Genomic DNA, 230686 nt, shown 5'->3' with positions numbered 1-230686 from the left:
GTGTGATTCATTCCTTGAAGGATATAAATTCGTTTATGGAAAAATTTGAGATCCGTGGTATGGGGGGAACCGACTTCCGGCCGGTGTTCGCTTATGTAGATGCACTGGTGAAGCAGGGTGCCTTCGATCATCTGAAGGGCCTGATCTATTTTACAGATGGTTTCGGTGTTTTTCCCCGGAAAAAACCGGAATACGAAACGGCATTTGTTTTCGTTGACAGCGCAAAAAACAATTTAAAGGTACCGGCATGGGCTATGAAGGTGGTGCTGGGAAGTGAGGAAATATGAATATAAAACAGGCAAAGGAGCAGGTGGAGACAGGGGTCAGAGCCTATCTCACAAAAGACAAATACGGAGACTATGTGATACCAGTGGAGAGCCAGAGACCGGTTTTCCTGATGGGGCCTCCCGGAATAGGGAAAACTGCCATAATGGAGCAGATTGCTGAGGAAATGAATATCGCTCTTGTATCATATTCCATGACTCACCATACACGGCAGAGCGCTATCGGCCTGCCCTTTATTGCAGAAAAGGAATACGGAGGCAGGAAGTATCACGTATCCGAATACACCATGAGCGAGATTATCGCATCCATGTACGACACTATGGAAGAGACTGGCAAGAGGGAAGGAATTCTTTTTCTGGATGAGATCAACTGCATTTCAGAGACTCTTGCTCCTTCCATGCTTCAGTTCCTTCAATACAAAACCTTTGGGCGCCACAGGGTGCCAGATGGCTGGGTGGTAGTTACAGCAGGAAACCCGCCGGAATACAACGATTCTGTAAGGGACTTCGATCTGGTTACCTGGGACAGACTGAAGAGAATTGACATTGAGCCGGATTTTAAGATCTGGAAGGAATATGCCGAAAACAAAGGGGTTCATCCCCTGATACTTTCGTATCTGGAAACGAAAAAAGAAGATTTTTACTCCATAGAGACTACTGTAGACGGGAAGGACTTTGTGACCGCCAGAGGCTGGGTCGATTTGTCGGACATGATGTTTCTCCTGGAACAACAGGGAGCAGATATTGATGAACAGCTGATCTCCCAGTATATCCAGAACCGCAGGATCGCAAAGAGCTTCGCAGCTTACTATGACCTTTTCCATAAGTACCAGAAGGAATACAGAATAGCTGACATCCTGGACGGAGAGGACGTTAAAGATGTTATTTCCATGGCTGGAAAAGCAAGATTCGATGAGCGCATAACAGTGCTGGGACTTCTGACTCACAGCCTTGAAGAGGACACCAGGGAGATATATCAGGAAAACCAGGGACTTCTCAGAACGGTGAACCTGATTAGGGAAAACAAAGAAAGACTTGAAGATGCTAAGGCTCCTGAGGGTAGCGGGATTCTGTCGGAAATCCGGGAAGTGGAAGAGGAAAGACTGAACAAGGAGAGAACAGGCCGCTCTATTTCCAGGAGTTACGTACATATCAGAAAAAACAGCATACAGTGCCTGGAGGAAATGGAGAAAAACGCCTTTGGGGCCGGTAATAGTGAGGTTGTTTCGAATATAATCGGTCAGTTTATAAAAAACAGACGGGAGGCCACCAGGCAGAAGGCGGAAGCCGTCAAGCTCAGGCTTTCCAATCTGTTTTCCTTTGTGGAGAAGGCTTTTGGAACAGGCAGCGAAATGCTGATTCTTGTTACGGATCTTACGGAAAGCACCGCCAGCTCAGACTTCATTTCCAGATATGGCTGCGAGGAATATTTTAAATACAACAAGGATCTGATGTTCTACGAAAGGCAGTATGACATTAATGAGCAGATCAATGAACTGGATCTTGAAAGATAATGTAAGCATGGAAGGATGAAGAAATCTATGAAGATCGAAGATGGGATACTGATAAAATGCGGCGATATTGCCGGTGATGTCACCATCCCCCATGGAGTGAGGGCTGTTGGAGACAATGCCTTTTACCAGTGCGGTTCCATAGAGTCCATAACCATTCCTGAAACTGTGACTTCTATTGGAAACTGCGCCTTCAAGTACTGTGATCATGCAGAATCAATTATCCTTCCGGAAAAAACAGATCACATGGGGGCGGAGGTTTTCGAATACTGCTGGAAACTCAGGGAGGTGGTACTTCCAAAGGGAGTCAGATCCATAGGAGAAACCATGTTTGAAGGCTGCTCTTCCCTGGAGAGAATAGTAATTCCAGATTCAGTAGAGCACATATCAAGGAGGGCATTCTCTTCCTGCAAAAGGCTGCGAAGTATTGAAATCAACATGAAGAAGCTGGACATCCTTCCATACAGCGTGAGAAATTATGCGGTTATGGGATGCATCACCGCTCATACCTATGACAGGAAGGAAGATGCAGGAGAGCAGCAGCTTGCGGTCAACGAGTACATAAGGAAGCACAACAGGAGTTTTTTCGACATAGTTCTCAGCAGTGACAGCAAGGCCGGGGTCAATTACATCATATCAAATGACCTCCTTGATCCGGCTCTTATCGATACCTTTCTTGCCCTCTCAAGCCGGCAGAAAAGAGGGGAGATTACAGCCATGCTCCTTTCCTACAAGGAAAGACTGGGTCTCACGGGAATTGAAAAGGAGGAAGAATGGGATCCGTTTTTGTAAATGACATGAACAGGAAGAATACTGTGGTCATTGCCTGCGAAATGGTGGAGGACGAGGTCAGAAAGGCCATGGAGAATACAGGGGCGGATTACCCTGTAATCTGGGTGGAAAGAGGCTATCACAATGAACCAGATGATCTCAGGGAAGAGCTGAAGGTTCTTGTAAGATACGCAGAGACCAGCAGGATAGAAGAAGATATCAGAACGAAAGAACTGACTGTGGATCCTTATGCCGCCATTCCTGAATCTATGAAAACCAGAAAACAGAAAAGGACGGTTACCACGCCTCTTTATCCTGGTAATGAGATAAATGGGGATCTGGAAAATATACTGATTGTTTTCGGTCTCTGCGGAAAAGGGGCGGAAGGCATTGGCTCTTCTAGTGCCAGGGTCATAATTCCCAGGTTTGATGACTGCGTAAACATGATGCTGTGTCCGGAGAAACGGGAAAAGCGGGCTTACATGAAGGCTGGCATCACCTATCTGACCAGAGGCTGGACTGAAGATAAGGGATCCCTTTTGTCTATTTATAATGAGTGCCTGGAGCGCTATGGTGAGAAAAGGGGAAGGAAGGCCTTCAAACTTATGTATGATTCCTACACATTGGCTGCTGTGATAGATGACGGATGTTACGACCTGGAGCCGGTGGAAGAATACGCCAGGAAAACCTCTGAGCTTCTAGGACTTGATACCTGCCGCGTTGGGGGCAGTATTCACGTTTTTGAAAAGCTCATGTCCGGAAACTGGGATGATGACATTATAGTCTGCGAACCGGGAGAGGTCATATCTGAAGAGAATTTTGCCTTCGGAGGCCAGCCCCTGGATGTTTCCACCACTGCCATGTGAGATACAGATTTGTATATAAAAAATATAATTTGAATGGCGATTCAGCATAAGAATGTTCGATATTTCCAGTGAAATCAGCGTGTTATCATCATATAGTGTTTTGAATATGCTTTTAGCACATGGGCATGACGGAAAATGCTGAGTGAACCGAAGAAACAGAGGGAGGAAGATATGGGAAAGATCATAGATTTTCCTTGTTCATATGGAAATTCGTCGGGTGTCAGGCCTGAGGTTACTGAAGGACTGGGACTTACCTTCCCGGATGCGTATCTTCATAGTGAGACTATGGTGAAGCTTGCCAGATCTCTGAAGGAAAAAGACAATGCTGTACACTGTGATCTGTCCTTCTGTCATACTCTGGAAGCAGAAGCCATGGGAGGAGATATTAACCTTGGAAACGACAGGCAGGGACCAAGGTGCGGCGGATACGTCTGCAGCTCTGTAGAGCAGCTCCTGGAACTGCCGGACATAGATTTTTCCAAAGGAAGGATTGCAGAAACTCTTGAAGCAGCACGGATCCTTTGTGAGCAGGGTGAATACCCTAACATGGAGCTGTGCGGTCCCTTTACCATCATGGCTAATCTGATCGATCTTAAATACGTTTTCAAGGCATGCCGCAGGCAGCCCGAAATAATGAAAGAAGTTTACTGGAAGTTCGGGCGGCAAACCCTGAAGTTTATTAAAGAAGCTGAAGCTCACGGTATGAAGCTCATTTCATATGCGGATCCTACAGGAGCTCTTAACATTCTGGGACCGAAGGTTCTGGAAAGCTACACCAATGAGTTCACTGCAGATTTCATCAGGCAGGCGGTGGAAGAAACCAGGGAGGATACAATGATTCTCCTGTGTCCGAAGACCACCTATGCACTCATTGGAACAGACAATGCCGAGTTTGTTGAGCATCAGCTTCCTGAAAAGAAAATGAGGTATGCAGATGCATGTATTTCCATGGTGGGACAGGTAAAACTCAGCGGGCAGAACTGCATCAAGAATGTGGGATTCAACATTACAAACGGTATTTTCATGGAGGTTAAGCTTAAGGGATAATTCCGGGGCTTCTTCCGTGAATATATATAAACAAGACTGTTTACGGGCCGAAAAGGGCTCTCACTGCTAAATATTTTAAATCTTTTTATTAGGAGGAATGTAAATTGGCAAGGACAAAAGAAGAGCTGCTGGCAAAGATGGCAGAGGACGTAGTGGAAATGGAAGATGAAGATGTAGTTGATGTTTGCCAGGAATACATCGAAGCAGGGTATCCTGCAATGGAAGGAATCATGGAAGGTCTGGTACAGGGAATGAACAAGGCCAGCGAGCTCTATGATGCCGAAGAGTACTTCGTAACAGATGTTCTGCTGTGTTCGGATGCAATGTATGCAGGTCTTGACATTCTGAAACCTCATCTGCCTAAGGATGAGTCAGGAAAGGCTGCTCCTAAAGCCGTTATCGGTGTTGTTGAGGGAGATACCCACGACATCGGCAAAAACCTGGTTAAGATTCTGATGGATACAAATGGCTTCGATATGTACGATCTGGGAAGAGACGTGCCTCTGGAGAAGTTTGTTGACAAGGCTGAGGAAGTGGGAGCCGACATAATTGCCATGTCCACTCTTATGACTACAACCATGGGTGGTATGAAAAAAGTTATTGAGATGCTCAACGAAAGAGGCATCAGGGACAAGTACAAGGTTATGGTAGGCGGAAGTCCGATTTCAAAGAAATTTGCCGACGAGATAGGCGCAGATATCTATACTGCAAACGCAGTAGAAGCTGCCGCCGCCGCAAAGGAAGCTGTTGGAAGATAGTTACCGCCGGATAATCGCAAGAATACGTAAAATAAAGGAAGTTTTGTATGAACGAAAAAGAGAGACTCATGGGTGCCCTCAGGCATGAAGAGGTGGATCGTCCGCCGGTGGTCTGTCCAGGTGGCATGATGAACATGGTGACCACGGACCTTATGAAGGTGGCCGGTGTAAAGTGGCCTGAGGCTCATACAGACGCCCAGATGATGGCTGATCTTTCATATGCCAGCTACAAAAACGGATGCTTTGAAAATGTGGGGCTGCCTTTTGACATGGTGGCAGAGGCAGAGCAGATGGGAGCTGAAATAACCCTGGGCTCAGAAGTATTTGAACCTCACGTAACGGGATATGCTATTGAGTCTATTTTTGACTGGACAGAACTGAAGCCAATGGACATGAATTCCGGCAGAATCAAGGTCATTCTTGATGCTATCAGAATCTTAAAGAAAAAGGATCCTAATGTTCCGATCATAGGAAATATCACTGGCCCTATAAGCACAGCCAGCTCGGTAATGGAGCCTACGAGGTTCTATAAAGACCTTCGGAAGCACAAGAAAGAAGCAAATGAATATCTGACATTTGTAACTGAACAGCTGATAGAGTTTGCAAAGGCTCAGATCGAAAGAGGTGCAGATGTAATAACCGTTGCAGATCCCAGCGGAACTGGTGAGATACTGGGTCCTAAGCTTTTTGAAGAGTATACGGTAAAGTACCTCAACATGTTCTACGATGCTATTAAGGAATACAACGTAGGCACTATCTGTCACATATGCGGCCAGATGAAGGCTGTATACAAGGAAATGGATGAGGTTCGAAGCGACGCCCTCAGCTTTGACTCCATAGTGCCAATGCAGCAGGCAAGGAAGGAGCTGAAGGACAGAGTTCTCATGGGAAACATTTCCACATATGCTCTGGAATTCGGTGATACTGAAAGAGTTGCCAGGCTTACAAGAGCAGCGGAAAGCAGCGGCACAAACATAATTTCTCCGGCCTGCGGCCTGGGAACAAAGTCTCCAATCACCAACATCCAGGCGATTCTCGAGACAGTAAAGGAGGATACGAGAGCAAATGCCTGACATTAAGGTTATAAGCACTGGAAAAACCTATTCATGCCAGGAAGGCGGAAGCCTTCTGAGAACCCTGCTGGATGGAGGCGAGTTCATCGATAATGCCTGTAATGGCGTGGGTGTATGCGGAAAATGTAAGATCAAGGTGATTTCCGGAGCCGTGTCGGAGCTTACGGACAACGAAAAAAACATTTTGACAGAAGGAGAGCTCAGGGACGGCGTGAGACTTGCCTGCATGGTTGAAGTCTACGGAGATACTGAAGTGCAGCTTCTTAAAAAAGAGCTGAAACACAAGGTCCTTGTAAAAGGATACATGCCGGAGGATTTTGTTCCAGATGACCATGATGGCGGCTATGGTGCGGCAATAGATATCGGCACCACCACTGTGGTTACGGCCCTTGTTGACATGAAGACTGGGGACGAGATTTCATATGCTTCCATGGTTAACGCCCAGAAAAGCTATGGCCTTGATGTGTTAACACGTATCACCTATGAGTATGAAAATGGTGAGAAGGGAATTCATCAGCTCCAGGAAGCTATTGTTGGTTCCATAAATGACATGCTGGATGAAGCCTGCGGAAAAGCAGGGCTGGACAGACATGTGGTCAGGCATATTACGGTTGGGGCAAACTGCACCATGATGCACATGCTTCTAGGTGTGGACGCCAGATCTATCGGCAAGGCTCCTTTTATTCCTGAATTTACCGAAGCTCAGACTCTTAAGTGTTCTGACATAGGAATCGACGTAGCAGAAGGGGCAGATTTGTACTGCCTTCCTCAGGTTTCAGGTTATATTGGAGCGGACATTGTTGCAGGAGCCTATGTATGCCAGCTGGACAAAGCCATGAGCAATGTTCTATTTATTGATATAGGCACAAATGGAGAGATCGTCTTAAGCAAGGGAGGAGATCTTCTGTGCTGTTCCTGCGCTGCAGGCCCGGCTCTTGAGGGAATGAATATCAGCTCTGGAATGAGAGCCGCTGAAGGTGCAGTAGAAGATGTGTATGTGAGAGAGGATGGAATAGAGCTCCATACCATAGGAGATAAAGCTCCAGTTGGAATATGCGGAAGCGGCATTCTTGCAATCCTGAGGGAGCTCCTTAAAACAGGAATCGTCACGAAGAGAGGTGCCTTCATTAAGTACGAGAAGCTGGCAGATGATGACTGGCGGAAAAAATATGTGAGGCTCAACGGTACTAAGCGGGAATTCGTGATGAATGAGGAGCCTGAGCTTCTGGTTACACAGGGCGATGTGAGACAGGTGCAGCTGGCAAAGGGAGCTATTCTTTCCGGCTTCATGGCCCTTCTGAACAAGGCAGGAATCACCATGGAAGATCTGGACTGTGTGATGATTGCAGGACAGTTCGGAGCCCATCTGCCTGAAGATTCTCTTATTTCTGTAGGTATTCTTCCTGAGGATGTGCGGGGAAAGATGAAGTATGTGGGAAATTCTTCCAAGACAGGGGCTTACATGGCTCTCATGTCTGAAAAGGCAAAGAGAGAAATGGAAGAACTGGCAGAGAAGATGCACTATTTCGAGCTGGCTGAAACAGACAACTATGAGAGGGTGCTGATGAAGGCATCGGTTTTTCCGTCTTTTGACAATTAGGAGCTTTTTACAAAAGGGTTTTTACGGAATTTTATCAAAACTAAATATGAGTACAGTATTTCTTCAGTGATGCTGGTGACAGCTTTATGTTCAAGAGGAAGATGAGGATTCCAGATGAATTATGAAGAGATGATGAGGGATATGGATAATTATCCCGATACAATGACTGAAGGTGAACGGAGCGCAAAGTATTTCGCAGGAGAGAAGGTGGATCATCAGCCATTTTCCATTCAGAGCAATGAAGAGGCCTTTGCCAACGTATTCGGATATACTACCCAGCAGATCAATGAAAACGTTGAGGACATGGCTGCAGTACTTCGAATGAGGAAGGAGCAGTACGGCATTGGCGGAATAAAGGTAGGACTGAGACTCAGAACTGTGGGACAGGCAGTAGGCTCTAAACTGTTCTTCCCAGAGATCGGAGTTGACAGCGTCCACGAGTTTGTTCTCCAGTCCATGGATAACTGGAACCAGGTTATTTCTGATGATCCTTACAAAAATCCCCTTTACAAGGGAATGATAGAAAGGGCAAAACAGCTAAAGGATATTTTCCCTGATATGGGAGTGAGCACCGTAGTTGCCGGTCCCCTTACTACAGCTGCGGCTATCAGGCCAATCGAGCTTATGTTGAGAGACACGGTAAAAGCTCCGGACAGGCTGAAGGATCTTCTTAAGTTCTGCAACTACCATTCGCTGGCCTGGGCTGACATGTTCAGCAAGGAGTTTGGAAAAGTTTCCTGCTGGATCTGCGATCCGGTGTCCTGTGCGGATATTCTCAGCGCCAGACAGTATCACCAGTTCAGCGAACCGTATCTGAAGGAGCTCGTAGACGGTCTTGGGGAGACCTGCGGGAAGAAGCCGGGAGTTCATATTTGTGGCAAAACCCACAATTTCTGGGACTTCATGCTGGAACTGAATGCTTCAGGGTTCAGCGTGGACAACTCGGAGGATCTGGCGGCTGCTAACGAGAAACTGGGACACAAATTTCTTCTTATGGGAAATATTTCACCTGTAGATGCAATGCTGAACGGAACGATTGATGATGTTATAGATGCCTGTAAAAAGGCGCTGGAAAAGGGTTCGACTACAGAAAAAGGATATCTCTTGGGGACCGGGTGCCAGGTACCAATCGGCACACCGAGGGAGAACTTTGACGCATTTATGTATGCAGTCAGAAAATACGGAAGAGGGGCCCAGCTGGGCCATAAACCGGAGGGATTAAGAGATGCATAAAGATGATAGAATGACACCTGTAGAAAGGCTGAACGGATTTCTTACTGGAAAAGGACGAGGGTTTCCAGATGCACCTTGAATGTGCGAGAATTCTGGTGGAAAAAATGGGGAAAGAGGTCCCGACAGGAGTGCTCGCCTCCGGCCCATTCACGGCAGCAGCCAGCATTTATCCGGTGGAAAAGCTTCTTAGAGCAACCATAAAGAATCCCGAAATAGTCCACAAGCTCATGAGAAATTGCACCGATGTGCTTAAAGAAGTCCACAATGAGTTTATAAAGGCAGGTGCCATGATATTGTTCTGTGAGCCAATCGCCACAGGATCTATTATCAGCGGCAAGATATTCGGAGAGTTCGTCCTGCCGTATATTCAGGAGCTTATGGAAAATATACACCATCACAATGGAATGGTGTGCCTGCATATCTGCGGGGATACCAGAAGAGTTCTGCCGCAGATGGTAAAAGCCGGGGCAGATATGATCAGCATAGATAACAGAGTTCCGCTGGAGTTTGCTAAAGAGCTGATCCAGCCTACAGTGCCTCTTGTTGGAAACGTGGATCCTGTTGACGTGATGATCCTCGGGTCACCTGAAGATGTGGATCAGGCAGTTAAACACTGTATCAAGGTGGGATACGATGCTGAACACGGATATATCCTCTGCACAGGCTGCGATCTGAACGGAGCTGTACCACTGGAGAACCTGGACGCATTTATGGCAGCTGCCAGGAAATACGGAAAGCTTCCTATAGACCAGTCAGTTCTGAATTAAGTTTTGCAATACCATATTAATAGAATTAACATAAATATTGTCATTATTTTCATTAGCGTTTTAAGGAGAGTGGAAAATGGAAATTATCAAGGATTTTCCAAAGGTATTTGACGAGTTCGGAGAGGCAAGGAGAAACAGCTTTATTGCTGTAAAAGAAATCAAAGACGCAGGAACACCTGTAGTAGGAGCTTATTGCACTTATGCTCCCCAGGAACTGGCAATGGCAGCAGGAGCAGTTCCAATCGCTCTCTGTTCCATGTCAAATGAGACAACTGCTGATGCTGAGCAGGATCTTCCGGCAAACCTCTGCCCTTTGATTAAATCCAGCTATGGATTTGCAAAAACTGACAAGTGTCCGTACTTCCATTTTTCCGATATCGTTGTAGGTGAAACTACCTGTGACGGCAAGAAGAAAATGTATGAGCTCATGAGCGACTTCAAGAAGGTCTTCGTAATGAACCTGCCTAATTCTCAGGATGAGGAGGGAAGGAAACTCTGGAGATCTGAGGTCAGGAGATACAAGGAGTACCTGGAAAAAGAACTGGGAGTTGAGATCACAGATGAACAGATCCGTGAAGCTGTTAGAGTGAAAAACGCTGAGAGAAATGCTCAGAAGGCAGTTTCCGAGGTTATGGCAAATGATCCTGCTCCGATTATGGGCGGAGACATGTTCAAGGTGATCTTTGGCAGCCAGTACAAATTTGATAAGGAAGAATCCATTAAATCTCTCAATGCAGTGAGAGACAAGATAATGGCCGACTACGGAGAAGGAAAGAACGTGGGCAAAAAGCCGCGTATTCTGATTACAGGATGTCCTATGGGAGGCGGCACTACGAAGATTATTGATGCAGTTGAGAACAACGGCGGTGTTGTAGTGGCCTTTGAGAACTGCTCTGGATATAAGATGTTCAACGAGAACATCGATGAAAATGCAGCTGACATCATGAATGCCGTAGCCGACAGATATCTGAACATCGGATGTTCTGTTATGACACCAAATCCTAACAGATATGAACTCCTGGGCAAGCTCATCGACCAGTATCATGTGGATGGTGTCCTGGACATGACCCTCACCGCATGCCATACATACAATATCGAGGGAAAGAAGATCGAGAAGTTCTGCAGAGAGGAAAAGGGTGTTCCTTATATTGCAGTAGAGACAGATTACTCCACAGCAGATGTAGGACAGCTGAATACCAGAATCTCCGCCTTCGTAGAAATGCTGTAATGGATATCTACGTAGTAACAGGTTTTGCGGGCAGCGGGAAGACCACATTTATCAACAGAGTGCTGGAACAGTTTGATCAACATACGGCCGTTATTATAAATGATGAAGGAGATGAAAAGCTGGATGAAAAATTCAGTCAGAGTCTGTGTGTTGAATATGTTCTTGGGGGCTGTATATGCTGTACCCTCATTGCCAAGTTTCGTGAGGCTGTAAGAAGGATGGCCAGCCAGGTCAAGCCGGACAGAATCATAATCGAAGCCTCGGGACTGGGAAAGGTCACGGATGTTGTAAAGGCCGTAGATAAACTTGTAGGCGAAGGTTTTGATCTCAATGTGAGACAGATTGTTACAATGGTGGACGTTAATGAATACACCATTTTCTCCAGGGGACTGGGAGATTTCTACATGGATCAGATAAAAAATGCCGGAGCTGTTATTCTGACTCACGGAGATGAGCTGGAGGATCAGAGTGAGATGGAGGACGTAATAAGAGAAATAGGCAGCGCTAATTCCACAGCACAAATCTTCCGGTCAATTTCAGAATTTAACAGATTCTGAACCCGGGTTTTAAGGAATAAGAAAATACATGTGATATAATGATTCAAATAATCATATCGAATAGTCAGAATGGAGGTCACATATGGCAGTAATCGACAGTGTAAAAGAACTTGTTGCAGCACCAAGCGTATGCCCTGAGGCTAAGGAAGCTGGCGAGAAATACCTGGCAGCTGTTGGAACAGATGAACAGAAAAAGGCAGCAGAGATGCTGGTAACTGAGCTGGAAGAGGACGTGCTGACACTGGATCAGAACATCGAGTTTTTCGGCAGCCCGGCTGCAGCCCAGAAGTTCGGAAAGGAAGCAGCAGAGGGATACCTTGCTCACTTTAAGGAAGCAAAGGCAGCAGGTGAGAAATGGTGCGACTGTCCTGCATGCGCAGCAGGAAAGGCTGTTCTGGATCACAAGGAAGAACTGTAATTCAGAATCCTGAGTTAATATTTTGCCACGGATGGAAAGTGGGAGACACTGCGGACCATGTTCTTCATGGTCCGTTTTTTATGGCATGAGAAGTTCCAAGAGGAAGTTCCAATAGGAGAAGGGATAAAGAGATGGCAAAAGGAAAGGCATTTGGCGTAGGGGTGGGGCCGGGAGACCCGGAGCTCATGACATTGAAGGCAGTGAGGCTTATAAGGGAAAATGAGGTTATTGCATTTCCAGGTAAGGTGCCGGAAGAAACAACTGCATATAAAATAGCTGTTCAGGCCGTACCGGATCTGAAGGAAAAAGAACTTTTACCTATATACATGCCTATGGTGACTGACAAGGTAAAGGTTAGAGAAGGCCACCGGAAGGGGGCAGATCTAATAGAGTCAGTTCTTGACCAGGGAAGAAATGTGGTGTTCCTTACCCTTGGAGATTCAACAATTTACTGTACTTTTACATATCTTCAGGCCATTCTGGAAGAAGACGGATATGATACCCAGCTGGTTAGCGGCATAACTTCATTCTGCGCTGCGGCTGCGCGGCTTAACATCCCTCTGGCAGAGTGGAACGAGCCATTACATATAATGCCAGCCATGCATAAGCTGGGAACGGACATGGATCAGCCAGGAAACTATGTGCTGATGAAATCAGGAAGCCACATGGGTCAGGTAAAGGAGATGCTCAGCCGCTCAGGCCGTCAGGTAATGGTAGTTGAAAATTGTGGGATGCCAGATGAAAAAATCTACCGCTCCGTAGAAGAAATTCCAGATGATGCAGGTTATTTTTCACTTATAATCGCTAAAGAGGACGGTCGCACAATATGATCGAACTGAGGGATCTGACAAAGAAATTCGGTGATTTCACGGCAGTTGACCATCTGAACATGACTATCAATACAGGTGAATTCTTCGGCTTTCTAGGGCCTAACGGAGCCGGCAAGACCACAACCATAAGCATGCTTTCCACCGTACTCCTTCCTACAGAAGGACAGGTGCTGATAGATGGCGTTCCCCTTACCAGAAAAGCCTCTGGAGTGAAAAGGAAGATAAGCGTAATTACCCAGGAATATTCCATGCGTCAGGATATGACAATGGACGAGGTAATGGAATATCAGGGCCGTCTTTATTACATGACGAAAAAAGAAATCAGGAGAAAATCAGATGAGCTTCTGGAGTTCGTGGGCCTGGATCAGTACCGACACAGGGTGGTCCGCCATCTGTCCGGTGGAATGAAACGGAAGTTGATGGTTTGCAGGGCACTTATGACAGAACCTGAAATCCTTCTTCTGGATGAGCCTACAGCAGGAATGGACGCCATTTCCAGGAGACAGATGTGGAACCTGCTCCGTCAGCTTCACGGAAAAGGAATAACCATACTTCTCACTACTCACTACATTGACGAGGCCCAGTCTCTCTGTGACAGAATTGCCCTTATCGATCACGGCAAGCTGGATACTATAGATACGCCGGATGCATTGATAAATGAGCTGGGGCCTTATGCAGTAGATGAAATGCGGGAGGATAGTCTCCATACCCGTTATTTTCACCACAGAGATGAAGCCATTGAATGGCTTTCTTCCTCTGACAGGGAGACAGCCTTAAGAAATACAACACTGGAAGACGTATTCGTAGAGAGAATTGGAAGGGGACTGGGAAAACAGTAACATGGGCATTTTAGCAGTACTATGGGAAAAATGGAGAGAGTTTCTGAGAGACTTCTACAAAATAACGCTGGCTGCAACGGTTTCGCCCCTGATGTATCTTCTGGTTTTCGGACTGGGAATACAGACCACATCTCACGGTGAACCCTACTTGAATTTTCTGGTTCCCGGAATAGTTGCAATGTCCACTATGACAGGAAGCTTCAGCGCCGTGGCTCAGAACATGAGCGTTCAGAGGCTCTATGAAAAAGCTCTGGACCAGGTAATGGTATCTCCAACTCCTCTCTGGCAGTTTATACTGGGACAGGTAATCGGAGGTGCACTGAGAGGCATGTACGCAGCAGGTGTCATTCTCCTCATCACCATTCCAATAAGCAGATCCCTGGTATTCAACGGCTGGTCGTTTCTGATTATGTTTCTGAACGGCACAGTCTTTGCCACCATCGCACTGGTACTTTCATTTCTGGCAAAGAGCTATTCTGACGCACCACGGTACACTGCCTACATAATCGTTCCAATGTCATTTCTTTGTAATACATTTTTTTCCACAGATCAGATGCCAATGGGATTCAGGCAGGTCATCGGAGCATTGCCTCTCTCCCAGGCCTCGGACATGATAAGGCGCATTTCGGCCGGCGGACAGCCTGGAATCCTGGGATTTGTGGTTCTTCTCATATATCTTGTGGTGTTTGCAGGGTTATCCGTCGCCTTTATTTACAGGAAAAAGAATTTGTAGAGTCAGAGAGGTACCGGCATATGAGTAAGGTTAGTACTGAAAGAAACACAGATTGTGAAAAAAAGGGGCTCGTGGTTATTAGCTTCGGCACTTCCTGCAGGGAATCAAGGATAAAGACCATTAATGCCATAGAAAAAGATTTGAGAAAAGCCTTTCCGGACCGGCTCTTCTGTTCCGGGTGGACCAGCCACATGCTGACAGCAAAGGTCAGAAAAAATGAGGGCTCAGAAGTAATGACGGCAGAAGAAGCAGTTAAGTTTATGGAGCGGGAAGGAATAACAGACCTTCTCGTTCAGCCTACCCATCTGACAGAGGGAATCGAGAACAAGAGGCTTAGAGAAATCCTCGAAAAAAGCAGCATTAAGACTATACGCCTGGGAAGGCCTCTCTTAACAGGAGAGAGTGACCTGATAGACACTGGAAAGGCCATTTCACAGATTTTCAGTGAAATCCATGAAAACCAGGTAGTAGCCCTTATGGGCCACGGTTCCCCGGACAGGGAAAATACCATTTACCTGGAACTGGAGAATAAAGTCCGCACCATGGGAAGAAAGGATATTTTCATCGGCACCGTTGAGGGAAACCCCGGTATTGAACACATTAAAGAAGGAATCCGGGCATCAAGAGCAGGAAAGGTGTTGCTGGCCCCTCTCATGGTAGTTGCAGGAGACCACGCTATCAATGACCTGGCAGGGGACAAGGAAACATCCTGGAAAACAGAAATAATGAAAATGGGATGCGATACATTCCCTTATCTCCACGGCCTTGGTGAGTCTGAAGAGATAAGGCAGATATATATTAAACACGCTCAGGAGGCGGAATGCATAAAATAAATCTCCGGAAAAATCGAATATGGCGAATATGGAAATCCGGCAGGAAAGGAGCCAGAAAACCTTTTGCTCTATTACCGGGAATCATGATTCTCTGCCTTATGATTCCAGTTATGTTTTCAGGAGAAGTTACGGCGGCTTCCGGATATGAAGATGTAGCTTCAGGAAGCGATGTGGCATCCACACAGCAGGTGGGCAAATACGGAATGACGCCCCTTACAGCAGAATACGTAAGAGAGGAATCCTATGACATATCTGTGGACAGCTCTTCGAAATTTTTCCGGATAAAAGAGGCAAAGCTCCTGGTAAAAGATGGCAAGATGAAGGCTGTAATAATGATAGACAGCACTTCCTATAAGTTCATCTACATGGGTTCAGCAGAAGATGCTGCAAAAGCTCCAGAAAAAAAGTATATAAAGGCTGAAGTAAAGAATGGAATGTCATACTTCACAGTGCCTGTATCAGCTCTTGATGAACCTCTGAACTGCGCTTCATTCAGCTCAAACACCAGGAAGTGGTACGGCAGGCAGATTCTCTTTGATGCCACAACCCTTCCATCAGGAGCACTTACCATCACACTGCCTGATTACAACAAGATTCAGGCCGCTGTAAATGCCTACGACAATGGAGACAGGAAAGAAAGCACTGGAAGTGATTTAACCAGAACAGGAGATATTCAGCCATCAGAGCCTCTTTACACCAGCCTGGGCAACGGCAAATATTCCATTGAGGTGTCAATGACAGGAGGTTCCGGCAGGGCATCAATTTCATCTCCAGCCTATCTTTACGTGAGAAAGCACCGTTTCTATTCTAAGATCACCTGGAGCAGCAGCCATTACGATTACATGATAGTAGGCGGGAAAAAATACCTGAATGAGTCCAGGAAAGGTGAGAATTCAACATTCACCATTCCGGTAACAGCCATTGACGAACCCATGATAGTCAAGGCCGACACCACAGCTTTGGGAGATCCTGTAGAAATCGAATACCACCTGACTTTTTATGAAAAATCCATCGGCAGCGTTGATCAGATTCCGCAGATAGCAGCAAAAAAAGTTCTGACCATTGCCCTTGTTCTGATAATTGCCGGAGGAATACTAAACTATTTTGTGAAAAGCAGAAAGCGGCAGTAATTATTTGATGCAGAAAGGATTGTGAAACATGGAGCATTCCAGTTATTTCCCGCTGTTCGTAGACCTGGGCCGTAAAAAAATCCTTTTTTTCGGCGGAGGAAAAATCGCCACCAGAAGAATAGGCGTTATGAGTAAATTTACTAATAATATTTATCTGATATCACCCCGTGCTACAGAAATCCTTGATGAAATGAGCAGGAAAAATCAGATAAATTGGATCAGAGATTCCTATGATCCTTCATATCTTGAAGATGCAGATGTGGTTTTTGCAGCAACAGGAGATCCGGATACGGACCAGAAAATTGTAAATCACTGCAGGGAGCGAAACATCCTTGTTAACGCTGCCAGCAACCACCAGCTCTGTGATTTCTATTTTCCTGCTGTAATAGATAAAAACCAGACGGTAATAGGAATAAACGGCAGCGGAGTGGATCACTCCGGAGTGAAGGAACTTAGAATCAGAATAGAGGAAATGCTGGACGAAGAATACCAGCATGAAAACAAGCAGGATTGCCATGGCAGACAGAAATAATATGAAAATAAGAATAGGCAGCAGGGAAAGCCGGCTGGCAATGATACAGACAGAGATTGTCCGGAAATATCTGAATGATTGCGGGATGGAGGCTGAAATTGTTGGTCTGACTACTACTGGTGACAGAATACTGAACAAGACTCTTGATAAGATTGGCGGCAAGGGGTTGTTCGTCAGAGAACTGGATCAGGCTCTTCTGGACGGACGAACAGATCTTTCTGTTCATAGTCTAAAGGATATGCCGATGATCATACCGGAGAACTTGCCTGTTGTGGCCTTCTCAAAGAGGGAAGATCCAAGAGATGTGCTGGTTCTGCCAAAGGGAGTAAGGGAACTGGACAAAACCCGGCCTATCGGATCCTCCAGCTTGAGAAGAAAGCTCCAGCTGAGAGATCTGTTTCCTGGTTACGAATTTAAAAGCGTCCGCGGCAATGTGCTCACCAGACTGGAGAAGCTGGACAGCGGTGAATTCAGCGGCCTCGTTCTTGCTGCTGCAGGTCTGAAGAGACTTGGACTTGAAAACAGAATCAGCAGGTACTTCAGTACCGACGAGATCCTCCCGGCAGCAGGCCAGGGAGTTCTGGTTGTTCAGGGAAGAAGTGACGAAGATTATTCATATCTCCAGCAGTTTGATGACAAGGATTCCCACATATGCTCCCTGGCTGAAAGGGCTTTTGTCCGTTATCTGGACGGAGGCTGCACATCTCCTGTTGCAGCTTACGGTCAGACAGATGGCAGAAATATTCACCTGACTGGTCTCTATTACCACGAACCTACAGGCCAGTGGCACAAGGACAGCATGGACGGTGATGCAGAAGGGGCAGAAAGCCTGGGAATAACTTTGGCAAAGAGAATGAAAGGAAGATATATCTGATGAAATCAGGAAAAGTATGGCTTGTTGGTGCAGGTCCCGGCGACAGCCTTCTGATGACAATTAAAGGCCGTAAGGTCCTGGAAGAAGCTGATGTGGTGGTTTACGACAGCCTGGTGGGAGACAGTATTCTGTCAACCCTACCTCAGGAGGCTCAGCTCATCAATGTTGGAAAAAGAGCCAGCAACCACACTATGGCTCAGGATAAGATAAACCAGCTGCTTCTGTCTCTCGCTCAGGAAGGGAAAAAAGTTGTAAGGCTTAAAGGCGGCGATCCCTTCCTTTTCGGAAGGGGAGGAGAAGAGCTGGAGCTGCTGGCTGAAAATAATATTCCTTACGAAGTAGTTCCAGGAGTAACCTCGCCTCTTGCGGTTCCGGCATACAATGGAATTCCTGTGACCCACAGAGATTATACTTCATCGCTCCACATAATTACCGGCCACAAGAAAGCCGGAGAGGAATATGACATAAATTTTCAGGCACTGGTGAAAACGAAGGGGACACTGGTCTTTCTAATGGGAGTCCATGCTCTTAAAGATATTTGCAGCGGACTGCTGGCAGGAGGAATGGATCCGGATATGCCGGCTGCCATTTTGCAGAAGGGAACTACGGCAGGGCAGAAGAGGATAGTAGCTACAGTGTCCACACTGGCCGGTGAAGTGGAGAGAAAAGGCATTGAAACTCCAGCCATAATCGTCGTTGGCCGGGTCTGTGAGCTGGCAGACAGGTTCCAGTGGTATGAGAATCTTCCCCTGGGAGGATGGAAGGTGGTACTGACCAGGCCTGCAGGAATGATATCCCGTATGGCAGAAAAGCTGAGAATAGCAGGGGCAGAGGTTCTGGAGCTGCCGTCTATCCAGACTGTTCCAAGGGAACCTGATGAAATGCTGGAAAAAGCACTTTTGAACATAGGCCAGTACCAGTGGCTGGTACTCACAAGTCCCACAGGAGTCAAAATCCTCAGGCAGAACATGGACCGTCTCAAAATCGACGTGCGTTCTTTTGCTTCAGTCCGCATAGCTGCTATTGGAAAAGGGACAGAAAGAGAGCTGAGAAAAATCGGCATCTATCCTGATATGGTACCATCCAGGTTTGACGGCGAGACTCTTGGAAGAGAGCTGGCTCAGCTTGTCCGTGATGGGGACAGAATACTGATACCAAGGGCCTCAGCAGGGAATCAAGCATTGGTTCGTTACCTGGAAAAAGCTGGCGGGTTAGTTGAAGATATTCCGACTTATGATACGGTACCGGCACGCCCTGGAATAGTAGATGAGAAAGAGCTTTTTTCCAGAGGAGAAATTGACTGCGCCGTGTTCACCAGCGCTTCTACTGTGAGAGGTTTTGTTCAGGCAACTGAAGGCCTTGATTATTCAAAGGTGAAGGCAGCTTGCATCGGAAAACAGACGGAGGCAGAGGCTGCCCGGTACGGCATGGAGACTTTTGTGGCTGAAGAGGCCACTATGGATAGTCTGTTAGAACTTGTTTGTAATATGAAGAAAGAGGGTACAAAGTGGAACTATTAAAGAGACCGAGGAGACTGAGATCAAGTGATGCCATGAGGAGAATGGTGAGGGAGACCAGAATGGACAAGAGTTCACTGGTTTATCCGATTTTTGCCATTGACGGAAAGAATATTAAAGAGGAAATCCCGTCTATGCCAGGGCAGTACAGGTACAGCGTGGATCAGCTTCCATATGCACTGGAAGACCTTCAGAATGCAGGGGTTAACAATATTCTGATGTTCGGCATACCTGAGCACAAGGATGAAGTAGGAAGCCAGGCCTATGCGGAAGATGGCGTAGTCCAGAAGGCCCTCAGAGAGACAAAGAGGCTTTTCCCTGACATGATCGCCATAGCAGATGTATGCATGTGTGAGTATACTTCTCACGGCCACTGCGGAATTCTTTGCGGCCACCATGTGGACAACGATAAGACCTTGGAATATCTGTCACAAATCGCTTTAAGCCAGGTCCGGGCCGGAGCTGATGTGGTGGCTCCATCCGACATGATGGACGGAAGAGTTCTGGCCATCAGGAACAAGCTGGATGAAAACGGTTTCAAGAACATTCCAATTATGTCCTATGCGGTAAAATTCGCTTCTTCATTTTACGGTCCCTTCAGAGATGCTGCAGATTCCGCTCCGTCTTTCGGAGACAGAAAGGCCTATCAGATGGACTTCCACAATCCTCGTGAGGCAATGAAGGAGGCACTCAGCGATGTGGATGAGGGAGCGGACATGCTGATTGTAAAGCCGGCAATGGCATATCTGGACCTGGTAAAGTCAGTGGCTCAGGCTACTGATATTCCAATTGCTACGTACAGCGTCAGCGGAGAATATGCCATGGTAAAGGCAGCTGCCAGCAACGGCTGGATAGATGAGGAGAAGATCATCGGCGAGATGGCCGTAGGCGCTTACAGGGCAGGAGCCGGGATTTACATTACATATTATGCCAAAGAGCTGGCGAAGATGATGGACCAGGGGCTTATCGGCTGATTTCTATCTGTTTTTCTCAGCCAGCTCCTTAATCTCCGGGAACTTTGAAAGAATGTAACTGTAGCCCTTTGATGAGTGGGGGATGCCGCATCTTTCGCAGCTCTTTATGCCTTTTTCCGTATAGTAAAAATTACCGCCGCACTTGCTCCCCAGGGCGTAGAGTGGGCAGTAGCAGAACAGACAGTTGAAATTCTCCGGGTCCACGTTGTTATGACAGGGAAAATACTGGCAGTCTTTGTTTGAGAAAAATGAATAGTCAGCCATAGTTACTTCCTCGTTATTGAATACATCAATGCGTTTACGATGGCCGCCGCCACATTGCTGCCGCCTTTTCTTCCCCGGGCAACAATATATGGAACACCGGCGGTCATAATAAGCTCTTTTGCCTGAACCACATTTACGAAGCCTACTGGAACTCCTATGATCAGATCCGGTTTCATCTCACCGCTGCTGATTTTCTCATAGAGGCGGACCAGGGCAGTAGGGGCGTTTCCCACAGCGTAGATCAAAGGGCCATTGATGGATGCGGCCTTGTCCACGGAAGCGGCGGCTCTGGTGAATCCATTTTCCTTAGCTGCAGCGGCCACTTCAGGATCTGCCATGAAACATATTTTCCTGCAGCCAAGCTTCTCAAGGGCGCCCCTGTTTATTCCTGCCAGAGCCATGTTGGTGTCGGTAACGATTGTTGCCCCATTCTTCAGAGCATTTCTGGCAATATCCATAACACCTTTGCTGAAACACAGTGAATCGGCATATTCGAAATCAGCCGAAGTGTGAATGGCCCTTATAATCACTGGCGCCAGGTCCTCCGGCACCGGATGGGGCAGTTCCGACCTGATGATCTCAAAGCTCCTGGCTTCAATGTCTGCAGGAAGAACGTTCTCAAGTTCAATGTGGTTTTTATTTTCCATTTATGATCAGATACCTTTCTCGATTATTTTGTATATCATATCCATGTCAAGGCTGGCTCTCAGGGCTGCTGCCAGTTTGTTGTACTGCTGGTCCTTGTATTCAGACCAATTGAATGATTCAGGGGAAAAATCAATGCCTTTATTCTTTCCTAATTCATCCAGAATTTCCCGGCGGCATTCTGCCGAGTCGAAGAATCCGTGGAGATAGGAACCGTATACATTTCCATTCTGACAGCCCATGAGCTGGCCGTTTTCCAGTTTTATGAGAGGGACTCCATTGCCTTGCAGGATTGTCCGGCCCATGTGAATTTCATATCCAGTCAGGGGCTGACCTGTAAGGGAGGAGAATATTCCTGAAACCTCAAGAAAATTTCCTGAAGTTCTGGTTCGGTGTTTTTCATGCTGGAATTCCGTAACTACAGGAAGGAGTTCCATTCCACGGATACTTCCGCCGCCTTCTGCGCCTTCATGGTCAGTTATTTTTTTACCTAGCATCTGATAGCCTCCGCATATCCCAATAACCGGAGTACCTGAACTGCTGAGCTTTTTGATTACAGCTTCTATGCCTGAAGATCTCATCCATTTAAGATCAGCAATGGTGCTTTTTGTGCCTGGTATTACAATCAGATCAGGATGGTCCATCTCACCTGGAGATGTTATGTATCTGACCCTGATTCCGTCAGTTGCCTCCAGTGGCGCCAGATCAGTAAAATTGGATATCTTAGGGAGGCGGATCACGGCCACGTCTATTAGTGCCGGTTTACTTTGTCTAGTAAGTCTTGAGGAGAGGCTGTCTTCGTCGTCAATGTCCACATCCATCATGGGTATTACTCCGGCAACTGGTTTTCCCGTCAGATCACTTATCATTTCCAGTCCGTTCCCTAGAAGGCTTACATCTCCTCTGAACTTGTTGATAACAAGAGCTTTGATTATATTCTGTTCATCTTCAGGAAGGAGTTTCACTGTTCCATAGAGCTGAGCGAATACGCCGCCTCTGTCTATGTCCCCGGCCAGTATCACCGGAGCTCCTGCCATCTTTGCCATTCCCATGTTGGCGAAATCTCCCTTGCTCAGGTTTATCTCAGCAGGACTGCCGGCACCTTCGATTACTATGATGTCGTTTTCTGCTGCCAGGTCATCATAGGCAGACTGGATCTCCGGAATGAGCTGGTGCTTCATTCTGAAGTATTCTGCAGCCTGATAATTGCCTCTAACTTCGCCCCGGACTATAAGCTGGGAACCCATGCTGGTAACTGGCTTCAGGAGAATGGGATTCATCAGGACGCTGGGCTCGATGCCGGCGGCTTCCGCCTGGACGTACTGGGCTCTTCCCATTTCTAGGCCATCGCTGGTAATGGCAGAGTTCAGTGCCATGTTCTGGCTTTTGAAGGGAGCCACCTTGAAGCCATCTTGTTTGAAAATTCTGCACAAACCTGTACAGAGCAGGCTTTTTCCTGCATTGGACATGGTGCCCTGTATCATTATAGCCTTTGCTCTATCTTTATTTATTCTATCTGCCATCTAAAATCTCCTTAATAGCCTCAGCAAGTTCCCGGTTAGATTCATGGTCCAGAAGGCCAATCCGGATATAGTGTTCATCCAGACCGGAGAAATTGGAGCAGTCTCTTACCATCAAGCCGTATTCCAGGAGAGGATTGGCAAGAGATACAGGGCTTTCTGCAAGAATAAAGTTGGCGGCAGGAGGGAAGACCCTGAGGCCCGCTTCAGTGAGCTTCTCTGTCATGAATTTTTTCTCATGGGAAACATATTCTCTTGTTCTCCGGGACCATTCCGGCTCAAGGTTAAGGGCTTCTGTGCCGCAGACCTGGGCGGGGGCGGATACGCTCCATTCAGCACCGAAAGGAGCGATTTTTTTTATGAGAGACTCACTTCCTATAAGGTGCCCAAGCCTGATGCCCGCCATGGAGTATATCTTGGTAAAAGCCCTTAGAATCAGCATGTGAGGGAAGGCTGAAGAATAATGAGCCATTGACTTCTCTCCAGTAAAGGGCAGAAAGCATTCGTCCAGAACGAAGATAGTATCTGTTTCTTCACAGCGCTTAGCAATTGAATAGAGAAGCTGGCTGTCAATAAGCTGTCCAGTAGGGTTGTTTGGGGTGCACAGGAAGACCATGTCCATGGAATCATCAATATAATCAAGAATGGATGATGATACATTGAATCCTTCTTCAGGGTAAAGGGGATATTCTGTTACTTTGCCTCCGAATACCTCAACGCATCTCTCGTAATCGGAAAATGAAGGTGCTGTAACAAGGGCCCTTGATGGTCTGAAGCAGGCACAGATTCTGTTGATCAGGTCGGCTGAGCCGTTGCCGCAGAGAATCATTTCTTCCGGGACACTCAGATAGTCAGAGATAGCGGTTCTCAGTTTCCTGCACCTGGGATCAGGATACATGGAAAAGAGCCTGGTGTTTGACTTTAAAGCCCGGGCAACGGCATCAGGCATTCCAAGGGGGTTGCAGCTGATGGAGAAATCCCTTGCTACCCCTGGAATTTCATATATATCACCGCCGTGTTCATATTTGTTCATGTTCTGATTCCTCGTTTAGTTATAAGTTACATATAGATTAAGAAATATATAAATGCGGATCTCATTGCCACTGAAGCTGCTGTCATAATGAAGGATGTGGTGTTCAGCAGCCTGTGGGATGTAATGATGTCTTCGGCAGTAACCGGGCGTATGTTGTCTCCAATATGTGGTTTCTTAATGGTTCTGCCACCATAAACTCCATTTCCTGCCAGCTGGACGTCCAGAGCGCCGGCCATTACAGCCTCGGTTTGTCCTGCATTGGGGCTGGCGTGTTTTTTGCGGTCCCGTTTCCAGATTCTGTATGCATTTTTGTAATCCAGCCGGCATATGAAAGATGAGAGGATCATGGTCAGAGCGCAAAGCCTCGATGGAAGAAAGTTAAACAGGTCGTCCATGCGGGCAGCGGTCCTGCCGAAATCCTTATATCTTTCATTTTTGTATCCTATCATGGAGTCCATGGTATTTACTGCTTTGTAGAGACAGGCGCCGGTTGCTCCGCCTATGGTCATGAAGAAAAGTGGAGAGGCTACACCGTCAGAGGTGTTTTCTGCTACAGTTTCCACGGCTGCCTTTATGATTCCTGTTCTGTCCAGGGCTTCTGGGTCTCTGCCAACTATCATGTGGATGGCCTGACGGGAGCTTTCAAGGGTTCCGTTTTTTAGTTCCTTGTAGACTTTAAAGCTTTCTACTCGAAGGCTCTTTACTGCCAGAAGCTGCCAGCACACAATTGAACTGATTGCATAGTATAACCAGGGCGAAATTTTCCAGGCTCCAGCCAGGATAAGTCCGGGTATTCCAGCGCATATGAGAACAACAGCAATCCACAGAAGGGTTCCTCCAGCCCTCTTGTTCTCAAAAGGGTACAATCTTTTTTCCATAAAAGAAATAACCCGGCCGAAACCGATTACCATATGAGGCCAGCCATGGGGATCTCCTATGATGAGATCCAGTATGTATCCGGTTAACAGGGCTCCGGTCTGGTATATCATGAACAAAGGGCACCTCCTGTGATTTCCAGGGTGGTGCCGTCCCAGAGACATTCTATGAATTTCCCGTTATCAACGTGATAGTAGTAATAATCATGGTGGGGGAAACCAAACCGTTCCATGATGGCCATAATGCTGCCTCCGTGTATTACGAATGCAGCGGATTCTCCTTCCTCAAGGTAGCTGACCTGGCCTAGAAAGGCTCTGCAAGTCGCTTCTTTGAATTGTTCTATGCTGTCACCACCGGGAACAGGGGACTGGCACATAGAATCCAGCCAGGCAGAGTATTTTTCCTGAAGTAAGGGATCCTCTGAAATTTCCCGGGCGTTTTTGCCTTCAAATATTCCGAAATTCGTTTCTCTCAGAGAATCTTCGGTAATCAGAAGCCTTTCTGGAAAAAGAATTTCTGCCGATTGTACAGCTCTTTTCAAGGGGCTGACAATAATCCTGTCCATTTGTTTGTTTTGATAGTTTTGTTCGGACATTAATTCTGATGAAAGTTCACGAATCTGGGCCATGCCTTCTGGAGACAATGCCTCATCCGTTATGCCAATATATCTTTTCTGCATGTTGCCTGGAGTGGATCCATGGCGGATCAGAAGTATTCTGTTCATATTAAAATTTCTCCAATTGTAAGGCTTGCAAGGATGGCCAGTTCGCAGATCTGAAGAAAGAAGCCGGCAGTATCTCCAGTGCATCCCCCGAATTTTCTCATGGTAAAGCTTCTGTACCAGAGCATTACCATTAAACCGGCGATTATAGGTATAAGAGCTTCAGGGCCTCCAGCGAAGGCCATGGCTGCTGCGGAAAGAGCACAGAAAACAATTATTCCCGTAAGGGCCTTCTTCTTGTCCAGGCCTTCTGTAAATGAGCTCAGCATTCCTGAGCCTCTTGCGTTCTTAATTGTGACGGCGCAGAAAGCCGATAAGGTCCTGGAGTAAACATAACCAGGACAAATTATATATGCAGTTTTAACCGGGCCCAGCTGATAGAACAACCCCAGTGAAAGGAGAAGGTAAATTCCACAGTAGATTACCGCAAAAGCTCCTGCGTTTGGGTCTTTCAGTATTTCCAGTTTTTTCTCCACAGATTGGTGGGATGAAAGGGCATCTACAGTATCCATGTATCCGTCCATGTGAATTCCCCCAGTTACAAGAAGGGGGATACATACTGCAACAGAAGCAAAAAGAAACATGGACATGGAGGAGATCCGGGCAATCCAGATCCAGAGAAAGGTTATTCCGCCAGTGATGATCCCTACGCAGGGAAACCAGCAGATAGCATATTTCCAGTTTTCTTCCTTCCATTCAAACTGTGGGACGGGCACAGCGCTGTATGTTGAAATAGCCATTAGCAATGATTTAATAGACATGGTTGAGTGATCCTTTCAGGCAGCGGGGGCTGTGGTCCTTCATTTCAATGTGTACCTGGGCCATAGAGCTGAGGGTATTATTCAAATAATTAAGATCATTGATGTATGAGGCAGTTTCTCCGTGGTATTTCTCAGAATCAAGGCCGCTGATGGTTACGATAAAAAGCCTGTCACATCTGCCTTCCAGGCGGCAGAGCTGTTCCAGCACTTCCTGACGGCTTCCGCCTTTGTCGAAAATCCGGTTAGAAAGGAGGTTGGACAAGTCCTCAAGGAGGACCCGGTCTCCAGGATCTGTGTGTACATTATCCAGATCGAAGGGTTCTTCTATATCTCTGAAGCCCATATCTTTCCGCCGTAGTTTGTGTTTAATAATTCTGCCTTCGTTTTCTTCATTTCTGCATATCATGGTTGCGATATAGATCAGATTCCCATCATATTTTTTTTGGACTTTAACTCCGGTAATCAGCTCTTCTGCAAAAGCACTTTTCCCGCTGTTGTTAGGTCCGGAAATGAGAATAATCACGAAAGCCTCCTGTACTGTTCAACGTTAATATCTTCAAAAACTGCAGCCTTGTTATATACTGCAGCAGCCATATCTATTACGGGAAAAAGTGTTACGGCACCGCTTCCTTCACCCAGGCGCATGCCGCAGTCAAGGACAGCAGTTAATCCCAGCTCTTCCATTATTTTTATGGCGGCAGGCTCTGCACTTTTGTGGGATGGTATCATATAGCCAATAACATCCGGGCAGATCCGGCAGGCGCAGAGGGCTGCAACGGAGGAAATCACACCGTCAATTATCACCGGAGTGTGAGTAAGGGCACCTCCCAGGAAGGTGCCGCACATTCCTGCAATATCAAAGCCTCCAAGTTTTGCCAGCACGTCTACGGCATCGCCGGCCTGAGGCTTATTGATCCGGATTCCTTTTTTTATTGCTGCAATCTTCCTTTCAAGGCCGGCGTCGCTTAGTCCGGAGCCTCTCCCGGTAACAGCTTCCGGTTCAAGGCCCAGAAGGACGCTGGCCATAGCGCTGGAAGTACTGGTATTTCCAATGCCTGCCTCGCCGGTGGCGATGATCTCATATCCATCTCTGGCCTTTTTTGCAGCCATTTCTATCCCTGTCAGAATTGCTTTTTCGGCCTGATCCCTGGTCATGGCAGGCCCTTCAGTAAAATCCCTGGTTCCATTGGCTGTTTTGTGCTGGATTACCTGAGGAACATTATCTATCATTCCTACGTCTACAGGAAATGTATCTGCTCCGCAGGAGGAAGCCATTACACATACACTGGAGGTACCGGCCGCCAGTGACCTGGCAATGCTGGAAGTAACACTGTGGTCAGACTGGGCAACACCCTGTGCCACCACACCATTGTCGCTGCAGTAAACGATTACGCATTTTTTCTTTGTTCTGATTTCTGAAGTACCCTGCGCTCCAGCTATTCTGCAAAGGATGGTTTCAAGCTGTCCCAGGGATCCCAGGGGTTTGGCTATGTGATCCAGGTGCTTCTGGCATTCCTCCCGGGCAGTAAAATCTGCTGGAACTATTTCCGAAATTAAACTGGTTAATTCACTCATGATTTTTACCTCATGGAACTGGCATATTAAAATGTTTTTAAAGTTAATTGGAATATTCTGCTGCGGCTTTCACGAAACGGCTGACAGCTTCAGGTTCAGATGCAAGGTATAAATGGGGAAAACCTGCATACATAGAATGGCTGCAAAACACGCAAGGGTATGTTCTCCCGGTGGACGCTTTCTCTGCAGTAAAGCCCCTTCCATAATCTGTGCTGTCGTAGTAGTGAAATTCGTGAGCCCTCAATTTACCTCCTGCTTTTACAAGAAGGTTATCCTCATTTGCTGTAAGGGTAACGTATCCGAAGTGCTGCAGCCTTTCTGTCTTACGGGACGATGAATGAAAAATTCCTGCCATGGAAACACCGTCAATAGTTTCGTGGAGATAGAGAAATCCCCCGCATTCCGCAATTGTTGGCATTCCTGAAAAAATTTTTTCCCTGATATCCTTAAGCATGGACTTGTTGGTGGAAAGTTCTTCAGTGTACAACTCCGGATATCCACCGGGGAGATAAAGGGCCGAAGCCTTTGCCGGAATATGTTCATCCTGTACAGGACTGAAATAGCAGACCTCTGCACCGGAATTTATGAAGGCTTCCAGGGTTTCCTGGTAGATGAAACTGAAGGCCTGATCCTTTGCAACGGCGATGACAGGTTTCTCAGCTGAGGAAGTTATAATTTCCCGGGAAGAGCCCTGAAGGTCATTTGTTTCCGGCTTCAGAGGAAGAGGTTCTGCAGCTGAAGCCAGTGCCAGAATTCCTTCAATATCAAGGGTTTCTGCTGCAATTTCTTTCAGGCGGCGGAGCCGCGTGTGAAGATCCCGGATTTCCCCGGCGGTAACCAGGCCAAGATGGCGGCTTCCAATGGTTATTTCTGGATCCCGTGAAAGGTAACCCAGGGGCCGGAGACCGGAATTCACTGCAATTTGCGAAAGTCCGTCATATACCATTTTGTTTACATTATTAAAGATGACGCCACGGATCATGCTGTCTTTTCGAAGATCCTTGAAGCCCTTCATAATTGCGGCAGATGATGTGTACATTCCCCGTCCATTAATAACCAGAATAACCGGTGTTCTAGTGGATGAGGCCAGGGACCAGGAGCTGCAGTCTCCCCTGATGCCTATTCCGTCATAATATCCCATTACTCCTTCAATAACAGAAATCCCTTCAGCTTTTGAAATCTGACGGTTCAGCTGTTCCGGGCTGCTGAAAAAGGGATCCAGGTTGTGGCTGGAAACTCCCAGCACCTTCCTGTGAAACATAGGATCGATGTAATCAGGTCCGCACTTAAATGCGCTGACCCTTCCTTTGGTTTTTTCTGATTCAGAAAGAAGGGAAAGGAGGGCAGTGGTCACTGTAGTCTTTCCGCAGCCTGAGTTGGTTCCGGCAATCATTATGCGGCTATTCATCTATGCCTCCTCCTGAAATGATGAAAATAGGATTTTCTGCCTTCATCATGTGGAGCTTTCCGGCTTTCATGGATGAGGCAGCAGAAATCTGGATTACTTCCGGATCCACGGCTTTAGAAGAAAGGGCATCCATGGCACTGGCCACGCTTTCCAGGGCTATTGCACTGATCACTATTCTCATATTGGGATTTATTTCAAGAAGCCTTTCTACAATGGCCTCCATCTTACCGGCGCTGCCGCCGATGAATGCAGCATCAGGGATGACTTTTTTTTCAGGATGATCAAACTGTTCCAGTTCTTCCGGCGCTGATCCTTCTATGATCTCTACATTTCCAATATGAAATTTGCTGCAGTTTTTCCTGATAAGAGCTGCTCCTTCAGGATTCCTTTCAATGGCGCAGACCTTTCCCTTCCAGCAGGCCAGGGCTCCTTCAACTGTAACGGAGCCTGTTCCGGCGCCAATATCAATGAAGTTTTCACCTGGTTTCAGGGCAAGCCTGCTCATTATTACAGATCGTACAGGTGCCTTGGTCATAGGGATCTTTCCGCGGATAAAACTGGAATCAGGTATTCCTGATGGCACTGAGGCATCTGGTTCGGGATTGATGAGAAGAAGAACAGTAAGAGGGGAAACCACCATGTCCATGAGCTCCCGGGCTGTAATCTGGCCAATATTCTGACCTTCCATTCCCAGGTTTTCTCCGTATTTTACTGTGATATTACCGAAACCCGCCTGGCAAAGAGTTTTGCCGATGTTCTGAATGTCATTTCCTGTCAGCAGAAAAGTATATTTATTCCGCCTCACGTATTCAACTACATTGCAGCTCCGCCCGTGACAGCTGATGTGAACTGCATCCTGCCATGGAATGCCTGCTTTTGCAAAGAAATAACTCATGGAGGATATTCCGGGAAGAACTTCCACATCATAGTCTTCGCTGCTGAAACGCTGGAGAAGACCTTTGGCTCCACTGTAAAAACCTGTGTCTCCTGACACCAGAAGGGTAAATGTCCGGCCGCTGCTGCTGTCGACAATCTTTCCAACAGCCTCCGGTTGATACTGGGTTTCGTATGGAATGCCCGTATCAGAAAATTCACCTGCCATCCGTGGCGCTCCTATAATCATGTCAGAGGAAAGAACGGCTTCCATTACTTCTGCTGTTACCGTTTTCCTGCTCATTCCAATTCCTGCAATATAAATTTTTTTCATATTATCTTTTATCTTTATTTATCCCTGACTCTCTTTAGAATCAGGTCCTCTGCTTCTTCAACAGTAATTCCGGGATTAGTTTCAGGTCTCCGGAGTATCAGAACTTCCATCCCCAGTTTTTCAGCGGCCTTTACTTTCTCTGGAAAACCTCCGGCTTTGCCGGAATCTTTGGTGAGAAGGATTTCTGCTCCGGTATGGCGGAACATGGCTTCGTTAAGCTCTTCTGAAAAAGGTCCCTGCATACAGGTAATGTTACCAGGAGAGAGTCCCGCTTCAATGGCCATGTGAAGGCTCTTCTCCAGGGGAAGAATTCTTGTAAAAACTCTTTTCTCATAGTCGTGGATTTTTGACAATCCATCAGATGCTTTTGCCCCCAGGGTGGAGTAAATAGTTTTTCCTTTACCCCGGGTATTCAGATAGGAGATCATTTCGTCCAGGGAATCGAAACATATATACCCTTCTGATGAAGAACCTTCTCTGTATATGGAAATAGTGTCGATACTCATATCAGTACTGACGGTTTTGATAGTAGAGCTGATGCTGGCTGCATAGGGGTGAGTGGCGTCAATAATCAGATCAGGCATTTCAGTTTTGAAGAGCTGCCTCATATCTTCCTCGGGAAGGATGCCAGTACGAACTTTAAGAGAAGGATAGTCAGACACCAGGCTTCCACCATAGGAAGAGACAACAGATACTATGGAATTGATATTGTTCTTACCAAGAAATCCTGCCAGTTCTCGTCCTTCAGCAGTGCCTCCGAAGAGAATTATTTCAGTCAATTTTATACCCCCTTGGAGTTACCATGCGGCCGTTAATTATTTCTGTAGATGAATTGCCTATGAAAACGGTGGTGAACATGTCGGTGTCCCGGTACTGAAGTTCATCTAGAGTCATTATTTCGGATGTCTGACCCTTCCTCCCTATGTTCTGAACAGTTCCGCATATTGTTTCAGGAGACTTGTATTTCATCATGATCTGGCAGGCTTTCTGCAGATAATCAGTCCGCTTGCGGCTGGATGGATTATATATGGCAATGCAGAAGTCAGCTTCAGATGCACAGGCCAGCCTCTGTTCAATCTTTTCCCATGGGGTCATGAGATCTGAAAGGCTGATGACTGCAAAGTCGTGGGTCAAGGGAGCACCCAGCACTGCTGCACCTGAAAGGGCAGCGGTAATTCCAGGAACAACAACTATCTCCACCTCTGGATATTCGGGAGAAAGCTGGCAAAGGGGACCGGCCATTCCATAAACCCCGGCATCTCCGCTGCAGATCATAGCAACCGTTTTGCCTTCATTGGCCAGTTCCATAGCTTTTCGGCACCTGTCCACTTCCTGTTTCATTCCGTTTGTGAATACTTCCTTCTCTGGAAAAAGAGATTTCACCAGTTGGATGTATTTCGTATATCCCACCAGAATATGGGAGGATTCCATGGCATCCATAGCTTCCATGCTCATGTTTTCCTTGTTCCCCGGACCAATGCCTACTATGAATAATCTTTTCATGATGAAAGTTCCTTTATAATCAGCAAATAACGCATAACAGTTATTGGTAATCAAAGCTGAATTCCATTGGCTTTATTCCAAATGACAGGGTTATGCCATCAATAACAGTTTTTTCCATGATTATGCTGTGGCTGCTTCCGCAGGCCAAAGCCGCACTACGCTGGCATACATTATCAACTCCAGTTGTTTCAGATACGAATTTTGAAGAAGGGAAGTTGCCATGAACCTTGCTAAGATCCTGGCTGGAATAACAAGTAAGAGTCAGCCCGTGACTGGAGCAAAAGTTTATCAACCCAGCCTCGTTTTTCTTCAAATCTATGGAACAGACCATGGAAAGAGATTCGGGCTGGATGTTTTCTTTTATGCAAGCCTTGTAAAACGCCTCCTGGATTTTCATTTCGCTGGTTCCCTTCCGGCATCCTACACCCATTACCAGAACAGGGGGAACAATATGGAGAATGTCTTTCCCAGGGCAGGTCTTCCAGGAAACCAGCACATCCGGATCCTCCTTTACTGATCCCTTCGCCTCATCATTTTTTTCCATATAATCGGGAGAAAAGGGCTTGCTGTAATAATATTCCACATTAGGAGGAACAGGGCCGCCTACAGGTACCAGGGATTTCAAGAATATGGTTTCGCCATTCAGAATCTTGTCAGCAGTTTTCACTATATTTCCGGGATTTATGATCTTCATTCCCTGAGAAGATGCCCATTCATCTACAGAAAAAAGGTTGTTCAGGTCTGTGGCCGTGGTGATTACAGGTTCTGCTCCTGTGAGTTCAGCCAGAATGCGGACAAGGCGGTTGGCTCCTCCTATGTGACCGGAGAGAAGGGAAATGCAGTATTTTCCCCTTTCGTCCATGACGATTACTGCCGGATCTGAAACCTTGCTTTTTACGAAAGGGGCGATTGCTCTTACGGCAATACCGCAGGATCCTATAAAAATCAGGGCATCTCTGGAAAAGTTCTCACATGTCCAGTTGTGAAGCTTTCCGGGGCGGCATCTTTCCCAGGTTACGTGGTATTTAGCTTTTCCATTAGTATTGGAAAGGGTATGGGCCAGGTTTTCTGATAGTTCATATCCTCTGGCGCTGAAGGAAATAATGGAGATATTCATTGCTTTGCTCCTGCTTCCGGATCTTTTTCTTCAGAGGATAGTTCCGATGCTTTTCGAAAACCCGTTGTAAAAGAAGGGTCATAGAGCTTTGAAAGCTGGTAGTCATCACCAAGAAAGTTCCCCACTGTTATGAGAGCCAGGTTCTGGAGGCCGTTTTCCTCTGCTGCCTTGTGGAGAGTGCCGCAGGTGCATCTGACCACTTTCTGATCGGGCCAGGTTGCCTTGTAAACTATGGCAGCAGGTGTGTCTTCATCATATCCTCCCTCAAGAAGCTCATTCTGGACTGCTTCAGTCATTCCTGTGCTTAGAAAAATAACCATGGTGGCCTGGTGGCTGGCGAAAGAGCGTATGCTCTCTCTTTCCGGAACAGGAGTTCTTCCGGCCATCCTGGTTATTACAACACTCTGACTGATGCCGGGAAGTGTGTATTCCGCCTGAAGGGCAGCAGCTGCACCGCTGAAACTGGACACCCCGGGGCAGTTTTCATAGGGAATACCAAGGTGATCAAGTCTGTCCATCTGCTCTCTTATAGCCCCGTAGAGACAGGGATCTCCAGTGTGAAGGCGGACTATATCCAGTCCCTTTGAATCAGCATCTCTGATTACATCTATTACCTGATCCAAAGTCATTTTTGCGCTGTTATAAATGAGGCAGTCTCTGGAGGCGTAGTCCAGCAGCCGGGGATTAACCAGGGAGCCGGCGTAGATTATTACATCAGCTTTTTCCAGCAGCCGGGCACCTCTGACTGTTATCAGGTCTGCAGCACCGCAGCCTGCTCCCACAATATGTACCATTTTTGTCCTCCTGTATTATTGAAGTTGTTGTTGTATTTTATAGTCGTTTATTCTTATTCAGTTTTGCCGGGAGTACGGCAAGGAATCAGGGAAAAGGCGTTTTCGCTTCTGCACAGTATTCCCCGGTAACCCTCAGCCTTGGTGAAGCAAATGTAACCGATTTCAACATTTTCCGGAACCCTCCGCCTGAGAGTATCCATGATTTTTTCACCAAGAATATCCATGGTATTCTCACAGATGCCTTCCTCTCTTAGTATTTCCAGGGCCCCGTCTGTAGTAGTTACCTGGTCGATTCTCTTTAGAGTGTCAAGGGAAGCTCCTCCTTGAAGGGCACACCTGATCAGGCACTCAATTCGCCCGTCTCCCATGGCTGAATGGGTATTAGTGGAACCGATTCCAAGCTTTACCATTTTACCGATGTGGCCTACTATAAGTATCTGATCAAAACCTTGTTCTACGCAGGTGTCAAGGGATTCACCTATGAAGTTTGAACAGTTTATATTGTATGACATGTCCAGGCCAAGATCCTCTGATGCAAAATCTTTACCGTAGTTGCCTGGGGTAAGGAGGATACTTTTACATCCTTTGGCGGCCAGCTGTTTTATGAGGGCCGCAACAGTTCCTTCTAGAGCTTTGTTGCTCATAGGCTCCACAATTCCGCTGGTTCCTATGACGGACAAACCGCCAACAATGCCCATCCTCGGGTTGAAGGTTTTCAATGCCACCATTTCTCCACCGGGAATGGAAAGTTCTACAGTAACTCCCCCGGTATAGTGAAATTTCTCTGATACTTCTTGTACAACCTGATTGATCATCTGCCGGGGAGTGGAGTTAATTGCGTATTCCCCTACAGGCTGGTCAAGTCCCGGTTTTGTCACTTTCCCTATTCCTTCGCCCCCTTTAATATGGACTCCCTCATTACACAGGGTAACTTCTGAATATACGAGCATATCTCTTGTGGCGTCAGGGTCGTCTCCGGAATCTTTTCTGACGGCGCATTTAACACTGCCGGGTTTTACTGTTGTGTTCAGTATTTCAGCTGTAACATCGATGCCGGCTGGCGTATGTATAAGTACTTCAGATATTCTATCACCGCTAAGCAGCATGGCGAGGGCTGCCTTTGTGGCAGCAGTGGCGCAGCTGCCGGTGGTATATCCGCAGCGCAGCATCTTTCCTCCTACGTTTTTCAATATTTCCATTCAGGCTCCCGATTAATTCTGTAGTATTTTAACTATATAAGAGTAACGTAAATGACTGGTATTTTAAAGGAAAGATTAGCAAATACTTTCTTGCAGCTGTATAGACAGGATCTATACTAAAGGCTGTTCATTGACATTTCACGGAATACGGTGGTACCATCTCAGTATGATTAAATGGATGGAAGCCGGCACGGATCTTCTGCATTGCGTTGGCAGTCAGGTCCTGCCGGTTTTGTTTTGAGTTTTGAAAAAACCATTGATTTTCCTTTGCCATTAGTTGGCTTTGCCATTGGAAGGAGATTTTATCCATGACTTCGGAATACTACCACAACAGAATCAAGAGAATACTTATTTTTGTATTGGTCATATTACTTCTTTCGGCCTCAGCTGCTGTAAATGTAAATGGAACGTCAAAGACAGACGGAAACAGCAGTGTGCTGCTGGGCTGGCAGATAAATGACGGAACATACTCGGGGAGAATAAAGGGAAATGGCCCGTTTTCAGGCAAGATAAAGAGCAGAATCACCGTAGACCAGCATAATATTACCGTAAGCTTTAAACTTAAAGACCACTCTGTATCACAGATTTATTTCGGAAATTCCTATAAGGCAGCTGATGACCAGGCTAATGCCATCAGCGGAAGTGAAGGAGAATTTACAGTTCCTGTAGAAGGGCTGAATTATAAATACGATATGGCCGTATATAAAAAGGGCAAGTGGCAAGACTGCAAGGTCCGGTTTATTCCTTCTGGTATCCACAGAAAGGATCTGGTTACAGGGGATATACAAAACGGCAAATATACTGGAAAGATCACTTTAACTGGCGGTTCTGGAAGAGCTCATATTAAGTCCCCGGCAGTGATAACTGCAAAAGACGGAAGGCTTACTGCAAAGATAATCTGGAGCAGTGAGTATTATCAGTATATTCAGATAGGCAGTCTGAAATTCAAGAAACTGAACAAGAAGGGTAACTCCAGAATGAATATTCCGGTGGTTCCAGATACAGATATTCACATTCAAGGACTTACAACTGCCATGAGTACGCCTCATCTGATTGACTATACTATCAGGCTGGATAAATCAACTATGACAAAAGCTGAAAAAAGATAAAAATAGACAGAGGAAGGAATTGCAGAAGTTATAAATGAAAATGAAACGAAGATTAAAGGCTCTTTTACTCATCCTGTCCATCACAACCTTGATGGTAATTTTGTTTACCGGATGCGGAAAAAATGCCGAAAAAAATGAAGATGGTCTTGGCAACGGATGGAAGGCCGAAAAATCCATGAAAGTCTCATATGCTAAGGAGTTTGCCGTAGACTATTACAAGGGAGGATACAAGCTTATAAGATTAAAGGACGGAAGCAGGTATCTCCTGGTGCCAGAAGGGAAAAAAGCTCCAAAGGACATAGATGAGAAAATCACCATTATCCAGCAGCCTCTGGACAATATTTACCTGGCAGCTTCAGCATCCATGTGCCTTTTCGACAGTCTTGACAGCATAGATAAAATCAAGTTCTCCGGCGCAGAGCGAAGCCAGTGGTCCATTCCTTCTGCGGCAGCAGCTATGGATCAGGGAAAAATCAAATTTGCCGGGAAATATAACAACCCTGATTACGAAATGCTCATGGGAGGCAATTGTGAAATCGCAATTGAAAACACCATGATTAACCATGATCCAGATGTAAAAAAGAAGATAGAGGAATTCGGCATTCCGGTGTTTACAGACCTTTCCAGCATGGAGAACCATCCCCTGGGTAGACTGGAATGGATCAAGGTTTACGGTGCAATGCTGAACAAAGAGGATCAGGCTGAAAAATTCTTCAATGAACAGAAGAAGATAGTGGATAAAATACATTCCAGGGACACAGGAAAAACAGTGGCCTTCTTTACCATACTTCCTTCAGGTCAGGTCATGGTCCGCAAAAGCGGTGACTATGTTACGAAGATGATCAGTATGGCCGGTGGAAAATATGTATTTTCAAGTATTGGAGATCCAAATGATTCCAGGGCTACTGTTACAATAGACATGGAAGAATTCTACAAGGAAGCAAAAAACGCTGACATTCTCATTTACAACGGAACCATTGATGGAGAGATCACATCAACCAATCAGCTCCTTGCCATAAATCCGGCGATGAAGGATTTTAAGGCAGTGAAAAACGGAAACCTTTGGAGCACAGGAGAGAATATGTATCAGCAGGCTACCAGCGCTCCTCAGATGATAAAGGAAATGAACCTGATATTTACGGGCAGAGCTGGAACCGGCGAGACTCTTCAATACTTCAGGAAAGTGAGTTAATTTTTTACAATAATCTTTACGGGAAATTATGACAGAATCGATTGCTGATAAATACCATAACAACAACGGATATAACAGGAAAAGGCTGGCAGCCAGAGTTACAGCGGCTTATGGGGCCCTGGTCCTTGCATTGATCATTCTTGTAGTTCTTAATACCTGCATAGGAACCATAGACCTGAGTCTTAAGGAAATGATAAGGGGGCTGACTCATCCGGAATTTTCTGACAGTGAAATGGCAGCGGCAGCCTTGTGGAAAATCAGGCTTCCCCGGCTGGTTGCAGTGCTTTTCCTGGGAGGAGGCCTTTCCATTTCAGGCTTTCTCCTCCAGACCTTCTTTGCAAACCCCATTGCAGGTCCATACGTCCTTGGAATATCTTCAGGTGCAAAAATGGTGGTCTCTGTTGTCATGATCGGGATCACTGCTGCAGGTTCATCTATGATGCCGGGGACAATGATCATCAGTGCTTTTGCCGGTTCAATGATGGCTATGATGCTGGTTCTTGGGATTTCCAGAAAAGTGAAAAGTCAGGCAATGCTGATTGTAGGCGGAGTCATGATCGGATATATCTGTTCAGCAATTACTGATTTCATGGTAACTTTTGCCGATGACGCCAGCATAGTAAATCTAAGAAACTGGTCCCTTGGAAGCTTTTCAGGCATGAGCTGGGACAGTGACAAAATCATTGCAATATCTGTTATTCTGGCTTCAGCAGCTGCATTCCTGCTATCCAAACCCATAGGCGCATACCAGCTGGGAGAGGCTTATGCCCGGAGTATGGGTGTTAATATCAAGGTTTTCAGAGTAGAACTTGTGCTGATCTCAAGTTTCCTGTCTGCGGTTGTCACGGCATTTGCAGGGCCGGTTTCCTTTGTGGGTGTTGCTGTGCCCCATATAGTAAGATCTCTGTTCGGTACTTCCAGGCCAATCGTAGTCATTCCGGGATGTTTCCTTTGCGGCGGAGATTTCTGCCTGCTTTGTGACCTGCTGGCAAGAACCCTGGCTTCTCCACTGGAGCTTTCCATCAGTTCAGTAACAGCAATATTCGGAGCACCTGTTGTAATATGGGTGATGATCAGGAGGCAGAGAAACAGATGATGGAATATTACTTCGATGTAAAAAGCCTGTCTGTAGGATATGATGGAAATCCTCTGATAAAAGATATTAATCTCCGGCTGCCCAAGGGTCATATTATGACTTTGATAGGTCCTAACGGCGCAGGCAAGTCCACTATACTTAAAACCATCACCCGCCAGATTCCTGAACTGGAAGGCTTCGTATATTTAGACGGAAAAAAAACTTCTTCAATAGACATGAACGGCTTTTCCCGTCAGGTTTCTGTTATGCTGACTCAGCGCATGACCACAGACATGATGACTTGCAGGGAAGTGGTGGAAACCGGCAGATATCCTTACACTGGAAGACTTGGAATACTTTCAGAAGAGGACCACAGAGTAGTTCGAAAGGCCATGACCATCACTAATACCTTGGACCTGGCTGACAGGGATTTTATGAGAATCAGTGATGGTCAGAAACAGAGAATAATGTTTGCCAGGGCCATAGCTCAGGAGCCGGAACTACTGGTTCTTGATGAGCCTACTTCATTTCTGGATGTGAAGTATAAACTGGAGCTTCTTAATATACTGAGGTTACTGGCCAGAGAAAAAAACATCACCATAATCATGTCCCTTCACGAGCTGGATCTTGCTGAAAGGATTTCAGACGAGATAGTTTGTGTAAAAGGAGATTATATTACTGACTGGGGAACTGCATGGGAGATTTTCAGGAAAGAAAAAATCACAGACCTGTATGATCTTGATACCGGTTCATACAATCCAATTTTTGGAAGTGTGGAATTAAAGAAAAATGCAGGACCGCCGCAAGTCTTTGTAATTGCTGGAGGAGGAAAGGGCGTACCGGTTTTTCGGGAACTTCAGAAAAAAGGCGTTCCTTTTGCTGCGGGAGTTCTTCACAAAGGGGATGTGGATGAGCTTGCTGGGCGAGATCTGGCAGCCAGCATAGTTACGGAAAGGCCCTTCTGTTCCATTGGGGACACCTCTTTTTCCCAGGCTGTAAAAATTATGAGAACTTGTAGCTCCTTCGTGAATTGCCTCGATGAATACGGTGAAATAAATTCAAGAAACAGAGATCTGGCGGAGCTGGCAAGAAAAGAAGGAATTGAAGAAATAGATCCGGCAGACATAAATAAGAAATTTCTATAGGCGACGATTCAGTTAGAAATTGACTGAAAACTAACAAAAGGTTAGTATTGAGTGTAAAGCAGAGAACAGATTATGGAAGCAGGTTAGAATCCTGCGCAAGGCCGTTGCTGTATTTTGCAGAAAATCCCCGTTAGTCCACTGGTTATTTACAAACCGGGAAGGAGGGGATCTGGGGAATTCTTTCCACTGCAATAAGCCAGAATACTTATCTGTTCTTTAGTGCAAGGGCACAGCCTCTCAGTTCTGCGGACACCGGAACAGGGTGGATTGGCTTTTCCCGTTTTTTGAAGATTGCAAAGATTGCAGGGAATTTTTTCTGTGCAAAAATTCCGGGAAAGCCATGATATTCTATGTTCATTAACAGTCCGCAGGTCTGACCTGGGGACTGTTTTTTGTATTGGAGGTTAATATGCATCGCAGAAGAAAAAAGCTTTTTTCAATTATCCTGACCATTGCAATGGTGTTCACCATTGGAGTTTCATTGACTTCCTGCGGTTCTTCTGACAAGAAAACCGAGGATCAGAAAGCTGCTGATTCAGTAGCCAGGAAAATTGACGCCATCTATGTTAAGGACAGAACTTCAAAGACGGATCAGCAGTGCAAGGACGCCAAAGAAGCCTGGGACAAGCTGACAGACAAACAGAAGAAGCTTGTTAAGGGAGAAAACGCAGATCCTGACTATTTCGGCAGAGACACAGGAGATGCCTCTCTGGACAATCCTCTGAACCAGGATGGCATAGGTCAGAATGAAATCCTTGTGACCAGCTTCGGCACTTCCTTTAACGACAGCAGGACAAAGGATATCGGCGGAATTGAAAAAGCTATGGCTGCTGCATATCCGGGATGGTCAGTCAGAAGAGCCTTTACTTCACAGATAATCATAAATCACGTACAGGCCAGAGATGGAGAGAAAATTGACAACGTTGACCAGGCACTGGACAGAGCAGTGAAAAACGGAGTTAAGAATCTGATAATCCAGCCTACTCATCTGATGCACGGCGCAGAGTATGATGAGTTAAAGGAGGAAGTGGATAAGTATAAAGATAAGTTCGATTCTGTAAAAATTGCTGAGCCTCTTCTGGGAGAGGTGGGATCCGATGCCAGTGTAATCAACGCTGACAAGGAAGCTGTTGCCCAGGATCTTACGGCTGAAGCTGTAAAAGAAGCTGGATTCAGCAGCCTTGATGAAGCGAAGAATCAGGGCGTTGCTTTCGTATTCATGGGACACGGCACATCCCACGAGGCAAACATCACTTATGACCAGATGCAGACACAGATGAAGAACCTTGGTTACGATAACGTGTTCATTGGCACTGTTGAAGGCAAGCCTGCCGATACATCCTGTACTGAGGTTATCAAAAAGGTAAAGAAGGCAGGATACAAGAAGGTCATCCTGAGAGACCTGATGGTTGTAGCTGGAGATCATGCAAATAACGACATGGCCGGGGATGACAAGGATTCATGGAAGAGCCAGTTCAAGGCTTCAAAGAACTTTGACAGCGTGGATGCCCAGATAGCCGGAATGGGCAGGATTCCAGCAATTCAGCAGCTGTATGTAGCCCACACGGGAGATGTAATGTAGCATCTGACGAACACTGGGCAGCTTGATAAATATTTTTCCTTGAAAAAACGCCTGCGTGAAGCAGGCGTTATATTTCGTTTTAGAGAGGTTCGGGATGAAGAAGAAAAATCTGCTTATTATCGTCCTTGCCGCAGCAATTGTTTCGGTTATGCTGCTGTCAGGATGTTCCGCCGGAAAGAAACAGGATGAAGGTTTAGAAGATGGTAAATACGTTGCCACCTTCACCACAGACAGCTCCATGTTTCACATTAATGAAGCCTATCACGATAAGGGGATACTGACGGTAAAAAATGGAAAGATGACAATTCACATTACCCTTGTATCCAAAAATATTGTAGGCCTTTACCAGGGTACTTCCAAAGAAGCAAAGAACAATAAGGATAAGATACTTAAGCCAACTGATGACAAGGTCCACTACGATGATGGATACGACGAAGAAGTCTATGGATTTGATGTTCCGGTTCCATATCTGAAAAAAGACTTTGATCTGGCCCTCATAGGAACTCACGGCAAATGGTATGACCACAAGGTAAAGGTTTCATCTCCTAAGAAGCTTGAAAAGGGTCAGGATTACGAGGAAGCTCTTAAGAAAGATTCGAAGGAATAATCTGTTACAAGCAGCATAAGAAAAGTCAATACTTTCAAACAGATATATAAATAATATCTATTTGGTATTAATTAAAAAATACTGTATACATACTAGTGTGACAAATTCATATCACACTAGTATGTTTTTATTTATCAGGAGGATTATTTATGGAAATCAAAGCAACATCCATCGATCTGTCAAAGGTGCAGGCAGAGGCTGAAGAGTCATACCGCAGAGGATTTTTCTGCTGTGAGGCTGTAATGGAAGTTATCATGGACAATTTTCAGGTAGACATGCCTCATGAGATGATCAGAATGGCTTCTGGAATGGCAATCGGCGTTGGAAAGTCAGGCTGCATCTGCGGAGCTCTCAATGGAGGAGTAATGGCTATCGGAATGTTCTTTGGAAGAGACGAACACAAAGGACCTAAGGATCCTAACGTTGTAAAGTGCATGAGCATGACCAACGAGCTTCACGACTGGTTCAGGGATAACAATACAAAGCACGCTGCATGCTGCAGAGTTCTTACAAAAGAGTTTGACATGAGCGTAGGCGGACACAAGTCCCAGTGCATCTACTACACAGGCATGTGTGCAGCTAAGACTGCAGAGATCCTGGCAAGAGAGCTGGGAATTCCTACAACAGGAGAGATTACTGTACTCAGCCACGACGAGTATCTGAAAACAAGAACAGCTCCTCTGGAGGCTTAATGGATATTTTCCCCGGGGGAGGGAAATGGTTGAGTTTACAGTTTATAGAAAGGGTATTATATGAATCTTATCAAAAAAATTCCAATTCCTGTCTGCGGTGTTATTCTCGGAATGTTCGGTCTTGGAAATCTTCTTCAGTCGTATTCAGAAGGCATCAGAATGGCATGTGGGATCGTGGGCACCATTCTTGGAATTCTGTTCCTGATCAGCGTTTGCGCTGATTTTGGAAAGTTCAAGGAGAACATGAAGAATCCGATTATGGCCAGTGTATTCTGTACATTTCCCATGGCTCTTATGCTTTTCAGCACATATTTCATGCCGTGGTTCGGACCTGCAGTTGCTAAAGCAATCTGGTATATAGCCATCATTCTTCACGTGATACTGATTATTTATTTTACAGTTAAGTTCATTTTCAAGTTTGATCTGAAGAAGGTGTTCGCAAGTTATTACATCGTTTATGTTGGAATTGTCATGGCTTCCATGACTGCTCCTGCATTTAAGGCAACAAGGCTGGGTACCGCTGCCTTCTGGTTTGGATTTGTGACCCTGGTAATCCTTTTGATTATGGTGACCATCAGATACGCTAAAGTTACGGTGCCTGATCCGGCAAAGCCGCTGATTTGCATTTATTCAGCGCCTGTCAGCCTCTGCATCGCAGGGTATATCCAGTCAGTGATGCCAAAGTCACTGCCGTTTCTGACAGCTATGTGGGTGCTGGGGACTGTGCTTTTCGTTCTTGCCTGTGTCAAGTTCCTGCAGTACTTGAAAATGCCGTTTTTCCCTAGCTATGCGGCATATACATTCCCTATGGTTATCGCAGCAATTGCATCTAAGCAGCTTATGGTCTGCTCTGCAGCAATGGGAAGTCCTATGACCTTCCTGGCACCAATTGTGACCATAGAGACTATTATCGCTACAGTAACTACACTTTATGCTCTGGTGCGCTACCTGGTGTTCCTCTTCGGCACACCAAAGGAAGCGCCTCAGAAGTAGAAAACTGAGAGATCTTATATTAAGTGAAGCATACGGCCGGCCCTCCGAAATGAGAGGCCGGCTTTTATTGTTTTGAAATTTACATCATGTCAAACCCCACTATTATGAGTGAAGCTAATGCTTCAAGCTGTCCGTGGTCGTAATTGTGAATGTCGAGGCAACTGCCAAAAGCATTTTTTAACGATTCTAGACATTCCTCTCCATCCGGACTCATTATCCAGTCGTAGACCATGTTGCACACCGCATTGATGTTTTTCTTGTACGATGCAAAAAATGGGCTGATTTCAGCAACGATATCGCTTAATGGAGAAGAATGAATGCGTACCGTCGGTCCATAAAAATCATCGTAGTTCCGTTTCCACATAGAAACAAATGCAGTGTTTTCTGGGATCTCGTAAAGATGCTCTATTAACTGTTTGGAGTATGCCTCAAAGTCTTTTGATGTTAGCTCGGAAATATGTATGTAATGCTGTTGAGTATGGACAAAGGTGCGATCAATGGAAGAATTGCTCATTGAGTATAAATGTCGATCAAGCTTGATATAATCATCAGAATATCTTTCCATTGCGATCCGCTGAAGTTTGTTCCAGAGAAAGTCCTGGTAGTCACTGAATGGCTCGGGAGTCAAAAATGATCCCCACAGGTATTTATTTGTGAGTGAAATGTCATACAAATCAAAATCATTTTTGTCTGAAATGTTGTCCGGATCAGGTATATCGGCGTTGTTTATGAGATCTTGGACCTCTGTTAAATCGGGATGTAACGGGGAATTAGTAAGAACATAATTCATGCTGTTGATCGTCTGCTGTGTAAAGCGAAGCTCTCTCCTGAGAGCTTTGATGTGTAAACTGAGATAGTAATTCACTGTTGCCGGATTATCTATAATTGAATGTATGTCTGCTATGGATACTTTTGCATTTCGCAAACATCGTACCATCTTCAATTTTTTACAGTCTTCTTCCGTGAAAATATAATATCCATTATGTTCGTTCGTTGATGGAGAGATCAGTCCTTCCTGAATATAGTAATGCACAGTTCTTTTACTGATGCCTGTTTCTTTGCATATTTCTGAAAGCTTCATGACAAACCTCCACAGAATGTTTTTAGTACGTGAGGATCCTATTGACCAAAAAAGCTCACAGTTAACTGTAAGCTTTTTTGAGCGAAAATACAACAATTAAAGAAGGTTTCAGTATTGAGCAATAAAAAAACAGAGCTCATTAGTTGCACTTTTAGTGAAATGTACAATTGACTATCACCGCTCGTAACGTGTTAAAGTTGTGACAATAAGAAGTTACCTGCATCTCTGAAAAATCAGGAGGTATCATAATGTACGAGAAATTGTTCGAGCCAATTAAAATACGCGGTATGGAGATGAGGAACAGGATAATTTTTCCTGCCACAGGAACCAAGTTTTCAGGTAATGCCAGCTTTGTGACGGATCAGCATATAAATTATCATGTTGCAAGAGCAAAAGGTGGCAGCGGACTGAATATTGTAGAGGTCGCAAGTGTCCATACGCCAAGTGCACCAAGACATTTCCTTTCTATTTCAGAGGACCAGTATATCCCGGGCCTTAAGGCGCTGGTTGATGCGATCCATGCAGTTGGGGGAAAGGCAGGAATACAACTTTGGCAGGGCAGCCTTGCCGTGGGACTTGATAAGACTGCGCAGATACTGGTTCCAAGTGATATGCCGGTATCTGCAGAGATAACACTGCCGGGAATGACTGTGGATCAGATAAACGAGATAGTAGAGTGCTATGGAAAAGCGGCGGAGAGAGCTGCAAAAGCGGGATTTGACTGTATCGAATTCCACTGCGCTCATAATTATCTGCCTCACTCATTCCTTTCTGGTGGAATAAATCATCGTACAGACGAATATGGAGGAAGTTTCGAAAATCGCTCAAAATTTCCTCTGGAAGCTATAAGAGCGATCCGAAAAAACATGCCTGATGATATGCCGCTTTTTATGAGAATTGATGCATACGATGATTTCCTGCCAGGTGGACTTACCATAGAGGAAGTTATAGAGTTTTGCAAACTCGCCGGGAAAGAGGGAGTAGATGCTCTGAATGTTTCCAGAGGTAATGTTATCACGCCGGCTAATATGTATGAGATACCGCCACTTGACATTCCAAAGGGGTTCAATATTGACAATGCGGCAAAAATACGGAAAGAAACAGGAATGCTGACTATTGGTGTCGGACGTCTTAATGAGCCGGACATAGCTGAAAAAGTCCTAGAAGAAGATAAAGTGGACATGGTAGTTATGGGTCGTGCTCAGTATGCTGATCCTGAATTTGTAAATAAGGTTCGTGATGGGAGAACTGATGAGATAACTTATTGTGTTGGTTGTGATCAGGGATGCCTGGATGCATTTGCAGATCCTGATTGTTCTCATGTCACATGCCTTATGAATCCGGCAGTTGGAAGAGAAAAAGAATGTGAGATCGTAAAGACAGATAAGCCAGAGCGTGTTCTCATTGCGGGAGGTGGCATTGCAGGACTTAAGGCCGCCATCACACTGAAGCAGCGTGGACATGATCCAATCCTCTGCGAAGCATCAGATACGCTTGGTGGACAGTTCCGCACGGCTGGAATGGCTCCTAGAAAAGGAGAAATGAAGGCCGCAGTTGAATTGATGGCGAGACAAGCAAGAGCACTTGGAGTGGACATCCGTTTAAACACCACCGTCACTCCGGAACTGATTGCTCAGATCAAGCCTCACACAGTATTCAATGCTATAGGATCACAACCTGTGATACCTAAATTCCCTGGAGTGGATAAGCCGTTCGTAGCAAATTCCCATGACGTCCTTGATGGAAAAACCGCAGTAAAAGGTAACGTTGTCGTGATCGGTGGCGGGATGGTCGGCATGGAAGTGGCAGAATATCTGGAAGAGAGAGGTAGCAAGGTGACGATCCTCGAGATGCTTCCAGAGGTCTGTGCAGATCTTGGCATGGCTAGAAAGTACTATCTTGATGTGCATCTGCCAGAACTGAATATCACTCCTGTTACAGAGGTAGCAGTGACATCTATTGAAGATAGAAAGGTGGTAGGAAAGAAAGGTGATGAGACCGTTGAATTCCCATGCGACTATGCGGTCATAGCGATAGGATCAAGGTCCAGGAACGGCAAGGAACTGGAGGCTGCTGCATATGCAAATGGCTGTGGATATATGGTCATAGGAGATGCAGGAATGGCAAGAAGAGCATTGAACGCTACGAGAGAAGCTATGGATGCGGCTCTTACCTTCGATAAACCAGATGTGCATGCTGATATAATAAAGCCTGACAAGGTAGTCTTCATGACCGGTGCATCAGGGATAATGGGACAGGAAACACTAAAACAGCTTCTGTCGAGGAGTAATCGCTTTTCAGTGAAAGCATTGGTAAGACCATCGGACAAAAATAAAAAACTGATGAAAAAATACGCATGCCCGAAGCTTCAGATCATTTGGGGTGATATGACCAATTATGAAGATATTAAGAGAGGTGTAGATGGGTCAGATTATGTTATCCACATTGGAGCTATGGTATCGCCTGCAGCAGATAAATACCCCGAAAAAACGCTTTATACCAACATCGGTTCAACTCTCAAGATCATAAAGGCCATAAAAGAACAGCCAGATCCTGATAAGGTCCATTTTGCATATGTAGGTACAGTGGCTGAGACTGGGTGCCGCACTTATCCGATCCACTGGGGTAGAGTGGGAGACCCGCTCAATCCTTCTATATTTGATTATTATGCATTATCAAAAGTATATTCAGAACTTGCTGTTTTTGAATCTGGTCTGAAATACTGGGTATCCATACGACAGACGGGTCAGCATCCAAGCGCAGAAGGAGCAGGAGAAGAGCCGATTATCTGGCATCAGGCACCAAATAATGTGCTTGAATGGAGTACCTCCATTGAATCAGGTATATGCATGGCAAATCTGTGTGAGGACTGGGTTCCTGAGAGTTTCTGGAGAAAAGGGTATAACTTAAGCAGCGGCAAGGAGTATCGACTCGCTACGTGGGAGCTGATGGATATCAATCTAAAGCCTTTTGGCATGGGCATAAAGGATGTTATGGATGTAAAAATGATGGCTCCATATAACTTCCACGGTCATTATTTCTCAGATGGTGATAAGCTGGATGATATTCTCCACTTCCGATGCATTCCTGGTTCAGCATATTGGGCAGGTGTTACAGACGAGATGAGACGAATGGCAGCTAATCCGTTGATCGCAGCCATGTTCCCGTCTGCGGAAGCTATGAAGGCCCACAATATAGAGATAGGTCATAAGAGAATGGGTACATACTGGATGCTGGAAAACAACGAAGAAGATTGGATCAAGGCATTCTTCGGTTCCAGAGAAAAAATGACAGCTCTTCCTGACAGTGATCATTACGAGCTTTTCCACCCGAGTGAAGAAGTTACATATTTGGATCATGGATATGACGAAGAAAAAGGCCTGGAGAACCTGACATTGGAGGATCTAAGAAAGGCAGCAGAATTTCGTGGAGGCAAATATCTGGAAGAAAAAGCTCCGAAAGATATTTATCAGCCTGTAAGGTGGCAGTGCGCAGATGGACACGAATTCAAGATGTCCGTAAACGCAGTGCTTCAGGGAGGACACTGGTGCCCTGAGTGCCTTGCTCATGAGTGGAAATATGGGGAGATCGCAAAGAAAAATCCATTTTATGCACAGGTATGGATGCCTATACACGGTTACGGCGATGACTATGTGATCAAAATGGAATACAGTGGTTACGATGTTGCAGAAGAGCTCAGAAATGAACTGGGTCTATAATCTAAAATGATCGACAGCAAAACTGCTCCATCCGGCCCTGTTATTACCCAGGGCTGGTGTGGAGCGGTTTTGCTCTATGATAAGTATAGATAAGTAGAAAGCTGTTTTGATATCAGGCAGGCGGTATCGGCAATCATCACCGGATGAACGAAGCGATGAGGTTGCCTGTCTCTTCGGTGGAAACGCTGGGGTTTCCGGCGCCGGCAATGTCCGCAGTACGATATCCTTTTTCCAGGAAATCCTTGACGCTGTTCTCAATGGCGTCGGCTTCCTCCTTAAGGTTGAAGGAATATCTGAGCATCATGGCTGCAGACAGGATGGTAGCAATAGGGTTGGCTTTGCCCTGGCCTGCAATGTCCGGTGCAGAACCGTGGACCGGTTCGTACATGCCGAAGTCCCCGTCTGCCAGGCTGGCTGATGGAAGCATGCCGATGGATCCGGTAATCTGGCTGGCCTCGTCGGAAAGAATGTCACCGAACATGTTGCTGGTTACCAGCACGTCGAAGTGCTTTGGATCTCTCACCAGTTGCATAGCTGCGTTGTCCACGTACATGTGGTCCAGCTCCACCTCGGAATAGTCAGCAGAAAGCTCTGTGATGATCTTTCTCCACAGGCGGGAGCTGTCCAGAACGTTGGCCTTGTCCACGCTGGTTACTCTCTTGTTCCGCTTCATGGCAGACTCAAAGGCTTTGATGCCTATTCTGCGGATTTCAGCCTCGCTGTATTCCTCTGTGTCTCTGGCTATCTTCTGGCCGTCCTGGTCAACTGTTTCGTGTTTTCCGAAGTATATGCCTCCAGTAAGTTCTCTTACGATGAGAATGTCCAGGCCGGAGCCCAGGATTTCTTTTTTGAGAGGGGAGGCATCTGCCAGCTGAGAAAAAATCATGGCCGGCCGCAGGTTTGCGTAGAGACCCAGACCTTTTCGAAGGCCAAGGAGAGCCCTTTCAGGCCTCTTGTCTCCGGGAACATCATCCCACTTAGGTCCGCCTACGGCTCCCAGGAGAACTGCGTCAGAGGCCTTGCATCCGTCCAGCGTAGACTGGGGCAGACATTCACCGTATTCATCAATGGCTGCACCTCCGGCCAGGTGTTTTTCGTATTTGAACTGATGGCCATAAACCATTCCAACCTTGTTAAGAACCTTTATGGCCTGATCTATCACCTCCGGGCCTATGCCGTCTCCGGGAACAACTGCGATTTTGTATTCCATTATTCCATATCCTTTCTGATGCTGTTGAGCAGACCGCCGCTGTTGATGATCTTCTGAATTGACTCAGGGAAAGGAGCTGCCTGCCAGCTTTTTCCAAGGGTAACATCGGTGATAATGCCTTTGTCCAGGTCAATTTCCACTTTATCTCCATCCTGAATTTCACGGCTGGCTTCCGGGCACTCCAGAATCGGCAGTCCGATGTTTATTGAATTCCGATAGAAAATTCTTGCGAAGGTTTCAGCTATCACGCAACTAACGCCTCGTCCTTTTATTGCTATAGGAGCATGTTCACGAGATGAACCACAGCCGAAATTTTCACCTGCAACTATGATGTCTCCGGGAGCTATGGATTTTTTGAATTCCGGGTCATAATCTTCCATAAGATATGATGCCAGTTCTGCGGCATCCTGGGTGTTCAGGTATCTGGCGGCGATTATCAGGTCTGTGTCGATGTTGTCGCCTACTTTATGTACAAATCCTTTTACGTCCATGAATGCTCCTTCCTAGTGGCTTTCCGCCATGGCCTTTTCCTCCGCAGCAGGAGAGGAAATTTTTCCTGAAATAGCTGATGCAGCTGCTGTTTCAGGGCTGGCAAGATATACTTCAGATTCAACGTGACCCATTCTTCCTATGAAGTTTCTGTTAGTTGTGGAAACGCATCTTTCACCTGCTGCAAGAATACCCATGTGTCCCCCCAGACATGGACCGCAGGTAGGTGGAGAGATTATGCAGCCAGCTTCAATGAATGTTTCCAGATATCCTCGTTTCAGACATTCCATGTATATTTTCTGAGTGGCAGGCATGATAATGGCTCTGACTCCCTTTGCTACGTGTTTGCCTTTGAAAATAGCCGCAGCTTTTTCCATATCTGAAATCCGTCCGTTGGTGCAAGAGCCGATTACCACCTGGTCTATTTCAATTTCAGGAATGTCTTTGAATGTTCTGGTGTTTGAAGGCAGGTGAGGGAAGGATACCACCGGTTCGAGACTGCTCAGGTCAATGTGGTATACGTTCTCATATTCTGCGTCTTCATCTGCTTCGTATGTTTTGAATTCTCTGTTAACCCTGGATTTCACATAGTCCAGAGTTACTTCATCAACAGGGAAAATTCCGTTCTTTGCACCGGCTTCAATGGCCATGTTGCAAATTGTAAATCTGTCGTCCATTGTAAGGGATGACACTCCTGGGCCGGAAAATTCCATGGACTTATAAAGGGCACCATCTACTCCGATCATTCCGATGATATGGAGAATCAGATCTTTGCCGCTCACATGAGGTGGGAACGCACCTGTAAGGTCAAATTTAATTGCAGAAGGAACCTTAAACCAGGCCTTTCCAGTAACCATTCCGGCAGTAACATCTGTGGAGCCAACTCCAGTAGAGAAAGCTCCCAGAGCTCCGTAGGTGCAGGTGTGGGAGTCGGCTCCGATGATTGCCTCTCCAGGACCTGCCAGTCCTTTTTCCGGAAGGAGGGCGTGTTCGATTCCCACTTCTCCTACATCATAGAAATTATCAATGTCAAATCTTTTTGCAAAAGTTCTGCAGGCCTTACATTGTTCAGCACTCTTTATGTCCTTATTTGGTGTGAAGTGGTCCATGACCAGAGATACTTTGCTCTTGTCAAAAACCTGCTGAAATCCCGCCTTGTCAAATTCTTTTATGGATACAGGCCCGGTGATATCATTGGCAAGAACCATGTCAAGAGATGCGCTGATCAGCTCTCCTGCTTTTACCTCCGGAACTCCCGCGTGGGCTGCAAGTATTTTCTGAGTCATCGTCATTCCCATAGGGAAAATCCTCCTGTTTGTAAATAGTTACATGAATTTAATAGTTCTGTTCATTCTGTTTATGGCGCTTACCAGAGCGTTTACAGAAGCCAGGATAATGTCTGCCTGTGTGCCTACGCCCCAGTAATTCTTGCCGTCAGTGCCGCGGATGCATACATATGCAGCAGCTTTTGAATTGGAATCGGCGCTGATAGCGTTTTCCTGGTAGGTTATGAAGTCGTACTTGAATTTATAATCAGTGGCGTTCAGTGCATTTCTTACTGCATCCAGGCGTCCGTTTCCTTCTCCGGAAATATTATATACTTTGTCGTTAATAACAACACGCATCTTTACACCATAGGTGTTTTCTTCCTTAGTAGAAGAGAAGTGGCTGAAGGTTGCATCGGTAATATCCATAGGGGAGAAGTCGTTAATATATTCTTCAGAAAAGGCCTTGAAAACTTCCTCAGGTGAAAGTTCTTCGTGACTCTTGTCTGATATGTCCTTCATCATATATCCAAGTTCGGATCTCATGTCCTTAGGAATTATGAAGCCGTAGTTCTGTTCAAGTATATATGCTACGCCGCCTTTTCCAGACTGGCTGTTGATTCTGATAACGTCTCCGTCGTACTTTCTTCCCACGTCATGAGGATCAATTGGAAGGTAAGGACAGGTCCATCTGTATTCTCCTTTTTCCTCCCGGTACTTCATTCCCTTGGCTATAGCGTCCTGGTGAGATCCGGAGAAGGCTGCGAATACCAGTTCTCCAGAATATGGCTGACGAGGGCCTACAGTCATGCGGGTAAACTTTTCATAAGCTTCAACTATGGAGCTCATGTCGGAGAAGTCCAGTTCAGGATCAACTCCGTGAGTGAACATATTCATTGCAATAGTAATGATGTCCGCATTTCCTGTTCTTTCACCGTTGCCGAAAAGTGTTCCTTCTATTCTGTCAGCACCTGCCAGCAATCCCAGCTCTGCGTCGGCAACGCCGGTTCCTCTGTCGTTGTGTGGATGAAGGGAGATCTGAACGCTATCTCTTCTGTGAAGAGCTCCATCCATGTATTCCACCTGATTTGCAAATACGTGAGGAAGTGACATTTCTACTGTAGCAGGAAGGTTTATGATGCACGGATGATCTGGATCAGGCTGCCAGATATCGATTACGGCATTGCATACCTCTGCAGCGTATTCAGGTTCTGTTCCTGTAAAGCTTTCTGGTGAATACTCAAAAGTAAACTCAGTTTCAGGATACTTTTCCTTATACTCATTCATGAGTGTTGCGCCGTCAGTGGCAATCTTCTTTATTTCTTCCTTTGATTTACGGAATACCTGCTCTCTCTGTGCTACAGAAGTTGAATTGTAGAGATGAACGATGGCCTTCTTAGCTCCTTTTAATGATTCGAAAGTCTTATCTATTATGTGCTTTCTGGACTGGGTGAGAACCTGAACCCGAACGTCATCAGGAATAAGGTCTTTTTCTATAAGTGTTCTCAGAAATTCAAATTCTGTTTCGGAAGCTGCAGGGAAACCTACTTCTATATCCTTAAATCCTATGTCTACCAGAACCTTGAAGAAGGCCAGTTTTTCTTCCAGTGACATTGGAACCACAAGGGCCTGATTTCCATCTCTAAGATCTACGCTGCACCACATAGGTGCCTTTTCAATATGATCTTTTTTTACCCATTTGTACTCGTTGACTGGTGGCTGAAAGTATCCCGGTCTGTACTTCTTGTAATTCTCCATTTTCTTTACCTCCCATGATACGTTGATTACTTTCTTCTAATAGTGTGAAAATGATACTGACTATCCGGAAATATCCTGGCTTCAGGCTATAGAGACAAAAAAAGTCTCTTCAGCCCGGATTCCGGGGCTTGAAGAGACGAAATATTCAAATGACATTCTGCTGTGTCATTGACGTACATATCCGCGGTACCACTCTTCTTGAAAGGTCTCTGAGAAAGAAAACCTTTCCTCTCGACGAATGCTGGCTCAGGGGTGAGACACCGAACCGGATCTGCATCCTTCCACCAGCCGGATGCTCTCTGTAAGATCCCTTGATCGATTTATTCCCGTCATCGCCCTTGTATTAAATTTATATAACAGAAAAGGAATAAAGGTATTTCCTTAACGTTTTGTATAATCTATCCTAAAAAAAATAGGTTGTCAACACTAAAACTGTATATTTACAAAAAATATTTTAAAGTATTTGGTGAAATACACAAATTTATGTTGACATTTTAATATGGTTCAATATAATTACATCAACACATCGTTTTTTGTTGAATTGCGTTCCATTAGATTAATTTGGAGGATAGGATTTATGAAATTAACAGGATCTCAGATAGTTGCTGAGGTACTGCTGGAACATGGAGTAGACGTCGTTTTCGGATATCCCGGAGGAACAGCTCTCAATATATATGATGAACTGTACAAGTACAGTGATCGTATAAGGCATGTGAGAACCGCAGACGAGCAGGGTGCATCTTATGCGGCTGACGGATATGCAAGAGCTACAGGGAAGACCGGAGTAATGATGTCGACCAGCGGACCAGGTGCTACTAACCTTGTAACAGGACTGGCTACTTCTTATATGGACAGCATCCCGGTGGTGGCAATTACATCCAATGTACCGGATTCCTTGATTGGCAAAGATTCCTTCCAGGAAATAAGCATTACCAACGTCACAATGCCAATAACGAAGCATAATTTCTTCGTTAACAGGATTGAGGATCTGGCTGATTGTCTGAGAAAAGCTTTCCAGATTGCACAGAGTGGAAGAAGAGGTCCTGTCCTGGTGGATATCACAAAGGATGTAACAGCTGCTTCTACAGAATATCAGCATCAGGAACCACTTCCTCTCAAGGAAAAGCCTGTTATCAGCGAAGAAGATGCCCGCAAGGCAGCTAAGATGATCAATGATGCCGAAAGACCTGTTGTTTACGCAGGAGGCGGAGTAATTGCATCAGGAGCAGAAGAGCTCCTGAGAGAGCTGTGCAGGAAGGCGGACATCCCAGTAGTCCATACACTGATGGCCTGCGGCGTCCTTCCAAGCGATGATCCTCTCTGCCTGGGAATGGTAGGAATGCATGGATCTATAGCTGCCAACAGAGCTGTGGATCATGCAGACCTGGTAATTGCCCTGGGAGCCAGGTTCAGCGACAGAGTAGCTCTCAACCCGCAGAAATTCGCAAGACGAGCAAGAATTTTACAAGTAGATGTAGATAAATCAGAAGTTGATAAGAACGTTCAGGTGGATATGGCTGTTGTGGGAGATGACAAGTCTTTCCTGGAAAAGGTTACTCCACTGGTGGACGGAGCTAAGCACACAGAGTGGCACGAGCGGGTTCTGAACTGGGAGACTAAGCACAGGTATCCTGAGGATCCAGATGCCAGCCTCCATCCTTCAGAAATCATGAAGATCATCAGCGATTACACTGATTCAGATACATATTACGTTACAGACGTAGGCCAGCATCAGATGTGGGCTGCTCAGTACATTAATCACAGAAGTGCAAACCACTTCATTACAAGTGGCGGTCTTGGTACCATGGGCTTCGGATATGGTGCTGCAATTGGAGCAAAAATCGGGAAACCTGAGGAACAGGTGGTAATGATCACAGGCGACGGTTCTTTCAATATGGATCTGAACGAGGTCATCACCGCAATCAGAGAGAAGCTTCCAATAGTAACTGTTCTTCTAAACAACAATGTTCTGGGAATGGTTTATCAGTGGCAGACTATCTTCTATGACAAGAGATATTCCACTACTATTAATGACAACGGAATTGATTATCTGAAGGTGGCAGAAGGTTTTGGGGCAAAAGGATACAGATGTTCCACACCGGAGGAGTTCGATGCAGCTTTCAAGGAAGCGCAGAACAGCGATGTTCCGGTATGGATAGAATGCCTGATTTCGCCGGAGGAAAGAGTTCTCCCGATGATTCCGGGAGGAAAGACCGTAGATGATATGATCATAAACTAAGGAGACACAGGATGTACAAACCATTAACAAAGAATATTGTCAGCGTCCTGGTGTTGAACAAGGCGAATGTTCTTGCCAGAGTTGTGGGAATGTTCGGACAGAGAGGATTCAACATTGATTCTCTTACTGTATCAGCTACTAACGACCCGACAATATCAAGGATTACTATCGTATTCGATGCAAGAGCCACATCCATGCAGCAGATAATCACTCAGACTGAGAAGCTGGAAGTGGTAAAATCGGTTACCGTACTTACGAGAGAAAACGGGCTTTACAGAGATATGCTTCTCATGAAGGTACAGGCCCGGCCTGAAGACCGGCAGGCTATAAAGAATATCGTTGACATTTATAGGGGCAGAATCGTTGACCTATCCAGGGACAGCCTGATAGTTGAACTTACGGGAACGCCTAATAAAATAAATGGTTTTATTGATGTAATGGCAGATTACAACATTCAGGAGGTCTGCCGCACAGGTATTACAGCTATAGAAGTTGCCGAGAACATCGGAGAAGGAGACAGAGATGATTAATAAGTATTACGATCAGGACTGCAACATGGGAATGCTTGATGGAAAGACAGTTGCTGTCATCGGCTTTGGAAGCCAGGGACATGCTCATGCAATGAACCTTCATGAAAGCGGAGTAAATGTAGTTGTAGGTCTGAGACCAGGATCAAGACACGTTGCAAATGCTGAGAAGGCAGGACTGAAGGTTATGGGCATTGAGGAGGCAGCTGAGGCCGGTGATCTGGTTATGATCCTTACTCCAGATGAACTTCAGGCACAGATATACAAAGATCAGATTGCACCTCATCTCCATGCAGGAAACGTTCTGATGTTTGCTCACGGATTCAACATTCACTTTAAGCAGATCGTTCCACCAGCTGATGTAGACGTTGTAATGGTTGCTCCTAAGGGACCTGGCCACATCGTAAGAGACATGTATACAAAGGGACAGGGTGTTCCTTCACTAGTAGCTGTATATCAGGATGCTTCTGGAAAAGCAAAGGATTATGGCCTTGCTTATGCTTCAGGAATCGGTGCAGGGAGAGCAGGAATCCTGGAGACCACATTTAAAGAAGAGACAGAGACAGACCTGTTCGGCGAGCAGGCAGTTCTGTGCGGCGGTGTCTGCGAGCTGATGAAGGCAGGCTTCGAAACACTTACAGAGGCTGGCTACGCTCCTGAGATGGCATACTTCGAGTGCATTCACGAGATGAAGATGATCATCGACCTGATTTATACAAAGGGATTCGACATGATGAGATACTCCATTTCCAACACAGCAGAGTATGGTGATTACATTACAGGACCTAAGATTATTACCAAGGAAAGCAGAGAGGGTATGAAGAAGGTTCTGTCCGATATCCAGGACGGCACATTTGCCAGCGACTTCATCCAGGAGTTCAACGCAGGCGGAAAGGCCAAGTTCCTGGCAATGAGAGCTCAGCAGGCAGCTCATCCTACAACTGAGGTAGGAAAGGAGCTGAGAAGCATGATGAGCTGGCTCAACGACGAGAAGGAAGTAAACTAAGATTTTTCCTTTTGTAAAAGACGGTCAGGACTGTGAAAACAGTTCTGGCCTTTTGCGGTATTAGCGGACTGATGAGACAATTATTTACGAGGTGAATATATGGCAAAGATAAGCGATAATGTAACAAAGGGCGTAGAAAGAGCTCCTAACAGAAGTCTTTTTTACGCCATGGGATATACAAAAGAAGAACTGGAGAGGCCCCTGATAGGTGTGGTTTCAGCTCATTCGGAAATAGTACCAGGCCACATACATCTGGATAAGATCACCGAAGCTGTAAAAGCTGGTGTGCGCATGGCAGGAGGAACACCGATTATGGTTCCGGCAATCGGTGTGTGCGACGGTATTGCCATGGGCCACACGGGAATGAAATATTCTCTTCCAAGCCGTGAGCTTATAGCAGACAGCCTTGAATCCATGGCCATTGCCCATGCCTTCGACGGGCTGGTCCTTGTTCCTAATTGTGACAAGGTAGTTCCGGGAATGCTCATGGGCGCATGCAGGGTGAACATTCCTACAGTCCTCTGTTCCGGCGGACCTATGATGAGCGGCAAGGTCTTCGGTGAAGAAGTTTCTCTGTCAAAGATGTTTGAAGCAGTAGGGGCCAGAAAGGCCGGGTTCATCGATGATGAGCAGCTTCGCATTTATGAGGAAAATACCTGCCCCGGGTGCGGATCCTGTTCAGGAATGTATACGGCAAACTCGATGAACTGTCTATCCGAAGCCATTGGAATAGCCCTTCCTGGAAACGGCACTATTCCGGCTGTCCAGGGAAGAAGAATCATGCTTGCTAAACATGCAGGTATGGCAGTAATGGATATGGTGGAAAAAAATATTAAGCCAAGAGACATCATTAACGAGAAGACCGTAAGAAATGCTCTTACCTGTGATATGGCCCTTGGCTGTTCAACTAACACCGTTCTTCATCTCCTGGCTATCGCTCACGAGGCAAAAGTTCCTGTTGATCTTAAAATGTTCAATGAAGTAAGTGCAGTTACACCAAACCTGTGCCACCTGGCTCCTGCCGGAGACACTCACATGCACGACCTGGACATGGCAGGAGGAATTCCTGCAGTAATGGCAGAACTTAACAAACTGGGCCTCCTGGACACTACACAGATGAACGTTAACGGCCATACAGTAGCTGAAAATATCGAAGGTAAAATTCCTACAGACAGAACTGCCATCAAAAGCGTTGAGGAACCTTACAGCAAGACAGGTGGTCTCATGGTTCTCTGGGGTAATATTGCTGAAGAAGGCTGCGTGGTAAAAAGAAGTGCAGTAGCTCCTGAAATGCTGGTGCACTCAGGTCCGGCAAGGGTCTTCAACAGTGAAGATGAAGCCATAGATGCTATTTATAACGGCAGGATCGTAAAAGGTGATGTTGTTGTCATCAGATATGAAGGACCTAAGGGCGGCCCGGGAATGAGAGAAATGCTCAATCCTACCAGCGCACTGGCCGGAATGAAGCTGGACAAAGACGTTGCACTGATTACAGACGGAAGATTCAGCGGTGCCAGCAGAGGTGCTTCTATAGGTCACGTTTCTCCAGAGGCGGCCAGCGGCGGTGCCATCGCCTTGATCAACGAGGGAGATATTATTGATATAGATATTCCGGGAGCTTCAATAAACGTAAGGATCAGCGATCAGGAGCTGGAAGAAAGAAGAAAAGGCTGGAAACCTATGGAGCCTAAGATCAAGGAAGGCTGGCTCAGCAGATATTCAAGGATGGCATCTTCAGCTTCTAAGGGAGCGGTTCTGGAATAATCATGGCAGTTATTCATTCACAGCAGTAAATCAGGATGGAATAAGAAATGTTAGAATTAAAAGACTTCGAGAAAGCAACCGAAATAGTACAGAAAGTCACCAGACCTACACATCTTGTGTACAGTGACTATTTTTCCGAACAGTGTGGAAACAAGGTTTATATCAAACCGGAAAACATGCAGCTGACAGGTGCCTATAAGATACGTGGAGCATATTACAAAATCAGCACCCTTTCTGATGAGGACCGGAGCAAAGGTCTGGTAGCAGCTTCTGCAGGAAATCATGCTCAGGGAGTAGCATATGCTGCAAAGGCCTACGGTGTTCCTGCAACAATCGTAATGCCGACCACCACCCCCTTAATCAAAGTCAACAGAACTGAGAGCTATGGTGCAAAAGTAATCCTCAAAGGCGATGTGTACGATGAGGCTGCTGATTTTGCCATTAAATACGCAGAAGAAAAGGGTATGACCTTCATCCATCCATTTGATGACCCGGTTGTAGCCACAGGCCAGGGAACTATTGCAATGGAGATCATCAAAGATCTTCCTCTTGTTGATGCTATTCTGGTTCCTGTTGGCGGTGGCGGACTTGCTACAGGAATTTCTGTACTGGCAAAGCAGCTTAAACCGAATATCAAGATAATAGCTGTAGAACCTGCAGGAGCAAACTCACTGCAAAAGTCCATGGAAGCCGGCAAAGTAGTGACAATGAAAGAAGTTCATACAATTGCCGACGGTACAGCAGTAAAAACTCCGGGCAAAAATGTTTTTCCTTACCTGCAGAAAAACATTGATGAGATAATCACCGTAGAAGATGATGAGCTTGTGGTTGCCTTCCTGGACATGGTGGAAAACCATAAGATGGTAGTGGAGAATTCCGGCCTTCTTACAATAGCAGCTCTGAAGCATCTGAAATTTAAGGATCAAAAGGTCGTTTCAGTTCTCAGCGGAGGAAACATTGATATCATTACCATGTCCAATGTAGTGCAGCACGGCCTCATAATGAGAGACAGAATTTTCACAGTTTCCGTTATGCTTCCGGATAAGCCTGGTGAACTTGTAAAAGTTGCAAAAAGTGTTGCTGATTCCCAGGGCAATGTAGTCAGACTGGAACATAACCAGTTCGTAAGCATCGACAGGAACCACAAGGTAGAGCTTAAGCTGACTATCGAAGCCTTTGGTACGGATCATAAGAGAAAGATTATCTCTGACCTTAAGGCAAAAGGATATGATGCTAATGAAACGGGAGTAATGATGTAGTGGAAAGAGATCCTTCTTATTGCCTCTGCTATTCCTGACAAAAATGATATTCAATTAAAAAGTCCGGTGATGTTCAGTAAATGACATTCCCGGATTTTTTATAATTCTTATTGTATAGATGACAAATTTGCGGAAAATCAGATGCCGATGGAGGAGAGAATGATGAACTGTTTTGCAGTTCTCGGCGATCTCCCGTTAGCTCTGATGGCAAAGGCCTCGGCTTTTCTGAAAAGCTCTTCTTCGCTGTCGTAGGCAAGGCCTCTTTCGTCGGCCAGCTGTTTTACAATCTCCAGGTAAAGATCTTTTTCAGGCTTCTGGAAGGTAATGGTAAGCCCGAATCTGGCTGACAAGCTCATGGTCTCCTGCAGAGTATCATTCAGATGGAGATCCGTTCCCATACGCTCTTCCGAAGTTTCTTTTACAAGATGTCTTCTGTTGCTGGTGGCATAAAGCACCATGTTGTTGCTGCGGCCGGAAACATTTCCTTCAAGAATGCCTTTCAACGCATTGTAGTCGTCATCATTGGAATCGAAGGTAAGGTCATCAATAAAGAAAATAAATTTCAAAGGGTTATATTGAAGAGCCTCAACGATATCGGGAATCTGAGAGACTCTGCTTTTGCTTATTTCAATGAGCCTGACGCCTTTGTCAAAGTAGGCGGCGGCGCAGGCTTTTACAGTTGATGATTTTCCTGTTCCAGCGTCTCCGTAGAGCAGAACATTACATGCATCGCGGCCGGCAGCAAGAGCTTCTGTATTTTTCAACACCTTTCTCCGTTCAAGGTCATATCCGTATAAGCTTTCCAAAGGCTGAAATTCCGGTTCTTTTACGGGAACAAGCACTCCATTCTTTTCTTTAAACATGGAATACTGGGCAAATTTGCCAAAGCCTCTTGTAAAAAGGTTGTTCAGCAGCTGGCTGTAGGTTCCGGAAATATCTACAGGTGTTGTGTCAAAGTCCGGAAGCTGGATATCTGTATCGATGCACTGAGCAATGTCCTTATCTGTAATAGCGCTGACTTTCTGCAAGGTGTCCAGCTCTCTGTAAAGGGTCTTTACTAAAGCAGGTGAAGGAGACATTTTCCTGAGACGGAGCTGGATAATTGCATCATTTCCGTGGAGAATGCTGTCCCTGATAAAGGTGCTGAGATTTCCGCCCTTAAAATAAAGTTCCTGACAAAAGGCTCCGTATTTACTGATCTTTGATTCTGTAGTCTCTCCTGAGTCATGTTGAATGGACTTGAGAAGGCTGATCAATGTTGAGTAAACAGGATCCTCCAGCAGAGACCTCATGGCTGAGAAGGAGCAGAGCTGCTGACAAATATTGTTAATATCTTTACTGCTGTACATGTTAGGTAGTCTCCTTGCACTTAAAATTGTACTTTTTTAAATAATTCCGTGCTTTAATTAATGCTAGTTGATATATTGTAAATAGTCAATAAGAAAATCATAATTTATTGTTATATAACCACAAATAAACCGTTCCCGTTTATTATCAAAAACAACGCCAGACCTTGAAACGTATGGGTTTCTACAATCTGTACTGTTGACACAATATAATGTGTGTGTTAGAATTTCAGGACGCTAAAAGAGACTCATATTGGACCTGGCGTCCAATATTTTTTTTCAGGAGGTTTTTGATGCATACGGTTTTAATGGTGATTCTGCTGTTTGCCAGCATTTTCATGATAGTCAGCATTCTGCTTCAGTCCAGTAAAAGTGACGGTCTTTCCGGAGCTATTGCAGGAGGTGCAGAGCAGCTTTTTGGCAGGAAGAAGAGCAATACATATGACGCAATGCTCTCCAAAGTAACTACTGTAAGCTCAATTGCATACATTATTCTTACCCTGGTAATAGTTACAATTTTCAATTAAGTTTACTCCAGTATCTCTCAGGAGATACTGTTGTTTTGTGAAGGGATCGTGCAGTGCTTCGGGGTGCGCCGAGACCTTTATATTTTTTATATTATTTTTTTGGAAAGAATTTAATTAAGGAGGTTTGTAAACAATGCAAACTTGGATTATCCCTGTAATTGCAATTCTGGGATTGCTTGTTGCATTTTGCCTTGCTTCTTACGTAAGCAAGTCTGATGCAGGCAATGAGAGAATGCAGGAGATTTCCGGATTTATCAGAGAGGGTGCCTTTGCTTTCCTGACAAGTGAGTACAAGGTGATGGCTATTGTTATCGCTGCACTTTTCCTGATTATCGGTCTGGCCATCAACTGGACTTCCGGTGTTCTCTATGTGTTCGGTGCGCTTCTTTCTGTTCTGGCAGGATTCTTTGGAATGAATGTCGCTACAAAGGGTAACGTAAGAACAGCCAGCGCAGCTATGAATCACGGTATGCCAAGGGCTCTGAAGGTTGCCTTCAGAAGCGGAGCTGTAATGGGACTCTGCGTTGCCGGACTTGGTCTTTTCGGACTGGGCGTTGTGTTCGTAGTTCTGGACATGGCAACTATTCAGCAGTGCATCACCAGCTTTGGTCTTGGTGCTTCTTCAATGGCTCTGTTCGGACGTGTAGGCGGCGGAATCTACACAAAGGCTGCAGATGTTGGTGCTGACCTTGTTGGTAAGGTTGAGGCTGGCATTCCTGAGGACGACCCTAGAAACCCTGCTGTAATCGCTGATAACGTTGGAGACAACGTAGGAGATGTTGCAGGAATGGGTTCTGACCTGTTCGAGTCTTATGTTGGTTCTATCATCTCTGCTGTTACACTGGCTGCAGTTGCAGTAGATGCTTCAGGAATTCAGGGAACATTCACTGCAAGGACAGCTGCTATTTTCCCTCTGATAATTGCAGCACTGGGAATCGTAGCTTCTGTAATAGGAGTTCTCAGCGTAAGAGGATCTGAGAACGTTAACCCTGCTAAGTCCATGAATGTTGGAACATATGTAGGCGGAGTTATCGTAATCGCCGGTTCACTTTTCTTCAGTGGAAAAATGCTGGGTTCTTATACATATGCTTACGCTATTATTGCAGGTCTGATTGTTGGTATCATCATCGGTCAGCTTACTGAAAGATATACTTCAGATCAGTACAAGCATGTAAAGAGAATTGCTGAGGAGTCTCAGACAGGTTCTGCTACAACTATTATTTCCGGACTTGCTGTAGGAATGGAGTCCACAGTTTGGCCTATCATATTCATTGGTCTGGGAATCATCATAGCTTACAACTTTGCAGGTCTCTACGGTATTGCTCTTGCAGCTGTAGGAATGCTTTCAAACACTGGTATGACAGTTGCTGTTGACGCTTATGGTCCTGTTTCAGATAATGCTGGTGGTATTGCTGAGATGTCAGAGCTTCCTGAGAATGTAAGAAACATTACAGATACTCTGGACTCAGTTGGTAACACAACAGCAGCTATTGGTAAGGGATTTGCAATTGGTTCTGCTGCTCTTACAGCACTTGCTCTTTTCGCTTCCTTCTCGCAGGCTGCAAAGATCAAGGTAGTAAGCCTTCTGGATCCAATGGTTATAGTTGGTCTGTTCATCGGAGCAATGCTGCCATTCCTGTTCTCTGCAATGACAATGAGCTCAGTTGGTAAAGCTGCTAACCAGATGATTCAGGAAGTAAGAAGACAGTTCCATGAGGACAAGGGTATTCTTGAGGGAACAAGCAAGCCTGATTACAAGAAGTGCGTAAGCATTTCCACACAGGCTGCTCTTAAAGAGATGATTGCTCCAGGTCTCCTGGCAATTATCGCTCCACTTCTCATTGGATTCCTTCTGGGAGTTGAAGCTCTCGGCGGAATGCTGGCAGGATCTCTTGCCTGCGGTGTTCTCCTTGCAATCATGATGGCAAATGCCGGTGGTGCATGGGATAACGCCAAGAAGTTCATCGAAGGAGGAGCTTTCGGTGGAAAGGGATCTGACACTCATAAGGCTGCAGTTGTTGGTGATACTGTAGGAGATCCATTTAAGGATACATCCGGACCATCTATCAACATCCTCATTAAGCTGATGACTATCGTATCACTGGTATTCGCTCCAGTATTCGTTCAGTTCGGAGGAATTCTGTTCTAGTCATCGATGGATTGTCTTTAAGAATAAATACAATAAGAGGCACTGCTGGAGTAATATCTGGCGGTGCTTTTTGTTATGTATAAATGAAGGCATCAAGAAAACAGGTAGATTCCGACAAAATAATTTCAACGTTTCATTCAGACTTCTGGATGCGGAGGGAGACGGAGTTTCCAGTCCTGTGGTCGTGAATGGAAAGCAGTACGTGGGAGCAAAGGTGAAGAGGCAGCCTCTGATTTTTCATGGCTCCGGGCGATACTCAGGAAATCAGGGGCTGTTTTTTTACCCGCGTTTTCATCGACTCTGTGGTATAGTGTAGAAACTGGATGCATTGCTGCTTTCGGTGAAATGTTCAGATTTGAAAGAGGATGGACAGCAGCTATAAAACGGATCCACTACCGCAGCGACTTGATAAATGAATTGAGAGATGTTTAGAATGCATTTTGTTGACGCAAAGGGAATACTCACTGGGAAAAACAACACTTATGGGATGAATATATACCGTGGGTGCTCTCACGGTTGTATTTACTGTGACAGCAGGAGCAAGTGCTACAACTTCACCCATCCCTTTGAGGACATAGAGGTGAAGCAGAATGCTCCGGAGCTGCTGGACAAAGCTCTGCGTTCCAGGCGGAAAAAATGCATGATCGGTACGGGATCCATGTCAGATCCCTATATGCACTGTGAAGAGAAGCTGAGGCTCACCCGAAAATGCCTTGAGATCATTCTGCATCACGGTTTCGGTGCGACTGTGATAACGAAGTCCGACCGGATCATGCGGGATATGGATCTGCTTGACGCCATAAATCAGGAGTCAAAATGCGTGGTACAGATGACACTGACCACCTATGATGACCGGCTCTGCAGCATTCTGGAACCAAATGTATGCAACACAAAAAGGCGCGTCGAAGTGCTGCAGGAGATGAAGGCGCGGGGGATACCCACCGTCGTCTGGCTTTCTCCAATACTACCGTTTATCAACGATACAGAAGAAAATGTCGCATCCATCCTGGATGCATGCATAGATGCTGGTGTGAAAGGAATCATCTGCTTTGGCATGGGGCTCACTCTGCGGGAGGGAGACAGGGAGTATTTTTATGCCGCTCTGGATGAACACTTTCCCGGTCTGAAACAGAGATACATCAAGAAATACGGCAACGCGTACGAGCTGCGGTCGCCGAATGGAAAAGAGCTGATGGCCCTGTTTAATGAAACATGCCATAAAAATCAGATTTTATCCACACCTGAGGCGTGCTTTTCATATATCGCTGAATTCCCGGAAAAATATCAACAGATGAGTTTTTTCGGGTGATTCTCGCCAGAAACACCGCGACACTGCACATGAGAAAGTTGAGATAGTAAAATGAAGGTATTGATCATTCCGGACGTGCACCTCAAGCCGTGGATGTTCGGAGATGCTGAAAAGATATTTCTGGAAAAGAAGGCAGACAGGGTGATATGTCTCGGGGATCTCCTGGACGACTGGGGATGCGAGTACGATGACCAGCTGTACTGGGACACCCTTGATGCGGCCGTGGACTTTGCCACCCGTTATCAAGATACATTGTGGTGCCACGGGAACCACGACCTCGCTTACGTCTGGAATACCTGGGTCTCAGGAACGTCTTCTGATCCGTTTGCAAGACAGGCTGCGGGAAACGGGCTGAAGGACCTCTTCAACGCCATACCTGACGGAAACCTGGCATACGTTCACAGGATCGACAACGTTCTCTTTTCCCACGGAGGAATATCCCGTAAATTCGTGAAGAAGAGGGTGGACGAAAGCCTGGAAAAGGACGTGGATCAAGTGATCGCAGAGATCAACGGGCTGAAGCTGGAGAACATGTGGGGAGACGATTCGCCCCTATGGCTCCGGCCTCAGAGAGCGTTCACACGATATCCAGTTGAAATGTACCGGGAGGACATGCTACAGGTGGTGGGGCATTCGCCAATGAGAAAGATCACTCGGGAAAACAATCTGCTGTCCTGCGATGTTTTCTCTCTGGACTGGGAAAGACAGCCCCTGGGCACCCAGGAGTTCTGCCTCCTGGATACTGTTACGTGGGAGTGGGAAGGAACCAGGTGATTCATGCAAAAACCTTGCTGGTTTTCTCTTTCCTGCCGTTTCTTTTTACAAAACAATCCGTTATTTTTGTTGTTTTCTCACACTTTGCAATTGAGGAATTTCTCTCATCATGTTAAAATCAACAAGTTACTTTTAATATGTAATATGCATTTTTAGCAAAAAATTACTGCATGAAGGGAGAATAGAAATGCTGGAAAGATTAGAGACTATTCGCCAGGAAGGTCTTGAGAAGATCAGCCAGGCAGCCAGTGTAGATGCGCTTCAGGAGGTACGCCGGGAGCTTACCGGTAAGAAAGGACAGCTCACTGAAGTGCTTAAGAGCCTTAAAACTCTGGAACCTGATATGAAGAGACAGGTGGGAATGAAGGCTAATGAAATCAAGGAGTTTTTCTCCGATAAGATCAAAGAAAGAGAAGAGGAGATCGTTGCTTCCCAGTCTGTACTTGAGGAAGAGATCGACCTGACACTTCCGGGCAACGCACCACAGAGCGGAGCTCTTCATCCTATTACACAGATGTGTTATGACCTGAACGATGCCTTCCTCTCCCTGGGCTTTGAGGTCTTTAGCGAGGATGATATTAGCAGTGAGAAATTTGCTTTTGATAATCTGAATTTTGCAGCTGACCATCCTGCCAGAGCCACTATGGATACATACTGGATCGAGGGAACAGAGAACCTCAGCGGAAACGACAGACTCTGTCTGAGACCACATCTTACAGGTGGTTCTGTCCGTTACCTTATGGAGCACGGAGCCCCTGCAAGGTTCGTATATCCGGGAAGAGTATTCAGAAACGAAAATACCGATGCCAGACACGAAAGAGCTTTTTTCCAGTACGAAGCGCTGATTGTGGACAAAGACCTGAGCTTTTCCTCTGGAAAGGTGATGATTCAGACTATTCTGGAAAAGGTTTTCGGCCGCAAGATAAATGTCCGCATGAGAGAAGGTTTCTTCCCGTTCACAGAGCCGGGATACGAAATCGACATGGAATGTCTTGTTTGCGGAGGAAAGGGCTGCAGAGTATGTAACGGAAACGGCTGGATTGAGGTAATGCCAGGAGGCGTAATCCATCCAAATGTTCTTAAGGCAGCTGGTCTTGATCCAGATGTATATTCAGGATTCTATACTAATATCGGTCTGGACAGACTGGTTATGATGAGATACGGAGTTGACGATGTCAGACTGTTCCACAGCGCTGACCTGAGATTCCTGAAGCAGTTCAAATAGTAAAGGGAGGTTTGGAAATATATGAAAGTATCACTTAATTGGGTCAGGAAATATGTCCAGCTTCCTGAAGATCTTACTAATGAGCAGCTTGCCTACGATCTCACCATGCGTACTGTTGAGGTTGAAAGCATTGAGAACAGTGCAGACAAGTTCAAGAACATCGTTGTTGGTGTAATCAAGTCTGTAGAGCCTCACCCGGATGCAGATAAGCTGAGAGTCTGCATGGTGGACATTGGCGAAGATGAGGATAAGCAGATCGTCTGCGGAGGATCCAATCTTTATGCAGGGGAAAAAGTAGTTATCTCAAAGCCGGGAGCAGTGGTTTACTGGCATGGTGAAGGTGAACCTGTAGCTATAAAAGAGACAAAGATGAGAGGTGTTAAATCCTACGGAATGATCTGCGGCGCTTCCGAGGTTTACCTGGATGACTACTATCACACTGATGATGAATCAATAATAGTCGATCTTGGAGATGCAGATTGCTATCCGGGACAGTGCGTTGCTGAAGTAATTGGAATGGATGACACCATTCTGGATATTGACAACAAATCCCTTACAAACAGGCCAGACCTGTGGGGACATTACGGCATTGCCAGAGAACTGGCTGCTATTTACAAGGTTCCACTGAATCCTGTTCCAGATGAAAAGCCGGATCCATCACTTCCTGATTTCAGAATTGATATTGAAGAGCCTGAGAAATGCAGCAGGTTCTCTGCATTGGTTATCGACGGAGTTGATACAAGACAGGCGCCGGCATGGATGAAGACAGCAGTTACCAACGGCGGAATGAGACCTATCAACGCTATCGTTGATATTACAAACTACATTATGATGGCAGTTGGCCAGCCTTCACATGCATACGATTTCACTCACGTAGATGATCACATCGTAGTGAGAAATGCAAAGGAAGGCGAGAAGCTTATCCTTCTGGACCAAAGTGAGCTGGATCTTACAGAAGGAGATCTGATCATCTGCGACAAGGAAGAACCTCTGGGTCTGGCCGGAATAAGAGGCGGAAGAAAAGACTCTATTTTGCCAGAGACCACAAAGATCGTACTTGAGATGGCTGACTTCGACGCCGGTACTATCAGAAAGACCGGCAAACGCTTCGATCAGAAGACAGACGCATCCATAAGATATGAGAAGGGAATTGATACCCAGAGAATCGATCAGGGAATTTCACTGGCCATTAAACTGTTCAAGGAAATTTTCCCTGACTGCAAGGTGGTTGCTGCCGGAGAGAATTACCCGACCCCCACTGTTCAGAGCCGGATTCAGGTGGATACAGATCTGCTTTACAGACGTCTCGGAAAGACAGTCTCTAACGAAGAAGTTGAGGACACTCTCACCAGACTGGGTTACGAAGTTGAGTGGAACGACAGGGGATTCCTGGCCACAGCTCCTACCTGGAGATCTACTGGAGACGTATCAATCTGGGACGACGTAATGGGAGACCTGGCAAGAATCTGGTCCTTCGAAAGCTTCGAGGCAAAGCCTCTGCCTGTAAACTTCGAGAATGCTGTTCGTCAGCCTGTTGTAAGTCTGGACAGAAAGCTGAGGGAACACCTGGCATTCCGCTGCGGATATAACGAGATTTTCACATATCCATGGGTTGAGGAGAAATACATCGACGCTGCCGGTATAGATAAGTCTCAGGCAGTACGCCTGGCAACACCGCCGGCTCCGGATATGGTTAATCTGAGACAGTCACTGGTTCCGGGCATGCTGGAGTCAGTAATGAAGAACCTCAGATATTTTGATGAGTTCAGGCTTTTCGAAATGGCTCAGGTTTATCATAAGGGAGAGTACCACGAGAGCACAGAAGAAGAAGTACTGCCAGTGCAGAAGCTGACCCTTTGCGGAGCTGTTGTGGGCAGTGACGGAAAGAAAGATTTCTTCGATGCAAAGGGCACAGTAGAATCCCTTTCAAGATACTGCCATATGGAAGAGCTTTCGTTTAAGCAGGTGGAAAAACCATCTTGGGCAGATGAGAAAGTATATCTGAATATTCTCCTGAAAAAACAGGTTATCGGTTCACTGGGCCTTGTTTCTGTTCAGGCAATGAATGCTGCCGGCATCAAGAGAACGAATATGGCTGTATTTGAGCTGGATGAAACCGCACTTATTCCGCTTGCATCAAGAGATAACAAGTTTGTACACCTGCCTCTCTACCCTGAAGTAGATGAGGATCTGTCCATCCTTGTTGACGAGTCAGTAAAATGGGCTGAAATTGTTGAGGCCATCAAGAACCACTGCAAGAGTCTGAGATTCGTTGAAGAGTACAGAGGACAGCAGGTTCCTGAAGGCAAGAAGTCAGTAACCTTGAGCCTGACCATCGGTTCTGATAAGGGAACTATGAAGGCAAAAGAGATCGACAAGAGAATGAGCAAGATAATCAGAACTCTTGAGAACAAGGTGGGAGCTGAACTGAGAGAAGGTTAGTCCATAATAAGACCATAGATTAACTAAGTGTATAATAAAATGCAGCAGTCATCAGTAGTTAGTACATAACTTCTGTGGCTGCTGCATTTTGTAATGATCTTCAGTTCTGTATATCTGGTTCTTTAGATATTATTGAATATCTTTAATAATCTGTGAGCAACTTATTTCTGTGGCTCCGTATCCCGTGACCTGGCAATGAGGAGAGTACCTTTTTTTACAGTAACCCTGGCATATGATCCTGTAATTTCATTGCTGATTCCAAGGGTGCCTGTCCGCTTCATATCTACGTTGTGGAGCTCGTACTTGGCACCGGTGATGGTCACGCCCTTTGCTTCGCTGTCATAGGGAACTACACCAAAATACTTATACCGCCTGGAATTAGGCAGGTTTATTGACCCGTTGGTGATCATAGTGAGGTAGTTGCTGTCGTCCATAAAACGAACAGTTATTCCTCTTTCGGTGAATTTGCTTAAAATAGAAATATTTCCCAGCATGTGATCCAGTCTGCCGCCTATGCCCCCGTAAAATGTAATATTATCGCAGTTCATCTCAATTGCGTGATTGAGGCTGGCTTCTGCGTCAGTAAGGTCCTTCTCAGAAGGGTAGGTAATATACAGGCAGTCGAACCGCTGGTCAATAGTGGTGGAATCGAAGTCACCGATTACAGCATCTGGAATGATATTGAAATTCCTGGCGATCATCTGTCCGCCATCTGCGCATATAATGTAATCAGCATCTTCTGTAAGCTGGTATAGCAGCCTGTCTGAAGGATGGTCTACGTATGATAAAATAATCAGGCATTTCTTGCTCATGGCTACACCTCCGTGGTTTCTATGTGTTAATTATACACCAAGGCTGCCCTTGCGTAAAAACCATGAAATGCTATAATTATTGCCTGTGTACCCAGTTTTAAACGGGTACATGAATATCAGAAGATTTGTAAAAAGGGGATTATTATTTTAGTTATGTTTCGGGAGGAGAGATTATGAGGGTTCCTTTTGGGAATCTTGAGTATGGGCCGTTTATGAACAATCAGGTCAGCCGGTGGCTCAGTGAAGAGGTTAAAGAAGGCCGGGTCATAACACCGGACAGAATGGAACTTCAGTATTTCAAAGCTGTTCAGCCACGGCCTGATAAAAGCAGAGGAAAGGTGGTCATCATTCATGGTCACAGTGAATTTTTCGGCAAATATCATGAGCTGGCCTACGATTTCTACGACATGGGTTATTCCGTCTTTTTCCTTCAGTTCAGAGGCCATGGAAAATCATGCCATGTTTCCCACGATCCTGAATATATTCACGTAAGCAGTTTTCTGGAATACGTTACGGATATCAAAACCTTTATGGATGATGTGGTTATGAAGGAAAAAGGTTCCGGCCCGGTTATATTGTTCGCCCATTCCATGGGAGGCTGTGCTTCCGGACTTTTCCTCGAAAGACATCCAGGCTATTTCGACAGCGCCATACTCTGTTCGCCTCTGTGCAAGCTGAGCTTTCCAAAAGATTCATATTGGAAGGGAAGGATCAAGCTGTTCTATTCAGGAGTTATGGGATGGCAGGACGAGGCTGTTCAGGGAATGAAGCGCTTTGATCCTAACAAAATCAGGTGTATTCCTGCCACATTTTCGGCTGTCCGCTACGAATATCAATTTAAGCAGCGTGTGGAGGAACCGGAGTACAGAGCGCACATGACTACATACGCCTGGATCAGAGCTGCTTACCAGGCAACTCAGGAACTGATGGCCAAGCTTCCTGTAATTAATATCCCTGTTCTTCTTCTCAGCGGAACAGACGATCATATGCTGGACAGAAAAGGGCATTTTGATTTCCAGCGAATGACTGGAAATACCCGGCTTGTGGAGATAGAGAACGCCAGTCATGATATTTATTCCTGCTCGGCGGAAATCCTGGAGCAGTTCTGGAATGCCATAGATCAGTTTCTTGCAGATCTGGATTGTGATCCGGACCGGGATGTGAGATTAACATAGTAACAAAGAGGTAATATCAATATGACGAAATTTATTGTAAGGGAGCCAAATGGAGTTATACGGCTTCTGACCCAGAAGCACCTGGATGGCCACATGAAACTTTTCTTCGCAGGAATTTTTCTTTACACCTTCCTGGATCAGTGGGTACCGGAAATCATAGGCGTATTTATGCCGCGGAATTACATGGATGTTCTTGGATATACTGAAGAGATGCCTGCAGATGTGGCCAGCCAGATACCGAATATTCCTTTTGTGATGCTGGTATATGCTGTTCTGCTGGGAGGAGCACTGACTCTTGGAAGGGCTTTATATACATTGTACTTCCTGAGAAATCACAAGGTGTCTCTGCCATCAGTATTTGATGGTTTTCAGTTTTACCTGAAAGCTCTTCTACTGTATTTCGTAATGGTAATGATCATTTCTGCCATGACGATGCTGCTGGTTATTCCTGGAGTCATTGCCTATTTCATGTTCAGCCAGGCCTTCTACATTCTTGCCGATGATCCTTCAAAGGGAGTTTTCCGCTGCCTTGCAGAGAGCCGGTATCTGATGATAGGGAACAAGATGAAATTGTTTTCTTTTGATATGACTTATATTCTGCTGATTATGATCTGCATGATGCCTTCCTATCTGGTTCAGGCTTATGGAAATATTATTGATACTACAACTCTGGCAGGTGCATTGATCTACCTGGTCCTGAGACTTCCACTGGTATATGCAATGGGTCAGCTCTACCTGGGACAGACAGTGTTCTATGAACTGATGATTACCGGCGGCTTCAGAAAATTCCAGTACAGAGGAGAAGATACATTCAGGGACGCCTTTTCCAATGCCCAGACATCAGTTCACGATTTTCCTTTTCCTTTCGATGGAGGAGATCAGATCAGGAGACAGAACAGATCAGAAACATCGGACCAGGACAAAGTTACTCCTTATGATCCAGGGGAAGATGATTCTCCTGATGAAGAGGATATTCAAGACGTTCAGGATGTTTCGTACACAGTATCTGATGATATCACTGATCAAGATCAACAGAATCAGGGAGAAGAAAATGATCAGGAAGATTCTGTAAGCAATAGGGACAACAACAATAACTAAATACAATCTTATACAAAAAGATCCGGCTTAACACCGGATCTTTTCTATTAGTTCTTTCATGTCTTCTGGCAGGGGAGCGGATATGTCTATTTGTTCTCCTTTAATGGGATGTTTAAATACTATTCTTGTGGAATGAAGAGCCTGTCTGTTAAGCACATCCGTATTTCCGCCATATAATGGATCTCCTGCAAGGGGATAGCCTATGTGAGCCATGTGAACTCTTATCTGATGGGTTCGTCCTGTATGGAGAACAACCCTGATTAAAGTGTATTCCCTGAATCTTTCCAGCACACAGACTTCCGTGACAGCAGGCTTCCCATCAGGGAGGACGGCTCTGTGAATGCTGTCTCCCTCAGGTCTTCCAACAGGCAGATCTATTACGAAGTGGTCCTTATCTTCTGGAATTACGCCGCAAACCAGGGCTGTATATTCTTTTCCTACTGTATGTGCTCTCATCTGAGTGGAAATGCCGTTCTGAGCGTTGGAATTCTTAGCTACAATAACAATTCCCGTGGTGTCCATGTCTATTCTGTTGGCAAAACGGATCTTAAATGACTGATGAGAGTCTTCCATGTACTTCTGAATACCGTTGGCCAGAGTGTGGCATGGATGACCTTTAGTGGGGTGAACAGTAATGCCTGGCTGTTTGTTTACCAGAAGGAGGTCCTCGTCTTCATAAAGAATGTCCACAGGAATGTCCTCAGGTGTAAAATCGCTTTTTTCCTCCGGAAGCCGGATGGAAATCACGTCTCCTGTATGGGTTATGGTGTGGCCGGGTACAGGAGTTCCGTTGAGATCCACCAGCTTGTCAAATTTCATTCTGGTTCTGAAGCGGTGTGAAAAAGTAAACTGAGAACGGAGCAGTTCAGCTACTCGTTTCCCGTCATTTTCAGATGTTACTGTATATGTATATTTAGGTTTATTGCTCATTGTAAAAAAATATCTCATCAAAGTATTTCAGATGTTACAGCAGTTTTGAATTCAGTTTCTCCCAGTAGTTATATGTTTCCAGGCGTATTATGTTTATGGTCACATCAGACTGAGTGATCTCAATCTTATTTACGTTCCTGAAGGAGCTGGTAAGACCGTCGTTTACTACCTCGATGCTGTCCCTTGACGTCCTGTTGTTTGGTGTAAGTGTCAGCTTCATAGAAGAAGGATATACAATACTGGATCTGAAACATCTGTAGGCGTTAGTATTCATAGGGGCAATAGGGGTGAGCTGAAGAGCATCCAGTTCTGGAGCAGCCAGGGCCCCTCCAAGGGAGTAGTTGTATGCAGTGGAACCGGCACTGGTTGACACAAGCATACCGTCGCCACTGAACTCCTGAATCACTGTATCCTCAATGCTTACGGTAAAGTGAGTCAAGTGGGAATAAGGACCTCTGAAAAGCACTTCATTAAGGCCCAGAAACTGATCTACTCCCAGATTGTGATGGACCGTAGCGCAAACGGGACGAATCTCCTGGATTGTAAACCGGTCCGTTCCGATAATCTCTTCAAATCTTCCAATGCGATCAGCAGTAAATTCCTGAAAAAAGCCCAGATGACCGGTGTTGATTCCGATAATAGGCTGGGATGGAAAGTTGCAGCTCTGAACAAAACGGAGGAAGGCTCCGTCTCCGCCTACGCATACCAGAAGATCAGCATCTTTACAGTCATGGCATACAACAATTCCGTCAGCCTCCACGCTCTTTCTGAACTTATCTGCAGCCTCAATAGATTCCGGCCTGTCGTTATTGTAAATAAATACCTTTGATAGTTTCATTTTCCTGTCCCCCGTGATAATCCAGGTTATAACAATTTATCAAGCTGATCTACCAGGTCTCCGAAAACATTCAAAGCCTGATCAACAGGCTCCGGACTGCTCATGTCTACTCCAGCAATCTTAAGAAGAGAAACGGGATAATCGGAATCCCCAAGACTCAGGAATCTGAGATAATCATTCCTTGCTTCAGTGCCGCCGGTAAGAATCCTCTCCGACAGAGCCGTTGCAGCAGAAAATCCTGTTGCATACTGATAGACATAGAAATCTCTGTAAAAATGAGGAATCCTGCTCCATTCATACTTTATGAGATCGCTGTGCTTCATGGCCGGTCCAAAGTAATCTGTGTTCAGCTTATCGTAGATTTCGCTGCAGAGGTCAGCAGTGAGAGATCCTCCCTGACTTACGATTTCATGGGTTTTCTTTTCGAATTCCCCAAACATGGTCTGACGGAACAAGGTGGATTTAAACTGGTCGGCATAGTAGTTGACCAGGTACTTCTTCATCTCCAGATCATTTTCTTTTTCAGCCTTCCTGAGAAGGTATCTGATGAGAAGAGACTCGTTCACTGTGCTTGCAACTTCAGCAGTAAAAATAGAGTGTCCTCCGTAGATATACGGCTGATTCCTGCGGGTGTAATAGGAGTGCATGGAATGACCGCCCTCGTGAACCAGGGTGAATATATCATTCAGCCTTCCTGTAAAATTCATGAGAATAAACGGATAGCTGTCGTAGGATCCAAAGGAATAGGCTCCTGAGGTCTTTCCTTTATTCTCGTAAACGTCCACCCATCTCTCTTCAAGAAGGCCTTTTTTCAGTGTGGATACGTATTCACTGCCCAGGGGAGCCAGTGCTTCACAGGCAATGTCCACTGCCTCTTCGAAAGAATATTCCTTTTCTACTGGCTTTACAGGAGGAATGTACACGTCGAACATCTCCATTTCTTCAAGACCCAGGGCCTTTTTCTTGATGGCCGTGTACTTGTGCATCTCTGGAAGATGTTTGTGGACAACTTCAATCAGGTTGTCATATACCTGAAGAGGAATGTGATCTGGTGACAGGGCAGCATCAAGAGGTGAATCGTAGTTTCTCAGTCTGGATGAAACTGTGTTCTCCTTGACACTGTAGTTGTACATTGTGGCTATTGAATTAATAAGCTCCATGTACTTGCTGTAAATCCTTGTAAAAGCGTTTTTCCTCAGAGTTCTGTCCGGATCTTCCATGAGGCTTGAATAGGTGCCGTGGGTGAGGAGGTGAGATTTACCCTCTGAATCTTCTACGGAACCGAAATTCATGTCCGCATTGTTCAGCATCGTAAAAATCTCCCCGGGAGCACCCAGAACATCTCCGAGAGAAGAAAGAACCTTTTCCTCGTCTTTAGACAGTACGTGGGATTTCTGCTGAAGGATGTTATCCAGCATGAACCGGTACTCTTCCAGACCAGGTTCCTTATTAATGTACTGTTCTATAAGAGATGAATCTCCCTCAAGGATTTCCGGCACAATGAAGGAAAGAGCGGCAGATATCTCAGCAGCAGCTGTCATTGCTTTCTGGTTCATTTCCAGATACTTGCTGTTGCTGTTGTCTTCATCCTGCTTCATGTGTGAATACACAATAGCGTTGGAAAGTTTCCTCGAAATAGAGGTTTCAGCCTTCAATGTTTCAAGGAGAGAAGAAGATGAATCCAGAACATGGCCTTCCTGACTTCTTAGCTGTTCACTCATGGTTCTTGCATCTTCAATATCCCTGTTCCAGCGGTCATCGCTGTTGTACATGGATTCTATGTTCCATTTATATTTGTCTTCAATCTGATCTCTTGATTTCGTTACTTCTATGTTCATTTATTATCTCCATTATGATATAATTTACTTTGCGTCATAATACCCTCACGGGTGAAAAGTGTGAGTTTAACTCAGTAATAATACCACAAATAGCTTGAAAGGTGAACGAATGAGTGTAAAGGGACTGTTTGAAATTGTTGGAATAGAGGAGCCGTCAGAATTCACATATTTTGAGAATCTGGCCGACCTTCTGGAAACAGATGAATATATTGAAGAATCGGACCTGGAAGAACTCCTTCGCAGTATAGATAAAGATGTATTGTCAGAACTTCTTAGCAATTATTTTGATGAATTTCAGAAAATGATTCCTGAAGAAGAGACAGATTTTTTTGTGACGGTAGACACAATAAGCAAGAACCTTCTCGGTTCAGTGTCGGAGCTGGCTAAAGGTGGAGACCCTCAGGATACGGCCAGGGCAATCAGCGTTTTTCGCAAGTGGTATCTGAGGCAGGATAACGTTTTCGACCTTGATACAGGAGAAGAACTTTCAGTGAGAGATGCTCTTTTTAACCTGAGGGCCGACAAGCTTACAGGAAGCCAGCATAATTACAACTTCGGAACAGCTCTGGAGTATGAGGCAGACAGCTACAGCCTGCTGGTTGATGAACTTGTACAAACAGAATTCAATTCCGGCAGTGACCATGAACAGGGAACGGATATGGGATATGTTCCGGACAATCCTTATTCTGGTCTGAGTGAGGATGAAATCATAGAGATTCTGGACGAAAAAGAGGAAAATACAACAGATAACTAGGGCCGTGAGGTTAATATCACGGAATTTGGGAGAAATATATGGCAGAAATTACAGTACTTGATTCAGGAGTAAGACTGGTAACAGAGAAAATGGACAGCGTAAGATCTGTATCTGTGGGAATATGGTGCGATACAGGTTCGGTGTACGAGAAGCCTGAGGAATTCGGTATGTCTCACTACATTGAACACATGCTTTTCAAAGGCACAGAAAAAAGATCTGCATTCCAGATTGCTGACGAGATAGACAGAATCGGCGGGCAGATGAACGCTTTTACAGGTAAGGAATATACCTGCTTCTATGTAAAGTCTCTGGATCATCATTTTCGCAAAACTGCGGAAGTGCTTACAGATATGATAGAACATCCTTCCTTTGATCCTGAAGAAATGGAAAGGGAGAAGAAAGTAGTAATAGAAGAAATCAATATGAACGCCGATGATCCTGATGACGTAGCTCTGGATAAACTGGAAGCCATCGTCAACGAGGGATCAGGGATGGCTCATCCTGTTCTTGGTTACAAAAATACAGTCTCCTCATTTACAAGAGAGATGGTGGAAGAGTATTATTACAGCCATTATACGAGAGATGCTATTGTGGTTTCTGTGGCCGGATCCTTCGACTTTGATGAAGTAAAAGAATACTTTTCCGGGAAGTTCATGGGGCTCAGAGCTTCAAGAAACTCTTTCAGTGACCCTCACGTTGAAAACCCGGGTCAGAAGGTGGAAGTTGTAAAAGATATTGACCAGGCCCATCTTGCTCTTGGAGTCAGCTTGATACCTGCAGGGGACAGCAGGAAATATCCTGTGTCAGTTCTTAGCAGCATCATGGGCGGCGGCATGTCTTCCAGGCTTTTCCAGACAGTGAGAGAACAGAAGGGGCTGGCATATTCGGTTTATACTATGACCGGATATTACAGAAGTTCAGGAATGTTTGTAATTTGCGCAGGAGTTGGAAAAGACCGGGTGAAGGAAGCCATAGACGCTATTTTCATGGAGCTTCATAATCTTAAAAACGGAGAGATTTCTCAGGAAGAGCTGGACAGCTCCAGAGAGCAGCTGAAGTCTGTATATATTTTCGGAGAGGAAAGCGTTCAGACCCGTATGATTGCCAATGGCAAGGACCTGCTGGCTTACGGAAGATGCAGAGATCAGGAGGAGATCCTGAGTGGATTTGACAAGGTTACCCTTGATGATCTTTACAATGTCAGAGAGATGATCTGCTATCCTGACAAATATACCATTGTAAACGTAACGGGAAAGGAAAATTGATTCAATGAAGATAAGGATGATATCGAAAAGTGGCAGGATCCCTGAATACAAGACAGAAGGCGCTTCAGGAATGGATCTTAAGGCATATCTCAGCCAGCCCGTTACCCTCCATCCCATGGAAAGAATGCTTGTTCCAACAGGTCTCTATATGGAACTTCCCCCTGGATATGAGGCTCAGGCCAGAGCCAGGTCAGGACTTGCCATTAAACACGGCATAGGCCTTGTAAATGGAATAGGAACTATTGACTCGGACTACCGGGGAGAGCTTTGCATACCGCTGATAAACTGGGGCAGCGAGGATTTTGTCATTAACGATGGCGACAGGATAGCTCAGCTTGTTATTGCCAGATACGAAAAAGTAGAGGTTGAGCTTACTGATTCTCTTGAAGAAACAGAGCGGGGAGAAGGAGGATTCGGTCACACGGGAGTTTAGTCCTCATTATCCTGTTTAAGAAGTTTCCCGCTTTTCCTGGAACCTCAGATTATTTCATAATGTAAAGGAGAAGACATTAAGTAACCAAAATCATTGTCAATAGTGATTAAATGTGTTAAAACATACTCACGGAGGATATTGTTATGAACACATCTAATATCACTAATTACAAACCAAAAGATTTTGCTGAATTATTGGGTGTCTCAGTCAAAACGTTACAACGTTGGGATAGAGAGGGGATTCTGAAAGCAAATCGAACTCCGACTAATAGGCGTTATTATACTTATGATCAGTATCTTCAGTTCAAGGGCATAAATACTGAAAACGATAATCGTCAGATTGTTATTTATGCCAGAGTATCTACAAGAAACCAAAAAGATGATTTACAAAACCAAGTAACTTTTTTACGTCAGTTTTGCAATGCTAAAGGTATCATTGTAGATCAATGTATTGAGGATTATGGAAGTGGGCTAAATTACAATCGTAAAAAGTGGAATCAATTATTAGATGAAGTAATGGAACAAAAAATCAAAACTATCATAGTTACACATAAAGATAGGTTTATCAGATTTGGCTATGATTGGTTTGAAAGATTCTGTATGAAGTTTAATACAACCATAGTGATAGTGAATAATGAAGAACTATCACCGCAGGAAGAACTTGTACAGGATATTGTGTCTATACTGCACGTTTTTTCTTGTAGATTGTACGGCCTTCGTAAGTATAAAAAACAAATAGAAGGAGATGCAGAAATTGCTAAAGAGCTTCAAGACGGAAATAAATCCGACAGTCGAGCAAAAAATCAAAATTAACAAGACTATCGGTACTTGTAGGTACGTCTATAACTTTTATCTAAGTCACAACAAAACTTTACACGATAACGGTGAAAAGTTTATGAGTGGTAAAAGTTTCAGTGTTTGGCTGAACAATGAGTACCTTCCCAAAAATCCAGATAAATTATGGATCAAGGAAGTCAGTTCAAAATCTGTAAAACACTCAATTGAAAATGGTTGCGTTGCATTTACAAGATTTTTCAAACATCAGAGTGCTTTTCCAAAGTTTAAAAAGAAAGGCAAATCTGATGTGAAAATGTACTTCGTAAAGAATAATCCAAAGGATTGCCGATGCGAAAGACACAGAATTAATATTCCATCACTTGGCTGGGTCCGCATTAAAGAAAAAGGATATATCCCAACCACCAAAGACGGGTATGTAATCAAAAGCGGTCATGTTTCAATCAAGGCGGATAGATATTATGTGTCAGTCCTTGTAGAAATTGTTGATAAAAAGATCTCCAATAGTTCTAATGAAGGAATTGGTATCGATCTTGGATTAAAGGATTTTGCCATTGTTTCCAATGGTAAAACTTATAAAAATATCAATAAGTCAGCAAGAATTAAAAAATTAGAAAAGAAACTGCGCAGAGAACAAAGATGTCTCTCACGCAAGTATGAAAATTTAAAGAAAGGAGGACCCACTCAAAGAACGAATATACAAAAACAAAAGCTCAAGGTACAGAAACTCCATCATAAAATAGACAATATCCGTACTGACTATATTAACAAGACAATCGCTGAGATAGTAAAAACCAAGCCATCTTATATAACGATTGAGAATTTGAATGTATCAGGAATGATGAAGAACAGACATCTATCAAAAGCCGTTGCATCACAAAAGTTCTATGAATTTAGAACTAAGCTTAAAGCGAAGTGTGATGAAAATGGTATTGAATTAAGAGTCGTAGACAGATGGTATCCATCATCCAAAATATGTCATTGCTGTGGTGCTGTCAAGAAAGATTTGAAGCTTTCAGATAGAATATACCGTTGTGATTGTGGTTATGTCGAGGATAGGGATTTTAATGCTGCTCTTAATCTAAGAGATGCTTGGACTTACGAAATTGCACAATGAAAGCAAACGTAAGTATGTACTGCGGGCTATCGCAGGAATTTACGACTGTGGAGTGTACAATAACTTGTGAGTAGCGTATTGTTTATAATCGCCAAAGCATACACATTGAAGCAGTAAGAAGTATCCGCAAGGACTTCAATTCTCGATATGTTTGAGTATATTTAAACATATTTTGAGTGGCAGGAGGGAATGCAGTTCAGAACTGACCTGGAAAAAAATGAATACGACAGACTGGATCAGCGGGCCTGCAAGGCCGGAGATTCTGCGGGAAGAAAGATTCCTGAGGAGAAATGCCAGTTCAGAACTGATTTTCAGCGGGACAGGGACAGGATTGTCCATTCTAAATCTTTCAGAAGGCTGATGCACAAGACCCAGGTTTTCCTTTCTCCAGAAGGAGACCATTACAGGACCAGGCTTACCCACACTCTTGAAGTTGCACAGGTGGCTAGAACTATTGCCAGGATTCTCAATTACAATGAAGACTTGACGGAAGCCATTGCCCTTGGCCATGACCTTGGACACACACCTTTTGGCCATAGCGGAGAAGCTGTTTTAAACAGACTTTATCCTGGAGGTTTCAGGCACAATGAACAGAGCATCCGGGTGGTGGACAGACTTGAACCTAAAGGGGACAGGATGGGCCTCAATCTGACTGAAGAGGTCAGAAACGGAATACTCTGCCACAGCGGAGACCTTAAGGCTGATACTCTGGAAGGACAGATTGTAGGAATAAGCGACAGAATTGCTTATATCAATCACGATATAGACGATGCTATACGAGGAGGTGTTCTCCGTGCCCATGATCTGCCTCAAAGGGATATTGAGATTCTAGGTGACACTCATAGCAAGAGGATCAACAATCTGATTAGAGACCTGGTGGAAAACAGCCAGGGAAAAGATGAGATTTGCCAGAGCCCCCGTTTCAGAGAGGCCCTGATGGACCTCAGGTCTTTCATGTTCAAGAACGTATATAACAGTAAGAAGGTGAAAGATGCAGAAGCTATGGAGAAAGTGGAACGGATAGTTGAGTCTCTCTACTGCTTCTATGTGGAGCATCCGGATGAAATGCCGGAACTTTACAGGGACATAGTCAGTGAAGAAGGTCCTGAAGCTGGAGCCAGGGATTATGTCTCCGGCATGACCGATCATTTTGCAGCTGATATATATAGACAAATATTTGAGGGTATAGAACCGGAAAGAAGGAGATCTATCTGATGGCTTTCAACAATGATTTTGTGGATCAGCTAAAAACCAGAATAAATATTGTTGATGTTATTGGACGGGATGTGGATCTTAAGAAGTCGGGCTCCGGCTACAAGGGACTTTGTCCTTTTCACAACGAAAAGACTCCGAGTTTTTCTGTAAATGAGAGGGATCAGTACTTTCATTGCTTCGGATGCCACGCAAAGGGCGATGTGATCAGCTATGTAATGCAGAGACAGGGCCTTACCTTCATGGAAGCCGTGGAAAAGCTGGCTGATGAGTACGGAATGAAGATGCCGGAGCACAGCGGCCGTAAAGAAGACTTTAAGAAATATTACGATATAAATAAAACAGCAGCCCGGTATTTTTTCAAGATGCTGACTTCCAGGCCAAACCGTGGGCTGGCCTATCTCCGCCAGAGACAGGTAAAAGACGGAACTATTGCAAAATTCGGTCTTGGATACTGCGATTCTTCATTTGATGGCCTTTACAATCATCTAAAGTCCAAAGGTATAAAAGATGAGGATATGATAAAACTGGGCCTGGTTAAGCAGGGAAAGAATGGTCCCTACGATAAATACAGGAGCAGAGTAATTTTTCCCATATTTGACCCATCTGGAAGAATAATAGGATTCGGAGGACGGAGAATAGATGACAATGACCGGGGTCCCAAATACCTGAATTCCTCTGAAAGCGAAATATTTCTGAAAAAGAACAATCTTTTCGGATTAAACATTACAAAGGGAGACATTGCAAAGGCCGATCAGGTGCTGATAGTAGAAGGTTACATGGATATGATATCTCTATGGCAGAATGGTATCACCAATGTAGCTGCATCCCTGGGAACAGCTTTAACAGAAAACCAGGTAAGACTTATAACCAGGTATACCAAGAACGTTATATTGTCATATGACTCTGATGAGGCAGGAATAAAAGCGGCTCTCCGTGGAATCGGAGTATTTGATGGATCCGGTGCAAATGTCAGGGTTCTTCAGGTAAAAGACGGGAAAGATCCTGATGAATATGTAAAAAAATACGGAGCCAATCAGTTCAGAAAACTGGTAAACGATGCAGTCCCGGCTGCTGAATTCCGGTTCAGAGCCATGATCAGGGGCAGGGATCTTTCCGATGAACGGCAGCTCCTTTCATATCTACGGGATATTATTCCTTTTCTCAGAAAAATGGATCCTCTTGAACAGGAAATTTACATAAAGAAACTCCACAAGGATTATGGAATCGGTGAGATGGCTCTTCAGTCACAGCTCAGACTGCCGGATACTGGTGCTGAACCAGTGTATGACAGGAGAAGCCAGCATATTGATCTCCGAAAGAAAGAACCTTCAGACAGGACTCTGCGCCTTGAACTTTCTATTCTTTCTTTAATGATGACAGATCAGAGGTATATTGACAGAGCCTCTCAGGATGGTATATCCTTCAATACTGCCCTTGGAAGCCGGATTTTGAATATTATCCTTAATATATCCCGTTCATCAGAACAGGGCGGAGTAATTACAATACAAGATATTTGTTCAGAACTGAGTCCCGACGAAGAGTCGGTTGTAAAAAAGTTAATAAAACCGGTTGGACCTGACGAGGAAGAATACTATCTGCAATGCAGGGCGGAGTACCAGATTGATAAGCTGGATGAAAAACGCGCCGAATATCAACACAGGATAGTTGACCTTGAAATAGGTGGATCGGAAGAAGATAAAAAGGAAATTGATGCTTTAGCTCTGGCTGTTGTTGAAATAGACAGAGAGAAAAACAGAATCAGGGGGGAATTGAATGCCTAAAAAGAAATCATCAAGCACAAGTATTGAAGACAAGATCAAAAAAATTGAATCTGACAGAAAGCTTGATTCCGCTGCTAAAGAAAAATTGATTAAGCAGGAGAAAACCCTGGAGATGCGCGACAGATACGTTGCGGACCTTGTTGAAAGCGCAAAAAAGACAAACAATGTCATTACCACAGCTGAGGTCAGCGATTATCTTGCAGATCTGAAGCTTACAGTTGAAGACATTGAGGCTTCCTATGATATGCTTGAAAAAGAAGGCATTACCATAGTAAACAGCCGTGATGAAATTCCTGACTATGATGAAGATGATGACGATGGAGTTGTTCTTAACGAAGAAGGGGGCATTGACGTTGACAAAACCGTTCCGAAGAACGTTCCTACAGATGACCCTGTAAGAATGTATCTGAAGGAAATCGGAAAAGTTTCCCTCCTTACTGCAGAAGAGGAAAGAGAACTGGCTATCCGCATGCAGAACGGAGACGAAGAAGCAAAGAACAAACTTTGTGAATCAAATCTCCGTCTTGTAGTGAGCATTGCCAAGCGTTATCTGAACAGAGGACTTACTTTCCTGGACCTTATTCAGGAAGGAAACCTGGGTCTGATTAAAGCCGTTGACAAGTTCGACTACACCAAGGGATTCAAATTCTCTACATATGCCACATGGTGGATCAGACAGGCTATCACAAGATCTATTGCAGATCAGGCAAGAACTATCAGAATACCAGTTCACATGGTTGAGACTATCAACAAGCTGATCAGAATTCAGAGGCAGCTCCTCCAGGAGTACGGACGTGAACCTACTGCAGAGGAAATCGCAAAGGAAATGGGCATCACCGTAGAGAAGGTAAGAGAGATAAAGAAAATCTCCCAGGACCCTGTATCACTGGAAACACCTATCGGTGAGGAGGAAGATTCCCATCTGGGGGACTTCATTCCAGATGACGATGTGCAGGCTCCAGTTGATGCTGCAGCATACACAATGCTGAAAGAACAGCTGATGGAAGTCCTTGATACCCTTTCAGAAAGAGAAAAGAAAGTTCTCATGCTCCGTTTCGGACTGGAAGACGGCAGACCAAGAACACTTGAAGAAGTAGGCAAGGAGTTCAACGTTACAAGAGAGAGAATCAGACAGATTGAAGCAAAGGCCCTCAGGAAGCTGAGACATCCGTCCAGAAGTAAGAAATTGAAGGATTATCTGGAGTAAGCCCATGAAATTAAGCCAGAGACTGATGGAAATGTACCATCAGGTATCACCGGGAGAAAGAGTAGCGGATATAGGCACAGATCACGCCTATATCCCGATTCTCTTGATGAAAAATAATATTTCACCCTTTGTTATTATGTCCGACATCAGCCAGGGTTCTATGGACAAGGCACAAAGGAACTGTAAAGATCAGGGGTTCGGTCTTCCGGACTCCTGTTTTAGAGTAGGCGACGGACTTTCCACCATAGAACCTGGAGAGGTGGACACCCTCGTTATCGGGGGACTTGGAGGACGGACAATTGCAGGCATTCTGGCTGCAGACCAGAATCTGACAAACTCCTTCAGCAAGCTGATTCTTCAGCCTAGAAACAACAGCGGAGAACTTAGATATTATCTTCATCTCACTGGATGGACAATAATATCAGAGCGTCTTGCAAAAGAAGGAAAATTCATCTGTGAAATAATCACCGCTTCAGCACCGGAAAATACTTCCGCTGCGCCCAGCTTTTCAGCAGAAACAGATCTTGCTGATTTGCTGAAGGAAGGACAGGATTACCGGTGGCGATATCCGGAATCATTTAAATACCTTCCTTCCGGGCAAAAGGAACTGCTGAAGAAAAGGCTGGACTGGAAGTTCGGAAGCTTGAATCAGGAGATACAAAATCTCAGGAAAAGCAGCAATAATTACAAAAGTCTCATAGATCAGTTGGAAGAAGAAAGAGATTATCTGAAATGGATAGAAAAGGACTGAACATTTTTCAGGTAGCTGTAATGTATATCGGTGTTATCATGGGAGCCGGATTTGCGTCAGGAAGGGAAACCTGGCAGTTTTTCGGTGTTTTTGGAAAAGCCGGAATCGGAGGAGTTATTCTTGCCACAGCAGGATTTGTCATCTTCGGCCACATGATAAGCTATATCGCCATCAGCAAGAACACCCAGGAATTAGGAGAACTGGTAAATCCCTTTAACAGCCCTGTCCTGGACAGTATTATTGGATGGGTCATAGCCATAATGTATTATTCCATGATAATCGCAATGTCTGCTGCAGGAGGGTCACTGCTAGAATATCAGTTCGGAATAAACAAGATTATCGGCGGAACTATAGTGGTGGTTCTTACAGTTATTACAGCAGCCGGGGATTTTCAGAGAGTGTCGGGTGTATTCAGGCGTGTCATTCCTGTGACTTTTGCTGTGGTTATATTCTCAATCATAGCAGTCATTCTTAAAGGGCAGGATCAGAGCGGTCCTGTTTCAGGTTATGATCCCGGGGTCATAACCCCTAATCCTGTAGTTGCAGCATTTGTTTTTCTCTCCTACGACTGCCTTGGAATGATTACCATGGCGGCAGCCACCGCAATCCGGGCAAAGGACAGAAAAACTGCTTTTTCCGGATCCTTGCTGGGCACCCTTCTTCTCGGAGGACTCACCATGCTTCTTCTGATGGCAATTCTTACAGATATGAACCTGGCCAGCTCACTGGACCTTCCAATGCTGGGATACGCCATGAAGATTTCCCCTGTACTGAATTATGTTTATGCCGTAGTTCTGTATATTGCAGTGTATTCCACAGCTTCCAGCACGTTCTACGGTTTCAGCACGAAGCTCAAACCGGGAAAAACCAAGCTGCCTGTTATGATTGGAGGGGCAGCCGTAGGTTTGCTGGCAGGGCTTACAGGCTTTAAGAAAATAGTAGAAGTACTTTATCCTATGCAGGGATACATAGGTTTTGCTGTGTTTGCGTTAATTATTGCCAATTACATAAAAGAAGTCCGCAAAAATCATGTTTCGGGAACAAAACCGGAAACTCAGGGAAAACAAACCCCTTGACAATCCTGATTTTACACTTATAATAACTGAACGGGTAAACCAGACGATCGCGTGCACTTTGCATGAGGAAAGTCCGGGCTCCACAGGGCGAGGATGCCAGATAACGTCTGGCGTAGGTAACTATAGGGAAAGTGCAACAGAAACATTCCGCCGAAACGGGTAATGCCGTGGTAAGGTTGAAATGGTGAGGTAAGAGCTCACCGGCGCCATGGAGACATGACGGCCGTGTAAACCCCATCCGGAGCAAGACTAAGAATGGGTTTGTAGTGCAGTTGCCCGCTGCCCCCAGAAGGTAAGTCGCTGGAGACTGTCAGCAATGGCAGTACTAGATGGATGATCGTTTAATACAGAACCCGGCTTACGGTTTGCCCGTTTTTTTTGTAACACTGATTCGTGGGGAACCTGGTTCTCTGCGAATCTTTTGTCTATTTTTGTAAGTTTAAGAGGTTAACTAGATGAGGTTAGGAATCGACGTTGGTTCAACTACCGTAAAGCTCATCATTCTTGATGACAACAATAAGATCGTATACTCCAGATATGAAAGACATATGTCTAACGTATTTGAAAAGGTAGGAGAGCTGCTGGAGGATCTGAGAGACAAAGAGGGAGATCTGAGTCTGAAGGCCGTTATTACCGGTTCAGGAGGCATGTCTCTTGCTGATCTCTTTGGCATTAAATTTGAACAGGAAGTTATTGCCTGCAGCAGGGCTGTAGAAGAACTTATTCCGGAAACAGATGTTTCAATCGAGCTTGGTGGTGAGGACGCCAAGATAACTTATTATGGGGCAACTGTTGAACAGAGAATGAACGGTACTTGTGCCGGAGGTACAGGTGCGTTCATCGACCAGATGGCTGTCCTTCTTAACACTGACGCTCAGGGTCTGAATGAAGCTGCAAAAGGAATGAATATCATTTATCCAATCGCATCCAGATGCGGTGTGTTTGCAAAGACGGATATTCAGCCTCTGATCAACGACGGTGCAAGGACGGAAGACATTGCTGCTTCTGTTTTTCAGGCCGTGGCAAATCAGACAATCAGCGGCCTTGCCTGCGGTCATCCAATCAAAGGCCACGTGGCATTTCTCGGAGGCCCACTGACCTATCTTTCAGAGCTGAGGAAACGTTTCATCGAAACACTGAACCTCAAGCCTGAGGAGATAATTTTCCCGGAAAATTCCAAGTATTTTGTAGCCATTGGTGCAGCATATCTGGCAACTAAGGAAAAAGATGAGATCACCATTTCTTCCCTTATTCAGCGCATCAAGAATGCTGATCCCTCCAGCCTTTCAGGTACGAAGTATATTAAGCCCCTCTTCAAAGATGAAGAGGAATATGAGGCTTTCAAAGAACGACACAGCAAGGCGAAGATTGCAAGAGGAAATATCAAGGAGGCCAGAGGCCCTGTTTTCCTGGGCATCGACGCAGGTTCCACCACCACAAAGGCTGCCGTTATCAACGACAAGAAGGAACTTATTTTCCAGCACTACCAGAGCAATGAAGGAAACCCTCTCAAGGTTGTTAGAAATATTCTTGAGGAGCTGTACTCTCAGCTTCCAGAGGGAGCATACATAGGCCGGTCTGTTGCAACTGGCTACGGTGAGGGCCTCATTAAAGCTGCATATCAGATAGATGATGGCGAGATTGAGACCATGGCCCATTACAAGGCAGCAGAGGAATTCCTGCCTGGAGTTTCATTTATCCTGGACATAGGCGGACAGGATATGAAGTGCATGAAGGTCAATGACGGCGCAATTAACAGCATAATGCTTAACGAGGCCTGTTCCGCAGGCTGCGGTTCATTCCTTGAAACCTATGCGAAGTCTGTAGGCATGGAAGTTCCGGAATTCGCCCATGCGGCTCTTCGATCTGAAAGACCTGTGGATCTGGGAACCAGATGTACGGTTTTCATGAACTCAAAGGTTAAGCAGGCTCAGAAAGAGGGAGCAACGGTTGAGGACATTTCAGCAGGACTGTCCCTTTCTGTAATCAAGAATGCTCTCTACAAAGTAATCAAGTTAAGAAATCCTAACGAAACTGGAGACAAGATAGTTGTTCAGGGAGGCACCTTCCTGAACGATGCAGTGCTGAGATCTATCGAACTGGTTCTTGGCAAAAACGTTGTAAGGCCTGATATATCCGGCCTTATGGGCGCTTTCGGTGCTGCCCTCATCGCAAGAGAGGAGTACTCTGAAGGAGAGAAATCAGACCTTCTCAGTGCAGAAAAGCTTTCAGCCTTCTCCGTTCACACCGAAAACTCCAGATGCGGAAAGTGTGGAAACAACTGCATGCTCACTATTTCCACATTTTCTGACGGAAACCGCTATGTAACTGGAAACCGCTGCGAGCGAGGGGCAGGAGAAGAAGTTAAGAAAAACAATCTACCTAATCTTTATAAGGAAAAATACAAGCTCATTTTCGGACGGAAGGTTCTAAGCGAAGATGAAGCCTGGAGAGGAGAAATCGGTCTTCCAAGAGTACTTAACATGCATGAAGACTATCCATTCTGGAATGCATTCTTTAATTCTCTTGGATTCCGTATTGTCCTCAGCCCTCCGGGAAGCAAGAAGCTGTATGAGATGGGAATGGACACCATTGCCTCCGATACAGCATGTTATCCGGCTAAACTGGTTCACGGACACATCAAGTGGCTGGTGAACAAGGGAATCAAGAGGATTTTCTATCCGTGCATTCAGTATGAAGTAGTTGAGGACCCCACAGCAGCTAACCACTACAACTGCCCGATAGTAGCTACTTATCCGGAAGTCATCGACAAGAACATGGCAGATCTTTTCTACGAAAACAACGTAGAGTTCTACCATCCATTCCTTCCTTTCGACCGTGACGACAGGCTTGTAGATGAAATGTACAAGTTCTTCCGGGGTGAAAGGCAGATAGACAACGAGGCCCTTGAAAACATCAATAAGACCTACAACTTTGATGATGACAGCAGGGATTATTCTCTCCTGCATATGAATATATCAAAGGAGGAACTTAGAGAGGCTGTAAAGGCCGGAAGAGAAAGCTACCAGCAGTTCAAGGAAGCCATGAGAAAAGAAGGAGACAAGGCTCTCAAATACATGGATGATAACCACGTAAAAGGCATCATCCTCTCAGGCAGACCTTACCATATCGACCCGGAGATAAACCACGGAATCGATTCGGTTATTACATCTCTTGGAATGGTCGTCCTTACAGAGGACTCAATTGCTGACAGAGTTAAGATAGCAAGAGATATCCGTGTACTTGACCAGTGGATGTTCCATTCCCGTCTATACAGAGCCGCCGTATTTGCAGGCCAGAGAGATGATGTTGAGCTGGTTCAGCTGTTCTCCTTCGGCTGCGGACTGGACGCTGTAACTACTGACGAGGTAAACGAGCTTCTGGACGAAAACAACAAGCTTTACACCCAGCTTAAGATTGATGAAGGGTCAAATCTGGGTTCAGCAAGAATAAGAATCCGTTCCTTGAAAGCAGCTTTAATGGAAAGGGAGAAAAACGGAACAAAGGCAAAGGGAATTAACAAGCCATACAAGAGGGTGGAATTTACTAAAGAAATGAAGAAAGAAGGCTACACTCTGCTTATTCCGCAGATGTCGCCTATACATTTCCAGTATTTTGCCCCAATACTTCAGGCCGCCGGATATAACGCAGTTCTCCTTCCACCTGTTACAAAGGAATCTGACGAAGAAGGACTCAGATATATTAACAATGATGCATGTTATCCAACCATTGTAACTCTGGGACAGATAATATCTGCCCTTAAATCGGGAGAATATGATCTGGACAGAACTGGTGTGTTCATGTCCCAGACAGGGGGAGGATGCAGAGCAAGTAACTATGTGGCTCTCCTGCGTAAGGCTCTTAAAGACCTGGGCATGGAACAGGTGCCTGTAATTTCCTTTAATATGGCAGGCCTGGAAAAGAACTCCGGTTTCAAGATAACTGTACGCATGGCACTGAGCCTGGTGTTTGCAGTAGTTTACGGCGACTTGATAATGAAATGCCTTTACAGGACCAGACCTTATGAAAAGGTAAAGGGCAGCGCCAACGAAATAATGAACTCCTGGTACGACAGGATCATCGAGAACGTTCTGGATCACAACCTGAGAAAGTTCAAGAGAAATATCAATGACATTGTAGAAGCTTATGACAACCTTCCGATTTATGAGGATATTGAGAAGCCAAAGATCGGTGTAGTTGGAGAAATACTTGTAAAATATCATCCAAATGCCAACAACAATCTTGTTGATCTCATCGAGGAAGAAGGGGGAGAGGCTGTTGTACCAGCTTTCATAGACTTCTTTGAATACGGAATGATCAATAAGATCTACAATTACGATAATCTGTCAGGAACCAAGAAAATGATGCGCAGGAACAGATTTGCCCTTAAATTCGTCGAGTATTTCAGGGAATACGCAAGGGAAGCATGCAGAAAGAGCAAGAGATTTTACACTGACGAATATATTCAGAATACAGCCGCCAACGCGTCAAAGATCATTTCCATTGGAAACCAGTGCGGTGAAGGCTGGCTTCTCACAGGAGAAATGGTAGATCTCATCGATCATGGTGTGAAAAACATTCTCTGCCTTCAGCCTTTTGCCTGCCTGCCTAACCACGTAGTTGGAAAGGGTATGATAAAGGCTCTGAGAACCTACGATAAGGATGCTAACATCGTGGCCATCGATTACGATCCAGGTGCCAGCAATGTAAATCAGCTGAACAGGATTAAAATGATGATGGCAACTGCATTCAAGAACCTTGAAAAGGAAAAAAACCTGGATTTTCCGGCAGATGTCAGAAAAGAAGCATGATCCGCAGTTGATACATTTTCTCAATGGGTGTATAATTTATCGGATTTTGTAAAAATTTAAATACTATTTTCACATATATAAGGAGGTACCCGGTGGGTAGACACGGCACTATTGCAGGCAGAAAGTCTGCGCAGGACGCAAAGCGTTCAGCAATGTTCACAAAATATACAAGGCAGATCATTGTAGCAGCAAAGAACGGTGGAGATCCGGAATTCAATTTCACTCTGAGAGCTGCTATTGATAAGGCCAAGTCTATTGGTATGCCGGGTTCAAACATTGAAAGGGCTATCAAGAAGGGAACTGGCGAACTGGAAGGCGAGTCCTATGAAGAGCTGACATTTGAAGGATATGGTCCTTCCGGTGTGGCAGTTATTGTTGAAGCTCTTACTGATAACAAGAACAGAACAGCTTCCTTCGTAAGATCAACCTTTGACAAGAACGGAGGAAATCTTGGTACTCCTGGCTGTGTTTCATACATGTTCTCAAGAAAGGGTGTCATTCTTGTTGAAAAGACCGATGACATCGATGAGGATGAGCTGATGATGGCAGCACTGGATGCTGGGGCAGAAGACATGAAGTCAGATGATGACAGCTTTGAGATTCTTTGTGACGCACCAGAACTCAGCGCTGTAACTGATGGAGTAAAGGCTGCAGGATACGAAGTAGTTCAGTCTGAAGTAGAGTTCGTAGCATCAATAGATGCCACCGTTGCTGACGAGGATGTTAAGTCTCTCAGAAAACTGATTGACACACTGGAAGACAACGATGATGTCCAGAAGGTTGCTTTTAACTGTGATCTTCCTGAGGAGGAGTAGTTCCCAAACTTGCAAATCTCAGTTGGACAAACTATAATTACTTAAAGTATTATTCCTGGGGTATTCGTCGGGGGGTTTTAATTGAACCTACACTTCTTAAACGGGATTCTTAGGACTGACTGCTAATGAAAAGCCGTCTTCGAACGGACTTCAGCGGCTGAGGAGAGAAGTTACCCACCCTTATCATTCGATAGGGCGTCAATTATTTTCCCTGACGGTACTTTGGGATAATACATTTGGGATAATACAATAGATAATACAAAATAAGAAATAAAGGAAACATTCATAGAATTTCCTTCAGAAAGCGCAGAGGATTGAGCATAGAGCATCGTTTCCTCTGCGTTTTATATTATAAAAAACGGCTTCAGATTTATACGTGTGATACGCACCTTCTGAAGCCGTTTTTCGTATTAAATTTCTTTTATCTGATGGTCTGAATTGCAAGTATTATGGATATAACAACGCCTACTACAGCCTCGCCGCCAAGGCAGCCAGAAGCAATGAGAGTTCCTTTTTCCACCGCCTTGCTTTCAGGTACTTTTTTACCTCTTCTGTCCACAAAGAATCTGATTAATCCTCCAAGGGAGGCTGTCAGTGACAGGTAAGCAGGGAGATAAACCCCAAGTCCCAGAGTCATTACTGGAAGTCCCATACAGTACAGTACGGTGGCGGCAACTATGCCAACTATGAAGGCGGGCAGGTTTGATATGCCGGACACCATGGAAGCCACGGCTGCTGCTTGTGCTGCTGGAAACTCAGGACCGCCAATGGCTTCAGGGCCATATGCAGTATAAACGGCCATAAGTGCAGCCGCAGCTGCCACTGCACCGGCCATACCTCCCACAGCCTCTGCTATCCACTGGTCCTTCGGGCTGGTGCCGAAAGAGTATCCTACTTTGAAATCATTCATCACATCGCCTACCAGGCCTGCAGCCACAGCTACCACTGCAGCTATGTAAAATGATTCCACTGATCCCACGGAGGTGATTGCACGGGCGCAGAGCATAACCAGCATGCCGAAGATCTCCATTGGATTCACACCTGTAGTACCAACACTTTCCGATGACATAGAGACCGCCAGCCAGGCCCCCACAATGGTGATTACAGATGCTCCGATGCCCATGTTGCAGACTGTTGCGAATATGGCGGCAATGGCGATGACTATTACTCCTGTCAAAGAAGGTCTCAGAGCAATGTCATTTCCGCCCTGAGCCGAGAATGAGGCGGTAAAAATATCTTTAAGCTTCGGAAGAATACCCTTTATTATTATTCCAAGGCCGCATCCCACCATCATGCCTATGCCCAGAGAAGCCTTGAGAGAAACGGCTTCTGGCGTAGTGAGGAAACCTCCTTTTACACCGAGGAAAAGAATGCCGAAATCACCCAGAACTGCTCCCAGAAACCATATGAAGATAAGGGAAGGTCCAAGGAGAAAACCCACACCAATCATCATGGGAGAAAACCATATACCTGCCGACGAACCGTAGGCAGCTGCATTTTTGCTCATCCACGCAGCGGGTATTTTGTGGAGCCAGTCGCGGAAGATGGTGAAGGCCCCCGTTATTCCAAGAGCTGTAAAGAGAGTCTTCGCCTTCTGGCCCCCTTCATCTCCTGCCCGGAGAGTGTCGGCCGCTGCCTGACCCATAGGATATTCCAGTTTTTTTTCTTCTACGAAATATTTGCGGATAAACACCGTGAAGATCAATCCCAGAATTGTACCGCCCATGGATATTGCAAGAATAACCGGAAAAGAAGGTTTTTCCTCCGGCATCATTATCCAGATACCCGGGATGGTGAAGGCTAATCCTCCGGAAACCATGGCGCCGGCTGACATGGCAGTGTGTGTAACATTAATTTCATTTAGATTGGTATTCCCCATGAGTTTCAGGGAAAACATAGAAGCCAGAGCCACGAAGATGATTGGCCACGGCAAAGAACTGAGCCTCAAAGCAATATACATTGAGCTCATGGTGATGATAACCGATCCGATGACGCCCAGAACAAGGCTTCTTACGGTCAGTTGTCGCTGATCAGAATTATTCATTTTTGTCTCCGTTTCCGGGGCAGTGCCCCTTGTTAAGTACATGTTTCCATATGGAAATCACATCTTCTCTCCGGCGGTGTCCGGAGGGGCTGAATACGCCGCTTAGAATTCTATATTTTAACGCCGTGAATTTCAAGGAATGGAGGAGAATTTTCCTCTTTTTATTTACAGAGGCGAATCTTCCTTTAAAAAGAATGAAATAGTATACTGATACGAAAAGCAAATTCAACTGAGTGAATAACTGCCCCAACAGATCGTTCTTTACGACTATTAGATTAAACTATTATTATCTGAACCACCAATGAAAAAATCATCAGAGAAAAAACATTTTGACCTTTCAAAAATAACAGGTCCTGGAAATTCAGGAGCCCTGGCGTTTATTACACTCATGGGCATTGTCAGCCTTTTTTCTGACATGACTCATGAAGGAGCCAGAAGCATCCTGGGAGAGTATCTGAATCTTCTCGGAGCCTCTGGTGCAGCCATTGGATTCGTTTCAGGACTGGGAGAGCTTCTTGGCTACGGCCTCCGCCTTCTGTCAGGCTTCGTTGCTGACAAATCTAAGAAATACTGGACCTTCGTTATTCTTGGATATACCGTGCAGATGGCTGCCATTCCACTCCTTGCTCTTGCACCGGACAATGGCTGGATTGTGGCCTGCGGTCTGGTGATAATGGAGAGAACGGGGAAGGCTATTAAGAAGCCTGCCAAAAATACTCTTGTTAGCTTCGCTTCTGCAGAAATTGGCCAGGGAAAAGGTTTTGCGTGGCAGGAGTTTCTGGATCAGCTGGGAGCCTTTGCCGGCCCACTGATTCTTTACGTAATCAGCCGGATAAATGGGGGAGGAGAAGAGCTGAAAACCTGCAGAGAATCTTTCCTGTTTCTTGGTATTCCAGGAGCCATCACAATAGGGCTGATACTGTGGGCATGGCACAGATATCCTCATCCGGAGGAGTTTGACAAGGAGCCAGAAGTAAAAGAGAAATTCCAGATCAGAAAAGACTTTGCATTATACTTGATTGCCATATGTCTCTTTGCCTTTGGCTTCATTGATTTTCCACTAATCACCCTCCAGGGAGCCAGAAGCGGTGCTTTTTCATTATCTGCTTTAAGCCTGATGTACGCCCTGGCAATGGCGGCAGATGCAGTTTCCGCTCTGGTTTTCGGCTGGCTATATGACAAGGCAGGGCTGAAAAGCCTGATGATATCAACATTCCTTTCAGCATTCTTCCCTTTGTTGATTTTTTCCGGCAGCAGCAGGCCGCTTATGATTGCAGGAATCATCCTCTGGGGCGTAGGAATGGGTGCTCAAGAAAGTATTATGAAAGCTGCAGTAGCGGGAATTGTTCCTAAATCCATGAGATCCACAGGATTCGGCATTTTTGAAACCGGCTTTGGAATAGCCTGGTTCCTTGGAAGCTGGATAACAGGGTATTTCTACGACCACAACCTGTATTTGATGATCTTCATATCCGTTGCCTCTCAAGGCATGGCAATACTTTTTTATTATCTGTCGATCAAAGTCATAAGAAATTCGCAAAATAATTAAAATAACTGTATAATACATACAAATGACTCCACAGGAAACACAGGCAATAGAGGTGTATTTATGGGCTTCAGAAAAATCGATATTACAGATATTCCGGGATTCAAGCTTGGAAATGCAGAAGATATTCAGGGAGGCACAGGGTGCACTGCCGTTATCTGTGAAAAAGGAGCTGTAACAGGAGCAGATGTGCGAGGAGGCGGTCCTGCCACCAGGGAGACAGATCTTCTTCGCTCGGAAAACACTGTTAGTGGAGTTCACTGCGTAATGCTTTCGGGAGGCAGCGCTTTCGGCCTGGAGGCTGGATCAGGGGCAATGAACTATCTGGAGAAAAAAGATATTGGATTCAAGATGGGAGATATCTGCGTTCCTATTGTGTGCCAGGCCTCTCTCTACGACCTTGAAGTAGCCTCAAAGGATATGCGGCCTGACAGAGAAATGGGGGAACAGGCGTGCCAGAATGCATACGACGGCTTGTTCCAGCACGGGAACCATGGTGCCGGAACAGGTGCAACCGTTGGCAAGTTCTGCGGAATGGACAGAGCAATGAAATCAGGTCTTGGAACCTTTGCCTGCAGTGATGGAAATCTTTATGTAGGGGCTGTGGCGGCCGTTAACGCTATCGGCGACATCTATAACGGAGGGGGCAGGCTTATTGCAGGAGTTCTTTCAAGAGACAAGAAGGAAATAGAAGGATCTATTAACATCCTGAAGAATATGATAGTAGCGAAAAAAGAAGAAGACTCATATGAAGGGATAGATGAGGTGAAGGAAGATTCCGTAGAAGAAGCTGAAATACAAGACCAGAACGAACCGGCAGTTGAAGACGGGGAAACTGTTCTCGACTACAGAGAAGAACTTTCACCAGAGGACCTGGGAGAAGATGTTATATTCAACACCACCATCACCTGCCTCATCACAAACGCAAAACTCACTAAATCACAGGCTAACAAACTGGCATCTGTTCTTCATGACGGATACGCCAGATCCATCAAGCCAGTCCACGGAACACTGGACGGCGACAGTATTTTCGTTATGTCCTCAGGTGATGTGGAAGTCAATTTCGACGCATTTGCAGCTCTGGCAACGGATACAGTTCAGTACAGCATCATCGACGCCGCCACCTCTGCAGAAGATGCCTATGGTTTTCCTTGTGCAGCAACAATGGCAGGGATCAGACGCTAACCTTAGACTTAACTTCAACCGAGCCAGATTCATGGCATAAAACTGACATCAGAATTTAACAGGAAGTAAATATGGAGAAACTAATAATCATAGACGGCAACAGCCTGCTTTTCAGAGGCTATTTTGCCATGAAACCAATGGTAACAAAGGACGGAGTATATACCCAGGGTGTGTACTCCTTTATTAACATGCTCAACAGAATTCTTCAGGAGGGAAAGCCGGATTACATCGCCGTTGCCTTCGACATGAGAAAGCCCACCTTCCGCCATGAAATCTATAAGGATTACAAAGGTGGAAGGCAGAAAACTCCTCCGGAGCTGCTGGCTCAGATACCCATTCTGAAAAAAGTCCTGAAGGCCATGAATATTGCAGTTCTTCAGCTGGAAACCTTTGAGGCCGACGATATTATAGGTACCGTGACAGCCCGTGCTTCAGAACTGGGCATGGAGTCCCTGATAATAACCGGAGACAAAGATGAACTCCAGCTGGTAGGCCCAGATACCAGGGTAATGATCAACAAAAGAGGAGTAACCGATTTTGACATTTACGATCAGGAAGCAATGATGGACCGTTACGGCCTTACACCTCTGGCCTTTATAGATCTGAAAGGTCTCATGGGGGACAGTTCGGATAACCTCCCTGGCATAAAAGGCGTAGGTGAAAAAAAAGGACTGGCTCTGCTGAAAGAGTACGGCTCAGTAGAAGGTGTCATCCAGCACATGGACGAAATAAAAGGAAAGCTGGGCGAAAATGTAAGAACATATAAAGACGACGCCCTGATGACAAAGAAGCTTGCCACTATCAAGAGAGACGTTCCCCTGGAATATTCTATGGATGACCTGAAATATGAAGAACCTGACCTGGAGGAACTAATCCGGATATACCAGGAACTTCAGTTTAACAGCTTTATTTCCAGAATAAGAAACAAGGGAGGAGATAAGACACAAAAGGCTGTGGAAACAGTCAGCACAGAAGATTCCATCCATGAACTGGCAGATAAAATAAATACCGTTCCACTTGATGAATTCCTTGAACAAACAGAGGCTGGAAGCAATGTTGTCTTCTGGATGGATACTGATGACAATCACCTGCAGGTGCCTTCAGCAACTAGAGTCGCACTGCTTTCGCCAGACAAAAAACTTTTTTCCATAAACCCTGTTACGCCTCTTAATCTTACTGCCCTTCTCGGCCAGGTGGCTCAGAGGGAATACAAATTCACCGGATTCTCCCTGAAACCTGCTGCATATACTATGATCATGGCAGGAATAGAGGCCCCTGAATGGCAGTGGGACATTATGATTGCAGAATATCTGATAGACCCAAATCAGTCAGGATATTCTGTGGAAAAAATGGCTGCCGGCTACCTGGGGGTTATCGGGTCTCCAGATGAAAAAGGAAAGGGGTCAAGGTCTTCAAAGAAAGAAAAGAAGATTTATTCCAGCGAAGAGGTATTGAAAGAGCTGATTACAATCTGGCGCATCAGACTGGCCCAGGAACCGGTAATGGAAGACCTGGGAGTTATGCCTCTTTATACTACCTGTGAAATTCCATTGATCAACACCCTTGCCGACATGGAAGCTGCGGGAATCAGTGTAGATGTGAAGGTTCTGGAAGACGCAGGAAAAGAGATAAAGGGATATGTGGACAGCCTGGAAAAACAAATTATTGATGAGGCAGGAGAGGAATTCAATGTGAACTCACCGAAGCAGCTTTCGGAAATCCTGTTTCAGAAAATGGATATACCTTATCCGGGAAGAAAAAAATCCGGCTCACTGTCTACAGGTGCAGATATTCTTGAAAAACTTGAAGAGGATTATCCCATTTGCGGCAACGTTCTGAAATACAGGAAGTATAAGAAACTTTTGGGAACATACGTGGAAGGGTTGATTCCGCTGATCTGCCAGGATGGGAAAATAAGACCTCATTTCAATCAGACGGTTGCGGCAACAGGACGGCTCAGCTGCACGGAGCCAAATCTCCAGAACATTCCTGTCAGAGACGATTACGGAAGGAAGCTTCGCAAAGCCTTTATCGTATCCGAAAAAGAGAACACATTCATCGGTTCAGATTATTCCCAGATCGAGCTTCGCATAATGGCCGCTCTCAGCGGCGATGAGAACCTCATAGATGGTTTCAAAAGGGGCGAGGACATCCACCGGATTACTGCATCCAGAGTGTTCAACATTCCTTTTGATGAAGTTACGTCCAGTGACCGTTCCAGAGCAAAGGCGGTAAACTTCGGCATAATTTACGGAATAAGCGGATTCGGCCTGTCAGAGGATCTTCACATCTCCAGAGGCGAAGCACAGCAGTACATTGACGAATATTACCTTAAACACCCGGCCGTAAAGGAATTCCTTGACAAGCAGGTGGAAGAAGGAAAGGATACAAGAATTGTAAGAACCTGGTTCGGAAGAGTCAGGCAGATACCTGAATTCAGTTCCAGAAAGTACATGGACAGGCAGCTTGCTGCCAGACTGGCGATGAACACCCCGATTCAGGGAACAGCAGCAGACATAATAAAAATCGCAATGAACAACGTTCATAAAGAGCTGAAAGATAGAAATATGAGCTCCCGTCTTATTTTGCAGATTCACGACGAGCTGATAATTGAGGCCCCGGAAAGTGAACTGGAGGATGTGAAGGAGCTGCTGGAAAGGAACATGGAAAAGGCAGCAGATCTGGCAGTTCCTCTTAAGTGTGACCTCAACACAGGAAAAAACTGGTACGAACTGAAATAATGTGTATCTAACTACCTAACTACAGAAATTATCTGACAGGAAATCGTAAATGAAGAAAATTGGCATTACAGGGGGAATAGGATCAGGGAAAACAGCAGTAACTGACTATCTTGAGGAACTGGGTTATACAGTACTGGATGCAGACCTGATGTCCAGGGCCCTGACTGCCCCTGGGGGAAAAGGAATACCTTATATACGGAAGAACTTCGGAGATCAGTTCATTACGGCTGAAGGTGGAATGAACCGGAGCAAGATGAGAGATCTTGTTTTCAGAGATAAGTCAAAACTCGAACTCCTGGAAAAGGGCACTACCCGGATCCTTGTAGAGAATTTGGCTTCAGAAGCTGAAAAACTGGAAAGGGAAGGCTGCGAAGTCCTGTTCTTTGCAGTTCCCCTTCTTATGGAAATGGGAAAACTCAGCTGGTACGATTCTATCTGGCTGGTTACAGCTTCTGAAGAAACAAGAATAAAGAGGGTAATCAGCAGAGACGGGGTAGACAGAGGAGATGTTTTGCGTATAATAAAAAGGCAGATGTCTGAAGACGAAAAGAAAAAACTGGCATCTGAGGTGATCACAAACGACGGAGATCTGACGGAACTTAGAGATAAGATCAATGAGCTTCTGAAGAAGTACCATCTCAGAGACTATCACGAAGATCCGGATGTGATTTCCAAAAAAAAATCAAATTTATAAAAAAACTACTTGCGTTAAGCGGGTAGCAGGTGTATTATAACACTTGTGATGTGGCTGTGGCGGAATGGCAGACGCGCATGCTTGAGGGGCATGTGGGAGACCGTGCTGGTTCGAGTCCAGTCAGCCACACCATTTTTTTTACTTAAAAATAGTTATCTTGGAAATACAATGTTGTCCGGGGATGTTTACAATCAGCCGGTGTGGCGGAATTGGCAGACGCGCGGGATTCAAAATCCCGTGATAGCAATATCGTATGGGTTCGACCCCCATCACCGGCACCATATTGGACTTTATGAAATAAACTAAAACAGTTCTGACTGTAACAGGAGGAAACTATGAACGCACAGTATTTTAATCTTATCCTTTGTGTTGTATTCGTACTTCTGATCTATCTGCTCATGATCCGTCCTCAGAGAAAGAGGGACAAGGAAGTCACAAACATGAGAAACGGCCTGAAGACAGGCGATGAGATCGTTACTATTGGCGGCATCCTGGGTAAAGTCATTAAAGTTAAGAACGATACAGTTGTTATTGCTGTTGGTACTGACAGAGTTAAGATGGAAATTCTGAAGAGTGCAGTAGGAAGCATCAGAAAGCAGGCTGCCGGAGATGCTCCAGTACCTGTTGCTGACGAGAAGGAAGAAGAAGCTCCTAAGAAGCACCGCAAGGTGACACCTAAGAAGCTGACTCCTAAGCACGAAGAAGAGGCTGCAAAGGAAGAAGCTCCTGCTGAGGAGGAGAAGTAGCATAAGATATATGCTCTTATAAACATCTGTAAATTTATTTTAAGGCGCACCTGTTGGTGCGCTTTTTCTGTTAGTTAAAACGACGAAAAGACTTTTCGTTTTCATATGTTCTGCTGGTATACGATTATGGTAAAGTTCCTGAATCCCTTGATAAATGCGGATTCGGCATGATTTATCCTTGAATGGTATATGGTGTTGTTGTACAATAAAATGAATTGGTTCAATTATTTGTAATGATTTTACTTAATGAGATACAGGCTTGAGAAAGGTGAACGTTTTACGATGAAATCTCAGAACAAAAAGAACAAGATCCTGGCTGTTGTGATTATTGTGGTGATCATATTTGGAGCAGTAGTTTCCTTTACAGGTATTGGTTCTGTCAAGAAGCTTAAGGATCAACTGAAATACGGTCTTGACATCAACGGTGGAGTTTATGTGTTGATGCAGGCTGAGACTAAAGCTAAAGGCAAAGACAAGGCTGCTCTTATGGATCAGACAAAGTCTGTTCTTGAGAATAGAGTTAACGCTATGGGTATTTCCGAGGCATCTGTTGCTGTCGAGGGAAGTGACAAGATCCGAGTAGAGATGCCAGGTATCAGCAATGCCGATCAGGCCATACGACAGATTGGCAAGACCGCCCAGCTCCGTTTCCTGCTGGCCGATGGGACTCTGGTTATGAACGGTAACGAAGTAAAGAACGCAGGTTTCTCTACTGACCAGGATCATGGTGGATATAAGATCACCATGGACTTTACTTCTAAAGGTACTGACGATTTTGCCAAGGGCACGGAGAGAGCAGCTTCCGGAACAGTTAACCCGGTTCTGAAAGACTCTGATGGAAATCTTGTTCCAGCAACATCAGTTGTAATAATGCTGGACGATAAGATTATCTCCGCACCTAATGTAGATCAGAAGATTGACAGCAGGAGCTGCGAGATCTACAGACCAGGAGGATTCTCTAAAGAAGAGGCTTCCAATACTTCAGCACTTATCAAGGGTGGTGCACTTCCAGCAAGCCTTACAGAAGTTAATTCCTCAGTGGAGACTGCTACTATTGGTGCAGATGCTCTTAACAAGAGCATTAAGGCCGGTGCAATAGGTCTGGGCATAATATTCATCATGATGCTGGTGGTTTATGGCTTCATGGGAGTCGCCGCAGATATTGCTCTCGCCCTTTATGTTGAGATTATTTTGTGGGTTATGGCCGGATTCGGTGCTGTGCTCACACTTCCGGGAATTGCCGGTATCATCCTTGGAATAGGTATGGCCGTGGATTCCAACGTAATTATTTTCACCAGAATCAGGGAGGAAATAGCAAAAGGCAAGTCAGTAAGAGTCAGTGTTGACTCCGGATTCCATTCTGCTCTTTCAACAGTTATCGACTCTCAGACTACTACACTGATTGCCGCCTTTGTTCTGTATCTTATCGGTACCACTTCAGTAAAAGGCTTTGCTCTTACCCTGATGATCGGTACAGTAGCATCTATATTCACAGCTGTTTTTGTAACTCAGGTTTTCGTAAATCTGATGGCCGAGAGCAGGACTTTCGGAACGATTACACACTTCGGCTTCAAGGAAGATGGATCTAAGAAAATGCAGTTAAATGGATACTTCCACTTCATCAGGAACAGGAAGATATTCTACTGCATCAGTGCCGCAATCATCATCTGCGGAATCGTATTCACCGGAATAAGGGGATTCAATTACGGAATCGACTTTACCGGCGGAACTATGATTCAGCTGGACATGGGCAAGAAAGTCGATATAGATGAGGTTAAAGATACAATAAAAGACTATAAGCTGAATCCTACAATTGTGTACGCCGGCAAGGATAACGACCAGATTGTCATCAGAACCATCAAGGCCATGAAGACTAAAGAACGTACTGCTGTTGTCAATACCATCTCAGATAAATATCATCTTGGCAAAAATGCAGTGCTTTCATCTGAGGAGTTCGGCCCTACAGTAGGAAAAGAACTGAGGCACAATGCTGTTAAATCAGTGCTTATTGCAACTTTCTGCATGCTTATTTACATAAGATTCAGATTTAAGAACTGGCAATATGGACTGGCAGCCGTTGCAGGTCTGGGACACGACGTCCTGGTCACACTGTCCTTATATGCTATTTTCGGATTCACCATCAACAATCCGTTTATCGCCGGCATTCTTACGGTAGTGGGATATTCCATTAACGATACAATCGTAGTTTTCGACAGAATACGAGAGAACACTCAATTTTACAAGAGGAAAGAACGGGAGAAGATGATTGATGACAGTATTAATCAGACTCTGTCCAGGTCCATAATGACTTCTCTTACAACAATCGTAGTAATGATTCCTTTGTTTGTTCTCGTATCATCACAGCTGAGGGAATTCCTCATACCTTTGATGATCGGCGTAATCTGCGGAACTTACTCATCTATTTTCCTGTGCAGCCCTCTGTACTACGAAATGACTAAGAAGGGGACGCGTTCTAAATATGTTGAGGACAAGGAAAAGAGAGACAGGCAGAAACAGAAAAACAGAGCCAGGGAAAAAGCCAGAAGAGAAAACGAAGGAATAGTAAAATAATATTTTCGTGATTATTGGGAGATAATATGGGTAATCAGTACTCGGAGCCTACAACTGAACAGTTTATTAATGATCTAAAAAAGATCAGCTATAAGTACGATGATCCGATAATAGTGAAGGCCTTTGAATTAGCCAGTAAACAGCACGCCGGCCAGTTCCGCAAAAGCGGTGAGCCTTACATTATCCATCCTATTGCTGTTGCCAAAATTCTGGCAGAATTCGGAATGGACAGCGAAACTATAGTCAGCGGACTGCTTCACGACGTAGTAGAGGACACAGATTACACAAGAGAGCAGTTAATTGAGGATTTCAACGAAGACATTGCTCTTCTTGTTGACGGCGTCACAAAACTGGGAAATATCAAATACGATTCAAAGGAAGAACTGCAGGCAGAGAACTTCAGGAAAATGTTCCTTGCCATGTCAAAGGACATCAGAGTCCTCATAATCAAGCTGGCTGACCGGCTTCACAACATGAGGACTCTGGAATACATGGTACCTAAGAAGAGGGAAGAAAAGTCTCTGGAAACTCTTGAAATTTATGCTCCACTGGCCGGAAGGCTGGGAATTTACAGCATCAAGTCTGAGCTGGAGGATCTTGCTCTCAAGTATCTCCATCCTGCAGAATACAAAGATCTTTCCATAAAGGTTTCTGAAAAAGAAAAGGAGAGAGGCGAGGTTGTTGGCCGGCTCATAGAGGAAGTCAGAAAGATACTGGATAAAACAGATATCGAGTATGACATTATGGGCAGACGGAAATCCCTGTATAGTATTTATAAGAAGATGGTAATGCAGCATAAGCAGCTGGATGAAATCTTCGACCTCACTGCAGTGAGAATCATAGTTCCTTCAATTAAAGACTGCTATGCAGTTCTGGGCGCAGTTCACACCCGGTGGATACCTATTCCAGGAAGGTTCAAAGATTATATAGCAATGCCAAAGCCAAATCTGTATCAGTCCCTTCACACCACTGTTATTGATGATAAGGGGGATCCTTTTGAGATACAGATCAGAACCTATGAGATGCACCGTATCGCTGAATACGGTATTGCAGCTCACTGGAAATACAAAGAAGGAAAGACCGGAAAGGCCAGTGCAGATGACAATGATCAGAAGCTGGCCTGGCTCAGACAATCTCTTGAATGGCAGAAGGAAACTGATGATTCTACAGAATTCCTTGAGACCCTGAAGATGGACCTCTTTGACAATCAGGTATTCGTCTTTACTCCGAAGGGAGATGTAGTGGACCTTCCTGCAGGATCCACGCCTCTTGATTTTGCCTTTAAGATTCATACAGACGTTGGTCTGAGATGTGTAGGAGCCAAGGTCAACGGAAAGATGGTTACTATCGATCATACTCTTGCAAACGGAGATATTATCGAAGTAATTACATCAGCAAATTCCAGCGGTCCAAGCATAGACTGGCTCAACATTGTGAAGAGTTCCCAGGCCAGATCCAAGATAAGAACATGGCTGAGGAAATCTGACAGAGGGGACTTCGTTGATAAAGGAAAAACCAGTATTTCTAACTACATCAAGAAGAAGGGATATGATCCGGCACTTGTTGCTAAAAACGCCTATCTTCTTAAAGCAGTAAAAGACTTTAAGCTGAACAACGTCAATGAACTGTATTCACAAATAGCCGGAGGCGGCAGCGCTCTTTCCAAAATTGGAACAAGACTTATTGAGTACTATCTGGACGATAATGAAAGAGCTCAGAAGAAGAAAGAAGAAGAGATAAGAGAGCGCAAAACCATTCGCCGTGACCCGGGAGATGGTCCTGCTATTGTCGTAAAGGGTTCGGAAGATGAATCAGGTTTTCTCATAAGAACTGCAAGATGCTGCAGCCCTGTGCCTGGAGATGAAATAATAGGCTTCATTACAAAGGGAAGAGGAATTACAGTACACAGAAAGGATTGTACAAACATCGTCCATCTTCCAGAAAGAGAAAAGGGGAGGCTCATCGAAGTAGAATGGGAGACTCCAAAGGAAGGCCAGACCTATTACGCAGACATTGTCATTCTTGGAACAGACAGAAAAGGAATGTTCAGCGATATTTCAAAAGTCTGCGAAGATATGGATGTAAGGCTTTGCGGAGTTAACATGAATCCTGTAGAAGACGACTATGTGAAAGTTGTTATTACAGTATCTATTTCCGGAACCCATCAGATGCAGCGTCTTCTCATTGCATTGAGAAACGTTGTAGGAATAGAGAAGGTATTCAGAGCAAAATCCTCATAGGACATTTATCTGTTACCGCAACAAATATATATCATATTTTAAGAGGAAGAATTTATGGGTCTTAAAGTACTGAGATCAGATAACGGAATATTCATGGAGAATACGTATATTTTGCTGGACCAGGATCAATGCCTTTCAGCAGTTGTAGACCCGGGAACCATAAATGATGATTTGATAAATGCAATCAGGAGCACAGGTTCACTGGACATGATCATTCTTACCCACGGGCATGCAGATCACATGGCAGCAATCTCAGAATATACGGCCCTGTATCCCGAAGCAAAGATTATTGCATCCTCCGATGAAAAGCACTTCCTTACAGATCCGGAGCTTAACAATTCCAAATCTATTGCAGGCAAAGAGGTTACAGTAGAGGCTGATATTTATGTTGAAGATGGACAGGTGATTAAGTTCGGAACCCATGATCTCAGGTTTATGAAAACCCCCGGCCATACTCCGGGAGGCATGTGTATCTATACAGAAGGCCTGCTTTTCAGCGGGGATACGCTGTTCAGACTAAGCGTTGGCAGAACTGACCTGGCGGAAGCTGATACAGAAAGGCTGATGGAATCAATTTCCAATAAACTTTATTCGTTACCTGACGAAACGCTGGTCTATCCAGGCCACGGGCCTGAAACTACAATAGGATTAGAAAAGAGGATGAACCCTTTTGTATAGATTTTACATAAACGGAATCAAGAACGAATACCATTTTGCCGAGCTTTGCCGGCTGTTTATGGATGATCATCAATTTGAGGTCATTCCCTTTAACAGTCCCGGCATAAATTCCAGTCTGCTTGGGGAAAACAGCTACTTATTCAACAGCAGCGGCAGTCAGGGCCGAGAAGAGATTAAGAGAAAACTTTACTGGGTTTTATCTGATATTACAGGGGCTGAAATGCCATGGGGAACTTTAACGGGAGTAAGGCCTTTGAAACTTGCTTTTCAAATTGCCCTCTCTCTTTCTTCTGGCGATGAAACAACAGATCAAAAGATAGGAAAAACCAGGGCTGAAATGAAGGATATGTATCTCATTTCGGATTCCAAGCTGGATCTTCTAATGGATATCCTTCGGTACCAGCTGGACAACGTTCCTGCACCAGATACCTGTGAGGATTCACTCTATGTAGGTATTCCGTTCTGTCCCACAAGATGTTCCTATTGCTCCTTTGCTTCTAATATCGGAACTGCCGGGGAAATAGAAACATATCTGGACAACCTGATCAGAGAAATAGAATACACTGGCAGTAAATACAAACAGGCAGGAAGAAAGCTTGAGTCAGTGTACATAGGAGGAGGAACTCCTACTACCCTAAACCCTGAACAACTTGAAAGACTGATCACCTCTGTTTACCACAATTTTCGTATAGAACCGGGGTCCATCGAGTTTACTGTAGAAGCGGGGCGGCCTGATACCATAACCCAGGAAAAAATGGATGTTATTAAATCCCTGGGCATCGACAGAATCAGCATTAATCCTCAGTCCATGAAAAAGAGAACCATGGAACTAATTGGAAGGTCTCACGGACCGGAACAGATAAGAGAAGCGTTCAAAATTGCTGAGAAAACCGGATTTAAAACCATAAATTCCGATTTAATCGCAGGCCTTCCGGAAGAAACGGCAGAAGATTTTACAAGAAGCCTTCAGGAAATAATCGAACTGGGTGCATCAAATATAACGATTCACACCCTGTCGGTAAAACACGGTTCAAGGCTGAAGCAGCAGGATCCGGAATATTTCAGAGAAAAAGGACGACTTGTTACTTCTATGCTGGAAAAAGGGAGTCGTATGCTTTACGATTCCGGATATTTGCCATATTATATTTATCGTCAGAAGCATCAAACCGGCGGTCACGAGAATGTTGGATGGTGTAAGCCCGGAACTCATTCAATTTACAACATCCGGATAATGGAAGAAAAACAGACCATTATTGCTCTTGGCGCCGGAGCCATAGGGAAGATTTATTTTCCTGAAAGAGATGGTCTGGAAAGAGTTGCGAACGTAAGTAATTTCAGAATCTACACAGAGCGGTTTGAAGAGATACTAAAGCGCAAAGATCAGTATTTTACGGGAACCCATGATTCTGATAAAAAATAGATGGAGGAAGAAATGGCACTTAAAGCACCAAAGGGAACGAAGGATATTATGCCTTCAGATTCCGGCAAATGGCAGTATATAGAAGAGAAATTTGCCGAAATCTGCAGAGAGTATGGTTTCGGAGAAATCAGAACTCCTATGTTTGAGAGCACAGATCTTTTTAACAGAGGAGTTGGAGAGACTACCGACATTGTACAGAAGGAGATGTACACATTTGAAGATCACGGTCACAGGAGCATAACTCTTAAACCGGAAGGAACTTCACCAGCTGTAAGAGCGTTCATTGAAAGCAAGGAATATGCTGAATCCCAGCCTACAAGATACTGGTACAACACGCCTTGCTTCAGATACGAGAAGCCTCAGGCCGGCAGACTCAGAGAGTTTCACCAGTTCGGAGTGGAGATTTTCGGTTCTCACAGCGTAACAGCTGACGCCGAAATTATTGCTCTGGCTCATGACTTTCTCACAAGAATGGGAATAACCGATGTGGAACTGCACATCAACAGCGTTGGATGCAGAGAGTGCAGACCAGTTTATAAAAAAGCACTTCAGGATTTCCTGAGACCTCACCTCCACCAGCTTTGTGAAACATGTCAGTCCAGATTCGAGACAAATCCAATGAGAATTCTCGATTGCAAATCTGAAGAAGATCAGAAGATTGTAAAGGATGCTCCGGTTATGCTTGATTATCTCTGCGACGACTGCAGAAAAGCATTCGAAGAACTTAAAGAGATGCTGACCGCTATGGATATTCCCTTCGTAGTAGACGACAAGATTGTCCGCGGCCTGGATTATTACACGAAAACGGCTTTCGAATTTGTAAGCACAAGAATAGGAGCCCAGGGTACTGTTTGCGGCGGCGGAAGATATGATCACCTTATTGAGGAAGTGGGTGGACCTGACATGCCAGGCGTAGGCTTTGGACTTGGAAAAGAACGGCTTCTCATGCTCATGGAACAGAACGGCCACCAGTTCGGCGGAACTACGGCTCCTGAACTCTTTATCGCATATATTGGCAAAGAAGCAAAACTTTTTTCCATGGGACTTCTGAGCAAGCTCCGTACCAGCGGCATCAGAGCTGTTGTTGACGCAAATGACAGAAATCTCAAGGGCCAGATGAAATACGCAAACAAGATTGGTGCGGCATACACTGTGGTAATCGGAGACGATGAGGTATCATCTGGAATGCTTACTCTTAAGGATATGGAAACGGGGAAGCAGACCAGCGTGGCAACAGAAGATCTCATCAGCCACATCAGGAATTAAAGACCGGGAATTAAGGTAAGTTATTAAAGATACATAATAGAGGAAGAGAGAAGGTATTGAAAATGTCAGAACTTTTCAAACGTACCCACATGTGCGGAGAGCTTAGGCTTGAAGACGAAGGGCAACAGGTTGTTCTCAACGGATGGGTGGCAAAACAGCGAAGTCTTGGAGCTCTTGTTTTTGTAGATCTTAGAGACAAGACAGGCATCACCCAGATTACTTTCGATGAAAACTGCAGCCCTGAGGTGCTGGACAAGGCCAGGTCACTTCGCAGTGAATACGTTATCGGGGTAAAAGGAACTGTAAGAGAAAGAAGTTCCAGAAATCCTAATCTGGATACAGGTGATATCGAAGTATTCGCAGAAGATCTTGTAATATACTCTGAAGCAGATACTCCTCCAATCTATATCAAAGATGATGATAACGTAGATGAGAATCTCCGTCTCAAATACAGGTATCTTGACCTGAGAAAACACAAGATGCAGAGAAATCTTACCTTCCGTCACAAGGTAACAAAGTGTGCAAGAGACTATTTTGACGAAAATGGTTTCACTGAGGTAGAGACTCCGGATCTGATTAAGCCTACTCCTGAAGGAGCAAGGGATTATCTGGTTCCATCAAGGGTAAACCCTGGCTCATTCTACGCTCTTCCTCAGTCACCTCAGATGTTCAAACAGCTTCTGATGGTAGGGGGAACTGACAGATATTTTCAGATTGCAAAGTGCTTCAGAGATGAAGACCTGAGAGCTGACAGACAGCCTGAGTTCACTCAGATTGACCTGGAAATGTCATTTGTTGATACAGACGATGTAATCCAGATTCAGGAAGGCTTCCTTAAGAAGTTGATGAAGGAAGTCAAGGGAATGGATATTGAAACTCCTTTCCCTCGGATTACATATAAAGAAGCAATGGAGCGTTTCGGTTCCGACAAGCCGGACACTCGTTTTGGTTTCGAATTGAAGGACATCAAAGATCTTGTTGCCGGCAGCGAATTTCCTGTTTTCCAGAAGGTCGTTGAAGAAGGGGGAGATATCAGAGCCATTTGCATTACAGGCGGTTCGTCAGTATATTCAAGGAAGAAAGTTGATAAACTGACTGAGGAATGCAAACACTATGGTGCCAAGGGTCTGGTTTGGATCAGAAAGGAAGAAGATGGCTTCAAGTCATCTGTCAGCAAGTTCTTCGATGACGAAAAGCTGGCAGAAATTGCTGACAGAATGAAAGCACAGAACGGTGATATCATCTTCATTGCCAGCGACAGACCAAAGGTTGTGTTTGCAACTCTCGGTTTCCTGAGAAGAAGAATTGCAGGACAGATGGGTCTTCTGGATGATAATGTCTTCAACTTCCTCTGGGTTGTTGATTTCCCTATGTTCGAGGAAGATGATGAAGGTAACATCAAGGCTATGCATCATCCGTTTACACAGCCAAAGCTGGACCAGCTTCACAAACTTGATGAGGGAGACATTCTGGGGCTGGACGCAGACGCATATGACATAGTACTGAACGGAGTTGAGCTCGGTGGTGGTTCAATCAGAATCCACGACAGGAAGCTTCAGAAAAAGATGTTTGATACTCTGGGACTTTCCGACCAGGAGTGTGAAGAGAAATTCGGCTTCCTTATTGAAGCATTCAAGTACGGTGCACCGCCTCATGCAGGACTGGCCTATGGCCTTGACAGAATGGTCATGCTTCTTCTGGGTGAATCCAGCATCCGGGAGGTTATTGCCTTTCCTAAGAACCAGAATGCCCAGTGTCTTGTATGTGAAGCACCTGGTAAGGCTGATGGTGCTCAGCTCAACGAGCTGGGTCTCCAGCTGTCCAAGGTGGATGATTAACTGGCCATGGAACCATCATTACCAAGGATCGGAATATTTGGAGGAACCTTTGATCCTGTCCATGAAGGGCATATCAATCTTGCTTCAGCAGCTGCAGAAGGAGCTGATCTGGATCAGGTGGTATTTGTGCCAAACTATATTTCTCCTTTTAAGCAGAACACAAATGTGACACCAGGAGAAATGAGATGCGAAATGATACGCCGGATTCTCCACCGCAATCCTGCATTTTCACTTTCCGATCACGAAATCAGATTGAATCGCTCATGCTATACATGGGACACGTTATCTTATTTCTCTGAGAAATACAGCTGTGATCTGTATTTCATCCTTGGCCTGGATTCTCTCATGACCCTGGATTCCTGGTACAGAGGAGAAGAAATAATAGAAAAGTACAAGATTATAACAGGTGTAAGGCCGGGAACTGACTACGGCGCTGCAATAGAAAAAGCCAATAAGTACCGATCCCAGCTAAAAGGAAATATTACTTTTGTTGATCTGAAACCTATGGCCGCAGCTTCTTCAGAAATCAGAAGAAATTATTCAGCCGGCAGAATTACGGAGAACATGGTTCCTCCCGAAATAATTGGATTTATAGAAGAAAATGGATTATACAAAGACTGACGAAATAAAAGAATATCTTGAAAAAACTCTGACACCTAAGCGGTATACCCATTCACTTGGTGTAGCCCGGGAAGCTGTAAAACTGGCTTCAATTTACGGAGTAAATCAGGAAAAGGCATACTTCGCCGGCCTGGTCCACGACATTGCCAAGTGTTACTCTGTTGAGGAAATGAACCGGCAGATCAGAGATTTTGGGATGTCACTCTGGTACTGGAACAATCAATCCCTGGCTCACTCAAAAATAGGAAAAAGAATTCTTGCCAGAGATTTCGGTGTTGATGACCAGGATATTTTAAATGCTGTTTCCTATCACACTACAGGAAGGTACGGAATGTCCATGCTGGAAGAGATAATTTATGTCTCCGATGCAGTTGAAGTAAACCGTACTTATTCAGGAGTCAGGAGATTGAGACACCTGGCCAGATACAACCTGGACGAAGCCTGTCTGGAAATACTGGATTTCTGCATCGACAGCATCACTTACAGGAACAGAATCCTGGATCCCGATACTACCGAAGCCAGAGACTTTATTTTAGAGAAACTGAAAAGGAGAGATTAGCTGATGGAAATGAAAGAAACTGCTATGATGATCGGCAAAAAGCTTTCTGACAGAAAGGCAAGAGATGTACTGGTAACTGATATCAGTGAAAAATCCAGCTTTGCTGATTATTTTGTAAATGCCACTGCAGGATCTGAAAGGCAGCTGGATGCTCTTGCAACGGATGCCCAGGATGCTGCTGCAGAAGCAGGACTGGAAATCAAGGGAGTAGAAGGCCGTGGAAACTCCGGCTGGATGCTCATTGACCTTGGGGACATAATCGTAAATGTGTTCACAGAAGAGAACAGAGAAAAATATGCTGTAGATAAAATCTGGAGTGACTGTCCTTCTGTAGAAATTCAATAATATTCAGTCAGAACCGGGACCACGTCCCGCTGGAAATATTGGAACTAGGATACCCACAAATGAGGAGAGATGATGAACGAAAGATATGATTTCAATGCCATTGAGAAAAAATGGCAGAAAGTCTGGGAAGATGAAAACGCCTTCGGAACCAGTGAGGATTTCACAAAGGAAAAGTTCTATGATCTTGAGATGTTTCCATATCCTTCTGGAAAACTGCACATGGGCCATGTGCGCAACTATTCAATTGGAGATGTAATTGCCAGATTCAAAAGAATGAAGGGCTACAACGTTCTCCACGTAATGGGCTGGGATTCCTTCGGCCTTCCTGCAGAGAACGCCGCCATCAAGCACAACATACCTCCTGCAGAATGGACAGATTCAAACATTGCGGAGATGAGAAGACAGCTTAAATCTCTGGGATTCAGCTATGACTGGGACAGAGAGACAGCAACATGCAAGGAAGATTATTACAAATGGATGCAGTGGCTCTTTATTCAGTTTTACAACAAAGGACTGGCAGAAAAAAGAGACAGTTCTGTAAACTGGTGTCCAAGCTGTCAGACCGTACTGGCCAACGAGCAGGTAGTAGAAGGATGCTGTGAAAGATGCCACACACCTGTTACCAAGAAATACCTTTCTCAGTGGTACCTTAAGATAACAGACTACGCTGACAGGCTTCTGAAGAACCTTGATGAGCTTCCAGGCTGGCCTGACAAGGTCAAGATGATGCAAAAAAACTGGATAGGAAGGTCCACCGGTGCCGAGCTGGAAATGAAGATCAAGGACACTGACAAGGAGCTGACTGTCTATACAACAAGGCCTGACACTATCTTCGGTGTAACATTCATGGTTCTGGCCCCTGAACATCCATATGTATCAGAACTTGTGGCAGGAACTGAATATGAAGAGGCTGCAAAGGCCTACATTGAAGAGTGCAAGCATAAATCCGAGATTGAAAGAACATCTCTCTCAAAGGAGAAAACCGGTGTGTTCATCGGTCATTACTGCGTAAATCCGGTAAATGGCAAAGAAATTCCTATTTTCATTTCTGACTATGTCATGATGGATTATGGAACAGGTGCCATCATGGGCGTACCAGCTCACGACCAGAGAGACTTTGATTTCGCAAAAAAATTCGATCTGGAAATAATTCCGGTAATCGACACACACGATCCAGATGTTGATTTCAATAACATGACAGAAGCAACACCTGCAGAAGGTACAATGTTTAATTCCGGAAAATATGACGGAATGAACAACAAGGATGCAATCAAAGAGATAATTAAAGATTTCCACCAGAAGGGAATCGGCAGGGAAAAGGTCAACTATAAGCTCAGAGACTGGCTGATTTCCCGTCAGAGATATTGGGGATGTCCTATTCCTATGATTTACTGCGAGGATTGCGGATGGGTTCCAGAGAAGGAGGAAAATCTCCCAGTCAGACTTCCTATAGATGTTGAATTTACAGGAAAAGGAGATTCTCCATTGACAACCAGTGCCGATTTCCAGAACACAACATGTCCTTGCTGCGGAAAACCAGCTAAGAGGGAGATAGATACTATGGATACCTTTATGGATTCATCCTGGTACTTCCTCAGATACTGCGACCCGCACAACTCAGAGAAGCCATTTGACAAGGAAAAGGCTGATTACTGGATGAACGTCGACCAGTATATCGGAGGAGTAGAACACGCTATTCTTCACCTTCTTTATGCCAGATTCTTCCAGATGGTACTCCATGACCTTGGACTGGTAGAAGCAGAAGAACCGTTCAAGAACCTTCTTACACAGGGAATGGTAATTAAAGACGGTACAAAGATGTCAAAATCCATAGGCAATGTTGTAAGCCCGGAGGAAATACAGCAGCGCTATGGTTCAGATACAGCAAGACTGTTTATTCTGTTTGCTGCACCTCCGGAAAAGGAACTTGACTGGTCCGACTCCGGCGTTGAGGGAAGCTATCGTTTCCTGAACAGAGTTTACAGACTTGTATATGATTATATTGAAAACATTAGAGGTGAGGTTGTTACTGACTCCAGAATAGAGATCAGAAACGAAAGAGATAAATCTCTTAACTACACTCTCAATGGAACTATTAAAAAGGTAACCGAGGATGCAGGGGGAAGGTACAGCTTCAATACTGCTATAAGCTCTATTATGGAACTTGTAAACGAGCTTTATAAATACAAGCAGTCAGGTGAGATAAACATTCCTCTCATGGAGCTGGCCATTAATGACCTTCTTCTGATCCTCAACCCGTTCACTCCTCACATTACAGAAGAACTGTGGAGTGATATGGGTCACAAGGAAAGGGTATATCAGACACCTTGGCCTGAATATGATCCATCTGCACTTGTACTTGATGAAATCGAAGTGATAGTTCAGATTAACGGCAGGATTAAGGACAAGCTGGTAGTCCCTAGAGACACAGATAAGGAGAAATTAGAGGAACTGGCAAGATCCAGCGCAAAAGTTCAGTCAGCATGTGAAGGCAAAACAATTGTTAAGGCCATCGTAATTCCGGGCAAACTGGTTAACTTTGTTGCGAAATAGGATTATTGTCCGTTGCCGCTGAATTATGGAAAATATTACAGAAAACAGCAAGAAAAGAGGATCCGGATCAGCCGGTTCCTCTGGCAGAAAACCGGCTGATGGAAACAGCCGCCGAAGATCTCTGAACAAGGGATATAACAGAGGCCGGCAGAAACCATCAGCAACGAAAGAAAAAAAGACGGCAAAGCAGAATCAAAAGCACACAAATCAAAAGGGAAAGGCTGCCGTAATTTCAGGCAGTCCGGTTCCTGCTGATAAGAAGAGATTTTCAAAATCTGCAGGGAAACAGAATCAAAGCAAGATCAAGAGCAACAAGCAAAAGCGCAAAGACAATGCCCAGGAAAAAAGAATCAGAACCAGGGGAACCGGTGATCCACTGAGAATCATCCCCTTAGGTGGAATGAAGGAGATAGGAAAGAACATTACCCTGATTGAATTCAGAAACCAGATTCTGATAATTGACTGTGGAATGTCATTTCCTGAAGATGAGATGTTCGGAATAGATGTAGTTATTCCAGATTTCTCATATTTGAAGGAGAACGCCAATAAGATCAAAGGCCTCCTGATTACACACGGACACGAGGATCATATCGGTGCCGTTCCATATCTTCTGAAGGAAATTAATGTACCAATTTACGGATCTGCTCTTGCCTGCGGACTAATTGAAAACAAACTTACAGAGCACAACATGCGGGCCGACCTGAGAACAATCCATGCGGGAGATATATTCAACGTTGGAATTTTCAGAGTTGAAGCTGTCAGAACCAATCACAGTATTGCTGACTCAATGGCATTTTCTATTAAATGCGATGGAGGTCACATAGTACATACTGGGGATTTCAAGGTGGACTATACACCTCTGGATGGAAAAAGGATTGATATCAGCCGCCTGGCCGCCCTTGGAGATGAAGGGGTAGATGTGATGCTCTGTGACAGCACAAATGTGCTCAGAAGCGGTTATACACCGTCTGAAAAGATCGTCATCGATTCAATGAACAGGATCTTTGACAAAACTGACAAGCGCATTATCATTGCAACATTCTCATCAAATATTTACAGGCTTAAGTATTTCATGGAAGCGTCAATACTACACGGCCGTCAGATTGCAGTGTCCGGCCGGTCCATGGAAAAATGCGTCAAGCTTGCTACTGAGCTGGGATATCTGGATCTTCCTGAAACTGCCTTTGTGGACATCAGAAAGATCAATAACATTCCTGACAGCAGGCTGACTATTGTGACCACCGGCAGCCAGGGAGAGCCTATGTCAGCTCTCACCCGCATGGCCAACGACAATCACAAAGCCGTAAAACTCAAGAAGGGTGACGTAGTTGTTTTTTCATCTTCACCTATACCGGGAAATGAGAAAACAATTACAAACGTAGTAAACAAGCTCTACGAAAAACAGGTGAAGGTATTCCAGTCAGATTCAGTGGATATCCACGTTTCCGGCCATGCGTGCAAAGAGGAACTGAAGCTCATGCATTCCCTGATCAGGCCGAAGTATTTCATTCCGGCTCATGGTGAATACAGACACCTTGTTGAACACGCTGAACTGGCAGAATCCATGGGAATGAACAAGGGAAGCATCTTCATACTCAGCAATGGGGATTCTGTGGTAATCAAAAACAAGCAGGCTAAGAAAGAAGCCGGTTATACATCGGCAGAAGATGTACTTGTAGATGGATACGGTATAGGTGATGTAGGAAACGTAGTTCTGAGAGACAGGAAACAGCTCTCCGAGGCAGGACTTATTGTAATTTCTGCAGCTATTGACAGCAATTCCGGTCTCCTGGCCGCTCCCCCTGAACTGATTACAAGAGGTTTTATCTACGTCAAGGAAAACGGTCCACTTATTGAGGAAGCTACCAATGTCGTATATGAAGCCATTGATCAAATGGGAAGAGGGGAGACAAAGGATCTTCAGGCAGTCAAAGGTGCTCTCAGAGATGCCATGAGATCTTTTATCTACAAGAAAACCAAGCGGAATCCGGTTATTCTCCCGGTTATTCTTTATGTTTAGGAGGTTCATATGAACGTATATGAAGAAGCTCACAACCTGGCAACGGCAATAAAAGAAAGCGGAGAATACAAGGAATTCGACCAGGCAAGAAAAAGCATTGACCAGGATCCTCAGCTAAAAGAAATGGTAAAGCAGATGGAGTCCATCCAGATGGAAATGCAGTTAAGCCAGGCTAGAGGCGAACAGATAAATCCTCAGCTGATGTCTCAGCTTCAGAGCATTTCTGCAATGCTTATGACAAAGCCTGAAGCAGCCGGGTATATCCAGTCCATGACCAGATTTTCAGTGATGATGAAGGATGTTTATGATATACTAATGGATGCAATAGGCGTTAATATGCCTGGTATGTAGTTTGTGCCTCAGCACGTGTTAATGATTTGCTGCTTTAAACAGCGTTTAACAAAACATATCTGAACAGTTATTTCAATATTACTTATTAAGGAGAGAAAGAATGATCACAGCAGGAGATTTCAGAAAAGGCATGACCTTCGAGATGAATGGTGAGCCACATGTAGTACTTGACTTCCAGCATGTTAAGCCAGGTAAGGGCGCAGCTTTTGTAAGAACAAAGTACAAGAATATTCTTACAGGTGCTACTCGTGAAGATGCCTTCAACCCTAACGACAAGTTTGAGCCTGCAAGAATTGATACTAAGACAATGCAGTATCTCTACAATGACGGTGAGCTTTATTACTTCATGGATATGGAGACTTACGACCAGATTCCGCTTACTCACGATCTTGTAGAGAACGCTGTAAAGTACATCAGAGAGAACGATACTGCTACAGTTAAGTTCTACAAAGACAATGCATTCGACGTTGAGGCTCCAAACTTCGTTGATCTGGTAGTAACAGAGACAGAGCCTGGTGTTAAGGGTGATACAGCAACTAACGTTACTAAGGCTGCAACAGTTGAGACTGGAACAGTAATTCAGGTTCCTATCTTCATCGAAGAAGGTGAGAAGATCCAGATAGACACAAGATCTGGTGAATATCTGGGAAGATCAAAGGAGTAATCCTTTAGTGATCATTCTGTAAACGAAAGGATTTAAATGAATAAAACCGTTAAGAAAGCCATTGTCATACTGGTCATCATCTTGGCTGTTGTGGTAGCTGCCAGCCTGGGACTGTCAGCTCTCAATAAGCCTCTGAACAGGAATGACCAGACATATAAGAATGTGACCATTGAGCAGGGATCTTCCACTGGTGATATTGCTGCTATTCTTAAGAAGAACGGCCTAATCAACAGCGAAGGCAGCTACAAGTTCCTTTCCAAGATCTGGCGCTATGACGGAAAATATAAAGCAGGAATGTATTCTCTGTCACCAAGCATGACGAAAAGCGAAATAGCCGATATCATTAAGTCGGGTAAAAGCCAGGGACTTACAGTAACTATTCCTGAAGGATATACTGTAGATCAGATAGCTAAGCTTCTGGCTGATCAGGGACTTGTAGATAAGGATAAATTCCTTGACGCATGTGCAAATGGTGATTTTTCAAAATTCAGTTTCGTCCCTTCAGACAAGAAGGGCGATCCTAACAGACTTGAAGGATTCCTCTTCCCTGAGACTTATCAGCTCCCTGTAAATGCTGATGCGGAACAGATCATCGTAATGATGTTAAGTCAGTTCCAGACAGTGTATAGCGACAAGTATCAAAAGAAAGCTGAATCCATGGGACTTACCACCGAACAGGTAATAACCATTGCTTCTCTTATTGAAAAAGAAGCTGCTGCTGATCAGGACAGAGCAAAGGTAGCCAGCGTCATCTACAACAGACTTGACAAAGATATGGCCCTTCAGTTCTGCTCCAGCGTCCAGTACCTTCTGGATAAGCAGGGCATACACAAGGAGATTCTGTCGGAGGCGGATACTCAGATAGATTCTCCTTATAACACTTATATTAACAAGGGACTGCCTCCGGCACCAATATGTTCACCGGGAAAGGCATCTATCAGGGCCGCTCTCTGGCCTGACAAAACTGATTACCTGTATTTCGTAGTCAGCCCTAAACTGGATGGCACAAACGAATTCACCAGTGACTATGATGAGTTCCAGAAAATATCCAGTGAATATGCAAAGGCTGTGGAGAAGAGAGACAGCAAGAAGTAAATATCATTATTATCAGGTGTCTGACCGCTGAGGCGGTCAGACATTTGGTGTATTTTTAAAACCATATAACAATTAATGAATATAACTAACGACAAGATCACAGAATATATCAGGTCCTTCTCTCCTGAGAAGAACCAGGGTCTGGAAGCCCTGAGAGAGCAGTGTATTGAAGAGAGGATTCCGCTGATACTTCCGGAGACAAGGGAATTTATCCGGGTTCTTCTTAATATCACTAAGCCTTCCGGCATTCTGGAGATTGGTACTGCCTGGGGATATTCCTCGGCTTTTTTTGCCATGACCCTTAAGGATGTCTGGATAACCACCATTGAGAAATCTCAGAGAACTGCTTCAAGGGCGTCTTTTAACCACAGAAAGCTAGGTGTCAGCAGCCGCATCAGTATTATTACCGGCGACGGTGCTGATATATTAAGATATATGAACGAAATGAGGATGAACCCGGATGCTGCGGAGGAAGAGCTGCTGCGCCGGGTCAAGGAAGATCCGGAAACCGCTTTTGCAGGTGCTCCAGCATCTGTAGATGATCCTGAGTGGGAACCAGACATAATGACTACTGACAGGATTGAACAGATCAAGGAAGCCTCAGAAAGAAAATACGATTTTTTGTTTATTGATGCCGCAAAAAGCCACTACCGGGAATTCTTTGATCAGGGCATGAGTCTATTAGAACCAGGTTCTGTAATCCTCTGTGACAATGTGCTCATGAAGGCTTCAGTGATTGACAGCGATTATGACGGCCATCGAAGGCACAGGACAAACGTCAAGAGGATGACTGAGTTTCTTGATTATATAAACTCAAGAGACGACATGGTATCCTCAATAATATCCTGTGGCGACGGACTGGCGCTGATAAAAATGAAAGATTAGAAAGATTGGAAAGATTTATTTTATGACTGATTTTACAAATAAAAGGCCGGCCATAGAGCTTCTTGCTCCAGCCGGAGATATGGAAAAACTTAAGACAGCTGTATACTATGGTGCTGACGCAGTATATTTCGGAGGAGAGATGTTCAGCCTGAGGGCAGGAGCCGGTAACCTTTCTGTTCCTGAAATCAGGGAAGCAATGGACTTTCTCCACGCCAGAGGGGCCAGGGGATATATGACAATAAACATATATCCTCACAATGAACACTTGAATCTCCTGAGAAATTATTTGATGGAGATCAAGGATATTCCTGTAGATGCCTTTCTCGTATCGGACCCGGGAGTGATGACTATACTTAAGGAGATCATTCCAGATGCTGAGATACATCTTAGCACACAAGCAAATACTACCAACTACATGACTGCCAGATTCTGGGCCTCAATGGGTGTGAAGAGAATAGTAACGGCCAGGGAGATGAGCCTCAAAGAAATCAGAGAAATGAGAGATCAGCTTCCTGATGAAGTGGAAATCGAAAGTTTTGTTCACGGAGCAATGTGCATCTCATATTCCGGCAGATGTCTCATGAGCAATTTCATGACTGGCAGAGATGCAAATATGGGCGCCTGTACTCATCCCTGCAGATGGAAGTACTCCATCGTAGAAGAGAAACGACCTGGTGAGTATTATCCTATTGAGGAAGATTCCCACGGAAGCTATATAATGAACTCCAGAGATCTCTGCATGCTGGACGGCATTCCTGACCTGGCAGCAGCCGGAGTTTCTTCCCTTAAGATCGAAGGAAGAATGAAGAGCGCCTACTATGTTGCTACAGTTGTTTCAGCATACAGAACAGCTCTTGACAATTATCTTGCTGATCCGGACAACTACCAATATGACCCTGCCTGGTTCACAGAACTTTGCAAGGCAAGTCACAGAGAATTTACTCACGGTTTCTACTACAACAAGCCTTCGGCTGAGGATCAGAACTATCAGTCCAGCGATTATATCAGGGAATATTCTTTTGTAGGTATGGTAAAAGGAGTTGAGCCCGAAACGGGATTCGCCCTGGTTGAACAGAGAAACAAGTTCTCTATAGGAGATGAGATTGAAATCTTCGGACCTGGTGTTCCTTTTACAAAAGAAGTTATAACTGAGATGTACAACCAGGAGGGGGAACCTGTGGAATCGGCTCCTCATCCTCAGCAGATCATAAAGCTGAAACTCAGTACTCCTGTTAAAGAAAATTACATACTGAGAATGAAAAAACAGATTTAGCCTGTAATCACTTGTTTTTGGTAATTTTAATATGATTAATTCAGAAAGGAATTGTAATTTATGTCGTCTGACGGGTCTTTCCCCTTATTTATCTTAGCAGCTGCCATAATAATAATGGCAATCGTAAACGGCTTTGCTGTTGCAGCCAGAAGAAGCCTTGACCATCTGGACCGTAATGCAATCAAAGAAAGTCTTGAAGAGGACTGTGACAACAAGAGACTGACGAGAATATTGAACTTCCTGGACAAACCATCTGGCTACCATTATGCAGACACTATGATCAACAGTCTGTGCCTGCTTTGCAGCATGGTGATGTTCAGCATCTACATATTTGCAAAGACAGATATCTGGTGGCACAGACTCATTTTTGAAGCAGTATTTTTCATAGTATATCTTGCTCTTTCCGACTTGCTGCCGAAGAAACTGGCCGTTCAGAATGCAGAAGATTACGCTATCAGCCTGGTGACTTACCAGAGGTTCCTGTATTTTATTACTCTTCCTCTGGTAAAAATAACTGTGGCCATTGCCAACTTTGTTCTCATACTGCTCAGAAAAGACACAGATGTAGATGATGCGTATTTCTCGGAAGCACGGATTATGTCCATGCTTGATAAAGGCCAGGAAACAGGAGAGATCAAAGAAGAAGGCCGGAAGATGATTGACAGCATTTTTCAGTTTGATGACCTTCTTGCCTACGAAATCATGACACCTCGTACTGATGTGTTCATGATCGACCTCCAGGATGACAAGGATGAATATTTTGACCAGCTGATGGAACTCAGATATTCCCGGATTCCCATCTGTGACAATGATGCTGACAATATTGTGGGAATCCTCCACATAAAAGATTACCTGCTCAAAGGAGGTCTGGAAGGATTTGACAATGTAGACATCCGTCAGATTATGAGAGAACCTTATCTGGTTCCGGAAACCAAGAACATAGATTCACTTTTCGTTGAACTTCAGAGAACCAAGCAGCACATTGCAGTGCTCATCGACGAATATGGCGGTTTCAGCGGGATCGTATCTGTAGAGGACATTATCGAGCAGATTGTGGGAGACATTGATGATGAATTTGACCAGGAGGAAAGGATAATCACCAAGGTAGATGATAATACTTTCATCGTGGACGGAGATGTTTATCTAGACGACCTGGACGAAGAAACAGGAATCCAGCTGGAGTCAGAGAATAATGAGACCATAGGAGGTTTTATTATCGAACTCATGGGAGAAATCCCTAGAGAGAACAAGACCTATCCTGAAATCAGATATCAAAATTACCTTTTTGAAATTCTCAAAGTCAGAGACAGACGAATAGACAGCCTGAGGATTACAATCGACAAGGAAGAGCCTTCTGACAATCAGGAACGAAAGGAGAAATAGAAATGAGCGAAGAAAGCATCATTACGGAAAACGGCCAGATAAACGTTGAAGACCAGGTGATTTTTCAGTACGTTTCAGAAGAGGTTCTGAAATACGAAGGTGTCAGCAGGCTGGTTGGCGGAATAACCGAAAGCTTTGCTAAAAACATTTTCGGAAGAGATACAGACGTTCAGGGCATAAAAGTCAGCAGAGACGGAAACAACATTACCATCGACATCCATCTTATTGCTTACTACGGTGTAAACATTCCTCAGATGGCATTCGATATTCAGAACAGCGTGAAGGAAGTAGTTGAGTCATACACCGGCCTTTCCGTTGAAGCTATTAACGTTGGAATTGAAGGTATTGACAAGAGAAAGTAATCGACAGACAGAAAGAGAGAATTATGAAAATCGAAGAAGCTAGAGAAAAAACCATGCAGCTGGTTTTCCAGATGGATGCCAACAATGATTTCAATTATGAGAATCTCTCAATTATAAGTGAAGACAGAAATGTCCTTAAGTCCGGGCAGGCCCTCAGAGTCCTTAAAGCCATAAAGGAACACATTTCCGACATAGACGAAACAATAAGCAGCCACATGGATAAGTGGAAAATTGACCGTATTGGAAAGGCCGACCTGGCAATTCTCCGGGTGGCCGTTGCAGAAATCCTCTATGTTGAGGAAGTTCCTCAGGCTGTTTCAATTAATGAGGCGGTAGAACTTTCCAAAAAATACGGTGATGCGAAGTCTTCATCCTTCGTTAATGCAGTACTGGGCAAAATCTGTAATGAAAACTGATGACCGCAAAATAAGGCCGGATGAAAACAGTTTTTTCCTGGGAATCGACACATCCAACTACAAAACATCTGTATCTCTTCTGGATCACCAGGGAGCTTTGTTCTTCCAGAAGTCTGAGCTTCTTGAAGTGAAAAAAGGGGAGTGCGGTCTGCGCCAGTCTACGGCTTACTTCAATCATGGCAGGAGGCTGCCCTCATTTTTAAAAGAAGGGCTGGACTGTATGAGGGAGAAGTGTCCTGAGGGGAAAATCAGGGCGGTTGCCCTTTCATTCAGGCCTAGAAATGTTGAAAAAAGCTATATGCCGGTTTTTCTGGCAGGTCTGGAGGCCGGCGTTAACATTGGAAATGCACTGAACATTCCGGTCTATGGATTTTCACACCAGGAAGGTCACATCCATTCCGTTATCAGCGGGACTTTAAACGAACACCCTGCCGTAGAAGAACCGGAAAAGCCGTTTATTTTTTTCCATATCTCAGGTGGCACTACAGAAGCACTCTTGTGTTCTCTTGATGGAATACATTATTCTGCTGAGATTGCAGGAGGAACGAAGGACATAAGCCTGGGTCAGCTGCTGGACAGAGCCGGTGTTCAAGCCGGTTTTCCTTTTCCTGCCGGAAAATACCTGGATCAGCTGGCTCTTGCAGCTCCAGTTACAGTCAAGCCTTCTAAGGTCAGGATCAGGGACGGATGGTTCAACCTCTCCGGCCAGGAAACTCAGGTGAGAAAAATGATCACCCCAGATGATTGCAGCTGCGTTCCGGGAATTTTCCATATGATATCTGAACTGCTGGCTGAAGAAGCTTTCTTTCTGTGCAATAAGTACGGTATTACAGACCTGGTAATAGCCGGGGGAGTCGGCGCCAGCAAATATCTGCGGACCAATGTGCCAAAAGAACTTGAAGGGCTTACAGGTATGAGAAAAGCCACAACGGAAACAATTGGCCCCAGGATACACTGGGGATCCCCTGAACTCTCTGGAGATAATGGATCTGGCATAGCCGGACTTGGATACAACGCCTGGATCTCCGGAGAGCCGTCTCACGCAAACATGCTTCTTGATTTTCTAAACAGGTAAACAAAATGAATCCCATAACCGTTTCTCAAGTAAACAATTACATATCGAACAAGCTGCGCTCAGATTTCAACCTGAAAGACATGGCTGTAGAAGGGGAAATATCCGGCCTGAGTCAGGGGGCAGGGCATATTTATTTCACCCTTAAAGACAAAGACAGCATGATCCGGTGCGCAATCTGGAAGAGCATCCGTAAAAACATAGATGAAAGTCTTCTGGAAAACGGCCGCCAGGTAGTTGTGATTGCTGACATCAGCCCATACGCAAAGGGCGGCTCTTATTCCTTAAGCGTAAGAGGTGTAATGGCCAGGGGTGAAGGTGCCCTTATGGCAGAATTCAACAGGGTGAAAAAGCTTCTTGCTTCCGAAGGGCTTTTCGACGAAAGCCACAAAAGGCCTTTGCCTTTCTTTCCTGAAAGAGTGGGAATTATTACCTCCAGCACAGGAATGGCCATTGACGATATACGGAAGACTATTTTGCAGAGAAACGACTACGTAGATTTAATTGTTTTCCCTACTATCGTCCAGGGTCCTGCTGCTCCCCAATCCATTATTGAAAACATACGGGAAGCAAACAGGCTGAACAAGGAGGGAAAAAGAATTGACATCCTCATTGTAGGAAGGGGAGGAGGATCCCCTGAGGACCTTGCTGCCTTCAGCGATGAACAGGTGGCCCGGGCGGTGTTTAACTCTGAGATACCAGTTATTTCAGCTGTGGGACACACGGAGGATGTTTCCATCTGCGATTTTACTGCAGATGTCTGCGCAAAGACTCCAACAGAGGCTGGAAAGCTTATTACAGACACCTTCCAGCTTAAAGAGGAAATCCTGGACAGAATCCGCATGCTGGATGACAGCATTGAAGGCCGTGTAATATCTGAAAGGAGGGCAGTAGAAGACAGCATGAGGCTTCTCAGCTCTGAAATCAGAGGCAAAATACGGCAGCTGAAAATGGAAGTGGACAAATCAGTTCTTGTCCTGAGAGAAAACAACCCTCAGAAGATATTCAGTAAAGGCTATGCCGCAGTTACTGATTCTGACGGAAAAATAATTTCCCATGTTTCAGCTATGTCAAAGGGAGAACAATATGAGATAATAATGAATGGCGGATCAGCAGAAGTGACGGTGCTGAGCACGAAGGAAACAAAACAAACAATATAACAATATAAAGTTACAAGAGGGGAATTGACCATGGAGAATGAAAACGGCAGCAGAACATTTACCAGTGCCCTTGAGAGCCTGAGAAAAGCTGCAGATCAGATAGGAAGACCTTCTGTCTCCCTTGAAGAAGCAATGGAACTCTACAATTCAGGAATGAAAGACGCTGAATACTGCAGAGAAATTCTGGACAAGGCTGAACAGAAGATTGAAATATACAGGAAGGGGGAAGAAGATGACCAGAACTTATGATGAATATAAGGGAATAATCGAAGAGCATCTTCTTGACTATTTCCCCACCATGGATTCAAGAGTAGATATTCTCAGGAAGGCTATGGCATACAGCCTGGAGGCTGGTGGAAAAAGGCTTCGCCCTGTTCTTCTTCTGGCCGCTTGTGAATTTGGCGGCTGTGATTACAGGGAAGCTCTCCCATACGCTGCAGCCATTGAATATGTACACACTTATTCTCTTATACACGACGACCTTCCTGCCATGGACAACGACAATCTCCGCCGGGGCATACCTACGAATCATATTGTTTTCGGTGAAGACATGGCAATACTTGCAGGAGATGCACTGCTGAACACAGCCATGGAAGTCATGATGAGGAATCTAACCCTCCACTTTGACAATCACGAAAAGCTGATGAACTGCGTGAGAGCAGCTCTTACCATAGCAAAGGCTGCCGGAGTAACAGGAATGATTGCTGGGCAGGTAGCCGACGTAAAGAACATTTCAGATAATGTAGACTCCGATATCGTAGATTTCATTGACAGCAACAAAACAGGAGCTCTCATTAAGGCACCTGTAATTGCAGGCCTGAGAATTGCAGGGGTCAAGAAAGAAATGATTCTGGACTTTGACATCTATGCAGAAAACATAGGAAAAGCTTTCCAGATATCAGACGATATCCTTGACATTACCAGCAATCCTGAAACCCTTGGAAAATCCATTGGAAAAGATCAAGAAGAAGGAAAGTGCAACTATGCCGCAGTAAACGGCATGGATGCCGCTAAGAAAGAGCTAAATATTCTTACGGAAAACGCTATTGCTGCTCTTGAAAAATACGGAGAAAAGGCAGAATTTTTCACTGACCTGGCCGAAAAACTCAAAGAAAGAGATCATTAGCTTAGAACGGAGGTGTTCAGATGATATACGACCTGGAACACGATGATCTGCTTCAAGCAGTTAAAGAAGATAACTACGCTGATTTGGAAGACCTTTGTCAGCAGATCCGCGATTTTCTTATTGACAAGATATCAAAAACAGGAGGCCACCTGGCTTCAAATCTTGGAGCAGTTGAGCTTACAGTCATGCTCCACAGGGTTTTCAACAGCCCTGAAGACAAGATAATATTCGATGTAGGACACCAGTCATACGTTCACAAGATACTGACAGGCAGAGCGTCTGAATTTGACACGTTAAGACAGTACAAAGGACTTAGCGGATTTCCAAAGGCTTACGAGAGCCCCCACGATGCTTATGACACCGGCCACAGCTCCACTTCAATCGGAGCTGCCGCAGGATATGCTGCAGCCAGAGATCTGAAGGGTGAATTCAATCAGGTGGTGGCAGTCATAGGAGACGGGGCCATGACCGGAGGACTGGCATATGAAGCATTGAATAACATTGGAAGCAGAAAGCTCAATGTTAAGATCGTCTTGAACGATAACGAAATGTCCATTGCAAAAAACGTGGGAGCCCTCAGTTCCCACCTTACCAGGCTCAGGACTTCAGACAATTATCTGAAGGCTAAATCTTCTGTGAAATCCACATTGAAGACTATTCCTGTAGTAGGTTCCAGAATAAGCGGAAATATCAGCGCTACAAAGGAAAGAATCAAATTCTCCATTCTCAGCGACCAGGCAGTTTTCTTTGAGGAGCTGGGAATAAAATACATCGGACCTATTAGCGGATACGACCTGGAAATGCTGGATGAGGCCTTTACAGCTGCAAAGGCCATTGACGGCCCTGTAATCGTTCATGTAACCACAAAAAAAGGGAAGGGATATCCTTACTCCGAAAAATATCCAAGGAAATTCCACGGAATCGGTCCCTTTGACAAGGATACAGGAGAAGTATTAGCTAAATCTGAAGGTCCTTCATATTCCAAGGTATTCGGACATAAGCTGAACCAGCTGGCAGATAATAATGACAAAATAGTAGCCATTACTGCAGCCATGGGGACAGCCACCGGACTGGGACCTTTTTATAAAGATCATCCGGAACGATTTTTCGACGTGGGAATTGCAGAGCAGGTGGCTGTGGTCTTTGCTGCGGGACTGGCCAAAGCAGGTATGGTTCCTGTCTGTGCCATATACTCTTCTTTTCTGCAGAGAGCATATGATCAGATTGTGGAAGATGTATGTCTCCAGAATCTCCACGTTATTTTTGCCATTGACAGGGCAGGCCTGGTAGGTGCTGACGGAGAGACCCATCACGGTGTTTTCGACCTTTCATATCTCAGCTCCGTTCCGGGAATTGAAATTCTCTGTCCAGCTGACGGCAATCAGCTGGAAGAAATGCTGGATTATGCAGTTAATGTCTGCAAAGGTCCTGTAGCAATAAGATATCCGAGAGGTTCTTCTGTTTCAGAACACCTGAGAATCAAAGCTTTCACCGGAGACAATATCAGGCTTACTGAGGGAAAAGATGTAACACTTCTTGCCGTAGGTGCCATGATGGATCCATGTCTCAAGGCTGCGGAAATCCTAAGGGAAAATGGCCTGGACACAGGTGTATGGAACGTGGGAAGGGTGAAACCTTTCGTCAATACATGGAAGGACCTGGACACCAGGCTGGTGGTAACTGCCGAAGATAATGTTTATAACGGCGGGTTTGGTGAAAGATTTGCCGCCGAAAACCAGCATGCAGATTATGAAGTCATGAGCGTTTCAGTTCCAGATGAGTTTGTAGAACAGGGAACTGTTGCACAGCTCAGAGCTCAGTGCGGCATGACTGGTGAACAAATAGCAGAAGGAGTGCTGAAAAAATTTGAAAGAAAGGCTTGATGTAATTCTTGTTCAGAGAGGTTTATCTGAATCGAGAGACAAGGCAAAAAGAACTATTATGGCCGGTCTTGTCACTGTAGATGGATGTGTAGAAGACAAGGCCGGACAGAAATTCGACATAGATGCTGAAATAGAAGTTAAAGGCAAGCTGTGCCCATATGTAAGCAGAGGCGGGCTGAAACTGGAAAAGGCCATTGAAGTCTTCGGAATCAATCCTGAAGGTTGTACCTGCGTTGACATGGGAGCTTCAACTGGAGGTTTCACCGACTGCATGCTCCAGAACGGCGCTGTAAAAGTCTATTCCGTGGACGTAGGCTACGGTCAGCTGGACTACCGTCTCCGCGTGGATCCCCGGGTGGTCTGCATGGAAAAAACAAACATACGGTACATGGACACCAGCCTGATAACAGATCCCATCAGTCTGATTTCCATAGATGTTTCATTTATCTCTGTAAAACACATGCTTCCAGTTGCTGCAAAACTTCTGGACGGAGATGGCACTGTTCTCTGCCTTGTAAAACCACAGTTTGAGGCAGGTAGAGAACAGGTGGGGAAGAACGGCATTGTAAGAGATCCGGACGTTCACAAGCAGGTCATCAGATCGGTTATCTCCTATGGTAATGAAAACGGATTCACACCTGCAGGCCTTACCTTCTCACCTGTAAAGGGCACAAAGGGGAATATTGAATACCTTTTATATCTTAAAGCAGGAGAACTCAGCCCCGGAGAGAAGATAGTAGATGAGGATATGATAAACGGAGCAGTTCTTGAAGCTCACGGGAAACTGGACTGACGAGGAGGGTTTATACCATGAAAGCCTTAGAGGCTCTATTTCCTGTATTTTTCATGATGTTCCTGGGTTATTTGGCCAGGAAGAAAAACTGGATCACAAGGGAGCAGGATGAAGGAGCTAAGAAAATAGTTTTCCAGATTCTGTTTCCTTTTCTTGTATATAACGTACTTGTTTCATCCCAACTCTCCCAGCACCTGCTGATCCAGATTCTGTTTCTGGATGCAGCCTGGATAATTATTTACTTTATCGGGAAAAAAACCGCATCTTTCACCAGCAGCCAGTTCAGCAGAATTTCACCTTTTCTGCTTCTCACCTGTGAAGGAGGAAATGTAGCTCTGCCTCTCTATATCACCATGGTTGGTTCGGCCTATGCAGTAAACATCGTGACCTTTGACGTTGCCGGAATACTGATTAACTTCGGCTTCGTCCCTGCAGTAATCGCAAAACAGATATCAGGGCGTACAGACTGGAAAGATGTAACAAAGAGCATTTTCACCAGTTCTTTCGTAATTGCTGTCCTTGCAGGAGTTCTTGTAAACCTCTCCGGACTTCACAGCTCATTGATGGACACATCCTGGGGGCCGGTTTATACAGCCACCGCAGAAATGGCAATCAAGCCTATAACGGGAATCATCCTGTTCACTCTGGGATATGAACTGCAGATACAAAGCTCATTCATGAAACCCCTTATCCGTCTGGCTGCAACCAGGCTGATCTGCTGCGGCACTATTATATGCCTGTTTTTCCTTTTGTTTCCCGGGCTAATGGCTGACACCATATTCAGAATAGGTGTAATTTTCTACTTCCTTTGTCCTACAGGGTTTCCCGTGCCTCTCCAGGTCACTCCTCTTATTAAAGACAGTGAAGAAGAGGCTTTTATGGCCGCGTTTCTATCACTTTTCATGGTGATAGCCCTTGTGGCATATGCAGTTATTACAGTCATTTACTTGTAAAAAATTCTCTTTTATCGAAAGGAATACGACTATGAGCAATGAAGTCAAAAGTCCATGGCCTGGTCCAAAGGGACTGATACCAGTAACTTCTGGAAGAGCCGATGACGCAAATATCTACAACAGAAATTACCTGGACAGCATACACCTGGAAATGAGAATAATAGATGCTGTTAAACCAGATCTGTCGACGGAGATCTTTGGCAGGAAATATTCCTCGCCAATAATGATGCCCGCCTTCTCTCATCTGAACAAAGTAGGAAAAGACGGAAGAAAACCCATGGTGGAATACGCCAGGGCAGCAGCAGCTCTTAACGTTCTTAACTGGACAGGAATGGAGCCAGATGAGGATTTCAAGGAAATAACAGAAACCGGAGCAGACACAGTCAGAATAATAAAGCCTTTTGCTGATCACTCCATTATTCTTGATCAGATATCTTTTGCAGAATCCTGCGGAGCTGTGGCAGTAGGGGTGGACATAGATCACGTTCCCGGAACCACAGGAGGTTATGATGTGGTAGATGGATTCCCAATGGGAACAGTAACCACTGATGATCTGAAAGAATACGCTTCATCCACCTCCCTTCCATTTGTTGCAAAGGGAGTTCTCTCTGTATCAGATGCATTGAAAGCTGAAAAAGCAGGATGCAGTGCCATTGTGGTATCCCACCACCACGGCAGACTGCCATTCGGTACAGCTCCAGCCCGCATTCTCCCTGACATTAAGAAGGCCTTAGAAGGCAGCAACATGAAGATTTTCGCAGACTGTTCTGTAGAATCGGGCTACGACGCATATAAACTCATGGCCCTTGGTGCTCACAGCGTTTCAACGGGCAGAGCAATACTTTCACCTCTGCTGAAGGAAGGGGCTTCTGGAGTTGAAAAAACTTTCACTAAGCTTAATCAGCAGCTCTCGGAGGTAATGATGTATACAGGCGTCAGTGATACCGGTTCCTTTGATCCATCCGTACTGCATTTTTAACACTTCGAAGGGGTGGCCCGTTCTTTTCCCTTTGAGGTTCAAAGAAATGTTAATTAAGTATCTATAGTTTCCATCTAATTCAATTATGTTATAATAAGAAACAGTATCAGGTTTTTTGTTCTAACAAAATAAATTATATGGGGAGAGTTATAGCTATTATGAGAATTAGTGATGCAGTGAAATCAATGCAGTTTTCTCCGATCCGCCGCTTCAATCCGATTGCCGCAAAGGCCGAAGAAGAGGGAACGAAGATCTACAAACTGAACATTGGACAGCCCGATATTGAGACACCACAGTGCTTTATGGATGCCATCAGAGATTGCACCAGCAGCACAATTGCTTATGAACAGTCTCAGGGTGACAAACTGCTGGTAGATTCAATCATCAGATATTTCAAGAGAGATTATGGCGTAGAGTATACAGAAGATCAGATCATCACAACAAACGGTGGATCTGAGGCGCTGACCATGGCATTCCGTGCCATACTCAACGAGAATGATGAAGTCATCATTCCAGAACCCTATTACACGAACTATAACAGTTTTGTAAAGACGGCAGGGGCCATTGCCAACCCGGTAAAGACCTCTCCAGAAGAAGGTTATCAGTACGCCAGCATTGGTAAACTGGAATCCGCCCTTACAACCAGGACCAAGGCCATTGTTGTAAACAATCCTAACAATCCTACTGGAAGAGTCCTGGCTGACGAGGAAATGGAATACATCGCCGACTTCGCCATCGAACACGATCTGTGGATCGTATGCGATGAGGTATACAGAGAGTATGTATTTGACGGTAAAGCTCCTCAGACCTTTGCCTCCCTTGACAGAGTTTCTGACAGACTGATCATCATTGACTCAGTTTCCAAGAGATTCTCTGCCTGCGGCGCCAGAGTTGGATTCCTGGCATCAAAGAACCAGGAGTTCATGCAGGGCGTATTGAAGATGGCTCAGATGAGACTCTCTGTCTCCACCCTTGATCAGATTGGAGCTGCCGCTCTCTTCGAGCTTCCGAATTCCTATTTTGACAAGATCAGAAACATTTACGAAGCCAGAAGAGATGCCGCATATGACGAGATTTCCAAGATTCCTGGAGTAACTTGTCAGAAACCTGGCGGAGCTTTCTACATGATGATAGATCTGCCTGTTAATGACGCTGAGGAATTCCTTATGTTCATGCTTACAGAATTCAGAGATGAAGGGGAGACCGTTATGTTCGCTCCTGCTGCCGGATTCTATGCAACAGAAGGCCTTGGAAAAAGCGAAATTCGAATAGCCTACGTGCTCAAGGAAGAAGACATGAGAAGAGCCTGCTCCCTTATCAAAAAAGGCGTAGCTGCTTATAACAAAAAAAGAGAGCTTCTCAATGCCAGAATCTGGAGGAATCAGCTATAACAACAATTATTTTATCGCAATTTGCAGGAAGCATCTGCTTCCGGCAGCATAGGAGATAGACATATGGCGCTGTCACCGATGATGCAGCAATACAATGAAATAAAAAGATCCTATCAGGACTGCCTGCTCATGTTCCGTCTGGGAGACTTTTACGAGCTATTCTTTGAAGATGCCGAAACAGCCTCCCGGGAACTGGGTCTCACACTTACAGGCAGAAACTGCGGGTTAAAAGAAAGGGCTCCCATGTGCGGAGTTCCTTTTCATGCTGCGGACAGTTATATTTCAACATTAGTAAAAAAAGGTCACAAGGTGGCAATCTGCGAACAGCTGGAAGATCCGGCTACCGCTAAGGGAATCGTCAAGAGAGACGTTATCCGGGTTGTAACACCAGGCACCCTGGATTTCGATCAGAACGACTCAAGAAATCTTTTTATCGCCTCTCTTAATATTTCCGGAAACACAGGATCACTGGCTTATTCAGATGTCTCAACAGGAGAGCTTTATGCCCTTGAGGTAAAAATAGATGGACGGGACGATTCTCTTGGTTCAGAGCTTGCCAAGATAGGACCTGGCGAAATAATTCTTACAGGATCCACTCTGGAACGGCTGAGCCAGGTAATCGGAGATGACCTTCGTGCATACTACTACAACGTTTTAGACGATTCCTATTACAAGAAAGGAACCTGTGAAAGAGTCATTAAAGAACATTTTTCCATTGAATCTCTGTTGCCTCTTGGAATAGAAGACCGACCGGGATTAATAAGTTCTGTTGGCTCAATTTTAATGTATCTCACAGATACCCAGAAACAGGATCCATCCCAGATAACCGAATTAATTCTTAATGATCCCTCAGGCCATATGATTCTGGACAGGGCCACCGTCAGGAATCTGGAGTTGCTGGAGACCCTTTATGATAAGAACATCCAGGGCTCTCTCCTTGGTGTTCTTGATAAAACAGAGACGGCAATGGGTGGCAGACTTCTCAAAAGATATATCCTGCAGCCCCTTACTGATCCAGAAGAAATAAATCTCAGGCTGGACGGTGTTGAAGCTCTTGTAAACGACAGAGACCTTCTGGACCTGGTTTCGTCCAGCCTTAGAAAAATCTACGATTTCGAGAGATTAAGCGCAAGGGTAAGCAGCGGCCGGGCCAACGCCAAGGACCTGACCGCCCTTAAATTAACCCTCCAGGCTCTCCCTGAACTCCACAGGGCTCTTAAATCCAGTAATTCAAAACTTCTTTCAGAAATTGACAGCCAGCTTGGGGATTTTGAAGAACTGGCTGATTCTATAGACAGGGCAGTAGTAGATGATCCTCCCTTCCTGATTACCGAAGGAGGAATAATCAAAGATGGATTTAACCAGGAGCTGGATGATCTCAAGGACTCCATTGCAGATGCAAAAAACTGGATCACCGGTCTTGAGGCTTCCGAGAAGGAGCGGACGGGTATAAGAACCCTGAAAGTAGGATACAATAAGGTCTTCGGCTACTACATCGATGTTAGCAAGTCGGCCATCGATAAAGTACCTGAAGAATATGTAAGGAAACAGACTCTGGTAAATAACGAAAGGTATATAACACCGGAGCTTAAAGAAAAAGAAACTCTTGTTTTCTCCGCCGAAGCCCGGATAAACGCCCTTGAGTACTCGATTTTTTCCACCTTGAGAAACAACATCAAACCATATATTCCGGCACTTCAGAAGGCATCTTCCGCAGTGGGAATCCTGGATGTGCTTTCGTCCTTTGCCAAGGTTTCTATTTCAGGGGGATTTGTCCGGCCAGATGTTGATTCCGGCGATGTAATCCAGATCAAAGAAGGAAGACATCCTGCTGTTGAGAAGATGATCGGCCGGGAGATGTTTATTCCTAATGACGTTCTAATGGACTGCAGTTCGGAAAGCATGCTGATTATTACAGGGCCAAACATGTCCGGTAAATCCACATACATGAGGCAGACTGCGGTTATAGTTCTGATGGCCCAGATAGGATGTTTCGTTCCTGCCGGAAGTGCCAGAATCGGAGTAGTTGACCGGGTGTTTACCAGAATCGGCGCATCGGACAACCTGGCCTACGGTCAGTCTACCTTCTTCGTGGAAATGAGCGAACTGGCCAACATTCTGAGAAACGCCACAAACAGAAGTCTTGTGATCCTGGACGAAATAGGCAGAGGAACCAGCACCTTTGACGGCCTTTCAATTGCCTGGTCTACCGTTGAATACCTGTGCAGAGAAGGCCACAAGATCAGAACAATGTTTGCAACTCACTACCATGAGCTGACAGTACTGGACAAGAAGCACGACTGTATCAAGAATCTTTCAGTAGATGTAAGCGAAAACGGAAGCGACATTCTCTTCCTCCACCACATCAAAGAGGGGGCTGCCAGCAAAAGCTACGGCATACATGTTGCCAAGATTGCCGGTATTCCATATCAGGTCAGAAGGGGTGCTCAGGCAAAACTCCAGGAGCTTGAAGCTGGAGAAGCGGCAAGCAGAACAGGAAGAGGAATATCCAATGAGCAGATATCAATCTTCGACCAGGTTGCTTCCCCTGAACCAGAAGCTGATAGCAGTTTGGAATTGTATAAAGATGCCATGGATACAGTAAGGTCTGTAGACGTTAACCAGATCACACCTGTAAAGGCTTTAAACATTCTCTGTACTCTCCAGGAGCAGATCAAGGAGATTGATCAGATTGACCAGACTGACACAGAATGAACAGGTTGACCAGCAGCATACCTTCTAATTTGAACAGCTATTTCAGGAGGTTAAAGTGATACAAAAACTTGACCCATTTGTAGCCGACAAGATTGCAGCAGGAGAGGTTATTGAAAAACCTCTTTCTGTTGTAAAAGAACTTGTAGAAAACTCTATTGACGGCGGTGCCAACCGGATTACCGTGGAAATTCGCCAGGGGGGAAAGAGCTACATCCGTGTAACAGACAATGGAACAGGAATCCCGGCAGAGGAAGGAGAACTGGCCTTCGAGAGACATGCCACAGGAAAGATCAGAACCATGACTGACCTTGATTCCATTGAAACTCTGGGTTTCAGAGGTGAAGCCCTGGCAAGCATCTGCGCCGTCTCGAGAATGACCATGTTTACAAGAACAAGAGATGAGGCGGCAGGACTTAAGCTGGAACTTCACGGCGGAAGGGTGGTTACAAAGGAACCCTTTGCCATGTCTCCGGGGACTTCCATGATAGTGGAGGATCTGTTTTACAACACTCCGGCTCGCCGGAAATTTATGAAATCAGATGCTGCCGAAGCAAAACCGATTATCACCCTGATTCAGGAGATGGCAATCTACTATGCTTCCATCAGTTTTACCTTGATTAACAACGGCAGTGAAATAATGAACACTGACGGCAGAGGGAACCGCTTCTCCGCCGTAAATCTCATTTACAAATCGAAAGAATACAAGAATCTTATAGAGATAAACGGCAAATATGTAAATGGCTACATTTCCGGTCCTGGAGTGACAAAAAGCACCAGAAGGAGTCAGATTTTCTTCGTCAACGGCAGGATTATTCACAGTGATTTTATAGAAAAAGCTCTGATGGAAGGTTATGGAGACCGGGTCTTTTCCGGATATCCAATAGCCGTTCTTTTCCTGACCATTCCTCCTGAGGACCTGGACGTTAACATTCACCCCAGCAAGAGAGAAGTGAAGTTTTACGATCAAAAGGACCTGCGATCGGACATAATTACGGCAGTCCGCAGCACCCTTGATTCAATTAATTCCATTCCTGAGGTAATGGAAAGCAAAAAAACTTCCGCCAGCCAGGAACTTCACGAAAACCCTCTCAGCAACCTCTTCAGTACATTGAAAACATGGGAGGAACAGGAGAATAAGCCAGAACCTATTTCCACAAGCCAGATCAGTTTAAATCTGAAGGAAGGTTCTGAAACGAACGTAGATAATGACCTGGGACCTGAGGGGGAAGAGAAGGCTGGAGAAGATGTAAAAAATAATGACCTTTCAGCCCATAATCTTCGGCAGTTCCTTGAGAAAATGCCCTCTCCTGAAGAAAGGAAGAGGAATCGAAATGAAGGACCTGCTACCACTGTTCAATCACAATCTGGTGATATAATTACAGGGATTTCAGAAGACGGGGAATTCGATATTGAACCACCTTCAATCCGTCCATTTGATTTTAACGAGCTGCAGATAAAAGGCTATCTTTTTGACAGCTATATTGTGACTCAGACAGGAGATGCTGTATACCTGCTGGACCAGCATGGGGCTCACGAGCGCATTAACTATGAAAGGCTGGTAAAGGCTTACCGGCAGACCCGCAATCTCCCACAGTCAATACTTGTCCCTTTTTCCATAGAAACCTCTGCAGACCTCTACAATGCAGACAGAACATGGATGGATGATCTTCAGAAAATGGGCTTTGACATTGAGGATTTCGGTAGCGACACCTTTATTGTCAGGGGAATTCCGCCATATATGACCTTGTCTGAGGCCAGAACTTTTGCGGAATCCTATCTTGAAGAGCTGGGGCAGCTGAAAAAAGGAAACAGAATTGTCATAGACAAGCTTATTATGAAGTCCTGCAAGATGTCTGTGAAAGCTAATGACCGGCTGTCGCCCCAGGAAATGGAGAAGCTGCTGGAGCAGCTGGCAGGCTGTATCAATCCATTCAGTTGTCCCCACGGAAGACCTACTTTTATCAGCTTCACCAGAAGTGATATCGAACGTTGGTTCAGAAGAAAATAATTACTGGAAGTGAATTAGAAAATGAGCAATACCGCAAATATGAGTACCACTAATAAAACAGTTTATATTGTAGGCGGACCGACCTGCACTGGAAAGAGCACCGTAGCCTTTTTTCTGGCAAAACGTATAAACGGAGAAATAGTAAACTGCGATTCTGTCCAGCTTTATAAATACATGGACATCGGCAGCGCAAAACCATCTGAAAAACACATGGCAGCAGTTCCTCACCATCTTTACGATTTTGTGGATCCAAGAGAGAACTTTACTGTTGCCCAGTACCAGAAGCTTGCAGAGGAGAAAATCGATGATATTCTCGCAAGAGGGAAGACCCCAATCCTGGTAGGGGGAACAGGTCTTTATCTGAATTCTGTTCTTTACGATATGGATTTTGCTGCAAAACCTGTAGACATGAAAAGGCGTAAGGAACTGGAAGATCTGGGGGCAAAATACGGCTCTGATTATCTCCATCAGCTCCTCTCCGCCGTAGATCCTGAAGCAGCCGCACGGATCCATCCCAACAACCTGCGGAAAATCGTCAGAGCCATCGAAGCATATGAACTTGGAGGTTCCATTAATTCCATGGACAAGCTGAAGCCAAACAAGAAATATGACTTCCGTTTCTATGCCTTGACCATGGACAGGGAGTGGCTCTACGACAGAATCAACAAGAGAGTCATTACACTTATAAGAGCCGGCCTTATTGATGAGGTCAAGAAACTACGGTCAATGGGCCTGACTTTAGATGACCCGTCTATGAAATCCATAGGATACAAAGAGCTTTTTCCATATCTGGACGGAGAAACAGATTTGAAGACAGCTGTCTACGAGATCATGAAAAACACCCGCAGATATGCGAAAAGGCAGATGACCTGGCTGAGAAGATATGATAACGTCCACTGGGTGGAGATCAGAAAAGGCGAGGCTGTCAGCGCTGTTCTAGATCAAATTCTTGCAGATGTGCCAGATGCAAAATCAGCAAATTCTGAAAGGCAGAGTAAGTAAATGGAAGAAAGACCCGGGAAATTCCGTTCACACAACAAAAGCGGCAAGCCTGACAATATTGTTGAGAAGGAGAACGAAATCTTCCTTGAGTGTGAGAAAATTCAGAAAGAACTTCCTGCTTTCCTGAGAAGTTACTTTAACTACCTTAAGGGAAACGTGCTGCCTATGACCAGGCTGGCATATCTCCACGATGTGAAGTTTTTTTTCAACTACCTGGTCAGTGAAACAGATCTTACGAAGGCCGATTCTCCTGGAAAAATAACCATTGAGGAAATTCGCCAGGTTACGGCCGGCGACGTGAATTTTTTCCTGGACTACTGCCGGAGATACGTTGTCTCTGACGGAGAAGACACTACGGTCTACGAGAACAGCAACAGAACTCTTGCCAGAAAGCGTTCATCTGTCTCTGTCTTGTTCAAGTCTCTTTACAGAGAGGGCATACTGGATAAAAACATCACTGACGGATTTGACCCTATTCGTGTTCCCAAGGCAGGAGAAAGAAAGATAAAAGCTCTCCAGGACGATGAGGTCATGATAATGCTGGATGCCGTTACCACAGGCAGCTGTTTTACAGACCATGAAAAAATCTACTGGGAGAAGACAAAGCTCCGGGACAAAGCCATTCTGGTTATCTTTGTTACATACGGCCTGAGGCTTTCTGAACTGCAGCAGCTTAATATATCCAGTTTCAATTTTTCCAGAGGTGAATTTACAATATACCGGAAAAGAGACAAGGAATCGGTAATGCCCCTTAACAAATCTGTGATCATCACCGTCAAGGACTATATTGAAAACGAAAGAGTTCATATAATTCCTCAGGGTGATGAGAATGAAGATGCTCTGTTTCTTTCATTGCAGGGAAAGAGATTGACAAGCAGGGCAATCAGGGATCTTGTAAAAAAATATACAGCCATTGCACTGAATACCACCAGAGATAATGGCTACAGTCCCCACAAGCTGAGAGCCACAGCTGCTACCAGCCTTATTGGAAGGGGAAATTCCATTTATGACGTACAGGCTCTCCTGGACCACGAACAGGTAACAACAACTCAGCTTTACGCTTCCCACAAGATGAACGTCCGGCGTGATCTTGTAAACGATATGGAGTGGGAACTGGAGCGAAGAGAAGGTGACCCTGAGGAACAATGATTTTCCAAAAGCAAATAGAAACGGTAACAGTAATAGTGATAGAAGGGAAAGAATAACTTGACAGATAATATTTACAAGAACTATCTTGCTGAAAACTTTGATATTGACAAAAATGTCCTTGATTACGTGGAATACTGCGAGGGCCAGCTGAAGGAATGGTTTGATGAAGCTGACCAGATCATGGGCATCGCTCAGATGAGGGTGCTGAAAGCTTTTCAGGATAATCATGTGAACGATACACATTTTGGCTGGAACACAGGATATGGATATGACGACGCAGGGCGCGAGACCGTTGAAAAGGTTTTTGCCAGCGTCTTCCATACCGAAGCCGCTTTGGTCAGGCCAAATATTGTTAATGGCACTCACGCTATTTCAACAGCACTGTTTGGTGTGCTGAGGCCAGGGGATCAGCTCCTTTACGTTACAGGTTCTCCATATGACACTCTGGAAACTGTTATCGGCAAGGACTGGCTCAGGCAGAAAAATGCCGGAAAAACCCCGGAGAAGTTTACCGGAACCATGCTTGAATATGGAATTCTTTACGACGAAGTTCCCCTGAATGAGGAACTTGATATTGATATTCCAGCTGTTCTGGCATCTCTTAAACCGGAAACAAAGGTAGTTGCTTTCCAGAGATCTACTGGCTACGACTGGAGACCTGCTATCTCCCTGAGCAGCATTGAAAAAGCTGCCAGTGCCGTAAAAGAGGCTCGTCCTGATATAATTATTTTTGCAGATAACTGCTACGGCGAATTTGTGGACGAAAAGGAACCTACGGAGCTTGGAGTTGACCTGATGGCCGGATCACTGATAAAGAACCCAGGGGGCGGCCTGGCCCTCTCCGGCGGCTATATTGTGGGACCTGAGAAACTGATTGATCAGATTTCTTACAGGCTTACCTGTCCGGGCATAGGCGCTGAATGCGGTCTTACCTTCGGCCAGAACAGAGCCATACTTCAGGGACTTTTCCTGGCACCACAGGTTGTAAACAGCGCAGTAAAAGTGGCCATGCTCTGCGCTCTGGCCTACAGCGGACTGGGATATGAAACCTGCCCGAAGCCTTTTACCAAAAGAAGCGACATAGTGGAGGCCGTGAAATTTAACGATCCTGACAAGATGGTGGCCTTCTGTCAATCCATCCAGTCAGCTTCTCCAATTGACTCATATGTAACTCCAATTCCGTGGGATATGCCAGGCTACGACGATCAGGTAGTTATGGCTGCAGGAAACTTCGTTCAGGGATCTTCAATAGAACTGAGTGCTGACGGTCCAATGAGGGAACCATTTATAGGATATTTGCAGGGAGGACTTACATATCCTCACGGAAGATTCGGTATTATTAAGAGCCTGGACACTCTTGTAAAGAAAGGTCTGATCCATGTCAATAAAGGAAGATCTTAAGGAAAAACTGAATAACAGACCTAAGAAAAAAAGGAAGAAGCGCTATGCTGTCTATCAGCGGCAGAGGGACAGCCGTTCTTTTTTCAATGCCGAACGCAGAAGAGAGAGAAGTGAATCCTGGAGGCGATTCAGGCAGGATGTAGGCTACAACCTTGGTAATTCCAGTTTCAAGGAAAGAGTCCGTGCCTTCTCGAAACTGCTGCTGCTGATTCTGATAATGGTGGGGATTCCTCTCATTCTGGTGTTTGTCGCAAAAGACACGCTGCTGAACAAGGCATATCTCTCCAGCCTCCCACAGAGACTGGCAACTCACAGGAAATCCGCTTTTCTGATTCTTGTTCTGCTTCAGATTGCCCAGATCGTATGCAGCTTCCTTCCCGGTCAGCCAATACAGTTTGCTTCCAGCTACCTGTACGGACTGCTGGGAGGATATGTCATCACCATTCTGGGAGCATTAATCGGATGCTGGATAACTTATTTGCTTGCCTCATTCCTCGGAAGAGATGCTCTTCATCTTCTTTTCGGTCAGGCCAGAGTCAATGACTACATGGAAAAGCTGAACAGCGGAAGGGCCTATACCATTATTTTTCTCATATATCTGATTCCGGGAATTCCAAAAGACCTGGTAAGTTACGTTGCCGGTATTTCAGATATAAAGCTGGTACCTTTTCTTGTGGTATCGACTCTGGGAAGAACACCTGGTGTCATTGAAAGCCTGCTGATCGGCATGTTCTGGGCTCAGAAAAACTATCTTGGAGTAGGTATTGTTGCTGTAGTTGCCCTTGGTCTTCTTGTTTTTTGCATTAAGTACAGAGAAATCATCATGAATTTCATTGACAAAGTACAGGGAAAAGAAGAATAATAGACACCTGGATCAAAGATCCAGAATAATAATTGGAATAATTCAAACAAGGAGATATTAACATGACCATAGTAACTAAAATTCTGGCAACGCTTGTAGCCCTTGAATTTCTGTATATCATGTACCTGGAAACCTTTGCTACAACTTCAGACAAGACATCCCAGGTTTTCGGAATGACAAAGGAAGAACTGGGAAGGGAATCGGTAAGAACCCTGTTCAAGAACCAGGGAGTTTACAACGGGCTGATTTCCGTACTGATACTGCTGGCAGTATTCGTGTTTGCCAGTAAAACAGCCGTAATGATTCTCATGGGATATATTATCCTGGTTGCTCTGTACGGAAGTATCACCAGCAATCCAAAGATTATTATCATGCAGGGAGGACTGGCCATCCTGGCACTGATCTCCGCATTCTTTTAAGAGGAGTTAGTATGAAAGAGATAAAAGCATTTGTAATAAGTATGTGTCCCTACTGCGCTGGAAGCAAAAGAGCTTACAAGGAATTAATCCAGGAGGACAGCAAGTATCAGTATGTTGAGATTCAGTGGATCAACGAGGCACAGCATCCGGAAATAGCTGAAAAATATGATTATTACTATTGTCCGGCCTTCTTTATTGACGATGAAAAGGCTTTCGAAGCTCACCCAGGCCAGTCATATGACAGCATTAAAGAAAATGTGAAAGCAGTTATGGATGAGGCTCTGGCCTGATCAGTTTTACAGTCTCTCCATCAACCATGTTTGACGATAAAATTATATCGTCAAATTGCCGCTGAAGACTATTTGACAACAAGAATTCAACCAAGCAGGCCGCCTTTGTGGCCTGTTTTAGTATACTAAAACAATTACCAGGAAGTGCACCCTCAACATGAACTTAAGAACAAAGAACAACTCAGAAATTCAAAATGTAAATCCCACCTCAGGCCCTAATGACCAAGTCTCCCTTGAAGAGGCAAAATCACTGGAAGAACGTCGTATCCAGATGACAACCACTCCGGTCAACAGACTGGTTGTAAAACTGGCTATTCCATCCATGATATCCATGCTGGTAAGCAGCCTTTACAACCTGGCCGACGCCTTTTTCGTGGGGCAGATATCCACCCAGGCCACCGCTGCCGTAGGCGTTGTTTTACCGCTGATGGCCATCATGCAAGCCTTCGGATTTTTCTGCGGACACGGATCTGGTAATTTTATCTCAATGAAACTGGGAAAAAGAGAAATCGAAGAAGCCCGCACCATGGCGGCCAATGGCTTTCTCCTGTCATTTTCCATTGGAGCAGCCATAATGGTTCTAGGTATTATTTTTCTCCATCCTCTGGCCCGGATTCTGGGAGCAACTCCAACAATCATGAAAGATACTGCTGCCTATATGAATATCATTCTTATAGGTGCGCCATTCTTTACTTCTCAACTTGTTATCAACAATCAGCTGCGATTTGAAGGCAGTGCATCATATGCAATGGTTGGCCTCGTCAGCGGGGCAGTCCTCAACGTTATTCTGGATCCTCTTCTGATGTTCGGAGCGGGGATGGGTGTAAGAGGCGCGGCTCTTGCCACCATAGTCAGCCAGTTTGTAAGCTTTGTTCTTCTATTTATCGGCAGCCGGAAAGGTCCGAATGTTCCAATCCATTTAAAGAATGTGAGGATAAGCAGATACTATTTCTTGCAGATATGCAAGGGAGGAACACCTTCTCTTGTGAGACAGGGCTTAAACAGCGCTGCTGTGTCAGTAATGAACACCATTGCCGGTCTCTTAGGAGGAGATCCTGCAATTGCAGCAATGGCCATCGTAGGAAGGGTGATGATGATATCCATATCTCTTCTCATTGGTTTCGGACACGGAATGCAGCCTGTATGCACTTTCAACTACGGTGCAGGTATTCTTGCACGACTTAAGGAAGCCAAAAGATTCTGCATAAAATACGGCACCATTTTCATGACCTGTGCTGGCATCCTGTTCTCTGTATTCGCCCCTGAGGTAGTAAAATTTTTCCGCAATGACCCGGAGGTAATAGTCATAGGAACTAGAGCACTGAGATTCCTGGTAATTGCATTTCCCCTTGAGGCCTATATTATGATGAACAACATGTTGATGCAGGCCATTAACAAAAGCGGCCCTGCGACCTTGCTTGCATCGGCCAGATCAGGTTTGTGCTACATTCCTTTTGTCCTCATACTTTCTCATTTCCTGGGCCTTACCGGCCTGGAAATGTCACAGATGTGGGCGGATATAGGAACTTTTCTAATAGCAATTCCACTGACCAGAAAGGTAATGAAGGACCTGGACATGGAAGATAAATTAAGGTCTATTTAGTTGTAGCTGTTGACACTACAACTAGCCTGAGTTATCGTCCAGCTTTCTGAAGGGTTCTTTCTCTATTGTCGACTAAGCTTTGCCAGTAAAGCAGAAATAACAGTAACAAGGGGAAAAATCCTTGCATCTCTTAAGCAGGCGAAGATTATTACTGTAAAACCGGGAGTGGCCGGCACTTATCTGGCAATGAAGCCAGAAGACATCACCCTTCAAACTCTATGATATCTGCCGTGACATGAAGAGTCATCTGTAATAATATGAGAGGAACAGCATAATATAAGAGAAAGGATTACAGCTATGAGCAATTCCTGCGGAGCCTGGTACGAAGGTGATACACTCCTTGAAAATTACCATGAAAATGAATGGTGCAAGGTGAGCCATGATGACCGTTTTCAATTTGAAATGCTATGTCTTGAGGGAGCCAGTACAGGTCTCTCCTGGAAAACCATTATGCACAGGCGAAATGCCTACAAGGCGGCCTTCAATAATTTTTCCATAGAAAAGTGCGCCTCCATGACAGATGAGGCCCTGGAGAAGCTTATGAATGATTCATCACTGATCCGCAACAGATCCAAGATTTTCAGCGTACGCAAGAACGCCAGAGTGGTTAAGGAGCTGCAGATGGAATTCGGGTCCTTTGATGCATATCTGTGGAGCTTTACTGATGGAAAAGTGATCGACAGTCACTGGACCGATACAGACCAGATTCCTGCAGAATCAGCAATCTCTCAGGCCATGAGCAGGGACATGAAAAAAAGAGGCATGAAATATGTCGGCCCTGTGATTACCTATTCTTTCATGCAGTCCATCGGAATGGTAAACGATCATCTGACAGACTGCCCATTCAGATAAACAGAAGGGGGATTAAAATGAGGAAAATACTAGTAGTTGTGGACATGCAAAACGACTTCATCGACGGTGCTTTGGGAACGAAGGAAGCTGTTGCAATCCTTCCTGCCGTTATAAAGAAAATCCGTTCATATGACAGGGAAAACGTCTTTGCTACCAGGGACACCCACCCCCTGAACTATCTTGAAACCCAGGAGGGAAGGAATCTTCCGGTTCCGCACTGCATCAAAGGTACCAACGGCTGGGAGATAAGGTCTGAAATCATGGAGCTGTTAGATCCTGACAATATAATTGATAAACCATCATTCGGAAGTATTGAGCTGGCAGAAACTTTGAAAAAAATGGCCGAAAAAGAAGAGCTTCAAATAGAGATAATCGGCCTCTGTACGGATATTTGCGTGGTTTCAAATGCGCTCATGCTGAAAGCCTGGATGCCAGAAGTCCATATTTCCACAGACAGAAGCTGCTGCGCCGGAGTAACGCCAGAGCAGCACAACGCAGCACTTTCCACCATGGCAAGCTGCCAGATAGAGATAAAATAACTTGATAACTTGTTTAAGATGTCTGGAGCAGTATTCTTTCTGCACAGCTCAAATCATGTAAAAATTTCTTAAGGGCGTCAGAACCGGCAATGCCGGTAAGACGCCTGTTTTTTTATACCTGTTTTCCATTATATTCAACACATCAAAGAAAAAACCTGATATCCAGGTATGAACCACGGTTCAGTTTATGATAAAATTACAACAATATCTTATTATGTTTTGTACGAATAACCGATAACGAAGATTAAAATAATCATAAAAGCACATGAAAATGACTGAAGGCATAGAAAATGAAAACAAATCCCAGCTTCTGCTGAACAGTGGATACATGATTCCCGTAATTGGATTCGGCACATATGGACTGACTGGCGATAAATGTGTTAACACAGTGTCCCTGACAATAAATACAGGATACAGACTTGTAGATACAGCTCCCATGTATGAAAATGAAACAGAAGTGGGAAGTGGAATAGCTCAAGGCCTCTCAGTAACAGGACTACACAGAGACCAGCTCTTTATTACATCAAAAGTCTCTGAAGATATGAGCCGAAAGGAGACAGTAAAGTCGGTAATAGAATCTCTCCGCAAAATGGAATTGGATTACCTTGATCTGGTGCTGATACATGAGCCATATGATAGCTTTAAAGAGATGTACGCAGGACTGGAAGAATGTGTCAGCAGAAATCTTGTTCATTCCATCGGTATCTCAAACTTCAACAGCGAAGAATACCTGGAGCTGCTGAAAAACTGCTCCATTATCCCTGCAGTCAATCAGGTGGAGTGTCACATATATCACCGGAACCTGAAGTGGAAGGAGATACTCAACCAGAAGGGAACGCTTATGCAAGGTTATGCGCCTCTCACGCAGGGGAAAAAAGATATTTATAATGAGCCGGTTCTCAGGAGTATTGCAGAAAATCACCAGCGGACGGTTTCCCAGGTTGCCCTGAGAAGTCTTACCCAGCCAGGAACACCGGTAATTGTAAAATCCGGGGGAGCAGGCCACATGAAAGAAAACCTGGAAAGCCTGAACTTCAACCTGCACGGAGAAGAACTGGAAAAAATATACCTTTTGGACAAAGAACCGTCTCTTTTCGGTTGGGATTAAAGCTTGTATCCAATAATTATTATTAGTAAATATTGGCATATATAGTCAAATTATCCCTATAAAACTACTGTATAATGAAAATGAAAGGACATAAGTATGACAAAGTGGCACACCGAGCTGGATCCCAACTCCAGGACCACGGCAATGGAAGTTTTCTATATTCTCGTTGGAAATTTCATATCTGCTGCGGCAATTAACTACATAGTTTACAGCCACGGCTTCTACATGGGCGGTTTTGCAGGTATATCAATGCTGTTAAACCTGCTTTTCAGAAGCGTGTTATCCATGCCCATACCATCTTCCATCAATCTGGTAGGTGTGCTTTACTTCATCCTCAATGCACCACTTTTTATCTGGGCTCTCCGGATTATGGGCATACCTTTTACTTTAAAAACCCTTATATCAGTAGGGCTCCAGTCCGTCTTTCTGGCCATGGTTCCAGTTCCACATACGCCGCCTTTTACTGATCCTCTTACTACCTGTATAGTTGGAGGAATCCTGGGAGGTTTCGGAAATGGGCTTGTGCTGAGAGCCAGGTGCAGCTGCGGCGGCCAGGACATAATCGGAGTATTGATGAGCCGGACACATCCTAATTTCACCGTTGGAAAAATCAGTATCATCATCAACATCGGTGTTTTCAGCACCTGTTTCCTGATTTTCAACGCTCAGATGGTAGTATATTCCTTTATTTTCGTTACTATTTACAGCTTGACTGTGGACAAGATCCACACTCAGAACATCAAGACTACGGTTATGATTTTTACGAAAAAAGAAGGTATTGCAAAAGCCATAATGTCCGAACTTCCAAGAGGAGTGACAGACTGGGTTGGCGAAGGTGCATATACTAACGAAAAAACTTATATTTTGGTAACTGTTGTGTCAAAGTACGAGATGAACAGATTGAGAGAAATCGTAAATAAAATAGATCCAAATGTTTTCATGATCGCTACAGAAGGCAATCAAATATATGGCAATTTCCAGAAGCGCCTCAGCTGATTATGAAATAATATTCGATATAAGAACTTGCAGATATTTTGAAATCATAAAGATAAAGCAGTGGGGAAATACAAATTCTCCACCTGCTCTCTCTACAACTATTCCTAAAATCATAATTTTGGGAATAGTTGCTGGCTTTTAAGTCCGTTTTCTTTTATTTCCTTTCCAACAATTCTCTCAAGGCACCGATCTTATCCCGACCTATGGGAAGAATTTCCGAAGAATATCCTTCCATTTTCAGGCAGTAATTATTTTTGCTCCACGGAAAAACCTCACTGACTTTTGCCGGGTTCACCAGATAGCTTTTATGAATCCTGAACAGTTCTGGCAGTTTCTGTTCCAGACTTCCTATGGAATCTGAATCATAATACTTATTATCAACAGTATAAATGTTGCATCCCCGTTCATAAGTTTCAATGTAGACTATTTTGTCAATGTCTATGTAAACAGTCCTGTCTTTGCCTTTGATTCCGATTCGTTTGATGTTAGTCTCTTCCTCGGCTGATCCTGTTGATCCATTGGAAGAATAAGTTCCAGCAGCTGATTTAGCGGCAATGACTTTCTTTACTATCCGTTCGATTCTCTCTGGATCAAAAGGTTTCATAATATAATCGTCCACTTCAAGCTGAAAAGCCTGAACCGCATAGTCAGAATAAGCTGTAACGAAGCATATAGCCATTTCAGGATCCAGTTTGTGGAATGTGGGAACAAGATTGGTGCTTTTCGTATCCCCAAGGTTTATATCAAGGAAAAGAAGATCCACTTTATTGTCTGTCAGCATTTGAATAGCCGATATTCCTGAATCGGCAACGAAAATTTCCGGATTTGTTAAAATATTCTCAATCTCGTAACGCAGTCCTTCTCTGGCCGGACGTTCATCATCTACGATTCCTATTCTAATATTGTCATTCAACTTTTCACTCATGATTGTTATCTCCATAGAAATTAATTTCTACGATAGTTCCGCTGCTGCTGCTTGAAATATTCAGACCCCGATCCTCACCATATATGTTCTTCAGCCTGCGGTTTACATTTATCAGTCCAATGTGGTCCTCTAAGTCATTATCCACTTCCAGATCTGACATCACTTCTTCAGGTATGCCAGGCCCTTTGTCTTCAATAGTAACTCTGATGTGATCTTCTATTTTGCTTATGCAGATGGACACGTGCCTGTGGCCGTCAGATGATATTCCATATCTTACTGCATTTTCAATTATTGGCTGTAAGATCAATACCGGTACAAGAATATCAGATTTTATTTCCTCGATGAAGACTACCTCCAGCTTCTCTTCAAATCTGGCCTCTTCAATTTTCAGGTAGTCTTTCACGTGCTGAATCTCATCAGAGAGAGGTACCATAAAACCGCTTTGTCTCAGGCTGTATCTGAAATATGATGCCAGCACTCTGAGAAGAGTTACTGCCCTTTCAGGATCCTCCCGGCAGACGAAGGAAATTGTATTGAGAGCATTAAATAGAAAATGGGGGTTAACCTGGAACTGCAGGGCCTTCAGCTCGGCCTGAGCCGTAAGCTCCAGCTGTCTTCCCAGCTCTTCCTTCGAAAGCTGAAACAGTATGAGATTCTGTACTATCTGCAGAAACTCCAGTTCCACTGTTTTCTGAAACCATTTACGCTTAACCCAGACAATCAGGCATCCTCTGGTCTTTCCGTTAACTACAAAGGGTACAGCCGCTGAATAGTTGTCTTTCAGGGTATTTTCCCACACACTTCCTTCAGGAGGGGTTTCCATGGTTTCCAGTTTGCCTGAGGCCATGGCCTGGACAGCTATTCTCGGAAGTTCCGACAATTCCTCCACTGAAAGCTTGATGTCAGGATGGCGCCAGTGAATGATTTTCTTCGTATCCGTGATCATAACTCCACTGTAGTCGAAGTTGTCCATCAATACATCCACAAAGCGCTTAAGATCGTCGCCGTGGCTGTTGCTGTCTTCAAAAATATCCCTGCATTCCTGAGTTACCATTCCGATACGCTGAAGCTGCCGTGAGATCTCCGCATCCTGCTGAATGAATACGTAGTTGAAATTCGCAATGAACACAACAAGACCGACAACGTTTGTGATCAGCATAGGGATACTCATGTTGATTATTGCCTGGATTGCCACCTGCATTGAAACGGTCAGTCTCAGCAAAGAAAAAATCTCAAACAGCTCAGCAAACACAGCCAGAATAATCAGATCCCTGTATTTCCATTTTCCCCTCTGAAAATACGGATAAAAACCGGCTCCCAGCAGTCCGAAACACACAGTGGAAAATGCAGCAGATCTTGCCATCACCCCTGGAGAAGTTGTTATCAGAACATAGGCTCCACCAAGAATAGAAGCGAAAAATCCGACCATGGGCCCGCCCAGAAGCCCGGCAGACATAGCTCCAATCATCCTGGTATTCAGAACATAGGTGCTGATGTCCACCTCCAGCGAAGTAGAAACAATGATGATTCCCACAAAAACCAGTGAAAGGAGAAAATCCTGTTTTACACTTCTCCGTTCCTGAAGGATCGCCTTCTGAAACACGTGTATGTGTGACAGCAGATTTGCTATTATTATTAACGCCGCAAGGTTTATTATCAGATGATCTATGAGATCCCTTGTTATCATTTATTCCCCTTAAAATCCTGTTTTACAGATTATTTAATTACAGACTCTTAATTATAAATCGCCAAAAGGCCCGCTGACAATAGCCAGCGGGCCTTTTGGCGCTATGTATGAAATACTGATGTAGCACTTTTATTTAGTATGTAACTACCTTCTTGTCATCGAAGACATCGTGGTCCAGCTCACCAAGCTTGCTTGCAACGAGCATTCCAACCATTACGTCAACGTCAACGTTCATAAGTGTACGGAACATTCCAGCGAACCAGTCGATTCCGATAAGGATAGCGATGCTCTCAAGAGGAAGTCCCAGGGAGCTTGCCAGGAATGTATATACGATTACTGAACCTCCAGGTACAGAAATGGTTCCCAGGCACATCAGGCATGAAAGGAGAATAGCCATTCCCATCTGATAAGGGCTGAGGTTAATGTGCAGTGACTGCGCCATGAAGAAAATAGCGGCTACATAGCACTGTGCAGCACCACAGCTGTTCATTGACATTGTAATCGGACCTGTAAAGTCAGCAACCTTGCGGCTTACACCGAACTTAGTAACTTCGTCCTCAATCTTGGTTGGCAGGCAGATAGCTCCTGAAGTTGTAGTAACAGCCATGATTGACATCTTAGCAAACTTCTTAGGCATCTTTGTAATCTTTGTCTTTGTAAGGAAGTTTGTAAGCGGTGTGTAGAGAAGGAACTGAATAGCATCTCCGATTGCAAGGAGCAGCAGGAACTTCAGCATTGGAATGATTACCTTGAATCCAGTTGATCCTGCAACGTTTGCCAGCAGGCAGAAGATACCGATAGGAGCGATGTTCATGACGATCTTAATGATTGCCGTAATCGTTCCATTAATTCCGTTGATCCAGTCAACAACTACTCTGTTTCCGCTCTGTCTTGCGTAGGATCCCATTGCTACACCGAAGAACAGTGCGAATACGATACATGGAACCATTGCACCTTCAGCCATGGAACCGATGATGTTGGTTGGTACGAAGTTCAGGATAGTATCCTGAAGTGATGTAGACTCAACCTTCTGCTTGCCCAGGTTAGCGGCTGTGGAAATATCAACGCCTACACCAGGCTGCATAATCATGGAAAGAGCAACACCCAGACCTGCAGAAATGATGGTGAAGATAATGATCCACTTGAAGGTGTGGAATCCCATCTTTCCTACATCTTGTCCGTCACCGCTTCCTACTGCACCAGCAACAGCTGTCATTACAAGTAATACTACGGACATCTGGATCAGTCTCAGGAAAATATTTCCGATGAACGCCAGATTTGCTGCCCATGGTCCAACAATAGCACCAAATACAATACCTGCAATAGTTGCTATCAGGATCTGGGTAGTAAGGGAAATCTTGAATTTCTTCTTAGTGTCATCCATTTTTTGTACCCCGTCTAAAATGTATATCCCAATAATTAATTTCTTCATCATTCTACTTAAACCGTTCATTTAATCAACACATTTTGCACGAACGGTGGTTATGCTTGTTTTAACTGTACCTTTATTGCAAGTAGGAAAAAAGTCTCTGATTTCCCGTAATCCCGTGGCTTTCCGGCAAAAAATTTTTTTGCATAAAAATACCCGCCTGCCGGTAAAGTAGCTGACGGGTAAATCATGAACAATCTTTAAATTATTCATATATGTGAGGTAATGTATCTATATAGAGATCCTGGAGGATCTTAACATAGCTTAGTTCTGAGCCTTAAGCTTCTCGTCGATAGCAGCGGCTGCTGTTTTTCCTGCACCCATTGCCAGAATAACTGTGGCTGCACCTGTAACCGCATCTCCACCGGCGTAGACGTACTCTTTGCTAGTCTCCATTGTAGCTTCATCTACAATGATTCCGCCCCATTTCTGTGTGTCCAGACCTGGAGTTGTTGTCCTGAGCAGAGGATTTGGACTTGTACCAACAGATATGATAACGGAATCAACATCCATTACGTAGTTGGAACCCTCAATAGGAATTGGTCTCCTTCTTCCGGAAGCATCAGGTTCGCCCAGCTCCTGTTTTACAACTTCCATGCCTGTAACATATCCGTTCTCATCACCGAGAATCTTGCAAGGATTGTTGAGGAATTTGAAAATTATTCCCTCTTCCTTGGCGTGGTGAACTTCTTCCAGTCTTGCCGGGCACTCTTCTTCACTTCTTCTGTATACGATGTAAACCTCTTCTGCACCGAGACGCTTAGCTGTTCTTGCTGCATCCATGGCTACGTTTCCGGCTCCGACTACAGCAACCTTCTTGCCGATTTTTACTGGTGTAGGTGTTTCAGGGAATTTGAATGCCTTCATCAGGTTTACTCTTGTGAGGAATTCATTTGCTGAGTATACGCCCAGGAGGTTTTCTCCCGGAATATTCAGGAACTTTGGAAGTCCTGCGCCGCTTCCTATGAATACAGCCTTGTATCCATCGCTCATCAGGTCATCGATGGTAATGGACTTACCAACGATAACGTTAGTCTCAATGTCTACGCCCAGTTTTTCAACGTTCTCGATTTCCTTTGCCACCAGAGCTTTAGGAAGTCTGAACTCAGGAATTCCGTAGCTCAGCACTCCGCCTGGTTTGTGAAGAGCTTCGAAAACTGTAACATCGTATCCCTTTCTTGCCAGTTCACCGGCACATGTTATTCCTGACGGACCGCAGCCGATAACTGCAACTTTAATGCCGTTTTTCTCGATTTCAGGGACGGTTGTGTCTCCTTTTGCCATATGATAGTCAGCAACGAATCTCTCCATGCGGCCGATTCCCACTGGCTCTCCCTTGATGCCGCGAACGCATCTGCCTTCGCACTGGTCCTCCTGAGGGCATACACGTCCGCAGATAGCTGGAAGTGCATTTTCACGAGTTATAACCTGGTATGCAGCCTCGAAATCTCCCGCTGCCACCTTCTCGATGAACTCCGGAATCGGAACGTTTACAGGGCATCCTCCAACGCAGGGTTTGTTCTTACAATGAAGGCATCTCTGAGCTTCTTCCATTGCCATCTCAGGAGTATATCCCAGAGCAACTTCGTCAAAGTTTTTATTTCTTACATCAGGATCCTGCTCAGGCATCTTTACCTTCTCAAGACTCATATTTCTCTTTTCCATTCTTAGCCCCTTCCTATCTTGCATACATGATCGTTCATTTCCTTCTCCTTATCCTTGAAGAAGTTCTGACGTTCCATACACTCCTTGAAATCTACCTTGAATCCATCGAAGTCCGGTCCGTCAACACAGGCAAACTTCATTTCGCCGTCTACTGTTACACGGCAGCATCCACACATGCCTGTACCATCGATCATAAGCGGGTTAAGAGATACCATTGTATGGAGTCCGCGAGGCTTAGTTACATTGACAACGCCGTTCATCATTCCAAGAGAACCTATTGCAATGCACTCCTCGTACTCCTGTCCTTTATCTAGAAGCTCCTGGAGAACAACAGTTACAAAGCCCTTTGTTCCATAGGTTCCGTCATCTGTACAAATGTACACGTTGTCGCAGAACTCTCTGAACTGATCTTCAAGAATGATAAAATCCTTGGATCTTCCGCCGATGATTACATCCACCTTAACTCCCATTTCGTGAAGCTTCTTGAGCTGTGGGTAGATAGGTGCAGCCCCCAGTCCGCCGGCAATACCGATTACCTTCTTGTCGGTGTACTTGAGAGGAGAAGGAACTCCAAGAGGTCCTACGAAATCAGCTACATAATCTCCCTCCTGCTTCTCTGACAGAAGATTTGTTGAATATCCCACCTTCTGATAGATGATGGTTACTGTCTCTTTTTCTCTGTCAAAGTCAGCAATTGTGAGAGGAATTCTTTCACCGTCCTCATCCACTCTGATGATTATGAACTGACCTGCCTCACATTTCCTGGCAACAAAAGGAGCATAAATCTCCATGAGTTCGAGGGCAGGATTCAAAATTTTCTTACTAACTATCTTGTACATTTTGCCTCCATATTAAAATATTTAATACGATATAAATTACAAAGATCTTGCCTGATGTAATCATATTGAATTGCGGATCCTGTTTTGTACAGATTCGCGAACAGCTTATTTTTCAAGCTTTCCAAATATTTATACTACGGAAATCTCCTCCTGTCAATGGAAAAAGAAAAATTGGTTGACCCAATTTCACGACTGCGAAATTGTTAAAAATCAACCAATTTTTAAAGACGTTTACTTCTAAGAAAAAGCGCAATATTAAGTTTTGATTCTAGAGCTTATAACGCAGGCTGGATGCATCCAGATGCCTCTTCATAGACGCAGCTGCCTCCTCAGGATCCCCTGAAGTAATAGCCGCATAAAGCTCCCTGTGCTCTGCCATGACGGCGGTTACCTGTTCAGCTTCCACCATACCAGTACCACTTACTCTCTGAAGAAAGTTCCTTATTGTACTAAGCATTGACAGAATAATCTGATTTCCGGAACACTCAGCAATGCAAGTGTGGAAATCAATATCGGCAGAAAGAATTTCTTTCAGCTTTGCCTGAGTGTTGCTCTCTCTTTCACAGTTAGTAAAAACATCTTCCATGCGCTTGTAGTTATCCGCCAGTCTCTCCAGCTTTATCTTGTCGGTGCAGCCCGCAGCAAGCTCTGCAGATTTCACCTCAAGTATAGATCTGACTGTCAGTATGCTGTCCACCTGTTCACCGTCAAGGAAAAGAGACCAGGACAGCGGGATAGAGAAGAAATTTGTTTCACGGCTGGAAATGTACGTTCCCTGTCCCAGTCTGATATCGATCATCCCCAGTACATCCAGTACTTTAAGAGATTCTCTTACTGCCGATCTGCCAACCCCCAGCTTCTTTGCCAGTTCCCGGTCAGATTCGATCTGGTCACCCCGTTTAAGACGTCCCTCAAGCATCTCGTCTGCAAAATACATTGTCAGGCGGTTTACCAGCTTGCTGATGCTTCCCTTTTTCTCTGATCCCTGAATGAGCTCGCTGTAATCTTTATTCTCAGCCAGGTAGCTTTCGATTTCCTTTATGAATTCATCAGTAGGCAGAGAAAAGATCATAGTGTCAATCTGAAGTTTTGCACAAACTGTGCTCACAACTTCATTAACACGTTCTCCTCCCTTGGACTCAAGGTTGGAGAGTGTCGCAATGCTCATGGAAGGCTTTTTATCACTATTACATAGAAAATAATCAATGAACTCTTTCTGAGTCATCTTAAGAGCACGTCTCAGGGTTCTGATATTGTTTTTTTTGTAGGCAGAATTATATCTTCCATCTACCATAGTTCTTCACCATCCGTCGTAAAAAAAGTTATTACTTGTTCAGGAGTTCTGCAATCAGATCTGTCATCAGTACAGAAGCCTTTGCCAGATCACTGTACTTACTGAACTCAACAGGTGTATGGCTTCTACCGTCCTTGCTTGGTACGAATACCATTACAGTTGGAAGCTGCTGTCCTATCTCAAGAGAATCGTGGCCGGCACCGCTTGGCATTCTCATGTAAGAATATCCTCTCTTCTTGCATGAATCTTCCAGTGTATCAAGCATGGAGCTGCTCAGCTCAACAGGTGTGATAACCAGCTTTGTGTCGATCTCGTAAGATCCGCCCATGATCTTGCACTCACGAGCCAGTGCTGCCTTGATTCTGTTAGCAATATCATTGATATTGTCATTGTTCATTGAACGGATATCTACAGTAAATTCAACCTGCTCTGCAACAATGTTCATTCCGCCGTTTGGAACCTTGATGAGGCCAACTGTAGCAACAGTTCCATCAGCCTTTTCTCTAGCCCAGTCAGCAATCTTGGAAATAACCTTTGCTGCTGCATCTGCTGCGTCCAGTCTCATATCCATTGGAGTTGTACCAGCGTGGTCAGCTCTTCCGTGGATAGTAACCATGTATCTCTGGATTCCAACAATACCTGTTACAAGGCCGATTTCAATATGCTTCTGATCAAGAACCGGTCCCTGCTCAATGTGAGCTTCGATGAAGTTTCCGATAGAGCCATCAGGCCACTTTGCATCCTGAATCTTGTCTGGATCAAGGCCATACTCCTTCATAGCCTCAGCAATAGTAACGCCGTTAGTATCAGCAAATTTTCTAGTATATTCAGGATCTCTGTGGCCAAGCATAGCACCAGATCCGAAATATCCTGTGCCGAATCTCATGCCTTCCTCGTCCATGAATCCTACAACAACCAGGTCTCTCTTGTGCTCAAGTCCCATATCTACGATCTGTCTTGCAGCCTCGAGAGAGCATACAACTCCGCCGATTCCATCGTAGTTACCGCCGTGAAGAACTGAGTCTATATGAGATCCTGTCATTACACATGGCAGTGAAGGGTCTGTTCCTCTCAGAATACCAAAAACGTTACCAGCAGCATCTTCCTTTACCTCAAGGCCGATGGACTCCATCTCACCCTTAAGATAGTCTGCTGCTTCACGAAACTCCTTTGTGAAAGGAAGTCTTGTGCATCCAGCTTCCGGAGTAGCAGTGAATTTCTTAAGATACTCAAGGTCCTGAGCAATTCTTCCTGTTACTTTTTCAATGTCCATTGTTGATCCTCCTACTTATTCTTACGATCAATTATAAATACTTTTACTGGAGAAATTAATACTGCGATAATTACAAGAACCAGTCCCAGGTTCTGAACCATCTCAGAATTCATTTTTATGCCGACTAAAGTGACAACAAAGCTTATCATTGCAATTATAAAACCGATGGTCAGCGCACCAGCTTTAGTTTTCCAGAAATTAGACTTCTCCATACAGCACCTCCTACAGTCCAAACACCATGAACAGGAAAGCTCCGATCAGGATAGTTGCCGGAATTGTAATTGCAAGCATGATTCTGAGAACTTCACCCTCTCTGCCAAGAATGTTGGCAGTAGTAGTTCCAAGAATAATTTTACTTGGGCTGACAGCAGAACCGATAGCTCCGCCGGCAGTCTGAGCACCAAGTACTCCCGGGGCTGAAACATTAAGAAGATTTGCTGTAGTAACCTGGAATCCTCCAAACAAAATGTTTGAGCTCATGTTGCTTGCTGTCATAAATGTTCCAAGGAGTCCTACAAACGGTGCAAGGAGCAGATACTTGCTTCCAAGAACGTTTGCAATTCCCTGTGACAAAACCACGGTCTGGCCTGTTCCTCCCATAATCTTGGACATTATTACCAGTCCAATAACGGCCATTCCGGAAGGCATAGTCATAGCAATTGAGTTTCCAAAAGCGTTCTTGACTCCACCTTCTTTAATCCATCCCTTTTTCTTGTAATAAACAAGGGCGATAATTGCCGCAAGGAAAAGGAACATACTTGCCTGAGTGAAGATAGCAATTGGAGAATAGTTATTGCTGGCTGCATTTACTATACCATATCCTGTACGGGTTTCTGGCACGGTAATTCCAATTTGAATACTGCCAAGAGCGTGGTTGATAGAAGGCACCGCAAGAACAACCAGTGTCATAACTGACAGCAGCAGATATGGCAGGAATGCCTGAAACAGAGACATGTCTTCAGGAACATTACTTTCCTCCTGGATTTCAGTTTTATCCCTGTCCATAATCGGTGACTCATCAATCTTCCACTCTGTATTGTATATCTTCATTCTGCCAAGAAGCATAACAACTACAAGAGCAATAACTGCAGGTATGAAGTTGCTGAGGGTTGTGTTTATCTGGCTGAGAATCAACTCTCCGCCGCCTCCGATGATGCTGATTACAAGGACAGCCGGAAGTCCTCTTTTAACGGCTTTTCCTTTTCCATAGAACCAGCAGATGATGATACCAGTAATAACATCCCATGCCAGAAGGAAAACTGCTGCCCAGAAAGCAGCCTTGAAGTATTCCTCACTGCCCTTGTTCAATCCGGCTGAATCAGCCAGTGCATCCCAGGCTGCTCCCAGTGTTCCAAAAGTATTTCCCCAGGCCTGGCCCAGAAGGGAAATCACAACAGCATATATTGGCTTAACTCCAAGTCCTATAAGAAGTGGAGCAACTACTGCTACTGGAACGCCAAAACCGGTGATTCCCTGAAGGAAGCTTACAAAAACCCAGCCAAGAGCCAGTATGAGAAGAAGCTCATTGGGTATGAGTTTGCTGAGCTCATTCTTTATAACAAGAAAAGCGTTTGCTTCCTCTCCTGCCTGATAAAGCAGTATTGCAGTCCAGATGATCAGAAGAATAACCAGGGAACTCCATACGCCTTTTGCACTCTCTACGGCAACCAGATGGGCTGGTGCCTTATAGAACGTCATGGCAGAAAAAATCGTTACAAGCAAACCAACTGGGGCTGCCTCTGTAGCACCCCAGTGGAACTTGATCATTAATACTATTAATACGATGATAGGTAAAAACGCCATGCCCCACATCGCGAAATTAACAGGTATGTTCATTTCTAAATAACTCCCGTGAATTTTACAGATGATTTAGTGAATTGGCAGGAACTATTTGTGAATGACAGTTCCTGTTTCTCCATTAATTCCTTCTTTAGCCTTCTCAAGGAGGGTGATGAGGGCATTTCTGCCTTCGCCTGACTCTGCAAAGCGGATAGCAGCCTCTACCTTAGGAAGCATTGAACCCTTGGCAAACTGCTCCTCGTCAATATATTTCTTTGCCTGTTCAATAGTCAGATCAGAGAGCCATTCCTGGTTCTCCTTACCAAAGTTAATGGCAACCTTTTCAACAGCTGTGAGGATTACAAGGTAATCTGCTCCCAGCTCTCTGGCCAGAAGGCTGGATGCATTATCCTTGTCAATTACTGCTTCAGCACCTACCAGTTTTCCGCCTTTATCGAACACAGGGATTCCGCCGCCGCCGCAAGTAATAACTACATGACCGGCATCAGCAAGAGTTCTTATGGTTCCCAGCTCACATATTCTGAGAGGCATTGGAGAAGCTACAACCTTACGATATCCTCTTCCTGAGTCCTCTACTACAGAGACGCCTTCTGCAGCCAGCTTATCAGCTTCTTCCTTTGTCATGAAGCTGCCGATTGGCTTAGTTGGATTCTTAAATGCATCATCCTCAGGATCTACTATTGTCTGAGAAATAATTGAAGATACCTTCTTGTCAATACCTCTCTTCTTCAGCTCGTACTTGATGGCGTTCTGAAGGTCGATTGCAATGTAACCCTGAGACATTGCTACGCTTGTAGGCAGAGGAACTCTTCCATATTTAGCATCTGATGCTGTAAGAGCATCCATGGCTTTCTGAATCATTCCCACCTGTGGTCCGTTTCCATGTGTAACGATGAGATCGTGGCCTTCTTCAATCAGATCTACGATTACTTCCGCAGTATGAGCAACTGCCTTTCTCTGCTCATCTACTGTATTGCCAAGTGCGTTTCCACCCAGCGCTATGACAATTTTTTTTGCCATGAAAATATCCCCCTTGATATTCTGTGATAATAGTAACGGCCTGATCTCTCAGGCCGTTAAATTACTTGTTATTTTACCTGTAAACTCCCTTAACCTTCATATCCGAGTTTCTTGGCATAAGCAAGTACAGCCTTTTCAAATGCTTCGATTGGCGGATGTACTGTTCCGGCACCAATCTGTCCGAATCCGGCAATCTTGTGTGCGATACCGGTATTGATTACTGGAGTAATACCCTTTTCAACAACCAGTCTTGCATCAATTCCAAGGCAGGTACCTGTGAAGTTCCAGTTAGGAATAATGTAGTTAGGATTTCTGTCAATGGTAATCTCTGTCATCTCGTTAGATGTGTTCAGAGCGTCCTCATATCCGCCTGCACCTACAAATCTTGTTACAGCAGGAGCAGCGATCATTGCCATTCCGCCTACACCTACAGTCTCTGTAATAGCACTGTCTCCAATATCAGGACAAGCGTCATCACCGTCATAACCTGTGAAGTACAGACCCTGTGGTGTGTTAACAGGTCCTGTGAACCACTCATCGCCCATTCCTGCAATTCTGATACCGAAGTTTACTCCGTTTCTGCACATTGCAGTAACAACAGTACCCTCTGTCAGAGTCCTTGCACCATCCATGATAGACTTGCCAGTAGCCATCATGATGTTCAGGAAGAACTGGTCTGTGTCAGCCAGGAACTTGATAACCTGTGACTTCTCATCCTCTGGCATATCCATATCAGTGATGATTGGAGCCATTTCCTTCAGGAAGCAGAGAGAAGCAGCAATATTTCTCTGGTGGAACTCATCGCCCATGGCAATAGCCTTAGCGATCAGCGGATTAACTCTAAGTCCGCCGTCAATGCTTCTGATGGCTCTTCCCAGAGTTGGTCCAAGAACGTCTCTCATCCATCTCAGTCTGTTTATTACCTCTTCAGAATAAGCACCGAATCTCAGAACTTTTCCGATACCCTCGTTCATCTGGCAGTAAGCGTAGTTTCCATCTGTCTCGTTCTGTACAACGAATACAGGCATGTGCTGAGTTGTAATTCCTCCCATAGGACCTACTGCATTGCAGTGGTGGCATGGAATGAACTTGATTTCGCCGGACTCCAGGAGTTTACGGGCATCTGCCTCATTGTCTGCCCACTCCTCAAACAGAACAGCACCTACGCAAGAGCCCTGAACTGTTGCAGGCATATCCTTATACTCAATTGGCGGACCTGCGTGGAGAATTACTCTGCCATTGTTCTCATTAAGCTGAGGAATTACATCCATAGCAGGAACGTTGTCCTTAAGTACTGGCTGAGCAGCAACTACCTTGGCGATAACCTTGCGGTTTGCCTCGTCAATATCAAAGCCTTCATAGTTTCTCAGGAAACTGAGTGCCTTGATCAGCTCAATGTTTCCGCCTGCAGGTGGCATCCAGTCGTATTGAACCACATCGCATCCGAACTTAGCAGTAACCTCTGCAAAGCTCTTCAGACCAATGTTGATAACCTTTGGCTTGTTGGAAAGCATTGAAAGCAGCTTCTCTGATGGCTCTGCAGGAGTAAAATCTCTTACCTTCTTAGGACGAATCTCCTTTGGCTCCTCTGTGAACTTGTAGCCAACTGCTTCAATTGCAGTTTCAACTGCCAGTTTGTTTGTCTCAGCTACGATAACGCCGGCATCCTGAAGCTTCTTAACGGACTCATCGTATCCCTGATAGTCATTTCTTGTTCCGCATACCTCAGCTACGAAGAAGATCTCTCTGTTCTGCTCAGCAGCCTTCTTCTTGAGGGTCTCAACTGCAGGAATAAGAGCGCCTGCCATGTCGTCGTGAGAACCATATCCCAAAACAACATCAAAGAGAATGACACCTGTGCTTGGATCGTCCATTGCTTCTTCCATGCACTCAACTCTCTTGGTTGGGTCGATCATTGGATGAGGCTTGCCCTGTGTGTACATATCGTCACCCAGGTCGATTACAACATGTCCGTCGTGGTTAAGCTTAAATCCATCTTCGTGAGTGTTGTCTGTGATCTTCAGAGCATCCTTGATCATCATTGCAGCTTCCCCTGCAAGAGTACCGCCGGAATAATAAGCCTTGATTGTCTTCTTATCCTCAGCCTTGAAGAATCTGGATCTGTCACAGTCAACTTTTCCTTCAGGAACCTTCTGACCTCTTACCAGGCTGACTGCAAGTCTTGCGCATTCATCAAGAGTATATGTCTGATACAGGCCTTCCTCATAATACTCAGGCTTCTCACCAAGGAACAGGCATACAACAGGCTTGCTATAAACGCTCAGTCTTGCAGCAATTCTGTCTCTTACGTCCTTTGCCGGTGGTTTGGAGATAACTACCAGAACCTTCACAGTCTGGTCTTTCTCCATAGCGTCAATGACATCCATCATTGTAGTTCCGCCAACCTCCTCGGAAAGGTCACGTCCACCAGTACCAATGGCGTTTGTAACACCCTCTCCAAGTCTGTCTATGATTGTTGTCAGCTCCTGGATTCCTGTGCCAGATGCACCAATGATGCCAATAGGACCAGGATTTACTGTATTTGTGAATGCAATCGGAACACTCTGGATGATTCCAGTACCGCAGTCAGGACCCATTACAACAAGTCCCTTCTCGTGAGCCTTATCCTTGATCTTTTTCTCATCCTCAATAGTTACATTGTCAGAGAACATGAATACGTTCATGCCCTCATCCAGTGCTCTATCTGCCTCAAGAGCAGCATAAGCTCCAGGGATGGAAATAACTGCCAGGTTTGCATCTGGCATCTGGTTCAGTGCCTGCTCCCAGCTCTTTGCTGACTTGTTTCCTTCGCTCTTCTTGTTTGCGTTAGCTTCTTTTGCGAAGTACTCGTCAACTTTATCCATAAGAGCATCAAGAACGCTGTCATCGTCTACATCTGCAACGACTACCATGTCATTTGCTGTAGCGTTCATCAGTTCCTCTGTCTCAAGTCCGCTCTGCTTAAAAATATCCTTGTTAGCAGGTGTTGCCATCATGATGGAAACCTTCTTGACACCTTCGACTGTAGAAACAGCGTTGGTGAGAAGCATCAGGGTAACTGAATCATGGTAGCTTCCGGCTTTTACAATTGTCTTCAGCATTTAATTTCTCCCTTGTAATTAGTCAGCAAATCTGTTCTTGTGATCGTATCTGTTGAAGTGAACTGCATCGCCCTTCAGGTACTCAACCAGCTCGTCTGCAACATCAAGGCCGCCAGTTGCATATGCCTTCTCCATTCTTGCCTTAGCTCTCTCGCCAGGATAGTTAACCTTGTCGAATCCAGGAGCCGGCTTCATTGCATCAAGTTCATCCAGGCACTGTGACATTGCAGCCTTGAATGCATCTGCACCAACGAATCTGTCAGGATCCATTACAATGTGCATCTGACCCAGTCTTCTGCCTTCAGAAAGGTCATGATACATTGAGCTTACATGTCCGCCGAATGGAACTCCCAGGAGAATTCCGGAGAATACATCTACAAGCATCATCAGGCCGTATCCCTTTGCACCTGCTATAGGATTAAGGGCGTTAACCTTGTGAGGATCAGTTACAGGAGCACCATTCTCATCAACTGCCCAGTCTGCAGGGATTTCCTGATGCTTTGATCTCTTGTCAAGAATCTTGCCCCAGGCCTGAACTGTTGTAGCCATATCGAAGACTACCTTTCTGTCGTCAGCTGATGGAGCTGAGAAAGAAATAGGGTTTGTGCCGTAATATGGCTCAGCGCCGCCATAAGGAACTGCCATTGGATCTGACTGGCAGAAGGAAATTGCAAGAAGTCCCTCATCTGCTGCCATTTCTGTATAATAACCGATAGATCCGGAATGTGACAGATTAGCCATACCAACAACTGCTACTCCGTTTTTCTTAGCCATCTCAATGGCCTTTTCCATTCCCTTCTTAGCAACACTGAATCCGATACCATTGTCACCATCAAGGATTCCGGAGCACGGGCCAGTTTCCTTCCATGTCATCTTCGGCTCTACAGTAATACCACCCTTTGCGATTCTCTCACTGTAGTACTCAACTCTTACAGCACCGTGGGAGTAATATCCTCTTTCATGAGCCCATGTAAGAATCTCTGATGTAGTCTCTGCATCATCCTCGTGCAGACCAGCCTGCATAAGCTTGTTCTTCATCAGGCCCTTAAGCTCTTCTCTTGATAATTTCACTTAATATACCTCCGCAAATTCGCAGTTAATGAAATTTTCTTAAAAAACAGGTCCGCATCCCTGACACGAACCTGTTCAAACAATGTCTCTTATTGTTAAAACCTACAGCTCAACGTCTCTGTTGCAATCCTTTGAGTAGATGTAGATGAAGTCCTCAGTTCCTACGCCGTAGCAAGCCTGTGGAACATAGGAGTCCATGAATACATAGTCACCCTTCTGAAGTGGAATCCACTCATCGTCCAGTCTGTACATTCCCTTGCCCTGCAGGAAGTACATTCCGTGCTCCTGGATATGTGTTTCGATGTATCCGTGGCAAGCACCTGGGTTGAACTTCAGGATGTGCATGTTCATATCGAATCCCAGATCCTTAGCTGAAGGCAGGAAATCCTTGCTCTGGCAGTTTGTCATTCCCTCATAATCCATCCACTCAACGTCATTGATGTTTCCAACAACTGTGTGAGCTGAAAGACCGTCGATAGCTGCATATCTCTTTCTGTAGATATAAACGAAAGCATCTTTGTCGCTCTTGTTCTCGAAGCAGAAAGGCTTATCAGCTGGTGTATAGATGTAACCGCCCTCTTTAAGTGTTGCTTCCTCGTCAGCATTCTTTACTGTCAGCTCTCCGCTGATAACATACAGGAATGCCTCGATTCCGTCTCCACCGATCTTGTTGTTCTTTCCACCTGGATGAACGGTTGAAATGTAATCAGCGAACTTTGCACCCATCTCAGGAGATCCGAGAATTGTTGTATCGCAGTTCTCATATCCTGGAATAGCGTTCTTTACAAGGCCGTCTGGTTCAAGAATTACGAAATTGTCCTTCTTATAAACAGATCTTGTGTCCAGCAGTGTCTTTCTGTAACCAGTATTATTGTTCAAATAGCTCATGAAGTTTACCTCTCTTCCCTATGCCATTAAATTAATAACTACGTCAAGAAAAATGATTAATACTTTTCAACCAATTTTCAGTTTGTATTTAACCACCTTTCAACCAATTTTTCAAGGCTATTTTTTTAATTTCAATGCATTTATATTGTATTAATATTAAGCCAAAACCATCTTAGAAAATTTTTTAACATTATTATATAATTTCATAGAAAGTTTGGCTGGAAACGGGATATTTCAATTGAATTAGACAAACTTCCTGTATTCCCGCCCATTTTGCACAAAGAATAATGAATATCTTTTAGAAATTAAAATATTCTTTTTTTATGCATGGAGTGCGGGAAGAAGAATTGTGAAAAAATTATTGCATTAAAATTTTAACATACTAGATTGCGAGGTAAGGAAAGTGAACACTAAAATTATTCCGGTTATAAGTGAAGGATATAAAACAGGAGCTGATGCAGATTCCAGAAATTTTATTTTCTATACTCCTGATTCTGGTAATATAGAGGCCCTTATTGTCTACATCCACGGTGGTGGACTCTTATATGGAACACCTGGAGATCTGCCGGAAATGCACCTGCAGAAACTTACCGGCCATGGATATGCCATACTTGCCATCGACTATCCCCTGGCACCTCAGGCGAAGATGGATTTAATACTGGAAGATGTCATAGATTCCATTAACAAAGCCTATGAAATATCCGGAACAGACAAAAGCGTTCCCCTTTTCCTCTGGGGACGTTCGGCAGGAGCCTACCTCGTTCTTCTGGCATCTTCCAGCAATAAACTGACGGTAAGCCTGAACGGAATAATTTCGTATTACGGTTATGGTTTTCTGAACGACGGATGGTATGATGCAAAAAGCTCTTTCTACTGCCAGCTGCCAGCTGTACCTGAAGACCTCACAAAGATAACTGAAGAAAAGATTGTATACAGCGGATCCCTGGATGAATATTACAGCACCTATGTATATGCAAGACAAACGGGTAAATGGAAGGATCTGATCTATGAAGGCAGGGATAAATACTTTTTCCTTTACTACACTCTGCGCGCCGTTGATCAGCTTCCTGCCCCCGTATTTGCAGCCCACAGCTCAGGTGACACAGACGTGCCATACAGTGAATTCATCGCCTTTTCCAATAAATACAGGCCTGAAAAATTCATAGTTTCCATTCCTGAGCACGATTTTGACAGGAACACAGACAATCCGGAAACAGCAGAGCTGCTGGACAGAACTTCTTTATTTATCGAGAAGCATTTGTAAAACGAAAAAAGCAGGGGCCAGGCCCCTGCTTTTTACTTGGAAATCATTACTCATTCCACTATTCATATTCCGGAAATGAAATACTACTTCTCAAGTGTAGTTCCCTTTCTGAAATTCTCACATGATTTCATGTTCTTCATCAACAGGTAGTAAACAACACCAGTTGGAATAGTTGCAGTGAAGAAGGACAGGTTTACGTTTACCAGTCCGATAATGCATCCAACAATAGTAGCAATAATTGCTGCCATGTTGACACCCTTCTTGGAACCTTCAGGATCATACAGATCATCCAGCTGCTCCTTTGTGAAATGTCTCTTATGCAGAATGAAGAAATCTACAATAAGAATTGCAAAGATTGGAGCGAAGAATGCAGAGTAAATCTTTACGAACAGTGAAAGTCCTGCTGCAGATTTGTCGTTTGTAAGAATCCATGGGCATGTAGCAACAGCAAGAACTCCGATGAGAACTACTGCTGTCTTGTGCTTCATCTTGAAAACGTCCATGAATACATATGCAGGCGGAATTACGTTACTTGCCAGGTTTGTTGACAGCTGTGCAAAGATGATGAATGCCAGTGTTACAACCAGTACTACCTTGTTATCTACCATCTCGGCAAATGCGTTAATAGGGTTTGCAATTCCAGTTGCTGTTGATGCCATTGCACCAATAACTCCCAGCATTACAGTTGCAGGAACCATTGCCATGAAGTATGAGAAGCCACGTACAGGAGCGCTGTAGCCCTTCTTCATCTCACGGGAGTAGTCAGAAGCATTCAGCATTACTGTTGTAGAGTTACCGAAGAAAGCGATTATAGATGCAACAAAAGGAAGTCCCCATGTGCCTGTTTTGTGCATCAGGTTTGCAGAAATAACATCCCACTGAGTTGTTACGCAGATGTAAAGGAGATAGAACATTGCGATTACAATAACTGTGCCGCCGATGTTTCCTACCCATTTTGCACCCTTGAATCCCTTGATTGACAGAAGAATCTGAACAACCTGGAAAAGAATGAAGAACAGCCAGATGTTGTCATAGTGAAAGAGGAGCTTTGAAATGTTGTTGATTGCAGCTCCACCCAGCCATGTCTGGTAGCCATACCATACGATTGCAGGAAGACCTCTGATCATTGATGGAAGAATGTTACCCTTTGTTCCGTAAGCACTCTTCAGATGGATTGAATAAGGTGCACCAGTTGTGTAACCGAACTGGTCGTTCATTGCTATACCAACTACAAGAATAGTTGATCCGATCAGTACCGCCAGGAACAGCTGAAGAAGGTTAAGGCCTGTCTCAAGCTGTGCAGAACCCATTGCCAGGGTTCCGATGGAAATACATCCACCAAGCCAGAGCATGGTGTTTGAGCCCCAGCTCATAGTACGTTTTTCCCAAGGAATTGGCCTAATGCTTTCACCCTCTGATGCAGGGGTGTTCACGTTTTTGTTTTCTGTGCTCATTAATTGTTCTCCTTAGTTTAAATACCTGTTATTTTACAGGTGTTACATACTCTCCGTAGCCCTTTGCATCTTCCAGATACATTCCGTCCTTTGCAACAACGCGGCCGCGAATAACAGTGCATGTCGGGGCTCCTTTTCCTTCAAGACCATCGAAGCATGTTACATGGCCCTTTGTAAAGAGCTTCTCCTGCTCAACCTTCCAGGATTTTTCAGGATCGAGGATAACAGCGTCAGCATCGAAACCGATTTCGAAGGCACCCTTCTGTCCGTAGAATCCGAAGATCTTTGCAGGGTTGTAGTCCATAACCTTTGCAATGAGACTTGGGCTCAACTTCTTCTGGTGCACTACCATATCGAACATCATTGGCAGGAAGAACTGAATTGCATTAAGGCCACCCCATGCCTGCCAGATATCTCTTGTTTCGTTATCCTTCTCTTCGTCAGCAGCTGGAGAATGGTCGCTGCCTACGCAGGAAAGTGTTCCATCAAGAACGTAGTCCCAGAGCTTTTCCATATCCTCTTTAGTTCTCATTGGAGGAGTGCACTTAGCAGGTGCTCCCTTCTCGAAAACGAAATCCTCTGTGAATCCAAGATAGTGAGGACAGGTCTCAGCTGTAATAGGAAGACCTTCGTGCTGTGCATCCTTAACAACCTGAGCAACCATCGGATGGCTTACATGGCAGATGTGGACTCTTCCGCCTGTTGCTCTTGCCATGTCGATAACATTTTTAGTAGCCACATACTCAGTCCATACATCGTGAGAGTCCAGGAAGGCTCTGATCTTCTCTTCTCTGGACATGTCAGTCTTTGCCTTTGCCTTCTTTTCTCTTTCAAGAACCTGGCCGTACTCCTCACAGTGGAATCCGCAAAGTGCGTTATAAGGCTTGAGAATCTCAAGTGCTTCACGGACATTTCCCATATTTACTGTAGGGAACAAAGGCCCATTTGGACAAGTGAACCCCTTGAATGCAGCAACGCCAGCCTTCTCCAGATCAATCAAGTCTGCCAGGTTGTTGTGTACTGAATCAGGATCGTCATCAAAGTCTCCGACGATTCCGCCCCAGAGTCCGAAATCAACATAAGAATGTTTGCTGATCTTGCCCATCTTAAGGTCAAAAATTTCTTTGTTCATCAGAGATGGATCGTTGTTGAGAGGCATGTCGATCAGCGTTGTGCATCCGGCTACTGCAGCTGCCCTTGATCCTGTCTCAAAATCCTCTCTGTACTCGAATCCAGGCTCGTTCAGATGTGCGTGGCAGTCGATGATTCCCGGGAAAACCAGATTTCCTTCAGCATCGATTACTTCCTTTGCCTCAGCGTCTGATCCAGGTGCCAGGAATGCAGCGTACTTGCCATCCTGTACAGCAATATCTGCAGCATAGATTCTGTCAGGTGTAACTAATTTGCCGTTCTTGATAATTAGATCATACATATCTAATCCTCCATATTGCTTTTAAGGTGCAGAGAGCCGGATTCGCAGCTCTCTGCAGGATAGAAAATTTATTTTACCGGTTAAAATGCATTAAATCCGGTCAGCAGACTACTCTTCGAAAATAGTTCCTTTTCTGAAGTTTTCAGCAGCAGGCATCTTCTTCATGAGTATGTAGTAAACCAGGCCTGTAGGTATGAGGCTCACATACCATGAAAGGTCTACAACGAATACAGATACCAGTGCTCCAACTGTGATGGCAATAATTGCTGCCCAGTTGACTCCCTTGAATGGGCCTGTCTTATCATAAAGTGTATTAACATCAAGGGTGCTCTTGCGGAGGAAGTAGTAGTCCACAACCATTACAGCAAAGATAGGTCCCAGGAATGCGGAATAGATCTTTGTGAACATTGAAAGGCCAGCTGCAGAATCTGCTGTAACCAGCTTCCAAGGCATTACACATACTGAAAGCACTCCAACCAGAACGGTAGCGTGAGACCACTTCATCTTGAAGGACTCCATCAGCACATATGCAGGAGGAACGATATTGTTCAGTACGTTTGTTGTAACCTGAGCAAATGCAATGAACAGCAGTGTTACTACAGTCAGGAACTTACTTCCCATTGTTGTTGAGAATACAACTACAGGGTCGGAATTACCTGTAGCTGCCGTTACCAGAAGTCCGATAAGTCCCATGAACAGTGTTACAGGAAGGATAGCAATTGTGTAAATAGAACCTGTCTTTACTGGTCCGATGTTCTCCTTAAGGTTTCTGGAATAGTCGGAAGCGTTGATAATCATTGTGGAATAAATTCCCAGGAATGATGTGGTGGCTGCCCAGAAAGGCATTCCCCATGTACCCTTTACATCTGCAAAGGAAGCGCTGATGTCCACAGCGAACTTTGTTTTTACTACATACAACATGTATGCAAGAATTACTACGATGAACACGCATGAGAAATTCTCAAGCCACTTGATTCCGTGGAAACCCTTGATTGCCAGTGCAACCTGAAGGATGGTGAACAGTCCGAAGATCAGCGGAAGATTGTCAAATCCCCACAGAATCTTGAAGCAGCTGTTTATGGCTCCTGCACCTACCCATGACTGGAAACCGAACCATACAATGGCCGGCACACCTCTCAGCACGCCAGGAACTTTTACACCTGTAACACCGAAGCTTGATCTAAGCTGAACTACATATGGCATTCCATACTTATGGCCGGCATTGCCGATGAGCACCAGGGCAACAGCGATTACAAGGCATCCGATGGCCATGGCCAGGACCGCCTGAGGGATTGTGAGCACACCTATAAGTGCTGATCCCATGGAGAAAGTACCGATTGATACACAGCCTCCAAGGAATGATGCTGTGTAAGAAAGGGATCCCATGATTCTTTCTTTAGTAGGCTGAAGATCTGCATCAACACCTGCAGAAAGCTTCGGATCCAGGACTTTGTTGTCTACAATACTCATTTATTGTTTCTCCTTGATAATAGTAATTATTAAAACAATCTCTTAACCAGCTGGCCTGTTCCCTTCTGTCCAACCAGCTTGCCATTCTCTGCCATGAGCTCTCCTCTTACAAAAGTTGCAACAGGCAGGCCTTTGCCCTTCATGCCAACGAATGCTGAAATCTTGTTTACGTAATACAGGGAATCAGATGTGATCTCCCACCCCTTGTCAGGATCTATGATGATCAGGTCAGCATCGAATCCAACCTTAATGTCGCCCTTCTTTCCGTAAATATGGAAAGCTTCAGCAGGCAGCTTAGCCCATGCGTTAGCCAGAACTGTGGGATCAACGCCGCGCTTTACAACGCCCTCGGAATAGATGGCCTGAACACAGCTCTGGATTCCGCTGATTCCTCCCCATACATCAAATACGTTCTCAATCTTCTGTCCGAGAATTTCGCTGTACTTCTCCTCGTATGAGCAAGGAGAGTGGTCAGATGCCAGTCCAGAGAAGACTCCTGCCTCAACGTACTCCCACATAGCTTCAACGTCATCATGAGTTCTGAGAGGAGGTGCACACTTGAACAGAGGACCGTTCTCCAGTACATCGTCTTCAGTAAATGCCAGGTAGTGACCGCAGGTCTCAGCAGAAACTTCATATCCGTCCAGCTGTGCCTCATATACCTTCTCTGCTGCTGCAGGATGGCTTACGTGGCAAATGTGAGCACGGCAGTCCAGTTCCTTGGCGATTTCGATTACAGCCTCTGTTGCCACAACCTCGGAAGCTGGTGTTCTTGAATCCAGGAATCCCCTCCAGTTGAGATTTCCTGCTTCTTTCTGAGCCTTCTCACCTTCCTTGATCATTGCAAAATCTTCGCAGTGGAATCCGGCCATTCCGCCAAACTCCTTGATGATCTTCATTGCCTGGTAAGCCTGTCCGTATGTTAGCGGTGAATAGTCAGGCGATACAGGTCCGAGGAAAGACTTAAATGCGATTACACCTCTTTCGTCAAGGCCCTTCAGTTGATCGAAATTAGATGGAACAAGTCCGCCCCAAAATGCAAAATCAGAATATGCATTAGGCTGAACTTTTGCCAGCTTGGCATCGAAGATCTCTGGTGTTGTGAGAGCCGGCTCGTTCTGGAGAGGCATATCAATAACTGTTGTGTATCCTCCTACAACAGCTGCAGCCGTTCCATGCTCGTAGTCTTCCCTCCACTCATACCCCGGATCATTCAGGTGAGCGTGAGTGTCAATTGCTCCAGGGAAAACTTCCTTTCCTGCTGCGTCAATTACTTTTACAGCTTCAGGCTCGTCACCCCAGGACAGAATGGCAGCAATCTTGCCGTCTTTGACAGCAACATTTGCTTCCTGAACAAGCTCAGGCGTTACAACCCGGCCGTTCTTAATCAGTAAATCATACATAGCTACCCTCCCCTGTGACCATAGCAAGTCACATGTGCAGAAGTAAAATAATTCTGATGAAGCTTTGTTATGGCAATCCACCTTTAGAAAAGTGGTCAACCAATTTTAGTGTCTCTTCATGGGTTCAATAATACCATTACCAAGTAGCAATCTTCAATATAACTTGATGAATTTAAAATTGTTTTTTTGTATTATATTTTACGGCATAAAATGTGAGTTGATAAAGGTATTTGTCCCTATATATAATGTATCCGATAGGCTTTGTTATATTACAACAATTATTTAAAAGAAGTGAGGCTCGGCTATGATAAAAGTTCAACAAACTTCGTTATTTGTTTTGAATAAATTGAACGAAATAACCAGAACAGGCACTTCCCCGGACAATCATTTCTTCGTCCACTCCGCCTACGAAAGAACCATAAACCTCATGATTGACGGGCAGCTTATAGCCTTGCAAGTTAAGGGCTCCCCTGTTTCACCCATAAGCGTCATACTTCCATTAAACTCAACTGAAATCCGTGATCTTGATGCACACGAAGGTCAGGAGATAGTCCTTGAAGAAAACAACATTGTTATAGGAAAAACAACTATCACCTTTGATGCTTCTACGGCTGTGTACGACGGGTATTTAAATAAGTACAATTTCAATGCTGATATAAAACATCTCATAAAATCTATAATCGAAAAAGCACACCGGGGCGGATTTTCTTTTTTGACCGATCCTGCAAAAGCCCCCGATGACCTGGTACTGTCATATGTAAAGCAAAAGCTCAAAGCAGTCATAACTTATATTCATTGTGGCAGAACCGAGGCTGCAGCTGAAGCCATTTCCTCCCTCATTGGAGTGGGAACAGGGCTGACCCCCAGCGGTGACGACTTTATTACTGGTATGCTCTCTGCATTTTCTGCTTTTCCAGAGGCTTTTAATCAGGACATTGTTGAACAAATACGAAATTCCCTCAGCCTGAATTTACAGAACACCAATGAAATAAGCATGGCTTTTATTAAATGTGCTCTTGATAATCAATTCAGTGTTCCAGTCATATCACTGTACCAATGGCTGTGCTCTGAAAATGGATCACCGGAAGCCCGAAAATCTCAGTCAGATAAGATTCTCCAGTCTTTCCTGGCAATAGGACACTCCTCAGGCATAGATACCCTTACAGGAATCTGGTGGGCCCTTGAAAATCTGCTATGATATAGACATGGGGCAGAAATTTTGAAAAATGTGTTTTGACCACCATCAGTCTTGAAAATATTGGTATGGAATTGGATTTTTTTGGAAATTTTTCAACCAGTTTTTAGCAATCGTGGTACAATAGGGCCGTAAGGAAAGGACTTACTAAAACAAATCATAAAACGAAAGGAAGTATTGAGATGAGTGTACTGAATGCTATGCAGAATCGTCGCAGCGTACGTAAATACAATAATCAGCCGGTTACAGATGAAGAACTGAACAATGTACTGTCAGCAGCCCTGCTGGCTCCTAACGGCAAGGGCCTCAGACCTTGGGAGTTCGTGGTAGTAAGAGACCAGAATACTCTTAAGGATCTTGTTGACTGCCGCAAGGGAGGCGCAAAGATGCTTGAAACTGCAAATGTTGCTGTTGCAGTTTATTCCGACTCAAGCAAGACTGACACTTATATTGAAGACAGTTCTATTGCAATGAGCTACATGCTTCTGGCTGCAGCAGATCAGGGCCTGGGTGGTGTATGGCTCCAGCTCCGTCTCCGTCCTTCTAACCAGGAGGGAGTAAGTGCAGAGGAATTTGTAAATTCAAAGCTCAACGCACCTGAAAACATGAAGGTAGAAGCACTTCTGGTTCTCGGCCATGTAGATGAGCAGCCAGAGGCAAAGGCTATGCCTGTATTCCCATGCGATAAGGTCCACAAAGAGCAGTGGTAAGCTGATTCCTTATAGTCAATATTGAATTAAAAACTTTAAAAAACAAAAATCCGCATTCAGGTCTGGGGACCCGGTGCGGATTTTCATTTGCAATTTAATAATTTATTTTGGAGCAATTCATAGAAATCTCTATAAAAAACTTCCGTAGATTGCTGGAGATTGCTGGTGATTCCAGCAACTTAACAGGCTGAATTCCTACAGCATTTTCCTGATCTGCTTACCTTCCATCCATGATATTACGTTCTCAAAGACCATGTCAGCACGTCTGTCAATGGACTCTCTTGTATCGAAGCCCACATGTGGAGTGCATACAAGGTTTGGTGCTCCCAAAAGCGGATGATCTGCAGGCAGCGGTGGATCTTTCTCGAATACATCAACTCCTGCTTTGATTCTGCCTTCTCTCAAGGCCTTTGCAAGAGCTTCTGTTTCAATAACCGGACCTCTTGATGTGTTGATTATAATGGCGCCCTCTTTCATAGCTGCGATTTCATCTTTTCCTATGAGTCCCTTAGTCTGGTTTGTCAGAGGAGTATGAACAGAAATAATATCAGCCTTAGCCATTACATCATGAAGTGGCATATATTCAAGGCCCAGTGCCTTAGCAGCAGTCTTCTCACTTCTGCTGTATCCGATAAGCTTGCATCCGAAAGCCTTGAAAATAGCCGCAGTTCTCAGGCCGATAGCCCCGGTTCCTATTATTCCTACAGTCTTTCCAGCCAGCTCATGACCTGCAAGATTTCCTTTACCCTTACCTGCCTGAACAGCTGCATTGCACTCTGTAATATTTCTCAGGCAGTCCAGTGTCAGTCCAATAGCAAGTTCTGCAACAGCATCGTCACAATATCCACCAGTATTGGAAATCAGAACCCCCTTCTCCTTACATGCCTCAACGTCAACGTGATCAATACCAACAAAAGCAACTGAAACAAGTTTCAAGTTCTTATCAGCCCTGATTACTTCTCCCGGCAGAGGATGATTTGCTATTATCAGCACTTCTGCATCTTCTGCTCTTTTTATCATTTCTTCTGTATTAGTAGTTACACTATCATATGCCTTAAAGGTATGACCTTTATCAGTAAGAGTGGCTGACAGCTTATCCAGGGTTTCCTTGGAAATGCCCAGCGGCTCCATCAAAACAATCTTCATTGCTTGTCCCTCCTCTTAGTATATATGTTTAAATCGTTGCCATTATAGCACAGTTTAGATTTTATGATTAATAACCGGGCTCCTTATTTCTGCCGGATATTATTCTTCCTCAATAAAGCTCAGGAGATCCTGTGCCGCTCTGTCCAGACCTTCGCTGTTCTCCGGATCCACTCCCAGATGAGTAAACACTTCACCAACGAAGACCCCATTAGCCTTCAGACAGTTAAACACCTGGTCAATGATTCCTCCACACAGATCCTGCTGCTGCATAGGTCCAAATGGATTTGCAAAGAATGTCTTAGAAAGTCCCTGTTCCTGAGTTGTGCCCTTAGCCATTCTCTTGCCTTCGATGAAAATGCCCTTTGCTTCCTCCAGGTCCTCAATCCTGCGAAGTCCGAATCCATCGCCGTAGTTATTGGCATAAGCGAAGAGATCCACCTTGTGGTTGGAGGTAACAACAGAGTATGGTGCTGCCGGTGTAATAACGCGGGCATTTGGCCTGTCCGGGTTGAAAAAGATTGAACGGTTCATGTCACGGTACGGAGTGCCCGGATCCAGGTCATCCAGCCGTACAAATGCACCAATCTCTGTGCCTTTCGCATAAACCTGACCGTTCTCGATATGGAAAGTTCCCATATCGTCAAACACAACCTCGATATTTTTGATCTTGTCGTTTCCAAGGTTCTTCAGAGTCTCAATAGTCTCTGATTTACCAGCCCCGGAATCTCCCATAAGACAGATTCCCTTGCTCCTGTCATCATTAAGTGTAATGTTAACAAAGGCTCCGTGAATAGGCAGCCACCCCTTGGCCATCATGGCCACATTGTGGAGAGTCAGCACAGTCTTCTTCATGTAACCGAAGTAATCAATTTTTTCATTATATGTAACACTTCCTACCCACAGATCCATGTCATCATCGTGGTAGAAAGTACATTTGTTCAAACCATCATCGTTGCCAAAAATGAGAATGCAGTCAGGCTTGCCTACAGTTTCCTTCTTTGTAGCCAGTTCAAACAGGTTTGCACAGGATACCCCGCTGGACATGAAGTCTCTGTGGAAATAGATGAAAATCATCAGATCTCCCACCTTAGCAGGGAAACAGAAATAATCCTCAGAATTACCCTTGAAAGAATAGATAGGATTTGTTTCAACCTCCTCAAATGCCCATTCACGTTTGTTTGACTTAGGATGAAGGATCATTGGTGTACGCAGCATAACGGCGTCAATGAACATTACCTTACGCAATGCATCGTAATTATCTCCAAGTGTAAAAGAATCATTGCGGTACAGTGCCAGGCCTGCGTTTGTTCCTGCAGGCTGCTGACGATAGATCTTATTCGCCCTTCCCATTAATGTCTGCTCTATGCGCCTGAATGTGGAAAGTACAAGATTGTTATAGTGATCATCAGCCGTTACAAAGAATGTAGACTGGGCATCTCTGCGGCGGTCTGTAGTAATAGAATAACGTTCGTGAGTTTTCCAGAAATCGTAACAGCGCTCAACGAATTCCAGGGCTGTTTCAGGATCATAAGTAAACTGAACATTAATCTCTTTATAATCGAATACAATTAAAGCACGGGCAAACCGGCTGAGAGCATCTATGGCTTTCTTCTCCGACATACCTGCCCTGGCCCAGTCGTAGAGCTTTCTGTTCTTCGCTGCAAGATATTGCATATACTGTTCGAGAAAACGGCGGAACTCCCTTGATTTCAACAGATCCGTCTTTGTTTCTGGATACGTTAGGTCAAAATTCATGATGACCTCATTGTCGTTAAAGTACATTTTCTCTTTCATGATAGTCTCCAGTTATTTATTCCAACACAATCGTACCAAAGCTTCTTATTTTTTATAGCTCTAAACATAAACATACCTATAATATGGTAGTTGATTACAAAATATAATTCAACCTCTTTTTAGCATTTTTAACACCTTCACTATATCTTCTAATAGTAAGCCATATGCTAAAATACATCTAACTAATTTGATCAAGTTTATAAAACAAGGGGGATTATTAATGAAAGACAAATTGATATGCGGCTGCGTAAGTGTTTACAAATCAGATATTGAAAAAGCTGTACAGGAAGGTGCCCGTACTTTTAACGATATACAGAAAATAACGGGAGCAGGAACAAGCTGTGGCAACTGCCGTCCCCTGGTAGAAAAAATTATACGGGAAACCCTGAACCAGAAGTAAAGTAATTTGTACAAGTAAAGCCTTGCATGGATGCAGCATGCAAGGCTCAGGAGCAACGCCGACCCTTGAGAGCAACCACTCTGCCGGCTGTATATTTGGAAAGTATTTCTGAAATATGTAACTTAGATGGGATTTGTCAGAAATACATGGTTGCAGGTCATTTAATCTTCGCGTTTACTGTACCGGAACGAAGATTGTATCCCCTGCCTGGATATCTCCCGGCTGGATATCGTTGATCTCGCATATTTCCTTTACAGTTGTGCGAACATCCTGATTACTGCTGCTATATTCTGATGCAATCTCCCAGAGAGTCTCTCCTTGAGATACCTGCACCTGTCTGTATGTGTCCGCAGTGGAGGCGTCTGATTCAACACCGGAAAAGGCACTGAAAACTATCATAATAAAGAGGATAACCGCTGTCATTACGAGAACAGTATTTCTAATGCTCTTATGGCTCTTATTCCTTGCTATTGCTGTGTTTGCTGCCTTCATTATAATCACCTCTCCGTGCAGTTTACGAATATTTGTTCAGAATGTATGTTCAGAACGTTTGTTCTTTTGATATGTGAATTATAGAAGACCTTGCTGACCATGTCAACAATTTTTTGAAACATTTGTTCGTATTTTTCTCTGTATCATTTCCGGGCAATTTGAAAGATGAAGGATTTTGAGACACAACAGAAAAACCGTCAGTGGATTAAACCACCGACGGTTTTTCTGTAATTTGAAGGACTGGAAAATTTAGTTAATAAGCTATTTTTCTACATTTGCGATATCTTCAGCAATGCTGATGCCGCTCTTTCTTACTGCCATAACTTCATCGAACTTCTTGGCAACTTCTTCATCAGGTCCACCTGTAGCAAGGCTTACGATGATGATTACGATAAGTCCAAATACGAAGGATGGAAGCAGTTCGTAGATTCCGAATACACCGCCCAGAGGAGCGATGAGGAACTTCCATACGAAGATCATTATTCCTCCGGAGAGCACGCCTGCAACCGCACCTTTGAGATTAGTTTTTCTCCAGAACAGTGAGCAGAGCATAAGAGGTCCGAAGGATGCGCCGAATCCGGCCCATGCGAAGGATACGATACGGAAGATTGAGCTGTCTGGGTTCCATGCGAAGATGCATCCCAGAATGGTGATACCAAGCACTGTGATTCTAGCAATGAGAATACCCTTCTTTGCCGGCATATCCTTATAGAAAAATCTGTGGACCAGGTTTTCGGATACACTGGATGAAGCTGCCAGCATCTGTCCGCTTGCTGTGGACATGGTTGATGCCAGAATTCCGGAGAGGATCAGACCGCCGATAATAGCAGCAAATGGGTTAATCTTGCTTATAGTATCAGCAATGTAAACGATGATTCTTTCTGGGTCAAAATTTGACATTCCCAGGTATCCCTCGTTCTTTGCTACTGCATATCCGAGAACACCGATGAGAACGGCTACGCCCATGGAAATTACTACCCATGTGCTGGCAATACGACGGGAAACCTTAATCTTCTTGTCGTCTGCTATAGCCATGAAACGAAGAAGAATGTGAGGCATTCCGCAATATCCAAGACCCCATGCAAAGTTTGAAATGATTGTAAGCGGAGTGTATGATCCGTCAGGTGCATTGAGGTTATAATATCCAGGAACGATTTTGTTTGGAGCATTGATAGCATCGTGCCATCCACCTCCGGTGCTTATGCAGAACCAGAGAACAACTGCCAGAGCAATGGTCATAATAATTGACTGAACAAAATCTGTGAATGAAGAAGCAAGGAAGCCGCCGAGAATTGTATAAAGAGCAATTACAAGGGCTCCGATGATCATTACTACGTGATAATCAACACCGAACAATGTATTGAACAGTTTTCCTACAGAAGCAAATCCTGATGCTGTGTAAGGAACGAAGAAAATCACTATGATGATAGCACTGATTGCCAGCAGTACACCTTTCTTCTCTCCGTAACGATTTGAGAAAAAGTCAGGAATAGTATTGGCTTCAATGTGCTCAGAATAGATTCTAAGAGGTTTTGCAACAATCAGCCAGTTGAGATATGTACCAACTGCCAGTCCTGCTGCAGTCCAGAATGCCTCTGCAAATGTTCCGCCTCCGCCAATTACTCCGAAGAGAGCAACACCAGGAAGTCCCATAAGCAGCCAGCTGCTCATGTCTGAAGCTTCAGCACTCATTGCTGTGACGAAAGGTCCCAGCTGACGTCCACCCAGATAAAAAACGTCGGTCGATTTGTTTTTCTTAGATACGCTGACACCAATCGCGATCATACCGACCATGTAAACCACGATTGTCCCAACTACTAGAACAATATTCATAATACTCCTTTCGGTCACTTTGCATGAGAGAGAAACCTTAAGTGACAACGCAAAGTGACAATTCACTTGTGAATTAGTATAGTCACTTTGATACAGTTCGTCAAGGAGTTATCAAATAAATATGTCATTTTTGTGAAGAAATATTTTTAAAATGAACTATTTGCTTGTTTATTGTTGTCACTTTGGTCGGAAATTGAAACGAGATTATTTTAACGTTGCTGCTTATAAATAAATTATTGCTAATAAAAGCTCCTGGTGATAACCTCTATCTTGTGCTCTATATATAATGACGATATGAAATTTTTCATAGATATTTCTTCCCCGGGAAAAAACCGGGAGAGAGAAATCTTTTTGAAAGGAAATAATATTACATGAAGAAACATAAAATAGAAAAGACCAACGCTATGCGCATGTTGGACCAGTCAAATATTCCTTATGAAACTGGTGAGTATGAATATGATGAATCAGATCTTTCCGGGGATCATGTAGCTGACTATCTGGGCATATCAAAAGAAGAGATATTCAAAACCCTGGTAACCAGGGGAAATGACAATGAGCTCTATGTGTTTGTTGTACCAGTTAGCGGGGAACTGGACCTGAAAAAGGCCGCTGCGGCTGCAGGAGTAAAGAAGGTTGAGATGATTCACGTGAAGGAAATTTTCAACCTTACCGGATATTTGCGGGGAGGCTGTTCACCTATTGGAATGAAGAAACAGTATCCCACCTTTATTGACGAAACCGCCATACTTTTCGATAAGATATACATTTCCGGCGGAAAGCGCGGACTTCAGATCATAATAGATCCACAGGTGCTGGCAGATTTTACAGGTGCAAAGCTGGTGGACATTGGAAAAGAATAACAGATCAGGCGTAGTTGCCGGGCCGGCCTCAGAGGCCGGTTTTTCTGTTATATCCGTTCAAGTGTTTAAATCAATTAGTTGTCACAAAACATGCCTTAACTAAATACTTCAGTAATTTTTTCTTCTCCTGTCCACGCCCTCTTTTTGGTAAAATCTTCTCTTTGCTTCATACATTTCCCGGTCTGCCACGCGAAGGACCTCTTCTATTCTGTTGCTGTTTGGGCACCAGCAGGCCCCGAAAGAAAATCTGTATGGATTGCTTTCCTGCAGTTCTGTATTAAGTTTTCCAAGCCGTGCTTCGAAATCCTCTTCTCCCACCTCAGGCATGATAACCACAAACTCGTCTCCTCCTGCCCGGTACACGTTTCCCCTTCCGAAATGAAAGGCCAGCTTATCTGCTGAACAACACAGTGCCTGGTCTCCGGCTTCATGCCCTTTCGTATCGTTAATATGCTTCAAATTGTTCACATCTGCATAGATAATACCTGTTGCGACGTTCTTACTCTCAAGAGCATTTATCTCTTCTATCATGGCATTGCGGTTGTGGACTCCTGTCAGGATATCCATGTGGCTCATCCGGTTAAGGTCCTCCATCAGCCTGTGATTGACGATTTTTGCTCCTACGAAGTAAGAGATTGAATTAAGTACGGCTTGTGTATTGATCAGCTCATTTTCCTTATAATTATCTGCTCCCAGGTAGCCAATGAGCTTTCCGCTGTTGTAAAACGGGGCGGCAGCAATGCATCTGATTCCCTGCCGTTTCAAGTTCTCATAATCAGCAAAATCATCAGCCTTCAGATTTTCTATGTTCTCAATGACCACGCTGGAACTGTCTGTCATGTACTTTTCCCATCCGCGTAGATAATCATTGTAATCCAGATGCTGTAACGTCTGGATCTCAGGTTCAACTCCCCGGGCACACCACTCAAAGGTATTGCTTGCAGTATAACCATCTGTCTCCAGTACATAGAGGCGGTCTGGATGGATGTACCTGCTCAGTTCCTCCAGGGCGTGATTCATGCTTGTTTCAAATTCTTCATCGTTATTAAGAATCTTCGTGATCCCCATTATGATATTGTCAGTTTTTTTCTGACGCTTCGTCTTCCTTACAGAATCGTCAACATTGTTAAATATGAAAGCAACAGCATCTTTTATTGACGCAGGCCCCACTGTAAAATCAAGCCAGTGCTTCGTTTCTTCCGAATAAAAACATGAATGAACTGGTTCCTTCCTCACCAGTGCTTCATGACAATATGCGAACCACACATCGCCCTCCGGGTATATATCCAGAAAATAATGGTGAGTCAGTTCTTCCCTGCTGTATCCGGCCATCTGGCAATAGGCCTGGTTGACATATAGGTAGATCGCATTCACCACTTTCCTGTGGCTAGCGTCATAAACCGGCTGAAAGACAGCAAAAGGCACTGGAATATCTTTATAGAAATCCGGTTCGGATAAGTTTTTCTGAATTGTTTCTGCTATCATAATTTCTCTCAGATTTATTCCTTAGAGCATCCCCGTTAGCTCCCTCCTGACTAGATTCTGAAAACAGTTTAACACTTCCAATATCTAACTGCAAAAGGCCTTACATAAGGAAAGTCTCAATCCCTTCGATGCTTTTTCTTCCTCATGTTCTTCACTATGAAACTTGAGATTTTCGGACCCGGGGCGAAAAATGATATTATCGGCAACGCAAGATAGAGATAGAAAGCAAGACGCGGCCGGTAAACTGCAATGGCAATAAGAACTGCATTTATCAAAATGACAATTATAAAGTTCGTAAGCATAGCCCGGACAAAATACGCCCTGTAAGCCTTAAAATGTGTACGGTGCCCGCAGAACATTATGACGTGCATCATAACTGTAGAAATCATATATACCACGCCGTAGTTTATTACCGCCAGGCTGGACCTGTTGCTGATAATCCATTTTGTAGTAACGGGAATCAGAGACAGGACGGCCAGGAAAACAAAGTCTGATATGATCACCCAGTGGTCGGCTTTATCGAAGGTGAGAAACTCCCTGTGAAGTCCGTACCAGAAGTTGGCAACCACAAAGAAACTTACAAGAAACACGAATATGCTTCGAATAAACATCTGATAAGACACATTTGCAGAAGGTACCGGGATTTCCAGTACCATAATGGTAATGAGAATGGCCAGAATTCCATCGTTGAAAGTCTCCAGGTGGTTTTTCGTCTTCAGAGGCATTTCACTCCGTGCCCTGTCCATTCTCTTTGCGACGTCTTCTTTTGAATAAATCTCTTTAATATCCTCTTTTATGATCTTCATGATTCCATTTTTTTCAAATCTAAAATAACTCCGGATTGTGACAGTATGGTTTATTTTAACATGAACATCATCCAATGTATTACATTATCCCATCCCAAAGTTACCCTCCGGCTCTTGACAAAAGTCCGATTTCGGACTATCCTGTTATCAGTAAAGTCCGATTTCGGACTTTAAACTTAGAACGATCCGATAATTTCTGCACGTTCCACCAGAGAATACATATAAAGGCCATAAAGATATGACACAGAATAACAACACTGCACTTCAAAGATTCAACAGAATATGGGATAAGGTTAACGCCGACTTTCACAAGGCCAGCGGAAGAATGGGACTGGCAGACAGTGAGCTCACCATACTCTACATGCTCTGCGACTATCAACGTCCATTCACTCAAAGTGAGATTATACAGCTTACAGGACTTAGCAAGCAGACCGTGAACTCATCTGTCAGACGCATGGAAAAAGCAGGATGGCTGGTACTGGGAGAGCGGTCCAGCCGTCAGAGACAGATGACGCTTACAGACAAGGGACAAAACATAGCCCGGGAAAAAATATTTCCCTTCATGAAACTGGAGTCAGGCATTTTCGACCAGTGGACTGAAGATGAACGGGAGACCTTTCTAATGCTCATGGAGCGCTATGAAAGGTCTTTAAACGAGATAACAGAGCAGATTGATAACACCAGGAGATGACCATGATCACCATGCTGAAAATAAAAAAGAACAAGAAGCCCATCCAGCTTTCAGATCATTTTTCATATGGAAAGATGATTCGTTTCACCCTCCCTTCCATTTGCATGATGATTTTTACTTCCATATATGGCATAGTTGACGGATTTTTCGTTTCCAACTACGTTGGTTCCGTGCCTTTTGCCGCCCTTAACCTGGCCATGCCATTCATAATGATATTATCTGCCTTCGGATTCATGTTCGGAAGCGGCGGTACCGCACTGGTATCAATGCGCCTGGGAATGGGAGAAAAAAAGTGGGCAAACGAAACTTTTTCCCTGCTGACCTACGCACTGCTTATAAGCGGCATCATCCTGGGTATAGTGGGGGCTGTTATTGCTCCACAGATGTGCAGACTTCTTGGTGCAACAGATGAAATGCTGCCCTTTGCCGTACAGTACACCAGAATCAACATGCTTAGCCTTCCACTTTTTATGCTCCAGCGGATGTTCCAGAGCTTCATGATAACCGCAGAAAGACCTCACATGGGCCTTGTGGTCACAGTAATCTCCGGATGCACAAACATGGTGCTGGACTGGCTTTTCGTAGGGGTCTTCAGATGGGGACTGGCCGGCGCAGCTTATGCCACAGTAATCAGTGAATACGCAGGCGGATTGATACCACTGCTGTTCTTCCTGATGCCAAACAACTCACCTCTTCGCCTTGGAAAAACCCATTTTCACTGGCGGGACATTGCGAAAGCCAGCACCAACGGCTCTTCGGAGCTTCTCTCGGTCAGCGCTTCATCAATTATAGGAATGCTTTATAACCTGCAGCTTCTCAAATACGCAGGTACAGACGGGGTGGCAGCCTACGGTGTCATCATGTACGTGAATTTCATATTTACGGGAATCTACTTCGGATACACCATGGGAATTTCCCCTGTAATAGGATTTCACTACGGTGCGGAAAATGAAAACGAACTGAAGAATCTTTTTAAGAGCTCCATAAGAATGCTCATCATCTCCTCTTTCGTCATCACCGTCCTTTCAGAGCTGGCTTCACGGCTGCTGGTAAACATTTTCGTGGGCTACGACCTGGATCTCATGGCCCTGACGGTAAGGGGCTTCAGGATCTATTCCATTGCTTTTCTTTTCATGGGAATAAACATATTCGGTTCTGGATTCTTTACCGCCCTGAACAACGGTGGTATTTCCGCTATGCTTTCGGTCGCCCGTTCCCTGGTCCTGCAGCTCATATTCATCTATCTGCTGCCATTTTTCCTTGGCACAGACGGGCTCTGGCTTGTGGTTGTAGTTTCCGACGTACTATGCCTCCTGCTGACATTTTACATGCTGGCTAGATACAGAAATAAGTACCATTATATCTAATGCATGTAATTACTTATACATATCCCCTGATTTGCAGATTCTCTGCACCATAAAACCGTGGCCACCACACTTTTTTCGTGAAGCAGCCACGGCCATTTTATTCAGCACTTATTTCAACCCACCGCTGAAATTCCCGAAATACGGGATCTCGGCTTTTACCGATCCTGTCTGGATGTCGGCAGAATATGTTTTGTGAATCAGGCAGAAAACAGGATCCTCCGTTCCGATGACTACTGCCAGGCGGTGTCCCTTTGCAAGGGTGTACCTTGTGGCATTCAGGAACACCTGATAGTTGTGATACTCCCCTTTTACCAGCTCTATTCCATCAGAAGCCGTTACAGGATCGTAGCCTGCTCCCGGATTGCACAGGTCCATATATGCCCTGGTTATTACGTTGTACTTCTTTGAAGATGTGGCAAACTCTCCCTCGTCCAGAGCCGGAAGCTCTCCGCCGTTTGGAAATTCTTTTTCCCTTACCACATCAACAGGTATGACATTTCTCGTAGGATCTGTTGCCGAGATGCTCTCGAATTCTTCGTCGCAGACATCGCAGAGAAGCAGTGTCAGCTTAAGGTCATCCTGTTTTCCGGAAGAAGTTCCTATGGAAAAAGTAAGCTTATCTGCGTCATGAGCGTTTACCCCATGGTATCCATTGGCCGGGTCTCCTGCTGAAAGTGCAGCACTAAAGTCCACACGAACCGTTCCCTGAATAATGAGATCGTCCTGGAGGGGTTCAGTAAGAAATCTCATGTTCATGTTGGACGAGGCGGTACTCATCTTCTCATCAAAGTTTTCCTGGTTTATTCCAGCTGCCTCCCAGTCTGTATTAATGGTGGCAGTACCCTCGTCAGGCCACTGAAGTTCAAGGCTTTTTCCCGTGTGCCATGAATCTGCAGTCTCCCAGATATGCTGATCCCTGTTGTTCTGGACCAGGACTTCAGGCATTTTCTCAGCGCCGTTTTCTATGCCATACAAATAGTGGGAATACCAGCGGTTGGTAATATCCTCGTAGAATTCTCCGTTAACACGAAGGCTGTATCCTTTGTTCTGCATTGCGGGCGTTATGTGAGGTCCCTGGTGAAGAAGAAGCTTCACGTTCTGGCCTGCCTTTTTGAATGAATCGAACATCATTTCGAACTGTTTGGTAGATACATTTTCGTCGTGAAGTCCGTGGACTATCAGGGCCGGGCACTTAAGGCCATCTGCTGCCAGGGTGTAGTTTCCATCTTCCCAGAACGGGCTGTAGTCAGTGCCTGTTTTAAGCTGTTCAAGGCTGAGGGCGTGGTGAAAAGCATCCAGCCTGTTACGCATTTTCTCTGTCAGTTCCGGGTCGTTATAACGGCTGGTGCAGTAATACGAAAGGAAGCTGTTCAGCACCTCCTCAGGCCAGTAGCGCTGGGCTCCCTGCTGGTTCTGCTGGCTGTACCAATCTGCAATACCTGCTACTGGTACTATGGTTTCCAGGCCGGGAACCCCTGTAGTTGCAACGGCAAAAGGCATGGTGCCCGCATAAGAACGACCTGTCATGGCCACTTTTCCATTGGACCAGTCGGCATCCACTGCAATGGTACCCTTCCTGTCAGCATATGCTGTCCTGTCTCCATGAAGCCATTCAACAACAGCTTTAAACCCGTCTCTTTCGTAATGGGATCCCACAAATTCAAGGCCGTCTGAGCCCAGGGTTCCGAATCCGGCACAGGTGACTACCGCAAATCCTCTTACAAGATAGTAGTTGAAATTATCTATGTTCTCGTAGCACATGGATCCGCTGTTTCCTTTATCCGGAAAATACCAGTCCGAAGGGCGGGCGTTCATGGAAGCTTCCAATGTCGTCATCCTGCCTTCAGGAACTCTGGCCGGTGCTTCATTGTCAAGATCTCTGCAAATATCAAATGGCGGATACTCTTTGGAGTCCACCTCCTTCATGTGGTCATAACCATCAGCGTTGATGCCTGCACAGTATGGACGAGCCTCATAGATTGCAGCTGCCTTGTAATTTCCCATAGCTGCACTGCGGGGAACCTGAACGAAGGCCTTTACCAGGTCTCTTTTTCCATCTCCGTCCATGTCGTAGTCTGTCTCAACATAGACGCAGCAGCGGACGATGGCAGAAGTGGCGGGATCGTATGCTTCCCCAGTCTTGCCATCTGTAAAAGGAAATACAGGCTGTGCTGCACCGTTCTGGAATACCGGTAACTGGTTGAAATCGTTCATTATTTACCTCCATGATAAAACGTCAATTAAAACATGAAAAACTGAACAGATATGCCTTATACAGCTAAGAGTTATTGTACCATTTTCAGACCACAGTCTGAATATAAAAAAGAACCCTGAAGAAATAATCTCCAGAGTTCTTAAAAGGACTGTGATGAAAGTCCGATGTTAGCTTATTAGTCTTCGTATGTCTTGCGAAGAATGTAGAATCCATCTTCCAGAGCATCGATGATGATATTTCCTCTGTCGTCAACAACAACATCCTCTGTGGATGAAATGTGTGGTCCAGGGAACGGGAAGAATCTGTTTGTAGGATTTGGAGGAATGAAGTATGCCTTTTCCTTTATGTAGAAAGGATCAGACACATCGTATATTCTCAGGCCTGCGTGGAAGTAGGCATCATATACAACGTCTCCTCTCTGCTCCAGCCATGGCTTTCCATCCATTGGCTCGTGAAGGTTGTGTGGTCCGAAAGGTCCCTGACATCCCAGTGCATAAGTATTGAAGTTTGGTGCAGGGAAATCTTCTGGAACTTCTGGATAAGGGAACTCGGCAATCAGAGTAGGCTTAGCCGGATCTCTTACATCTACCATATGGATGTTGTTCAATGCCTGTGCCTCTTTGATTGATCCCTTCTCGAAGAACTCGAATCTCTCACCTTCGTTCATAACTACACACAGATCTCTTCCAGGCAGAGGGAGAGCTGTATGAGTTCTTGCACCTGCCAGGTGGCTGGAGAATGCCGGCATGAACTTAAGCTGACCAAGAGCCCTTGGTCTCTTGAAATCGCTTACATCCAGAATGATCAGGCCGTCTCCGCAGTAACCCATGTAGCACTTTCCATTCTTTACGAATGGCGGGCCGTGAAGCCATCCTTTATCCATGAAGTCAGGTACGTGTGGTGCTGAATGATCTACTGTTCTTCCAGGATATCCGTCAACATACTGATGAGGTGCCCACCATCTTCCTTCTTCAACTGGATGAGCAGGATCAGATATATTGATTATCCTGTAAATCATGCCCTCGAATTCCATTGCCTCCGCAGACAGATGAACGTAGTCTCCGCCATTATACATGAATCTGTGGACGCCCATTGAATGTGGAACTCCGCAGTCCCAGTAGCCAAGGAACTCAGGATTCTCTGGATCATCCTTCAGGCTGTAGATCATAATACCCTGAAGACTCTTCACCTTATCCCTGTCTCCTACAAGAACACCAGGACCAGCTCCTGATGTAAGTGCGAAGATCAGCTTGTCGTCGGCAATCTGAACTTTTGGTATGGAAGTAGTTGGATATTCCTCAATTGAGAATGGCAGCCACTTCTTAATGAAAAAAGGCTTTTTAGGATCAGTAACATCACTGATCATAATACCAACTCCGGCTGGTCCGGCCGCAAATGCTGCACCGTAGAGCAGGTATCTGCCTTCTTTTGTCTTGTAAAGGGCCATCTGGAACATTCCGCAGCTGTCATCCATGCCGCAGAACGACAGAACTTCGAGGTTTTTAATATAACCGTCGTTACCTTCGCCCTTTGAATAAAAATGTTTAGGCATCTAATTCTCTCCTTTCTTAATTATTGTTTATCACTCTGTGAATTTTGTCCATGAGAGCACCTACATAGTAGACGCCAACAAGCATGGCTGCAGCAATCTGAACTGTAAGTGACAATCTAGGAGTTGTTGTATCCAGGTTCATTGTAAGCATTCCTATAGCCCACCCGGCAAGCCAGGAAGGCATGTATATAAACTTAGGCACAGCATTGGAAACTACAACTACTATGAAGCCGAGTACGAACAGCACCAGGAAAAGTCTTATATTCATGTTCAGAAAGTTTACAGACATTGCCATTGACGCCACCAGTGCCCACAGATCTCCAAGGAGATATCCTATGGAGATTTTCAGAGCATCTTTGAACTGATTGTTATTGGCTCCGTATATGCCTGCGCTGATCAGTGCAATGGGCCCCACACTGTTACCAAGATATGGAGCTGCCACAGCCCAGGCTGGAGGTAAGACAGCCACTAACAACGCCAAAGTGAGTATTTCTTTTTTCCTGCTTTTCTGACTCATCAGCAGTTCCTATCTCATTGTGATATAACCGCGGTACTGAGTCATGTTGTCTGATCTTGCAATATCAGACAGGAAAATTCCTGTAAATCCATAAGACTTCTTCAGATATGGGAAGTCTGAAGTCTCAGCCCATTCAGGCTTCTTGCACTTCTTGGATGCCTTCTCAACTGCGTTTACCCAGGCTGTCTGGCATGGGAACCACATCTCGACCAGTCTGTCGAAATCGCAGTTGTTAACTTCCTTCATGATTCTGCTGGAGAGGCATCTTGTCACCTCTTCGCAGTCTGTGAATGCAGGAATAAACTCTTCCTTCAGCCACTTATCGCCTTCCTCACGGCTGACACCTTCTGGATATCTTACCATGAACTGCCATCTGTAGTTAGGGCCGTCTTCTACAGTTCTTCCTTCGCCCTTGAAATCATCTTCCCACCATACAGGAACAAAGGCAAATACGAATGGAACTGTTCCAAGAGCCTCATTACCCTTTGTGGATCTTGCGTCATCACCCTCGAAGTTCTCTTCTTCTCCCTTTGTGATGAAGTGAGAATGTCCCTCGTCAGGCAGGTTGTTCTGCCAGATCAGTACGTCCTTAGGGAAAAATTCTGTCAGTGCCTTATGGTGTACGAATTCCCTTATGTCATTAGGATTTGCCAGCCAGTAATGCTCAGTCATCTGCATTCTTACAGTTCCGAATCTCTCTCCCCCTGGAGGAACAGGCAGAGCCTGGTAGAAAGCATATTTTGAAACATATGGTCCGAACTGTGAAATACTATCCGGAACATGATATCTGTACAACCAGTTCTCCAGCTTGATTCTGTAGTCTTCATGAGCCAGATCTACAAAAATCAGACTCCTGACCGGATAAAAATCAGGTCTCTTCATTGTTACTCCTTTCATGTACCTCTTCGGTACCGGCATAATTGCCCTATTCACAAACACCGGAGACAGAATGTCTCCGGCAATTGAATAACTAATTCAACATATTATACTAGTTTGCCTTGGATGGTGATGGAATTGGTTCAGCAACAGCTGTGTAGTGAGCCTTGCGTGCCTTGAACTCCTCGTCCTTGCTGAGGCCCATCAGTCTTCCCTCGTTCTCGAAAATATCTTCTCCGTGAAGCTTCTTTCCAGAGAGAATGTCATGAGCATGGAACTCAGTTGCAGGATCGAACTTGAATGTCATTACATCTCCGTCCAGAACCAGCTTACCCTTAAGTCCGCACAGTTCGCACTCAGCAACATCTGTGCCTGGGTGGATATAGAAATTGTTTCCGTGGCAGTGAGGACATGCACCTTTCTTGCCCTTCCAGTAATCCAGCTTGTCGTTCTCAGGGCTGAAGATCATCAGGTGTCTGTCAGCAATGTCCTGTGCAGCGTCTACCAGGTTTCTTGCGATTTCTCTCATACGCTCAACCTTGTCATCCTGCATGATTACATCCTTGGACCATGAGAAGTAATCGTTGTCTACTACCTTCCAGCCAGGGCTCATAGCCAGCATAGCATGGTCTGTCTCAACTCTTACAGCCCAGTCAGATCCGCCAATTCCAACGAAGGAAATAGCCTTCTGCTTGAAGTACTTCATGTCCAGAGGCTCCTTGCCCTGCTCCTTCATTTTCTCACAGCATCCCAGCATCAGACCTGTATCATGTCCAGGTCCCATTCTGTCCATAAGTGTGTGGAAGAGACCGGTGCAGCCTGATTCGAAGATCGGGTCAACGAACAGAACTCCGTCTGCATCTACCATTTTCTCATAGAGAGCCTTAAAATCATCTTTCTGTGAGCAAACCATGCCCTTGCCTGTTACCAGCGCTCTTGAACATGCAACACAACCTGTGCAAGGTCTGATGTCCCAGTCAAAGAGATGAATGAATTCGATCTCAGCGCCCTTCTCCTTTGCAGCCTCCAGAGCTACACGGCACATTGTGTCGTTGTTTCCGTTCTTAGTTCCCAGCGAAATTCCCAGAATCTTCATTGATTTCTTCCTCCTGATTTCATAATCAGATTTTAATTTCTAAAATGATTTTGGACTATAACTTCTATTCTGTCCGTCTTACTGACGGTAAAAATGAATACTACTTATGCTCATAATCTGCAGGTTCATGGCAGATTGCTCTGCTCAGCTTGTCAGCTGGAACATTGCAGATAAATGCAACGATAAAAGCTGTAACGTAGCACGGAATGAAAGTTCCCAGTGCTGCGAAGACAAATACGATGAATGGCTGATGTGCAATGATCAGTACGCCTACTGCTGCCATTACAATATCAAGTATGATTGTGAACACAGCAGCCACAAGGATGTTGAAGAAAACACCGAACTTGAACGTAGCTGGCTGTGCAAACTTAGATGCAAATGCAAATCCCCATTTAGGGAAAGGAACAAACATATTGATCAGGAATGTAATGATGTAAGCCAGGATACAATTCATTATAAATGCCTGAGTTGAGAAGTTCTTTCCTACAAGAAGGGCTACCAGAGTTACAACTATACTGAGTGGCAGATCCAATATAAGCGCATTCACTGCCATGAGCTTTTTACTCTTTACCATTGTTCTATATCCTCCTGCAAAGTAGTAATCGTGAAAAGAATAACGTCTTTCAATGAGATAATATAGAATCCCGGTAACTTTGTACAATTATTATCAAGGTATTAGATGCATAACCTGCAGGTTATGCAAAAACAACAGGCTACAGGCCTGTAATTTCAAGGTATTAAAAAAAACAATCCTGGCTTGTCAAGACTTCCGGGATTGTATATTTTTCAGGAACTTCTTTCATTAATCTTTTCTTTGTTGCTTACTGTTATTTCTTCCAGAATGCGGGAAGCTGTTTCTACCACCGGCCTTGAATCTCTGGCGATGGTAACCACACAGATTTTGTCCTGGATATCCACATCGAAATACTTTATGTCATGAGAATGCTTTGCCCAGTTCCAGCAGTCCGCAAAGGCTACCCCCATGTCATTCCGCACATAAGTAATCATGGCCTCAAAATTATGAACAAACTTGATCTCAGGCGTAAACCCGAAAGGTCTGCAGTAGGAAGTAATAATTCTTTCGATGACGCTGTTCATAATACAGGACGGAGCAACAAATGTCTTGTCTTTGAAATCTGATATTGCAGGTTTAATTGAGTTATCAGATGACCATTTTGATGAATACATCAGAATCTTGCGGGATTCCATTATATCTCTGCATTCCAGATCATCAATGTCATAAAGGCTGTTGTGCAGTGTCATCACAATGTCCAGCCTTCCGTTCAGAAGGGAAGCTTCCAGATCCTTTATTCCTCCGCAATCAATCTCAATCTGTATTCCCGGAAAGGCTTCCTGCATTCTGCGATTTAACTCAGGCAGAATCAGCGTCAGATCCCATCCCTCCATAAAACCGATTTTCAGGGTTCTCCGCTCTCTTTCCTGAAGTTGAACAGCCTTTTCCTTTACGTTTTTCAACCCTGCCTTGTAGTTTCCAAAGAATTCGTAAAACAGTTTTCCTGCTTCAGTTAATTCAGTTTTCTTGTTGTTCCTGTAGAAAAGCCGTACTCCCAGTTCCTCTTCCATCAGCTTAATCTGTTTTGATATGGCAGGCTGAGACACATACAGTTCCTGAGAAGTTTTTGTAAAACTCAGGTTTGTTCCCACAGCCATAAAATAATCTATCTGCAGGTCATTCATCTGGACTCTCCTTCCATAAATTATCTTCAAAATCCACTGCGGAACCCTATTCCAGACTCATAAAACGAAGGGCCACCTTCTGCAGGCAGCCCCGTTCTTACAAATTAGTGGTGGAAAAGTCTGATTCCGTTGAAAACCATTACCATGTTGTTTCTGTTGCAGCAATCCAGCACAACATCATCTCTTGTAGAGCCTCCTGGCTGAACAACATACTTCACTCCGCTTTCAAGTGCTCTCTCGATATTATCGCTGAACGGGAAAAATGCATCTGAAGCCAGAACCACATCGTTCTCCTGGGAAAGGAGCTCCTTTTTCTCAGCAATCGTAAAAGCTTCAGGCTTTGAAGTAAATTTTTCTTCCCAGTTAAAGTTGCCTGTTGCCTCAGGGGTCTCTTCCATTGCAATATATCTGTCAATGAAATTGTCCTTGTCCGGTCTCTTAATACCATCCTTCCATGGAAGATTAAGAACCTTGTCTGACTGCCTCAGGAACCAGTTGTCTGCTTTGCTGCCGGCCAGCCTTGTGCAGTGGACCCTTGACTGCTGTCCTGCTCCAACGCCAATGCACTGTCCATCGTAAGCATATGCAACTGAATTGGACTGAGTGTACTTCAAAGCTATGAGAGCAATAATCATATTCTCCTTAGCTTCTTCCGGCAGATCTTTATTTTCCGTTACGATATTGGTGAGGCAGGAACTGTCCAGTTTAACATCGTTGTGCTTCTGGGAAAAAGTAATTCCGAACACCTGCTTCTTCTCCAGTTCCGGTGGTTCGTAAGCTGGGTCCATCTGCAGAACCAGGTACTTGCCGCCTTTCTTCTTTGTCAATATCTCAAGGGCAGCTTCATCATAACCTGGAGCAATTATTCCGTCTGATACTTCCCTCTTGATCAGCCTTGCACAGGTCTCATCACATACATCGCTGAGGGCAATAAAATCTCCGAAGGAAGACATCCTGTCTGTTCCCCTTGCCCTGGCATAGGCAGTAGCAATAGGAGAATCATCGAGACCATCTACGTCATCTACGAAGCAGGCTTTCTTAAGTCTCTGACTCATAGGTCTTCCAACAGCTGCAGAAGTTGGACTTACATGTTTAAAAGAAGCTGCTGAGGAAAGGCCTGTTGCTTCTTTAAGTTCTTTAACCAGCTGCCAGCTGTTAAGAGCATCCAGAAGATTGATATATCCCGGCTTTCCATTAAGAACAGTAAAGGGAAGATCCGATCCGTCTTCCATTGAAACGGACGCAGGCTTCTGATTAGGATTGCATCCGTATTTCAGTTCCATCATATTCATATCGAGTCTCCTATTATATCTATACATTAATCTCAGCGTCCAGTTTCTCGTCAGGATATCTGTCGAGAATAGGTTTGATTACATCATTGAGGAAGTCTGTAACCTGACTGGCTGAACGACCAGTGTACAGCTTCGGATCAAGATGACTCATGATCTCTTCCTTTGTCAAATGGAAGGCAGGGTCTGCTGCCAACCTGTCTACCAGATCAAGAGGCGCACCCTCCATCTTGACCCTCCTGGTTGCAGCGTGAGAATGTTCCCTGATAATTTCATGGAGCTCCTGGCGGTTTCCGCCCTTCTTAACGGCCTCCATCATGATGTTTTCAGTTGCTATGTATGGAAGCTTCTCCATTACTCTTGCATAGATGACCTTAGGGTAAACCACCATATCACTGGTAATGTTAATGTAAAGATCAAGAATTCCGTCCATGGCCAGGAAGGCTTCCGGAACAGAAAGTCTCTTGTTGGCAGAATCGTCAAGAGTCCTTTCGAACCACTGAGTAGCTGCCGTAATAGCAGGATTGAGAGAGTCAATCATCACATATCTGGAAAGAGAGGTGATTCTCTCAGATCTCATTGGATTCCTCTTGTATGGCATAGCCGATGAACCAATCTGATTCTTTTCGAAAGGCTCCTCCATTTCGCCGAATGACTGAAGAATTCTCAAGTCGTTAGAGAACTTAGATGCAGACTGGGCAAGGCCTGAAAGAGTCGATAAAATATTATAGTCAACTTTTCTTGTATATGTCTGTCCAGATACAGGAACGCATCCCTTGAACCCGAAATCGTCGGCAATAAGCTGATCCAGCTTTCTCACCTTGTCTTCGTCTCCGTCGAAAAGGTCCATGAAGCTTGCCTGAGTTCCCGTTGTTCCCTTGGATCCCAGCATTCTGAGATCTTCTATTCTTCTCTCCAGCTCCTGGATGTCAAGGGAAAGCTCATACATCCACAGTGTTGCCCTCTTTCCAACAGTCGTAAGCTGGGCCGGCTGAAGATGAGTGTATCCCAGGCAAGGAAGGTCCTTGTATTTGTCTGCAAAAGCCGCTAGATTACGCTCAACCTGAACTGCTTTTTCCAGAATAACATTGAGGGCATCTCTCATCAGGATCACATCTGTATTATCGCCTACATAGCAGGAAGTTGCTCCCAGGTGGATAATAGGTTCAGCCTTCGGACATCTTTTTCCGTAAGCATATACATGGCTCATTACATCATGGCGGACTTCCTTTTCCCTCTTCTCGGCAACCTCAAAGTCCACAATGTCCTTGGCTGCTTCCATCTCGTCAATCTGTTCCTGAGTTATGCCCAGTCCCAGCTCTTTTTCCGCCTTGGCCAGAGCAATCCAAAGTCTGTGCCATGTGGTGAATTTCTTCTCATCTGAGAAAATATACTTCATCTCTTTGCTGGCATATCTAACTGAAAGCGGTGACATATACACCAGTTTCTCTGCAGGAACGTTTCTCTGTTCCTCTGGAATTTCAAAATGTTCAGCCATTTAGTCCCCCATTCTCTTGTTCTTGATTATTGTGGTTCTATCCCCTGTTTCCTTGTCTATTGACATGACGCACAGAGAGATCTTGTTTTCATCATCAAGGCAGTTCCAGATGGTGTTTCCAAAGGTTTCAAGATCTCCTGCTCCTGACAGATCTATGCTCCACGGTTCTCCGCAAAATGTCGGCAAAGGATTGTCATTTTTTTCATAGGTATGTATGAAACGGCCGTTGCCTTCCTGGCATCCGTACTCGTAGAGATACCTGGCGCAAAGCTCTCCTTTTCCGTCCTGGTTCTTCAGGATGCTCATGGAAAAATCTCCTGTCTTCATAGAAACAAGACCGCTGATCCTTGGAGTGTAGTTTGGTTCGTCAGGTTCAAAGCATCTTGTTCTAAGGGACTCCTGGAAGGTCTTTCCTTCCCTGAAGCCTTCTTCAATAGTATCAGTCTGGTCACCATTGGTAACGATCAGCTTATCTCCTGATGTCTTAACAGGATAATAGATGATGAGACTTGGATCTTCCAGCTTATCTACATCATATGGAGCGATTGCAAGGTTCTCTCCATCCTCATAGAAATAACGGTTCCTGCTGTTCTGGCTTCTTCCCATAATGAAATATCCGATGTATACCTTGCCCTTGAGATTTCCTATTAGGATACCTCTGCCCCAGTATTCATTAGATGAGAGAAAGCTCAGATCCTGAATCAGATTTTTTTCCATTTGCACCCTTTCCTTACCACAAAAATACATCTAAATACAGCCCGGGAACAATCGTGACCCCGGGCATACATGCATCAGCTCTGCAGATTATGCTGTCTGTCCATGTAACTTTGAAGAATAACTATGGCAGCTTGCCTGTCCACAATTTTCTTCCTCTCCTGTCTGGTCATGCCAGCCTGAGACAGTACGCTTTCTGCTATTACAGTGGTAAATCTCTCGTCCATCCAGTCCACTTTAACATGAGCCATGGCAGAGCTTCTCAGTTTATTTTCAAGACGTCTCCTGAACTCTCTGACCTTCTCGGTCTGAATGCTGTCACTTCCGTCTAAACTGAGAGGAAGACCTATGACTACAGTATCGCAGTCATATTCTTTGATAAGATTAAGCACTTCAGTAGTATCCTTCTTTATGCCCACTCTTTCTATGGTCTTAACCCCCTGGGCTGTTATGTCCAGAATGTCGCTTACTGCAACACCTATGGTCTTATCTCCCACATCGAGTCCTATTTTTCTGCCCAAAATTTATCTCCTGTCTTCTTTGTAGGGACTGTCTTAAAACTAAAGATCTTCTTCGTTCTTTTCTTTTCCCAGATATGCTCTCAGAATCTCTTCAAGAAGATCGTCTCTGTCCACCTTCATGATCAGATTTCTGGCTCCATTATGGCTGGTAATATATGAAGGATCTCCTGAAGTAAGGTATCCTACCATCTGGTCAACGGCGTTATACCCTCTTTCCTCAAGGGCATTGTACACCTGCTCCAGTATTTCCCTTCTTGTGAGCTGTGTAGCCTTTACTCCTTCAAACAAAATCGTATCCTTGCTCATTTCCGCACCTCCTTACATAGTTCGGTATTAAGTGGATAGCCTCAGAAAATGAGGAAACAGTATTCATACATTATTATTCTACGCCTGTGCCTCAAGAATTTCAGCAGCCTTGTGGAATGCGTCTTCCAGTTTCTCCGGATTCTTGACTCCGGCCTGAGCCATTCCGGCTTTTCCGCCGCCACCGCCGCCTGCAGCCTTTGCTACTTCCTTAATAATCTTTCCAGCGTGGTATCCCTCTCCAACAAGCTTGTCACTTACTGCGCAGATCATGGAGGCCTTACCCTCTGTTACTGAAGCAAAGACGATTACAGCGTTATCTACTTTTTCCTTAACACTGTCTGCCATCTCTCTCAGCTGATCTGCATCAACATCATTGAAGGATGCTGTAATCAGTTTCGCCTTTCCTGCATCCTTTCCAGAAGCAATTATATCATCAAGAGAATCAGCAAGCTTTCCTGCTTCCATGCTCTTAATGGTTTTGGCCAGCTCCTTGTTCTCAGCCATTACCTGTGCAGCCTTTCTTGCCACCTCGCTTCTGGTTGTCTTGAGGGCCTCTGCAGTTTCTTCTACTGTATCATCAGTTCTCTTTAGCAGGTCTGAAACAACTGTTCCGGTAACAGCTTCAATCCTTCTTACCCCTGATGCTACTCCGCTCTCTCCGGTGATTCTGAATGCGCCGATCATACCAGTGTTGTTAAGATGAGTACCTCCGCAGAACTCAACGCTGTAGTCGCCCATGCTTACAACTCTTACAATTGAGCCGTACTTCTCACCGAAAATGGCCATAGCTCCCAGCTTCTTGGCATCTTCAATAGGCATCTCTTCCATCTTGATATTAAGGAACTGGTCAATCTTCAGATTTACCAGGCGCTCCACATCACTAATCTCTTTGTCTGTCATAGGCTGGAAGTGACTGAAGTCGAACCTGAGATAATTGTCATCAACGAATGATCCGGCCTGCTGAACGTGATTTCCCAGAACATCTCTCAGAGCCTGCTGCAGCAGATGGGTAGCACTGTGTCCTCTTGATATCTTGTGTCTCCGTACAGAATCTATAGACATCTGGACTTCTGTGCCGTTTTCCAGCTGAAGGGCTGCATCCATATCTTCCGGTCTGATAATGTGGAGATAGATTCCATTCTCCTTAACCACATCTTCCACTCTAAGCACTGTCTTTCCGGCTGAAATAAATCCTGTATCGTTAATCTGTCCGCCGCTTGTTGCATAAAATGGGGTTCTGTCTGTAATAAGCAGAGCATGGGTCTCATCCTTCTTTCCTGTGTAAAGGACGTTTCCGTTGCAGGATTCCATCTCATATCCCACAAATTCCGTGGCAGGCAGGCTGTCATAATCGGCAGCATCCTTCCATGCATCATCAGAAGTATCCTTCTGACCGGCTCTGGCCATGTCCTTCTGACGGGTCATATGTTCACGGAAGCCTTCCATGTCTACTTTCTTTCCCTTTTCTTCCAGAATCTCTTCTGTAAGCTCTACAGGGAATCCATATGTATCATAAAGTTTGAATGCATGCTCTCCATCAAGAGTGTCTTTTCCCTCTTCTTCCATATCTGCCACATATCCAAAGAGAAGGTGTAAACCGTTATCCAGGGCTTTGCCAAATCTCTCTTCTTCAAGGGAAATCATCTTCTTGATGTAATCTCTTTTTTCCACCAGTTCAGGATAAGCCTCTCCTGAAACTTCAATTACCTTATCTGCCAGCTGTGACAGGAACTCAGGCTCCTGAATGCCCAGAAGTCTTCCGTGTCTCGATGCACGTCTGATAAGTCTTCTGAGAACGTATCCTCTGCCCTCGTTGCTTGGCAGAATTCCGTCAGCAATCATGAACACCATGGATCTCAGGTGGTCCGTTACGATCCTGATACTCATGTCAGCCTTCTCGTCTCCGTCTTCGTATTTGACTCCTGCCATTTCTGTTACGGCATTGAGAATGTGACGGACAGTATCTACATCAAATATGGAATCCACACCCTGCATGATGCAAGCGATTCTCTCAAGGCCCATTCCTGTATCAATGTTTGGATGAGCAAGATTTGAATAACTGCCATCCTCTTCCCTTGAGAACTGAGTGAAAACGTGATTCCAGAATTCAACATACCTGTCGCACTCACATCCAGGCTTGCAGTCTGGCTTACCACATCCGTATTTCTCCCCTCTGTCGAAATAAATTTCGGAACACGGACCGCATGGGCCAAGACCGATCTCCCAGAAATTGTCTTCTTTGCCAAGTCTGACAATATGATCCTCTGGCATGCCCAGGCTTATCCATATATCATGAGCTTCCTCATCATCTTCATAGATTGTAGCCCAAAGCTTATCCTTCGGCATCTTCAGGTTTTCTGTAATGAATTCCCATCCCCAAGTAAGTGACTCTTTCTTGAAATAGTCACCAAAGCTGAAATTACCAAGCATCTCGAAGAATGTGCCGTGTCTCGCAGTCTTTCCAACATTCTCGATATCGCCTGTTCTGATGCACTTCTGGCAGGTGGTCATCCTCTTTGAGGGAGGAGTCTCAACTCCTGCAAAATATGGCTTAAGAGGCGCCATTCCCGAGTTGATTATAAGCAGGCTCTTGTCGTTCTTCGGAATAAGCGATGCGCTTCCTGCGGCATAATGTCCCTTGCTTACATAAAAATCTCTGAAACGGCTTCTGATTTCATTTAATCCAAGTTTTTCCATGAAAAAATCTCCTATTTTGCAAACTTATAGAATTATACTATATTTGAGTATTCTTGTCATACAAAGCCCCTCCAAATATTAGTCTTCAGGGGAAAAAAACTTTCAAAACTCTTCTGATGGCCCATAACCTGACCGATAAGGCATTGATTATGACAATTTGTTCGGTTCATACTCGCGAATATCGATGGTCTCACCAGAAATATGATCCACCAGCTCCGAGTCAGGCTTTCTTTCTTCTGCTCCTGATTCTTTTGGATTATCAACAATTTCTATGTTGTCTAGAGTAGCCTTCAAATCCGCCCTTATCTCTGCCAGGAATTCCTTCCGGAGTTTCTTCTGTTCATCTGCTTCCGCTTCAGTAAGCTTACGCTGCTTCTTTATTCTCGCCAGCTCATTTATCCGCTCTATCTTTTTCTTCTCCATTATTTGGTCATTTCCTTTCGTTTATTTACTTGTTTACCTGATAGGATACCACACAACCCCTTTTCTTACAGGTAGATTGAGGGAATTTTTGTCATCGGCTGCTCCATTTGGTACCAATAGAAAGGGACGGCAAAAGCCGTCCCTTGACAATCACTGATTGAACAGTCTGCTACTTGTTACTGTTAAAAGATTCTTTTCTCCTTACAAGATCTTCGTATCTTCTGGAGGCTTCAGCAGATGCTTTCTCAAAAAGCTCCTCAGCATGTTCGCTGTCTGCCTGTGCCAGTGAACTGTAACGTACCTCGCCCATCAGGAATTCTCTGTAATCTGCTGACGGCTCCTGGCTGTCAATGGTCAAAGGATTCTTTCCCTTTGCTTCTGCAGAAGGATTGTATCTGTACAGATTCCAGTATCCTGCCTTTACAGCCTTCTTCATCTCAGCCATAGCTGTGCACATTCCAGTCTTGATACCGTGGTTGATGCATGGTGAGTAAGCGATTATCAGTGAAGGGCCATCATATGCTTCAGCTTCTTTAATAGCCTTCAGGGCCTGATTCGGGTTTGCTCCCATTGCAATCTGAGCTACATATACATAGCCATATGACATTGCCATGGTACCGAGATTCTTCTTTGCTGTAGGCTTTCCACCAGCAGCAAACTGGGCAATTGATCCTGTTGGAGTAGCCTTGGATGCCTGTCCTCCTGTGTTTGAATATACCTCTGTATCAAATACAAGAATGTTTATATTCTCACCTGATGCAATGGCATGGTCAAGACCGCCGTATCCGATGTCGTAAGCCCAGCCGTCTCCGCCGAAAATCCACATTGACGGCTTGATCAGCATATCCCTGTTTTCAACAACATATGCTGCATCAGCATCACCGGATCTGGAAACAGCTTCCAACAGCTTATCGCCAGCTTCCTGGGAACCTTCGCTGTCGTTCATGTTTTCCAGCCAAGCCTTTGCCGGCTCTTTAAATTCCGGCTTCTCGGCAAGTCTTTCTACAACGGCCTTCATTTCGTTTCTTCTTGTCTTTACAGAAACTGCCATTCCAAGGCCGAACTCAGCATTGTCCTCAAACAGTGAATTAGACCAGGAAGGTCCTCTTCCATCTTTATCCACTGTATAAGGAGTGGAAGGAGCTGAACAACCCCAGATAGAAGAGCAACCTGTTGCGTTGGCTACTATCATTCTGTTTCCGAACAGCTGGGTAACAAGTCTTGCATATGGTGTCTCACCACATCCAGGGCAGGCGCCTGAGAACTCCAGATATGGCTTCTGGAATCCTACATTGACAACCGTCCTTGAATTGCCAAGCCCTTTGCTTCCCACATGTTCCTTGCAATAATCGAATACTGCCTGCTGAGCCTGGGCCTCCGGACTTTCAAATGGAACCATCTTGAGAGCCTTGTCCTTGGCAATGCAGGAATCTGCACAGGATCCGCATCCAACACAGTCCAGAGTAGATACAGTTATAGTAAAGTCGTAATCAGGCTCGATCTTCAGCGGATCTGTTACAGCACCGCTGGAAGCAGCCTCTTCCTTAGTTACTGCAAACGGTCTTATTGCAGCATGAGGGCAAACATATGAGCAAATGTTGCACTCAACACAGTTCTCCTTTATCCATACGGGAACAGAAGCTGCAACACCTCTCCTCTCAAAGGCTGATGTTCCAGATGGCAGAATACCGTTCTTTGTAGCCAGGAACTTGGAAACAGGAATATCATCACCCTTCTGTGCTGAAGTTGGTACAAGAACATCATTCAGATACTTGCACAGTACAGGATTTTCTGATTTTAACGGCTCTGCTGCCTTGTCATCTGAAGCGTTCTTCCAGCTTTCAGGAACGTTGACCTTGTGAGCACCTGTAACACCTCTGTCAACAGCTTCACAGTTCATGTCAACAATCTTCTGGCCCTTTCTGCCATAAGTCTTTCTGATTGCTTCCTTCATAGACTCAACAGCCTTGTCTTCCGGAATTATGCCTGTAATCTTGAAGAATGCCGACTGGAGCACTGTATTTGTTCTTGTGGAACCCAGGCCTATCTCAGTTGCTATTCTGCTGGCGTCGCAGGTATAGAACTGAATATTATTCTGAGCAATATATCTCTTGGTCTTTGCTGGAAGCTTTTCATCAAGTTCCTCATCAGACCACGGGCAGTTGAGCAGGAACTGTCCCCCTGGATTTACATCGGAAACAATATCGTATTTGCTCATGTATGAAGGATTGTGGCAGGCGATAAACGAAGCATTATTTACATAATATGTAGAATGAATCGGGTGGTCGCCAAACCTCAAATGGGAAATCGTCAGTCCTCCTGATTTCTTTGAATCGTACTGGAAGTAAGCCTGAACGTACTTATCCGTGTTGTCTCCAATGATTTTTACACTGTTCTTGTTGGCGCCAACTGTACCATCAGCTCCAAGACCCCAGAACTTGCACGCAACAGTTCCCGGCGCAGACGTATCAGGATTTGAAAGCCTTGGAAGTGAAAGATTAGTCACATCATCTGTAATTGACAGGGTGAACTCTTTCTTAGGCTCCTGGCTTATCATATTGTCATAACATGCGATGATGTCACCAGGCTGAGTATCTTTTGATCCCAGTCCATAGCGGCCGCGGAAGACTCTTACTCCACTGAACTCAGAATCACTGAGAGCTGTGACAACATCCAGATACAGAGGTTCTCCTGCTGAACCAGGTTCCTTCGTTCTGTCAAGAACAGAAATCGTCTTAACTGTAGATGGAATCACCTTGAGGAGATACTTGCTGGAGAAAGGTCTGTACAGTCTTACTTTAATAAGGCCTGTCTTTCTTCCCTTTTTGTTCAGATAATCAACTACCTCTTCTGCCGCCTCGCAGACTGATCCCATAGCTATAATTACTTCTTCAGCATCAGGTGCACCATAGTAATTGAACGGTGCATAGTCTGTCCCCAGCTTCTCGTTTACCTGGTCCATTACGCCCTTGAACACTTCCACAGAGTCGATGTAGTCCTGATTTCTCGCTTCAGTGTGCTGGAAAAATGTTTCCGGCTGTTCGGCAGATCCCACCATATGAGGATGGAGAGGATTGCTGGCAGCAGCTTTAAATTCCTTTACTTTATCCCAGTCCAGCATTTCTCCCAAAGTCTCATAATCCCATACTCCGATCTTCTGCTGTTCATGGCTTGTACGGAATCCGTCAAAGAAATGAAGAACCGGCATGCTGGCCTTAACTGCGCCCAGATGTGCAACAGCTGCCAGATCCATTACTTCCTGAGGGCTGTTTGAACTCAGCATGGCGAATCCCGTTGCCCTTGTTGCCATTACGTCTGAGTGATCTCCGAAAATTGAAAGTGCATGGGTAGTCAGAGCCCTGGCTGCAACATGAAAGACGCCTGGGAGCTGTTCTCCAGCGATCTTATACATATTCGGTATCATCAGCAGAAGTCCCTGACTTGCTGTAAATGTAGAAGTTAATGCACCTGTATTCAGAGAACCATGTACAGCACCTGCTGCTCCTCCTTCGGACTGCATTTCCAGCACCTTAACCTGCTGGCCGAACAGATTCTTCCTGCCCTGGGTAGCCCATGCATCAACGTCCTCTGCCATTACTGAAGATGGCGTAATCGGGTAAATTGCCGCAACTTCAGAAAATGCATATGCAACATGAGCAGCTGCTGTGTTGCCGTCCATGGTTTTTTGCTGTCTTTTTAAGAAATTTCCCATAGGTATCACCTTTTGCTTATATGAAAAAGCCCTTTCAAATAACAGATGAATAATATCTCTGTGCCTTCGCAAACTACAGTAAGTTTACCATCAGAAATAAGGTAATACAACAAAATTATTGTGAAGAGCGTATATTTTCACGTCCCTAATTTGTAGGTTTCCACAATTGTGCAGATTGTTTTTCGTGCATTATGCAAATTTTATTGTATTAAAAAAATGCATAATCAGCAGTAACCGTCCGGCTTGTGAGGGTAATATCTTAAAACGTAAGATTTATATCACTAAATAAATCCAGTCATTTACTGGACGGAATCAATCACATATATCACAAAGCAAATCTAAATAATTACGATTTCACTTAACTCAAAGTCATATAACACCTAATAAGTACTATTGCCTTTATCCCGGTTTTGTATTAATCTAAAAACACATCAGCGTCCCGGCCAGGAGGAGTCAATGTACACTAAACACACTGCTGATCAGCCGGTATTTCAGAAAATATTTGAGCAAATAAACCGCAACCGCAAGTTATTTTTTAAAGTTCTCCTGATAGTATTCATACTGGCTGTTGCCGCCGGTCTTCGAATACATCAGAGCAAAACAGAAGCCGTCACCATAAAGCAAGACTCTTCCCATGTGAAGGAATCTGCTCCCGTATCTTTCTACGTTGACATAAGCGGTGCCGTTAATTCCCCAGGAGTTTATAAAGCAAATGAGAAAACAAGACTTTTCCAGGTCATAGAAAAAGCCGGAGGATTGTCTGAAGACGCAGATATTGATGCTGTTAATCAGGCATCATTCGTGAAAGACGGAGATAAGATTCTGATTCCTTCAAAATCTCAGTCTTCTGATTCACAGGAAGGCTCTTCAGGGGGAGATGAGGGCATTACTGCTGATGGAAAAGTGAATCTTAACAAGGCAACAAAAGAACAGTTGATGTCACTAAATGGTATTGGCCAGGTTATGGCTGACAGAATAATCGAATATCGCGGGACCAGCAGATTTGAATCTGTAGAAGACCTTAAATCAGTGAAGGGTATCGGCACAGTTACTTTCAATAATCTGAAAGATCATGTGACCGTATGATAATACATCCCTTGTAATCAGTCGACACATTGTCTATTAGAAAGGAGTTCATTATATGAAGACTGATCACATTAAATGCTTGCTGTCAAAAAAGCGCCTTTGCCACTCCTGCAGATTGGAACTACTCATTCAGGACAGAGACCTTCTTGAGACTCTCAGTTACGCAAGCAGAAGGATTATTGCTGAAAGCTGTATCTCATTCCGTTTTAAGGGGTACCAATACATAACTGAAGCAATGATCATCTTGTATTTCTGCGGTCAGTCACAAGGGGGATTGACAAAACTGATCTACCCGGCCATCGCATCTCAATATAATGTCTCCAGTGCATCTGTAGAGACAGGCATTCGAAACGCCATAAAATGGGCATGGTTCACCCATAGAGACATTGTCGGCAAAGTCCTTGAAGAAGAAGAACAGGTTAACCAGAATCCTCTCAACGCCATGTTCCAGTTTGACCACAGACCAACCAACAGTGAATATCTGTATGGAGCAACCCTACTGCTGCATCAGGCACTTCAGACATCACCTGTTGACATTACCACTTTGATTCCGTCATTTGCCAGAGATGAATCCGGCGTAAATGAAATTCCTGATGAAGAATAACAAAGCAGGGCGTCCTGACAGCAAGTCCGGTACGCCCTGTTACTTTATTCTTCTGTGTATTCAAACTCGTAGTTTTCAATGCGGACAGTGTCCCCTTCTTTGAGTCCGAGTTTTATCAGCTGTTTGATGCCGCCTCTGTCTGAAATATACCTGTAAAGATATCTCATAGATCCCATATCGTTGAAATTGGTGGAATTGAATATCTTTGTGAGCTGCTTGCCCTCCAGAACGTAAACTCCGTCCTTATCCTTATATCCACGTATTTCCCGATACTCTGCTCCCCGGTTTTCATCAGCGCTGAAATCGAACATCTCCATTTCAGGTTTTTCAGATGGCACGTAGGTATTGATCCTGTAAAGTACTTCTTTCAGAAGTGAATCGATGCCAGAGCGGGTAGCTGCTGATATCTCAAAGAAAGATTTTCCTTCAGCCTTTACGTAGTTCTTCAGTTCATCTACCTTTGTTCTGTCCGTTACCAGATCAACTTTATTTGCGGCTACGATTTGCGGTTTATCAAGAAGTGAAGGATCATACTCTCTCAGCTCATTGTTGATCTTGATGTAATCTTCAACAGGGTCCCTTCCTTCAAGTCCGGAAACGTCAACAACATGTACCAGCACCTTAGTTCTCTCGATGTGTTTGAGGAACTTAAATCCAAGGCCAAGCCCCTGATGTGCTCCTTCAATTATTCCGGCAATATCGGCCATGACAAAGCTCTGATCTCCCATATCCACAACGCCAAGATTAGGGTCAATTGTAGTAAAGTGATAATCAGCTATCTTAGGTCTGGCACTTGTAGCAACAGAAAGGAGTGTTGACTTCCCGACATTTGGAAAACCAAGAAGTCCCACATCAGCGATGAGCTTAAGCTCAAGTATTACGCTTCTTTCAATTCCTTCTGTACCAGCTTCCGCAAAGTTTGGAGCCCTTCTGATTGAATTCTTGAAGTGTACGTTTCCCTTGCCACCCTTGCCGCCTTTTGCGGCAACCAGTTTAGCGCCGGCGTGATCCATGTCCTTCATGAGGAGTCCGGATTCTTTATCTATAATAAGAGTACCTACAGGAACTTTAATAACAAGATCCTGTCCTTTCTTGCCGTACTTCTTCCTCTTCATTCCGTTCTGACCCTTTTCAGCCTCGTATCTGCGCTGATACTTGAAGTCCATAAGGGTTCTCAGGTTAGAATCTGCAACGAAAACGATACTTCCCCCGTCTCCGCCGTCTCCGCCGTCCGGGCCTCCGTCAGGCACAAATGGATCGTGGCGGAACGTAACTGCACCGTTGCCTCCCTTTCCGGAAGCGATTACAATTTCAGCCCTATCAACAAACATTGAATCTCCTTAAAAATCAAAAAACGGTTCCTGTTCAGGAACCGTCAAAACTGCTTAAGCCTCTACGTTGTAAACGCTGACTTTCTTTCTCTTCTTGTCATATCTCTCGAACTTTACAGTTCCGTCGATCTTGGCAAACAGAGTATCGTCTCCGCCAATACCAACGTTGTTACCAGGGTGGAACTTTGTTCCACGCTGTCTGACAAGAATGCTTCCAGCTGTTACATACTGACCTGCGCCAATCTTGAGTCCCAGACGCTTCGCCTCAGAATCACGACCGTTCTTGGAACTTCCTACTCCTTTTTTACTTGACATTTGATACCTCCCTTATGCAGAACAAATTCAGACTAGTTAGCTTCAATTGCTGCGAGGATCTCTGCCTTAGTAGCCTTGCTGCTTACCTCAAGTCCCATTCCCTCAGCAATCTCAAGAAGCTCTGCTTTCTTCATGTTAATGTTTGCCTTTGCATCAGATGATGCAGCCTCAGCTACAGGAGCCTCTGAAGGCTCAACTCCGAGAGCAGTAACTTTAACCTCTGTGTAAGGCTGTCTGTGGCTGTTCTTCTTTCTGTAGTCCTTCTTTGCCTTATATTTGAAAATAACTACCTTGTCACCCTTGCCCTGTCCGAGAACCTCTGCCTCTACAGCACAGTTCTCAACATATGGCTTACCAGTAACAAGCTCTCCATTATTAATGGCAAGAACGTTGAAGTATACCTTCTGTCCAGCAGCTGCGTTAAGCTTCTCAACCTTCAGTACATCACCCTCCTGGACTCTGTACTGCTTGCCACCTGTCTCGATAATTGCGTACATTATAAATATTCCTCCTCAATCCAGACTCGCCTATCACAGGTGATGCAAATTATTTGCATACTTAAACAAACCCGTCTCGCGCGGCTAACTATTGAAGTGTACTATACCATTTTAATTATGTCAATACTATTTCAAGCAAAATCAGATAAAATCAGGATAAATTATTCTATAACAACCCCGTCTTCGTCCACCATGATATCCTCATCATCCGGATTCTCGTGAACCTTATCCATCACCTGCTTCTTGACAGCTTCAAGAAGATCTGGATGTGTCTCAAAGTATTCCTTCACATTCTCACGGCCCTGACCAATTCTCTCTCCATTATAGCTGTACCATGAGCCGGACTTATCAACAATATCCATGTCTACGGCAGTATCCAGCACATCTCCTGCAAGGGAAATTCCCTCACCGTACATAATGTCAAATTCGGCCTTCTTAAACGGCGGAGCTACTTTATTCTTGACAATCTTAACCCTCGTACGGTTACCAAGGATCTCATCACCCTTCTTAATGCTGTCCACACGTCTTACGTCCATTCTCATACTTGAGTAGAACTTAAGAGCACGGCCACCTGTAGTGGTCTCAGGGCTTCCGAACATTACGCCAATCTTCTCTCTGAGCTGGTTGATGAAGATAACACAGGTATTAGACTTATTAACTGCACCGGCAATCTTCCTGAGAGCCTGGGACATCAATCTTGCCTGAAGGCCCATATGTGAATCTCCCATATTGCCCATTATCTCATCTTTCGGAACCAGAGCTGCAACGGAGTCTATTACAATTACATCAATAGCTCCACTCCTGGCAAGAAGCTCACAAATATCCAGAGCCTGTTCTCCAGTATCCGGCTGTGAGACCAGAAGCTCATCCACATTAACCCCAAGGTTTCTTGCATAGATAGGATCAAGAGCATGTTCAGCATCGATGAATGCTGCCTTACCTCCTGCCTTCTGGGCTTCTGCAATAATATGAAGGGTCAGTGTAGTCTTACCTGAAGATTCAGGTCCGTAAATCTCTACTATTCTTCCCCTTGGCACTCCACCGATTCCCGTTGCAACGTCCAGGCTCAGAGATCCTGTTGAGATAGCCTCAATACCATCGTTAATAGCACCGTCACTGAGCTTCATAATAGAACCTGCACCGTATGTCTTCTGAATCTGATTCAGAGCCTGTTCCAGGGCTTTCTCCTTATCTGCAGGATCTGCAGGAATGCTCAGATCCATATTTCCATTCTTCTTTGCCATCTGTCCTCCTATAAAAACGAACATTTGTTCTTGCTACAACATTTTAAATCACATACCCTGCAGTGTCAAGGCAGATTATATTTTATTACTCCAGTATCCGCAAACCAGAATTTACCGTTCTGTAACAATTATATGCCTTTGTTATCCATCAGGGCCGGAACTTTAAATATAAAAACGAACAGACATTCAACATTTACTGAATGTCTGTTGCGAGCCTATTCGTTTTCCCCTCTATCCGTTTTCTCATCCATCTTACCGTCAAGGATTTCGTTGATGACCTTAAACATTCTTAGAACAAAATAGTTTCTGTTCCACTTTCTATCATCTCTTCCCGTCCTGATTTCCACGGCTCCTTCCTTATTCTGGAAGGAATATCCGATATAAGCTGTTCCTGCAGGAAAACCATCTGAAGGTCCCGGGCCGGCAACACCGGTAACCGACACTGAAATATGGCTGCCTGCTCCGGTCCGGACACCTCTGGCCATCTCAACCGCCGTCTCCCGGCTGACCACAGAATATTTTTCCAAAGTCTCTTTACTGACTCCAAGAAGCTTTACTTTTTCCTCAGGTGAATAGGTTACAAGACCCCTTCCGAAGACAGCTGAGGCCCCTGGAATATCAGTTACTTCCGAAGCGAACAATCCGCCGGTACATGATTCGGCAGAAGAAAGGGTAAGACCTCTGTTGATCAGCTTCTCAACCACAACCTGATTCAGAGGCTTGTCCTCTGTGCTGTAGATATATTCCCCTATAATATTCTCAATTCTGCTGCACATCTGATCCACGGCTTCCACCGCTTCATGGATGGAATCTCTCTGAGAGGCAACCCGAAGGGTACACTCTCCTTCCTTTGCGTATGTAGCAATGGTGGGATCGTCCTGAGTATCTATAAGCGGCAGCAAAGCAGTCTCAAGGTCAGACTCTCCAATGCCAATGGTTCGTATAACCTTGTAGTACATATTTCTGTGAGAAAACTTCTGAAGGAAATCAACTGCCCGGTTTTCGAACATCCATTTCATCTCCCTTGGAGGGCCAGGCAGGCAAATTGCCACCTTTCCGTCAACTTCCAGTCCGAATCCGGGAGCAGTGCCTACGCTGTTGTGAAAGGCCACAGAACCCCGGGGAAGATCAGCCTGCTTGTAGTTGTTTTCTGCCATCTGGCGTCCTCTGCTCTGGAAAAATTCTTTTATCTCTTCCAGGCATTTTTCGTCCCGGTCAAGAGGAACTCCGAAGACCTGAGCTACAGTTTCTTTCGTAAGATCATCCTGAGTTGGTCCGAGGCCACCTGTAAATATGAGGATATCAGTGTCCTTCATGGCTCTTCCGATTACGGCCTTCAGACGATCTTCGTTGTCTCCCACAACAAAATGATACAGGACATTAAATCCCATGAGATTCATTTTATTAGACAGATAAGTTGCGTTTGTATTCAAAGTCTGTCCGAACAACAATTCTGTTCCGACTGCAATAATAGATACATTCATTTAATGACCTTCATTTTCAATTAATAAAATATATTGATTTCTACAGACTACATTGAAAAAACTTCTTTGTTCTTAATAATATATTCGCATCCGGAATATACTGTCATGAACAGGGAAGCATAGAAGATAACAAGTCCAGGCAGTCTGAGAACAGGAACCGGAATCAACGACAGAATAAGAACCGGAACTGCAATCATCTGAAGAACGGTCTTGATTTTTCCGCTCATTCCTGCGGCAATAACCTTTCCTTCACTGGCGGCAACAGTTCTCATACCTGCTACAGCAAACTCCCTTGCAAGGATGACTATCAGCATCCATCCGGCTATTACACCATCCTCCAGAAGAAGACAGAGAGCCGAGTACACGAGAATCTTGTCAGCCAGAGGGTCCATAATCTTTCCGAAGTTAGTAACGAGACCTCTGGCTCTGGCGATTTTTCCATCCAGCATATCCGTAAAAGACGCAGCGATGAAAAGAATAAATGCCACCAGATAGTATCCCATCAGGAATGCTGCAATAAAAAATGGAACTGCAATTATTCTTCCTATGGTAAGTTTGTTCGGCAAATTCATAGTTCGTCCTCCTATAATGTTTTATCAGTAAACCAGCTTGCCTATAACACTTCTTTTCCAGTTAAATCGTACTCTCCCGCCTCATCTATCAGCACTTTTACAAAATCTCCCGGCTGATGTCCGGCTTTACCGTAAAATTCAACTTCATTATCTATCTCAGGTCCGTCATATTCAGTACGTCCCACATAGATCAATTCTCCATCTTCCCCCTGGTTGACCTCGTCAATCAACACAGGGAATACCTTTCCAACAGTCTTGCTGTTAAGCTTGTAGCTTACTTCCTGCTGGATCTCCATAATGGAATCTCTTCTTTCTTCTTTTACTTCCTGTTCCAGCTTTCCGTCCATGGTGTGGGCAAGGGTTCCCTCCTCATCTGAGAACGCAAAGACTCCCAGCCTGTCAATTTCCGCCTCTCTGACGAAATCTTGAAGTTCACTTATATCCTCTTCTGTCTCACCCGGGAATCCCACCAGCAGGGTTGTCCTGATATGGATGTCCGGAATTCTGTCTCTGAGCTTTTGGATTGTCTCTTTGATATCAGAGGAAGTGGATTTTCTCCTCATCATCTTCAGAACGTGATCAGAAATATGCTGAATAGGAATATCAATGTATTTGCAGATTTTTTTCTCAGAAGCCATTACATCTATAAGCTCATCTGTAATGCCGTCGTCATAAACATACATCAGCCTTATCCACTGAATACCGTCGATCTTGCAAAGCTCGTTAAGAAGCTCAGGAAGCATTACTTTTCCATATAGATCCTCTCCATATCTGGAGGTATCCTGAGCAATTATCAGAAGTTCCTTAACGCCTCCTGCTGCCAGTTCCCGGGCTTCTCTCACACAGTCTTCAATTGGTTTTGACCTGTAAGGTCCTCTGATGGACGGAATAGCACAGAAAGAGCAGGTGTTATTGCATCCTTCGGCTATTTTCAGAAAATCCGAATAAGTTCCCTTTGGAATAATTCTCTCTTTGTAATTAAGGATTTTCCCGGCTCTTCCTCTGACCTTATCTCTGCCTTCTGAACCAGGATCCTTTTTTCCATCCTCTCCCATCAGAACAGAAGCAATATCATCATAATCGTTAACACCAAAGAAAAGGTCTACTTCAGGCAGCTCGCTGCTCAGCTCCTGGTGAAAACGCTGGCTGAGACAGCCTGTTACAACAAGCTTCTTGTCCTGTCCCTTCATTCTCGCCATCTCAAAGATGTGATCTATGGATTCCACCTTGGCTGCATCTATAAACCCGCAGGTGTTAACAATCAAAATATCCGCATCTTCCGGATCATTCACAAGGGAACAGCCGGCCTTCAGCAAGTCCGCCGCCAGCACCTGTGAATCGTATTCATTTTTCTGACACCCAAGGGTATCAATAAAGAATGTCTTACTCATTATTCTGGTCCTCAGTTTCTTCAGAAACCCGGGTCTGATCTCCATCCTCCAGGTCTGACTTCTCTGTAAAAATATCTTCCTCTTCTGCGGGATCTTCCGGTTCCTCCGTCAAGTTACCGGCATACTGGCCTTCTCCATCTCCAGACTCCCGCCTTGCGTACTCTTCTTCGGTCATAAGCACCTGACGAGGCCTGCTTCCATCTGAAGGGCCGATGATTCCCATTGCCTCAATCTCATCAATTATCCTGGCAGCCCTGTTATATCCAATTCTGAATCTTCTTTGCAGCATTGATACAGATGCCTGTTTCTGGTGAAGAATAAACTCTATTGCTTCATCTGTCAGCTCATCAGAGGCTTGAACATTGTCTGCAGATTCAGGGGATTCGATGGTGTCGATTACTTTATGGTTATATTCGGCGCCGCCCCCTTGTTCCTTAACGTATTCTACCAGATTGCTTATCTCTTTATCAGAAATGTACGGTCCCTGTATTCTAACCGGCTTGTTTTTATTCACCGGCTTAAACAGCATGTCGCCCTTTCCCAGAAGTTTTTCTGCACCTCCTATATCTATTATTGTTCTTGAGTCAAAGGAAGAACTTACGCTCAGGGCTATTCTTGAAGGTATGTTAGCCTTGATAACACCTGTTACTACATCTACAGAAGGTCTCTGAGTTGCCAGAACAAGGTGCATTCCCGCTGCTCTTGCCTTCTGGGCCAGCCTCATAATCGCTTCATCCACCTGGTTGGAGGCAGTCATCATAAGATCTGCCAGCTCATCTACAATAATCACTATCTGAGGAAGAATCTTATCCGTTTCTCCCTCCTCCGCAAGTTTTTTGTTATAGGACTCAAGGTCTCTAACCCTGTGCTCCGCAAAGCTGTGGTACCTGTTGTTCATCTCATTGACGGCCCAGTTCAGGGCAGCTGCTGCCTTTTTAGGATCCGTAACTACAGGTATGAGCATGTGAGGAATATCATTATAAATCTCCAGCTCAACAACCTTAGGATCGATGAGAACAAGTTTGACCTGATCTGGAGTTGCCTTGTAAAGTATGGAAGCGATCATGGTGTTGATACACACCGATTTTCCCGATCCTGTGGCACCTGCAATAAGCAGGTGAGGCATGTCTTTAAGATCTGCAACAATGTTGTTTCCGGAAATATCCTTTCCAACAGCGAAGGATATTTTTGATTTGGCTCTTCGGAACTCCTCGGAATCAATAAGCTCTCTGACCAGAACCGGTGCGGGATTAGAGTTCTCAACCTCAATACCAACTGCGGCTTTTCCTGGAATAGGCGCTTCGATTCTGATGCTTTTCGCCCTCATATTCAGGGCAATATCATCTGAAAGCTTTACTATGCTGCTTACTTTAACTCCTACAGCAGGCTGAACCTCGTATCTGGTTACTGAAGCACCCTGAGTAACATTAATTACATGGGCATCTACGTTGAAGTTTCTTAAAGTGGTCTCCAGTTGATCAGCCTTGGCCTGAAGATCAGATTCTGAGGCTGATACTCCTGAATTTACTGGTTTCTTCAGCAGGTCCACGGGAGGAAGAACGTATCCAGCGTACTTTCCTTGTCCTGCAGCAATTTCTTTCTCTATCTCTTTTCTGTCTGCCTCTGTAGCCGGTTCTGCCTTCGTTTTGAGTACAGGTGAAACTGCTGCAGCTGCAGCCGGAATCTGGGCTGGTTCCGGTTCTGATTCCGGTACTGAAGGTGATGGTGCTGCAGGAACTTCTGGAGCACTCTGCTGATCCGGCTCCAGACCGGTCAGCTTTGCCTTTGTATCTGCTTTTTTCAAACCACCAAGGCCAAGTCCGGAGCTGACACCTGCCTTCTCTTCATTGTCTGAACTTGAACTGGAGCTTCCCTCAAGACCAGTTTTCTTTTCTTTTACGGAACCTGCTATGGAAGAGATTACACCTCCCAGGCCATGGCCTGCCGCCGGCCCCTGACCCTGAACCAGTCCTTTTTTTCCTGTATTGGAGGTCAGACCTTCTCCATCCTTTACGGTGCTGTCGTCGTTCATGTATTCCAGGATTTTCTTTCTACTCTTTTCATCTTTTAACAGCTCAGAAAGATAGTCACGCTGATCTGAAATGCCTTCTCCACCGTACCTGCTGAGTTCTGCAGAAAAATTTTTTCTCAGCTCTTCATCAGACAGAGTATCTTCATCAGACGCCCTGCTTCTGATTTCCATTTCCTTAAGGAGTTTTTTCTCTTCTCTCTTTTCTTTAAATGAAGAAAGCTGGGTGGAAATAGGCGTGTTCACAACAAACAAAATAGATATGAAAATCAGGGTGAGGGCTAGAATATACAGCCCCGGCATTCCTATGAGTTTCACAAGAATGTTTCCGATCTCCATGCCGATAACACCGGCGCTCCTGTCATGAAGGCTGTCACTGTAATATTTTCCCAGGGCATCCAGTGAAAAATCTGGTCTGGATGGATTGATATATCTGGCGGAATTGAGGACGCAGAGCATTATATATATTACGGCCGAAAAGCTTACAGTTCTGGGGTTCACATGCTGCATCTTGTTCATAAAAACAAGTACAGCAAAAAACATCATGATATATGGCAGTACATATGTCATGATTCCAAACAGACCTCTCAGAATATCGTGAATCGCATCCCCAAAGGCGCCTGTAGTATTAAACTGTGTTGTAATAACAAGGAATATTCCAAGGGCAAATATGGTAACAGCCCAGATTTCGTCCATCAGTTTATTGTGGGCTCTCCGCTGTTCCTGCATCTTCCTGATGTCTTCGGCCCTGGTCAGATCTGCCTCCGCCAGGGCTTTTTCTGAAGTTCTTCCCGAACTCTTCGCCTTTGATGTACTCTTGTTTTTACTGCCCTTTGGTCTTCCCGGGCTCCTCTTCTTACTTTCCGCCATAGTCTCCTGTGTGTTTTAGTTAAATAATGCTGTGAATCAGCAGAATTGCAGCTACGATCCAGACATAGATCGTGAAGTATTTAAGGCTGTATTCTCTTACCACCTTGATCATGAACTTGATTGCAAAGATGCCTGAAATAGCAGCAACTATCATTCCAACCATTACCGGGCCGAAATTGCTTGCCAGAGATGCACCGATATTTCCATTGCCTCCCTCTACTACAAGAGATCCGAGTATTGAAGGAATAGAAATCAGGAATGCGAACTCAACTGCAAAATCTCTGTCCAGACGGGTAAGAAGGCCTCCTACCAGCGTTGAACCTGATCTGGAAATTCCAGGCGTGATTGCGATGCCCTGAAGTACCCCGATAAACAGAGCGTTGCGGAACTTCATGTTTTCTATAGTAACATGGCCTGGTTTTACGCTTTCTGCTCCCCAAAGGAGAAATCCGGTGATTATCAGTCCGATGGCCGTAGGCATGAGGGTTTTGTAAAAACCTTCAAACATATCGTTGAAAAGCAGCCCAATAATACCTGTAGGGATGGTTGCTACTATAATCATAACTCCCAGTTTTCTCACAGGTCTTTCCTCCAGTCGAAGGCCCTTTCCTGTGCACAGATCCTTAATTGTAAGGAAAAGTTCCTTTATCAGTGCCCAAATGTCGTTCCAGTACATATAGAACACTGAAATCAGTGTTCCTATGTGAAGCATTACAGTAAAGGCCACTACTGAATCTCCGTTAATTCCGAAGAAATGCTGAAAAATAGTAAGGTGTCCGGAACTGCTTACAGGAAGAAATTCTGTAAGGCCCTGTACCAGACCAAGAATAACCGCATTGAAATAAGTCACTTAAGTATCTCCTTTATCCGTTTCGTTAATATTGCCGGTATTGTTTGTATCTCAACTCAATCGTTTAATTATAAAGTTTTTCATTGATGGAAACAATACCAGACCTGCTCATCAGATATTCAGCCAGTTTTCACATTGCATATAATCAGAAAATTCAAAACCAGGTTCTTTGATAACAAAAAAAATGACCCGATTTCTCGGATCACCTGGTGTCACATTGCATTCTGACTATTCAGCGTTAACAACATCCTTGCCATCGTAATATCCGCAGTTAGGACAAACTCTGTGAGGAAGTTTAGGCTCATGACACTGAGGACAAATTGAAAGTCCAGGAGTGCTCATCTTCATATTAGCTGCCTTACGGCTGGAAGTCTTAGCTTTCGAAGTTTTCCTCTTAGGTACTGCCATTGTCGACACCTCCTTTATGTGAATTGAAATAATAATCTAGTGGTCACGAATTGATATTATAGATTAAAAACTAGTAGCTGTCAATAAGAATTATTGCACATGTTGTGTTTACCTGGCAGGAACCAGGCTTCTGACCCGGTCAGAATTTTTATAGAGCTCCCTTCCTGTAATCAGGTTATAGACATCAGTACCCCGAACCTCTGTCATAAGCTGGTATCTGATCTTCCTGTCATTTTCATCTGACTCATCAAGCCTTCTGAGTGTTTTATTCACATTTGTGATAACCGGCAGGGTATTTCTGCCATTCTTGACGGAATCTTTCAGCAGTTTCCGCCCCCTGCTGTTCATTGCCAGGACCCTGATGTAAGCGGGGTCTTTCATTTTCCTGTCTGTTTCCACCAGAAGCTCCATCAAGAGCCTGGAAACGTGAGTATATGTATATCTCCGGGATTTAGTAAGGCCAATCAGCTCTTCAATGCTCTCCGCAGAACGGACCGCTTTCTTGAGGCGGTTTCCAATGCCCTCTCCCCCATCTGGCAATTTTGCGAAGACCGCTTCGTCGCTCATCAATATCTTGTAACGTAGAAGATCAAAGTACCGGTTTTCTCTTTGCCTTAATTCTTCAGGTGTTATTTGAAAAATTCTTTTTTCTGAAGCGGGAGGAACGAATTTCCCTGTGTTTTCTCCTTCTGCCAGGAGTTTTCTTATACCAGTTGCACTTTGAAAAATGTTTCCCGGATCGCTGTCCGCCGTATCGTTATATCCCGGCCCCACCCTTTTTACAGGAACAATTTTAAGACGAGATTCCAGCTGATTTACTGTTCTGATATATTCAAGAGCCAGAATGTCATTTGAGTCTGATGGAAGCTGATATTCACTTCCTGTAACCTGGCTGAAAGCCTCTGAACGGGCAGCGGGCCAGGACATTCCATTCCTTGAAAGGGTGCCTGTTTTCTCTGAAATTTCCACTTCATATCGTTCAAGAAGTTCTGCAATTTCCTTAAGTTTCCCGGAATCTCCTGATTCAGATCCGAAGGCCAGGTGGGTGACCATTCCAAGAGAGTTTAGAAGACTGACTCCTCCCTTGGCATAAATGCCAGCGTTGGAAAGGCAACAGAAAACCGGGATCTCTATCACCAGATCTGCACCGCAGTCTATAGCAATCCCGGCTCTTTCCCATTTGTCAATCAAGGCCGCCTGTCCCCTCTGTACAAAATTACCGCTCATGGCGCACACTACCGCCTGACATCCAGTAATCTTTACAGCCTCTCTCATCTGGTACAGATGGCCATTATGAAAGGGATTATATTCTGCAACAATGCCCAGAACTCCAGGTTCCTGACAATTAATCATCTTCTCCGTCTCTGTCGAATTCAGGCTGCTGATATTTGTTTCCATCGTAATCAGCATCGTCGCTATAATCAGGTGCAGGCACTGCAGCTCTGTCAGCAGCAGTATTCTCTACATTATCCTGAAGGCGGCTGGCCATATCCTTTACTTCCTGCCTGTTTCCGTTAACCTTGCCATTTACATCGTTAATAATGTCAGCAAACTTCTCGTTCATAGGCTGGATAAACTCATTTGCCAATCCTGCCATCTCGTTCTGCATATCATAGAGCATCTTGTCTATATACTCATATGCTCTGAGTTTAATATATCTGCTGTGGCTCTCTGCCTCGTTTACAAGGGCATTTGCTCTCTTTTCGGCTTCCTTCTTGACAATATCGTTCTCGACCAGGTACTCCGCCTGCCTTTTAGCTGCAACAATTACCTTGTCATACTCGCTCTTGGCTTCGTTGAGGATCCTTTCCTGCTCGTCCTTAACCCATCTTGCCTGCTGAATATCCTTTGGCAAGCTGAGTCTGATATCATCGATAATGCTCTTCAGCTCATCTCCGTCTACAATTGTCTTGTCAGAGAACGGAACTTTAGATGCATTTGTTACCAGGTCCTCCAGTTCGTCCAGCAGAGACATTACTCTGATCGATTCATCACTCATTTCTTATCCTCCTATTGATCATGATAAGGAATCATGTTTGATACAACGTTGCTCCAGTACAGGACGTATTATCTACATCTCTTGTCCGACTTTCTCACTGAGCCTCTCTCTTACGTACTCCGGTACAAGTCCTCTGATATCTCCCCCATAAGACGCCACTTCTTTGATCAGCGAAGAACTGATAAATGAAAATGACGGATCGGCCATCAGAAACACTGTCTCTGTACCGTGCCTGTAAAGGCGGGCATTCATTTGAGCCATCTGAATTTCATACTCAAAGTCGGTTGTGGCTCTTAAGCCTCTGACAACTGCCTGAAATCCATGGTCATTTACATAATCAGCCAGCAATCCCGAAAAAGAATCTACTTCAACGTTGTGAAGCTCCGACGTAACATGCCTCACAATATCCATTCTTTCATCCAGGGTGAAAAGAGATCTCTTACTGTTATTAACAATCACTCCCACTGTAATGGAATCGAACATTCCTGCAGCACGGCTGATTATATTAAGGTGTCCGTTTGTAATCGGGTCAAATGATCCGGCAATTAATGCATTTCTCTGCATAGAAACAATCCTGCCTTTTGTGTATTTTATCAAATGGTATTTGTATATGCAACAATTAACGAGCCTCAAACAGGTCAACGCCAATGGTTCCGTACTTTTTTTCCTTAATTTTTACAAGCCTTCCGTATGAATCCGATAATTTATTATCGTAAAGATGTTCTGCAACCACTATCATACCTTCCTTAACCAGGTCATTTTCTTCTAATAATCTGAAAGCTTCTTCATAAAAGCCTGACCGGTATGGAGGATCAAGAAATACAATATCAGGCTTTTCGGTCAGAAGGCTCAGGCACTTTCTGAAGTCGTGATTATACAGAACTGCCCTGTCTCCAGCCTTGCAATTTTCACTATTTCTCTTCAAAACACGGAAATTAGCCCTGTCTCCCTCATTGAACCAGCAGATATCTGCCCCTCTGGAAAGAGCCTCCAGACCCAGGCTGCCAGAACCTGCAAAAAGGTCCAGCACCTTTGCCCCTGGAACACTGAAATTAATCATGCTGAAAACAGCCTCCCTGACCTTCTCTGTTGTAGGCCGGATGCCTTCTGGAATCTCAATCTTCCTGTATTTATATTCTCCTGCTACTATTTTCATTTATTCACGTCTCCTTTGACATTCTCTACTAGAAATAATCTATTGGTGTCAGATAACGTTGCTATTGTCAACAACCGAAAGTTTTCCTATCCTCCGGTTCATTTCATCCATGTCCAGATCTTTGTAAGATCCTGAGATGATCTTTAGAGCATCATCTCCCGCTGCTTCAAGAATGTCCTGATATCTGAGGAGATTTGAAACTTCTGCTGCCGCTCCGTGCTGCATAGTTCCCATTATGTCCCCAGGACCTCTGAGCCTGTAGTCTTCCCTTGCTATTATGAAGCCGTCGCTGGTTTCAGTCATAATTCTGACCCTCTCTTCTGACTGGGAGGAACTGCCGTAGTTAATGAGGTAGCAATATGACTGAAGATCATTTCTTCCCACTCTTCCGCGAAGCTGGTGAAGCTGGGCAAGGCCGAATCTTTCTGAGTTTTCAATAACTATGATTGTGGCCCCGGGAACGTTTATTCCAACCTCGATAACCACAGTAGAAACAAGAATATCCGACTCGCCCCTGGCAAAAGCCCACATTATTTCTTCCTTCTGGTCTTTTCCCATCCGTCCGTGGATGAGGCTGACCTTGTAGCCGCGGAACTTTTCCTTCAGTTCATTGTAGAGCTTCATAGCGGAATTCAGATTCTCATCTTCATCAATGCTGGGAGCTACAACATAAGCCTGGTGACCTTTGCTCAGCTGATCTCTTACGGCAGCATATGCCTTGTTTCTTGTTTTGCCTGTCAGTCCTCTTGTAATCACAGGCAGCCTGCTGGCCGGCTTCATCTCTATGGTGCTGAAGTCCATGGAGCCGAAAACAGTAGATGCCAGCGTTCTGGGAATAGGTGTGGCTGACATTACCAGTACGTTAACTCCAGAAGACTTTTCTGCCAGCGCTCTTCGCTGCCTCACTCCGAAGCGGTGCTGCTCATCAGTGACAACCAGCCCCAGATTGTGAAATACAACTTTTTCCCCTAGAAGAGAATGAGTTCCAACAATAAGGTCTATGTCACCGTCACACAGCTGTTCAAGAATCCGTTTCTTTTCACTTTCCTTCATGCTGCTTACAAGAAGGCCTGTTCTGATGCCAAACTTTTCAAAAGCCTGACTCATATCGTGAAAATGCTGACGAGCCAGAATCTCTGTGGGTGCCATGACTGCAGACTGCTTTCCGTTTCTGAAGGCAAGGTATACTGCCGCTTCAGCCACCACCGTTTTGCCGCATCCCACATCTCCCTGAATCAACCTGTTCATGGGCTTTTCTTTCGCCAGATCCTTCCGTATATCTTCTACAGCATTTCTTTGACCCGAGGTAAGAGTAAAAGGAAGACTTTTTATAAACTCTGAAGGATCGGTGAAATCCATCTTTCCGTTTCTATCTTCTTCCCTTTCTGCTTCTTCAGATCTGAGAGCCAGCTGATATATCAGAAGCTCCTCATACACGAGCCTGTATCTGGCTGCAGCAAATTTATGCTCGCTTTCAGGAAAATGGGCATTAGTATAAGCATATCTCTGGCTGCAGAGCTTACGTTCTTCCACCAAAGTCTCTCCCAGCCATTCCTTGTCAAGGCTTCCGCAATTTTTCAGGATCTCGGTCTCCCATTTTATAAAATCCCTGGTGGTAATGCCTGCTGTACAATGGTACACGGGAATTATGCCCAGGCGGTCCTGTTCACTGCCTTTCTCTGTAATCTCAGGAGTTGTGAAAACAGCCATGCCGTTTCTGTGGGACACTTTTCCAAAAACAGAATATTCTGTCCCCACGTTAAGACTCTTCATCAGGTAGGGCATATTAAAGAAAACCGCCACAAAACTATAATTGTCTCCCCTGAAAGTTATAGTCGACATGGATCTTCCGCCGCTGATTCTCCGGTTCCCCTTCCTTATAAGAATACCGGATGTAAGAATTTCTGATCCGTCAGAAGCCATTACCGGTGAAAGGAACTTTCTCCTGTCCCTGAATCTGAATGGGAAATGTCTGAGCATATCTCCTGCGGTGAAGATATTCAGGTTCTCCAGCAGATCTTTTTTCTTATTTCCTATGCCTTTTATTTCTGTTACGGGGCTGTTAAATTCCAGTTTCTCGTTAGATTTCATTGGTTCTCGTAATCACCCTGCTGCCCTCTGTAATCAGACCTTTTCCAGAAGAACGGCCTTTTTCGCCAGGGTCTTTTCGTTTATCAATAGTACCCGCCACATGTGCAGTCAGCACCTTTGGCTTATCAAGGCACAGTGTTTCGAAGTCTGCTTCTATCATGTCAAATAGCCTGCCGGCCGCATCCTCAGGATCAATGCCAGCATAGACCGCAAAAGTAACATCAACATGAACGTCGTGGTCTTTGGACTGAATATTCACCGACTTCAACATATCTCCAAGGCCATTCCAGAACCTCTGCCTCAGCAGCCTTCCCTTTTTGCTGCAAGGAACCAGCATTGAGGAAAGAGAAAGCATGTTGTCTACAGTAAGCTTCTCCAGAACCGCGTTGTTGACCGCTACGATTCCATATTCATTTCTGGTCAGTAATGCCATGATGCCTCCTGATATAACAAGAACAATAGTCTGGAAAACAAAAAAATCCTGAGCTGAATTGCTCAGGACAATAACCGGAATTTATTTATTAGATGGCACGGTTTACTTTGCCAGCTCTCAAGCAGCTTGTGCAAACGTTAGCCTTTCTTACTGTTCCGTTATCATTCACTCTTACAGTCTGAATATTAGCATTCCACTTTCTTCTGCTGTGTCTGTTAGAATGTGAAACAGCGTTTCCGGATGCCTGGCCCTTACCGCAAACTTCGCATTTTCTAGACATTTGCCGCACCTCCTTACAATCTCAATATCTCACGTCATTCAACGCAAGGAAGATTTTACCACAATGGAATGCCTCATTGCAAGGACTATTTTTTTAAAAAAACTGAATTTCTCTCCGGGAATGTTTTCGACTGTAGAAATATGTCATTATTGTGATGAATATTCCCCAGTTTCCAACTTTATCCCTTCTCTATATTAGTGTATAATACCACAGAATTTCAATAGAAAGGTTCTACTATGACAGAGCATAAGCACAATAATAAAACAACATTGATCGTAGTTCTCATTGCAGCTGTTGCCGTTGGCCTTCTGGCATATTATAAGACAGCACGTCTTCATATGGTAAACAGAAGCGAATACAAGAAGATGTTTGAGGCTCTCGAGGAAAAGGGTGAGACAAAAGGAAGCAACAGCGACCAGCTTTCATCCCTGGAGAAGTGGGCTGAAAAGAATAAACTCAGCTGGAACACCGACAGCAAAGGCAATCTGATTATACAGCGTGCTGCAACGTCTTCAAAGTCTGATCAGCCTGCGACTGTAATAGTTACTGAATACAACAGGAATACCCTGGCAGATGACGCTTCTTCCCTTGCCACTGCAAAGTATATTGCAGAACACGGAAAAGGCACTCCCCTTACAGTTATCTTCCTTAATAATGAAGACAATCTTCACAAGGGTGCTGCCGGACTTTCCGGATCATTGATCCCTGACAATTCAAACGTGTTCTTCCTGGACTCCAATAAATCATCATATCTTTCCATGAATTCCTTCGCCGGAAAGATGTCTGATTTTGCGGTAAAGAAAGAAATGACTGCCAGAACCTGCGATTCAGGTGTGAAGATTACCATTTCAGGCTGCACCACAAACGATCCGAGATCCAGCATGGGTTCTCAGCCTGATCCAATAGATACCTTTGAAAACCTTCTCACCTATCTGAAGGGAAAATCAGTCCCATTCCAGATTTCAGATCTGAAGGTGGTAAGTCACGGAAATATGTATCCTGAATCCCTGACAGCAACCGTCATGGTAAATTCATATACAATGCCTGATCTGACCAAATACCTTGACAATAAAGGAGAAAGCTTCAGGAAGAAATATCACAAGGACTATCCTGATATTGCCTATACATACGAAACCATAGAGAAAGAGGAACAACTGCCTTCACAGGTATACAGTGACGAAACAACCGGCTCCATGATTAACCTTCTCTACACTATTGAGAATGGAGTTTACAGATTTGACAAAACCGAGGCTACAGACGTTCATAAAGAGAACGATCCTTACGCCTACAACTGTTTCACCGACCTGAAGGAAAACGGAGACACAATAGATCTTACAGTCTCTACCAGCGCACTTAACAAGATTTACATGGATCAGGTTGAAGACGAGAACAGCACTGCAGCCAAGCTGGCAAATGCATCAGTATCCACAGTATCCGAAACAGATGCATTCACTGGAATTAACCCTCAGCTTCCTCTGCAGTTCTCCAACTTCTACACTAAGGTAAACAATGTTACAGGAAAAGACATGGGACTTCAGGAGAATGACGATACGTACGTAACTGCATGTTCATATCTTTCAGCTGCTAACGACAGAGCCAGCATACTTCATGTAAGCGTGGCTCAGAACGGCAAGAGCTACATAGCAAACGCCCTTATGAACTTTATTGCTCAAAGCGTGAAAGTAAAGTAGTTTCCAGTTTAATAAGTACAAATATACAAATTTTATGCAGGGCTTCCTTTTATGGGGAAGCCCTTTTTTCTTCTGTTTCTCCTGTGTAAATTCTCCTGTGTAAAGGCCTGAAATCTTAATATTTTTTCAAGATAAAAGAATTTTTATTAATTATTGCTTAAATTTACGTATTCCGGGATATGGGCCTTCTATTATGCTATAATACTGTAATCTATGTTCCCAATTTCAGGAGGTATGAGATGCGAAAGGAAATAGAGGACAGAAATCAGGAAGAGAAAGAAATTGAATACTTTCTTTCCCGGTTTGATGATTCTGATTCCAACAACAGCAGCAATGATAGTATCACAACAGATCCCGGCTCCGGCTCTCCCGGAGACAGAGATTTTATAGTTTCCGAAGACGGCGTCGATCTGACTTCTGTAACAAACAAAGATCATAAAGCCCGCAGGAAGGTAGCTTTATTTGACAAGGCTTCCCGCCGTTATGAGAAAGAGAAGAAAAACAGCAATAGTATGAGCGGAACACATTCGAAAAAGAAAAAATCTTTCCTTTCCGGCGATACCATGAAGGAAAAATTAACTCTCCTTTTCAAGAAGGAGAATCCCAATTACAGACCAGGTGCCGGCAGCACGGTAAACGTCAAGGGCAAAGAAGTCAAGAATTCGCTGTACCTGTTCAGTCCATTAAGGACTCTCCGGACGCTTCTAGTGCTCTTTGCCATAATGGTGGTCATCTTGTTTATATACTGCTTCATCGTAATCAGTATGGCTCCGAAGATCGACCCTTCCAAGCTTTACGATAACATTGCCGAGAGTTCTACAGTATACAACGATGAAGGAAAAGCTATTGACAATGTTTACTACACGGAAGACAGGAAGTTCATCTCATATGACGATCTCCCTGCAAATGCCGTAAACGCCTTCGTTGCTCTGGAAGACAAAACATTCTGGAAGCACCATGGTTTTAACTGGACAAGAATGATGGGAGCTGTTGTCCAGTCAGTGACGGGAAGTGGCGCCATTTCTGGTACCAGTACCATTACCCAGCAGCTGGCTCGTAATGTATATCTTCCTAATATCAAGAGTCAGCGAAGTATCAGGCGTAAAGTAATAGAAATGTATTACGCCAGCCAGATTGAACATGCATTAAGCAAGAAGGAAATCATTACCGCATACCTTAACACCATCTACCTTGGTTTTGGCAACTACGGAATAGACACAGCAGCCCATTCCTATTTTTCAAAGGATCCTAAGGATCTCTCCCTTGAGGAATGCGCTGCCCTGGCTGCACTTCCACAGGCTCCTGACAGTTACGCTCTGGTAAAACTGGCTGACAGCAGCACAGTAACCGAAGGTGACACTAACATAATAATGAGAGAGCCTGACACCTACATCTGTAACGATATGTCAAAGGACAGACGTCAGACCTGTCTGGACCTGATGGAGAAACAGGGATACATTACAAAGGAGCAGCATGACCAGGTTTACAACAAGCCTCTCATAGACTTCATTAACCCTGATATCAAGACTACAACAGGCAATGATTCTTACTTTACTGATTACATGGTAAATGAAGTAAAGAAAGATCTGATGAAGAAGTACAACATCACCGAAGAAGAAGCCAGCCGTATGATCTACACAGGCGGTCTGAACATCTACTCAACTCTGGATTCAGATGCACAGAATGCAATTGTGAAAGAGTTTAAAGATGAGTCCAACTTCCCTTCCCTCACCGGATTCAGATATGACGGAAATGGGAACATGTTGGATTCTTCCGGCTATGTAATGCTTTACAAATACAGCAATTTCTTCGACAGCAGCGGCAATTTCATCATGGGACCAGATGAGGCAACTGTAAACAAGAACGGCTCTGTAACCATCAAACGGGGACACAGGCTGAACATTTACAGAACCGAGTCTAACGGAATAGTTGACTACAGCCTTGAATTCAAGCAGACATTCATCAATGAAGATGGAGTTCTCAACGTATATCCAGGAGGCTATATTAAGATTCCGGCTGAATATAAGAAACTGGACAAGAATAACGACCTTGTTATCTCCTCCAAATTCTTTAAGAAATATCCGGGGCAGATACAGATTGACGGAAGCAAGGTTATCCTTACCCAGGACGTGTACTCCCTGCCTTCAAAGGTTATGCAGCCTCAGGCAGCCATGGTCATTGTTGAAAACGGCACTGGTCACATAAAGGCAATGGTAGGCGGACGAAACGTAGTGGGACGTCAGCTTTATAACAGAACAATCCACACCAGACAGTCAGGATCATCCATCAAGCCTCTCAGTGTATATGGTGCAGCTCTTCAGAAGAGTTATGAGCTTCAGGCTGAAGGACAGAAATTCTCCTACCATAATGTAGGCAACTCCAGGCAGGGAACTTCCGGGTACGGTGATTACCTGACTGCTGCATCAACCATTGTAGATGAGCCTCTGTACTTTGGAGGACAGCAGTGGCCTAAGAACGCTGAAAACAATTTTGTCGGTTCTGTTTCATTTAGAAAAGCCCTTCAGCAGTCCATCAACACCTGTGCTGTAAAGATACAGCAGCAGGTTGGAAACGAATATTCTGCTGAAATGCTGAAGAAATTCGGACTCACTACAGTTGTAACAGATACATCTGAGTCTTCAAACGACATGACCCCTGCTGCTCTCGCTCTTGGAGGTTTCACCCACGGTGTTAAACCTTTGGAAATGGCCCAGGCATATGCATCCTTCCCTAACGGAGGAGTAAGAAAAGATTCAGTTGCTTATACAAAGGTAACCGACAGGAACGGAAAAGTTCTCCTTAAATCCAAATCCGGTTCTCACAAAGTTCTGGATGAAGGTGTGGCATGGATAATGACAGACCTTCTGAAATCCGTAGTTTCAAACGGACTTGGTCAGCCTGCTGCAATATCGGGAGTTCAGGCAGGAGGAAAAACCGGAACAACAAATGATAACTACGATATCTGGTTTGACGGATTTACGCCGCACTATACTGCTGTACTTTGGATTGGATCGGACGTAAACATCAAGCTGACCAGCATGTCCAACATGGCAGCCGCTCTCTGGGGCAAGATCATGAACCAGATTCCGAAGGCAAAAACCGGATCCTATAAGAAAATGCCTTCAGATGTAGTTAAGTCAAATGGAGAGTATTTTACAAAGGGAACAGAAACCGGTGTTCAGAAGCTTGTTATGAAGGTGGAGGAAGAAACCACTACGAAGGAAGAGGAAAAGAAAGAAGAAACTACTACTCAGACAACACCTTCAACGCCATCGACACCAACTACCCCATCCACGCCAGATAGCGGAAATACTGGCGGCACAACTGGAGGAAATACAGGCGGTGGTACTACCGGCGGCGGCACAACCGGAGGAACCACTGGAGGTGGTACTACCGGCGGAGGAACTGCTACACCGTAAAATCTCCAGGCAGTATGTAATAAGTAATGTAATACAGCATTTAAATCAATCCCCTTTCATTAACCATGGAGGGGGATTTTTATTTGATGAATCTGATTAAACTGGTGGAAGATCATGTTCCTTACAGAATAGGCTGGGATTAATTTAACCTGAATTAATTTGTTAATGAATAAACATAAAAAATTCTTTATATACATTTTTTATTCAAAATTAGTGTATCGTGCACAGATATTGGTGCACGATACATTTTTCTTGTTGTAATTTGTGTGAACGCATTAAACCATTGATTTTTACGGCATTTTTATACTGATGAAATTAAACGTGACTATTATGTGACCCCCATATCTCGGTTGTGTGATGCACTTCATCATATTGACAACATATTGTACAGGTTTTATAATTTGTGCATAAAAGCTTTGGTTATTCATTATATGGAGGTAACTATGGAAGACAACAATAAAGGCCAATTTAATTCCAACTTTGGATTCCTGATGGCCTCTCTTGGTTCAGCTGTAGGACTGGGTAACCTGTGGTCATTCCCTTACAAGATGGGAATCGGCGGCGGATTTGCTTTCCTGCTGATCTACATCATCCTGGCAGTAATCGTAGGATATCCTCTGATGCTTTCCGAGATTACTCTTGGTCGTAAGACACAGAAGGCTGCCATCGAAGCCTACAAGGAAGCTGATCACAGATTCACCTTCAACGGTGTTCTGCAGACCGCAGTTCCTTGGTTCCTGATTGCTTTCTACTGCACATTCGGCGGATATATCACCAAGTACCTGGTAGATTCTGTTATCGGACTTTTCTCCAGCAAGACAGATATCGAATCCATGGATCCTGGACAGATGTTCGGCGACATGATCAGTGTTGGTCAGGTAGGCAAGGGAGTAATGTGGATGGTACTGTTCCTTGCAATTACAACTGTCATCGTATTCGGCGGAGTATCCGGCGGTATCGAGAAGTTCTGCAAGATCGCAATGCCTGCCCTCTTCTTCCTTCTGATTATCGTAGTAATCAGATCCTGCACACTGCCTGGCGCAGGTCCTGGACTTAAGTTCCTGTTCAGCCCTGACCTTACAATGTGGAAGAAGAGCTTCTTCGATGTAGTTTCACTGGCTGGCGGACAGATGTTCTTCTCACTGTCACTGTCATCTGGATGCATTATTGCCTACGGTTCATATCTGGGCAAGAAAGAGAACCTGGAGAAGGATGCTGCTATTATCACCGCTGGTGACTCTCTGGTAGCAGTACTTGCCGGAATGGCTATCTTCCCTGCAGTATTCGCATTCGGCCTGGAGCCTGGTGCTGGTCCTGGACTGCTGTTCGTATCCATGACTACTGTATTCCAGCACATGGGATTTGCAGGAAGAATCTTCCAGCTCATGTTCTGGCTGCTGGTATTCTTTGCAGCACTGTCTTCTTCCATCGGAATGATGGAGGCTGGTATTTCCGCTATTCTGGACTCCAGAATCAAGGCTGGAAAGTCTGCAAACAGAGTAGTAGTTTCTTCGATCATGTGCGCTGTAGCATTCATCGGCAACTTCCTGACAGTATTTGACTGCCTGGGCGGAAACCCTAAGATGAACTGGTTCCACCTCTTCGGACAGGGCAGTGTTCTGGACGTTTGGGACTGCCTGGCAGAAGGAATCCTGATGCCTCTTACCGGACTTATCATGGCTATCCTGCTTGGATGGGTTGTTCCTCACTACATTGATGATGAAGTTGCTTCATCAGCTCCTGGCGGAGTATTCAAGACCAAGGGCTTCTACGACTTCTGCATCAAGTGGCTTGGACCTCTCTTCATGGCAATGATCGTTTATGGTCAGATTAAGTCATTCTGGGGCTAAATCACAAACGCAATTATCGCTATAGTTATTTATCACATTTACTACTTCATCCAAAAAAAAATCAAAGCTAGGAAAGGCGCTCCGGTTTATCCGGGGCGTTTTTTCTAGCTTTATTTCTTTCGATTCACTAAAAAACAGGGGCACCGTATCAACGGTATCCCCTGCTCCATATTTATTTAACTATCTAAAGATACTTATATGCTTTCGAGAGCCTTCGATACATCTTCGATAATATCTTCTATATTTTCTATTCCGCAGCTGAATCTTACCAGATCAGGCGCAACTCCTGCTGCAACCAGTTCTTCATCTGAAAGCTGCCTGTGAGTTGAAGAAGCCGGATGAAGTACACACGAATGTGCATCAGCAACGTGGGTGGCTATGATGGCAACTTTGAGATGCTTCATAAACTCCTCTGCCGCTTTCCTTCCCCCTTTTACACCGAAGGAAATAACTCCGCAGGTTCCTTCTGGCATGTATTTCTTTGCCCTTTCATAATACTTGTTTGAAGGGAGACCCGGGTATTCAACCCAGGATACTTTATCATTTGCCTCAAGGAATTCAGCAAGCTTGAGAGCATTCTCACAGTGCCTTTTCATTCTGACCGCCAGGGATTCCAGTCCCAGGTTCAGAAGATAAGCGTTAACAGGAGATTGAACTGCCCCGAAATCTCTCATGAGCTGAGCTGTAGCCTTTGTTATATAAGCCCCTTCCTGGCCGAATTTCTCTGCATAGGTGATGCCGTGATATGATTCATCCGGGGTGCAAAGTCCAGGGAACTTTTCCTTATGGGCCATCCAGTCGAATTTTCCGGAATCTACAATACAGCCCCCTACTGTTGCGTCATGGCCGTCCATGTATTTAGTTGTAGAATGAGTTACAATATCTGTTCCCCATTCAAATGGCCTGCAGTTTACAGGAGTAGCAAAGGTATTATCCACAATGAGAGGAACACCGTGGTCATGAGCTGCCTTGCTGAATTTTTCAAAATCGAAGACTGTCAGAGCCGGGTTCGCAATGGTCTCTCCGAAGACACACTTGGTATTAGGTTTAAAGGCCTCATTTAATTCCTCTTCAGAGCAGTCCGGATCCACAAAGGTAAAATCAATTCCCATTTTCCGCATGGTAACGTTAAACAGGTTGTATGTTCCTCCGTATATAGATGCAGAAGAAATAACATGATCTCCTGCCT

At 44.8% G+C, this 230686-nt stretch carries 197 protein-coding genes, 2 tRNA genes, 2 other RNA genes, 1 pseudogene and 1 riboswitch (2 of these 203 only partly in view); of the genes and pseudogenes, 119 read left to right on the top strand and 83 right to left on the bottom strand.

What is annotated here, in order from left to right; all coding sequences use genetic code 11:
• The 22 genes from FYJ66_RS06275 to hemB form a co-directional block, all read left to right on the top strand.
• Positions 1-287, top strand: partial view of a vWA domain-containing protein gene (locus FYJ66_RS06275; protein ID WP_206157013.1) — the 3' end only. The gene continues 1180 nt to the left of window position 1, outside the view; 287 of the gene's 1467 nt are visible here — the last part of the coding sequence; the start codon falls outside the window, past its left edge; the stop codon is at positions 285-287.
• On the top strand, positions 284-1798 hold the full coding sequence (locus tag FYJ66_RS06270; RefSeq protein ID WP_154572655.1) for an ATP-binding protein: 1515 nt from the start codon (positions 284-286) through the stop codon (positions 1796-1798). Before FYJ66_RS06275 ends, FYJ66_RS06270 begins: the two co-directional genes overlap by 4 nt.
• Positions 1799-1825: 27 nt before the next feature.
• The gene (locus FYJ66_RS06265; protein WP_206157012.1) at positions 1826-2587 is read left to right on the top strand and encodes a leucine-rich repeat domain-containing protein; all 762 of its coding nucleotides are present in this window, start codon (positions 1826-1828) and stop codon (positions 2585-2587) included.
• Positions 2569-3432: a DUF1638 domain-containing protein gene (locus tag FYJ66_RS06260; protein ID WP_154572653.1), complete on the top strand. Its 864-nt coding sequence runs from the start codon at positions 2569-2571 to the stop codon at positions 3430-3432. Before FYJ66_RS06265 ends, FYJ66_RS06260 begins: the two co-directional genes overlap by 19 nt.
• 171 nt (positions 3433-3603) lie before the next feature.
• Positions 3604-4479, top strand: coding sequence for a uroporphyrinogen decarboxylase family protein (locus FYJ66_RS06255; protein WP_154572652.1), 876 nt, complete (start codon positions 3604-3606; stop codon positions 4477-4479).
• A gap of 104 nt (positions 4480-4583) precedes the next feature.
• Complete coding sequence (locus tag FYJ66_RS06250) at positions 4584-5237, top strand: corrinoid protein (RefSeq protein ID WP_206157011.1); 654 nt, start codon at positions 4584-4586, stop codon at positions 5235-5237.
• A gap of 47 nt (positions 5238-5284) precedes the next feature.
• Positions 5285-6310, top strand: coding sequence for an MtaA/CmuA family methyltransferase (locus tag FYJ66_RS06245; RefSeq protein WP_154572651.1), 1026 nt, complete (start codon positions 5285-5287; stop codon positions 6308-6310).
• Entirely contained in the window at positions 6303-7910 is a 1608-nt protein-coding gene (locus FYJ66_RS06240) for an ASKHA domain-containing protein (RefSeq protein ID WP_154572650.1), read from the top strand. Before FYJ66_RS06245 ends, FYJ66_RS06240 begins: the two co-directional genes overlap by 8 nt.
• Positions 7911-8024: 114 nt before the next feature.
• A complete protein-coding gene (locus FYJ66_RS06235) occupies positions 8025-9143 on the top strand; it encodes a uroporphyrinogen decarboxylase family protein (RefSeq protein WP_154572649.1) in 1119 nt (372 codons plus the stop codon).
• A gap of 68 nt (positions 9144-9211) precedes the next feature.
• Positions 9212-9910, top strand: a complete 699-nt coding sequence (locus tag FYJ66_RS06230; protein WP_154572648.1) for a uroporphyrinogen decarboxylase family protein — start codon at positions 9212-9214, stop codon at positions 9908-9910.
• A 76-nt stretch (positions 9911-9986) separates the two neighbouring features.
• Positions 9987-11138: a double-cubane-cluster-containing anaerobic reductase gene (locus FYJ66_RS06225; RefSeq protein WP_154572647.1), complete on the top strand. Its 1152-nt coding sequence runs from the start codon at positions 9987-9989 to the stop codon at positions 11136-11138.
• On the top strand, positions 11138-11695 hold the full coding sequence (locus FYJ66_RS06220; protein WP_154572646.1) for a GTP-binding protein: 558 nt from the start codon (positions 11138-11140) through the stop codon (positions 11693-11695). The genes FYJ66_RS06225 and FYJ66_RS06220 overlap by 1 nt, the downstream gene beginning before the upstream one ends.
• An 82-nt stretch (positions 11696-11777) precedes the next feature.
• Entirely contained in the window at positions 11778-12113 is a 336-nt protein-coding gene (locus FYJ66_RS06215; protein WP_154572645.1) for a heat-shock protein Hsp90, read from the top strand.
• Between the two features lie 131 nt (positions 12114-12244).
• Positions 12245-12943: a precorrin-2 C(20)-methyltransferase gene (gene cobI / locus FYJ66_RS06210; RefSeq protein WP_154572644.1), complete on the top strand. Its 699-nt coding sequence runs from the start codon at positions 12245-12247 to the stop codon at positions 12941-12943.
• Complete coding sequence (locus FYJ66_RS06205; RefSeq protein ID WP_154572643.1) at positions 12940-13782, top strand: ABC transporter ATP-binding protein; 843 nt, start codon at positions 12940-12942, stop codon at positions 13780-13782. The genes cobI and FYJ66_RS06205 overlap by 4 nt, the downstream gene beginning before the upstream one ends.
• A 1-nt stretch (position 13783) precedes the next feature.
• Positions 13784-14515 carry an ABC transporter permease gene (locus tag FYJ66_RS06200; RefSeq protein WP_154572642.1) on the top strand — a complete coding sequence of 244 codons (732 nt, stop codon included), beginning with the start codon at positions 13784-13786 and terminating at the stop codon, positions 14513-14515.
• Between the two features lie 20 nt (positions 14516-14535).
• A complete protein-coding gene (locus FYJ66_RS06195) occupies positions 14536-15348 on the top strand; it encodes a sirohydrochlorin cobaltochelatase (RefSeq protein ID WP_154572641.1) in 813 nt (270 codons plus the stop codon).
• Complete coding sequence (locus tag FYJ66_RS06190; protein WP_154572640.1) at positions 15336-16478, top strand: hypothetical protein; 1143 nt, start codon at positions 15336-15338, stop codon at positions 16476-16478. Before FYJ66_RS06195 ends, FYJ66_RS06190 begins: the two co-directional genes overlap by 13 nt.
• Before the next feature lie 28 nt (positions 16479-16506).
• The gene (locus tag FYJ66_RS06185; RefSeq protein ID WP_154572639.1) at positions 16507-17010 is read left to right on the top strand and encodes a precorrin-2 dehydrogenase/sirohydrochlorin ferrochelatase family protein; all 504 of its coding nucleotides are present in this window, start codon (positions 16507-16509) and stop codon (positions 17008-17010) included.
• Complete coding sequence (hemC, locus tag FYJ66_RS06180; protein WP_235897372.1) at positions 16994-17884, top strand: hydroxymethylbilane synthase; 891 nt, start codon at positions 16994-16996, stop codon at positions 17882-17884. Before FYJ66_RS06185 ends, hemC begins: the two co-directional genes overlap by 17 nt.
• Positions 17884-19404, top strand: coding sequence for a uroporphyrinogen-III C-methyltransferase (cobA, locus tag FYJ66_RS06175; RefSeq protein ID WP_154572638.1), 1521 nt, complete (start codon positions 17884-17886; stop codon positions 19402-19404). Before hemC ends, cobA begins: the two co-directional genes overlap by 1 nt.
• A complete protein-coding gene (hemB, locus tag FYJ66_RS06170; RefSeq protein WP_338071162.1) occupies positions 19392-20375 on the top strand; it encodes a porphobilinogen synthase in 984 nt (327 codons plus the stop codon). Before cobA ends, hemB begins: the two co-directional genes overlap by 13 nt.
• Before the next feature lie 3 nt (positions 20376-20378).
• On the opposite strand, the gene FYJ66_RS06165 is transcribed toward hemB, so the two are convergent.
• From FYJ66_RS06165 to cbiD, 16 genes are read right to left on the bottom strand one after another with little or no spacing between them, the layout of a single operon-like run.
• A complete protein-coding gene (locus FYJ66_RS06165) occupies positions 20379-20639 on the bottom strand; it encodes a cysteine-rich small domain-containing protein (protein ID WP_154572637.1) in 261 nt (86 codons plus the stop codon).
• Between the two features lie 2 nt (positions 20640-20641).
• Positions 20642-21286 (bottom strand): precorrin-8X methylmutase, encoded by a 645-nt coding sequence (locus tag FYJ66_RS06160; protein WP_154572636.1) that lies wholly within the window; start codon positions 21284-21286, stop codon positions 20642-20644.
• A gap of 6 nt (positions 21287-21292) precedes the next feature.
• Positions 21293-22807, bottom strand: a complete 1515-nt coding sequence (locus tag FYJ66_RS06155; protein WP_154572635.1) for a cobyric acid synthase — start codon at positions 22805-22807, stop codon at positions 21293-21295.
• On the bottom strand, positions 22797-23837 hold the full coding sequence (locus FYJ66_RS06150) for a pyridoxal phosphate-dependent aminotransferase (protein ID WP_154572634.1): 1041 nt from the start codon (positions 23835-23837) through the stop codon (positions 22797-22799). The genes FYJ66_RS06155 and FYJ66_RS06150 overlap by 11 nt, the downstream gene beginning before the upstream one ends.
• Before the next feature lie 26 nt (positions 23838-23863).
• Positions 23864-24826 carry an adenosylcobinamide-phosphate synthase CbiB gene (gene cbiB / locus FYJ66_RS06145; RefSeq protein ID WP_154572633.1) on the bottom strand — a complete coding sequence of 321 codons (963 nt, stop codon included), beginning with the start codon at positions 24824-24826 and terminating at the stop codon, positions 23864-23866.
• Positions 24823-25437 (bottom strand): histidine phosphatase family protein, encoded by a 615-nt coding sequence (locus tag FYJ66_RS06140; RefSeq protein WP_206157010.1) that lies wholly within the window; start codon positions 25435-25437, stop codon positions 24823-24825. The genes cbiB and FYJ66_RS06140 overlap by 4 nt, the downstream gene beginning before the upstream one ends.
• Positions 25434-26195, bottom strand: a complete 762-nt coding sequence (locus FYJ66_RS06135; RefSeq protein WP_154572631.1) for an adenosylcobinamide-GDP ribazoletransferase — start codon at positions 26193-26195, stop codon at positions 25434-25436. The genes FYJ66_RS06140 and FYJ66_RS06135 overlap by 4 nt, the downstream gene beginning before the upstream one ends.
• Positions 26185-26718 (bottom strand): bifunctional adenosylcobinamide kinase/adenosylcobinamide-phosphate guanylyltransferase, encoded by a 534-nt coding sequence (locus FYJ66_RS06130; RefSeq protein ID WP_154572630.1) that lies wholly within the window; start codon positions 26716-26718, stop codon positions 26185-26187. The genes FYJ66_RS06135 and FYJ66_RS06130 overlap by 11 nt, the downstream gene beginning before the upstream one ends.
• The gene (gene cobT / locus FYJ66_RS06125) at positions 26715-27770 is read right to left on the bottom strand and encodes a nicotinate-nucleotide--dimethylbenzimidazole phosphoribosyltransferase (protein ID WP_154572629.1); all 1056 of its coding nucleotides are present in this window, start codon (positions 27768-27770) and stop codon (positions 26715-26717) included. Before cobT ends, FYJ66_RS06130 begins: the two co-directional genes overlap by 4 nt.
• Positions 27771-27813: 43 nt before the next feature.
• Entirely contained in the window at positions 27814-29178 is a 1365-nt protein-coding gene (locus FYJ66_RS06120; protein ID WP_154572628.1) for a cobyrinate a,c-diamide synthase, read from the bottom strand.
• Positions 29171-30385: a precorrin-6Y C5,15-methyltransferase (decarboxylating) subunit CbiT gene (cbiT, locus tag FYJ66_RS06115; RefSeq protein WP_154572627.1), complete on the bottom strand. Its 1215-nt coding sequence runs from the start codon at positions 30383-30385 to the stop codon at positions 29171-29173. Before cbiT ends, FYJ66_RS06120 begins: the two co-directional genes overlap by 8 nt.
• A gap of 14 nt (positions 30386-30399) precedes the next feature.
• Positions 30400-31164, bottom strand: coding sequence for a precorrin-6A reductase (gene cobK, locus FYJ66_RS06110; RefSeq protein ID WP_154572626.1), 765 nt, complete (start codon positions 31162-31164; stop codon positions 30400-30402).
• Positions 31157-31888: a precorrin-3B C(17)-methyltransferase gene (gene cobJ / locus FYJ66_RS06105; protein ID WP_154572625.1), complete on the bottom strand. Its 732-nt coding sequence runs from the start codon at positions 31886-31888 to the stop codon at positions 31157-31159. Before cobJ ends, cobK begins: the two co-directional genes overlap by 8 nt.
• Before the next feature lie 40 nt (positions 31889-31928).
• Positions 31929-33005, bottom strand: coding sequence for a cobalt-precorrin 5A hydrolase (locus FYJ66_RS06100; protein ID WP_154572624.1), 1077 nt, complete (start codon positions 33003-33005; stop codon positions 31929-31931).
• Positions 33002-33799, bottom strand: coding sequence for a precorrin-4 C(11)-methyltransferase (gene cobM / locus FYJ66_RS06095; RefSeq protein WP_154572623.1), 798 nt, complete (start codon positions 33797-33799; stop codon positions 33002-33004). Before cobM ends, FYJ66_RS06100 begins: the two co-directional genes overlap by 4 nt.
• A gap of 53 nt (positions 33800-33852) precedes the next feature.
• Entirely contained in the window at positions 33853-34998 is a 1146-nt protein-coding gene (gene cbiD / locus FYJ66_RS06090; RefSeq protein ID WP_154572622.1) for a cobalt-precorrin-5B (C(1))-methyltransferase CbiD, read from the bottom strand.
• 308 nt (positions 34999-35306) lie between these two features.
• Between cbiD and FYJ66_RS06085 the strand changes: the two genes are divergently transcribed.
• The 8 genes from FYJ66_RS06085 to FYJ66_RS06050 all read left to right on the top strand — a co-directional run bounded on the left by FYJ66_RS06085 (position 35307) and on the right by FYJ66_RS06050 (position 43393).
• Complete coding sequence (locus tag FYJ66_RS06085) at positions 35307-36107, top strand: hypothetical protein (RefSeq protein ID WP_154572621.1); 801 nt, start codon at positions 35307-35309, stop codon at positions 36105-36107.
• Between the two features lie 40 nt (positions 36108-36147).
• Positions 36148-37299, top strand: a complete 1152-nt coding sequence (locus FYJ66_RS06080) for an ABC transporter substrate-binding protein (protein WP_154572620.1) — start codon at positions 36148-36150, stop codon at positions 37297-37299.
• Between the two features lie 28 nt (positions 37300-37327).
• Positions 37328-38395, top strand: coding sequence for a FecCD family ABC transporter permease (locus FYJ66_RS06075; protein WP_154572619.1), 1068 nt, complete (start codon positions 37328-37330; stop codon positions 38393-38395).
• Positions 38362-39519, top strand: a complete 1158-nt coding sequence (locus tag FYJ66_RS06070; protein WP_235897371.1) for an ABC transporter ATP-binding protein — start codon at positions 38362-38364, stop codon at positions 39517-39519. The genes FYJ66_RS06075 and FYJ66_RS06070 overlap by 34 nt, the downstream gene beginning before the upstream one ends.
• A 22-nt stretch (positions 39520-39541) precedes the next feature.
• Positions 39542-39746: riboswitch (cobalamin riboswitch) on the top strand.
• A 182-nt stretch (positions 39747-39928) separates the two neighbouring features.
• On the top strand, positions 39929-41101 hold the full coding sequence (locus tag FYJ66_RS06065; RefSeq protein WP_154572618.1) for a sirohydrochlorin cobaltochelatase: 1173 nt from the start codon (positions 39929-39931) through the stop codon (positions 41099-41101).
• A 94-nt stretch (positions 41102-41195) separates the two neighbouring features.
• Positions 41196-41708, top strand: coding sequence for a hypothetical protein (locus FYJ66_RS06060; RefSeq protein WP_154572617.1), 513 nt, complete (start codon positions 41196-41198; stop codon positions 41706-41708).
• 149 nt (positions 41709-41857) lie between these two features.
• On the top strand, positions 41858-42400 hold the full coding sequence (locus FYJ66_RS06055) for a C-GCAxxG-C-C family protein (RefSeq protein ID WP_154572616.1): 543 nt from the start codon (positions 41858-41860) through the stop codon (positions 42398-42400).
• Positions 42401-42460: 60 nt separating this feature from the next.
• Complete coding sequence (locus FYJ66_RS06050; RefSeq protein WP_154572615.1) at positions 42461-43393, top strand: TDT family transporter; 933 nt, start codon at positions 42461-42463, stop codon at positions 43391-43393.
• 79 nt (positions 43394-43472) lie between these two features.
• Here FYJ66_RS06050 and FYJ66_RS06045 read toward each other — a convergent pair whose 3' ends face one another.
• Positions 43473-44474 carry a helix-turn-helix domain-containing protein gene (locus FYJ66_RS06045; protein ID WP_154572614.1) on the bottom strand — a complete coding sequence of 334 codons (1002 nt, stop codon included), beginning with the start codon at positions 44472-44474 and terminating at the stop codon, positions 43473-43475.
• 248 nt (positions 44475-44722) lie between these two features.
• Here FYJ66_RS06045 and baiCD point away from each other — a divergent pair, with 248 nt between their 5' ends.
• Positions 44723-48193, top strand: a complete 3471-nt coding sequence (baiCD, locus tag FYJ66_RS06040) for a bile acid Fe-S flavoenzyme BaiCD (protein WP_154572613.1) — start codon at positions 44723-44725, stop codon at positions 48191-48193.
• 136 nt (positions 48194-48329) lie between these two features.
• On the opposite strand, the gene leuB is transcribed toward baiCD, so the two are convergent.
• The 4 genes from leuB to FYJ66_RS06020 are packed head-to-tail and all read right to left on the bottom strand — an operon-like array spanning position 48330 to position 52915.
• Positions 48330-49403, bottom strand: a complete 1074-nt coding sequence (leuB, locus tag FYJ66_RS06035) for a 3-isopropylmalate dehydrogenase (RefSeq protein WP_154572612.1) — start codon at positions 49401-49403, stop codon at positions 48330-48332.
• Complete coding sequence (locus FYJ66_RS06030) at positions 49403-49894, bottom strand: 3-isopropylmalate dehydratase small subunit (RefSeq protein WP_154572611.1); 492 nt, start codon at positions 49892-49894, stop codon at positions 49403-49405. Before FYJ66_RS06030 ends, leuB begins: the two co-directional genes overlap by 1 nt.
• 12 nt (positions 49895-49906) lie before the next feature.
• The gene (leuC, locus tag FYJ66_RS06025) at positions 49907-51190 is read right to left on the bottom strand and encodes a 3-isopropylmalate dehydratase large subunit (RefSeq protein WP_154572610.1); all 1284 of its coding nucleotides are present in this window, start codon (positions 51188-51190) and stop codon (positions 49907-49909) included.
• A 27-nt stretch (positions 51191-51217) separates the two neighbouring features.
• Entirely contained in the window at positions 51218-52915 is a 1698-nt protein-coding gene (locus FYJ66_RS06020; RefSeq protein WP_154572609.1) for a 2-isopropylmalate synthase, read from the bottom strand.
• A 577-nt stretch (positions 52916-53492) separates the two neighbouring features.
• Here FYJ66_RS06020 and ilvB point away from each other — a divergent pair.
• The 5 genes from ilvB to ilvA all read left to right on the top strand — a co-directional run bounded on the left by ilvB (position 53493) and on the right by ilvA (position 59710).
• Positions 53493-55154: a biosynthetic-type acetolactate synthase large subunit gene (ilvB, locus tag FYJ66_RS06015; RefSeq protein ID WP_154572608.1), complete on the top strand. Its 1662-nt coding sequence runs from the start codon at positions 53493-53495 to the stop codon at positions 55152-55154.
• Between the two features lie 11 nt (positions 55155-55165).
• The gene (gene ilvN / locus FYJ66_RS06010; RefSeq protein WP_154572607.1) at positions 55166-55684 is read left to right on the top strand and encodes an acetolactate synthase small subunit; all 519 of its coding nucleotides are present in this window, start codon (positions 55166-55168) and stop codon (positions 55682-55684) included.
• Positions 55677-56687, top strand: a complete 1011-nt coding sequence (gene ilvC / locus FYJ66_RS06005; RefSeq protein WP_154572606.1) for a ketol-acid reductoisomerase — start codon at positions 55677-55679, stop codon at positions 56685-56687. Before ilvN ends, ilvC begins: the two co-directional genes overlap by 8 nt.
• A gap of 99 nt (positions 56688-56786) precedes the next feature.
• Positions 56787-58451: a dihydroxy-acid dehydratase gene (gene ilvD, locus FYJ66_RS06000; RefSeq protein WP_154572605.1), complete on the top strand. Its 1665-nt coding sequence runs from the start codon at positions 56787-56789 to the stop codon at positions 58449-58451.
• 47 nt (positions 58452-58498) lie between these two features.
• Entirely contained in the window at positions 58499-59710 is a 1212-nt protein-coding gene (gene ilvA, locus FYJ66_RS05995) for a threonine ammonia-lyase (RefSeq protein WP_154572604.1), read from the top strand.
• A gap of 137 nt (positions 59711-59847) precedes the next feature.
• Here the strand turns inward: ilvA and FYJ66_RS05990 are convergent, their stop codons facing one another.
• Positions 59848-61059, bottom strand: a complete 1212-nt coding sequence (locus tag FYJ66_RS05990; protein ID WP_154572603.1) for an ATP-binding protein — start codon at positions 61057-61059, stop codon at positions 59848-59850.
• 290 nt (positions 61060-61349) lie between these two features.
• On the opposite strand from FYJ66_RS05990, the gene secG reads away from it, so the two are divergent.
• The 6 genes from secG (at position 61350) to pheT (ending at position 69482) form a co-directional block, all read left to right on the top strand.
• The gene (secG, locus tag FYJ66_RS05985; RefSeq protein WP_154572602.1) at positions 61350-61583 is read left to right on the top strand and encodes a preprotein translocase subunit SecG; all 234 of its coding nucleotides are present in this window, start codon (positions 61350-61352) and stop codon (positions 61581-61583) included.
• Positions 61584-61716: 133 nt separating this feature from the next.
• On the top strand, positions 61717-63732 hold the full coding sequence (locus FYJ66_RS05980; RefSeq protein WP_154572601.1) for a sodium-translocating pyrophosphatase: 2016 nt from the start codon (positions 61717-61719) through the stop codon (positions 63730-63732).
• Positions 63733-64165: 433 nt separating this feature from the next.
• On the top strand, positions 64166-65041 hold the full coding sequence (locus FYJ66_RS05975; protein WP_154572600.1) for an SPL family radical SAM protein: 876 nt from the start codon (positions 64166-64168) through the stop codon (positions 65039-65041).
• A gap of 51 nt (positions 65042-65092) precedes the next feature.
• Positions 65093-65815: a metallophosphoesterase gene (locus FYJ66_RS05970; protein ID WP_154572599.1), complete on the top strand. Its 723-nt coding sequence runs from the start codon at positions 65093-65095 to the stop codon at positions 65813-65815.
• Positions 65816-66002: 187 nt separating this feature from the next.
• Positions 66003-67040 carry a phenylalanine--tRNA ligase subunit alpha gene (locus FYJ66_RS05965; RefSeq protein ID WP_154572598.1) on the top strand — a complete coding sequence of 346 codons (1038 nt, stop codon included), beginning with the start codon at positions 66003-66005 and terminating at the stop codon, positions 67038-67040.
• 21 nt (positions 67041-67061) lie between these two features.
• The gene (gene pheT / locus FYJ66_RS05960) at positions 67062-69482 is read left to right on the top strand and encodes a phenylalanine--tRNA ligase subunit beta (protein ID WP_154572597.1); all 2421 of its coding nucleotides are present in this window, start codon (positions 67062-67064) and stop codon (positions 69480-69482) included.
• A gap of 161 nt (positions 69483-69643) precedes the next feature.
• On the opposite strand, the gene FYJ66_RS05955 is transcribed toward pheT, so the two are convergent.
• On the bottom strand, positions 69644-70294 hold the full coding sequence (locus tag FYJ66_RS05955) for a thiamine diphosphokinase (protein WP_154572596.1): 651 nt from the start codon (positions 70292-70294) through the stop codon (positions 69644-69646).
• A 173-nt stretch (positions 70295-70467) separates the two neighbouring features.
• On the opposite strand from FYJ66_RS05955, the gene FYJ66_RS05950 reads away from it, so the two are divergent.
• Complete coding sequence (locus FYJ66_RS05950) at positions 70468-71469, top strand: alpha/beta fold hydrolase (RefSeq protein WP_154572595.1); 1002 nt, start codon at positions 70468-70470, stop codon at positions 71467-71469.
• A gap of 21 nt (positions 71470-71490) precedes the next feature.
• A complete protein-coding gene (locus tag FYJ66_RS05945; RefSeq protein ID WP_154572594.1) occupies positions 71491-72567 on the top strand; it encodes a DUF975 family protein in 1077 nt (358 codons plus the stop codon).
• A gap of 27 nt (positions 72568-72594) precedes the next feature.
• On the opposite strand, the gene FYJ66_RS05940 is transcribed toward FYJ66_RS05945, so the two are convergent.
• From FYJ66_RS05940 to pepF, 3 genes are read right to left on the bottom strand one after another with little or no spacing between them, the layout of a single operon-like run.
• Positions 72595-73497 (bottom strand): RluA family pseudouridine synthase, encoded by a 903-nt coding sequence (locus FYJ66_RS05940; RefSeq protein WP_154572593.1) that lies wholly within the window; start codon positions 73495-73497, stop codon positions 72595-72597.
• A 34-nt stretch (positions 73498-73531) separates the two neighbouring features.
• A complete protein-coding gene (locus tag FYJ66_RS05935) occupies positions 73532-74335 on the bottom strand; it encodes an NAD(+)/NADH kinase (protein WP_154572592.1) in 804 nt (267 codons plus the stop codon).
• A gap of 26 nt (positions 74336-74361) precedes the next feature.
• Positions 74362-76173 (bottom strand): oligoendopeptidase F, encoded by a 1812-nt coding sequence (pepF, locus tag FYJ66_RS05930; RefSeq protein ID WP_154572591.1) that lies wholly within the window; start codon positions 76171-76173, stop codon positions 74362-74364.
• 109 nt (positions 76174-76282) lie between these two features.
• Here pepF and FYJ66_RS05925 point away from each other — a divergent pair, with 109 nt between their 5' ends.
• The 14 genes from FYJ66_RS05925 (at position 76283) to ssrS (ending at position 92425) form a co-directional block, all read left to right on the top strand.
• Complete coding sequence (locus FYJ66_RS05925) at positions 76283-76927, top strand: hypothetical protein (protein ID WP_154572590.1); 645 nt, start codon at positions 76283-76285, stop codon at positions 76925-76927.
• 38 nt (positions 76928-76965) lie between these two features.
• Complete coding sequence (locus FYJ66_RS05920) at positions 76966-78192, top strand: M16 family metallopeptidase (protein ID WP_154572589.1); 1227 nt, start codon at positions 76966-76968, stop codon at positions 78190-78192.
• A gap of 16 nt (positions 78193-78208) precedes the next feature.
• Positions 78209-78625, top strand: coding sequence for a dUTP diphosphatase (dut, locus tag FYJ66_RS05915; RefSeq protein WP_235897370.1), 417 nt, complete (start codon positions 78209-78211; stop codon positions 78623-78625).
• A gap of 158 nt (positions 78626-78783) precedes the next feature.
• Complete coding sequence (locus tag FYJ66_RS05910) at positions 78784-79437, top strand: IS607 family transposase (protein ID WP_338071167.1); 654 nt, start codon at positions 78784-78786, stop codon at positions 79435-79437.
• Positions 79370-80536, top strand: a complete 1167-nt coding sequence (locus FYJ66_RS05905) for an RNA-guided endonuclease TnpB family protein (protein ID WP_154572586.1) — start codon at positions 79370-79372, stop codon at positions 80534-80536. Before FYJ66_RS05910 ends, FYJ66_RS05905 begins: the two co-directional genes overlap by 68 nt.
• 189 nt (positions 80537-80725) lie before the next feature.
• Positions 80726-81751 carry a deoxyguanosinetriphosphate triphosphohydrolase gene (locus FYJ66_RS05900; RefSeq protein WP_154572585.1) on the top strand — a complete coding sequence of 342 codons (1026 nt, stop codon included), beginning with the start codon at positions 80726-80728 and terminating at the stop codon, positions 81749-81751.
• Positions 81751-83532, top strand: a complete 1782-nt coding sequence (gene dnaG / locus FYJ66_RS05895; protein ID WP_154572584.1) for a DNA primase — start codon at positions 81751-81753, stop codon at positions 83530-83532. The genes FYJ66_RS05900 and dnaG overlap by 1 nt, the downstream gene beginning before the upstream one ends.
• A complete protein-coding gene (gene rpoD, locus FYJ66_RS05890) occupies positions 83525-84739 on the top strand; it encodes an RNA polymerase sigma factor RpoD (protein ID WP_154572583.1) in 1215 nt (404 codons plus the stop codon). The genes dnaG and rpoD overlap by 8 nt, the downstream gene beginning before the upstream one ends.
• 4 nt (positions 84740-84743) lie before the next feature.
• The gene (locus tag FYJ66_RS05885; protein WP_154572582.1) at positions 84744-85490 is read left to right on the top strand and encodes a tRNA (adenine(22)-N(1))-methyltransferase; all 747 of its coding nucleotides are present in this window, start codon (positions 84744-84746) and stop codon (positions 85488-85490) included.
• Positions 85472-86566, top strand: a complete 1095-nt coding sequence (locus tag FYJ66_RS05880; RefSeq protein ID WP_154572581.1) for a YkvI family membrane protein — start codon at positions 85472-85474, stop codon at positions 86564-86566. The genes FYJ66_RS05885 and FYJ66_RS05880 overlap by 19 nt, the downstream gene beginning before the upstream one ends.
• A 31-nt stretch (positions 86567-86597) precedes the next feature.
• Positions 86598-86942, top strand: an RNA gene (rnpB, locus tag FYJ66_RS05875) — RNase P RNA component class A.
• Between the two features lie 79 nt (positions 86943-87021).
• Positions 87022-91377, top strand: coding sequence for a 2-hydroxyacyl-CoA dehydratase (locus FYJ66_RS05870; RefSeq protein ID WP_154572580.1), 4356 nt, complete (start codon positions 87022-87024; stop codon positions 91375-91377).
• A gap of 92 nt (positions 91378-91469) precedes the next feature.
• Entirely contained in the window at positions 91470-92192 is a 723-nt protein-coding gene (locus FYJ66_RS05865) for a YebC/PmpR family DNA-binding transcriptional regulator (RefSeq protein WP_277006944.1), read from the top strand.
• Positions 92193-92241: 49 nt separating this feature from the next.
• A non-coding RNA gene (ssrS, locus tag FYJ66_RS05860) (6S RNA) lies at positions 92242-92425 on the top strand.
• Between the two features lie 188 nt (positions 92426-92613).
• Here the strand turns inward: ssrS and FYJ66_RS05855 are convergent.
• Entirely contained in the window at positions 92614-94236 is a 1623-nt protein-coding gene (locus FYJ66_RS05855) for an OPT/YSL family transporter (protein WP_154572579.1), read from the bottom strand.
• Positions 94237-94537: 301 nt separating this feature from the next.
• Between FYJ66_RS05855 and FYJ66_RS05850 the strand changes: the two genes are divergently transcribed.
• The 49 genes from FYJ66_RS05850 to FYJ66_RS05605 all read left to right on the top strand — a co-directional run bounded on the left by FYJ66_RS05850 (position 94538) and on the right by FYJ66_RS05605 (position 148131).
• Positions 94538-95785, top strand: coding sequence for an MFS transporter (locus FYJ66_RS05850; protein WP_154572578.1), 1248 nt, complete (start codon positions 94538-94540; stop codon positions 95783-95785).
• Positions 95786-95845: 60 nt separating this feature from the next.
• Complete coding sequence (locus FYJ66_RS05845; protein ID WP_154572577.1) at positions 95846-96967, top strand: P1 family peptidase; 1122 nt, start codon at positions 95846-95848, stop codon at positions 96965-96967.
• Positions 96968-97038: 71 nt separating this feature from the next.
• Positions 97039-99708: a DNA polymerase I gene (gene polA, locus FYJ66_RS05840; protein WP_154572576.1), complete on the top strand. Its 2670-nt coding sequence runs from the start codon at positions 97039-97041 to the stop codon at positions 99706-99708.
• Between the two features lie 49 nt (positions 99709-99757).
• Positions 99758-100402 carry a dephospho-CoA kinase gene (gene coaE / locus FYJ66_RS05835; protein WP_154572575.1) on the top strand — a complete coding sequence of 215 codons (645 nt, stop codon included), beginning with the start codon at positions 99758-99760 and terminating at the stop codon, positions 100400-100402.
• 50 nt (positions 100403-100452) lie between these two features.
• Positions 100453-100534 (top strand) — tRNA-Leu (locus FYJ66_RS05830).
• Between the two features lie 62 nt (positions 100535-100596).
• Positions 100597-100683: transfer RNA gene (locus FYJ66_RS05825), tRNA-Leu, on the top strand.
• A gap of 54 nt (positions 100684-100737) precedes the next feature.
• Positions 100738-101148 carry a preprotein translocase subunit YajC gene (gene yajC, locus FYJ66_RS05820; RefSeq protein ID WP_154572574.1) on the top strand — a complete coding sequence of 137 codons (411 nt, stop codon included), beginning with the start codon at positions 100738-100740 and terminating at the stop codon, positions 101146-101148.
• A gap of 282 nt (positions 101149-101430) precedes the next feature.
• The gene (secD, locus tag FYJ66_RS05815; RefSeq protein ID WP_154572573.1) at positions 101431-103719 is read left to right on the top strand and encodes a protein translocase subunit SecD; all 2289 of its coding nucleotides are present in this window, start codon (positions 101431-101433) and stop codon (positions 103717-103719) included.
• Positions 103720-103745: 26 nt separating this feature from the next.
• Positions 103746-105959 (top strand): RelA/SpoT family protein, encoded by a 2214-nt coding sequence (locus FYJ66_RS05810; protein WP_154572572.1) that lies wholly within the window; start codon positions 103746-103748, stop codon positions 105957-105959.
• 54 nt (positions 105960-106013) lie between these two features.
• Entirely contained in the window at positions 106014-106637 is a 624-nt protein-coding gene (locus tag FYJ66_RS05805; RefSeq protein WP_154572571.1) for an MBL fold metallo-hydrolase, read from the top strand.
• Positions 106630-108057: a coproporphyrinogen dehydrogenase HemZ gene (hemZ, locus tag FYJ66_RS05800; protein ID WP_154572570.1), complete on the top strand. Its 1428-nt coding sequence runs from the start codon at positions 106630-106632 to the stop codon at positions 108055-108057. Before FYJ66_RS05805 ends, hemZ begins: the two co-directional genes overlap by 8 nt.
• Positions 108058-108069: 12 nt before the next feature.
• Positions 108070-109323 carry a histidine--tRNA ligase gene (gene hisS, locus FYJ66_RS05795; RefSeq protein ID WP_154572569.1) on the top strand — a complete coding sequence of 418 codons (1254 nt, stop codon included), beginning with the start codon at positions 108070-108072 and terminating at the stop codon, positions 109321-109323.
• Between the two features lie 62 nt (positions 109324-109385).
• Positions 109386-111161: an aspartate--tRNA ligase gene (gene aspS, locus FYJ66_RS05790; RefSeq protein WP_154572568.1), complete on the top strand. Its 1776-nt coding sequence runs from the start codon at positions 109386-109388 to the stop codon at positions 111159-111161.
• Between the two features lie 6 nt (positions 111162-111167).
• A complete protein-coding gene (gene nadD, locus FYJ66_RS05785) occupies positions 111168-111782 on the top strand; it encodes a nicotinate-nucleotide adenylyltransferase (protein ID WP_154572567.1) in 615 nt (204 codons plus the stop codon).
• Entirely contained in the window at positions 111763-112341 is a 579-nt protein-coding gene (gene yqeK, locus FYJ66_RS05780; RefSeq protein WP_154572566.1) for a bis(5'-nucleosyl)-tetraphosphatase (symmetrical) YqeK, read from the top strand. The genes nadD and yqeK overlap by 20 nt, the downstream gene beginning before the upstream one ends.
• 3 nt (positions 112342-112344) lie before the next feature.
• Complete coding sequence (gene rsfS, locus FYJ66_RS05775; RefSeq protein ID WP_154572565.1) at positions 112345-112686, top strand: ribosome silencing factor; 342 nt, start codon at positions 112345-112347, stop codon at positions 112684-112686.
• A 72-nt stretch (positions 112687-112758) separates the two neighbouring features.
• Positions 112759-115239: a leucine--tRNA ligase gene (leuS, locus tag FYJ66_RS05770; RefSeq protein WP_154572564.1), complete on the top strand. Its 2481-nt coding sequence runs from the start codon at positions 112759-112761 to the stop codon at positions 115237-115239.
• Positions 115240-115264: 25 nt separating this feature from the next.
• The gene (locus FYJ66_RS05765; RefSeq protein WP_154572563.1) at positions 115265-117259 is read left to right on the top strand and encodes a ribonuclease J; all 1995 of its coding nucleotides are present in this window, start codon (positions 115265-115267) and stop codon (positions 117257-117259) included.
• Positions 117260-117268: 9 nt separating this feature from the next.
• Positions 117269-117610, top strand: a complete 342-nt coding sequence (locus FYJ66_RS05760; protein WP_154572562.1) for a YlbF/YmcA family competence regulator — start codon at positions 117269-117271, stop codon at positions 117608-117610.
• Between the two features lie 100 nt (positions 117611-117710).
• Positions 117711-118274 (top strand): elongation factor P, encoded by a 564-nt coding sequence (gene efp, locus FYJ66_RS05755; protein WP_154572561.1) that lies wholly within the window; start codon positions 117711-117713, stop codon positions 118272-118274.
• A gap of 36 nt (positions 118275-118310) precedes the next feature.
• Positions 118311-119369 (top strand): endolytic transglycosylase MltG, encoded by a 1059-nt coding sequence (gene mltG, locus FYJ66_RS05750; RefSeq protein WP_154572560.1) that lies wholly within the window; start codon positions 118311-118313, stop codon positions 119367-119369.
• Between the two features lie 75 nt (positions 119370-119444).
• Complete coding sequence (locus FYJ66_RS05745; protein WP_154572559.1) at positions 119445-120254, top strand: O-methyltransferase; 810 nt, start codon at positions 119445-119447, stop codon at positions 120252-120254.
• 22 nt (positions 120255-120276) lie between these two features.
• Positions 120277-121527 (top strand): peptidase U32 family protein, encoded by a 1251-nt coding sequence (locus FYJ66_RS05740; protein ID WP_154572558.1) that lies wholly within the window; start codon positions 120277-120279, stop codon positions 121525-121527.
• A 114-nt stretch (positions 121528-121641) separates the two neighbouring features.
• Entirely contained in the window at positions 121642-122910 is a 1269-nt protein-coding gene (locus FYJ66_RS05735) for a hemolysin family protein (protein WP_206157009.1), read from the top strand.
• Positions 122911-122912: 2 nt separating this feature from the next.
• Positions 122913-123272: an Asp23/Gls24 family envelope stress response protein gene (locus tag FYJ66_RS05730; protein ID WP_154572556.1), complete on the top strand. Its 360-nt coding sequence runs from the start codon at positions 122913-122915 to the stop codon at positions 123270-123272.
• A 23-nt stretch (positions 123273-123295) separates the two neighbouring features.
• Positions 123296-123688 carry a transcription antitermination factor NusB gene (nusB, locus tag FYJ66_RS05725; RefSeq protein WP_154572555.1) on the top strand — a complete coding sequence of 131 codons (393 nt, stop codon included), beginning with the start codon at positions 123296-123298 and terminating at the stop codon, positions 123686-123688.
• On the top strand, positions 123678-124763 hold the full coding sequence (locus FYJ66_RS05720; protein ID WP_206157008.1) for a tRNA (adenosine(37)-N6)-threonylcarbamoyltransferase complex transferase subunit TsaD: 1086 nt from the start codon (positions 123678-123680) through the stop codon (positions 124761-124763). The genes nusB and FYJ66_RS05720 overlap by 11 nt, the downstream gene beginning before the upstream one ends.
• A gap of 5 nt (positions 124764-124768) precedes the next feature.
• Positions 124769-125920: an exodeoxyribonuclease VII large subunit gene (gene xseA / locus FYJ66_RS05715; protein WP_154572553.1), complete on the top strand. Its 1152-nt coding sequence runs from the start codon at positions 124769-124771 to the stop codon at positions 125918-125920.
• A 30-nt stretch (positions 125921-125950) separates the two neighbouring features.
• A complete protein-coding gene (xseB, locus tag FYJ66_RS05710) occupies positions 125951-126169 on the top strand; it encodes an exodeoxyribonuclease VII small subunit (protein ID WP_154572552.1) in 219 nt (72 codons plus the stop codon).
• A complete protein-coding gene (locus FYJ66_RS05705; protein ID WP_154572551.1) occupies positions 126153-127046 on the top strand; it encodes a polyprenyl synthetase family protein in 894 nt (297 codons plus the stop codon). The genes xseB and FYJ66_RS05705 overlap by 17 nt, the downstream gene beginning before the upstream one ends.
• A 20-nt stretch (positions 127047-127066) precedes the next feature.
• On the top strand, positions 127067-128929 hold the full coding sequence (dxs, locus tag FYJ66_RS05700; protein WP_154572550.1) for a 1-deoxy-D-xylulose-5-phosphate synthase: 1863 nt from the start codon (positions 127067-127069) through the stop codon (positions 128927-128929).
• A complete protein-coding gene (locus FYJ66_RS05695; RefSeq protein ID WP_154572549.1) occupies positions 128913-129722 on the top strand; it encodes a TlyA family RNA methyltransferase in 810 nt (269 codons plus the stop codon). Before dxs ends, FYJ66_RS05695 begins: the two co-directional genes overlap by 17 nt.
• Before the next feature lie 17 nt (positions 129723-129739).
• Complete coding sequence (locus tag FYJ66_RS05690) at positions 129740-130675, top strand: AEC family transporter (protein WP_154572548.1); 936 nt, start codon at positions 129740-129742, stop codon at positions 130673-130675.
• A 31-nt stretch (positions 130676-130706) separates the two neighbouring features.
• The gene (locus FYJ66_RS05685; RefSeq protein ID WP_154572547.1) at positions 130707-131654 is read left to right on the top strand and encodes an alpha-hydroxy-acid oxidizing protein; all 948 of its coding nucleotides are present in this window, start codon (positions 130707-130709) and stop codon (positions 131652-131654) included.
• Positions 131655-131812: 158 nt separating this feature from the next.
• Positions 131813-133045 (top strand): pyridoxal phosphate-dependent aminotransferase, encoded by a 1233-nt coding sequence (locus FYJ66_RS05680; RefSeq protein WP_154572546.1) that lies wholly within the window; start codon positions 131813-131815, stop codon positions 133043-133045.
• A gap of 63 nt (positions 133046-133108) precedes the next feature.
• Positions 133109-135760, top strand: coding sequence for a DNA mismatch repair protein MutS (gene mutS, locus FYJ66_RS05675; RefSeq protein ID WP_154572545.1), 2652 nt, complete (start codon positions 133109-133111; stop codon positions 135758-135760).
• Between the two features lie 55 nt (positions 135761-135815).
• Positions 135816-137768, top strand: a complete 1953-nt coding sequence (gene mutL, locus FYJ66_RS05670; RefSeq protein ID WP_154572544.1) for a DNA mismatch repair endonuclease MutL — start codon at positions 135816-135818, stop codon at positions 137766-137768.
• Between the two features lie 21 nt (positions 137769-137789).
• Positions 137790-138770, top strand: a complete 981-nt coding sequence (gene miaA / locus FYJ66_RS05665) for a tRNA (adenosine(37)-N6)-dimethylallyltransferase MiaA (RefSeq protein ID WP_235897369.1) — start codon at positions 137790-137792, stop codon at positions 138768-138770.
• The gene (locus tag FYJ66_RS05660; protein WP_154572543.1) at positions 138771-139919 is read left to right on the top strand and encodes a tyrosine-type recombinase/integrase; all 1149 of its coding nucleotides are present in this window, start codon (positions 138771-138773) and stop codon (positions 139917-139919) included. It begins immediately after the preceding gene.
• Between the two features lie 57 nt (positions 139920-139976).
• On the top strand, positions 139977-141320 hold the full coding sequence (locus tag FYJ66_RS05655; RefSeq protein WP_154572542.1) for a methionine gamma-lyase family protein: 1344 nt from the start codon (positions 139977-139979) through the stop codon (positions 141318-141320).
• The gene (locus FYJ66_RS05650) at positions 141298-142182 is read left to right on the top strand and encodes a TVP38/TMEM64 family protein (protein ID WP_154572541.1); all 885 of its coding nucleotides are present in this window, start codon (positions 141298-141300) and stop codon (positions 142180-142182) included. Before FYJ66_RS05655 ends, FYJ66_RS05650 begins: the two co-directional genes overlap by 23 nt.
• A gap of 62 nt (positions 142183-142244) precedes the next feature.
• Complete coding sequence (locus FYJ66_RS05645) at positions 142245-142601, top strand: DUF1304 domain-containing protein (protein ID WP_154572540.1); 357 nt, start codon at positions 142245-142247, stop codon at positions 142599-142601.
• Positions 142602-142612: 11 nt separating this feature from the next.
• Positions 142613-142891, top strand: a complete 279-nt coding sequence (locus FYJ66_RS05640; RefSeq protein ID WP_154572539.1) for a thioredoxin domain-containing protein — start codon at positions 142613-142615, stop codon at positions 142889-142891.
• A gap of 157 nt (positions 142892-143048) precedes the next feature.
• Positions 143049-144494 (top strand): MATE family efflux transporter, encoded by a 1446-nt coding sequence (locus FYJ66_RS05635; protein WP_206157007.1) that lies wholly within the window; start codon positions 143049-143051, stop codon positions 144492-144494.
• A gap of 297 nt (positions 144495-144791) precedes the next feature.
• Positions 144792-145346, top strand: coding sequence for a DNA-3-methyladenine glycosylase I (locus FYJ66_RS05625; RefSeq protein WP_154572538.1), 555 nt, complete (start codon positions 144792-144794; stop codon positions 145344-145346).
• A gap of 17 nt (positions 145347-145363) precedes the next feature.
• Positions 145364-145885 carry a cysteine hydrolase family protein gene (locus FYJ66_RS05620; protein WP_154572537.1) on the top strand — a complete coding sequence of 174 codons (522 nt, stop codon included), beginning with the start codon at positions 145364-145366 and terminating at the stop codon, positions 145883-145885.
• Positions 145886-146156: 271 nt separating this feature from the next.
• Positions 146157-146993 (top strand): aldo/keto reductase, encoded by an 837-nt coding sequence (locus FYJ66_RS05615; RefSeq protein WP_206157006.1) that lies wholly within the window; start codon positions 146157-146159, stop codon positions 146991-146993.
• A 96-nt stretch (positions 146994-147089) separates the two neighbouring features.
• Positions 147090-147989, top strand: coding sequence for a YitT family protein (locus FYJ66_RS05610; RefSeq protein WP_154572535.1), 900 nt, complete (start codon positions 147090-147092; stop codon positions 147987-147989).
• Complete coding sequence (locus tag FYJ66_RS05605; RefSeq protein ID WP_154572534.1) at positions 147961-148131, top strand: hypothetical protein; 171 nt, start codon at positions 147961-147963, stop codon at positions 148129-148131. The genes FYJ66_RS05610 and FYJ66_RS05605 overlap by 29 nt, the downstream gene beginning before the upstream one ends.
• A gap of 12 nt (positions 148132-148143) precedes the next feature.
• On the opposite strand, the gene FYJ66_RS05600 is transcribed toward FYJ66_RS05605, so the two are convergent.
• The 13 genes from FYJ66_RS05600 to allE all read right to left on the bottom strand — a co-directional run bounded on the left by FYJ66_RS05600 (position 148144) and on the right by allE (position 164981).
• Positions 148144-148914 (bottom strand): LytR/AlgR family response regulator transcription factor, encoded by a 771-nt coding sequence (locus tag FYJ66_RS05600; protein WP_154572533.1) that lies wholly within the window; start codon positions 148912-148914, stop codon positions 148144-148146.
• Positions 148907-150601, bottom strand: coding sequence for a histidine kinase (locus FYJ66_RS05595; RefSeq protein WP_154572532.1), 1695 nt, complete (start codon positions 150599-150601; stop codon positions 148907-148909). Before FYJ66_RS05595 ends, FYJ66_RS05600 begins: the two co-directional genes overlap by 8 nt.
• A gap of 133 nt (positions 150602-150734) precedes the next feature.
• Positions 150735-151985 carry a dicarboxylate/amino acid:cation symporter gene (locus tag FYJ66_RS05590; RefSeq protein WP_154572531.1) on the bottom strand — a complete coding sequence of 417 codons (1251 nt, stop codon included), beginning with the start codon at positions 151983-151985 and terminating at the stop codon, positions 150735-150737.
• A gap of 309 nt (positions 151986-152294) precedes the next feature.
• Complete coding sequence (gltA, locus tag FYJ66_RS05585; protein ID WP_465250561.1) at positions 152295-153680, bottom strand: NADPH-dependent glutamate synthase; 1386 nt, start codon at positions 153678-153680, stop codon at positions 152295-152297.
• A gap of 17 nt (positions 153681-153697) precedes the next feature.
• Positions 153698-154534: a sulfide/dihydroorotate dehydrogenase-like FAD/NAD-binding protein gene (locus FYJ66_RS05580; RefSeq protein WP_154572529.1), complete on the bottom strand. Its 837-nt coding sequence runs from the start codon at positions 154532-154534 to the stop codon at positions 153698-153700.
• A gap of 268 nt (positions 154535-154802) precedes the next feature.
• Positions 154803-155828, bottom strand: a complete 1026-nt coding sequence (locus FYJ66_RS05575; protein ID WP_154572528.1) for a FadR/GntR family transcriptional regulator — start codon at positions 155826-155828, stop codon at positions 154803-154805.
• Positions 155829-155859: 31 nt separating this feature from the next.
• Positions 155860-157101 (bottom strand): M20 family metallo-hydrolase, encoded by a 1242-nt coding sequence (locus FYJ66_RS05570; protein WP_154572527.1) that lies wholly within the window; start codon positions 157099-157101, stop codon positions 155860-155862.
• An 11-nt stretch (positions 157102-157112) separates the two neighbouring features.
• Positions 157113-157313: a hypothetical protein gene (locus FYJ66_RS05565; protein ID WP_154572526.1), complete on the bottom strand. Its 201-nt coding sequence runs from the start codon at positions 157311-157313 to the stop codon at positions 157113-157115.
• A gap of 10 nt (positions 157314-157323) precedes the next feature.
• Positions 157324-158937, bottom strand: coding sequence for an L-lactate permease (locus tag FYJ66_RS05560; RefSeq protein ID WP_154572525.1), 1614 nt, complete (start codon positions 158935-158937; stop codon positions 157324-157326).
• Positions 158938-158988: 51 nt separating this feature from the next.
• Complete coding sequence (arcC, locus tag FYJ66_RS05555; RefSeq protein ID WP_154572524.1) at positions 158989-159921, bottom strand: carbamate kinase; 933 nt, start codon at positions 159919-159921, stop codon at positions 158989-158991.
• An 89-nt stretch (positions 159922-160010) separates the two neighbouring features.
• A complete protein-coding gene (locus FYJ66_RS05550; RefSeq protein ID WP_154572523.1) occupies positions 160011-163022 on the bottom strand; it encodes a bifunctional FdrA/YlbE family protein in 3012 nt (1003 codons plus the stop codon).
• Between the two features lie 18 nt (positions 163023-163040).
• Complete coding sequence (allD, locus tag FYJ66_RS05545; protein ID WP_338071157.1) at positions 163041-164093, bottom strand: ureidoglycolate dehydrogenase; 1053 nt, start codon at positions 164091-164093, stop codon at positions 163041-163043.
• 102 nt (positions 164094-164195) lie between these two features.
• Positions 164196-164981 (bottom strand): (S)-ureidoglycine aminohydrolase, encoded by a 786-nt coding sequence (allE, locus tag FYJ66_RS05540; protein WP_154572522.1) that lies wholly within the window; start codon positions 164979-164981, stop codon positions 164196-164198.
• Between the two features lie 403 nt (positions 164982-165384).
• Between allE and FYJ66_RS05535 the strand changes: the two genes are divergently transcribed.
• Positions 165385-166245, top strand: a complete 861-nt coding sequence (locus tag FYJ66_RS05535; protein WP_320593005.1) for an alpha/beta hydrolase — start codon at positions 165385-165387, stop codon at positions 166243-166245.
• Between the two features lie 83 nt (positions 166246-166328).
• On the opposite strand, the gene FYJ66_RS05530 is transcribed toward FYJ66_RS05535, so the two are convergent.
• From FYJ66_RS05530 to allB (FYJ66_RS05515), 4 genes are all read right to left on the bottom strand, one after another.
• Positions 166329-167699 carry an NCS1 family transporter gene (locus tag FYJ66_RS05530; RefSeq protein WP_154572521.1) on the bottom strand — a complete coding sequence of 457 codons (1371 nt, stop codon included), beginning with the start codon at positions 167697-167699 and terminating at the stop codon, positions 166329-166331.
• A gap of 28 nt (positions 167700-167727) precedes the next feature.
• Positions 167728-169131, bottom strand: coding sequence for an allantoinase AllB (gene allB / locus FYJ66_RS05525; protein ID WP_154572520.1), 1404 nt, complete (start codon positions 169129-169131; stop codon positions 167728-167730).
• A gap of 108 nt (positions 169132-169239) precedes the next feature.
• On the bottom strand, positions 169240-170601 hold the full coding sequence (locus FYJ66_RS05520; protein ID WP_154572519.1) for an NCS1 family transporter: 1362 nt from the start codon (positions 170599-170601) through the stop codon (positions 169240-169242).
• 29 nt (positions 170602-170630) lie between these two features.
• Positions 170631-172004: an allantoinase AllB gene (allB, locus tag FYJ66_RS05515; protein WP_154572518.1), complete on the bottom strand. Its 1374-nt coding sequence runs from the start codon at positions 172002-172004 to the stop codon at positions 170631-170633.
• Positions 172005-172308: 304 nt separating this feature from the next.
• Here allB (FYJ66_RS05515) and FYJ66_RS05510 point away from each other — a divergent pair, with 304 nt between their 5' ends.
• Entirely contained in the window at positions 172309-173202 is an 894-nt protein-coding gene (locus tag FYJ66_RS05510; protein ID WP_154572517.1) for an oxamate carbamoyltransferase subunit AllH family protein, read from the top strand.
• Between the two features lie 179 nt (positions 173203-173381).
• Positions 173382-173909: a nitroreductase family protein gene (locus FYJ66_RS05505; protein WP_154572516.1), complete on the top strand. Its 528-nt coding sequence runs from the start codon at positions 173382-173384 to the stop codon at positions 173907-173909.
• Positions 173910-174104: 195 nt separating this feature from the next.
• Here the strand turns inward: FYJ66_RS05505 and FYJ66_RS05500 are convergent, their stop codons facing one another.
• Both FYJ66_RS05500 and FYJ66_RS05495 read right to left on the bottom strand, forming a co-directional pair.
• Positions 174105-175055, bottom strand: coding sequence for a 2-hydroxyacid dehydrogenase (locus FYJ66_RS05500; protein ID WP_154572515.1), 951 nt, complete (start codon positions 175053-175055; stop codon positions 174105-174107).
• A 99-nt stretch (positions 175056-175154) separates the two neighbouring features.
• A complete protein-coding gene (locus FYJ66_RS05495; protein ID WP_154572514.1) occupies positions 175155-176849 on the bottom strand; it encodes a phosphoenolpyruvate carboxykinase (ATP) in 1695 nt (564 codons plus the stop codon).
• 220 nt (positions 176850-177069) lie between these two features.
• Between FYJ66_RS05495 and FYJ66_RS05490 the strand changes: the two genes are divergently transcribed.
• Positions 177070-177249 (top strand): (2Fe-2S)-binding protein, encoded by a 180-nt coding sequence (locus tag FYJ66_RS05490; protein ID WP_154572513.1) that lies wholly within the window; start codon positions 177070-177072, stop codon positions 177247-177249.
• 174 nt (positions 177250-177423) lie between these two features.
• On the opposite strand, the gene yneA is transcribed toward FYJ66_RS05490, so the two are convergent.
• Positions 177424-177741 (bottom strand): cell division suppressor protein YneA, encoded by a 318-nt coding sequence (gene yneA, locus FYJ66_RS05485; RefSeq protein ID WP_154572512.1) that lies wholly within the window; start codon positions 177739-177741, stop codon positions 177424-177426.
• 261 nt (positions 177742-178002) lie between these two features.
• Positions 178003-179574 carry a sodium/proline symporter gene (locus FYJ66_RS05475; protein WP_154572511.1) on the bottom strand — a complete coding sequence of 524 codons (1572 nt, stop codon included), beginning with the start codon at positions 179572-179574 and terminating at the stop codon, positions 178003-178005.
• Between the two features lie 371 nt (positions 179575-179945).
• On the opposite strand from FYJ66_RS05475, the gene ybaK reads away from it, so the two are divergent.
• Positions 179946-180434, top strand: a complete 489-nt coding sequence (ybaK, locus tag FYJ66_RS05470) for a Cys-tRNA(Pro) deacylase (RefSeq protein ID WP_154572510.1) — start codon at positions 179946-179948, stop codon at positions 180432-180434.
• Positions 180435-180542: 108 nt separating this feature from the next.
• On the opposite strand, the gene FYJ66_RS05465 is transcribed toward ybaK, so the two are convergent.
• The gene (locus FYJ66_RS05465) at positions 180543-181919 is read right to left on the bottom strand and encodes a sensor domain-containing diguanylate cyclase (protein WP_154572509.1); all 1377 of its coding nucleotides are present in this window, start codon (positions 181917-181919) and stop codon (positions 180543-180545) included.
• A 116-nt stretch (positions 181920-182035) separates the two neighbouring features.
• Entirely contained in the window at positions 182036-182725 is a 690-nt protein-coding gene (locus tag FYJ66_RS05460; RefSeq protein ID WP_154572508.1) for a TMEM175 family protein, read from the bottom strand.
• A 238-nt stretch (positions 182726-182963) separates the two neighbouring features.
• Between FYJ66_RS05460 and FYJ66_RS05455 the strand changes: the two genes are divergently transcribed.
• On the top strand, positions 182964-183416 hold the full coding sequence (locus FYJ66_RS05455; protein ID WP_154572507.1) for a MarR family winged helix-turn-helix transcriptional regulator: 453 nt from the start codon (positions 182964-182966) through the stop codon (positions 183414-183416).
• A gap of 11 nt (positions 183417-183427) precedes the next feature.
• Positions 183428-184783 carry an MATE family efflux transporter gene (locus FYJ66_RS05450; protein WP_154572506.1) on the top strand — a complete coding sequence of 452 codons (1356 nt, stop codon included), beginning with the start codon at positions 183428-183430 and terminating at the stop codon, positions 184781-184783.
• A 108-nt stretch (positions 184784-184891) separates the two neighbouring features.
• Here the strand turns inward: FYJ66_RS05450 and FYJ66_RS05445 are convergent, their stop codons facing one another.
• The 15 genes from FYJ66_RS05445 to nifJ form a co-directional block, all read right to left on the bottom strand.
• Positions 184892-186997 carry a CocE/NonD family hydrolase gene (locus tag FYJ66_RS05445; protein ID WP_154572505.1) on the bottom strand — a complete coding sequence of 702 codons (2106 nt, stop codon included), beginning with the start codon at positions 186995-186997 and terminating at the stop codon, positions 184892-184894.
• A gap of 176 nt (positions 186998-187173) precedes the next feature.
• On the bottom strand, positions 187174-188550 hold the full coding sequence (locus FYJ66_RS05440) for an LVIVD repeat-containing protein (RefSeq protein WP_154572504.1): 1377 nt from the start codon (positions 188548-188550) through the stop codon (positions 187174-187176).
• 16 nt (positions 188551-188566) lie between these two features.
• Positions 188567-189067 carry a DUF1097 domain-containing protein gene (locus FYJ66_RS05435; protein ID WP_154572503.1) on the bottom strand — a complete coding sequence of 167 codons (501 nt, stop codon included), beginning with the start codon at positions 189065-189067 and terminating at the stop codon, positions 188567-188569.
• Between the two features lie 9 nt (positions 189068-189076).
• The gene (locus FYJ66_RS05430; RefSeq protein ID WP_235897368.1) at positions 189077-189964 is read right to left on the bottom strand and encodes an acetyl-CoA hydrolase; all 888 of its coding nucleotides are present in this window, start codon (positions 189962-189964) and stop codon (positions 189077-189079) included.
• Between the two features lie 91 nt (positions 189965-190055).
• Positions 190056-191039, bottom strand: coding sequence for a flavodoxin family protein (locus tag FYJ66_RS05425; RefSeq protein ID WP_154572502.1), 984 nt, complete (start codon positions 191037-191039; stop codon positions 190056-190058).
• A gap of 100 nt (positions 191040-191139) precedes the next feature.
• On the bottom strand, positions 191140-191613 hold the full coding sequence (locus FYJ66_RS05420; protein ID WP_154572501.1) for a hypothetical protein: 474 nt from the start codon (positions 191611-191613) through the stop codon (positions 191140-191142).
• Between the two features lie 212 nt (positions 191614-191825).
• Positions 191826-192737: a LysR family transcriptional regulator gene (locus FYJ66_RS05415; protein WP_154572500.1), complete on the bottom strand. Its 912-nt coding sequence runs from the start codon at positions 192735-192737 to the stop codon at positions 191826-191828.
• A gap of 104 nt (positions 192738-192841) precedes the next feature.
• On the bottom strand, positions 192842-194029 hold the full coding sequence (locus FYJ66_RS05410; protein WP_154572499.1) for a phosphoribosylaminoimidazolecarboxamide formyltransferase: 1188 nt from the start codon (positions 194027-194029) through the stop codon (positions 192842-192844).
• Positions 194030-194048: 19 nt separating this feature from the next.
• On the bottom strand, positions 194049-195524 hold the full coding sequence (gene purB, locus FYJ66_RS05405; RefSeq protein WP_154572498.1) for an adenylosuccinate lyase: 1476 nt from the start codon (positions 195522-195524) through the stop codon (positions 194049-194051).
• A complete protein-coding gene (locus FYJ66_RS05400; RefSeq protein ID WP_154572497.1) occupies positions 195525-196241 on the bottom strand; it encodes an IMP cyclohydrolase in 717 nt (238 codons plus the stop codon).
• 74 nt (positions 196242-196315) lie between these two features.
• The gene (ruvX, locus tag FYJ66_RS05395; RefSeq protein WP_154572496.1) at positions 196316-196759 is read right to left on the bottom strand and encodes a Holliday junction resolvase RuvX; all 444 of its coding nucleotides are present in this window, start codon (positions 196757-196759) and stop codon (positions 196316-196318) included.
• A 39-nt stretch (positions 196760-196798) separates the two neighbouring features.
• A complete protein-coding gene (locus FYJ66_RS05390; RefSeq protein ID WP_154572495.1) occupies positions 196799-197065 on the bottom strand; it encodes an IreB family regulatory phosphoprotein in 267 nt (88 codons plus the stop codon).
• 78 nt (positions 197066-197143) lie between these two features.
• Complete coding sequence (gene alaS / locus FYJ66_RS05385; protein WP_154572494.1) at positions 197144-199762, bottom strand: alanine--tRNA ligase; 2619 nt, start codon at positions 199760-199762, stop codon at positions 197144-197146.
• 147 nt (positions 199763-199909) lie between these two features.
• Positions 199910-200185, bottom strand: coding sequence for a DUF896 domain-containing protein (locus tag FYJ66_RS05380; RefSeq protein WP_154572493.1), 276 nt, complete (start codon positions 200183-200185; stop codon positions 199910-199912).
• Between the two features lie 169 nt (positions 200186-200354).
• Positions 200355-203897, bottom strand: coding sequence for a pyruvate:ferredoxin (flavodoxin) oxidoreductase (gene nifJ, locus FYJ66_RS05375; protein ID WP_235897367.1), 3543 nt, complete (start codon positions 203895-203897; stop codon positions 200355-200357).
• Between the two features lie 456 nt (positions 203898-204353).
• Here nifJ and FYJ66_RS05370 point away from each other — a divergent pair, with 456 nt between their 5' ends.
• Together FYJ66_RS05370 and FYJ66_RS05365 are read left to right on the top strand one after the other, a co-directional pair.
• Entirely contained in the window at positions 204354-204983 is a 630-nt protein-coding gene (locus FYJ66_RS05370) for a helix-hairpin-helix domain-containing protein (RefSeq protein WP_154572492.1), read from the top strand.
• 55 nt (positions 204984-205038) lie between these two features.
• Positions 205039-205587, top strand: a complete 549-nt coding sequence (locus tag FYJ66_RS05365; RefSeq protein ID WP_154572491.1) for a sporulation initiation factor Spo0A C-terminal domain-containing protein — start codon at positions 205039-205041, stop codon at positions 205585-205587.
• Between the two features lie 44 nt (positions 205588-205631).
• Here FYJ66_RS05365 and obgE read toward each other — a convergent pair whose 3' ends face one another.
• From obgE to rpmB, 17 genes and pseudogenes are all read right to left on the bottom strand, one after another.
• Positions 205632-206918, bottom strand: a complete 1287-nt coding sequence (gene obgE / locus FYJ66_RS05360) for a GTPase ObgE (RefSeq protein ID WP_154572490.1) — start codon at positions 206916-206918, stop codon at positions 205632-205634.
• A gap of 54 nt (positions 206919-206972) precedes the next feature.
• Positions 206973-207233 carry a 50S ribosomal protein L27 gene (gene rpmA / locus FYJ66_RS05355; protein ID WP_154572489.1) on the bottom strand — a complete coding sequence of 87 codons (261 nt, stop codon included), beginning with the start codon at positions 207231-207233 and terminating at the stop codon, positions 206973-206975.
• A gap of 215 nt (positions 207234-207448) precedes the next feature.
• A pseudogene (rplU, locus tag FYJ66_RS09410) lies at positions 207449-207730 on the bottom strand (50S ribosomal protein L21); the annotation flags it as partial.
• A 161-nt stretch (positions 207731-207891) separates the two neighbouring features.
• Entirely contained in the window at positions 207892-208974 is a 1083-nt protein-coding gene (recA, locus tag FYJ66_RS05345) for a recombinase RecA (protein ID WP_154572487.1), read from the bottom strand.
• A 215-nt stretch (positions 208975-209189) separates the two neighbouring features.
• A complete protein-coding gene (locus tag FYJ66_RS05340) occupies positions 209190-210458 on the bottom strand; it encodes a competence/damage-inducible protein A (protein WP_154572486.1) in 1269 nt (422 codons plus the stop codon).
• Positions 210459-210505: 47 nt separating this feature from the next.
• Positions 210506-211030 (bottom strand): CDP-diacylglycerol--glycerol-3-phosphate 3-phosphatidyltransferase, encoded by a 525-nt coding sequence (gene pgsA, locus FYJ66_RS05335; RefSeq protein WP_154572485.1) that lies wholly within the window; start codon positions 211028-211030, stop codon positions 210506-210508.
• A 41-nt stretch (positions 211031-211071) separates the two neighbouring features.
• Entirely contained in the window at positions 211072-212421 is a 1350-nt protein-coding gene (gene rimO / locus FYJ66_RS05330; protein ID WP_154572484.1) for a 30S ribosomal protein S12 methylthiotransferase RimO, read from the bottom strand.
• Positions 212414-215320 carry an FtsK/SpoIIIE family DNA translocase gene (locus FYJ66_RS05325; RefSeq protein WP_154572483.1) on the bottom strand — a complete coding sequence of 969 codons (2907 nt, stop codon included), beginning with the start codon at positions 215318-215320 and terminating at the stop codon, positions 212414-212416. Before FYJ66_RS05325 ends, rimO begins: the two co-directional genes overlap by 8 nt.
• A 19-nt stretch (positions 215321-215339) precedes the next feature.
• Positions 215340-216170 carry an undecaprenyl-diphosphate phosphatase gene (locus tag FYJ66_RS05320; protein WP_154572482.1) on the bottom strand — a complete coding sequence of 277 codons (831 nt, stop codon included), beginning with the start codon at positions 216168-216170 and terminating at the stop codon, positions 215340-215342.
• A gap of 228 nt (positions 216171-216398) precedes the next feature.
• Positions 216399-216578: a 50S ribosomal protein L32 gene (gene rpmF / locus FYJ66_RS05315; RefSeq protein ID WP_154572481.1), complete on the bottom strand. Its 180-nt coding sequence runs from the start codon at positions 216576-216578 to the stop codon at positions 216399-216401.
• A gap of 108 nt (positions 216579-216686) precedes the next feature.
• Positions 216687-217931, bottom strand: coding sequence for a tRNA(Met) cytidine acetate ligase (locus FYJ66_RS05310; RefSeq protein WP_206157005.1), 1245 nt, complete (start codon positions 217929-217931; stop codon positions 216687-216689).
• Entirely contained in the window at positions 217924-218577 is a 654-nt protein-coding gene (locus tag FYJ66_RS05305) for an SPFH domain-containing protein (RefSeq protein WP_154572479.1), read from the bottom strand. The genes FYJ66_RS05310 and FYJ66_RS05305 overlap by 8 nt, the downstream gene beginning before the upstream one ends.
• A 72-nt stretch (positions 218578-218649) precedes the next feature.
• Entirely contained in the window at positions 218650-219141 is a 492-nt protein-coding gene (gene coaD / locus FYJ66_RS05300; protein WP_154572478.1) for a pantetheine-phosphate adenylyltransferase, read from the bottom strand.
• A gap of 55 nt (positions 219142-219196) precedes the next feature.
• Entirely contained in the window at positions 219197-219733 is a 537-nt protein-coding gene (rsmD, locus tag FYJ66_RS05295) for a 16S rRNA (guanine(966)-N(2))-methyltransferase RsmD (RefSeq protein WP_154572477.1), read from the bottom strand.
• A 48-nt stretch (positions 219734-219781) separates the two neighbouring features.
• Positions 219782-221824 (bottom strand): ATP-dependent DNA helicase RecG, encoded by a 2043-nt coding sequence (gene recG / locus FYJ66_RS05290; RefSeq protein ID WP_154572476.1) that lies wholly within the window; start codon positions 221822-221824, stop codon positions 219782-219784.
• A complete protein-coding gene (locus FYJ66_RS05285; RefSeq protein WP_154572475.1) occupies positions 221814-222257 on the bottom strand; it encodes a hypothetical protein in 444 nt (147 codons plus the stop codon). Before FYJ66_RS05285 ends, recG begins: the two co-directional genes overlap by 11 nt.
• A gap of 88 nt (positions 222258-222345) precedes the next feature.
• The gene (gene rpmB / locus FYJ66_RS05280) at positions 222346-222537 is read right to left on the bottom strand and encodes a 50S ribosomal protein L28 (protein WP_154572474.1); all 192 of its coding nucleotides are present in this window, start codon (positions 222535-222537) and stop codon (positions 222346-222348) included.
• A gap of 236 nt (positions 222538-222773) precedes the next feature.
• Between rpmB and FYJ66_RS05275 the strand changes: the two genes are divergently transcribed.
• The 3 genes from FYJ66_RS05275 to FYJ66_RS05265 all read left to right on the top strand — a co-directional run bounded on the left by FYJ66_RS05275 (position 222774) and on the right by FYJ66_RS05265 (position 229497).
• A complete protein-coding gene (locus FYJ66_RS05275; RefSeq protein WP_154572473.1) occupies positions 222774-224228 on the top strand; it encodes a zinc-binding metallopeptidase family protein in 1455 nt (484 codons plus the stop codon).
• Positions 224229-224467: 239 nt separating this feature from the next.
• Positions 224468-227647, top strand: coding sequence for a transglycosylase domain-containing protein (locus tag FYJ66_RS05270; protein ID WP_206157004.1), 3180 nt, complete (start codon positions 224468-224470; stop codon positions 227645-227647).
• Between the two features lie 443 nt (positions 227648-228090).
• A complete protein-coding gene (locus FYJ66_RS05265) occupies positions 228091-229497 on the top strand; it encodes a sodium-dependent transporter (RefSeq protein ID WP_154572471.1) in 1407 nt (468 codons plus the stop codon).
• Positions 229498-229691: 194 nt separating this feature from the next.
• Here FYJ66_RS05265 and FYJ66_RS05260 read toward each other — a convergent pair whose 3' ends face one another.
• Positions 229692-230686, bottom strand: the 3' portion of a protein-coding gene (locus FYJ66_RS05260) for an O-acetylhomoserine aminocarboxypropyltransferase/cysteine synthase family protein (protein WP_154572470.1). The gene runs 280 nt beyond the window's last position; only the last 995 of its 1275 coding nucleotides appear in the window; its start codon lies off the right edge, out of view; its stop codon occupies positions 229692-229694.

The sequence above is a fragment of the Allobaileyella intestinalis genome (genome assembly GCF_009695865.1).
GTDB classification, from domain to species: domain Bacteria; phylum Bacillota; class Clostridia; order Peptostreptococcales; family Anaerovoracaceae; genus Allobaileyella; species Allobaileyella intestinalis.
The sequence above is the reverse complement of the archived record's forward strand: the minus strand, read 5'-3'. Positions and strand labels throughout refer to the sequence as shown.

Bases quoted from the DNA above. Each gene is read 5' to 3' on its own strand.
- FYJ66_RS05510 (WP_154572517.1), top strand. From the start codon at position 172,309: ATGATAAAAGTTCAACAAACTTCGTTATTTGTTTTGAATAAATTGAAC.
- FYJ66_RS05970 (WP_154572599.1), top strand. From the start codon at position 65,093: ATGAAGGTATTGATCATTCCGGACGTGCACCTCAAGCCGTGGATGTTC.
- rpoD (WP_154572583.1), top strand. From the start codon at position 83,525: ATGCCTAAAAAGAAATCATCAAGCACAAGTATTGAAGACAAGATCAAA.
- FYJ66_RS06050 (WP_154572615.1), top strand. From the start codon at position 42,461: ATGAATCTTATCAAAAAAATTCCAATTCCTGTCTGCGGTGTTATTCTC.
- polA (WP_154572576.1), top strand. From the start codon at position 97,039: ATGGAGAAACTAATAATCATAGACGGCAACAGCCTGCTTTTCAGAGGC.
- FYJ66_RS05680 (WP_154572546.1), top strand. From the start codon at position 131,813: ATGAGAATTAGTGATGCAGTGAAATCAATGCAGTTTTCTCCGATCCGC.
- allB (WP_154572520.1), bottom strand. From the start codon at position 169,131: ATGTATGATCTAATTATCAAGAACGGCAAATTAGTTACACCTGACAGA.
- FYJ66_RS05955 (WP_154572596.1), bottom strand. From the start codon at position 70,294: ATGAGCAAGAAATGCCTGATTATTTTATCATACGTAGACCATCCTTCA.
- rpmA (WP_154572489.1), bottom strand. From the start codon at position 207,233: ATGTCAAGTAAAAAAGGAGTAGGAAGTTCCAAGAACGGTCGTGATTCT.
- cobM (WP_154572623.1), bottom strand. From the start codon at position 33,799: ATGGTACATATTGTGGGAGCAGGCTGCGGTGCTGCAGACCTGATAACA.
- rimO (WP_154572484.1), bottom strand. From the start codon at position 212,421: ATGAGTAAGACATTCTTTATTGATACCCTTGGGTGTCAGAAAAATGAA.
- FYJ66_RS06220 (WP_154572646.1), top strand. From the start codon at position 11,138: ATGGATATCTACGTAGTAACAGGTTTTGCGGGCAGCGGGAAGACCACA.
- rpmF (WP_154572481.1), bottom strand. From the start codon at position 216,578: ATGGCAGTACCTAAGAGGAAAACTTCGAAAGCTAAGACTTCCAGCCGT.
- dxs (WP_154572550.1), top strand. From the start codon at position 127,067: ATGATATACGACCTGGAACACGATGATCTGCTTCAAGCAGTTAAAGAA.
- FYJ66_RS05940 (WP_154572593.1), bottom strand. From the start codon at position 73,497: ATGAGCAATAAACCTAAATATACATATACAGTAACATCTGAAAATGAC.
- FYJ66_RS05505 (WP_154572516.1), top strand. From the start codon at position 173,382: ATGAGTGTACTGAATGCTATGCAGAATCGTCGCAGCGTACGTAAATAC.
- ilvB (WP_154572608.1), top strand. From the start codon at position 53,493: ATGAAATTAACAGGATCTCAGATAGTTGCTGAGGTACTGCTGGAACAT.
- FYJ66_RS05690 (WP_154572548.1), top strand. From the start codon at position 129,740: ATGAAAGCCTTAGAGGCTCTATTTCCTGTATTTTTCATGATGTTCCTG.
- secG (WP_154572602.1), top strand. From the start codon at position 61,350: ATGCATACGGTTTTAATGGTGATTCTGCTGTTTGCCAGCATTTTCATG.
- FYJ66_RS05275 (WP_154572473.1), top strand. From the start codon at position 222,774: ATGACAGAGCATAAGCACAATAATAAAACAACATTGATCGTAGTTCTC.
- gltA (WP_465250561.1), bottom strand. From the start codon at position 153,680: ATGAGTCTTGAGAAGGTAAAGATGCCTGAGCAGGATCCTGATGTAAGA.
- FYJ66_RS05640 (WP_154572539.1), top strand. From the start codon at position 142,613: ATGAAAGAGATAAAAGCATTTGTAATAAGTATGTGTCCCTACTGCGCT.
- FYJ66_RS05285 (WP_154572475.1), bottom strand. From the start codon at position 222,257: ATGGCATTACTGACCAGAAATGAATATGGAATCGTAGCGGTCAACAAC.
- FYJ66_RS06155 (WP_154572635.1), bottom strand. From the start codon at position 22,807: ATGGCAGATAGAATAAATAAAGATAGAGCAAAGGCTATAATGATACAG.
- FYJ66_RS05880 (WP_154572581.1), top strand. From the start codon at position 85,472: ATGGATAGAAAAGGACTGAACATTTTTCAGGTAGCTGTAATGTATATC.
- FYJ66_RS05570 (WP_154572527.1), bottom strand. From the start codon at position 157,101: ATGGACATTGAAAAAGTAACAGGAAGAATTGCTCAGGACCTTGAGTAT.
- FYJ66_RS05850 (WP_154572578.1), top strand. From the start codon at position 94,538: ATGAAAAAATCATCAGAGAAAAAACATTTTGACCTTTCAAAAATAACA.
- FYJ66_RS05420 (WP_154572501.1), bottom strand. From the start codon at position 191,613: ATGGTAAAGAGTAAAAAGCTCATGGCAGTGAATGCGCTTATATTGGAT.
- leuC (WP_154572610.1), bottom strand. From the start codon at position 51,190: ATGGGAATGACGATGACTCAGAAAATACTTGCAGCCCACGCGGGAGTT.
- allE (WP_154572522.1), bottom strand. From the start codon at position 164,981: ATGAGCTATTTGAACAATAATACTGGTTACAGAAAGACACTGCTGGAC.
- FYJ66_RS05380 (WP_154572493.1), bottom strand. From the start codon at position 200,185: ATGGAGAAGAAAAAGATAGAGCGGATAAATGAGCTGGCGAGAATAAAG.
- FYJ66_RS06235 (WP_154572649.1), top strand. From the start codon at position 8,025: ATGAATTATGAAGAGATGATGAGGGATATGGATAATTATCCCGATACA.
- FYJ66_RS05430 (WP_235897368.1), bottom strand. From the start codon at position 189,964: ATGAAAGGAGTAACAATGAAGAGACCTGATTTTTATCCGGTCAGGAGT.
- FYJ66_RS06030 (WP_154572611.1), bottom strand. From the start codon at position 49,894: ATGGACGTAAAAGGATTTGTACATAAAGTAGGCGACAACATCGACACA.
- FYJ66_RS05270 (WP_206157004.1), top strand. From the start codon at position 224,468: ATGCGAAAGGAAATAGAGGACAGAAATCAGGAAGAGAAAGAAATTGAA.
- FYJ66_RS05370 (WP_154572492.1), top strand. From the start codon at position 204,354: ATGTACACTAAACACACTGCTGATCAGCCGGTATTTCAGAAAATATTT.
- FYJ66_RS06100 (WP_154572624.1), bottom strand. From the start codon at position 33,005: ATGAATATCTCCATTATTTCCTTCAGCGCCAGAGGATATGAACTATCA.
- pheT (WP_154572597.1), top strand. From the start codon at position 67,062: ATGAAAGTATCACTTAATTGGGTCAGGAAATATGTCCAGCTTCCTGAA.
- dnaG (WP_154572584.1), top strand. From the start codon at position 81,751: ATGGCTTTCAACAATGATTTTGTGGATCAGCTAAAAACCAGAATAAAT.
- FYJ66_RS06060 (WP_154572617.1), top strand. From the start codon at position 41,196: ATGAAGAAGAAAAATCTGCTTATTATCGTCCTTGCCGCAGCAATTGTT.
- rpmB (WP_154572474.1), bottom strand. From the start codon at position 222,537: ATGTCTAGAAAATGCGAAGTTTGCGGTAAGGGCCAGGCATCCGGAAAC.
- FYJ66_RS05920 (WP_154572589.1), top strand. From the start codon at position 76,966: ATGGCAGAAATTACAGTACTTGATTCAGGAGTAAGACTGGTAACAGAG.
- FYJ66_RS05885 (WP_154572582.1), top strand. From the start codon at position 84,744: ATGAAATTAAGCCAGAGACTGATGGAAATGTACCATCAGGTATCACCG.
- mutS (WP_154572545.1), top strand. From the start codon at position 133,109: ATGGCGCTGTCACCGATGATGCAGCAATACAATGAAATAAAAAGATCC.
- FYJ66_RS05365 (WP_154572491.1), top strand. From the start codon at position 205,039: ATGAAGACTGATCACATTAAATGCTTGCTGTCAAAAAAGCGCCTTTGC.
- hemC (WP_235897372.1), top strand. From the start codon at position 16,994: ATGGCAGACAGAAATAATATGAAAATAAGAATAGGCAGCAGGGAAAGC.
- FYJ66_RS05390 (WP_154572495.1), bottom strand. From the start codon at position 197,065: ATGAGCAAGGATACGATTTTGTTTGAAGGAGTAAAGGCTACACAGCTC.
- FYJ66_RS06230 (WP_154572648.1), top strand. From the start codon at position 9,212: ATGCACCTTGAATGTGCGAGAATTCTGGTGGAAAAAATGGGGAAAGAG.
- FYJ66_RS06150 (WP_154572634.1), bottom strand. From the start codon at position 23,837: ATGAACAAATATGAACACGGCGGTGATATATATGAAATTCCAGGGGTA.
- ilvN (WP_154572607.1), top strand. From the start codon at position 55,166: ATGTACAAACCATTAACAAAGAATATTGTCAGCGTCCTGGTGTTGAAC.
- FYJ66_RS05950 (WP_154572595.1), top strand. From the start codon at position 70,468: ATGAGGGTTCCTTTTGGGAATCTTGAGTATGGGCCGTTTATGAACAAT.
- FYJ66_RS05900 (WP_154572585.1), top strand. From the start codon at position 80,726: ATGCAGTTCAGAACTGACCTGGAAAAAAATGAATACGACAGACTGGAT.
- recA (WP_154572487.1), bottom strand. From the start codon at position 208,974: ATGGCAAAGAAGAATGGAAATATGGATCTGAGCATTCCTGCAGATCCT.
- FYJ66_RS05620 (WP_154572537.1), top strand. From the start codon at position 145,364: ATGAGGAAAATACTAGTAGTTGTGGACATGCAAAACGACTTCATCGAC.
- secD (WP_154572573.1), top strand. From the start codon at position 101,431: ATGAAATCTCAGAACAAAAAGAACAAGATCCTGGCTGTTGTGATTATT.
- FYJ66_RS05980 (WP_154572601.1), top strand. From the start codon at position 61,717: ATGCAAACTTGGATTATCCCTGTAATTGCAATTCTGGGATTGCTTGTT.
- FYJ66_RS05520 (WP_154572519.1), bottom strand. From the start codon at position 170,601: ATGAGTATTGTAGACAACAAAGTCCTGGATCCGAAGCTTTCTGCAGGT.
- FYJ66_RS05340 (WP_154572486.1), bottom strand. From the start codon at position 210,458: ATGAATGTATCTATTATTGCAGTCGGAACAGAATTGTTGTTCGGACAG.
- cobA (WP_154572638.1), top strand. From the start codon at position 17,884: ATGAAATCAGGAAAAGTATGGCTTGTTGGTGCAGGTCCCGGCGACAGC.
- pgsA (WP_154572485.1), bottom strand. From the start codon at position 211,030: ATGAATTTGCCGAACAAACTTACCATAGGAAGAATAATTGCAGTTCCA.
- FYJ66_RS05935 (WP_154572592.1), bottom strand. From the start codon at position 74,335: ATGAAACTATCAAAGGTATTTATTTACAATAACGACAGGCCGGAATCT.
- FYJ66_RS05650 (WP_154572541.1), top strand. From the start codon at position 141,298: ATGTCAATAAAGGAAGATCTTAAGGAAAAACTGAATAACAGACCTAAG.
- FYJ66_RS05490 (WP_154572513.1), top strand. From the start codon at position 177,070: ATGAAAGACAAATTGATATGCGGCTGCGTAAGTGTTTACAAATCAGAT.
- FYJ66_RS06055 (WP_154572616.1), top strand. From the start codon at position 41,858: ATGGAAATCAAAGCAACATCCATCGATCTGTCAAAGGTGCAGGCAGAG.
- xseA (WP_154572553.1), top strand. From the start codon at position 124,769: ATGAATCCCATAACCGTTTCTCAAGTAAACAATTACATATCGAACAAG.
- hisS (WP_154572569.1), top strand. From the start codon at position 108,070: ATGGCACTTAAAGCACCAAAGGGAACGAAGGATATTATGCCTTCAGAT.
- alaS (WP_154572494.1), bottom strand. From the start codon at position 199,762: ATGGAAAAACTTGGATTAAATGAAATCAGAAGCCGTTTCAGAGATTTT.
- FYJ66_RS06195 (WP_154572641.1), top strand. From the start codon at position 14,536: ATGAGTAAGGTTAGTACTGAAAGAAACACAGATTGTGAAAAAAAGGGG.
- FYJ66_RS05415 (WP_154572500.1), bottom strand. From the start codon at position 192,737: ATGAATGACCTGCAGATAGATTATTTTATGGCTGTGGGAACAAACCTG.
- FYJ66_RS05660 (WP_154572543.1), top strand. From the start codon at position 138,771: ATGGAAGAAAGACCCGGGAAATTCCGTTCACACAACAAAAGCGGCAAG.
- coaD (WP_154572478.1), bottom strand. From the start codon at position 219,141: ATGCAGAGAAATGCATTAATTGCCGGATCATTTGACCCGATTACAAAC.
- FYJ66_RS05625 (WP_154572538.1), top strand. From the start codon at position 144,792: ATGAGCAATTCCTGCGGAGCCTGGTACGAAGGTGATACACTCCTTGAA.
- ilvC (WP_154572606.1), top strand. From the start codon at position 55,677: ATGATTAATAAGTATTACGATCAGGACTGCAACATGGGAATGCTTGAT.
- FYJ66_RS06205 (WP_154572643.1), top strand. From the start codon at position 12,940: ATGATCGAACTGAGGGATCTGACAAAGAAATTCGGTGATTTCACGGCA.
- FYJ66_RS05465 (WP_154572509.1), bottom strand. From the start codon at position 181,919: ATGATAGCAGAAACAATTCAGAAAAACTTATCCGAACCGGATTTCTAT.
- ilvD (WP_154572605.1), top strand. From the start codon at position 56,787: ATGGCAAAGATAAGCGATAATGTAACAAAGGGCGTAGAAAGAGCTCCT.
- FYJ66_RS06255 (WP_154572652.1), top strand. From the start codon at position 3,604: ATGGGAAAGATCATAGATTTTCCTTGTTCATATGGAAATTCGTCGGGT.
- FYJ66_RS05565 (WP_154572526.1), bottom strand. From the start codon at position 157,313: ATGGAGAAGTCTAATTTCTGGAAAACTAAAGCTGGTGCGCTGACCATC.
- FYJ66_RS05730 (WP_154572556.1), top strand. From the start codon at position 122,913: ATGAGCGAAGAAAGCATCATTACGGAAAACGGCCAGATAAACGTTGAA.
- FYJ66_RS05475 (WP_154572511.1), bottom strand. From the start codon at position 179,574: ATGAATATTGTTCTAGTAGTTGGGACAATCGTGGTTTACATGGTCGGT.
- cobI (WP_154572644.1), top strand. From the start codon at position 12,245: ATGGCAAAAGGAAAGGCATTTGGCGTAGGGGTGGGGCCGGGAGACCCG.
- FYJ66_RS06070 (WP_235897371.1), top strand. From the start codon at position 38,362: ATGGGTGATGATCAGGAGGCAGAGAAACAGATGATGGAATATTACTTC.
- FYJ66_RS06240 (WP_154572650.1), top strand. From the start codon at position 6,303: ATGCCTGACATTAAGGTTATAAGCACTGGAAAAACCTATTCATGCCAG.
- pepF (WP_154572591.1), bottom strand. From the start codon at position 76,173: ATGAACATAGAAGTAACGAAATCAAGAGATCAGATTGAAGACAAATAT.
- FYJ66_RS06225 (WP_154572647.1), top strand. From the start codon at position 9,987: ATGGAAATTATCAAGGATTTTCCAAAGGTATTTGACGAGTTCGGAGAG.
- FYJ66_RS05745 (WP_154572559.1), top strand. From the start codon at position 119,445: ATGAATATAACTAACGACAAGATCACAGAATATATCAGGTCCTTCTCT.
- allB (WP_154572518.1), bottom strand. From the start codon at position 172,004: ATGTATGATTTACTGATTAAGAACGGCCGGGTTGTAACGCCTGAGCTT.
- FYJ66_RS06190 (WP_154572640.1), top strand. From the start codon at position 15,336: ATGCATAAAATAAATCTCCGGAAAAATCGAATATGGCGAATATGGAAA.
- FYJ66_RS05575 (WP_154572528.1), bottom strand. From the start codon at position 155,828: ATGGTAGATGGAAGATATAATTCTGCCTACAAAAAAAACAATATCAGA.
- FYJ66_RS05765 (WP_154572563.1), top strand. From the start codon at position 115,265: ATGGAAAATATTACAGAAAACAGCAAGAAAAGAGGATCCGGATCAGCC.
- arcC (WP_154572524.1), bottom strand. From the start codon at position 159,921: ATGGCAAAAAAAATTGTCATAGCGCTGGGTGGAAACGCACTTGGCAAT.
- FYJ66_RS05425 (WP_154572502.1), bottom strand. From the start codon at position 191,039: ATGAAGATTCTGGGAATTTCGCTGGGAACTAAGAACGGAAACAACGAC.
- FYJ66_RS06140 (WP_206157010.1), bottom strand. From the start codon at position 25,437: ATGAACAGAATACTTCTGATCCGCCATGGATCCACTCCAGGCAACATG.
- FYJ66_RS05445 (WP_154572505.1), bottom strand. From the start codon at position 186,997: ATGAACGATTTCAACCAGTTACCGGTATTCCAGAACGGTGCAGCACAG.
- cbiT (WP_154572627.1), bottom strand. From the start codon at position 30,385: ATGAAAAAAATTTATATTGCAGGAATTGGAATGAGCAGGAAAACGGTA.
- cobJ (WP_154572625.1), bottom strand. From the start codon at position 31,888: ATGAAAAGATTATTCATAGTAGGCATTGGTCCGGGGAACAAGGAAAAC.
- FYJ66_RS05530 (WP_154572521.1), bottom strand. From the start codon at position 167,699: ATGAGCACAGAAAACAAAAACGTGAACACCCCTGCATCAGAGGGTGAA.
- FYJ66_RS06085 (WP_154572621.1), top strand. From the start codon at position 35,307: ATGACTTCGGAATACTACCACAACAGAATCAAGAGAATACTTATTTTT.
- FYJ66_RS05435 (WP_154572503.1), bottom strand. From the start codon at position 189,067: ATGAGTCAGAAAAGCAGGAAAAAAGAAATACTCACTTTGGCGTTGTTA.
- FYJ66_RS05495 (WP_154572514.1), bottom strand. From the start codon at position 176,849: ATGAAAGAGAAAATGTACTTTAACGACAATGAGGTCATCATGAATTTT.
- FYJ66_RS05500 (WP_154572515.1), bottom strand. From the start codon at position 175,055: ATGAAGATTGTTTTGATGGAGCCGCTGGGCATTTCCAAGGAAACCCTG.
- yajC (WP_154572574.1), top strand. From the start codon at position 100,738: ATGAACGCACAGTATTTTAATCTTATCCTTTGTGTTGTATTCGTACTT.
- FYJ66_RS05450 (WP_154572506.1), top strand. From the start codon at position 183,428: ATGCTGAAAATAAAAAAGAACAAGAAGCCCATCCAGCTTTCAGATCAT.
- recG (WP_154572476.1), bottom strand. From the start codon at position 221,824: ATGAAATCTAACGAGAAACTGGAATTTAACAGCCCCGTAACAGAAATA.
- rsfS (WP_154572565.1), top strand. From the start codon at position 112,345: ATGGAAATGAAAGAAACTGCTATGATGATCGGCAAAAAGCTTTCTGAC.
- FYJ66_RS06075 (WP_154572619.1), top strand. From the start codon at position 37,328: ATGACAGAATCGATTGCTGATAAATACCATAACAACAACGGATATAAC.
- FYJ66_RS05925 (WP_154572590.1), top strand. From the start codon at position 76,283: ATGAGTGTAAAGGGACTGTTTGAAATTGTTGGAATAGAGGAGCCGTCA.
- FYJ66_RS05560 (WP_154572525.1), bottom strand. From the start codon at position 158,937: ATGAACATACCTGTTAATTTCGCGATGTGGGGCATGGCGTTTTTACCT.
- FYJ66_RS05760 (WP_154572562.1), top strand. From the start codon at position 117,269: ATGAACGTATATGAAGAAGCTCACAACCTGGCAACGGCAATAAAAGAA.
- FYJ66_RS05945 (WP_154572594.1), top strand. From the start codon at position 71,491: ATGACGAAATTTATTGTAAGGGAGCCAAATGGAGTTATACGGCTTCTG.
- FYJ66_RS06160 (WP_154572636.1), bottom strand. From the start codon at position 21,286: ATGGAAAATAAAAACCACATTGAACTTGAGAACGTTCTTCCTGCAGAC.
- nadD (WP_154572567.1), top strand. From the start codon at position 111,168: ATGGAACCATCATTACCAAGGATCGGAATATTTGGAGGAACCTTTGAT.
- FYJ66_RS06215 (WP_154572645.1), top strand. From the start codon at position 11,778: ATGGCAGTAATCGACAGTGTAAAAGAACTTGTTGCAGCACCAAGCGTA.
- FYJ66_RS05410 (WP_154572499.1), bottom strand. From the start codon at position 194,029: ATGAATATGATGGAACTGAAATACGGATGCAATCCTAATCAGAAGCCT.
- FYJ66_RS06065 (WP_154572618.1), top strand. From the start codon at position 39,929: ATGCATCGCAGAAGAAAAAAGCTTTTTTCAATTATCCTGACCATTGCA.
- FYJ66_RS05740 (WP_154572558.1), top strand. From the start codon at position 120,277: ATGACTGATTTTACAAATAAAAGGCCGGCCATAGAGCTTCTTGCTCCA.
- FYJ66_RS05645 (WP_154572540.1), top strand. From the start codon at position 142,245: ATGACCATAGTAACTAAAATTCTGGCAACGCTTGTAGCCCTTGAATTT.
- FYJ66_RS05610 (WP_154572535.1), top strand. From the start codon at position 147,090: ATGACAAAGTGGCACACCGAGCTGGATCCCAACTCCAGGACCACGGCA.
- leuB (WP_154572612.1), bottom strand. From the start codon at position 49,403: ATGGAATACAAAATCGCAGTTGTTCCCGGAGACGGCATAGGCCCGGAG.
- FYJ66_RS05845 (WP_154572577.1), top strand. From the start codon at position 95,846: ATGGGCTTCAGAAAAATCGATATTACAGATATTCCGGGATTCAAGCTT.
- FYJ66_RS05805 (WP_154572571.1), top strand. From the start codon at position 106,014: ATGGGTCTTAAAGTACTGAGATCAGATAACGGAATATTCATGGAGAAT.
- nusB (WP_154572555.1), top strand. From the start codon at position 123,296: ATGAAAATCGAAGAAGCTAGAGAAAAAACCATGCAGCTGGTTTTCCAG.
- yneA (WP_154572512.1), bottom strand. From the start codon at position 177,741: ATGAAGGCAGCAAACACAGCAATAGCAAGGAATAAGAGCCATAAGAGC.
- rsmD (WP_154572477.1), bottom strand. From the start codon at position 219,733: ATGAAAATAGTAGCAGGAGAATATAAATACAGGAAGATTGAGATTCCA.
- FYJ66_RS05460 (WP_154572508.1), bottom strand. From the start codon at position 182,725: ATGAAGATCATAAAAGAGGATATTAAAGAGATTTATTCAAAAGAAGAC.
- FYJ66_RS05635 (WP_206157007.1), top strand. From the start codon at position 143,049: ATGAACTTAAGAACAAAGAACAACTCAGAAATTCAAAATGTAAATCCC.
- FYJ66_RS05965 (WP_154572598.1), top strand. From the start codon at position 66,003: ATGCTGGAAAGATTAGAGACTATTCGCCAGGAAGGTCTTGAGAAGATC.
- FYJ66_RS05735 (WP_206157009.1), top strand. From the start codon at position 121,642: ATGGCAATCGTAAACGGCTTTGCTGTTGCAGCCAGAAGAAGCCTTGAC.
- FYJ66_RS05605 (WP_154572534.1), top strand. From the start codon at position 147,961: ATGGCAATTTCCAGAAGCGCCTCAGCTGATTATGAAATAATATTCGAT.
- FYJ66_RS05400 (WP_154572497.1), bottom strand. From the start codon at position 196,241: ATGGAAAAAAATCTGATTCAGGATCTGAGCTTTCTCTCATCTAATGAA.
- ilvA (WP_154572604.1), top strand. From the start codon at position 58,499: ATGTTAGAATTAAAAGACTTCGAGAAAGCAACCGAAATAGTACAGAAA.
- FYJ66_RS06200 (WP_154572642.1), top strand. From the start codon at position 13,784: ATGGGCATTTTAGCAGTACTATGGGAAAAATGGAGAGAGTTTCTGAGA.
- FYJ66_RS06265 (WP_206157012.1), top strand. From the start codon at position 1,826: ATGAAGATCGAAGATGGGATACTGATAAAATGCGGCGATATTGCCGGT.
- FYJ66_RS05550 (WP_154572523.1), bottom strand. From the start codon at position 163,022: ATGCTGAAGACAATTGTAAAAGCCGGAAGCTACCATGATTCAGTTACC.
- FYJ66_RS06120 (WP_154572628.1), bottom strand. From the start codon at position 29,178: ATGAATAGCCGCATAATGATTGCCGGAACCAACTCAGGCTGCGGAAAG.
- FYJ66_RS05685 (WP_154572547.1), top strand. From the start codon at position 130,707: ATGAGCAATGAAGTCAAAAGTCCATGGCCTGGTCCAAAGGGACTGATA.
- FYJ66_RS05600 (WP_154572533.1), bottom strand. From the start codon at position 148,914: ATGAGTGAAAAGTTGAATGACAATATTAGAATAGGAATCGTAGATGAT.
- FYJ66_RS05595 (WP_154572532.1), bottom strand. From the start codon at position 150,601: ATGATAACAAGGGATCTCATAGATCATCTGATAATAAACCTTGCGGCG.
- dut (WP_235897370.1), top strand. From the start codon at position 78,209: ATGATATCGAAAAGTGGCAGGATCCCTGAATACAAGACAGAAGGCGCT.
- FYJ66_RS05455 (WP_154572507.1), top strand. From the start codon at position 182,964: ATGACACAGAATAACAACACTGCACTTCAAAGATTCAACAGAATATGG.
- purB (WP_154572498.1), bottom strand. From the start codon at position 195,524: ATGGCTGAACATTTTGAAATTCCAGAGGAACAGAGAAACGTTCCTGCA.
- FYJ66_RS05870 (WP_154572580.1), top strand. From the start codon at position 87,022: ATGAGGTTAGGAATCGACGTTGGTTCAACTACCGTAAAGCTCATCATT.
- FYJ66_RS05265 (WP_154572471.1), top strand. From the start codon at position 228,091: ATGGAAGACAACAATAAAGGCCAATTTAATTCCAACTTTGGATTCCTG.
- FYJ66_RS05590 (WP_154572531.1), bottom strand. From the start codon at position 151,985: ATGGATGACACTAAGAAGAAATTCAAGATTTCCCTTACTACCCAGATC.
- efp (WP_154572561.1), top strand. From the start codon at position 117,711: ATGATCACAGCAGGAGATTTCAGAAAAGGCATGACCTTCGAGATGAAT.
- FYJ66_RS05580 (WP_154572529.1), bottom strand. From the start codon at position 154,534: ATGTACAAGATAGTTAGTAAGAAAATTTTGAATCCTGCCCTCGAACTC.
- obgE (WP_154572490.1), bottom strand. From the start codon at position 206,918: ATGTTTGTTGATAGGGCTGAAATTGTAATCGCTTCCGGAAAGGGAGGC.
- FYJ66_RS06245 (WP_154572651.1), top strand. From the start codon at position 5,285: ATGAACGAAAAAGAGAGACTCATGGGTGCCCTCAGGCATGAAGAGGTG.
- FYJ66_RS05310 (WP_206157005.1), bottom strand. From the start codon at position 217,931: ATGATTAATTGTCAGGAACCTGGAGTTCTGGGCATTGTTGCAGAATAT.
- FYJ66_RS06080 (WP_154572620.1), top strand. From the start codon at position 36,148: ATGAAACGAAGATTAAAGGCTCTTTTACTCATCCTGTCCATCACAACC.
- cbiD (WP_154572622.1), bottom strand. From the start codon at position 34,998: ATGGAAATATTGAAAAACGTAGGAGGAAAGATGCTGCGCTGCGGATAT.
- FYJ66_RS05325 (WP_154572483.1), bottom strand. From the start codon at position 215,320: ATGGCGGAAAGTAAGAAGAGGAGCCCGGGAAGACCAAAGGGCAGTAAA.
- FYJ66_RS05810 (WP_154572572.1), top strand. From the start codon at position 103,746: ATGGGTAATCAGTACTCGGAGCCTACAACTGAACAGTTTATTAATGAT.
- FYJ66_RS05440 (WP_154572504.1), bottom strand. From the start codon at position 188,550: ATGCCTAAACATTTTTATTCAAAGGGCGAAGGTAACGACGGTTATATT.
- FYJ66_RS06185 (WP_154572639.1), top strand. From the start codon at position 16,507: ATGGAGCATTCCAGTTATTTCCCGCTGTTCGTAGACCTGGGCCGTAAA.
- FYJ66_RS05705 (WP_154572551.1), top strand. From the start codon at position 126,153: ATGACCAGAACTTATGATGAATATAAGGGAATAATCGAAGAGCATCTT.
- ybaK (WP_154572510.1), top strand. From the start codon at position 179,946: ATGAAGAAACATAAAATAGAAAAGACCAACGCTATGCGCATGTTGGAC.
- nifJ (WP_235897367.1), bottom strand. From the start codon at position 203,897: ATGGGAAATTTCTTAAAAAGACAGCAAAAAACCATGGACGGCAACACA.
- yqeK (WP_154572566.1), top strand. From the start codon at position 111,763: ATGGATTATACAAAGACTGACGAAATAAAAGAATATCTTGAAAAAACT.
- FYJ66_RS06165 (WP_154572637.1), bottom strand. From the start codon at position 20,639: ATGGCTGACTATTCATTTTTCTCAAACAAAGACTGCCAGTATTTTCCC.
- FYJ66_RS06045 (WP_154572614.1), bottom strand. From the start codon at position 44,474: ATGAAGCTTTCAGAAATATGCAAAGAAACAGGCATCAGTAAAAGAACT.
- leuS (WP_154572564.1), top strand. From the start codon at position 112,759: ATGAACGAAAGATATGATTTCAATGCCATTGAGAAAAAATGGCAGAAA.
- FYJ66_RS06270 (WP_154572655.1), top strand. From the start codon at position 284: ATGAATATAAAACAGGCAAAGGAGCAGGTGGAGACAGGGGTCAGAGCC.
- FYJ66_RS05615 (WP_206157006.1), top strand. From the start codon at position 146,157: ATGACTGAAGGCATAGAAAATGAAAACAAATCCCAGCTTCTGCTGAAC.
- FYJ66_RS05975 (WP_154572600.1), top strand. From the start codon at position 64,166: ATGCATTTTGTTGACGCAAAGGGAATACTCACTGGGAAAAACAACACT.
- xseB (WP_154572552.1), top strand. From the start codon at position 125,951: ATGGAGAATGAAAACGGCAGCAGAACATTTACCAGTGCCCTTGAGAGC.
- FYJ66_RS05990 (WP_154572603.1), bottom strand. From the start codon at position 61,059: ATGTACAGCAGTAAAGATATTAACAATATTTGTCAGCAGCTCTGCTCC.
- FYJ66_RS06020 (WP_154572609.1), bottom strand. From the start codon at position 52,915: ATGGAGAATTACAAGAAGTACAGACCGGGATACTTTCAGCCACCAGTC.
- FYJ66_RS05905 (WP_154572586.1), top strand. From the start codon at position 79,370: ATGCAGAAATTGCTAAAGAGCTTCAAGACGGAAATAAATCCGACAGTC.
- FYJ66_RS05720 (WP_206157008.1), top strand. From the start codon at position 123,678: ATGAAAACTGATGACCGCAAAATAAGGCCGGATGAAAACAGTTTTTTC.
- FYJ66_RS05855 (WP_154572579.1), bottom strand. From the start codon at position 94,236: ATGAATAATTCTGATCAGCGACAACTGACCGTAAGAAGCCTTGTTCTG.
- mltG (WP_154572560.1), top strand. From the start codon at position 118,311: ATGAATAAAACCGTTAAGAAAGCCATTGTCATACTGGTCATCATCTTG.
- FYJ66_RS05305 (WP_154572479.1), bottom strand. From the start codon at position 218,577: ATGAGTGATGAATCGATCAGAGTAATGTCTCTGCTGGACGAACTGGAG.
- cobT (WP_154572629.1), bottom strand. From the start codon at position 27,770: ATGAGTGAATTAACCAGTTTAATTTCGGAAATAGTTCCAGCAGATTTT.
- aspS (WP_154572568.1), top strand. From the start codon at position 109,386: ATGTCAGAACTTTTCAAACGTACCCACATGTGCGGAGAGCTTAGGCTT.
- coaE (WP_154572575.1), top strand. From the start codon at position 99,758: ATGAAGAAAATTGGCATTACAGGGGGAATAGGATCAGGGAAAACAGCA.
- miaA (WP_235897369.1), top strand. From the start codon at position 137,790: ATGAGCAATACCGCAAATATGAGTACCACTAATAAAACAGTTTATATT.
- cbiB (WP_154572633.1), bottom strand. From the start codon at position 24,826: ATGATATACCAGACCGGAGCCCTGTTAACCGGATACATACTGGATCTC.
- FYJ66_RS06135 (WP_154572631.1), bottom strand. From the start codon at position 26,195: ATGTCTATTAAATCATTGCTAATGGCTATTTCAACATACAGCGCTGTG.
- baiCD (WP_154572613.1), top strand. From the start codon at position 44,723: ATGTACGAGAAATTGTTCGAGCCAATTAAAATACGCGGTATGGAGATG.
- FYJ66_RS06260 (WP_154572653.1), top strand. From the start codon at position 2,569: ATGGGATCCGTTTTTGTAAATGACATGAACAGGAAGAATACTGTGGTC.